Origin of the sequence: Sphingobacterium sp. UBA7249, from assembly GCF_002472835.1 — a bacterium.
GTDB lineage: Bacteria > Bacteroidota > Bacteroidia > Sphingobacteriales > Sphingobacteriaceae > Sphingobacterium > Sphingobacterium prati.
Genome location: NZ_DKST01000025.1, coordinates 173,014 through 374,212 on the forward strand (window position 1 = coordinate 173,014; position 201,199 = coordinate 374,212).

General features: G+C 39.7%; 166 protein-coding genes, 5 tRNA genes and 1 other RNA gene (1 of these 172 cut by a window edge). 79 read left to right on the forward strand and 93 right to left on the reverse strand.

Annotation, left to right across the window (positions count from 1 at the left end; translation table 11 throughout):
• The 7 genes in view from cyoE to B4A24_RS17335 are tightly spaced (at most 27 nt apart) and all read left to right on the forward strand, a layout consistent with a single transcriptional unit that may run on beyond the window.
• Positions 1 to 168: the final stretch of a heme o synthase gene (gene cyoE / locus B4A24_RS17305; protein ID WP_172393694.1), read on the forward strand. The gene continues 738 nt to the left of window position 1, outside the view; only the last 168 of its 906 coding nucleotides appear in the window; its start codon lies off the left edge, out of view; the stop codon is at positions 166 to 168.
• Complete coding sequence (locus B4A24_RS17310) at positions 168 to 749, forward strand: cytochrome c oxidase subunit 3 (protein ID WP_293946313.1); 582 nt, start codon at positions 168 to 170, stop codon at positions 747 to 749. The genes cyoE and B4A24_RS17310 overlap by 1 nt, the downstream gene beginning before the upstream one ends.
• Before the next feature lie 9 nt (positions 750 to 758).
• Complete coding sequence (locus tag B4A24_RS17315) at positions 759 to 1,493, forward strand: cytochrome c oxidase subunit 3 (protein ID WP_108635989.1); 735 nt, start codon at positions 759 to 761, stop codon at positions 1,491 to 1,493.
• Between the two features lie 27 nt (positions 1,494 to 1,520).
• A complete protein-coding gene (locus B4A24_RS17320; RefSeq protein WP_120261492.1) occupies positions 1,521 to 1,898 on the forward strand; it encodes a cytochrome C oxidase subunit IV family protein in 378 nt (125 codons plus the stop codon).
• Positions 1,899 to 1,910: 12 nt separating this feature from the next.
• Positions 1,911 to 2,639 carry an SCO family protein gene (locus B4A24_RS17325; protein ID WP_172393696.1) on the forward strand — a complete coding sequence of 243 codons (729 nt, stop codon included), beginning with the start codon at positions 1,911 to 1,913 and terminating at the stop codon, positions 2,637 to 2,639.
• An 8-nt stretch (positions 2,640 to 2,647) separates the two neighbouring features.
• Positions 2,648 to 3,193, forward strand: a complete 546-nt coding sequence (locus B4A24_RS17330) for a DUF420 domain-containing protein (RefSeq protein WP_293946314.1) — start codon at positions 2,648 to 2,650, stop codon at positions 3,191 to 3,193.
• A gap of 20 nt (positions 3,194 to 3,213) precedes the next feature.
• Positions 3,214 to 3,669 (forward strand): ABC transporter ATPase, encoded by a 456-nt coding sequence (locus tag B4A24_RS17335; RefSeq protein WP_293946315.1) that lies wholly within the window; start codon positions 3,214 to 3,216, stop codon positions 3,667 to 3,669.
• A gap of 104 nt (positions 3,670 to 3,773) precedes the next feature.
• On the opposite strand, the gene mtgA is transcribed toward B4A24_RS17335, so the two are convergent.
• Positions 3,774 to 4,538 carry a monofunctional biosynthetic peptidoglycan transglycosylase gene (gene mtgA, locus B4A24_RS17340; RefSeq protein WP_293946316.1) on the reverse strand — a complete coding sequence of 255 codons (765 nt, stop codon included), beginning with the start codon at positions 4,536 to 4,538 and terminating at the stop codon, positions 3,774 to 3,776.
• Positions 4,539 to 4,674: 136 nt separating this feature from the next.
• Between mtgA and mutS the strand changes: the two genes are divergently transcribed.
• Complete coding sequence (mutS, locus tag B4A24_RS17345; RefSeq protein WP_293946317.1) at positions 4,675 to 7,281, forward strand: DNA mismatch repair protein MutS; 2,607 nt, start codon at positions 4,675 to 4,677, stop codon at positions 7,279 to 7,281.
• Positions 7,282 to 7,415: 134 nt separating this feature from the next.
• Here the strand turns inward: mutS and B4A24_RS17350 are convergent, their stop codons facing one another.
• Positions 7,416 to 8,561: a hypothetical protein gene (locus B4A24_RS17350; RefSeq protein ID WP_293946318.1), complete on the reverse strand. Its 1,146-nt coding sequence runs from the start codon at positions 8,559 to 8,561 to the stop codon at positions 7,416 to 7,418.
• A 93-nt stretch (positions 8,562 to 8,654) separates the two neighbouring features.
• Here B4A24_RS17350 and B4A24_RS17355 point away from each other — a divergent pair, with 93 nt between their 5' ends.
• Both B4A24_RS17355 and B4A24_RS17360 read left to right on the forward strand, forming a co-directional pair.
• Entirely contained in the window at positions 8,655 to 9,362 is a 708-nt protein-coding gene (locus B4A24_RS17355; RefSeq protein WP_293946319.1) for a tRNA1(Val) (adenine(37)-N6)-methyltransferase, read from the forward strand.
• Positions 9,363 to 9,365: 3 nt separating this feature from the next.
• Complete coding sequence (locus B4A24_RS17360) at positions 9,366 to 9,860, forward strand: metallophosphoesterase family protein (protein ID WP_293946320.1); 495 nt, start codon at positions 9,366 to 9,368, stop codon at positions 9,858 to 9,860.
• A 15-nt stretch (positions 9,861 to 9,875) separates the two neighbouring features.
• On the opposite strand, the gene B4A24_RS17365 is transcribed toward B4A24_RS17360, so the two are convergent.
• The 3 genes from B4A24_RS17365 to B4A24_RS17375 all read right to left on the reverse strand — a co-directional run bounded on the left by B4A24_RS17365 (position 9,876) and on the right by B4A24_RS17375 (position 11,066).
• Positions 9,876 to 10,181 (reverse strand): cupin, encoded by a 306-nt coding sequence (locus B4A24_RS17365; protein WP_293946321.1) that lies wholly within the window; start codon positions 10,179 to 10,181, stop codon positions 9,876 to 9,878.
• 26 nt (positions 10,182 to 10,207) lie between these two features.
• Positions 10,208 to 10,561 (reverse strand): DUF488 domain-containing protein, encoded by a 354-nt coding sequence (locus B4A24_RS17370; RefSeq protein WP_293946322.1) that lies wholly within the window; start codon positions 10,559 to 10,561, stop codon positions 10,208 to 10,210.
• A gap of 169 nt (positions 10,562 to 10,730) precedes the next feature.
• Entirely contained in the window at positions 10,731 to 11,066 is a 336-nt protein-coding gene (locus B4A24_RS17375) for a MerR family transcriptional regulator (RefSeq protein ID WP_077437903.1), read from the reverse strand.
• 299 nt (positions 11,067 to 11,365) lie between these two features.
• Between B4A24_RS17375 and B4A24_RS17380 the strand changes: the two genes are divergently transcribed.
• On the forward strand, positions 11,366 to 11,701 hold the full coding sequence (locus tag B4A24_RS17380; RefSeq protein ID WP_293946323.1) for a hypothetical protein: 336 nt from the start codon (positions 11,366 to 11,368) through the stop codon (positions 11,699 to 11,701).
• Between the two features lie 83 nt (positions 11,702 to 11,784).
• On the opposite strand, the gene accD is transcribed toward B4A24_RS17380, so the two are convergent.
• The 5 genes from accD to dprA all read right to left on the reverse strand — a co-directional run bounded on the left by accD (position 11,785) and on the right by dprA (position 16,029).
• Positions 11,785 to 12,627 carry an acetyl-CoA carboxylase, carboxyltransferase subunit beta gene (gene accD / locus B4A24_RS17385; RefSeq protein WP_172393706.1) on the reverse strand — a complete coding sequence of 281 codons (843 nt, stop codon included), beginning with the start codon at positions 12,625 to 12,627 and terminating at the stop codon, positions 11,785 to 11,787.
• Between the two features lie 222 nt (positions 12,628 to 12,849).
• An RNA gene (gene ffs, locus B4A24_RS17390) (signal recognition particle sRNA small type) lies at positions 12,850 to 12,947 on the reverse strand.
• Positions 12,948 to 13,089: 142 nt separating this feature from the next.
• A complete protein-coding gene (locus tag B4A24_RS17395; RefSeq protein WP_172393707.1) occupies positions 13,090 to 13,326 on the reverse strand; it encodes a DUF6814 family protein in 237 nt (78 codons plus the stop codon).
• Entirely contained in the window at positions 13,319 to 14,821 is a 1,503-nt protein-coding gene (locus B4A24_RS17400; protein ID WP_293946324.1) for an MFS transporter, read from the reverse strand. The genes B4A24_RS17395 and B4A24_RS17400 overlap by 8 nt, the downstream gene beginning before the upstream one ends.
• A gap of 86 nt (positions 14,822 to 14,907) precedes the next feature.
• On the reverse strand, positions 14,908 to 16,029 hold the full coding sequence (gene dprA / locus B4A24_RS17405; RefSeq protein ID WP_293946325.1) for a DNA-processing protein DprA: 1,122 nt from the start codon (positions 16,027 to 16,029) through the stop codon (positions 14,908 to 14,910).
• A 222-nt stretch (positions 16,030 to 16,251) separates the two neighbouring features.
• Between dprA and B4A24_RS17410 the strand changes: the two genes are divergently transcribed.
• On the forward strand, positions 16,252 to 16,485 hold the full coding sequence (locus B4A24_RS17410) for a hypothetical protein (protein ID WP_293946326.1): 234 nt from the start codon (positions 16,252 to 16,254) through the stop codon (positions 16,483 to 16,485).
• A 78-nt stretch (positions 16,486 to 16,563) separates the two neighbouring features.
• Positions 16,564 to 17,154, forward strand: coding sequence for a hypothetical protein (locus B4A24_RS17415; RefSeq protein WP_293946327.1), 591 nt, complete (start codon positions 16,564 to 16,566; stop codon positions 17,152 to 17,154).
• Here B4A24_RS17415 and rsmG read toward each other — a convergent pair whose 3' ends face one another.
• Positions 17,155 to 17,790 carry a 16S rRNA (guanine(527)-N(7))-methyltransferase RsmG gene (gene rsmG / locus B4A24_RS17420; protein WP_293946328.1) on the reverse strand — a complete coding sequence of 212 codons (636 nt, stop codon included), beginning with the start codon at positions 17,788 to 17,790 and terminating at the stop codon, positions 17,155 to 17,157.
• A 22-nt stretch (positions 17,791 to 17,812) separates the two neighbouring features.
• Complete coding sequence (locus B4A24_RS17425; protein ID WP_293946329.1) at positions 17,813 to 18,976, reverse strand: glycosyltransferase; 1,164 nt, start codon at positions 18,974 to 18,976, stop codon at positions 17,813 to 17,815.
• Between the two features lie 218 nt (positions 18,977 to 19,194).
• Between B4A24_RS17425 and tgt the strand changes: the two genes are divergently transcribed.
• The 3 genes from tgt (at position 19,195) to B4A24_RS17440 (ending at position 22,524) form a co-directional block, all read left to right on the forward strand.
• Positions 19,195 to 20,325: a tRNA guanosine(34) transglycosylase Tgt gene (gene tgt / locus B4A24_RS17430; protein ID WP_172393713.1), complete on the forward strand. Its 1,131-nt coding sequence runs from the start codon at positions 19,195 to 19,197 to the stop codon at positions 20,323 to 20,325.
• 101 nt (positions 20,326 to 20,426) lie between these two features.
• Entirely contained in the window at positions 20,427 to 21,506 is a 1,080-nt protein-coding gene (locus B4A24_RS17435) for an LptF/LptG family permease (RefSeq protein WP_293946330.1), read from the forward strand.
• A gap of 106 nt (positions 21,507 to 21,612) precedes the next feature.
• Entirely contained in the window at positions 21,613 to 22,524 is a 912-nt protein-coding gene (locus tag B4A24_RS17440; protein WP_288809287.1) for a DMT family transporter, read from the forward strand.
• A 121-nt stretch (positions 22,525 to 22,645) separates the two neighbouring features.
• Here the strand turns inward: B4A24_RS17440 and B4A24_RS17445 are convergent, their stop codons facing one another.
• The 3 genes from B4A24_RS17445 to gltB form a co-directional block, all read right to left on the reverse strand.
• Complete coding sequence (locus tag B4A24_RS17445) at positions 22,646 to 25,687, reverse strand: VIT domain-containing protein (RefSeq protein ID WP_293946331.1); 3,042 nt, start codon at positions 25,685 to 25,687, stop codon at positions 22,646 to 22,648.
• An 826-nt stretch (positions 25,688 to 26,513) separates the two neighbouring features.
• Positions 26,514 to 27,974: a glutamate synthase subunit beta gene (locus B4A24_RS17450; protein ID WP_293946332.1), complete on the reverse strand. Its 1,461-nt coding sequence runs from the start codon at positions 27,972 to 27,974 to the stop codon at positions 26,514 to 26,516.
• A gap of 17 nt (positions 27,975 to 27,991) precedes the next feature.
• Positions 27,992 to 32,506 carry a glutamate synthase large subunit gene (gene gltB, locus B4A24_RS17455; RefSeq protein ID WP_293946333.1) on the reverse strand — a complete coding sequence of 1,505 codons (4,515 nt, stop codon included), beginning with the start codon at positions 32,504 to 32,506 and terminating at the stop codon, positions 27,992 to 27,994.
• A gap of 298 nt (positions 32,507 to 32,804) precedes the next feature.
• On the opposite strand from gltB, the gene B4A24_RS17460 reads away from it, so the two are divergent.
• The 7 genes from B4A24_RS17460 (at position 32,805) to B4A24_RS17490 (ending at position 40,783) form a co-directional block, all read left to right on the forward strand.
• The gene (locus B4A24_RS17460; protein ID WP_293946334.1) at positions 32,805 to 33,902 is read left to right on the forward strand and encodes a mandelate racemase/muconate lactonizing enzyme family protein; all 1,098 of its coding nucleotides are present in this window, start codon (positions 32,805 to 32,807) and stop codon (positions 33,900 to 33,902) included.
• Positions 33,903 to 34,144: 242 nt separating this feature from the next.
• Positions 34,145 to 34,516: a BlaI/MecI/CopY family transcriptional regulator gene (locus tag B4A24_RS17465; protein ID WP_293946335.1), complete on the forward strand. Its 372-nt coding sequence runs from the start codon at positions 34,145 to 34,147 to the stop codon at positions 34,514 to 34,516.
• Positions 34,509 to 35,984 carry an N-acetylmuramoyl-L-alanine amidase gene (locus B4A24_RS17470; RefSeq protein WP_293946336.1) on the forward strand — a complete coding sequence of 492 codons (1,476 nt, stop codon included), beginning with the start codon at positions 34,509 to 34,511 and terminating at the stop codon, positions 35,982 to 35,984. The genes B4A24_RS17465 and B4A24_RS17470 overlap by 8 nt, the downstream gene beginning before the upstream one ends.
• 20 nt (positions 35,985 to 36,004) lie before the next feature.
• Positions 36,005 to 38,227 (forward strand): outer membrane beta-barrel family protein, encoded by a 2,223-nt coding sequence (locus tag B4A24_RS17475; RefSeq protein ID WP_293946337.1) that lies wholly within the window; start codon positions 36,005 to 36,007, stop codon positions 38,225 to 38,227.
• Between the two features lie 142 nt (positions 38,228 to 38,369).
• Positions 38,370 to 39,350 carry a deoxyhypusine synthase family protein gene (locus tag B4A24_RS17480; protein WP_046674101.1) on the forward strand — a complete coding sequence of 327 codons (981 nt, stop codon included), beginning with the start codon at positions 38,370 to 38,372 and terminating at the stop codon, positions 39,348 to 39,350.
• A gap of 123 nt (positions 39,351 to 39,473) precedes the next feature.
• Entirely contained in the window at positions 39,474 to 40,121 is a 648-nt protein-coding gene (locus B4A24_RS17485) for a hypothetical protein (protein WP_293946338.1), read from the forward strand.
• A gap of 86 nt (positions 40,122 to 40,207) precedes the next feature.
• Positions 40,208 to 40,783 carry a non-canonical purine NTP diphosphatase gene (locus B4A24_RS17490; protein WP_293946339.1) on the forward strand — a complete coding sequence of 192 codons (576 nt, stop codon included), beginning with the start codon at positions 40,208 to 40,210 and terminating at the stop codon, positions 40,781 to 40,783.
• Between the two features lie 32 nt (positions 40,784 to 40,815).
• Here B4A24_RS17490 and B4A24_RS17495 read toward each other — a convergent pair whose 3' ends face one another.
• Positions 40,816 to 43,317, reverse strand: coding sequence for an OstA-like protein (locus B4A24_RS17495; protein WP_293946340.1), 2,502 nt, complete (start codon positions 43,315 to 43,317; stop codon positions 40,816 to 40,818).
• A gap of 57 nt (positions 43,318 to 43,374) precedes the next feature.
• On the opposite strand from B4A24_RS17495, the gene tilS reads away from it, so the two are divergent.
• The 6 genes from tilS (at position 43,375) to B4A24_RS17525 (ending at position 47,437) form a co-directional block, all read left to right on the forward strand.
• Positions 43,375 to 44,748, forward strand: a complete 1,374-nt coding sequence (gene tilS / locus B4A24_RS17500; RefSeq protein ID WP_293946341.1) for a tRNA lysidine(34) synthetase TilS — start codon at positions 43,375 to 43,377, stop codon at positions 44,746 to 44,748.
• 34 nt (positions 44,749 to 44,782) lie between these two features.
• On the forward strand, positions 44,783 to 45,277 hold the full coding sequence (locus tag B4A24_RS17505; protein ID WP_172393721.1) for a hypothetical protein: 495 nt from the start codon (positions 44,783 to 44,785) through the stop codon (positions 45,275 to 45,277).
• 89 nt (positions 45,278 to 45,366) lie between these two features.
• Positions 45,367 to 45,687 (forward strand): DUF4834 family protein, encoded by a 321-nt coding sequence (locus B4A24_RS17510; protein WP_293946342.1) that lies wholly within the window; start codon positions 45,367 to 45,369, stop codon positions 45,685 to 45,687.
• A 33-nt stretch (positions 45,688 to 45,720) separates the two neighbouring features.
• Positions 45,721 to 46,824, forward strand: a complete 1,104-nt coding sequence (gene recF, locus B4A24_RS17515; protein WP_293946343.1) for a DNA replication/repair protein RecF — start codon at positions 45,721 to 45,723, stop codon at positions 46,822 to 46,824.
• A complete protein-coding gene (locus B4A24_RS17520) occupies positions 46,817 to 47,146 on the forward strand; it encodes a DUF721 domain-containing protein (RefSeq protein WP_077437878.1) in 330 nt (109 codons plus the stop codon). The genes recF and B4A24_RS17520 overlap by 8 nt, the downstream gene beginning before the upstream one ends.
• Before the next feature lie 15 nt (positions 47,147 to 47,161).
• On the forward strand, positions 47,162 to 47,437 hold the full coding sequence (locus B4A24_RS17525) for a hypothetical protein (protein ID WP_293946344.1): 276 nt from the start codon (positions 47,162 to 47,164) through the stop codon (positions 47,435 to 47,437).
• 514 nt (positions 47,438 to 47,951) lie between these two features.
• Here B4A24_RS17525 and B4A24_RS17530 read toward each other — a convergent pair.
• From B4A24_RS17530 to sucC, 3 genes are all read right to left on the reverse strand, one after another.
• A complete protein-coding gene (locus tag B4A24_RS17530) occupies positions 47,952 to 48,572 on the reverse strand; it encodes an L-threonylcarbamoyladenylate synthase (protein ID WP_293946345.1) in 621 nt (206 codons plus the stop codon).
• 166 nt (positions 48,573 to 48,738) lie between these two features.
• Positions 48,739 to 50,184, reverse strand: a complete 1,446-nt coding sequence (gene asnS / locus B4A24_RS17535) for an asparagine--tRNA ligase (RefSeq protein ID WP_293946346.1) — start codon at positions 50,182 to 50,184, stop codon at positions 48,739 to 48,741.
• A gap of 249 nt (positions 50,185 to 50,433) precedes the next feature.
• The gene (gene sucC / locus B4A24_RS17540) at positions 50,434 to 51,627 is read right to left on the reverse strand and encodes an ADP-forming succinate--CoA ligase subunit beta (protein ID WP_293946347.1); all 1,194 of its coding nucleotides are present in this window, start codon (positions 51,625 to 51,627) and stop codon (positions 50,434 to 50,436) included.
• A gap of 172 nt (positions 51,628 to 51,799) precedes the next feature.
• Between sucC and B4A24_RS17545 the strand changes: the two genes are divergently transcribed.
• The 4 genes from B4A24_RS17545 (at position 51,800) to B4A24_RS17560 (ending at position 54,752) form a co-directional block, all read left to right on the forward strand.
• Positions 51,800 to 52,450 (forward strand): ABC transporter ATP-binding protein, encoded by a 651-nt coding sequence (locus B4A24_RS17545; protein WP_293946437.1) that lies wholly within the window; start codon positions 51,800 to 51,802, stop codon positions 52,448 to 52,450.
• Between the two features lie 78 nt (positions 52,451 to 52,528).
• On the forward strand, positions 52,529 to 53,008 hold the full coding sequence (locus B4A24_RS17550; RefSeq protein ID WP_293946348.1) for a hypothetical protein: 480 nt from the start codon (positions 52,529 to 52,531) through the stop codon (positions 53,006 to 53,008).
• Between the two features lie 74 nt (positions 53,009 to 53,082).
• The gene (locus B4A24_RS17555; protein WP_293946349.1) at positions 53,083 to 53,613 is read left to right on the forward strand and encodes an HAD family hydrolase; all 531 of its coding nucleotides are present in this window, start codon (positions 53,083 to 53,085) and stop codon (positions 53,611 to 53,613) included.
• A gap of 134 nt (positions 53,614 to 53,747) precedes the next feature.
• Positions 53,748 to 54,752, forward strand: a complete 1,005-nt coding sequence (locus tag B4A24_RS17560; protein ID WP_293946350.1) for a LacI family DNA-binding transcriptional regulator — start codon at positions 53,748 to 53,750, stop codon at positions 54,750 to 54,752.
• 69 nt (positions 54,753 to 54,821) lie between these two features.
• On the opposite strand, the gene lpdA (B4A24_RS17565) is transcribed toward B4A24_RS17560, so the two are convergent.
• Positions 54,822 to 56,210 carry a dihydrolipoyl dehydrogenase gene (gene lpdA, locus B4A24_RS17565; protein ID WP_312399731.1) on the reverse strand — a complete coding sequence of 463 codons (1,389 nt, stop codon included), beginning with the start codon at positions 56,208 to 56,210 and terminating at the stop codon, positions 54,822 to 54,824.
• Positions 56,211 to 56,454: 244 nt separating this feature from the next.
• Here lpdA (B4A24_RS17565) and B4A24_RS17570 point away from each other — a divergent pair, with 244 nt between their 5' ends.
• Positions 56,455 to 56,754: a DUF3817 domain-containing protein gene (locus tag B4A24_RS17570; protein ID WP_293946352.1), complete on the forward strand. Its 300-nt coding sequence runs from the start codon at positions 56,455 to 56,457 to the stop codon at positions 56,752 to 56,754.
• Positions 56,755 to 56,921: 167 nt separating this feature from the next.
• Here the strand turns inward: B4A24_RS17570 and B4A24_RS17575 are convergent, their stop codons facing one another.
• The 7 genes from B4A24_RS17575 to B4A24_RS17605 all read right to left on the reverse strand — a co-directional run bounded on the left by B4A24_RS17575 (position 56,922) and on the right by B4A24_RS17605 (position 66,196).
• Positions 56,922 to 57,326: an acyl-CoA thioesterase gene (locus B4A24_RS17575; protein WP_108635943.1), complete on the reverse strand. Its 405-nt coding sequence runs from the start codon at positions 57,324 to 57,326 to the stop codon at positions 56,922 to 56,924.
• Between the two features lie 67 nt (positions 57,327 to 57,393).
• Positions 57,394 to 58,800, reverse strand: coding sequence for a dihydrolipoyl dehydrogenase (gene lpdA, locus B4A24_RS17580; RefSeq protein ID WP_293946353.1), 1,407 nt, complete (start codon positions 58,798 to 58,800; stop codon positions 57,394 to 57,396).
• A gap of 362 nt (positions 58,801 to 59,162) precedes the next feature.
• Positions 59,163 to 59,696, reverse strand: coding sequence for a plastocyanin/azurin family copper-binding protein (locus B4A24_RS17585; protein ID WP_293946354.1), 534 nt, complete (start codon positions 59,694 to 59,696; stop codon positions 59,163 to 59,165).
• 56 nt (positions 59,697 to 59,752) lie between these two features.
• Positions 59,753 to 61,354, reverse strand: a complete 1,602-nt coding sequence (locus B4A24_RS17590; RefSeq protein WP_293946355.1) for a response regulator — start codon at positions 61,352 to 61,354, stop codon at positions 59,753 to 59,755.
• Between the two features lie 22 nt (positions 61,355 to 61,376).
• On the reverse strand, positions 61,377 to 61,937 hold the full coding sequence (locus B4A24_RS17595; protein WP_293946356.1) for a chemotaxis protein CheB: 561 nt from the start codon (positions 61,935 to 61,937) through the stop codon (positions 61,377 to 61,379).
• A gap of 6 nt (positions 61,938 to 61,943) precedes the next feature.
• Positions 61,944 to 62,753 carry a CheR family methyltransferase gene (locus B4A24_RS17600; protein ID WP_293946357.1) on the reverse strand — a complete coding sequence of 270 codons (810 nt, stop codon included), beginning with the start codon at positions 62,751 to 62,753 and terminating at the stop codon, positions 61,944 to 61,946.
• Positions 62,754 to 62,770: 17 nt separating this feature from the next.
• Complete coding sequence (locus B4A24_RS17605) at positions 62,771 to 66,196, reverse strand: response regulator (protein WP_293946358.1); 3,426 nt, start codon at positions 66,194 to 66,196, stop codon at positions 62,771 to 62,773.
• A 560-nt stretch (positions 66,197 to 66,756) separates the two neighbouring features.
• Between B4A24_RS17605 and B4A24_RS17610 the strand changes: the two genes are divergently transcribed.
• A complete protein-coding gene (locus B4A24_RS17610; RefSeq protein WP_293946359.1) occupies positions 66,757 to 67,275 on the forward strand; it encodes a KdsC family phosphatase in 519 nt (172 codons plus the stop codon).
• On the forward strand, positions 67,275 to 67,856 hold the full coding sequence (locus B4A24_RS17615) for a Maf family protein (RefSeq protein WP_293946360.1): 582 nt from the start codon (positions 67,275 to 67,277) through the stop codon (positions 67,854 to 67,856). The genes B4A24_RS17610 and B4A24_RS17615 overlap by 1 nt, the downstream gene beginning before the upstream one ends.
• A gap of 37 nt (positions 67,857 to 67,893) precedes the next feature.
• On the opposite strand, the gene B4A24_RS17620 is transcribed toward B4A24_RS17615, so the two are convergent.
• From B4A24_RS17620 to B4A24_RS17695, 16 genes are all read right to left on the reverse strand, one after another.
• Complete coding sequence (locus B4A24_RS17620) at positions 67,894 to 70,482, reverse strand: TonB-dependent receptor domain-containing protein (RefSeq protein ID WP_293946361.1); 2,589 nt, start codon at positions 70,480 to 70,482, stop codon at positions 67,894 to 67,896.
• Between the two features lie 103 nt (positions 70,483 to 70,585).
• The gene (locus tag B4A24_RS17625; protein WP_293946362.1) at positions 70,586 to 71,005 is read right to left on the reverse strand and encodes an HYC_CC_PP family protein; all 420 of its coding nucleotides are present in this window, start codon (positions 71,003 to 71,005) and stop codon (positions 70,586 to 70,588) included.
• Between the two features lie 245 nt (positions 71,006 to 71,250).
• The gene (locus B4A24_RS17630; RefSeq protein ID WP_293946363.1) at positions 71,251 to 73,713 is read right to left on the reverse strand and encodes a phosphocholine-specific phospholipase C; all 2,463 of its coding nucleotides are present in this window, start codon (positions 73,711 to 73,713) and stop codon (positions 71,251 to 71,253) included.
• Positions 73,714 to 73,857: 144 nt separating this feature from the next.
• Positions 73,858 to 74,619 (reverse strand): tryptophan synthase subunit alpha, encoded by a 762-nt coding sequence (trpA, locus tag B4A24_RS17635; protein ID WP_293946364.1) that lies wholly within the window; start codon positions 74,617 to 74,619, stop codon positions 73,858 to 73,860.
• Between the two features lie 3 nt (positions 74,620 to 74,622).
• The gene (gene trpB, locus B4A24_RS17640; RefSeq protein WP_293946365.1) at positions 74,623 to 75,807 is read right to left on the reverse strand and encodes a tryptophan synthase subunit beta; all 1,185 of its coding nucleotides are present in this window, start codon (positions 75,805 to 75,807) and stop codon (positions 74,623 to 74,625) included.
• Positions 75,804 to 76,403, reverse strand: a complete 600-nt coding sequence (locus B4A24_RS17645) for a phosphoribosylanthranilate isomerase (protein WP_293946366.1) — start codon at positions 76,401 to 76,403, stop codon at positions 75,804 to 75,806. Before B4A24_RS17645 ends, trpB begins: the two co-directional genes overlap by 4 nt.
• A 31-nt stretch (positions 76,404 to 76,434) precedes the next feature.
• Positions 76,435 to 77,421 carry an anthranilate phosphoribosyltransferase gene (trpD, locus tag B4A24_RS17650; protein ID WP_293946367.1) on the reverse strand — a complete coding sequence of 329 codons (987 nt, stop codon included), beginning with the start codon at positions 77,419 to 77,421 and terminating at the stop codon, positions 76,435 to 76,437.
• Between the two features lie 380 nt (positions 77,422 to 77,801).
• Positions 77,802 to 78,269 carry a hypothetical protein gene (locus B4A24_RS17655; protein ID WP_293946368.1) on the reverse strand — a complete coding sequence of 156 codons (468 nt, stop codon included), beginning with the start codon at positions 78,267 to 78,269 and terminating at the stop codon, positions 77,802 to 77,804.
• A gap of 81 nt (positions 78,270 to 78,350) precedes the next feature.
• Complete coding sequence (locus tag B4A24_RS17660; RefSeq protein WP_028072584.1) at positions 78,351 to 78,572, reverse strand: DUF2795 domain-containing protein; 222 nt, start codon at positions 78,570 to 78,572, stop codon at positions 78,351 to 78,353.
• Between the two features lie 122 nt (positions 78,573 to 78,694).
• Entirely contained in the window at positions 78,695 to 79,453 is a 759-nt protein-coding gene (locus B4A24_RS17665; protein ID WP_172393745.1) for an ABC transporter ATP-binding protein, read from the reverse strand.
• Positions 79,435 to 80,226: a lysophospholipid acyltransferase family protein gene (locus B4A24_RS17670; protein ID WP_293946369.1), complete on the reverse strand. Its 792-nt coding sequence runs from the start codon at positions 80,224 to 80,226 to the stop codon at positions 79,435 to 79,437. Before B4A24_RS17670 ends, B4A24_RS17665 begins: the two co-directional genes overlap by 19 nt.
• Positions 80,227 to 80,291: 65 nt before the next feature.
• The gene (locus B4A24_RS17675) at positions 80,292 to 81,209 is read right to left on the reverse strand and encodes a substrate-binding domain-containing protein (RefSeq protein ID WP_293946370.1); all 918 of its coding nucleotides are present in this window, start codon (positions 81,207 to 81,209) and stop codon (positions 80,292 to 80,294) included.
• A gap of 1 nt (position 81,210) precedes the next feature.
• Positions 81,211 to 81,684 (reverse strand): DsrE family protein, encoded by a 474-nt coding sequence (locus tag B4A24_RS17680; protein WP_293946371.1) that lies wholly within the window; start codon positions 81,682 to 81,684, stop codon positions 81,211 to 81,213.
• Position 81,685: 1 nt separating this feature from the next.
• A complete protein-coding gene (locus B4A24_RS17685) occupies positions 81,686 to 82,666 on the reverse strand; it encodes a c-type cytochrome (RefSeq protein WP_293946372.1) in 981 nt (326 codons plus the stop codon).
• Between the two features lie 80 nt (positions 82,667 to 82,746).
• On the reverse strand, positions 82,747 to 83,649 hold the full coding sequence (locus B4A24_RS17690) for a LysR family transcriptional regulator (RefSeq protein WP_293946373.1): 903 nt from the start codon (positions 83,647 to 83,649) through the stop codon (positions 82,747 to 82,749).
• Positions 83,650 to 83,710: 61 nt separating this feature from the next.
• Positions 83,711 to 85,081: a dipeptidase gene (locus tag B4A24_RS17695; protein WP_293946374.1), complete on the reverse strand. Its 1,371-nt coding sequence runs from the start codon at positions 85,079 to 85,081 to the stop codon at positions 83,711 to 83,713.
• Between the two features lie 106 nt (positions 85,082 to 85,187).
• On the opposite strand from B4A24_RS17695, the gene B4A24_RS17700 reads away from it, so the two are divergent.
• The 7 genes from B4A24_RS17700 (at position 85,188) to B4A24_RS17730 (ending at position 93,893) form a co-directional block, all read left to right on the forward strand.
• The gene (locus tag B4A24_RS17700; protein ID WP_293946375.1) at positions 85,188 to 85,502 is read left to right on the forward strand and encodes a hypothetical protein; all 315 of its coding nucleotides are present in this window, start codon (positions 85,188 to 85,190) and stop codon (positions 85,500 to 85,502) included.
• Between the two features lie 7 nt (positions 85,503 to 85,509).
• Positions 85,510 to 86,061 (forward strand): RNA polymerase sigma factor, encoded by a 552-nt coding sequence (locus tag B4A24_RS17705; protein ID WP_293946376.1) that lies wholly within the window; start codon positions 85,510 to 85,512, stop codon positions 86,059 to 86,061.
• The gene (locus tag B4A24_RS17710) at positions 86,054 to 86,404 is read left to right on the forward strand and encodes a hypothetical protein (RefSeq protein ID WP_293946377.1); all 351 of its coding nucleotides are present in this window, start codon (positions 86,054 to 86,056) and stop codon (positions 86,402 to 86,404) included. The genes B4A24_RS17705 and B4A24_RS17710 overlap by 8 nt, the downstream gene beginning before the upstream one ends.
• A gap of 184 nt (positions 86,405 to 86,588) precedes the next feature.
• Entirely contained in the window at positions 86,589 to 89,330 is a 2,742-nt protein-coding gene (locus B4A24_RS17715; RefSeq protein ID WP_293946378.1) for an outer membrane beta-barrel protein, read from the forward strand.
• 17 nt (positions 89,331 to 89,347) lie between these two features.
• Positions 89,348 to 90,136, forward strand: coding sequence for a GLPGLI family protein (locus tag B4A24_RS17720; protein WP_293946379.1), 789 nt, complete (start codon positions 89,348 to 89,350; stop codon positions 90,134 to 90,136).
• Positions 90,137 to 90,382: 246 nt separating this feature from the next.
• Positions 90,383 to 93,100: an outer membrane beta-barrel protein gene (locus B4A24_RS17725; protein WP_293946380.1), complete on the forward strand. Its 2,718-nt coding sequence runs from the start codon at positions 90,383 to 90,385 to the stop codon at positions 93,098 to 93,100.
• Position 93,101: 1 nt separating this feature from the next.
• Positions 93,102 to 93,893 carry a GLPGLI family protein gene (locus B4A24_RS17730; protein WP_293946381.1) on the forward strand — a complete coding sequence of 264 codons (792 nt, stop codon included), beginning with the start codon at positions 93,102 to 93,104 and terminating at the stop codon, positions 93,891 to 93,893.
• A 57-nt stretch (positions 93,894 to 93,950) separates the two neighbouring features.
• On the opposite strand, the gene B4A24_RS17735 is transcribed toward B4A24_RS17730, so the two are convergent.
• Positions 93,951 to 94,130, reverse strand: a complete 180-nt coding sequence (locus B4A24_RS17735; protein ID WP_045753606.1) for a hypothetical protein — start codon at positions 94,128 to 94,130, stop codon at positions 93,951 to 93,953.
• A 118-nt stretch (positions 94,131 to 94,248) separates the two neighbouring features.
• A complete protein-coding gene (locus B4A24_RS17740) occupies positions 94,249 to 96,387 on the reverse strand; it encodes a S46 family peptidase (protein WP_293946382.1) in 2,139 nt (712 codons plus the stop codon).
• A 176-nt stretch (positions 96,388 to 96,563) separates the two neighbouring features.
• Between B4A24_RS17740 and B4A24_RS17745 the strand changes: the two genes are divergently transcribed.
• The 4 genes from B4A24_RS17745 (at position 96,564) to B4A24_RS17760 (ending at position 99,066) form a co-directional block, all read left to right on the forward strand.
• Complete coding sequence (locus tag B4A24_RS17745; RefSeq protein WP_293946383.1) at positions 96,564 to 97,934, forward strand: DEAD/DEAH box helicase; 1,371 nt, start codon at positions 96,564 to 96,566, stop codon at positions 97,932 to 97,934.
• Positions 97,935 to 97,939: 5 nt separating this feature from the next.
• Positions 97,940 to 98,185: a hypothetical protein gene (locus B4A24_RS17750; RefSeq protein ID WP_293946384.1), complete on the forward strand. Its 246-nt coding sequence runs from the start codon at positions 97,940 to 97,942 to the stop codon at positions 98,183 to 98,185.
• Between the two features lie 92 nt (positions 98,186 to 98,277).
• The gene (gene gldC / locus B4A24_RS17755) at positions 98,278 to 98,628 is read left to right on the forward strand and encodes a gliding motility protein GldC (RefSeq protein ID WP_077437836.1); all 351 of its coding nucleotides are present in this window, start codon (positions 98,278 to 98,280) and stop codon (positions 98,626 to 98,628) included.
• 27 nt (positions 98,629 to 98,655) lie between these two features.
• On the forward strand, positions 98,656 to 99,066 hold the full coding sequence (locus B4A24_RS17760) for an EVE domain-containing protein (RefSeq protein ID WP_293946385.1): 411 nt from the start codon (positions 98,656 to 98,658) through the stop codon (positions 99,064 to 99,066).
• Positions 99,067 to 99,188: 122 nt separating this feature from the next.
• Here B4A24_RS17760 and B4A24_RS17765 read toward each other — a convergent pair whose 3' ends face one another.
• The 7 genes from B4A24_RS17765 to B4A24_RS17795 form a co-directional block, all read right to left on the reverse strand.
• A complete protein-coding gene (locus B4A24_RS17765) occupies positions 99,189 to 99,716 on the reverse strand; it encodes an acyl-CoA thioesterase (RefSeq protein ID WP_120261652.1) in 528 nt (175 codons plus the stop codon).
• A 13-nt stretch (positions 99,717 to 99,729) separates the two neighbouring features.
• Positions 99,730 to 100,644 (reverse strand): SDR family oxidoreductase, encoded by a 915-nt coding sequence (locus B4A24_RS17770; RefSeq protein ID WP_293946386.1) that lies wholly within the window; start codon positions 100,642 to 100,644, stop codon positions 99,730 to 99,732.
• A 127-nt stretch (positions 100,645 to 100,771) separates the two neighbouring features.
• Positions 100,772 to 101,716, reverse strand: coding sequence for a M20/M25/M40 family metallo-hydrolase (locus tag B4A24_RS17775; protein WP_293946387.1), 945 nt, complete (start codon positions 101,714 to 101,716; stop codon positions 100,772 to 100,774).
• A 72-nt stretch (positions 101,717 to 101,788) separates the two neighbouring features.
• Positions 101,789 to 102,439, reverse strand: a complete 651-nt coding sequence (locus B4A24_RS17780; RefSeq protein WP_172393764.1) for a lipoprotein signal peptidase — start codon at positions 102,437 to 102,439, stop codon at positions 101,789 to 101,791.
• A 52-nt stretch (positions 102,440 to 102,491) separates the two neighbouring features.
• A complete protein-coding gene (locus B4A24_RS17785) occupies positions 102,492 to 102,878 on the reverse strand; it encodes a TraR/DksA family transcriptional regulator (RefSeq protein WP_046674049.1) in 387 nt (128 codons plus the stop codon).
• 3 nt (positions 102,879 to 102,881) lie between these two features.
• On the reverse strand, positions 102,882 to 106,295 hold the full coding sequence (ileS, locus tag B4A24_RS17790; RefSeq protein WP_293946388.1) for an isoleucine--tRNA ligase: 3,414 nt from the start codon (positions 106,293 to 106,295) through the stop codon (positions 102,882 to 102,884).
• Positions 106,296 to 106,544: 249 nt separating this feature from the next.
• The gene (locus B4A24_RS17795; RefSeq protein WP_293946389.1) at positions 106,545 to 106,895 is read right to left on the reverse strand and encodes a HesB/IscA family protein; all 351 of its coding nucleotides are present in this window, start codon (positions 106,893 to 106,895) and stop codon (positions 106,545 to 106,547) included.
• Between the two features lie 286 nt (positions 106,896 to 107,181).
• Between B4A24_RS17795 and glyA the strand changes: the two genes are divergently transcribed.
• The 8 genes from glyA to purE all read left to right on the forward strand — a co-directional run bounded on the left by glyA (position 107,182) and on the right by purE (position 114,895).
• Complete coding sequence (gene glyA / locus B4A24_RS17800) at positions 107,182 to 108,453, forward strand: serine hydroxymethyltransferase (protein ID WP_293946390.1); 1,272 nt, start codon at positions 107,182 to 107,184, stop codon at positions 108,451 to 108,453.
• A gap of 580 nt (positions 108,454 to 109,033) precedes the next feature.
• On the forward strand, positions 109,034 to 109,582 hold the full coding sequence (locus B4A24_RS17805) for an RNA polymerase sigma factor (RefSeq protein ID WP_408022393.1): 549 nt from the start codon (positions 109,034 to 109,036) through the stop codon (positions 109,580 to 109,582).
• A 228-nt stretch (positions 109,583 to 109,810) separates the two neighbouring features.
• Positions 109,811 to 110,506 carry a zinc metallopeptidase gene (locus tag B4A24_RS17810; protein ID WP_293946391.1) on the forward strand — a complete coding sequence of 232 codons (696 nt, stop codon included), beginning with the start codon at positions 109,811 to 109,813 and terminating at the stop codon, positions 110,504 to 110,506.
• A gap of 135 nt (positions 110,507 to 110,641) precedes the next feature.
• Complete coding sequence (gene ffh, locus B4A24_RS17815; protein ID WP_172393770.1) at positions 110,642 to 111,982, forward strand: signal recognition particle protein; 1,341 nt, start codon at positions 110,642 to 110,644, stop codon at positions 111,980 to 111,982.
• A 127-nt stretch (positions 111,983 to 112,109) separates the two neighbouring features.
• Positions 112,110 to 112,697: an NADH-quinone oxidoreductase subunit A gene (locus B4A24_RS17820; protein WP_293946392.1), complete on the forward strand. Its 588-nt coding sequence runs from the start codon at positions 112,110 to 112,112 to the stop codon at positions 112,695 to 112,697.
• 2 nt (positions 112,698 to 112,699) lie between these two features.
• Positions 112,700 to 113,203 (forward strand): NADH-quinone oxidoreductase subunit B, encoded by a 504-nt coding sequence (locus B4A24_RS17825; RefSeq protein WP_104384901.1) that lies wholly within the window; start codon positions 112,700 to 112,702, stop codon positions 113,201 to 113,203.
• A gap of 32 nt (positions 113,204 to 113,235) precedes the next feature.
• Positions 113,236 to 114,378, forward strand: a complete 1,143-nt coding sequence (locus B4A24_RS17830) for a 5-(carboxyamino)imidazole ribonucleotide synthase (RefSeq protein ID WP_293946393.1) — start codon at positions 113,236 to 113,238, stop codon at positions 114,376 to 114,378.
• 7 nt (positions 114,379 to 114,385) lie between these two features.
• Complete coding sequence (purE, locus tag B4A24_RS17835; RefSeq protein WP_172393774.1) at positions 114,386 to 114,895, forward strand: 5-(carboxyamino)imidazole ribonucleotide mutase; 510 nt, start codon at positions 114,386 to 114,388, stop codon at positions 114,893 to 114,895.
• A gap of 39 nt (positions 114,896 to 114,934) precedes the next feature.
• On the opposite strand, the gene B4A24_RS17840 is transcribed toward purE, so the two are convergent.
• The 4 genes from B4A24_RS17840 to bshA form a co-directional block, all read right to left on the reverse strand.
• On the reverse strand, positions 114,935 to 115,915 hold the full coding sequence (locus B4A24_RS17840) for a sugar phosphate isomerase/epimerase family protein (RefSeq protein WP_293946394.1): 981 nt from the start codon (positions 115,913 to 115,915) through the stop codon (positions 114,935 to 114,937).
• A gap of 160 nt (positions 115,916 to 116,075) precedes the next feature.
• Complete coding sequence (gene frr, locus B4A24_RS17845; protein ID WP_172393776.1) at positions 116,076 to 116,639, reverse strand: ribosome recycling factor; 564 nt, start codon at positions 116,637 to 116,639, stop codon at positions 116,076 to 116,078.
• A gap of 28 nt (positions 116,640 to 116,667) precedes the next feature.
• Positions 116,668 to 117,372 (reverse strand): UMP kinase, encoded by a 705-nt coding sequence (pyrH, locus tag B4A24_RS17850; protein ID WP_075991132.1) that lies wholly within the window; start codon positions 117,370 to 117,372, stop codon positions 116,668 to 116,670.
• Between the two features lie 74 nt (positions 117,373 to 117,446).
• Positions 117,447 to 118,589 (reverse strand): N-acetyl-alpha-D-glucosaminyl L-malate synthase BshA, encoded by a 1,143-nt coding sequence (gene bshA / locus B4A24_RS17855; protein WP_293946395.1) that lies wholly within the window; start codon positions 118,587 to 118,589, stop codon positions 117,447 to 117,449.
• Between the two features lie 211 nt (positions 118,590 to 118,800).
• Here bshA and B4A24_RS17860 point away from each other — a divergent pair, with 211 nt between their 5' ends.
• The 5 genes from B4A24_RS17860 to B4A24_RS17880 all read left to right on the forward strand — a co-directional run bounded on the left by B4A24_RS17860 (position 118,801) and on the right by B4A24_RS17880 (position 123,397).
• Positions 118,801 to 119,520 carry a DUF1003 domain-containing protein gene (locus B4A24_RS17860; RefSeq protein WP_293946396.1) on the forward strand — a complete coding sequence of 240 codons (720 nt, stop codon included), beginning with the start codon at positions 118,801 to 118,803 and terminating at the stop codon, positions 119,518 to 119,520.
• Complete coding sequence (arfB, locus tag B4A24_RS17865; protein WP_293946397.1) at positions 119,517 to 119,921, forward strand: alternative ribosome rescue aminoacyl-tRNA hydrolase ArfB; 405 nt, start codon at positions 119,517 to 119,519, stop codon at positions 119,919 to 119,921. Before B4A24_RS17860 ends, arfB begins: the two co-directional genes overlap by 4 nt.
• A gap of 148 nt (positions 119,922 to 120,069) precedes the next feature.
• Positions 120,070 to 120,438, forward strand: a complete 369-nt coding sequence (locus tag B4A24_RS17870) for a BlaI/MecI/CopY family transcriptional regulator (protein ID WP_172393780.1) — start codon at positions 120,070 to 120,072, stop codon at positions 120,436 to 120,438.
• A gap of 29 nt (positions 120,439 to 120,467) precedes the next feature.
• Positions 120,468 to 122,495 (forward strand): energy transducer TonB, encoded by a 2,028-nt coding sequence (locus B4A24_RS17875; RefSeq protein ID WP_293946398.1) that lies wholly within the window; start codon positions 120,468 to 120,470, stop codon positions 122,493 to 122,495.
• A gap of 8 nt (positions 122,496 to 122,503) precedes the next feature.
• Positions 122,504 to 123,397, forward strand: coding sequence for a hypothetical protein (locus B4A24_RS17880; RefSeq protein ID WP_293946399.1), 894 nt, complete (start codon positions 122,504 to 122,506; stop codon positions 123,395 to 123,397).
• A 34-nt stretch (positions 123,398 to 123,431) separates the two neighbouring features.
• Here B4A24_RS17880 and B4A24_RS17885 read toward each other — a convergent pair whose 3' ends face one another.
• The 12 genes from B4A24_RS17885 to B4A24_RS17940 form a co-directional block, all read right to left on the reverse strand.
• Entirely contained in the window at positions 123,432 to 123,722 is a 291-nt protein-coding gene (locus tag B4A24_RS17885) for a chaperone modulator CbpM (RefSeq protein ID WP_172393783.1), read from the reverse strand.
• Positions 123,723 to 123,726: 4 nt separating this feature from the next.
• A complete protein-coding gene (locus B4A24_RS17890; protein ID WP_293946400.1) occupies positions 123,727 to 124,662 on the reverse strand; it encodes a J domain-containing protein in 936 nt (311 codons plus the stop codon).
• Positions 124,663 to 124,788: 126 nt separating this feature from the next.
• A complete protein-coding gene (locus B4A24_RS17895) occupies positions 124,789 to 126,363 on the reverse strand; it encodes a M28 family peptidase (RefSeq protein WP_293946401.1) in 1,575 nt (524 codons plus the stop codon).
• 262 nt (positions 126,364 to 126,625) lie between these two features.
• Positions 126,626 to 127,072 carry a ribose 5-phosphate isomerase B gene (gene rpiB, locus B4A24_RS17900; RefSeq protein WP_293946402.1) on the reverse strand — a complete coding sequence of 149 codons (447 nt, stop codon included), beginning with the start codon at positions 127,070 to 127,072 and terminating at the stop codon, positions 126,626 to 126,628.
• A 12-nt stretch (positions 127,073 to 127,084) separates the two neighbouring features.
• Positions 127,085 to 127,945 (reverse strand): twin-arginine translocase subunit TatC, encoded by an 861-nt coding sequence (gene tatC / locus B4A24_RS17905; protein ID WP_108635890.1) that lies wholly within the window; start codon positions 127,943 to 127,945, stop codon positions 127,085 to 127,087.
• Between the two features lie 76 nt (positions 127,946 to 128,021).
• Complete coding sequence (gene accC / locus B4A24_RS17910) at positions 128,022 to 129,377, reverse strand: acetyl-CoA carboxylase biotin carboxylase subunit (protein WP_172393787.1); 1,356 nt, start codon at positions 129,375 to 129,377, stop codon at positions 128,022 to 128,024.
• A 72-nt stretch (positions 129,378 to 129,449) separates the two neighbouring features.
• Positions 129,450 to 129,929, reverse strand: coding sequence for an acetyl-CoA carboxylase biotin carboxyl carrier protein (accB, locus tag B4A24_RS17915; RefSeq protein WP_172393788.1), 480 nt, complete (start codon positions 129,927 to 129,929; stop codon positions 129,450 to 129,452).
• Positions 129,930 to 130,004: 75 nt separating this feature from the next.
• Positions 130,005 to 130,994: a beta-ketoacyl-ACP synthase III gene (locus B4A24_RS17920; RefSeq protein ID WP_293946403.1), complete on the reverse strand. Its 990-nt coding sequence runs from the start codon at positions 130,992 to 130,994 to the stop codon at positions 130,005 to 130,007.
• 6 nt (positions 130,995 to 131,000) lie between these two features.
• A complete protein-coding gene (plsX, locus tag B4A24_RS17925; protein ID WP_172393790.1) occupies positions 131,001 to 131,939 on the reverse strand; it encodes a phosphate acyltransferase PlsX in 939 nt (312 codons plus the stop codon).
• A 106-nt stretch (positions 131,940 to 132,045) separates the two neighbouring features.
• Positions 132,046 to 132,237 (reverse strand): 50S ribosomal protein L32, encoded by a 192-nt coding sequence (gene rpmF, locus B4A24_RS17930; protein ID WP_046672269.1) that lies wholly within the window; start codon positions 132,235 to 132,237, stop codon positions 132,046 to 132,048.
• A 14-nt stretch (positions 132,238 to 132,251) separates the two neighbouring features.
• A complete protein-coding gene (locus tag B4A24_RS17935) occupies positions 132,252 to 132,788 on the reverse strand; it encodes a YceD family protein (RefSeq protein ID WP_293946404.1) in 537 nt (178 codons plus the stop codon).
• 102 nt (positions 132,789 to 132,890) lie between these two features.
• Entirely contained in the window at positions 132,891 to 133,541 is a 651-nt protein-coding gene (locus tag B4A24_RS17940; protein WP_293946405.1) for an epoxyqueuosine reductase QueH, read from the reverse strand.
• A 178-nt stretch (positions 133,542 to 133,719) separates the two neighbouring features.
• Here B4A24_RS17940 and B4A24_RS17945 point away from each other — a divergent pair, with 178 nt between their 5' ends.
• Entirely contained in the window at positions 133,720 to 134,865 is a 1,146-nt protein-coding gene (locus B4A24_RS17945) for a hypothetical protein (RefSeq protein ID WP_293946406.1), read from the forward strand.
• 14 nt (positions 134,866 to 134,879) lie between these two features.
• Here B4A24_RS17945 and B4A24_RS17950 read toward each other — a convergent pair whose 3' ends face one another.
• From B4A24_RS17950 to B4A24_RS17975, 6 genes are all read right to left on the reverse strand, one after another.
• Positions 134,880 to 135,731 (reverse strand): transglutaminase-like domain-containing protein, encoded by an 852-nt coding sequence (locus B4A24_RS17950; RefSeq protein ID WP_312399713.1) that lies wholly within the window; start codon positions 135,729 to 135,731, stop codon positions 134,880 to 134,882.
• A 98-nt stretch (positions 135,732 to 135,829) separates the two neighbouring features.
• Positions 135,830 to 136,489, reverse strand: a complete 660-nt coding sequence (locus B4A24_RS17955) for an ABC transporter ATP-binding protein (protein ID WP_293946407.1) — start codon at positions 136,487 to 136,489, stop codon at positions 135,830 to 135,832.
• A gap of 118 nt (positions 136,490 to 136,607) precedes the next feature.
• The gene (locus B4A24_RS17960; protein WP_293946408.1) at positions 136,608 to 139,010 is read right to left on the reverse strand and encodes an ABC transporter permease; all 2,403 of its coding nucleotides are present in this window, start codon (positions 139,008 to 139,010) and stop codon (positions 136,608 to 136,610) included.
• A gap of 210 nt (positions 139,011 to 139,220) precedes the next feature.
• Positions 139,221 to 141,668, reverse strand: coding sequence for an FtsX-like permease family protein (locus tag B4A24_RS17965; RefSeq protein WP_293946409.1), 2,448 nt, complete (start codon positions 141,666 to 141,668; stop codon positions 139,221 to 139,223).
• A 24-nt stretch (positions 141,669 to 141,692) separates the two neighbouring features.
• The gene (locus B4A24_RS17970) at positions 141,693 to 144,131 is read right to left on the reverse strand and encodes an ABC transporter permease (protein ID WP_293946410.1); all 2,439 of its coding nucleotides are present in this window, start codon (positions 144,129 to 144,131) and stop codon (positions 141,693 to 141,695) included.
• Between the two features lie 204 nt (positions 144,132 to 144,335).
• The gene (locus tag B4A24_RS17975) at positions 144,336 to 144,560 is read right to left on the reverse strand and encodes a helix-turn-helix domain-containing protein (RefSeq protein WP_293946411.1); all 225 of its coding nucleotides are present in this window, start codon (positions 144,558 to 144,560) and stop codon (positions 144,336 to 144,338) included.
• 203 nt (positions 144,561 to 144,763) lie between these two features.
• On the opposite strand from B4A24_RS17975, the gene B4A24_RS17980 reads away from it, so the two are divergent.
• Positions 144,764 to 145,369 (forward strand): hypothetical protein, encoded by a 606-nt coding sequence (locus B4A24_RS17980; protein ID WP_293946412.1) that lies wholly within the window; start codon positions 144,764 to 144,766, stop codon positions 145,367 to 145,369.
• 141 nt (positions 145,370 to 145,510) lie between these two features.
• Here the strand turns inward: B4A24_RS17980 and B4A24_RS17985 are convergent, their stop codons facing one another.
• The 18 genes from B4A24_RS17985 to B4A24_RS18070 all read right to left on the reverse strand — a co-directional run bounded on the left by B4A24_RS17985 (position 145,511) and on the right by B4A24_RS18070 (position 184,982).
• Positions 145,511 to 147,907 carry an ABC transporter permease gene (locus B4A24_RS17985; protein ID WP_293946413.1) on the reverse strand — a complete coding sequence of 799 codons (2,397 nt, stop codon included), beginning with the start codon at positions 147,905 to 147,907 and terminating at the stop codon, positions 145,511 to 145,513.
• Between the two features lie 27 nt (positions 147,908 to 147,934).
• Positions 147,935 to 150,340, reverse strand: coding sequence for an ABC transporter permease (locus B4A24_RS17990; RefSeq protein WP_293946414.1), 2,406 nt, complete (start codon positions 150,338 to 150,340; stop codon positions 147,935 to 147,937).
• A 297-nt stretch (positions 150,341 to 150,637) separates the two neighbouring features.
• Entirely contained in the window at positions 150,638 to 153,022 is a 2,385-nt protein-coding gene (locus B4A24_RS17995) for an ABC transporter permease (RefSeq protein ID WP_293946415.1), read from the reverse strand.
• A gap of 17 nt (positions 153,023 to 153,039) precedes the next feature.
• Positions 153,040 to 153,321, reverse strand: a complete 282-nt coding sequence (locus tag B4A24_RS18000; RefSeq protein ID WP_293946416.1) for a hypothetical protein — start codon at positions 153,319 to 153,321, stop codon at positions 153,040 to 153,042.
• A 29-nt stretch (positions 153,322 to 153,350) separates the two neighbouring features.
• The gene (locus B4A24_RS18005) at positions 153,351 to 155,741 is read right to left on the reverse strand and encodes an ABC transporter permease (protein WP_293946417.1); all 2,391 of its coding nucleotides are present in this window, start codon (positions 155,739 to 155,741) and stop codon (positions 153,351 to 153,353) included.
• Positions 155,742 to 155,794: 53 nt separating this feature from the next.
• On the reverse strand, positions 155,795 to 158,173 hold the full coding sequence (locus B4A24_RS18010) for an ABC transporter permease (protein ID WP_293946418.1): 2,379 nt from the start codon (positions 158,171 to 158,173) through the stop codon (positions 155,795 to 155,797).
• A 19-nt stretch (positions 158,174 to 158,192) separates the two neighbouring features.
• A complete protein-coding gene (locus tag B4A24_RS18015; RefSeq protein WP_293946419.1) occupies positions 158,193 to 160,553 on the reverse strand; it encodes an ABC transporter permease in 2,361 nt (786 codons plus the stop codon).
• 214 nt (positions 160,554 to 160,767) lie between these two features.
• The gene (locus B4A24_RS18020) at positions 160,768 to 163,131 is read right to left on the reverse strand and encodes an FtsX-like permease family protein (RefSeq protein ID WP_293946420.1); all 2,364 of its coding nucleotides are present in this window, start codon (positions 163,129 to 163,131) and stop codon (positions 160,768 to 160,770) included.
• A gap of 33 nt (positions 163,132 to 163,164) precedes the next feature.
• Positions 163,165 to 165,546 carry an ABC transporter permease gene (locus tag B4A24_RS18025; protein ID WP_293946421.1) on the reverse strand — a complete coding sequence of 794 codons (2,382 nt, stop codon included), beginning with the start codon at positions 165,544 to 165,546 and terminating at the stop codon, positions 163,165 to 163,167.
• Positions 165,547 to 165,599: 53 nt separating this feature from the next.
• Positions 165,600 to 168,008: an ABC transporter permease gene (locus tag B4A24_RS18030; RefSeq protein WP_293946422.1), complete on the reverse strand. Its 2,409-nt coding sequence runs from the start codon at positions 168,006 to 168,008 to the stop codon at positions 165,600 to 165,602.
• A 48-nt stretch (positions 168,009 to 168,056) separates the two neighbouring features.
• On the reverse strand, positions 168,057 to 170,459 hold the full coding sequence (locus B4A24_RS18035) for an ABC transporter permease (RefSeq protein ID WP_293946423.1): 2,403 nt from the start codon (positions 170,457 to 170,459) through the stop codon (positions 168,057 to 168,059).
• Between the two features lie 54 nt (positions 170,460 to 170,513).
• On the reverse strand, positions 170,514 to 172,931 hold the full coding sequence (locus B4A24_RS18040; protein WP_293946424.1) for an ABC transporter permease: 2,418 nt from the start codon (positions 172,929 to 172,931) through the stop codon (positions 170,514 to 170,516).
• Between the two features lie 207 nt (positions 172,932 to 173,138).
• The gene (locus tag B4A24_RS18045; RefSeq protein ID WP_293946425.1) at positions 173,139 to 175,514 is read right to left on the reverse strand and encodes an ABC transporter permease; all 2,376 of its coding nucleotides are present in this window, start codon (positions 175,512 to 175,514) and stop codon (positions 173,139 to 173,141) included.
• Between the two features lie 48 nt (positions 175,515 to 175,562).
• Positions 175,563 to 177,980: an ABC transporter permease gene (locus B4A24_RS18050; RefSeq protein WP_293946426.1), complete on the reverse strand. Its 2,418-nt coding sequence runs from the start codon at positions 177,978 to 177,980 to the stop codon at positions 175,563 to 175,565.
• A gap of 103 nt (positions 177,981 to 178,083) precedes the next feature.
• The gene (locus B4A24_RS18055; RefSeq protein ID WP_104385115.1) at positions 178,084 to 178,767 is read right to left on the reverse strand and encodes an ABC transporter ATP-binding protein; all 684 of its coding nucleotides are present in this window, start codon (positions 178,765 to 178,767) and stop codon (positions 178,084 to 178,086) included.
• Between the two features lie 100 nt (positions 178,768 to 178,867).
• The gene (locus B4A24_RS18060) at positions 178,868 to 181,234 is read right to left on the reverse strand and encodes an ABC transporter permease (protein WP_293946427.1); all 2,367 of its coding nucleotides are present in this window, start codon (positions 181,232 to 181,234) and stop codon (positions 178,868 to 178,870) included.
• Between the two features lie 35 nt (positions 181,235 to 181,269).
• Positions 181,270 to 183,645 carry an ABC transporter permease gene (locus B4A24_RS18065; RefSeq protein ID WP_293946428.1) on the reverse strand — a complete coding sequence of 792 codons (2,376 nt, stop codon included), beginning with the start codon at positions 183,643 to 183,645 and terminating at the stop codon, positions 181,270 to 181,272.
• Between the two features lie 83 nt (positions 183,646 to 183,728).
• Complete coding sequence (locus B4A24_RS18070) at positions 183,729 to 184,982, reverse strand: efflux RND transporter periplasmic adaptor subunit (protein WP_293946429.1); 1,254 nt, start codon at positions 184,980 to 184,982, stop codon at positions 183,729 to 183,731.
• A gap of 500 nt (positions 184,983 to 185,482) precedes the next feature.
• On the opposite strand from B4A24_RS18070, the gene B4A24_RS18075 reads away from it, so the two are divergent.
• The 4 genes from B4A24_RS18075 to B4A24_RS18090 all read left to right on the forward strand — a co-directional run bounded on the left by B4A24_RS18075 (position 185,483) and on the right by B4A24_RS18090 (position 190,332).
• Positions 185,483 to 186,865, forward strand: coding sequence for a TolC family protein (locus B4A24_RS18075; RefSeq protein ID WP_293946430.1), 1,383 nt, complete (start codon positions 185,483 to 185,485; stop codon positions 186,863 to 186,865).
• A gap of 31 nt (positions 186,866 to 186,896) precedes the next feature.
• Positions 186,897 to 188,258: a sigma-54-dependent transcriptional regulator gene (locus tag B4A24_RS18080; protein ID WP_172393104.1), complete on the forward strand. Its 1,362-nt coding sequence runs from the start codon at positions 186,897 to 186,899 to the stop codon at positions 188,256 to 188,258.
• A gap of 3 nt (positions 188,259 to 188,261) precedes the next feature.
• On the forward strand, positions 188,262 to 189,581 hold the full coding sequence (locus B4A24_RS18085; protein WP_293946431.1) for a sensor histidine kinase: 1,320 nt from the start codon (positions 188,262 to 188,264) through the stop codon (positions 189,579 to 189,581).
• A gap of 223 nt (positions 189,582 to 189,804) precedes the next feature.
• Positions 189,805 to 190,332: a hypothetical protein gene (locus B4A24_RS18090; RefSeq protein WP_293946432.1), complete on the forward strand. Its 528-nt coding sequence runs from the start codon at positions 189,805 to 189,807 to the stop codon at positions 190,330 to 190,332.
• A gap of 73 nt (positions 190,333 to 190,405) precedes the next feature.
• Here the strand turns inward: B4A24_RS18090 and B4A24_RS18095 are convergent, their stop codons facing one another.
• Complete coding sequence (locus B4A24_RS18095; protein WP_293946433.1) at positions 190,406 to 191,461, reverse strand: BamA/TamA family outer membrane protein; 1,056 nt, start codon at positions 191,459 to 191,461, stop codon at positions 190,406 to 190,408.
• Positions 191,462 to 191,894: 433 nt separating this feature from the next.
• Here B4A24_RS18095 and B4A24_RS18100 point away from each other — a divergent pair.
• The 13 genes from B4A24_RS18100 to rpoB form a co-directional block, all read left to right on the forward strand.
• A tRNA-Thr gene (locus B4A24_RS18100) sits at positions 191,895 to 191,967 on the forward strand.
• Between the two features lie 26 nt (positions 191,968 to 191,993).
• Positions 191,994 to 192,074, forward strand: a tRNA-Tyr gene (locus B4A24_RS18105).
• Positions 192,075 to 192,122: 48 nt separating this feature from the next.
• Positions 192,123 to 192,195 (forward strand) — tRNA-Gly (locus B4A24_RS18110).
• A 95-nt stretch (positions 192,196 to 192,290) separates the two neighbouring features.
• A tRNA-Thr gene (locus B4A24_RS18115) sits at positions 192,291 to 192,362 on the forward strand.
• 72 nt (positions 192,363 to 192,434) lie between these two features.
• Positions 192,435 to 193,619 carry an elongation factor Tu gene (tuf, locus tag B4A24_RS18120; RefSeq protein ID WP_077437774.1) on the forward strand — a complete coding sequence of 395 codons (1,185 nt, stop codon included), beginning with the start codon at positions 192,435 to 192,437 and terminating at the stop codon, positions 193,617 to 193,619.
• 162 nt (positions 193,620 to 193,781) lie between these two features.
• A tRNA-Trp gene (locus B4A24_RS18125) sits at positions 193,782 to 193,852 on the forward strand.
• Positions 193,853 to 193,875: 23 nt separating this feature from the next.
• Positions 193,876 to 194,070: a preprotein translocase subunit SecE gene (gene secE, locus B4A24_RS18130; RefSeq protein WP_028072657.1), complete on the forward strand. Its 195-nt coding sequence runs from the start codon at positions 193,876 to 193,878 to the stop codon at positions 194,068 to 194,070.
• Between the two features lie 19 nt (positions 194,071 to 194,089).
• A complete protein-coding gene (nusG, locus tag B4A24_RS18135; RefSeq protein WP_104384853.1) occupies positions 194,090 to 194,635 on the forward strand; it encodes a transcription termination/antitermination protein NusG in 546 nt (181 codons plus the stop codon).
• A gap of 660 nt (positions 194,636 to 195,295) precedes the next feature.
• The gene (gene rplK / locus B4A24_RS18140; protein WP_028072660.1) at positions 195,296 to 195,739 is read left to right on the forward strand and encodes a 50S ribosomal protein L11; all 444 of its coding nucleotides are present in this window, start codon (positions 195,296 to 195,298) and stop codon (positions 195,737 to 195,739) included.
• Between the two features lie 22 nt (positions 195,740 to 195,761).
• Entirely contained in the window at positions 195,762 to 196,460 is a 699-nt protein-coding gene (gene rplA, locus B4A24_RS18145; protein WP_046672240.1) for a 50S ribosomal protein L1, read from the forward strand.
• 2 nt (positions 196,461 to 196,462) lie between these two features.
• Entirely contained in the window at positions 196,463 to 196,981 is a 519-nt protein-coding gene (rplJ, locus tag B4A24_RS18150; protein ID WP_108635839.1) for a 50S ribosomal protein L10, read from the forward strand.
• Between the two features lie 78 nt (positions 196,982 to 197,059).
• Positions 197,060 to 197,437, forward strand: a complete 378-nt coding sequence (gene rplL, locus B4A24_RS18155; protein ID WP_002992785.1) for a 50S ribosomal protein L7/L12 — start codon at positions 197,060 to 197,062, stop codon at positions 197,435 to 197,437.
• Positions 197,438 to 197,605: 168 nt separating this feature from the next.
• On the forward strand, positions 197,606 to 201,199 hold a 3,594-nt coding region (gene rpoB, locus B4A24_RS18160), incomplete at its 3' end, for a DNA-directed RNA polymerase subunit beta (RefSeq protein ID WP_293946434.1).

Consider the following 201,199-nt stretch of genomic DNA (forward strand, 5'->3'; position numbering starts at 1 on the left):
TGGTTTACGATAGTGTCGGTCATTGGGGGATTGATGTTTGGGTACTATGGCTATTTGCTGTTTAAGAATTGTGATATTCCTTCGGCAAAGAAAGTTATGTTTACATCGTTCATCTATTTGCCTGTTACACAACTCGTATTATTGCTTAACTTTATTCCTTTGAAATAATGTTAGATATACAAGCACAAACTGACGAGAAGTTAGTACAGAGAAAAGCTCAGAAATTCAATCTTTGGTTGGGTATGTTGGGTATGTTCATGATGTTTGCTGCATTATCCAGTGGTTTCATTGTATATACAGCGAGTGGGGTGGACAAGGGAATCAAGACATTGCTACCTGATACGTTCGTGTATAGCACAATCGTAATCTTGGTGAGTAGTCTTACGATGTTTTTGGCACATAGAGCTGCTAAAAATGGTGATTCTTCTAAACAGAAGTTATTGTTAATGGTTACTTTTGTTTTGGGTATCGTGTTTTTTGCATTGCAAGTACATGCTTGGAATGTGTTAACTGAACGAGGTGTTTATTTTGTCAATAACAATGCATCTCAATCTTTTATCTACATTTTTACAGGAATGCACTTGGCGCATATTATTGCGGGTTTGATCGTTTTGATTGGCGCGATTATAGGAGCGAATAAGCTTTCTAAAGACGGCAATCTTTTCCGCATGGATCTTGCCAGTATTTTTTGGCATTTTCTCGATCTTTTATGGATTTATATATATGTTTTCTTACTTTTGAATCAATAATAGTAAACAATGAGTACAACAGTATCGCAATTGGATAAGGTAAAAACTGGTCCATGGAATGGTGGAAAATCACCTTGGAACTTAGAGTATGGAAAAATCATGATGTGGTTTTTCTTGGTAGGGGATGCCTTCACATTTTCTGCATTTTTGGTTTATTATGGCGCACAACGCTTTTCTCACCCAACTTGGCCAGATCCTGATAAGATTTTCCAATCTATCCCGGGTATTGCGGAGCATGGTCAACCTTTGGTATTCGTAGGTTTGATGACCTTTATCTTGATTATGTCTTCTGTGACAATGGTTTTGGCTGTTGAAGCTGGTCACCGTAATCAAAAAAATGAAGTTGTCAAATGGATGTTATGGACAATTTTAGGAGGTATCTGTTTCGTAGGCTGTCAGGCTATTGAGTGGACCCACTTACACCACATGGGTTTCTGGTTTGGTAAAAATCCGGCTACAGGTTTAGAAGGGGATGCGATTAAAACTGCATTGCTACCATACTTTACACACGATATTTCCTATACATCGGCGTTGCAATTTGCAAACTTGTTCTTCACGATTACAGGTTTTCACGGTTTCCACGTTACTGTAGGTATTATATTAAACATCATCATTCTTTGCATGACTTTGAATAATACTTTTGAAAATCGTGGTTCTTATTTAATGATTGAAAAAGTAGGTTTATATTGGCACTTTGTGGATTTGGTGTGGGTATTCGTATTTACATTCTTCTACTTAATCTAATTACTGAATTAATAATTTTAGATCGCTATGTCACAATATCAAGATAATATCGCTCACGGAGAGCATGCTCACGAAGGTGGGATGGATAAGAAAGCCATTTGGAGAGTATTTGGCGTACTTTTGGCGCTTACTTGTCTAGAGTTCTTAATTGCGTTAGGTTTTGTTCACCACTGGCAAATTTTGGCCAAAGGTGCATTGGTAAATACCATCTATATTGTTTTAACATTAGTTAAAGCATATTATATCGTTGCATTCTTTATGCACTTGAAATTCGAAAAATCGAGTTTCATCGTTACCGTTGCAATAGTCTTTATTTTTATTATTTATTTTATCGTCCTGATGTTAGTTGAGGGAGGTTTCTTGGCAGGTGCTTTTCAAGAGCATCAATTGTTTCCAAATAAATAGATAAGGTGAATAATGGACAATAATACTGGACAAAAGAAAGGTATTAAAACTATATTGATCCTGGCAGTAATTCTCTTATTGCCAGGATTTTTATATTTTATACTAAATAAAAGCGGTTCGAATAGTTACGCTTCACTGCCGATTCTAGGTAAGAAGGAAGTACCGGGGACAACCCATCGGAAGTGGGGACGTGATATTCCCGATACAATCTATCATACAGTTCCGCCTGTTGATTTCGTTAATTATGACGGCAAGCATGTGCGCCTGTTGGACAGTGATACGACGCTATCCGTGGTACATTTGATGTATTCAAGAGATGCTTCATTGTCGCGAACGATGGTGAAAAAGCTAGACCAGATTGCCAATCGTTTTATTCATAACAAAAAGGTAAAACTGTATTCGATCACAGTAGACACAAGTTATGATACACCCGAAGTATTGGCGAAATATGTCAAAGTTTACAAACCCTGGACCAAATCTTGGTTTTTTGTGACAGATCCTACTGTGGATATCTTTAAATTTGCCAAAGAGAGCCTATTACAGGATGCATTAGTCAACAATGATAATAACAAGCCATTTATTATTGGTTCAAATTATCTTTTACTTGATACAAAAGGACGGATTAGAGGGATGTATGACATTAATGTAAAAACAGACGTAGACCGTCTTGAAGATGAAATTAAGTTATTGTTGGTGGAGGAAATTCGGAACCATCCGGCTACCATAGAACAAAACAGGTAATTATAATTATGGAAGAGAGTCTTATTAAAGAGAAAAAGTATAGCAAGTGGATCTGGCTTCTGTCTATTGTGATTCCAATAGTTGTGGCTATCCTATTTACCGTCAATTTACAAAAGCTGGGTTACGATGTAAAGCCCTTGACGTTTTTGCCGCCTATTTACGCTACAATTAATGGTATCACTGCAGTACTGTTGGTTTGGGCTGTCGCTGCAATAAAGAAGGGAAATAAAACATTGCATGAGCGTTTGATTAAATATTGTATTGCTTGTTCCCTGGCTTTTTTGGCGATGTATGTGGCTTATCACATGACATCGATCGAAACGAAATATGGAGGGGAAGGTATTTTAAGGCCAATCTATTTCTTTATATTGATCACACATATCCTCTTATCTATCATTATAATCCCATTTGTACTGTTTACTTTTGTGCGGGGTATTTCGGGATCTTATGAACGGCATAAGAAGTTGGCTCGGATTACCTACCCGATGTGGCTGTATGTTGCAGTGACCGGCGTCATTGTCTATTTGATGATTTCACCTTATTATATAGGTTAATTTAATAAAGCAGAGTGCTTATGAAACGTATTTGGATATATCAAGCTGATCGCATCCTCACGGTTGAGGAGGGGCAACAAATCGAAGTTGAACTATCGGCTTTTGCTGAGCAGTGGAAAGTGCATGGTAAGCCCTTGTCTGCCTCTGCTGAACTGCGCGACAACCTTTTTATTATTCTAAAGGTTGACGAAGATATCGCGGCGGCATCGGGTTGCTCTGTAGATAGTTCGGTTCGCTTCCTAAAGGGAATAGAGGAAAGATATCATGTTCAGCTCTTCGATCGTATGCAGTTTGCGTATAAATCAACGAATGGTGTAGCTGTAGCAAATCGTGCGATCTTTGAAAAGCTTTTGGCTGCCGGTGAAATAGATGACAACACGCTTGTGTTTGATAATACGATCACTTACGAGCATCAGCTGGATAGTGCTTGGATTGTTCCTTTTAAGGAAAGCTGGCACAAAAGATTATTTGCATAGTGAAAAATAACATTTATAAAAAGAGCACCATTGCTAAAATGGTGCTCTTTTTTATGCAAGGTAGTGCTATATTCATAAACGAATGAGGGCCCATATCAATCCCACTATTCAGGAATAGTATAATGATGCATATACTTTGCAATTGCATTTGCTCTCCTGTTGACATAAGCAGATGGATTCCTTGCGTCCCATGCACGCGGATTTGGTAAGATCGCAATGATCAGCGCAGCCTGTTTTTTGGAAAGATTGCTTCCTGTTTTGCTAAAGTAATATTCTGCAGCAGCGTCAGCACCATATACGCCTTGTCCCATTTCAATAACATTAAGATAAACCTCGAGGATGCGTTTTTTACTCCAGAAGGTTTCGATTAGAACGGTAAAGTAGGTTTCAAAACCTTTTCTTAGCCAGGAACGTCCAGGCCAGAGAAAGACGTTTTTGGCAACCTGTTGACTAATTGTACTTCCACCGCGCAATTTTTTACCTTGTGAATTTTTCTTGATGGCATTTTGAATGCCTTTCAGGTCAAATCCCCAGTGTGTCATGAAATGAGCATCCTCACCTGCAATCGCTGCTAGCTTTAGATTATCCGAAAGCTCATCATAACTCAACCAGTTTTTTTCCAGTTTAAAACCCTTTCCCTGTTCCTTGAGTTCAAAGCCACGTTGAATCATGAGCCAGGTAATAGGCGGGTTAATAAAGCGTAAGCTAATTACCCAAAAAAGACTGATACCAATAAAATAGAGGAGGACTCTGCTTATGATGCGTAGAATGGGTGATTTGATAGACTTCAACGGATTGAAGGAAACTTTTTTAAAGGTATTTTTTTGCTTGCTGGCAGTATTTTGCTTACCAGATCTTTTGATGGCCATGACTAATTTTTTTCGGATACAAACTTAGCGTATATTCTTGTTTAATGGAAATGATTTTATCGAGAAGTTGAGGGTATTGTTTGCCAAAGCGACGATATTATCCTATTTTTACGCTTCACAAATTTGATTTTAGAAGTTGGCAAAAGAAAAGAAAGTAACTCCGTTGATGCAACAGTATAATGCAATCAAGATTAAGTATCCTGGTGCGTTATTGTTGTTCCGTGTTGGCGATTTTTACGAGACATTTGGTGAGGATGCGATCAAGGCGGCTCAGATTTTGGGTATTGTTTTGACAAAGCGAGGGAATGGTTCGGAATCCGAAACGGCGTTGGCAGGTTTTCCGCATCACTCCTTGGAGACTTACCTTCCAAAATTAGTGCGTGCAGGTCAACGGGTAGCAATCTGTGATCAGCTGGAGGATCCCAAAACGACAAAAACGATCGTTAAACGGGGCGTCACGGAATTGGTTACTCCTGGAGTTTCTTACAATGATAACATTGTTCAACAGAAATCGAATAATTATCTAGCCTCGATTTTTACAGATAAAGACAAGATCGGTATCGCTTTTCTGGATATTTCAACAGGCGAATTTTTGGTCGCACAAGGAAGTACATCCTATATTGATAAATTGCTTCAGGGATTTAAACCGACTGAAATCATTTTACCAAAAAAACAAAGCAAGGATTTTATCGAGCAGTTCGGAGCACACTATTATACTTATTTTTTGGATGAGTGGCCCTATACTGGTGACTATGCGACCGAGGCTTTGTTAAAGCACTTTGAAGTTGCATCGTTGAAAGGCTTTGGCGTGGAGCGGATGTCAGCAGGCATCGTTGCGGCGGGGGTTGCCCTGCATTACCTCAATGAGACGGAACACCGCAACCTACAACATATATCGACACTTTCCCGCATTGAAGAGGACCGGTTTATGTGGCTGGACCGATTTACGATCCGCAATCTGGAACTGATCGGATCCATGAACGAAAATGCAGTTACACTGTCAGATGTCCTCGATCATACAGCCAGTCCAATGGGCGCACGGCTTTTGAAGCGATGGATCGTGATGCCTTTGAAAGATAAAAAGGGTATTCAGGAACGTTTGGACGTGGTGGATTTCTTTTTTAACAACCGTGAACTGCGGGACGAACTGATCGGTCAGATCAAACAAGTTGGTGACCTGGAACGGTTGATATCAAAGATCGGACTTCAAAAGGCCAATCCGAGAGAGATCGTTCAATTGAAACGTGCTTTACATGCCATTGAAAAGCTCAAGGAACTGACCGACCGTAAGGATGCGCAATCGTTGACCCTGATATCTGATCAATTGGATGCCTGTGCCGCCATTCGAGAACGAATAGAGCAACAAATACAGGCTGAGCCGCCTGTGGCCATTAATAAGGGCAACGTCATTGCTGCGGGAGTTGATGCTGAATTGGATCGCCTGCGTAAGATTTCTTTTGGCGGTAAAGATTATTTGTTGGAGATTCAGAAAAGAGAAGCTGAACTGACGGGTATCCCATCCCTAAAGATCGCATTCAACAATGTATTTGGTTACTATCTTGAAGTAACGAATACACATAAGGACAAAGTTCCAACGGAGTGGATTCGAAAGCAAACTTTGGTCAATGCAGAACGATATATCACAGAGGAACTGAAAGAATATGAAGAGCAGATTCTTGGGGCTGAGGAAAAGATTCAAGCATTGGAAAATAGACTGTATGCGGAGCTATTGGTAGCGATTGCTGTCTATATCAAGCCGATTCAGCTGAATGCACAGCTTATTGCCAAATTGGATGTCCTACTCAACTTTGCCATTGTCGCCGAGAAAAATTATTACGTCAAACCAGAGATGAGTGACAGTAAGATTTTAGATATTAAAGGTGGGCGGCACCCTGTTATCGAAAAAAATCTACCGATAGGGGAAGACTATATTACCAACGATACTTATCTGGATCCGAAAGCACAGCAGATTATTATTATTACCGGTCCGAATATGGCCGGTAAATCGGCCTTACTCCGTCAGACAGGATTGATTGTACTGATGGCACAGATCGGTTGCTTCGTTCCGGCTAAAGAAGCTAAGATTGGTTTGGTCGATAAAATATTCACACGGGTAGGGGCATCGGATAATTTGTCTTCTGGGGAGTCAACATTTATGGTGGAGATGAATGAAACCGCCAGTATCATGAATAATCTTTCGGATCGAAGCCTGATCCTTTTGGATGAAATTGGGCGTGGTACGAGTACTTATGATGGAATTTCGATCGCTTGGGCAATAGCGGAATATTTACATAATCATCCTGCTGCCAAAGCAAAAACGCTCTTTGCGACACACTATCATGAATTGAATGAATTGTCAACCTCTCTTGAACGCATAAAAAATTACAATGTGACGGTAAAGGAGGTCAATAACAAAGTGATTTTTTTGCGGAAACTGGTGCCTGGAGGATCAGAGCATAGTTTTGGGATCCATGTCGCCAAGCTTGCCGGAATGCCGCCAAAGCTATTGAACCGTGCCAATCAAATTTTAAAACGGTTGGAGCAGGAACGTACGGGAGGGGAGCAGATTAAAGATAGTATGCGTAAGATTCAGAAACAAGCTTATCAACTGCAAATGTTTTCCATTGATGATCCGGTTTTGAATAAAATCCGCGACATGTTGAATAACCTCGATGTCAACTCGCTGACCCCTGTAGAGGCCTTGATGAAATTGGATGAAATTCAGCGTTTGCTAAAAAATTAAATAAACATGACAGGAGGCCGTTCCCGCTGATGCGGAGCTCATAATAGATAAGCAAGGGCTCTTGTCGCTTAGTCATCCACATAACATCATAGGAGAAAAAACAGACATCCGATGACAAGTGGTGATCAATAGCTTTAAAATCTGAAGAATAGTGCTGCAGCTCCGTAATTTGCTTGTATCGGTGTAAGGACCCTGCTGCTTGCATCATGGGGTGCATAGTGGTAACCTACTTCAATACCCACATATTTCTTATTTTTCATTTGAAAAAGAGAGGCAAAGCCTAAACCTAGATGAACATTGTTAATGGTGACCATGCGATCGTTGTAACCACCCTCATAGTAGTAGCCATCTGGGTCGTAATATCCATCTGAATAGACGCTTTCGGTAATTCCTGTATCTGTAATATCTATTCCTATGATTCCTTTGGGGATCAGAATGCATTTCTCGTTATCAAAAATTTTATATCCTACAGCACCGCCTAGAAATCCGGTTGTGGAAGAGTTGACGGTGACATTGGACCCTTCATAATTGTAATCAATATTTTTATCATTTGAATTGATACGGATATTGATACCGCCCTCGAATATGAATTTTCGTTCCAATGAACTCATTAACTTAAATCCAAACATGAAATTCGTTCCAAAAACTTTATTTGTGCCTCCCAAGGGACTCATAACACCGATGAGAGGAACATAACCCAGTTTGGATTTGCTTCGGTTTCCGTGCGTTTGTGGATGACTATTCGGGCGTTCGAGATTTTGGGGTGCAGGTTCATCTTCAGGACTGCCGCTGTCGGAGAATAAATGAAGAATGTCTCTTTCACGATCATTGAGATCATAATTGGTTGAGGAGAGTAGCGCCAGCGCTCTTATCTTGATTAAATTGTCCAAGGGGTGCCGCAAGGGGTAGAAATTGTATTTCGCTCTATTTTTTTCGTATTGTTGAGCGAAGTCGTCCCGGTCACCCGCATCAAAACGTTGAAGTAATGTCTTGTCCAATTGATTATCGATATAGTGCTGGATTTCTGTACCACTATTCTTTTTGTCGATAATGAGCAAAAGAATGTGTAGGCGTTGGCCAAATTCCGTTATACCACAGCTGGCCTGTAAGGTCTTTAACAAGGGATCAATCTTATCAAACTCATTGCTGTTCAAGGCAGTCGTTATCAAAGGAAGGATCGTTGCTGTGTGTTTTTCACATATTTCTTGTGCCTGGATTTTTTGTGGGGCGAGAAAGCAAATGAAAGCAAATATTGCAAAAGTGAACGCACGGATCATCATGACTTATGAATTTATAACGACTAAATTAATAAATAAATTGAATGATGCCTTTGTTATTTGGGGCAAACATCCCAAAAGTTTTATCTTTGGCCTATGGCTTCGATATTTCGATTTAAACAATTTGAAGTTGATCAATCTGATTGTGCAATGAAGATCAATACAGATGGAGTATTGTTGGCGTCCTTGATCGATATGCATGATGCAAAACGGATTTTGGATGTCGGTACGGGAACAGGTGTGATTGCGCTCATGTTGGCTCAACGCATGAGTGATAGTCAGGTAGATGCTGTGGAGATAGATAAACTCGCGGCAGCGATGGCCCATAGAAATTTTAACAATTCGATTTTTCGGGATCGTCTCGTGTTGCATGCTACTGCTTTTCAACATCTACAAATCACTCATCATTATGATCTGATTGTCTCCAATCCTCCTTTTTACACAGATTCGTTGCATAATCCGGATGCCCGGAAGAAATTGGCCCGGCATACCGATCTGAATTTTTTTGGTGAATTACTACAGTTTGGATCTTCGCACCTAAGTCCTCAGGGGAAAATTGTTTTGATTCTTCCTACACAGCTGGCAGAAACAGTCGCGGCGCTGGCTATCGAATATCGTTTGTACTGTAGTGCTGAAATTCAAATAAGTTCTTTCGATGGGGATCCTGTTATCCGAAAGATCGTTACTTTTGGGCGTATGCCGACCACAACGATTGACGAGCGTGTATTTGTGATCTACAAATCCAAAGGCATGTACTCTGATTCCTACAAACAGGCTTTAGCTCCTTATTTTTTAGCTTTTTAGACTATGACAAAAATTGGACTTCTTTCGGATACACATTCCTATTTAGATGAATCTGTATTCAAGTACTTTGCTGATTGCGATGAAATTTGGCACGCTGGGGATTTTGGTGATGCTGATGTTGCTGACCAATTAGAAGCTTTTAAGCCGTTGCGAGGGGTGTACGGAAATATAGATGGACAGGATCTGCGACTACGTTTTCCCGAAAATTTGAGATTTACCTGTGAGGAAGTGGACGTTTTTATGACTCATATCGGAGGTTATCCTGGTAAGTATGCGCCGCGAATAAAAACAGAATTAACAGTGAATCCACCAAAATTGTTTATCACAGGGCACTCTCATATCCTCAAGGTGGTTTTTGATCCGAAAATCCGTTGCCTTCATCTCAATCCCGGAGCGGCAGGGAAACATGGTTGGCATAAAGTAAGAACACTCATGCGTTTTGAGATCAATAAAGACAAAATTGAAAACATGGAAGTTATTGAACTCAAAGGACGCTAGAATTGCGTAGAAAGACTAAGCTTTCATGATGGATAAACGGAGTACACTTTGTGTAAGCGCAAATAGATCATGTGGCGTATCTGGCTCCAAGGCAACCAACATTCCCTTGGTTAGGTTAATTTTACTACCATTCACTCCAAAATCGATACTACCCTCTATAATCTCTACAATAATTGGGGTGGAGGTTTTGTGTTCCTTTAAATATTGTCCTTTGGCAAAAGCCAGGCGATACTCTTTGCTGTTCCCTGTTTCCAGTAAAAGATCCATTTTGGGATGTTTTTCATGGTAGGTGATATTTTGAAAAATAGATGCTGTTTGCATAATCAATTTATGTTTTAGGGTTTAGTCTACTTGGACAGCTCTTGTAGGTACTGCTGTAGGATTGTCGCGTGAGTATGTATTTTGTCTTTTGTCGCATATAGTAATGTAATAACGGCTTGTTGTCTGTGTGCTTTCAACCAATTTTTTCCGAGATCCTGCTGTTCGAGTTCTTCTTTATATTTTTTTGAGAATTGATTCCATAGATCTGGGTTGTGATGAAACCAAACACGGAGCGCTGTAGAGGGTGCGAGATCTTTATTCCATTCCGACAGGTCGGCTTTTTCTTTGGTCATGCCACGGGGCCAAAGTCTATCAACAAGCATACGGTAACCATCATCGGATGCAGGTGGATCGTAAATTCTTTTTGTAACGATTTTCATTTGCTTCCTTTTTAAAAACTACTTTATCGTAATCAATGATGTACAGTGATCTAAATAAGTGATTTTACGCGAAAAGCAATATCTTTTATTTTACGCGTTTTATTTATTATCATCAAACTTCTCCGAAAGTGTATTGAGTAGCCTACCGGAGAGCATATTATATTGATTTTTATAAAGAATCACGTACCTCTAACAAGAAGCTTTTTAATCGTTCTAAGGAATCCACAACACGTTGGTTTTCTTTAGCTTCGGATTTGTTGTCGCGGAGATAGTCTCTCGCTCCTTGTAATGTATAACCTTTTTCTTTTACCAGGTTGAAGATAATTTTGAGGTTTGCGATATCTTCTTGTGTAAAGAGGCGGTTTCCCTTTTTATTTTTCTTGGGTTGAAGAATATCAAACTCACGCTCATAAAAACGTATTTGGGACGCATTTACATCAAACATCTCTGTAACTTCTCCCATTGTATAATACAATTTATTTATTTCACGCTCTTTGTACGGCATATCTTCGTAATTAATCTATAGCAAACTTAATAAAAATTCCAATTCAAAAAGAAATTTTGCCTGCTCTTATTTTAGGCTGGTTGGAAATAAAACAATGAAATTGAGCGAATAATACAGAATTATGGCCTAATGAGTTTTAACGTTGAACAAATTCTTACATTGCGGGCTTTAAGGTTTATATCCGGTCGGCATATTGTTGTAACTGGTGTATGATGCGCTATTAAACGCGATGGTCAGCATTGTAAATCAGGGTTAAAATAGCTAAGTTTGACTAGTTTTGAAACTTATTGACCGATTAAATGATTATAGTTAGTAAATTTTGGACAAATTTATTTTCCTTTGGTAGAGCCAATGCAGTGACGATTTTTCCCATTATATTTCTTAAATATGGATTTTTTCGAGCTGATGAGCAGCTAATCCGCCATGAACGCATTCATTTACGCCAGGCTTTGGAATTGGGTATTGTATTTTTTTATCTTTGGTATTTAGGTGAATTTGTGGTTCGTTTTGCTCGTTTTCGGGATTTTGACCGGGCTTATCGAAATATTTCTTTTGAACGTGAGGCATATCGTCATGAAAATGATCCCGGCTACTTATCAAGAAGAAAGGTCTGGACATTTTGGAATCATTTATAAATGATTCGACTTGAAATTTTGCTTATAAATAAAAACAGCTCTTAAAATATTTTAAGAGCTGTTTTTATTTATATTTTTTCCGTTTATCCGACTAATTTCAGATAAGTCGCTACTTTGTTTTTTAATTGTCTCCGGTCAACGATAAAGTCCAAAAATCCATGCTCAAGTACAAACTCAGATGTTTGAAATCCTTTTGGAAGATCTTTTTTGATCGTTTCTTTGATAACACGGGGGCCGGCAAATCCGATCAATGCACCGGGTTCAGCAATATTTACATCTCCTAGCATGGCATAAGATGCTGTAACCCCACCTGTCGTTGGGTCAGTCAATAGACAGACATAAGGAAGCTTTGCCTGCGCCAGTAAAGCCAATTTAGCAGAAGTTTTTGCCATTTGCATCAAAGAAAACGCAGCTTCCATCATACGTGCGCCACCTGACTTTGAAATCAGCATAAATGGAATTCTATGTTCTAGGCAGTAATCAATGGAACGAGCGATTTTTTCGCCAACGACGGAACCCATTGATCCTCCGATAAAGCTAAAGTCCATACAGGCGATCACAATGTCTTGGCCATTCATTTTGCCGTGACCAGAGCGTATTGCATCTTTAAGGCCTGTTTTAGCTTGACTTTCTTTTAAGCGTTCTGGATATGGTTTTGAATCAAAAAATTCCAGAGGATCACCAGAATTTAGATTAGGGAATAGTTCGGTAAATTCGTTATTGTCAAATAAAATTGAAAAATATTCCTTGGAGCCAATTCTTAAATGATGGCCACAATATTGACAAACGTAGTCGTTTTCTACTTGTTCAAGATGCAACAGCGGTTTTTTACAAGTGGGACACTTGTTCCACATGCCATCTGGTGCTTCTTTTTTATTAGCGGTAGCTGTGCTAATACCAGCTTTTTCTCTTTTAAACCAACTCATACGATAGTTCTTATTCGACTACAAACTTAGATAAAAATGCTTTTATATACAATTATAATTGTGTTGAATGTAAATAGCCGTAAATCAGCTACTTTCGTCGTAAGGATTGCCTGTAAATAAATTGAGGAGGGATAAGAAGTCCGATTCAAGCGCGTATTGTTTTGCAGAATTGGACGCGCTGATGATGTAGCTTGGTGCTTAACCAAAAATTAGGGCACAAAAAAAGGGTAAGCTACTTCTATCGCACCGCTCAACCAAATACCCTTGCTTTGTTCCCAACCTGGGGGAGTCAATGGGAGCTGGTCGTAGAAGACTTACCCGGCACAAAAGTAGAAAAAAAAATAGTTTTAGGAAAGAAAAAATGTCTTTTTATTATACTGTGCTGATTTTCATGAGAATAAATTGTGTATATGGCCATCTTGTCAACTGAAAATAATTGTTAAGATGGCCATGAAGTATTTTCTATTGCACTACATCTTTATTGTTGTTGTATTCGCCCAATAATGAATAATAGCCAAAAAGGCCTAAACCCAGTGAAATGATAGGCGTTAAAATGCAGAGGATGATAATACCGAAGACCAAATCTTCTTGCTGCCCTGTTGAAATTTTGGGTATTGCAAGCTCAAAAATAGAAAAATATGCGGTGTATATAGCCAATATGATCCAGACGATACCGAGTAGCTTTTTTAGATTATTCATGATTTGAAGGAGTTGATTTGTTGTTGATGTATAAACTACCAATAATAAAACAGACAGCAGCAATAATGATAGGATACCCTAGCCCTGCCAGATAAAACTGTGGTGTATTGGATGCTTCTGCATTTGTCGTGAGATATGTGGAAACTGCTGGAAGGAGTCCGCCGAATATACCGTTGCCCACATGGTACGGTAAAGACATAGAGGTGTATCTGATTTTTACAGGAAATAATTCTACCAAAAAAGCAGCAATCGGACCGTACACCATCGTAATGTAGATTATCTGAATAAAAATCAGGGCAATGAGCAGTATATAATTTTTGCCAGTCAAATGCACAGCCGTTTTGACCGTTTCTTTTCCTTTAAGCTCGCCCTCTTGATGCTGGATTTTTGAATTGGTCATTTCTGTCCCATCGGCATATTGGCTTTTTGTGATCGTAATGATGGTAGAATTTTGTTGGGAGCTAGGTGCAGTAGTTTCGTTTAGCTTGGTTTTTTGCTGAACATTCGATAGTTGATACATCGCTTCGTAAATCGGGCGATAGGTCAGCACAGCAAGGAGCATACCGCCCAACATAATCCACTTGCGGCCAACTTTATCACTAAGCCATCCGAAAACGACAAAAAATGGAGTTCCTAACAATAACGCAATACCTAAAATGGTATCTGCTTGATCCGATTGTAGATGCATGACTGTTTTCATGAAACTCATGGAGTAGAATTGACCGGTATACCAAACGACTCCCTGTCCCATAGCCGCACCAAATAAGGCTAGTAAAACAAATTTGAGGTTATACCGATTTCCGAAACTTTCTTTTAGCGGGTTGGTACTTGTCTTGCCCTCAGCTTTAGCTTTGCTAAACTCAGGCGATTCCTTCATTTTTTTGCGGATAAGATAGGATACGTACACCATGATTAAAGAGAGTAGGAAAGGAACGCGCCATCCCCAGCTATCAAATTGTGTCTCACTCAGAAAGCTTTTGGTTAAAAGAATCACCACAAGGGAGATAAATAGGCCGAAGGTAGCGGTAGTCTGTATCCAGGATGTCCAATAGCCACGTTGTCCCAAAGGAGCGTGCTCGGCGACATAAGTAGCTGCCCCTCCATATTCGCCTCCTAAAGCGAGCCCTTGTAAAAGCCGTAGGATCAGGACAATTAAAGGGGCCCAAAAACCTATACTTTCATAGCTTGGGATACAGCCAATCAAAAAAGTTGCGCCACCCATTAGCATTAGTGTCACCATGAAGGTGTATTTTCGGCCTATGATGTCGCCTAAGCGACCAAAAAATAATGCCCCAAAAGGGCGTACGACAAATCCAGCAGCAAAAGTAGCTAAGGTGGATAGAAAAGCGGCAGTGGGATTGTCTGCGGGGAAAAATTTTGTTGAAATTACGATGGAGAGACTTCCAAAAATAAAAAAATCATACCATTCAATGAGTGTGCCCATGGATGAGGCACCGATGACTTTCCAGATGCTCTTTGTACTGTTTTCGTTCATTAATAATCGGTTTAGTGTTATGTTTGCTTAAATATAGAATTTGATTTGAATGAATTTATATTCTTTTCTTATAATTACTGGATAACTCATTTGGTTACCATAGTAGACTGTCCCTGCGATTTGTATACTTTTCCGGGTAACGAATAGATTAGAGACAGCATTTCCAGTTCCAATAAGATTAGTGCCAACTTACTCTGGGGCCATTTGAGTAAATCGATCATTTGATCAAGTGCCAGTTGCCCTGTTGCATGAATGAGATTAAAAAGGTGCTCTTGATCTTTTGTCAAATTCAGGGGAAGTGTTAACTGCTGGTTTGCTTCACTTCGTTTGCTGATTTCCCAATTCATTACATAGTCGAGATCCTCTGCTTTTCTAATCATATGAGCCCGGTTTGTTTTGATTAGATAGTTGGTTCCTTCGCTGCTCTTTTCGTAAATGGATCCGGGAAAGGCACATACATCTCTGTGATAACTATTTGCAATTTCGGCTGTAATCAATGCGCCACCCTTAATTGCCGCTTCTACCACGATAGTAACATCTGCCATTCCAGCGATAATGCGGTTTCGCATTGGAAAATTTACTCGTTCGGGTATAGTCTCAGATGTGAATTCGGTTAATAATCCACCGTTTTCGAGCATTTTTGACGCAAGTTCACGATGGGATGCCGGATATATCCGATCCAACCCATGTGCTAGCACTGCAATGGTTGGTATATTATTCTTTAATGCATTGCGGTGTGCTAAAGCATCAATGCCATAGGCTAGTCCGCTAACGATCAGGAGATCTTGATTTTCATTTAAGTCCTGGATAAAGTCTTCACATAATTTCTGGCCGTAATGGGTTGAATGTCTTGTGCCGACAATGCTGATTACCTTTGTTGTGTTGAGTGCTGCGTTCCCCTTGTAATATAACATAAGAGGCGCATCATCGCATTGTTTAAGCCTATCGGGGTAAGCCTGATCTTCGATCCATAGCGCTTTAATTTGATGTTTGTCGATAAAAGCAAGTTCTTTTTCACAGGCATCCAGGTATGTCTTGTTGCGTATGGCATCAGCAATTGATTCCCGTATCCCTGGGATTTGCATCAGCTCTTTTTTTGAAAAGGAAAAGAAATCTGCTAAGTTGTCACAATGCGCCATGATATTACGGGCTGTTCTAGGGCCAATGCCCTTGATCTTAGTCAAAGCTATGGGATAGATTAGTTTCATAATTGGGTACTTTAAATATAGTGAAAATTATAACTTCTTGTATAACTTTTCCTTAGAATAAATAATTTGCTTTAGCAATTTCAGATCGATATTGGGATCTGCTTCAATCTGCAGCGAGCTTTGATTAGAAAACATTCTTTTTTAAGATAAAAATTTGGACGACGTATCTGGGAAGAATGTACTGGATTTGGTAGCTTTGTCGGATTAACAATATTTTTTAGCATGGACATGAAAGAACCGTTTGATATAGAATTGGGCGATATAATTTATTCCGTTTTTCCGGAAGAGGAAGATACCTATGTTATCTTTAAGGATGGAATGGAATATGTGAAGATTATAAAGGACACCGATACCACTTGGCTGAAGCTGAATCCTGAGACCGAATTGCCGATGTTTGGAATGGATGAAGAAGTCAATTTGATCGGGGAAGAGATCAAAAAAGAACTTAGCCAATAAGTCTTATAAGTTAAAGATCGTTAAAATTATTACGGACTTATTTTCCTGTTGATTATTTTAGGATAATCAATTATAGATATGGCACGTATTGGTTTCCTATTTTTAATCGTTTTATGTATCTATTTGGCCTTTGATCGGCCGGTTTTTGCCCAACCAATAGACGTTGTTTTGCAGGATACCGTGAAAAAGAAGAACGAAAAAGATACACTTCAATTGGACACGGCTCAGATCATTCGTAAAAACCTTTCGGCCAAAGACATACTGGACCAAAAAAAAGAAGAATATAGATCTATCTATTTTTGGGGCGATACCAAGAATATGGTCACATTGCCACATCAAGGAGGGATCGCGGTTAACCTTAACAAACTTTATAACAAATTTAGCCGAAAAGGCCGGCATGCAAGAAAGCTCCAGCGCAAGTTCGAAAAAGAGTATCAACAGGATCTAATTCGTGAGGAGTGGTACGCCTTCACTAAAGAATACAGTAAGTTATCGGGAGATTCATTGAATAAATTTAGGATATACTATGAGCCTTCTTTAACGTGGCTTTATGAAAATGATCGATATGAAAAGATCGCTTATGTGCATAAGTGCTTAAAATATTACCTGGATTCTGTAGACATTATCCATAGGCGACTTCAACTGCCTATGGGTAATGCTAAACTTTGATTACATCGGTACGTATACCAAATATTTTGTTTCAAAGAAATCTTCCTTAAAGTAGTCTGAAAGTGGATGTAATTCAGCCTTTAATTTCGACTCTTTAATTTCTTCACTTAGGTCACCGCCTTTCAGATAAAGGATTCCATTAGGAATTCCATTTTTGTCGTTTTTTGCGAATTTATTTCGGATCCAAGGGGCAAACTCTCCAAGTCTGGTGACTGCCCTTGAGATGACAAAATCATATTTGTCGTCCAATTGTTCGGCCCGAATATGATCAGCTTCTACGTTTTTAAGTCCTAACCCAGCTGCAACTTCACGTACGACCTTGATTTTTTTTCCAATAGAGTCCACTAAGTGAAACTTGACTTCTGGAAAGAGGATCGCCATGGGGATGCCCGGAAATCCACCGCCCGTACCGACATCTAAAATCTGTGTTCCCGGAGCTAGCTCCTGAACGAACTTGGCGATACCCAATGAATGTAGTACGTGATGAAGATATAGACTATCAATGTCCTTACGTGAAATTACATTGATCTGGCTATTCCAAAAAGTATAGAGGTCAGCAAGTTTGGCAAACTGTTCTTTTTGTATATCCGTTAATTTCGGAAAATAGGAGTAGATGATATCGACTGTAGGATTCAAAATGTCTTGTTTTAAGGGTGAATTATTTCCAGCTTATTTTTTTCTTTTTTCGGCTGAACAAACCATTGATGCAAATATAGAAATAGTAGATGAAGTCTACCAGAGGAAGCCACCAAATCAGTTCTTTCACTTCGAGTTTCTTATAGATAGCTATAAAAATTGCCCATTGTGAGCATAGCCTTAGAAAATAAGCGGCAAGAGGAACGTACCAAAATGCAGGAAAAGCAATAGCTACAGCAATCAGGGTAACATAAAATAATACTGCCGATACCAATTGTGTCCCCAACATGCGTTGGTGATGTTTTTTATAGATGGTGGAGGCACCTGAATGCCTTGCTTTTTGTTTATAATAGCTTTTCCAGGTTGTTTTGGGTGCGGAGTATACTATAGTAGCTGGAGCAAGGACAATATTGACGTTTGTTGGCGTTGCATTTTGATTGACAAAAAGATCATCATCGCCAGATTTGATGTGCATATGTGCCGCAAATCCTTTGTTGCGAAAGAAGAGCTCCTTCTTGTAGGCCATATTTCGGCCAACACCCATATAGGCATCCCCTTTGAGCGCATAGGATAGGTAACTCATAGCAGTGTGGCTCGTTTCGAAGCGGATCAGGAGGTTTAATAAGCTTTTCTTCTTAAAATAAGGCGAATAGCCCAATACAATTTCGGTCTCTGGTTTGAAGGCTGAGCCAACCCCTTTCAGCCATTGATCAGATTGGGGGGCGCAATCCGCATCGGTAAATACCAAGGTCTGATATTTCGAAGCTTTGATTCCCATGCTTACGGCGAATTTTTTGCCATGCTTCAATCGGATATGCTCTTTGATATCCACAATTTTTAAATGGGCATATCGCTCGTCAAATTCTTGCAATATCCAAGGCGTTTCGTCGGTGGAAAAATCATTGACGACAATGACTTCGAAATTGGGATAATCTTGTTCAAGGATACTGGGTAAGAATTCGCGGAGATTATCCTGCTCATTGTGTGCACAGATAATGACAGATAGTGGCGGAAGATCGGTCCCTTCTTGGTAAGTTTCAATTTGATACCTGCTCAATTTGCTGTAAACAAATAAGATGTAATATAATTGTACCAATAGGAGAAGACCTAATATCCCAAATACGATATATGGAAGATTGGCCAAAAATACATGTAGGTCAAGCATAGCCAACAAAGATAAGCGCATTCATAATCTTTTTATAAAGGAAAATAATAATTTATTCCTGAAACATCCTGTTTGCAAATCTTTTTATAGTATTTTTGCAACATATTTTAGGAAAAGATGGCATAGACGGAAGCGGAACCTTATTTCCGTTTTGCAAATTAATTTTGCCATATTAATGGGAAAACAAAAATAGAAGTCCATCTCCTATAATAGGAAATTAGTCTCAGAGGAAAATATTAATGAAATTTACGCTACAAGCACAAGATACGCTATCAAAAGCACGTGCGGGTGTTGTCGAAACTGCACACGGTCCCATTCAAACTCCTATCTTTATGCCTGTAGGCACCGCTGGCACGGTGAAAGCCATTCATCAGCATGAGTTGAAAAATGATATTGAAGCACAGATTATTTTAGGTAATACGTATCATCTTTATTTGCGTCCGGGATTGGACGTATTGAATAAAGCTGGTGGATTGCATAAGTTTAACGGTTGGGATCGCCCTATTTTGACTGATTCTGGCGGTTATCAAGTATACTCATTGACGGAAGTGCGTAAGATTAAAGAGGAGGGGGTTACTTTTCGATCTCATATCGATGGATCAAAACATCTTTTTACGCCAGAGAATGTGATGGATACGCAGCGTATCATCGGTGCGGATATCATCATGGCCTTCGATGAGTGTACACCTTATCCATGTGATTATGGTTATGCACGCCGTTCGTTGGATATGACTCACCGTTGGTTGAAGCGATGTGTAGATCGTTTTGATAGCACAGATCCACGCTATGGATATGATCAGACCTTATTCCCTATTGTACAGGGCTCAGTTTATAAAGACTTAAGAATAAAATCCGCAGAAACAATAGCATCTTTTAATCGGGATGGAAATGCAATTGGCGGACTATCTGTAGGTGAACCGGCAGAGGAAATGTACGCGATGACTGAAGTTGTTTGTGATATTTTGCCGAAAGAAAAACCACGTTATCTGATGGGGGTAGGCACTCCCGTGAATATCTTGGAGAATATTGCGCTAGGTGTTGATATGTTTGATTGTGTTATGCCAACGCGAAATGCGCGAAATGGTATGCTTTTTACACAAAACGGGATCATTAACATCAAGAACGAAAAGTGGAAGGATGATTTTTCTCCTATCGAAGTGGAAAGTGACTTACATGCAGATCAATTCTATTCCAAAGCATATTTACGACATCTGATAAAATCACAAGAAATTTTAGGGGCACAAATTGCTTCATTACATAATTTACATTTTTATCTTTGGTTAGTCAATCAAGCAAGACAGAAAATTATAGACGGTACATTCTATGATTGGAAAAATAAAATGGTGAAAATTTTGGATCAACGTTTGTAATAGAGTCACATAAAAAAATAAAATATAGATAAAGTATGTGCGCTTTGGGCTGACAGAAGTAGCGTCTCAAATCTCATATCTTAATACTCAAATCTAAAAATATGCTTTCGTTAATCGATCGTTACATCATCAAAAAATATCTGACAACATTTGTGTTCACCATGGCCATATTCACGGTTGTTATGGTGGTCTTTGATGTGTCTGAAAGATTGGATGACTTTCTGAAATATAAAGCACCTTTGGATAAGATTATCTTTGAGTATTATGCTGGATTTATCCCGTTTTATCTTAATTTCCTTTGTCCGCTGATTAATTTTATTGCAGTTATCTTTTTTACCTCGAAAATGGCAGATCAGACCGAGATTGTTCCGATATTAAGTGCGGGATACAGTTTCAATCGTCTACTACGCCCTTATATGATATCGGCAACATTAATTTTTGCAGTTTCCTTGGTATTCAATATATTCATTATCCCCCATACCAATAAGATGAAGGTGGATTTTGAAAACATCTATGTTAAGCCATTGAAAGATAATTCTCGCATATCGACGCATATGCAGTTGGACAAAAATAGCTATGTGTATATTGATAACTTTGATAATAGTACCAAAACCGGCTATGGTTTTGTATTGGAAATTTTCAAGGGCGATACATTGAAGGAAAAAATGATGGCAGACCGTATTACCTGGGATTCGGTTGCGACAAAATGGAAAATTGAAGGGTACACCAATCGTATTATAAATGGTCTACATGAACGAATGGATAAGGGGACAGTCAAAGATACAACATTGGATATGAAACCCTCGGATTTCGAACTACGGGACAATATGTTTACTGCAATGGATACCCGTGAACTAAATATTCGGATCCATAAAGAAAAAACGAGAGGAACGGGAGTGATCAATGACCTGCTGCTTGAGAAATATAAACGCTATGTTTATCCGTTCTCCGCCTTTGTTTTGACGCTCATGGGAGTCGCGTTGTCATCGAAGAAGGTTAGAGGAGGGATCGGTCTAAGTCTGGGGATCGGAATCGGCTTAAGTTTTACCTATATTGTTTTTATTCAATTTGCTAATATGTTTTCGCTGAAAGGAGGATTGCCGCCAATAATTGCGGTATTGATTCCAAATGTAACCTTCTTTTTAGTTGCAATTTACTTAACGATAAAGGCCCCAAAATAATTTCTTTTATATCATCACTGGCTTAAGCATCACGAAGAAAGGGAAAAATAGTGCTGCTTATGATGATTTTCATCGCCATTACAAAATAAATTATATTCTATTGAATATGTCTAAAATTCATTTAAATCGGAATATTTTAATTCTGCATTTAACAATCCTTATTTGGGGATTTACGGGGATTCTAGGTAGTCTAATCTCTGTTTCGGCCATTCATCTGGTTTGGTATCGCGTAGCCATTGCATCTGTTTCCTTGCTGGTTTATTTTCTGTTGACCAAACAAACAATATTGGTTTCTAAAAAGCAGTTTCTTCAGTTTTTTATGGTGGGAGCCGTTGTTGGTTTACACTGGGTTTTATTTTTTTACTCCATAAAGGTATCTACTGTTTCAGTAACATTGGTCACATTGTCATCGGTCACACTGTTCACGGCAATCCTGGAGCCTATAATCAATAAAAAACGTATAGCACTATTGGATATTGTTGTTGGTCTGGTGATTATCATTGGGATTTATACCATATTTTCCTTTGAAACACATTATTTAGTCGGTCTATTGGCTGGTCTGGGCTGTGCTTTCTGCGCGAGTATATTTTCCATTGCCAATGCAAGAATGGTTAAAAAATCAAGTCCAACATTGATTACATTTTATGAAATGTTGGGGGCATGTTTTTGGATCAGCATACTGATGTTGTTTACTGGGGATTTCAATGCGGAGATGAAATTGGGGCAACAGGATCTAATTTATCTCTTATTGCTAGGGGTAGTCTGTACGGCAGTAGCCTATGTCATGGGTGTAGCTGTGATGAAGGAATTGTCTGCTTTCACTGTTGCGTTAACAACCAACTTGGAACCTGTCTATGGAATACTTTTGGCGATGTTGATCTTTGGACAGAAGGAAACCATGAGCGGCGGATTTTATCTCGGTGCTTGTATCGTTCTCGGTGCAGTGTTTACCTATCCTTATGTAAAAACGAAATTGGAGAAAAGGCAGAAAGATCTGATCATCCGAAAATTACATTAAAGATTACTGGGCTGTCCGTCTTTTTGAACAACCCAGTAATCTTTTGTTGTACACGCTCATGTTCCTGACAGTAGTTCGCTTTTGATTGTTCACCATATCAAAAATCCAATTGTCGGGCAAATTAAAAGGCAAATTCACCGACCAGAACATTTCTTTCCTGATCCCGATTAAGGTAAATCGTCGTGAGTTTCCGTTCCTGTCTCCCCGTACTATAATAGGTGTAAATTTCTGCCAGAACAGCAGCGGGACCAGCCAGGGTCAGGGAACTATCGTTGTAGAAATCAACTTCTATTTTATATTTTCCTTTCAGCGCTTTCTTTAATAAAAACTGTTCTGGACCATATCCTCCGGTAAAGTCGTTACTAAGACGGCCTCCAATTACCGTTGTGGGGTTGCTGTAGAAACATTTTTCGCCGTTTGGATCAGTTACCCAAAGATCAATATCGGTGTTTTGGGAATTCCAGTTGATGACTACGCGCATATCAACAGGTAAATCGGCAATAAGCTTCTTTTTTACAGAAATTTGAGCAGTTTCTCTTTGTTGAAATGTGATTAGATTATTGAGTTCCATGACAAGGATTTCTTCAATACCATCATCCCGATCGGCTGCCTCAGGTGAATAGCTTTGTGTCAAAATACCATAAAGTTGCTCAAAGGCTTCTTTGTACCGACCTTTGTCCTGTAATACCAGGGCGTAATCGCGATGGCTCTGTGGATCCATCGGTCGCCATTGTAATATTTTAGCGGCTATATATAGGGCATGGTCAACATCTCCCCATTCCCTGAGTTTGTAAGAAATGGTCTTGTAAAGATCTGCATTTTCAATTTGTAGATCCGCCATTGCGCTCAGGATAAGCAATGCTTTTTGTTTATCTCCCCTTTTGAAAAAGAAGTTGGCGACATCAAAATAGAACGTTGGTGTACCCATATACTGATCCCGAAGCTGAAGATAGCTTTTGTAAGGATCTTTGGCTTGATTAAGCTCCTTTAGGTAAGTGTTGTCTTCCTTAATTTCGGGAATACTTATTTTTCCAGATACCTGATCGCTGGTATTCGTTACCTGTACTCCAGTGACTCGCCCTTCTAGTGCTTGAACAGCATTTACTGTGACGGCTTCCATAAGTTCATCTTTACTAACCACTGCCTCCTGAGCGCTGGCTTCTGCGTTAGCTACTCTTGAATTGGCGGACGCAGACACGCTTTTGTTGTTAGCACCCTCTGCTGATTTGGATTCCACAACCATGGGGGTAGGTATCGGGCTTGCCGAAGAACGAGAAGGCATTGGGGGAGCAACAACAGTTGCGGTGGGCTCGTCTGCGGCAGCCATGGAATCTATAGACCGACGCGACCGCTCCCGTTGCGGATATTTTCCTTTTTGCTGAAAGTCGGTATTCCACCATGATCGCAACTCTTCGGTAATATTTTGGGCCTGAGATAATAGATCCGCCACACGCTCTTCTTTTTCTATACGTTCTTCTTTTTTGAGTCGATTGAATTCGGGAAGCAGTTCTGCTGGCGGTGTAATTGCATAGCGTATATAATCTTCCACATTTTCCAGTACAATTAAACTTGTATTCCGAGTGACAATGCCAAACTGCCTGCCGATTGCTTCGATCTCCTCACGATGGTCTTCGTATTGGGTATCCAATGCTGCTATTTTCTTCTGGGCCCAGATTTGCTGCAGATCGATTTCCCCATCGTCTGACTTTAAAGGAACTTTAATTTCTTTAATTGCTCCTGTTCCATTACCTACTAAAAGTGTGATTTCTTTTGACAGCTTGTCTTTACCAATTCCTGAAATAGAAAAATAAGACTGAATAGTTGTCCCCTTTTCGGGATAGATTTCTGTAAAAGCATGTTGTTCTTTTACTCCCAAAAAGAGTAGGTCGATCGAATTTAATGTGTTATAGGCTTGCGTGATCGTTGTATTTGTCAAATTGACCATCTTCCCGTAATGAGTCTGGGCAATCTGTTTGAGATTGGCATAGTCTGAGCTGGTTGAGGAGGTGATGCAATAAGTAGGCTGGTCAAGCACAATTTTACTCTGGCCAAATGTGGAAAGTCCGTCACTGAAAAAGAGATAATTTGCGCCATGCAATACTCCGCTCTTTACTTGGCTATAATCGGTGCCGCCGTCATAAACAGTCTGTTTCAGGTAATCCTTCAATTCTGTCCAGTTTCCCTTGCTGATCTGAAAAGTGCGGGCTTTACTGAAACGAATATCCAGATATCCTAGGTCGACTGACATATTCTGATTTGTGCTGAAAAATTGATCCAAGAGGCTAAACTCTTTTTCGAGGTTCCTATTTTTAGCACTTAGGGAACGGTCCCAAATAATAGCAATACTGTTGCCCCATTTTTTTTGTGCCTGTTGAGGGATTTCTATTTTTGCATTGGCGAGAAAATAAAAGCTGCTATCGCGATTGACTTGCTTTAAGCCAGCAACCGAATTTTGATTTAGAGGGAGTTTAATAGCAAGATTCCGTTGGACTTTAAATTGTTGTTTATGTAGTGCAGCGGTATAGTTGTGATTTTGTTCGGAAAATGCCAATGAACCATCGGGCTGCTCCGTAAAAATAGGTTTTTTATTGCCTTGATAGACATTGATGTCCAATTCAAGGTTCTCTATAATGGTGTTATAGGCCAAAGGAAGATAATAATACAGCGCCTGATCAGATTCTGGGGTTAGGTTTTCGGAATAGCTAATCTGAACTGTACGCCGTCCTTTTGCAGGTAAGGGATAAATGCGGGTACGGAAATTGTTTCCCTCAACTTTTTCGAGTAAGCCGGGATCTACCCGCCGTGTTTCTATACTTTCAAAAACTTCGGTGCCTTTGTTTTTGTCCACAGGAACCGCCTGGCGTAGTTTCCCGTTAATATCCAAGGCATAGCCACTAACGGAAACACCTTCAGGCATGGGGAAGGTAAGTTCGCCTTCGAGATCTCGATTTGTCGTGTTTTCGAAAATCATGGTCATTGTTGTCTTGGCAATATTCCCAAAAATGCTTACATCGACTTTCAGGTTGACGAGCTTCGCGGCGTCGGCGCGGTGCTCATTTTTTATTTTCAAGCTAGGCACTTCTCGGGTGGGGCTTATTTGAGACTTCGTATCTACATTGGAAAATACCAATAAGACGAAGAGGGCTATTACTGTCTTTTTCATCTTTTAAATGATTTGTTTATCAATTATTTTGTTTTTAACATATTCAGGCTGCCTTCCGCGGCATATTTGTTTGGTCTTATCGGAGTCCAATGAGCTCGTTTCATCGCATCTCCCTTTTGTCTGTTTTTTTCTAGTGATGCAATGAAAAAACGAATTCCATAAAGGCCATCTATTTTTATTTTCTATTTGTCTTTGCCCAACATCGCCAATTCGTGGGATAGGTATGGAAACTGGAAGGCGTTTTTGTGTAGAAAGTGAAAGGGGTAAAATACCGCCAAAAAGCAAAAAGCACAAAATTGAGTTTGGCGGTATTTTATCCTTAATATTTATCGAATTACAACAATAATATCATAAAAAACTGTGTTTATTCGTGCTAGGAGCCCGTTTTTGGGCTGAGGTTTCGCCGACCCAAATTTAAGGGGAAAGTAAATTCCCTTAAGGAGTTTTTAAATTCCCTCGAGGGAAAGTAGCGTATCCGGTGGAGCAGCGTAAATTTCCTCTGGAATATTTTGTGTTCCCCTGAGGGGGATTTGCATATCTAGCGGAGCAGAGTAAATTTCCTTAAGGAGTTTTTAAATTCCGCTGAGGGAGATTTGTTTATCCAGTGGATCGGAGTAAATTGTCTTTGGAATATTTTGCATTCCGCTGAGGGAGATTTGCATATCTAGCGGAGTAGAGTAAATTGTCTTTGGAAAATTTTGCGTCCCCGCAAAGGAAAATTTTCAATAATGGGCGTGGATATAGGCTTTAGTGCGACCTAAGCGCGGGATATCCTCCTATAACAAAAGCACNNGTGCTTTTGTTATAGGAGGATTATTATTTATAATTATGCCTGGTGTGTAGCCAAGAAATCCTTGCTTTCAAGTTCGGAATATCCCATAAGGTATTCGTCTACTTTTCGTGCGCACTCACGACCTTCTGAAATCGCCCACACGACCAATGATTGCCCCTTACGGCAGTCGCCAGCTGAAAAGATATTTTCCACTGAAGTTTGGTAATCTTTGTCGTTTGCCAAGATATTTCCTTTTTCATCCACGCGCACACCTAGCTGCTCCAATAATCTTTGCTCGGTATGTTTGTACCCGATAGCCAATAAAACAAGATCGGCAGGAATTTCCCGGATTTCGGATTCGCCCAGTCTTGTACGGCGACCAAATTCATCGACCTCGTATTGAACTTCTTTAATTTTTACCGCTTTGATATGGCCATTTTCGTCGTGAACAAATTCTTGGGTTTCCGTTGCCCAAAGACGTTCACAACCCTCTTCCTGCGAAGAGGAGGTCCCGAATGTCATTTTGTCCATCGGCCAGGGATTGTTTTTTAAACGTTCTTTCGCTGGTGTAGGTTTACGTGCAATCTGAGTTATACTCTTAGCCCGGTGACGGTTGGAAGTACCGATGCAATCTGAACCTGTATCACCGTCGCCAATAACGACCACATGTTTATCTGTAGCCAAAATGCGCTCCTCATCAATACTGATGCCGTTTACTTCTTTATTCTGCTGTTTCAAAAAGTCCATGGCAAAGTGTATCCCTTTGGCTTCGTGTCCTGGTAATTGCATATGCCATGGCACGGTAGATCCGGTAGCCAGTACAACAGCATCATAGGCTTTTAACTCGTAAAAACTAATGTCTTTTCCTACCTCGGTATCAACCCGGAACTCAATTCCTGATTCTTTCATTAAATTGATACGGCGGTCGATAACAGACTTTTCCAATTTGAAATCTGGAATACCATAACGGAGCAGGCCGCCAACCTGATCGTCGCGTTCAAAAACAGTGACATCATGACCAGCTTTATTCAATTGCGCTGCGGCAGCAAGTCCGGCAGGACCAGAACCGACGATGGCAATACGCTTACCTGTTTTTAAATAACTCTTATGGGCTTTAACATAGCCCTTTTTGAATGCAATCTCAATGATATGCTTCTCGATTTCTTCGATTGTGATCGGCGTGCTATGGATACCCAGTACACAAGCAGATTCGCAAGGTGCAGGACATATCCTTCCTGTAAATTCAGGAAAGTTGTTGGTCGAGGTCAGGATCTGATAAGCCTCTTCCCATTTTCCGTCGTATACGGCATCATTGAATTCAGGAATGACATTGCCCAGCGGGCAGCCTGAATGACAAAATGGAATACCGCAATCCATACAGCGTGCGGCCTGTTTGTTCAGCTCATTCTCAGAATATCCTTTGTTAAATTCCTTGAAGTGCTGTACACGGCCTTCAACAGCTTCTTTTGTTGGAAGCACGCGCTCAAATTCTTTAAAACCTGTAATTTTTCCCATGATCTGTGCTTCCTATTTTATGCTTCAACTAATTTTTGACGAATGACATTTTTGTATTCTCTAGGGAATACTTTAATAAATTTATTTTTCTCCCGAGCCCAGTTTTGTAAGATGAAATCTGCTCTACGGCTATTGGTCAGTAAGACGTGACGTTTCAATAAGGCAATAATTGCTGTTTCATCTTCACTTTCCAATGGATCCAGATCCACCATCTCTTGGTTGCAGTTTTCGCGGAAGTCATCGTTGATGTCGTAAATCCAGGCGATACCACCGCTCATCCCAGCAGCAAAATTACGACCTGTTGCGCCAAGGATCAGCGCACGGCCACCGGTCATATATTCACAACCGTGGTCGCCTACTCCCTCGACTACAGCAGTAGCTCCAGAGTTACGGACAGCGAAACGCTCTCCTGCTTGCCCATTAACAAATAGGTGCCCAGATGTAGCTCCGAACAGCGCTACGTTGCCGATGATGATATTGTCTTCAGGTACCAGACCGCTTTCCGTTACCGGGTAAATGGCCAACTGCGCACCTGACAAGCCTTTACCAACATAATCATTGGCTTCGCCCTGCAATTCAAAAGAGAGTCCTTTTGTCGAAAAGGCGCCAAAGCTCTGACCTGCGGATCCCTCAAATTTGAAATTGATGGTATTGTCCGGTAAGCCCTCAGATCCATAAAGCTTAGAAATCTCATTGGAGAGCATGGTCCCAATGGTACGGTCTGTATTTTTTACTTTGAAAGTTCCAAAAACCGGAGTCTTGCTTTCTAAAGCTAATTTGGACTGTTTCAATAGTCCCCAGTCCAAAATCATGCCCATACCATGATCCTGTTCCTCGGTATTGTATAATGATTGTCCTGGTTCATTGCGTTCAACATAAAGGATATCGGTAAAGTCGATTTTCTTCGCTTTCCAATGGTCGATGTTCTCCCGTTTTTTGAGGAACTGCGCTCGGCCAACCATCTCGTTGATGGTGCGGAATCCAAGGTATGCCATGGTCTCGCGCACTTCTTCGGCAAGGAAGGTGAATAGATTGACAATATCTTCCGGTTTTCCCGAAAAGAGTTTACGCAACTCTGGATCCTGTGTTGCTACACCAACCGGACATGTATTTAAGTGACACTTGCGCATCATGATACAACCTCCAGCGACCAAGGCAGCTGTGGAAACACCCCATTCTTCGGCGCCTAATAATGTAGCAATGACAATGTCTCTGCCTGTTTTTACCTGACCATCGGCCTGTAAGACCACACGGCTCCGTAGCTTGTTTTTCACAAGAGTCTGGTGTGCCTCGGCAAGACCGAGTTCCCAAGGTAAGCCAGCATGTTTGATCGAACTGATCGGTGAAGCACCTGTTCCGCCATCAAAACCTGCGATGAGGATAACGTCAGCATGTGCTTTGGCTACACCTGCGGCAATCGTTCCTACACCTGCTTTAGATACTAATTTTACATTGATCCGCGCTTGGCGGTTCGCATTCTTTAAATCGAAGATCAACTGCGCCAAATCTTCAATGGAGTAAATATCGTGATGCGGTGGCGGAGAAATCAGACCGACACCAGGAGTAGAGTGTCTGGTTTTTGCGATCCAGGCATCCACTTTAGGCCCCGGTAATTGACCACCTTCGCCCGGTTTGGCACCCTGAGCCATTTTGATCTGTAACTCATCGGCCTGCGTCAGGTAATTGGATGTCACACCAAAACGTGCAGAAGCGACTTGCTTGATCGCTGAACGCATGGAGTCTCCATTTGGAAGCGGCTGGTAACGCAATTCGTCTTCTCCACCTTCACCGGTGTTTGATTTTGCACCAATGCGGTTCATTGCAATAGCAAGTGTACTATGCGCTTCGTGAGAGATCGAACCAAAGGACATCGCCCCGGTAGCGAAGCGTTTTAAAATCTCACTTGCAGGCTCAACTTGCTCCAATGGAATAGAATTGCGGTGTTTGGCAAAATCCAATAGTCCACGAAGGGTAAACATATGTTCTTTCTGTGCGTTGATCTTGGTCGCATACTTTTTATACGTGGCATAATCTCCGGTCCGGCATGCTTGTTGCAATAAGTGAATGGTATCAGGATTCCACAAGTGACCTTCGCCACGGCGTTTCCATTGATAGATACCACCTTCCGGCAATAGGTTCTGTGGTGTACGACTTTTTTCAAATCCACGCCAGTGTTTAGATAAGGCCTCTTTAGCCAGATCATCCAGCGTCATACCACCGATACGGGATACTGCGCCACAGAAGAATTTATCAACAACAGACTTGTCGATACCAAGTACCTCAAAAATCTGTGCTCCGTGATAGGATTGCAAAGTTGAAATCCCCATTTTGGAGAAAATTTTCAACAAACCATTGTTGACGGCTTTCACGTAGTTTTTGGAAAGTTCAGGCCAAGTAAGTTCAGTATCCAAGGTGTTTTGTTCCTTCATGGTACGGATAGTTGCCAGCGCCATGTAAGGATTTATCGCTGTAGCACCAAAAGCTAATAGACATGCAAAGTGGTGTACCTCCCAAGCATCGCCGGCTTCGACGACTAGTCCTACAGCACCACGGTTACCGGTTTTGATCAAGTGGTGGTGCACTGCTGATACGGCAAGCAAAGAAGGAATAGCCGCATGTTTGGAATCTATGGCACGATCCGAAAGTATCAATACCTGAAACCCATCACGTACAGCATCATCGGCATATCTGCATAGACGCTCTAAACCTGCTTCCAGCGAACCCGGCTTTCCGTCCGAACGGAAATAGGACTGAATGGTTTTTGCCTGAAACAATCCGGTATCAATAGAACGTAATTTTTCAAGCTCTTTGGATGTTAAGATCGGATGTGGCAAGGTTACGCAGTGACAGAATTTTTTGTCCTCGATCAGGATATTTCCGGCATTACCAATAAAGGTTGCTAAACTCATGACCAAACGCTCACGAATTGGATCGATTGGTGGGTTGGTTACCTGCGCGAAAAATTGCTTAAAGTAACTTGAGATATGTTGTGGCTGATCGGAAAGAATAGCGAGCGGAACATCCGAACCCATAGAACCAGTTGGTTCGTATCCGGTCAATGCCATTGGTGTTAGGATTGTTTCGAGATCTTCCCGTGAAAAGCCGAATGTCTTTTGGTATTTGAAAACAGATTCTTTGGAAAGATAGGTATAGGTGACCCGAGGTTCTTCCAGTTCTTCTAACTTGATTTTATAGTTGTCCAACCAATCACTATAAGGCTGTTGGTTGATCAATTGATCTTTTACCTCGTTGTCCGTCAAGATACGGCCTTGCTCCATATCGACGAGGAATATCTTGCCTGCTTGTTGGCGGCCTTTTTTAATAATGGTGGATTCTTCGATTGGAAGTGCTCCGGCTTCAGAAGCGACAACAACACGATCATCCGAAGTCACAGCATAGCGCAATGGCCGCAGACCATTGCGATCCAGTGTGGCACCGATATGTTTACCATCGGTAAAACAAAGTGCTGCCGGACCATCCCAAGGTTCCATTAAGGTTGCATGATATTCGTAGAATGCACGTTTCAGTGGATCCATTTGGGTGTTGCCATCCCAAGCTTCTGGTACCAACATCAACATGACGTGGGTCAGACTACGGCCACTGTGTAAAAGCAGTTCGGCAACATTGTCAAGACAAGCTGAATCCGATTGGCCGCGATCAACGACAGGAAGCAGAATTTCCATTTCCTCTTCGGTGAAATAAGGCGACGAAAGTGCACGCATTCCGGCATAAAACCAATTGAGGTTACCCGTTAGGGTGTTGATCTCACCGTTGTGCGCCAACATGCGGAAAGGTTGTGCAAGTGACCACGACGGAAAAGTATTGGTTGAAAAACGCGAGTGAACTAATCCAAACGCAGATACAACACGAGGATCGCGAAGATCCAGATAATATGTGCCGACTTGGTAAGTTGTTAATTGACCTTTGTAAATGATTGTTTTGCAAGAAAGCGATGCAAAGTAAAGTGGGAGAGGGTATTCTTGTTGTTGTTTAACTTTTTGAATGATCAGGCGACGTAGAACAAAAAGCTTGCGTTCAAATTCTTCCGTGTTTGAAACTCCGTCCGGTCTGCTAACAAAAAATTGGACAATTTCAGGTTCGGCACTGAGCGCTGTTGGTCCAATACCTTCACGATTGACTGGTACTGGACGGTAGCCAAGGAATTTCATACCCCTTTCGGCTGCCGCTTCCTCAATCAAATCTCGGCATATTTTGTTCATGGCTTCCTCTTTAGGAAGAAAAACCATTCCTGTTCCATAATAACCAGGTTCCTCCAACTGTATTCCTAAATTGATACATTCTTCCCATAAAAATTCATGTGGTAGCTGAATCATGATACCGGCTCCGTCTCCGCTTTCGGGGTCACAGCCGCAGGCGCCACGATGCTCCATGTTCTCCAACATGGTCAAAGCGTCCTTTACTTGTGCGTGTGATTTATTCCCTTTGATATGGGCGACAAAGCCTACTCCACAGGCGTCATGCTCAAAATTAGGGTCGTAAAGGCCCTCCGTTTTCGGTCTTTGTTGAATCATCTTTCCTTTTCAAATATTATACTTTGCTAATATAGGAATAAAAATGATAAAAATTATAAATATTTTAATAAAAATGTATTTGTTTTGATTTTATCATTTCTTTTTATCTGTTTTATTACGGATATCGTATTTATTGTTTAGGGGTATTATCATGCTTTTCTATACGCTAAAAATGCATCATTTGGCGATAAAATTTTGCTAGATATAGAAAAACGATCGTGGGATTACAATAATATATATAAATTAGGCAAAGTATTGCACATCGTTGTGCTACATCAAAGACTTAACTGAAAACAAGATGAAAATTACTGAAATAGAAATCTACAGACTAAGTATACCGATGGAGCCTTTTGTTATAGCAACTGGAACCATGGATTATGCCCAAAATACGTTTATCCGCATCCATACCGATACTGCGATCTATGGCGTAGGTGAATGCTCTGCATTCCCCATGATCGTTGGGGAAACACAGGATACGTGTTTGGTATTAGCACGTGATTTTGCCAAGATCTGGAAGGAAAAAGATCCTTTGGAAATGGAAGAACGTCTAGCAGAACTGGATCTATATATCGCTGGTAATAAGACGATCAAATCTGCCTTTGATATGGCTCTGCATGATTTGGCCGCGAAACATGCTGGTTTACCTCTTTATCAATTTTTAAAAGGAACCAAAAGGGAGATAACCACGGATATAACACTAGGGATCGCCTCTCCGGAAGAGATGGCGTTGAAGGCAAAACGTTTGCAGGATGAGGGGGCAGTTATGTTGAAGGTCAAACTGGGAAAGGATCCAAAAACCGATGTGGCACGTATTCGAGAGATTCGTAAAACTGTGGGGTTTGAGATGCCTATCCGAATCGATGCGAATCAAGGGTGGTCGTATGAAGAGGCTGTAGTTGCTTTGCAGGGGCTAGAGCCTTTTAAAATCCAATTTTGTGAACAGCCTATGCGGACATGGGATGATGAATTGTTGCCCCAATTGCGTACAGAGACGATCGTACCCATTATGGCGGATGAGTCAGTTTATTCTCATCATGATGCTGAAAGGCTTTGCAAAGCGGATGCCTGTGATTATATCAATATTAAGTTTTCGAAATCGGGCGGTATTCAGGAAGCCTTGAAAATCAATAAGGTCGCAGCTGAGTACGGCATTAACTGTATGATTGGTGGAATGCTGGAATCTCGCTTGGCGCTGGCCGCTAAAGTCCATTTTGCTTATGCAGCCTCAAATGTCAAATTTTTTGATCTAGATACCTGTATGGTTGGCCACTTGCAAGATCCTGTTGTTGGTGGAATTCAATATGACGGATATAAAATTAATATTTCGGACGAACCAGGTATCGGTGCAGATATCGACCAGGCATTTTTAAATGACTGTGAAAAGTGGGTTATTTAACCTTAGTGCAAGCGTATGAATAGTATGAACTGGGGCATCGGTGGTCAGGAGATTGCCGTCCTTATTGTTATTGTGATTTTTTTGGTAGCTGCCTATTTCTTCTTCTCGAAACTGCTGAAAAAGTAAATAAGTGCCCTTTTTTTCCCTATGGTTTTATAGAAAAGGAGTTATACAACTTATTACACAGTTTTAAAACTGAAAAATAAGTTGTATAACTGAAAGATAAGTTATACCTTCATGTTATGGAAGAACTAACGAAAAAAGAAGAAGAGGTTATGCAGGCTGTCTGGCAACTGAAAGAGGTCTTTGTCAAAGACATTATCACGTATCTGGATCCGACCAATTCAATACCCTATAATACAATCTCCTCGATTGTAAGGATACTGGAAAAGAAGGGTTATGTAGGCTATAAGGCTTTTGGAAAAACGTATCAATATTATCCCTTGATTTCGAAAATGCAATACAGAAAATTTTCATTTTCAAGAGTAATGGATAACTATTTCGACGACTCAGTCGAAAATCTCCTGTCTTTTATGGTAAAGGAAAAGAAACTTTCGGCTGAGGACATCCAGAAGATAGAGCAGCTCATCAAAAAGAACGAAGATCATGAATAATTTACTTTACTATTTATTTGAAGTCAACTGCAGCCTCATGTTGGGCGCGGCTCTTTATTTTCTGGTGATCAAACGCCTTTCTTTTTTCCAATGGAATCGTTATTATTTGATCGGAATTTGTTTGTTGAGCTTCCTATTGCCATTTGGTAAAGTCCGTATAGGGGAAATATTCTTTTCGTCAATAACAACTTCGCCAGTGATGGCGCAAACCGAACAGATATTAAATTCTGTAAAAGTAGACCGTCATTTAATGATGGAAGAGGAAATGAGCGATTCGCTGTGGAACTCGTTTTCGACTGGATATTATGTTGCATACTTTTATCTGTTTGTGGCGCTTCTATTGTTATTTCGTTTTACTGTTCGTTACATGACATTAAGTAGAAAAATTAGGCGGTTAGATCGATATGAACACAATGGATTTGTGGTTGTTGCGCCATTTGATCACTATGCAAATTGTTCTATACGGGATGTTATTGTCATGGACGAGGCCCTACTCAATACAAGTGAAGGGCAGCTGATTTTTGAACATGAGAGTCAACATATCTTATTCAGGCATTGTCAGGATAAATGGCTTATCGAAGTCTTTCGTTGTCTTTTCTGGTTGAACCCATTAATTTATTGGCTGCGTATGCAATTGTATTTAACGCACGAATACCAAGTCGATCGTGTGTTGGCAAAGAAGTATGGTAAAGGTAGGTATGCTCGCTTTTTGCTCGCTTTTTCACAGGAAGAAAAGCCCAGCGGATTGCAGAGCAGTTTGTTTAATAACCAGCATGAGCTGGTAGAACGTATTCAGGTCATGATGGCCAGACCATCGTCTGCCCGATCAAAATGGAAATATACATTGACTATTCCTGTCTTATGTCTTTCGCTATTATTTTATTCGTTTATCAATCCACCAAGGCGTTCGTGGTATTCCGTTTTTAATGCTGTAAAAGAAGGCGGTATGGAGACAATTGTCTTAGACCCGGGACATGGGGGGAAAGATGCCGGAGCCAAAGCCTTTTCTGGATTGACGGAAAAGTCGTTGACTTGGGAGACTTGTTTGCTTTTGAAGCAGGAATTAGAGCGTAAAGGATATAAAGTGGTGCTGTCGCGTGCAGGTGACGAGTTTAAAACGTTGAAGGAACGATCCAATTTGGAAGGGGATTTATTTCTTTCCATTCATTTTGATCGCATAGAAACAAAAGAGATGCTCCCGATTCGGATTTTGTACCAATCAGGGGTTACTAATAATGTGCTTGAACAGCATAATCATAGGTTTGCATCTAGCCTAGATCAGAAACTTCAACAAAATGGATTGCAGGTAATCAGGCCTCAGATTAGTACGAAACACGCTGTTCTACGTAATGCAAAAATACCTGCACTCTTACTTGATCTGGACAATATCAATGCCATTGATAAAAATGTGAAACTTGATTTTGTTCAAAAATTAGCCAATGCGATAGATCAGAGCTTCGATCATTAAGTTTTAACGGATAAAATAGCATGAGATTTAGGATACTATTATGGCTATCCCTGGGCTTGCCATGTCTTTTAATGGCGCAGGTAGGGCCGAAAAATACAGCGCAATCGCGGGATAGTGTCATATTGAAACCACTTGGTCTGGAGCCTCAAGAAATAGATACGGTTGAAGTAAAGAGAAACACACCACTTGAACAGCAACTTTTGGATCGTGTACGGATTAACCCGAGAAGCAATCCTGTTTTATTGAATGGGAATACATTTGATGTATTGAATAACATCCCGAGTTTACAGATCGATGAATTAGGGAACTTGGCTTTGCTTGGCAAAATGGGAGTGCTCATTACCATAGACGGTAAGCAAACTCACCTCACTGGGACGGCATTGATAAGCTACTTGAAATCTATACCGGCGACATCAGTAGCCAATATCGATTTGATGTCGATACCACCCGCAAAATGGAGTGCTGAAGGATATGCTGGAGTAATTGATATCAGGACAAAAAGGAATGTTTTGCAAGGAGTGAAAGGAACGGTGTTTTTGGGTGGATCTAAAGGCCGGCTGTGGAAATACAACAATGGAGTACTGATCCAGTATGGCGTAAAGAAATGGACCATCAACTCCGGTTTTTCAATTGCGCGGTCTTCCAATTATTTTGATGTCACTCGCGAACGTCAATTGGTAGAGGATGGAAATAGGATAAATATAATTACTCAGCACAACCAGGAAAATAATCATGCGCTAGACTTGAATGCACGAATAGGTGTAGATTATAGAATAAATAAGAATTCCTCGATCGAATTGAACTGGAATTTTCTTCAAAATAACTATAAAGAACGAGGGTATTATCAAGCCAGTTTTGTTAACACAGCTGATTTGCTCCAATCGAGCTCTTCGCTGAGCGACTTGCGTAATCCTGTCCATAAAAAAAGTGCTAATCTGCATTATGATTTCGCAAGTGAAAACAAAAAAACAGCCGTTCAATGGGACATTGATTATTTACAATATACAAGTAATAGACGACAGGAGTTAAGGACTGCGATCGTGCAGAAAGGTGCTGACCTGCATAAAGAAGAGCAGCTGCTGTTTTCCGACAACCCATTTTATGTTGACCTCTTTGGAATAAAGGGCGATTTCCAACGGAAATTTGAAAAACGGTATACACTGGAATCGGGGTTTCAGGTAAACCGATCGGCACGTAGCTCGCATGGATATTATAAAAAAGGGGAAGCTGGTCAAGACCTGCAAAACGCAGACGTACTTGAAAATGCATTTAGACAAGTCGAGTATCTGGAAGCAATATATACAGATTTCCAAATAGAATTAAAACAGTGGGAATTTAAACTGGGATTAAGAACTGAATATTCGCAGTTTCATACCGAAATTAATGATGTGTATGTAGAACTGGGCAAGCGGAAACAAACTTTATATCTCTTTCCGACTTTATTTGGCATTTACAGAATCAACAAAGAATCCAATAAGGCAATACAAATTGCCTATGGACGCAGGATCGTACGTCCCAACTATCAGGATCTGAATCCTGCAATATTCTTTTTTGATGCCAATACGAGTTACCGGGGCAATGCACATTTGGTACCACAACTGTCCGATAATATGGAACTAAAATATGTGCATGGTCAGCGTTGGAATATTGGCATAAGCTTCTTTAATCACCGAAATTATATAGCAATGATCCACCAACTTCATCAAAAGAATTATGCCCAGACTTATCAAAATATTGATGCTGTTCGGAGTGCTGCCATTTCCTTGAATGTGGGCCAGGAAATTTTTAAGAACTTAACACTATATGGCTTTGGTCAGACCCAATATATCCATTACAAAAATACGCCTGAAGGGCTAAATGACCTTTCGATTGATCGAAATCTTTGGTCTTTTCAGAGTAATTTGATGATACAGGTAAACCTGCCGTATAAATTGACAATAAATTGGACCAACTCGTATCGGACAAATGTTCTTTATACACAAACTATAATTAAACCCTTGTATCAAATGCATTTGGCGATCAACAAGCAATTCTCCAATAACATGAGTTTGGCTTTAACAGCGCGGGATCTGTTTCATACAAATGTTATGAAACGTGAAATTGTCGGAGAGCGATTCAGTATCCATTCTAAAACAATAAATGATTCACAAATTATTGGTTTAAATTTCAATTATACATTTGGGCTCTATCAGAAACAAAAAGCTAAAAAAACTTCGCTCGAAACGGAAGTTTCAAGAATGTAATTCTATTTATGGTTCTGGAATTCTTTTTACATTTGTTAAAAAATAAGCAGTCAATGGCTGTTTTGGTGGGAGAGGAAGCCTAAAATAGATAATATTCAGTACCTTTGCGATACTTATTATTTTATAAAAGTTAGAAAATATCATGAGTACTCAAAAAGGACCTATTTCTCAATTTATTGAGCATAATTACCGTCACTTTAACGCAGCGGCATTAGTAGATGCTGCAAAAGGTTACGAGGAACATCTTTTGGATGGTGGAAAAATGTTGATCTCCCTTGGAGGTGCAATGTCAACTGCCGAATTAGGTGTTTCTTTGGCAGAAATGATCCGTCAAGATAAAGTACACTTTATTTCTTGTACTGGGGCTAATTTGGAAGAAGATGTGATGAACCTCGTTGCTCACTCACATTACAAAAGAATCCCGAATTATAGAGATTTGACAGCGGAACAAGAAAGAGAATTATTGGATAACCACTACAACCGTGTAACAGATACTTGTATTCCAGAAGAAGAAGCATTCCGTCGTTTGCAGAAACATCTTGAAGATGTATGGCATGCCGCTGAAGCGAAAGGTGAGCGTTACTTGCCACATGAATTCCTATATCAGGTCGTTAATTCTGGTGTATTGGAGCAATACTATGAAATTGATCCAAAAGATTCATGGATTGTTGCTGCTGCTGAGAAAAATTTGCCTATTGTATGCCCGGGATGGGAAGATTCGACTACAGGTAATATCTTCGCGTCAAATGTGATCAAGGGTAAATTGAAAGCGAGTACCGTTAAATCGGGTATTGAGTACATGATTTATTTGACGGAATGGTATCGTAATAATTCGGCTGGTAAAGGTGTTGGTTTCTTCCAGATTGCTGGTGGTATTTCTGGTGATTTCCCAATCTGTGTCGTTCCGATGATGTATCAGGATTTAGAATGGGAAGAAGTACCTTTCTGGGCTTATTTCTGTCAAATTTCTGATTCAACGACTTCTTATGGTTCTTACTCTGGAGCGGTTCCAAATGAAAAAATCACTTGGGGTAAATTGGATATTGACACGCCTAAATTTATCGTAGAATCTGACGCGACAATCGTAGCGCCTTTGATTTTCTCTTATATCTTAGGACATTAATCTTTTCGATATAGAGAGGAGTGAGGAACAAAGAATTTGGCTCAGGCAAGTTCTTTATTCCTCGCTCCTTTTCTTTTACTCTTTTCTTGTTTATCTTTATTTCCTACTATTCCTTTTTGAACGATGAGCAATTTAACAACAGACAACCCCGTAGCCCTTCAAGCCTTGATGGATGAAACGATTTTTACCAATGGATCTGATTTTCAGGACGAGCTGGAGGTTGTATCCAAAGCGAAGGATACGGAATATATTGCTGTTGGAATTCCTTCAGATGATCTTTCTGCTAAACCCGCTGTTACAAACAAAAGCAATGGATTGAGCCCCATTGGCAGTGAAGAAAGGAATAATGGTCTTATCAATGAACTTGAAGTATTAGGTGGAGAATTTATTTATCAGGGTAATAAAGACCAAGGAGTACTTTTTATCTTGCGCTATGAACAATATCCTTATTTTTCTCCAGCAGCAGGTGAAGCATTTGAAAAAACGATTGGTGCTTTAAAGTTAACGAAGGAAACTGTGGCGGTGGTTAATTTAGCCAATGCGCATAATCCAAACGATTTTAAGCGGATTATGGCTTTTTTTCAACCTACAAAGATTATCTTATTGGGTGTGGAGCCTGCCTCGTTAAAGCTTCCTTCAATCGAACATAATTCGTATATGAAAGGGCGTATTGCAACGGTATTCAATACCTTCAGCTTTGAAGATATGTTTGCGGATACCAATAAAAAGAAGCTCTTTTGGAACGAATTTAAAACATTTATAGCTTCTTAATTTCAAAAAAGCTATAGCGCCAATCAGAATGCTTGCCATCTTTCTAAATAAGATTTTTTACTTTTGGCCAAATAAATTTGAAGACGATGCTAGAACTTGTATTTGCAACGAATAATGCCCATAAATTGAACGAAGTCCAAGCAATCGTAGGGGACGCTTTTATTATCAAAAGTTTGAACGATATTGATTGCCAAGATGATATTCCTGAAACAGGTGTTACATTTGAAGAAAACGCCCAGCAAAAAACAGACTATTTGGTCAACAAATATGGCCTTTATTGTTTTGGTGATGATTCAGGATTGGAGATAGATGCTTTAAATGGTGAACCGGGCGTGTACTCGGCACGTTATTCGGGCTCTAGGGATATGGAAAAGAATATTGATCTTGTGCTGGAAAAATTAGGCGATCATCCAAACCGTACGGCTAGATTCAAAACGGTTATTTCTTTATACCTGAATGAACAACAGCATTTTTTTGAGGGAAGTATCGAAGGCCAAATCATTAAAGAACGTAGGGGAGTGGATGGATTTGGTTATGACCCGATTTTTATCCCTGATGGCTACAACACAACTTTTGCTGAGATGAGCGCCCAAGAAAAAAACGCGATCAGTCATCGTGCGATTGCTGTCGGCAAACTTGCGGCTTATCTAAAAACAAAATAATGCTTAGATGCGGTTGTAGTTGATAGACTGGACTATTTTGCCTCTTTCTTTTTGGACGTTTGGGTACTATCTGGTGCTGCTACTGCCGACGGTTTTAAATTCGTTGAATCCCGTTTTACAGCTGTTTTATCGGTTGTTGGCACAATGTCTTTTTTTACTTGCGGCTTAGCCGTTGTTGCTTCGGGGGCTGTTGCTTTAGGCGTACTGCTTGTTTTATTCGAAACAGCTTTAGCTCCGGCTTTCGTGTTATCCCCTTTCTTCTCCTGGCCCTGTATATCCTCTTTCGGTTTGGATTTCATTTTTCCATTTTCCTCCGTTTCCTTTTCTGTAGGAGCGGTGAAAGATGACTTAGAAAGGTCACGTTTTCTATTTAATAAATCCTCTTTCGATTTAGGCCGGTCTTCGGGGCGCCATGTAAAGTTTGGCAGAAACTCTTTGTCTGCGGTAACCTCTGCTATCGGATAGACCTTGCCATCGACTTTTCGGATAGAAACGTATTCTTTGAGTTTATTGTCCTCCATCAGAATTTTGAAACGGCTGCTTCGGTCATGTACCAATTCTGTCGTTACATTTGTTTTCTCATCAATATTATAGAAGATGTTTTCAGCATTACCATCCACAAAGAGGCGTTCCATCCGGTTATTGGTAAAGAAACTGGTAATTTTGCGGCCTTTGATCTGATTGAATTTTAATGAATCGCTTGTGGCATTGACCATAAATGCATTTCCGACTAAGAGGGAATTGTCCAGTTTTTGATTTTTGACCTGCAAGAAGATCGTATCGCCGGATATCTGCGAATTCTCAGCCCACATCATCGGTTTTCCCATCAACCTAAACATCGAATCCTGCATCCCATAATACATGGAATCGGCAACCGCCTGCAGATCGGATTTGAATAATCGGGCATTATAGTAGGCTTTTAGAATTCTTGTTTTTGCCGTATCTTGGGGCAAAGAATCACTTTTTCCTTCCTGTGCATTTTTCAATGCGGCGCCCATAATCTGATCGGATTCCCCGCCTTTCGGGATGATTGCTTTTTTGCGTAACACGCTATCGGCTTTCAGGTTTTTTTCAATCTCAATCCGATTTTGATCACCTACGATCACCGGTTGTTTCTTCGCAATATTCTGCCTCTTAGTGATGGTGGTATCTGCTGATTTTTTGATTTCCTTGCCAGGGGCGTGCTTGATTTCCTTCTTATGTAGGCTGTCTATACCTTTTTTTAGGCTATCAGCTGCTTGTCGTAAATTATTGGTTGAATCTATATCGGTAGACGTAGAATCTGTATCACCATAATCGACCTCATTGTCTTCTTCAATGGCTCCCCCTTCTCGGTCTAATTTAAAATCCCGTGCGATATAATCTCGCCGGAAGATCATCTGTGAGAATAGGGTATCGGCAGTCATAAAAACAGAGTCCATCTCGGAATTTTCTTTTAATTTCTCATCCTTGCCGATGACATTTTTATTTTCCGCTACGGTCTTCTTAGGATCCTTATCAGTAACAACCTCTCCTTTGTTATTTTTTTCCCTGTCTTTCTGTTCTTCTTTTTCAGTTTTCTTTAATTCCTTTGCTTCTTTTTTTAGTTCCTTTTCAGACTTTTTCTGTACAGGTGAGAACGAGGAGACAGAATCTTTTTTGGTCGAATCCTTTTTTACCACTGAAACCACCAAGGGCTTGTCTGTCATTGTGATGGATTCATTTTTTCCATTATAGAGTCCATATCCACCATATGCATAAAATTTATCAAGGGTGTCCACGAAGACAACATTTTTCACGGCTTTACCGATGCCGACCTGTCGGTCATAAAAAAGACTGTCTCCTTTTAGGAATTTGGTGCCTTCTGTATAAAGATTATTCTTTGAAAAATAGGCTTGGCCGGTGGCCATATGATATCGGCCTTTTTCCGTATACAGATTTTCGCCCTTATTTCCCTTCATATTTGTAGGGCCGTAAAAATCCGTTATTCGGGTGTTGCCATTGTATTTCATTGAGTCTGTATAGACTTTAACGTTGGTTGACCGGACGACAACTTTTTGGTTAAAATAAGATTCGCCGGTATTTTCAAAATAGGTTGCGCGCTGGCTGGTGATCGTGTCGCTCCCCGAGAGGATACGTCCGCCGCTATAGTAATTTCCAATTTTACTGCGCATATTATAAACAAGATGGTCGGTGGTCAATATTGACCCGCTGGTACTGACCATACGCACTGCTCCGGTTAATGTCGCTAATTGCATCGCTGCTTCATAATGCAGCTTATTGGAAAATATCTGTGTGCCATCAGGCTGGGTGATGATTACATTTCCATAGGCTTCAAAAAATTGTCGACCCAATTTATCATTATGTAAATACCCACTGTCAGACGATAAAGTCGAGCCAATGTGCTCATAGACCGGGCGGTAGAAAACAACGTTACCGTTCTTTCCAGTAATAATATGCGACGAAGAAAGTAACTTTAATTCGTCCTGTTTCTGCGCTTGGACCGCCAAGCCAGTTAAAATAAATACAATCAGGGTAAAAATGTATTGTCTCACAAGGGCAAAAATATGGATTTTAATTGCTACTTTATTGGATTTCACAAATTTTAAGATGTGAATTTATCATTCAGACAAATATACCGTAACTTTGTTTATATGAATGTGCTGGAAAGATTAAAGGGATATATTGAAAAGGAGCATTTGATGATGCCTCATGATAAAATATTGCTTACAGTGAGTGGGGGAAAAGATTCGATGCTGATGGCACATTTATTTGCGAAAGCCGGCTTTAGGATCGCTATTGCGCATTGTAACTTTCAGTTGCGTGGTGAGGACTCCGAACTGGACGAAGCTTTGGTCCGAAAATTTGCTGCTGATAATGGGATTCCAATATTTGTCAACCAGTTTGATACCAAGACCTATGCGAAGGAAAATCAAATTTCCATTCAGATGGCCGCACGCGAACTTCGTTATGGTTGGTTTGAACAACTTCGTGCGGAACTTCAGTTTGACCGAATTGCTGTCGCTCAACACCTAAATGATCACATCGAAACCGTGCTGTTAAATCTTTCACGTGGAACTGGTCTGCAAGGGCTTCAAGGCATCTTGCCTGTAAGAGATCGCATCATTCGGCCGCTTTTATTTCTTAAAGCGAGTGAAATTGAATATTATGTCCAGGAATATGCCATTGCTTATCGGGATGACCAATCTAACTTTTCGACAAAGTATGCGCGGAATAAGATAAGAATAGATATTATTCCGCATTTTAAAAAGCTACAACCGGATTTTGAACAGATTTTTGAACAGAATATTACGCACTTTAAGGAATCTTATCAATTGCTACAACAATTTGTCGAACCGATCCGGAATAAACTTTTTCGGTCAACAGGCGATGGTTGGGTAGTGCGCAAAGAGGATTTGGAAGAACATTTGAATAATTTACCTTTATTGTACGAGCTGTTTTCCGGTTTTAATTTTTCTAAAGCGGTGTTAAGTGATTTACAGCAAGCTTGGGGACGGGAATCAGGGCGTATCTTCCAATCGGATTGCTATCATATGCTTTTGGATAGAAATGAACTTTTTATCAAGGAAAAGGAATTTATATCATCGGACGAGGCGATCATTACCTCTGAAACATCGACGGTGGAGTGGAAACAATATTGTTTCCATGCAGGAGTCTCTACAGAACTTACGATTACCAATAGCAGGGAGATTGCAAAATTCGATTATGATCTGCTCATCTTTCCATTGACGATTCGCTCATGGAAGATCGGAGATAGCTTCTACCCATTGGGTATGGATGGGCGGAAAAAGCTAAGCGATTTTTTTATCAATAAAAAAATCAGTTTGTTCGAAAAGGAAAATATTCCTATCGTGGTGAATGGAAATGGCGATATTCTATGGTTAGCCAATTATCGCATGGATAATCGCTATAAGATTACCAGCAATACAAAAAAAGTCCTTACTTTAGTCTGTAAAAGTGATTAAGGCGGAAGTCTACTATCTTAATACTAGAAAAGAAATGAAAGAAGGTGTATTCTATTCAGAAAATCAATATTTAGGACGTGATCGTGTTTGGATAAGCGTGCGGTTGGTACTTGTGCTATTCTGCTTTACAGCATTTTATCTTAATTTGGATCATTTGATTTCCAGTCAATTGTTTTTCATTGTCGGAGTGGGGATTATTATTACATCAATTGTAATGATGTATATGGTCTTATTTCGTATTGAAGTATTTCAAGACCATATATTGATCAGCGGTCTTTGGTCCACCCGAGTTGTAAAAATAGATTTAGCTTCCATTTCGAAGGTTGAAAAAGCACCTTATAGTACATTCTTTTTTAATAATCCGGTCTATAACTTACATACCAAAGGAAAGATCAAGTTTTTTGCCGGGGGTAAAAATGCTGTATTTCTAACAGACAAAGATGGATTGACTTATGTGCTGGGAACACAGCGGCAAGAAGAACTATACCGTACAATCATGGAGACAAAAGCTAAATTGGGAAAGTCTTAAAATTTGTTAATAATTTCTTATCTGACAATTTAAAGACAACAGTTTATGGAGTTATTGGTTAAATTTGAGATAATAGCAACGAATTAACTATGGCATTTTTAAAATTTATACTTATTACATTTGCTGTTTATTTTGTAGTAAGGTTCTTATTCAAATTACTTTTACCGTTTGCGATGCGCAAAGCAGCTGAAAAGCTGATGAAAAAAGCGCAAGAACAAGGGGGAACATATAGCAGCCAGGGACAAGGTAATACCTTTTATTACGAATTTACCGGTAAAGGGCAACAAGAAAATAAAGGAGCGCAACCAGAAGGTAAAATCCAGGTCGATTATATTCCACCGAAGGAAACCCCAGACCGTAAAGGGACACAAACAGCGGGTGAGTTTGTCGATTTTGAGGAAATAAAATAACTTTTTGGCAGTCAAATAGCGTATCTTTGTGCTATGTGGCTTAAGCAACTTTCTGTTTTAAATTTCAAGAATTACTCGGAATCTTCTTTGGAATTTCTCCCTGACGTAAATGCTTTTACAGGGAATAATGGTGTTGGCAAAACCAATCTTTTGGATGCGATCCACTACTTATCGCTTTGTAAGAGCTATTTTAATCCTATCGATTCACAACATATCAAATCAGGTAATGATTGGTTCATGGTACAGGGGGAGTTTGATAAAGAATCGAGTAATGATGTTATTTCCTGTAGCCTAAAAAAAAATCAGAAAAAACAGTTTAAAAAGAACAAAAAGGATTATCCGCGATTGGCCGATCATATTGGACTTTTCCCTTTGGTGATGATTTCACCTAATGACAGCATAATCGTCACGGATGGTAGTGAAGAACGTCGAAAGTTTGTGGATAATGTTATTTCACAAACGGATAATAAGTATCTAGATACCCTAATTATTTATAACAAGTTCCTGAGCCAACGGAACAGTCTCCTAAAACAGGCTCGCCAAACCAGTGTATTGGATTTGGGCCTAATTGAAATTCTTAACTTTCAACTCGAGGAAGTCGGTAATATTATCTTTGCCAAGAGAAGATCATTTATGGAAGAGTTTCAACCCGAATTTGATCGACATTATCAATTCTTGACCGAAGATGCGGAGTCTGTGCAGTTACAGTATGAATCTCCCTTAATGTCGGATTCATTCTTGAATATTCTGGAGAAGAACCTCGAGCGCGACCGTATCTTGGAACGCACGAGTCAGGGAATCCATAAAGATGATCTGATATTTACCATTCATGGTGGAATGCCACTGAAGAAGTTTGGTTCTCAGGGGCAGCAGAAATCTTTTCTTATTGCGCTGAAACTTGCTCAATATTCCTATTTGCAGCAAAAAAAAGGATTTAAACCCTTACTTCTACTGGATGATATCTTTGATAAACTGGACGATCGTCGTACGCATAAATTAATGCAGATGGTCTCTGATGATGATTTTGGACAGATTTTTCTAACAGATACGGACTCAAAAAGAATTCAGCGAATCTTTGACGAAATCAATCGCCCTGTTCGTATATTTGGTATCGAAGGAGGACAAGTGAATGTATAAGAAGCAACCAACGAAAAAGAGCCTGGAATTTATTCGGTCAAGTGATGATATGACCATTAAGCAGGGGGTAGAACGTCTCCTCGAAGCGTATAAACTACGTCGAAAATTTGATGAGACCTCGATCGCTTCGGTATGGCCCCAATTGATTGGCAAAGCGATTGCCAACCGAACGCAGCAGCTTTATGTGCGTGACAAAAAATTGTTTGTACGTGTAGAATCTGCAGTCATTAAAAATGAACTGGCATTAATGCGTCGGCAAATCCTTGGAAGGGTAAATGAATATGTAGGACACGTCATCATTGAAGAAGTCGTGATCTTGTAGAGCGCTTTCCTAAGTATGTTTAACCAATTGTTTGAAAACCTATTTCCTCTTCCCGAAACTTTTCGGGCAAAACTGTTTGCACGTTTCGAACAAGTTGAATTCAAGCGGGGTGATTATCTCATCAAAGCCGGAGATTACTCGTCCAATTTATTTGTTATTGAGTCTGGTTTAATCCGTCAATTTTACACAATCCCAATCGCGAACTGCGCTGGAAAGGTGAACTATTTGTCGCCGGGATCTTCGATGGTGAACATTATTTTATTGTGGAACAAGTCGCGGAAAACCAGGTAAGGTTTACTCAGGGTGAATTGTTTTCTGGTCTATTGATCCCGTTTTGTAGAAAGCTATTAGCGACCACAAAGTTGGGTTTTGAACTCTTCAATGTGGCAATAAAACAACGTGTAGAAATTGGACATAACTTTCAACACTAAGATGTGAATTTGGAAGGGTTATACACATCGATTTTTAATCTATTGACGTGTTTGGAGCTGTTGTAAACATTTTTATGTTGATAACCCTATAGTTTTGCACATTTTCGGGTGATTTATAGATTTGCCTTCTTATGTTATTCACATTTTAATGTTAATAAAGGCTGTGTTATTCACATTTATAGTATACTGACAGGTAAAGGTATTCCACTTATTAACATTTTTGATGTTAATAAGTGGTTATTATTGTTAATAAATTGAAATTGTGGTTCCGAAAAGTCAATCTTATGCACAGCTTATCAACAATCAATGGGGGATTATATTTGTTAATAAAATGTTTGTTGATGGATTAGGTGGTTATCTGGGATGTAGGACTATTATAGATATTGCGCTAGATCCCCTTTTCCTTCACGAATGACCTCAAAAGTGCCCTCTGTCAGATCTACTACAGTCGAAGCGATATTATCTCCGTAACCGCCGTCAATAACTGCATCGACAAGATCCTGATATTTCTCATAGATCAATTCGGGATCAGTTGAGTATTCGATAATTTCGTCTTCATCGTGAATGGAAGTTGTCACAATTGGATTACCCAATTGTTTGACAATTTCCCGAACAATGTTATTGTCCGGCACGCGGATACCCACAGTTTTTTTCTTCGAGCTTAGTAATTTGGGAACTTTGGTGGTGGCATTAAAGATGAAAGTAAATGGTCCTGGCAATGCTTTCTTAAGGACACGAAACACTGCGGTGTCAAAAGATTTTGTGTACTGGGAAATGTCAGTCAGGTCATAGCAGATAAAGGATAGATTGGCTTTATCTGGTTTTAAACCTCTAATTTCACAGACTCGTTCAATTGCTTTTTGCTGTGTTATATCACAACCAATACCATAGACGGTATCTGTTGGGTAAATGATTACGCCGCCACGCCGAAGGATGTCCACGGCCTGTGCGATGGCTTTTGGATTGGGATTGTCGTTATATATCTTGATAAGCATATTGAGTATAGTATATTTATTATGGCGTATGAAAACCATAGCTTTTAACCTAGGGACCCCTGAACGAGGTACTTACCATCTTAAGGGTTCAAAACTATTATTCAGATACGTATCTTTCTAAAAGAACAACAGCCAAAATATTTTGTTTTGGCTGTTGTTCTTTATATTAAAATTCTGCGTTTTTCGGAGTGCGTGGGAACGGTATTACATCGCGGATATTGGTCATTCCGGTAGTGAACAAGACCAAGCGCTCAAAACCTACACCAAATCCTGAATGTGGTACAGAACCAAAACGGCGGGTATCTAAGAACCATTCCATTTCTTCAGCTGGTATGCCTACTTCTGCCATGCGCGCCAATAGACGATCCAGATTCTCCTCACGTTGTGAGCCACCGACCATCTCGCCGATACCCGGGAAAAGAATATCCATGGCACGTACGGTATTACGCCCCTGAGCATCAGGCTCGTTCTGTTTCATGTAGAAAGACTTGATCTCTCTTGGGTAATCGGTTAGGATAACAGGTTTCTTGAAGTGTTTCTCGACCAAATAACGTTCATGCTCAGATTGTAAGTCAGCTCCCCAATCGTCAATTAAATACTTAAATTGTTTCTTTTGGTTTGGCTTACTGCGTTTTAGTATTTCAACAGCGTCTGTATAAGTTACACGCTCGAAATTGTTCTCTAAGACGAAGTTTAACTTTTCAACCAAATTTAACTCAGAACGTTCCGCGGCAGGTTTTGATTTTTCTTCTTCTAATAGACGGTTTTTCAAAAACTCGATTTCCTCAGGACAAGTTTCCAAAGCGTATTTTATCACGTATTTCAACAAGGCTTCAGCGAGGTCCATATTGTCTTCTAGCTCATAGAAAGCCATTTCTGGTTCAATCATCCAGAATTCAGCCAAGTGACGAGTTGTATTTGAGTTTTCAGCCCTAAATGTTGGTCCAAAAGTATAGATGTTTCCAAAGGCCATTGCGCCTAGTTCGCCTTCTAATTGGCCAGATACTGTCAGGTTTGTCGATTTTCCAAAGAAATCCTCTTTAAAATCAATTTCACCGTTTTCTTTACGCGGTGGATTGTTTAGATCCAGCGTAGTCACCTGAAACATTTCGCCGGCACCTTCTGCATCCGAACCTGTGATAATCGGTGTATGCATGTACACAAAATCATTTTCCTGGAAAAATTTATGTACGGCAAATGATAAGGCATTACGTACTTTGAATACGGCATTGAATGTCCCGGTACGGAAACGTAAGTGTGCAATTTCACGTAAAAATTCTAAGCTGTGCTTCTTTGGTTGTAAAGGATATTTTTCGGGATCTGAATCCCCTATAATATTTACCTCAGTTGCTTTAACTTCTACTTTTTGTCCCTTACCCAATGATTCTATCAATTGACCTTTTACACGTACTGCTGCTCCGGTAGTGATACGCTTTAGGATGTCTTCAGGTGTATTTTCAAAATCGACTACTGCTTGAATATTATTGATTGACGAACCGTCATTAATTGCTATAAATTGATTGTTACGGAAAGTTCTTACCCAACCTTTAACAACGACCTCTTTGCCAAATTCTGTGGCATTCAATAGTTCCTTTATTCTTGTGTGTTCCATCTTAATTTTTGGAGAATGACTTGTAAAAGATGCTTTGTTAAAAAAGCAATACAAAAATAAGCTATTCTGTTGGTTTATTGGGTATAAATGTTGATTTAATTCGCTGAATGAAGGATCAATAAGCTTTTAAAGTTATTTTTTCAGAACTCATATTTAGGTCAGATCCAAGAAGAGCCAACTGTCTTTGGGGCAAAAAAAAGCGGATCAACTCAGTTGATCCGCTTTTAAGCTTTATGACGATTGAAGGAATTATCCTTTCAATACTTTGGTTACTAATTCAGCAGCTTCTTTCAATAAGATCGCAGAATAAACTTGCAGACCTGACTCATCGATTAATTTTTTCGCTTCTTCGGCATTTGTACCTTGAAGACGTACGATGATAGGAACAGGAATATTACCAATTTCACTGTAAGCATCAATAACACCTTGTGCAACACGGTCACAACGAACGATACCACCAAAAATATTGATCAAAATAGCTTTTACATTCGGATCTTTCAAAATGATATTGAAACCAGCTTTTACTGTTTCAGCATTTGCGGTACCACCAACATCTAAGAAGTTCGCAGGTTCTCCACCAGCTAATTTAATGATATCCATTGTCGCCATTGCTAGACCGGCACCATTCACCATACAACCTACGTTACCATCAAGTTTAACATAGTTAAGGTTTGATTCGCCAGCTTCAACTTCCGTAGGATCTTCTTCGGTTACATCGCGCATAGCAGCGTAATCTGGATGACGGTATAAAGCGTTCTCATCAAGATTTACTTTAGCGTCAACGGCTAAAATCTTGTCATCCGAAGTTTTTAATACTGGATTGATCTCGAACATAGAAGAATCAGTAGAATCATATGCTTTGTAAAGTGCAGCAACAAATTTTACCATTTCTTTGTGTGCAGCACTAGAAAGACCTAGATTGAAAGCAATTTTACGTGCTTGGAATCCTTGTAAACCTACTTTTGGATCGATTTCTTCTTTGAAAATCAAGTGCGGTGTTTTTTCTGCAACTTCTTCAATGTCCATACCACCTTCTGTAGAGTACATCACGATGTTACGTCCTGTAGCACGGTCCAATAAGACAGACATGTAGAATTCTTTTGTTTCGCTTTCACCTGGATAGTAAACGTCTTGAGCGACCAAAACTTTGTTTACTTTTTTACCTTCAGGTCCAGTTTGAGGCGTTACTAATTGCATACCAATGATGTCAGTTGCTCTTTGTTTGACTTCATCTAAGTTCTTAGCTAACTTGACACCACCACCTTTACCACGGCCACCAGCGTGAATTTGAGCTTTGACAACAACCCAGTCGGAATTGTAGTCTTCTTTCATTTTTTTAGCCGCTTCCACAGCTTGCTCTGGAGTATCTGCTACGATACCTTCCTGTACGCGCACACCAAAGCTCTTTAGTATTTGTTTTCCTTGATATTCGTGAATGTTCATTTGCAAAAATATTTGGCGTAAAAATATGTTTTTTTAAGGGATAAGACAAGGGATAAATTGCTCTTTTATCTATTTTTTGACATTTGTGAAAAATAAAATGGCTGAAATAGAGAAATAACTGCTTATTTATTCAAAGGTGTGATATCGTAAATTTATTTATCTTTGCCCTATGATGTTACAAGCCAAAGGAATTCACAAAGCTTATGGGGCGTTGCCCATCTTAAAAGGCGTTGACATAACTGTGGAAAAAGGTGAAATTGTGAGTATTGTCGGCGCCTCGGGCGCAGGTAAAAGTACACTTTTACATATTATTGGAACATTGGACAAACCCGACCAAGGTTCGATATTTATTGATGGTATTGATATCCACAAGCTGAGCGCTAAAAAGTTGAGTGCTTTTCGAAATGAACATATTGGTTTCGTTTTCCAGTTCCATCACTTGCTGCCTGAATTTACGGCATTGGAAAACGTATGTATCCCTGCATTTATCCATGGGCAGGGGCGGGCTGAAGCGGAGACGAAAGCAAAGGAATTATTGGAATTACTTGGAGTCTCTCATCGTATTGACCATAAACCTGCTGAGATGTCAGGGGGGGAACAACAACGTGTTTCTGTTGCCCGAGCCCTAATGAATGATCCTTCTATCATTTTGGCAGATGAGCCTTCCGGAAATTTGGATTCCGAAAATGCGGCAGCCTTACATCAGCTGTTTTTTGATCTTAGAACTAAATTTCAACAAACATTTATCATTGTAACTCATAATGAAGAATTGGCCCGTATTTCAGACCGGACAATTCATATGCGGGATGGATTGGTTGTATAATCATGATCTAAGTCACCAAAGTTCATTGAGCGGGCGAATCATTAAGGGCTCTTTGCCTATGAATAACATATTATTTTGATGAAGAAAATATTAATAACCTTCGGAACTAGACCACTAGCGATGCGTATTGCTAAAAAACTTGCAGGTAATTTTGAGGTTTTGTACGCGAGTTCGGAAGAGATTCCGGAGTTACTTTTAAAATCGGGGAATTATGTATCTATCCCCAAAGGATTGCTACCTACCTTTGCACACGAGGTACTCAAATTGAGCTTGGACCAACAAGTGGACTATGTGCTGCCTTTGGGTGGCTTCGAACTGGAAGCGTTGGCCGAAGCGAAAGTGTTATTTGACGAGTATCAGATAGCGGTGCTTGTTCCGGATAAAGATATTCTTGACTCTTTTCCTGTCATTGAAAATCCTCCTGCTGACCTTCCTTATGTTTTGCTTTCAAAAGGCAATGATTTATTAGGAGATGATGTACATGAGCGCACATTGGACGGACTCATGGTCAGGTCGGATTCTGAAGAGGATTTTGCTTTGGTCTGTGTGTCGAAATAGAATAAGCCTATGCACTTTGCAGCGCGTTGGGCATAGCCTGTGCAATGTATTTTTAATTTAAAAGATCTATTGTGATGATGTTTCCAGAAGAAAAAAAAGTGTATGTCTTTGAATTGGATGATGTTCTTTTTCCAAAAAAAGACTACTTGCTCCAAGTTTATTATCTCTTTGCCAACTTTATTGAATTTACAGAGACATTTCCGCCACAAAGCGATTTGGTCAACTTTATGAAAAATCATTTGGAAAACCAGGGGGAGGAGTCTTTATTTGAACATGCACAAGCAGTGTTTGGATTTGATATGAAGTATAAAGAGCATTTTGAGCGATTGCATGTGAATGCTGTATTGCCGCTGAAATTGCATCTTTTTGACCATATCGAGAAACTATTTTCGCAATTAGATACAGCAAATAAATACATCTGTGTCCTGACAAAGGGGAATCCGCTGGAACAATTGAACAAAGTAAAGTTTATGGAGTGGGGAGAGTTTAGCGATCGTATAAAAATTTATTTTCATGACGAACTAGCTTTTCGACAAATCGATCCCATTTCGTTTCTAGCCGAGGAATTTGCGGTACATACCACAGCAATTCAATTTGTGGACTAAATTTGCAGTGACTATCTTTGTACGATCTACCAACAAGGTTTTTTGAATCTGAAAATATAGTGAACAAACATTGTTGAAAAAAAATTATGATTGGGGATATAAAAGCCCTATTTTTATATAAAGCCCTTGGATTTATGAATAAAGTGAACAAGCCTGCCACGATTAAGGAAATTGCCAAGAAGCTGAAAATCAGCCCTTCCACGGTGTCAAGAGCATTGAATGATCATCCAAGTATTGGATTGGTAACAACAATGCGTGTCAAAAAAATGGCCGAAGAATTAAATTACGAGCCCAACCAAACAGCGATTTTTTTTAAACAACGCAAGACATTTACCATTGCTGTTATCTTACCCAGTCTATCGGAACCATTCTTTTCTTTCGCGATCAGTGAGATAGAAAATGTCGCTTCGGCACAGCAATACACTGTTTTAATGGGGCAGTCATTGGATGATCCAGATCGGGAAGAACGAATTTTGAAAACATTTAAAAACCATCGCGTAGATGGCATCTTGATGTCAATCGGGAAGAAGACCACAAATTTAGAGTTTATTGAAAAATTGGAATCGTCGGGAATACCGGTTGTCTTTTTTGATTGTGTTCCTAGTTTGCCAAATATCAATAAAGTCCAAAGCGATTTATCGACAGGAATGAATGAGGCTGTCGATGCTTTTGTCGCCCGTGGGCACAAGGTAATTGCTTTAGTAAATGGACCAAAGACTTTGCCTGCAAGTGAGGACAGAAAAATAGCCTATTTGTCTGCGATGAAAAGAAATGGCATGGATATTCTAGATAAGAATATAATTGAAACAGATCTGAGCACAGAAGGAAATGAAAGAGCAATGGAAAGTATTTTTGCTATGTCCGAACGTCCTTCGGCCATTATTTCTTTTAATGACTTTGTTACACTGGATTTGATGAAAGCGGCGCGGAATAAGGGACTGGTTTTAAATCAGGATATCTTTTTCATTAGTTATGCGAATTATCCTCTTTGGCAGTATATGGAAAATCCGCCGATGGGACGTATAGAACAGTTTCCGGGTATGCAGGCGCGTAAGGCAGCCGAAATTTTATTTGAACGGATTGAGAATTCGGAAATAGCAGATCAACAGATTGTCTTTAAATCTAGATTGGTGATGTAGTTTATTCGAAATAAAAAAAGATGGGCAAATCNNGATTTGCCCATCTTTTTTTATGGTTGCTAAGCAATTTTATAGGTGAATGACTTCACCATACGCATCAGCACATGCTTCCATGATTGCCTCACTCATCGTTGGGTGCGGATGGATTGTTTTGATCATCTCATGTCCTGTTGTTTCCAATTTACGGGCAACAACAACTTCAGCGATCATTTCAGTAACATTCGCTCCAATCAGATGAGCCCCTAGGAATTCACCATATTTCGCATCGAAGATCACTTTTACAAAACCATCTTTTGCGCCAGCAGCAGAAGCTTTTCCTGAAGCTGAGAATGGGAATTTACCTACTTTAACTTCATAGCCTGCCTCTTTTGCTGCTTTTTCAGTATAACCTACAGAAGCAATCTCAGGAGAACAATAAGTACATCCCGGGATATTGTTGTAATCAATAGGTTCTACATGAAGACCTTTGATTTTTTCGACACAGGTAATACCCTCTGCTGAAGCAACGTGAGCCAAAGCTTGGCCCTTTACGATATCACCGATAGCATAAACACCTTCAATATTTGTTTTGTAGAAATCGTCAACGACAACACGGCCACGGTCAGTTTTTACACCAACTTCTTCCAAACCGATATTTTCGATGTTAGGAGCAATACCTACAGCAGACAATACAACCTCTGCTTCGATTACTTCAATACCTTTTTCAGTTTTGATGGAAACCTTGCTCAATTCTCCAGCAGTGTCAACGGATTGAACCTCTGATTTGGTAAGGATATTGATTCCTTGTTTCTTTAAGCTTTTTTCCAGTTGTTTTGAAATTTCTTCATCTTCAACAGGAACAATTCTATCCATAAATTCAACGATAGTCACTTTTGTTCCAATTGCGTTATAGAAATAGGCAAATTCAACACCGATAGCTCCCGAACCGACAACAACTAATGATTTTGGTTGTTTAGGTAATGTCATCGCTTGGCGGTAGCCAATGATCTTTTTGCCATCTTGCGGCAAGTTAGGTAATTCACGTGAACGTGCACCCGTTGCAAGGATGGTGTGTTTAGCTGCATATTCTTTGGTAGAGCCGTCAGCACCTTTCACATCAATCTTGCCACCTTTTTTAATTTTTGCAGTTCCATTGATGACATCAATTTTATTCTTTTTCATCAAGAACTGGATACCTTTACTCATGCCATCAGCTACGCCGCGACTTCTTTTGACGATAGCTTCGAAATCAGCCTCACCACCTTGAACATTGATGCCGTAATCCGCGGCATGATTTAAATATTCAAATACTTGAGCACTTTTTAATAATGCTTTTGTAGGGATACAGCCCCAGTTTAGACAAATTCCGCCTAATGATTCGCGTTCAATAATCGCTGTTTTGAACCCTAACTGAGCGGCTCTAATGGCAGCAACATACCCGCCTGGACCACTACCGATTACAATGATGTCGTAATTCATATAAATAAATATTCTGTAGTTGAGTGTTATAGCTTCAAATACCAAGGTATTGAACCTTATATTCATTCAAAAGTACGTATTTTTTCTGATGAATATGAACTATTTATTGTAAAATTGGCGGTTTTTGATAAAACAATGTCATTGTATATAGCCTAATGTCACGTGTCGGTAAAAGGACGAAAAATAATGGGGCAACCGTGTTTAGAGTGTTATTTTTGATGTTCACAATACACAGTTTATCATTATGTTAAGAATATTTAGACAAATTGCGCTGTGGGAGGCTATTTCCACAATCTGCTTGTTTTTTATTGCAATGCCCCTGAAATATTTTGCCGGAATACCCGAGGCAGTGAAGATTGCTGGATCCATTCATGGCTTTTTTGTCGTTATATTTGTCGTGATGCTCATCATGTCTACTGTCGAATATAAATGGCCTATTCTGAAAGCGATAAAGTATTTTTTTGCGTCCTTGGTTCCCATCCTTGGATTTTGGGTAGAATTAGATTTAAAGAAGGAAATTGAAGGAAAAAGACAGAAATCTTAATCATTTGGATTTGAGATATTAATATTGAGATCTTAAAACCGTTAGGCTTAGGGGTAGGTTTACGAAGTTAAGCATACAGCAATAGTGCCCGATAATTTGTGTGCGTAAATTTCCGGGTAGCGGTTTATAAAAAATATGCTTCAATACACTAAGAACAGGCGAGATGGTTAATCATCTCTTCCTGTTTTCTCGATTCCCATGTAAGCATAGGTTATGCTATCTTTTCCATGTGGGACGGGGTTTCCATCCTCATCTAAATTGACAAATACCAGTTTGTCGATGGATAGGATTGTTTTCTTTGAGATTTTATTTCGGACTTCACAACGCATTGTCAATGATGTTCTTCCAAAATTAGTTGCCTCTATACCTAATTCTAAAATATCTCCCTGTTTGGCAGAATTTACAAAATTGATTTCAGATATAAACTTGGTAACGACCTTCGGATTGCCCAATTGTACAATCGCATAAATGACAGCTTCTTCATCTATCCAACGCAAAAGTGTCCCGCCGAATAATGTTCCGTTCGGATTAAGATCTTCGGGTTTGACCCATTTTCTTGTGTAAAAATTCATTTTATATAGGTAGTTATGACAAAGGGGAAAAGTTTCCTTTTCCCCTTTGGTTTATGCTATTTAACGCTTAAGCGTGTATTGCTCTATTTGCAGTTGCTGCTAATGCAGCTTCTCTAATAGCTTCCGTATAGGTTGGGTGAGCATGGCAAATACGTGCGATATCTTCTGCAGAAGCACGGTATTCCATAGCGACTGTAGCTTCGCCGATCATGTCTGCTGCACGCGGACCGATCATATGCACGCCTAATACTTCATCTGTTGTTGCGTCAGCCAATACTTTTACGAAACCATCTGTATCACCTGAGGCTTTCGCACGGCCAGAAGCTTTAAATGAGAATGATCCAGCTTTATATTTTACGCCAGCCTCTTTAAGTTGCTCTTCTGTTTTTCCAACGGAAGCAACTTCAGGCCACGTGTACACAACACCAGGAATTAAATTGTAGTCGATGTGCGGTTTCTGTCCAGCAATATATTCAGCGACATACACTCCTTCATCTTCGGCTTTGTGTGCCAACATTGCACCAGTGATCACATCACCAATCGCAAATACACCTTGAACCGGAGTTTCTAAGTGAGCGTTTACTGGTATTTTTTTTCCTCTTTCTTCTAACGTGATACCGATATTCTCCAGGCCTAAACCTTCAGAATAAGCTGTGCGCCCTACAGCAACGATACAATAATCGCCGTCCAATGTAATTTCTTGCCCCTTTGGATCTTCTGCTGTAACTTTTACGGTTTTGCCTTTTGCGGTTGCCCCCGTTACTTTATGGCCTAAATAGAACTCCATGCCCAGTGATTTTTTCAAAACACGTTGCAGTTCTTTTCCTAATCCACCATCCATCGTTCCGATGATAGATTTTGCAAACTCAACAACAGAAACTTTTGAGCCTAAACGGGCATATACCGAGCCGAGTTCTAGGCCAATAACACCACCACCGATAACAATAAGGTGTTTAGGGATCTCTTTTAAGTTAAGGGCTTCAGTGGAAGTGATGATTCTTTTTTTGTCAACAGGTAAGAATGGTAAAGAAGTCGGTTTTGACCCTGTTGCAATAATTACATTTTTAGCAGTAATTTGTTCTGTAGAACCATCTGCTTTTGTTATTTTGATCGTGTTTTTGTCCACGAATGAACCAACACCTTGGAAACTGTCTATTTTATTTTTCTTAAACAAGAAAGTGATACCGGCAGTATTTTGAGCAATGACATCGTCTTTACGAGCAATCATCTTTGCCATATCTACCTTTAGATCCTTTAAACTAATGCCAAAGGCATCAAAATTATGGGCAGCATTATGGTAATGCTCCGATGAATCTAAAAGCGCTTTTGAAGGAATACATCCAACGTTAAGACAAGTACCACCAAATGTGCTATATTTTTCAATAACAGCTGTTTTTAATCCTAATTGGGCGCAACGGATAGCTCCAACATATCCGCCTGGACCACTTCCGATTACAATTACGTCGTATTGCATTGATTACGTTTTAATTTTTAGTAGTACAAATTTAGTGATTATTAATGGGATAGGAAATCAAAACTTACGATTTATACCCGAATAGGTTTACTTTACATTTTTTTGATAAATGGAGCAGACCTTACTACTTAAAAATCCAATTTCGATAATTTATATGAGCAAACCTCGGTTTGGAAAGATGACATCTGCGAAAGCAAATGATATACCGGCTTAAATAAGGTTAGTAAACTATGAAGAATTAGTAGAAGAGTTAAAGGGGAGCCGCACGGAGCCTTGAAGGTATATTCTTTGAGTCGAGACGAGAGTAATATTAAAGCAAAAAGGATATCCAAATCTATCGATATCCTTTTGCTTTAATAGTATTATTCTGCAACGATTTTCCCTTGCATTACACCATAGTGTCCAGGAAAACTACAGATGAAAGGATATACTCCTTTTTCAAGTGTAAAAGTAATTTTATCTGTTTCGCCAGGACCTAATAATTTTGTATGGGAAACGATAGAAGACAATGCTGATTTTGGAATGTACTCGTCAGCTGCCGCTGCTGCTGCCTCAGCTCCGAAAGTTGGAAGATCTACACCCGGCTTAAGGATAACAACATTATGTCCCATAGATTCTTTCGGCATGGTACCCGCATTTTTGAAAGATAATTCCACAGGTTCGCCAGCTTTAACACGGAATAAGTCCTTGTCAAATTTCATCTGATCATTACCCTCTAAAGATAAGCTGTTGGAAATAGCTACATTTTCAATTCCAGGTACTGTTTCTGTTGCTTGGTTTTCTGTTGAAGCTGTCGATTCGGTACTAGCTGATTTGCCAGACTTCTCGCTGTTTCCGCCACAAGATGCAATTGACAAGGCAACTGCAACTGCTGGTATCATAAAAAGTTTTTTCATTATTACGTTTTTGTTAATTCTTTAAAATTAATGATTTCATTGGTAAATAGAAACAATCATTTCAATTTTGACAATAAAGCTTCAATTGTTTTATATAATTTGATAGGATCAAATGGTTTTCCGACAACTTCGTTGGCGCCTGCATCCAGCGCCTCTTGTTGCTCCGCTTTTAATACCGAAGCGGAGATGGAGATGATGGGCATATTCGCAATGGTCGCATTGGGATGGCGGCGTATTTCTTTAATTGCTTCAAAACCACTCATGAGTGGCATATGTGCGTCCATAAATACCAAATCTATTTTTTTTCTATTAATCTCTTCCAAGGCGAGCTGCCCATTTGTTGCCAGAGTAATCTCACAGTTCCAACTTTTGAGAATATTAGCGAGCATAAAACTGTTTAGTTCGTTATCTTCAGCAATAAGGATCATTGGCGAATTAAATTTCGGTAACTCGGTATAAAGCACTTGTGTTTCTTTTTGCACGGGTTTATCTTCTATTTTGTCAAAGACGCATTCAAAAGAAAATGTACTTCCTTTGCCGTATTGGCTTGACGCGAAAACTTTTCCATTAAGAAGGGCAGCAATACGTTTTACAATGGCTAAGCCCAGTCCAGTACCGCCAAATTTTTTTGTGATGCTGTCTTCCCCTTGCTCAAAAGCAATGAATATTTTTTCCAGGGCATCTTCTGCTACGCCAATGCCTGTGTCAATGACTTGAAATCGTAAACCAATATGCTGATCACTTTCTGTCAAAAGCTGAATTTTTAGAACGACCGAACCTGCCGCAGTAAACTTGAAACTGTTCGAAATAAAGTTGGTCAGAATCTGTTTTAAGCGAAGTGGATCAGTCAGAAAATAACTGTTTATTCGCTCATCCACATCAATATAAAAATTTAATCCTTTATAGTTCGCCTTATCAATAAACAAATTATTCAGATCATCGGTAATATCATGTACCGAAGTGGATTCCATGAAAAGTTTCATCATGCCAGAGTCCACTTTGGAGAGGTCTAATATGTCATTGATAATTGTAAGTAGATTTTGAGAGGCCGAATCTAGTTTATTGATCCAGCTTTCCTGTTCAAGGGTAAGCTGTGAATTTTTTAGCATTTGGGTGATGCCCATAATACCATTGATAGGTGTACGAATCTCGTGGCTCATATTGGCCAAGAATGTTTCTTTTGATTTTCTGGCAAGCTCAGCTTCTTCTTTTGCTTTAAGAATTGCTTGTTTCGATTCCTCCAATGCGATATTTTTCTCTTTAATTTCCTGTTGTATCAAAAGTTGCTGAACGAAAGATTTGACTTTTGCGATCGTCGCTTCCGGATTGAGAGGTTTATACAAATAATCTACTGCTCCACTGTTAAGTCCTTGGATAAGGTACTTATCTTCTTTTGATATTGCAGTGACCATGATTGGAATAATGTGATTCGTTTTTGGATTTTTTTTCAAAAAGGTGACAAATTCGAATCCATTAATTTCGGGCATCTGTACATCAACTAAGGCAAGATCAATTTCTTCCTTCCAGCAGATTTTTAATGCTTCATTGGGATCTGTACTGCTAATTATATTTACATATTCGATATCCTCCAGCAATGCTGTGAGACTGATAACATTTTCAATTTTATCATCGACGATTAATATGTTAATCTTCTTCATTATCTCAAATCTAAATACAACCTTAGGTTAATTGTATGATGTAATCTTTTATTTCGGCTATGCTTAGGATCTTATCTTGTGCATTGAGGTCTATGGCGGACTGTGGCATAATCGGAACTTCAGCATCAAGTGGATCTTGCACGTAGGTTTTTCCGCCGTATTTTTTGATCATTAACAAGCCCTGCGCACCATCATGATTGGCTCCCGAAAACAAAATAGCGGCGCAGTTTTCTTTATAGACTTCGGCAGCAGATTCAAAAGTCACATCAATAGATGGCCTTGAATATTGGACTGGCTCCGAGATATCCAATGAAAAACTATAATCAGGCTCAATAAGTAAATGATAGCCTGCTGGAGCAAAATAGATTGTCCCATCTTCTATCGTTTCTTTGTCGTCAGCTGTTTTAACTTTTTGAAGTAACGCTTTTGATAATGTATCTTCTATACTTGATGCATACTTCGGATTTCTGTGTACGATGACGATAATCGGTCGTTGAATCGGACGCTCCAATGCCTTTAGGATATTTAAAATAACACTGAACCCGCCAGCGGACCCACCTAATAAAAGAATTTTCCGTTCCATCTTAACCTAACCGATTTTTTGATAAATGTTGTGTTTTTTGTTTACAACTTTAAATTTTCCCGCGTTTTTATAGTTAACTAAAGACTCTTTTGAACCCAAACATAAAAAACCAAGGTGGCAAAGCGAATTGTAAAATAAGTCCAATACTTTTTCCTGAAGGTTTGTGTCAAAATAAATCAATACATTACGGCATGTGATCATTTGAAATTCATTGAATGCCTGATCCGAAACCAGGCTGTGCTGCGTAAAAAGAATATTTTGCTTAAGACTATTATTTATCGTAGCAGCATTGTACATGGCTGTATAATACTCGGACAAAGAACTTTTGGGATCTGTTTTAATAAAGTTCTCGGAGTATTCCTTCACCTTTATTAAAGAGTAGATTCCCCTTTTAGCTTTTTCCAATACTTTTGTATTGATATCAGTTCCGTATATAAACGCACGCTGATATAGACCAGCCTCTTTTAGTAAAATTGCCAGGGAATAAACTTCTTCTCCGGTGGAGCATCCAGCACTCCATAACTTAATATGGGGATAGGTGGCCAGATAGGGGAACACATCTATTTTTACCGCTTTGTAAAATTCTGGATCTCTAAACATTTCAGTCACATTGACTGTTATTTCCTGTAAAAAATAAATAATGAAACCCGGTTGATTAATCAATTTGGATTTTAATTCCACCAGATCCAACTTGTTGAGTTCCATAATTCTTGTGACACGTCGCTTTAGGGAGGATCTTGTATATCCGGATACATCGTAGCCATGGAGATTTTTGACAACATCAATAATTTCTTCCAACTCTTCAAAAGTGATCATTACTGCTACTTTAGTACTTAACTCAACCATACACGCATTAAGGATATCAATTTATCCACATCAACTGGTTTACTAATATAATCATTTGCGCCTACGGCGATTGTCTTTTCACGATCGCCTTTCATTGCCTTTGCTGTAACAGCGATAATGGGTAGATTCGCGAATTTTTTGTTCTCCCTTATTTTTTCGATGGCTTCATAGCCATCCATTACAGGCATCATAATGTCCATTAAAACAAGATCAATATGCTCATTACGTGCTAAGATATCCAATGCTTCCTGACCGTTATTAGCAATCTCAATCTTCATATCATAGCTTTCGAATGCAGTACTTAAGGCAAATATATTGCGCATATCATCGTCTGCAAGCAATACAGTCTTGGCTGCCAAATTGTTCTCGGCAAGTACAGATGAATTGTTATTATAAGAATGATATTCTACCTTGTTACTTCGGATTTTATTTAAGAATAAATTGACTTCGTCAATTAATCTATTGTTGGATTTGGCTGATTTTAATACCATGGCTTGACTGTGGTGCAAAATTTCTGAAGTCTGCTCAGGGCTTAGCTCCATGGCGGTGTTAATGATAATCGGCAGATCTTTAAATTGACCATTTGATTTGATCTCGTTGAGGAGTTCTATACCGGATTTATCTGGTAAATTAAGATCCATAATAATGCAATCAAATATTTGTTCCTGAAACAAAAGGTCGAGCGCTTGTTGTGCATTGAATGCCTGAAATATTTGAATATCCTGTTCTTCAAGAGATTGCTTGATAAAATCACTTTGAATTTCCTGGTCTTCCACCAATAGAATTTTCTTGATTGGATAGCTTGTTGAAGCTTTAATTTTTAGAAAAGTTTCAGCTAAGGATTCTTCAGAGACTGGTTTTGAGATAAAACCGATGGCACCAGCGGATATCGGCTCATCGTGGAGAAATGTTCCTGCTGACATCATGTGTACAGGTATATCTTTTGTCGAATCGCCTTTTTTGAGGTTGCGAAGAACTTCCCAGCCATCCATTTTAGGCAACATAATATCTAATATGATAGCAACTGGTAGTAAATTTTGTGCTTTATCCAGACCATCTTGACCATCGTAGCTTATATGGACATCGTATCCGTTTTGGATTGCATAATCTTTTAGGATACCAGCAAAAATGAAATCATCTTCGATGATTAATAACTTATTGTTTTTACTCTTTTTAGCTGTATGATCCTTTTCGATTGTTATATTTTCTAATTGTGGGTTGGATGTCACACGATTGTTTTCGATGATGGGTAATTCTGAGATTTTAGCTTCAGCTTCCTCTTCTAATGGCAAATTGAAAATAAACGTGCTGCCTTCGTTGACTTTACTGGTTAGTGTTATTCTTCCCTTCAAGAGACTAGCTATTTCACGGCATATGGATAGACCAAGTCCTGTACCACCATATTTGCGGCTTGTCGATCCGTCTTCTTGCTTAAATGCATCAAAGATAAGTTCCTGTTTTTCCGGAGCGATTCCTATCCCATTGTCCTTAACCGTAAAGTATAAATGCTTATTCTCGACATTGATCATGAGCAATACTGTACCATTTTCGCCTGTAAATTTAAAAGCATTCGACAATAGATTTTTCAGAACCTGTTGAATGCGATGCTCGTCACCAATAAATTCCTTTGGAGTATCGCTACCGATTTCCACATTAAATCTGATGCTTTTTGATGCTGCAGTATCATGGAAAAAATCACTGATGTAATCCACCAGATCATTTGTGTTGATGTGTTCTTTTAAAACTTCGACTTTTCCAGATTCTATTTTTGCCAAATCCAGCAATTCGTTGATCAAATAGAGCAAATCTGACCCTGCACTATGGATGACGGAGGCATATTTTATCTGATCCTCATTTAGGTTATTTTTCTTATTGTCCTGTAATAATTTAGCAAGTATAAGAATGCTGTTAAGTGGAGTCCGCAACTCATGACTCATATTTGCCATGAATTCAGATTTGTACCTGCTTGATAATTCAACTTCCTCTATTTTCTGGGCGATAGCCAGCTTTGCTTTCTCTAAATCTTCATTTTGAGCATAGAGTAATTGTGCTTTTTCATCCAGTTCATTATTTGTTTGGATGAGTTCTTCCTGTTGTACGCGTAATTCTTCCTCTGAAGCTTCCAGTAGATGAGTTTTATGGATTAATTCCTCGTTGGTGGTTCTTAATTCCTCTTGTTGCGCCTCCAACTCTTCGGTTTGTTGTTGAAGTTCTTCATAGAGATCGGTAAGCTTGCCATGAGTTTGTGCAACTTTGAGAATGATGGCGATATTGTCTTTTACTCTATCCAAGAAATTGAATCGTAACTGATCCTCTTTTTCATTCACGATTGGACAGCAGATTTCCATTAGACCAACGCAATGATTTTCATAAGTAAATGGAATGATATAGATCTCTGTTTCGATCCTATTGGATAGCGAAGTCTCTAAAATAAGATGGGAGTGATCGATATCCCTGATTTTGACTACTGCATGTTTGTTTGCTACTTCCCCTAAAATACCCTCTTTTTCCTTAAAGTTCTTTTTTATCTGTTGGGCAGGGGCAATGCCTAGCTTATGGCATAATTGATATTCCTGGTAATTATCGTCAAAAATATAGATCGTTCCCCCCAGAGCTTTCGTCATTTTGGTGATCGCATTTAAACTGATTTCCGCTATCTTTTTGTCATTGTAATCGCCACGTAACTGTTCATCAATTTGATTGATGGCATTTAGGATCCAGTTATCATTATTAGTTTGATCCTGTAAGAGTTGAAGGCGATTATTCGATTCCCTTTGGCCTTTAACGGTCGCTCTCAGGACTTTGGAAATACTGGAGAATTTTGCTAGGATATAGAAAAAACCACTTAAGCCAATCGCAATGAAAAGGTAAGTGATATTTTGTGCCAATTGAAGATTGTTCCTTGATTTTTCTAGTAAGCTAGCTCTTTGGTCGAGCAGCTCTCTGGATAAGATATCGATCTGATTTAAGATGGATGTTTTCTGTTCCTGGATGTATGGTGGTAGTGTGCCAATGTTAACCTTCGCATAGGCGATATCTTTTTCAAAATCATGGAAAAGCGCGATTTCTTTACGAAGCGTTTCAATGGCATTTGACGAAACGATGTAGCGATCATCCGTTCTACGAATGGATCTCAGTAACTCATCTGTTTGCTTAAGTTCGCGTTGATAGGGAATAAATAGGGTAGGATCTTTTTTTGTGAAATAATGAAGTTTGACATCATTGACTGCATCGATGTTTGATCTAATTTCATTAATCACATTAAATCTATTTTCAGCTACCTGAACGATATTGCGCTCATTATCTAGGATATGATGTAAAGAGATAAAGAAGTATAGAGCGGAAATAAAAATAAGCGAAAAAGAAATTATCACTCCTATGGTAATTTGTTTTCTATAGTTTTTTTGTTCCATGTGAGAATGAGTTTAATAAATTTTGATCGCCCAACTATCGTTCATTTTTCTGTCGCTAGTTTCCTGATGTTATCTGGAGGAAAAAGATAGATGTAAAATAACAAAAAAACTTGCTATTCTTAAAATAGTCGAAAATTCAAAAAAAAACAAAACCCTGATGATGGGCACCAGGGTTTGTTACTAACCAATTATAAACCTAAATTATGAAAAGACTTTTTAAAGGCGACCAACTAAATTAGTTGCCGTGTTTTTTGCTTTGAAAAACTATATTGATTGTTTTTGTAATCTTATGTCGCTTTCAATGAATTGTCTTCTTGAATAGCGCTGTTAGTGTTTTCATAGCGAGATAACCTTTAATTATCTTCTACAAAGATACAGTAAATACCAGGTTCCGTCCAAATGTTTTTTATATTAAGTTGCTGATACAACTATGTTGTGACAAATAAATGATATTTTGGCTTATTTGAATAATTTCATGGCGAAATTAGTGCTAAGATAAGGTGCAACAATGTAATCGTATATTCAGTGGAAATGCCTTATTTTTACAAAAATATATATCGATGGTACTGACTGAATTTAAAACGATAAAAGGATTTGTGTTGGATGTGGATGGAGTATTGACAGATGGAACTGTACAAGTGAATGAAGCTGGAGAACAGCTGCGAACTTTTAATATCAAGGATGGGTACGCCATGCAATTGGCGATAAAAAAAGGTTATCCGATTTTTGTCATTACTGGGGGGGCATCCCTAGGAGTGGAGCGCCGTTTGCAGGGGTTAGGCATCAAAGAAATTCACTCGCGTGTCGTAGATAAACTTTCAAAACTGACAGCTTTGGCTAAAGACTATAATTTAGGACTTAATCAATTAATGTATATTGGTGATGATATTCCTGATTTTAGTTGTATGCGCGCTGTGGGTTTGGCTGTGTCTCCGGCAGATGCGGTGGAGGAAATCAAAAAGATATCGCACTACGTATCGAGTTTTGATGGTGGAAAAGGGGTTGTACGGGAACTGATTGAAAAAGTACTCAAAGTGCAAGGTAATTGGTATGTGGATGAATCAATAAAGAGTATGTAATGATGTTAGAAAATTTAAAGGACAAAACAATTATTTTAGGTTCTCAATCTCCTAGACGGAAACAGCTTTTATCAGGATTGGGTATCGAGTTTGAAGTGGAAGTACGGGAGACTGAGGAGTATGTTGATCCGAGTCTTTCAGCGAGTGAAGCAGTACGGCAGATTGCACTGCAAAAAGTGAAGGCTTTTGCAGATAAAGTAGATGGCTTGGTGATCTGCGCTGATACCGTTGTTGTGTCCACCGCGGGTGAAATTTTAGGGAAACCGAAGACTGCGGCAGAAGCCACGCAAACATTGGCAGCCTTATCTGGAAACAAACATGTGGTCATTACCGCGGTAGCGATACGTTGGGAGGGTGTCGTGCAATCCTTTGTCGAAACGACAACAGTGTATTTTCATGTATTGGAGCAAGAAGAAATCGACTATTACGTTTCGAAGTTTTCACCGCTCGACAAAGCTGGATCCTATGGTATTCAAGAATGGATTGGCTTAATTGCTATCGAGAAGATCGAAGGAGATTACAATAATGTCGTGGGACTTCCGACGGCGCGGTTATACCAAGCATTGAAAAGGTTAACATAAAACAGCGGCTATGCCGCTGTTTTATGTTAACCTCATACTATTTTATGAAATAACGAACGCCCGTATAAAACATACGTCCTGTTAAAGGGCCCCATAACATAGAGGTATCAAAGTAATTTCCGAAAGGCTGATCCGCTGCAAGGATGGGTGTTTTCTGAAAATAATTGGATAGGTTTTCACCACCGACATAAACGGTAAAGTTTTTGTCTTTTCCAAAAGTTTTGCTGATCTGTGCGTTCATCGTTGCATATGTTTTTGATTCGGTCGGCATCTGATATTCAACAGGATTATCCATTGTGGAAGGGATGCGTTTTGGTCCAACCACATTCAAGGTATAATCTAAGCTCCATCCAGCGTGATGGTTATACGCTAGATTGACGAAACCGCGATGTTTTGCCAACAAAGGCTTGGTTTTTCTGCCACTTTCAAAGTCAGTCTGAACATCCAATAGACGGTAGGCCAATCGTGTTTCAAAGTGTGGTGCCGGCATAAAGCGAAATTCCGTCTGCAAACTATTGGAGAATGATTTTCCGGTTAGGTTATAAAAACTGATTTCCCTTGGGTTTTCGTAGTCGACCACCACCTGGTTGGAAAAGTTATTATGAAAAAAATCAACGGAAGCGGAGGCTTCTCTTCCAAAGATACGCATCGTTTGATCTACTGCGACTCCTGTGTTCCAGGATACCTCAGGTTGCAGACCATATGCTTTAGCGTAAATATCCTGGGAGTGAATGATCAGCCTTCTACTACTGGCCAGAACTGCTGTATTTTCAGCAAAGATATTGGCTGTGCGCTGGCCCCTGCCTGAACTTGCACGGAACGTTGTTCCGGCGATAGGTGCATAGCGTAAATTCAGCCGCGGTGTTGTAAACCATCCGTACAATGAGTTATAGTCTTGACGTAGCCCTAAGACAGCGTCAAATTTTTCGGATGGGCTGAAGGTATATTCAGCAAATGCACCGGAAACAACCTCTTTACGTTTGAAGTTCTGATCTGTTAAGTACCACTCATCGTAATTATCGTAATTGATGGAGGCACCTACACGATATTTATGTGCTACAGTACCTATAATGTCCTGAAACAATAGATTCGCATAACCATTTTGTTGCTCGGAATTGTAGTTTTTTAGACCAAAATAACTTTTTTGATTATAGTTGGATCCAGCGAGCTGTAGACCGATGCTGCGGTGTTTATTTTCTGGAAATACATAGCCGATTTTAGCAAAACCTTCAACACGCTCGATGTCGAATCCAAGGCCATAACGATTTGTGGTTCCTTTATCTGTCTTCTTATCAAAATCTATCTGTCCGCCCGTGCGGTCATCATTTAGATACTTGACGCCAAATTGCACCATTAAGCCTTTACCATTCTCATATAACCAACGGTTTACACCTGAAAAAAGATTACCAATAGGGACATCCCTAAATCCATTGTGACTAAAGTTCATGGATTTATTGTACATAAAATTGTCATGTAATAACAGGGATGTTGACCAATGTTGACCTATTTTTTGTGAAAGATTTAGATTTACGTCGGTACGTCCCATGTTATTGGCATAGGCATTGAAAAATAATCTTTCAGAATTTTGTGGTTTTTTCAGTTCGACATTGATCTGACCAGCCATACTTTCATATCCATTGGCTACAGAACCTACTCCTTTAGCAATTTGGATAGATTCGATCCAGGTGCCAGCAATGGAATTTAATCCTAAGGGGGATGCTAAGCCACGTGGGCCCGGTAAGTTTTCGACCGTTAACTGGGTATATATACCACTTAGCCCCAGCATTTGAATCTGTTTGCTACCAGTCACGGCATCAGCGCTGATCACATCCACTGAAGCATTGGTTTCAAAGCTTTCACTGAGATCACAACAGGCAGCTTTAAATAATTCCTTTCCTGTAAGAACTTCCAGTCGAGCAGGAGTCATACGATCAATATAGGTGGATTGACGTGTTCCTTTGACTTCGACTTCCATCAGTACATTTCCCTTTGCCGTAATCATAACGACTTCATGTAGGTCTTTAATCGTGATCGTATCGGATTTCATGCCGACATAACTGACAACCAATTTGTCAAAACCTTCTTTGTGTTCCAACTTAAACACACCATTCTCATTACTTCTGGCATTTCTGCTGGGTAAGTTAGCCCAATGTAAATTAGCACCAACGATAGGTTTTAGATCTCCTTTTTCATTCTCTTCGACAACGACACCTGTAATGGTATGGGAATGACCATCGTGTCCAGCATCAATAGGGGCTACTTTCTTTTCGGGCGCTTTTCCGTTTTCCAATCGCGGGTACATACAGCATTCATGGAGTTTTGCATAGGATTCTTCACTCGCGATTAAGTTCTCAACATCATGCCCAACTTGGGCAATACTCTTTTTGATGGTCTCCAGTTCAACTTTTTGAGTATTGTATTTAAGATGTAGTAAATTATCGCTTGCATTCCATACAGCGCTTTCTACACCAGGTAATTTCGCCGCGGTTTCAATCCGCTTTTTACACATTGCACAATTACCGGCAACAGTCAGTGTTCGGGTGCTATCACTTTGTGCTTGCACAATGGCGAGGGAAAATAACAATAAAAGGGTTGTCGTATATATTTTTTTTAAAATTTGATTCATAGTTTTTTTGATTATGTACGGCCTGAAAAAAACGCGCATAGTAGATAAAGTCGAAGAGAAATCATCGACAATTATTTTGATTAAAAATCAAAAAAGAAAAGAATCAAATTCTGAAACTCTGATTTAGAATAAATACAGCGGGACTGTACCTTTTTATTACGGTGTTCTGATTAGCACTTAATTTCGATGGGTTGTCCTCATCGGTAGGAAATTGATAATAATTATATATCCAATGCAGTGTAACAATTGCCGGAGAGAAACTATTGAAATTAAGGGTTTGTGATAATCGATTAAATTCATCTACTTTTTGAGCGGCAATAACGACATCTTTACAACTGCCTTCTTGATGACAGTGATTTTGCTGCTTTTTATCCGACTTAGCACATAGTGGACAATGAGCCGTTTGATTTTGGCTTAATGAAATACTTTGCGCCTCACCTTGGCAAAAATGAAAATGTAAAGTTGCACCACTTGCCGTAAGCAAATAAAAAAATAAGCCGATAAACAATGCAATTTTCCTCATCACAACAAAAGTAGAGAAAATTTGTAATTTTTTCTTGTAATATTTTGGATAAATGTTATAACTTGTACATCAGAAAGAATAACCAAAAATTACCGTTATGATGTGTCTATTATTTATTAACTCCATTAGTTTATATTTATTAGCTGTTTTTTTAATAGTTGGTGCAGTTTTACTGTATAAAGTTTTTTACCATGTTATCCGTCGCATAGAGGAATAATACGGATAGTATAAGCGTTCTTAAGTTATCAGCTCATTAGTGGATCACTTTTTCCACTATTTCCGGTTTCTATACGACCCGCATACTGTTCCTCAAATGTGTTGTAATCTTTACAGCTCACACGGAAATCGTACCAAAAACTTTGTTCGGAAAGATCGAATTGAATTATCGTTGACGCTCCGGCTTTGAGTTGGATTTCCTTCCTATCTCTACCATAGCTGATATCCTCAAGTAGGAGACGATGGCTTTTACTATCGTTATTTGTACATGTGAAAGTGAGGCGTCCCGTAAATGACTGTTGATCGTTACTTTTTTCGTAAGTGCAGTGGATTTTAATTTTGGGGTGTTGGGCATCACCTTTAAACATACGATAGAATCCATTGGGGCCATATACCTCAAGTTGAAACTGCCCCTTGTCAAATGCATCGATCGACCAATTGTCAAAGATTCGGTCCCCTGAAGATACCGCGTAGTTACGGGAAGTGCCGATCTCCCCCTTATAAGGCGTGCCATGGTACACCGTAAAAGGTGAGCCCGCAGAACGTGTGCCGAACATTTTATTCCCCGCTTCAAATGTCAGTTGATATGTTCCATTTGATCCGTATTCTCCATGCACATAAAGTTCATAGGGAAGAATGCAGGAGTCACGAAGTCCTTGTTCTTGTTTCGGGAAATAAGGCGAACGGCTAGGGTTCTTTTCAATCTGCTCAATCTCCTCAGCTGTCAATGCTTTGAATCCCATTGGAAGTCCTTTAAATTGTGCTTGATGGATCTCTTTAATAAAAGACTGACGGTCCAATACCAACGGGTTTTTGATCAACTCCCCACGGTAAGGCCTAAAAATTGAAGTGAGATCCCCGCAGACTGTACGTCGCCAGCTACTTATATTGGTTTCTTTAACTTCCTTTTTGATTTTATGGCTAATGAATTTCTCTAAAAACTGTAAGCTCGATGTATGGTCAAATACCTGGGAATTTACCCATCCGCCCCTTGTCCAGGGTGAGGCTATGATCAAAGGAACACGATATCCCAGGCCGATATTGCTTTCTCTTCCGCTTTCCGGGTAATACTGTTCGTCGCGACGCACAAATTCCAATTTAGGGTCTATATCTGAAGATACTTTTCCGCTATTTGGTTCGTAAGGATTGGGCGCTGTAAAAGGAGCGAAGTGATCGAAATAACCATCATTCTCATCGTAAGTAAGTATAAAGATTGTTTTTTTCCAGATTTCTGGATTTTGAGTTAAGATATCCATAATCTCACTTACATACCAAGCGCCGAACCAAGGGGAATCGGGATGATCGGAGAAAAGTTGAGGTGGTGCAAGCCAAGATACGGTGGGTAGTTTACCTTCGGCAACATCTTTTCTGAATTGATACAGGACATCGCCTTTAGGGATCTGTAGCTCGCGTTGATTATCCCCCTCCTGGTATTGCATGGTCTCGAGTTCCATGTAACCGGGCTGAGCACTGTTATTGACAAAAGCACGGCGATGGATATCTTTTGTTCGTTCATCGAGTTTCTCGAAGTTCTCAGCGGTATAGTGTTGCAGCTCTTCGCGTACATGTGCATAGTCCTTACGCAACTTTTCAAGCGTATCTTTAGCAGGTGTAGCGGCTATTTTTTGTTCGAGTTCTTCTTTTTTACTTGTGAGTAGCTCCCTATATCGTGGACTGTATTTGACCTGATATTGCGGAAAGTATTCCATGGGATTGCACCCAAAGTTTGCTAACCAGCTATTGGCTTCACCACTGTAGCCAGCACTGCTCGAAGAAATCTCATTTTGGTATATTTTCCAATCTACGCCCAGCTCTGAAAGACGTTCGGGGAAAGTTTTCCAGTTCGCTTTACCACTAAATTCTGAATCACCATTCCATACTAAAGCTTTTCCGTTTAAGTTTTCCCGAATATTAGCAGTCCAAAAATAGAGTCTGTTGGGATTGGTGCCGGTGATACTTGAACAAAAATGTTGATCACAGATGGTAAAAGAATCCGCGAGCGAATAGTAGAATGGAATATCTTCACGTGTGTAATGTCCCATGGTTAGTGGAAGGTCTGCAAACTCTTTAAATCCGGAGTGCTTGACATCTAACCATCTATTCATCTTTCCGTTATTTCGGGCATCGGTCTGATCAGTCCAATTATGGGGGAGACAGCCCATCCATGTAATTCTTGAATCTTTGATATCTAATCGGAAAGGAGCGTATGTTGCTCCGTTTTTTTGCGTCTGCAACCATACTTTGTGTTTGTTCGGTTGACGGATCGCTCTTGGATCGTTGAAGCCCCGTACACCACGTAGCGTACCAAAAGCGTGATCAAAAGACCTGTTTTCCTGCATCAGTAAAACTATATGTTCGGCATCGTAAAAGGTGCTGCCCAAAGCAGGGTTGATAGCCATTGCTTTTGCAATCGCGGATGACATAACCTGAGAAAGTGATGCTCCACCAGCAAGCATGGCTGCTTTTTTCAAAAAATCTCTTCTTGTGTCCATACGTTAGTTTATTCGGTTAGTGATATGTCGAAATGTATGTTTTTTCAAATATTGGTTTTTACGGCCTAATTATAAAATAACAAGCGCTCAGTGAAAGAATTGTTACCTTTGACTGAACGCTTGTTTACTTCATTAAATAGAGGTTTACCCTTTTATTGATTTTATAAAATCAGGGATTTCATCCATATAATCTTTTTCTCCTAGTCTTCTTACAAATGCACTGCCGATGATTGCGCCTGCAGTATATTGACTTGCTTTTTGGAAGGCTTCTTTATTTGATATTCCGAACCCGACGATCAACGGATTTTTCAACTGAAGATCATGAATCCGTTTAAAGTACGCATTCGTATCTTCGCCTACATCCAGTGTTTTGCCCGTTGTGGCATTGGAGGATAATAAGTAGATAAAACTATTGGAAAGACTATCAATTTTTCTGATTCGTTCAGTGGAAGTCTGTGGTGTAACGATAAAGATATTCGCGATACCATTCTTTTCAAAAGTTTCCTGATAGAGGTCCTCATATTCATACATGGGTAGGTCAGGAATAATGACTCCGTCCACACCTACATTTTTACATTCTTCACAAAACTTCTCAACCCCGAATTGGATCACTGGGTTGACATAGCCCATCAGGAAGACCGGGATCCGAACATGCTGACGCAGTTCGCGCAACTGTTCAAATAATTTTTTTACGGTCATCCCGTTGGCCAGGGCAACTTCCGAACTGTGTTGGATAACAGGTCCGTCCGCAACAGGATCAGAGTATGGAAAACCAATCTCCAGAAAGTCTGCACCGGCTTCCTCCAACTTTTTAGCGATGCGGATTGTACTATCCAGTTCGGGATATCCCGCTGTAAAATATATCGATAGAAGGGGATTCCCTCCTTTTTTTTCAATCGTATTCATGCTTTAAAAATCAAAGTATTTCATATAGTTATCGAGATCCTTATCACCGCGTCCTGATAAACAAACCACGACGGTTTCATCACCTTTGAAAGGAATTTTGCCCAAATAAGCAAGTGCATGTGAACTTTCGATCGCAGGAATAATACCTTCCAGTCGAGTGAGTTCCAATCCTGCCTGCATAGCTTCATCATCTGTTATACTGACGTATTTTCCTCTTCCAGATTTAAATAGCCAAGCATGCTGCGGTCCGATGCCCGGATAATCAAGTCCGGCAGAGATCGAATAAGGTTCAATCACCTGGCCATCTTCAGTTTGCATTAATATGGACCGGCTTCCGTGCAATACGCCTTCTTTTCCCAAGGCAGTGGTTGCTGCAGATTCACCCGAATCAACACCATGTCCAGCGGCCTCTACAGCATATAACTGTACGTTTTCATCATCGAGAAAATGATAGAACATCCCTGCAGCATTGGATCCGCCACCGACGCAGGCGAGGACAATATCGGGATGTTCGCTACCGGTTTTTGTGAATAACTGTTTTTTCGTCTCTTCGGAAATAATTGATTGAAAACGGGCAACCATATCGGGATAAGGATGTGGACCGACGACAGATCCAATGATATAATGCGTATCTACCGGATTATTGATCCAATCCCGCAACGCTTCATTTGTTGCATCTTTGAGTGTCTTCGAACCAGATGTCGCTGCAATAACCTCGGCGCCCATCATTTTCATTCTTGCGACATTGGGTGCCTGGCGCTGAATATCAATCTCGCCCATGTAGACAGCGCATTGTATCCCTTTTAAGGCACAGACGGTTGCAGTAGCAACCCCGTGTTGTCCAGCACCTGTTTCTGCAATGATGCGTTTTTTTCCGAGACGCTCAGCCAAAAGGATCTGACCGATGGTATTGTTGATCTTATGTGCGCCTGTATGATTGAGATCCTCACGCTTGAGATAGATCGTTGTACCATATTTTTCTGAAAGCCGCTTGGCATGATACAAAGGAGAAGGGCGCCCGACGTAATCGCTTAGCAGCTGGTTAAATTCCTCCTGAAAGCTTTTCTCTTCAATTATTTTGAGATATTCTTCACGTAGCTCTTTTACATTGGGATAGAGCATTTCGGGGATATAGGCACCACCAAATGGGCCATAATATCCTTTTTCATTGACTTGATATATACTCATTTCTTAATACTATTTATACTGTGGCTCAAAAGATTAATATCTTTTAATCCTGGTTCTATTTCAAATTTTGAATTGAGATCCAAGGCATATAACCTGGGATCATCAGCTTGTAATGCTGCTTTAATATTATTCTCATCTAAACCGCCGCTTAGAAAATAGGGGTATTCAAGCTTATATTGGTGGAGTAAGGACCAGTCAAATTGTGTACCGGTACCACCGTAGGAATTACTTTTGGTGTCAAATAAAAAATAGTCAATTGCTCCTCCATAAGCATTCAATACGGTCCAGTCAAAATGTTGGTCTATACCGAAAGCTTTGATCAAGGTCACTTGCCCGCGTAGCTTCAGTTCTTTACAAAATTGAGGGCTTTCATCTCCATGTAGTTGCACTGCATTTAAGTTGAACTTGTCTATTTTGTCACAGATTTCGGCAAGGTCTGCATTGACAAAAACACCAACTTTTATGAGACCTTTGAGCCCCTTAATATATTCCTGATTGGCATCGCCGACAAAGCGTTTGGATTTTTTATAAAATATAAAGCCAATATAGTCAACAGCAAGTGAGGTCAGCCCAACGATATTGTCGGGATGTTTCATGCCGCAAACTTTTATCTTGATCGCCATCTTATTATTTTATTATTTTTTTGAAACTTTCGAGCGCCTTTCCAGCCATCAGTGATTCTTCGGCTTCATAGAAACAATCGCCAAAAGATTTTTCAGGATGAAAAGTTTTAATGGCAAATGCAGCATTAGTCAGGACAACGTTGTTCTGTATATCTGTACCTGTATTGTTCAAAATGGACAAGAATGTCTGCGCTGCTTCGGCAACGCTGTCACCGCCGGCTAATTCCTGTGGAAGAACAGGAGTGAAGCCTAACTCCTCCATATTATAATAGTTTTCCCCCTGATTGTTGATGACCTTGAAATCTCCGGTCATGGATATTTCGTCATAACCATCCAGTGCATGGATAATAGAATATTGTTTGTTTGTATTTTGGTATAAATAGCCGTAGAGCCGTGCAAGTTCCAAGCTGAATACACCGACAGATTGAAACCTCGGATTGGCCGGATTTGTTAATGGTCCCAACATATTAAAGAATGTCTTTACCCCCAATGCGCGACGTATGGGAGCAACAGTTTTCATGGCTGGGTGAAATAATGGTGCATGAAGAAAGCAGATATTGGCCTGGTCAAGCTGGCGCTGTAATTCGGTTTTGTCATTACTAAATTGATAACCTAAATACTCCATAACATTTGAGGAACCACAGCTCGATGACACCCCTATATTGCCATGCTTGGCCACCTGATAACCTGCGCCAGCTGTCACGAAAGAAGCAATTGTAGAGATGTTAAACGTGTTTTTGCCATCACCGCCAGTGCCACATAAGTCGATTAAGTCATAACCATCAAAATCCAGCTTGAGGCACAGATCGTACATAGCATCCCGAAACCCGCCAAGTTCTTCTACCCGTATACTTCGCATGCCATAAGCTGTCATAAAAGCAGCGATTTGATGACTGTCATATTTACCTTTGGCAATGTTCATCAAAATCTCATAAGCCTCTTGCCGCGAAAAAGTCTTGTATTCAAATAAATGAGCTAAAATTTCTTTCATAATATTTTTAAATAAAAAAGGCTTACCTTATTCAGGCAAGCCCATCATATCTTGATGTATATATCAAATAATGCAATAGGAGTTTGCCACAACGTTATTCGTTGTGCCACCACCAAGCCTTATTTAATATAGTTGTTATCATTTCCATTTTTATTAATACAAATATGGTTGATAGAATTTTAAAATGCAAGTCTTTTTGTTGAAAAATTTTTAAAAAATCTTCTAGTACGTCATATAGCTTACAAGCAGATCCACAAGACAGTCATAAATAATCCAAATTTATTGCACGTTGTCTATAGCTCGATCGACTGAGCGTTTCCAGGTTGACCTGAATATCTTGGGTACTAATCGGATAAACAAAGAATAAAGACGAAAAACAACTAATAGAACACAAAATGTGCTTTATTATTCCCTTTAGAAACCAGGGTGAAGGAAGCTATTTTTTTTCCCCGAATAACCGCAGCAAACACAAACCGTTTGAGATACCTTACGAAATACACCTGTTGCGGATCAATTCCCTCCAGGTCTATATCGTAGGTCTCCTTCCGGCCGGCTTCAACGAAGTTGATGTATTCTAATTTGTCGATATCCTTGCTTTGTACATTGATACGGATTTCGTCTATGCTGGCCAAAAGATACTCCTGTTGGTCTTCATCGAGGTTTTTAGCTGTTATGATATCCTGACTTAAAATGATGTCGGTCGCTAAATCGACATCATTAAGACGCTGTACGAAATTTTTTAATACAGCAATAGGTTCTTTCGCAGCTAAGCTTTCCTGAGCAGACAGGGAAGTGGCTAGCATACAGCTTATGAACGTTAATAACAATACCTTTACTTTTATCTTCATAAGCTTAAGACTGAACATCATAACAATGGATTAATTTCATGAAATAAAAAACGCCTTTCATCAAAAGGCGTTTTTTATCTGCTAATATTCATCTTCATTGAAGAAGAAATCATCTTTTGTCGGATAATCGGGCCAAATTTCTTCAATATTTTCATATGGCTCACCATCATCCTCAAGAGATTGTAAGTTTTCAATCACCTCAACTGGTGCACCCGAACGAATAGCATAATCGATTAATTCATCTTTTGTTGCTGGCCACGGTGCATCTTCTAGATGCGAAGCTAATTCTAATGTCCAATACATATAAAAACAATTTAAGTTCTCTATTTTCGCAAAACTATCATTTAATTTAACTTAAACAAGTAAATCAATTGTTATTTTTGTGTCAATAATATAAGTGTTTGATTTATAATGAAATAATATTTTTAAATATTCTCAAAGTCACTCCCTTTTTCATTTAGGGCACTTAGCCGTGGCGACACGGATTTGATATCAGCATTCGGATAATCGTTTTCAATCAGGCCATCGCGCATGCGTACAATACGATGGGCATGGAGTGCGATATCTTCTTCGTGTGTGACCAAAATGATGGTGTTTCCCTTGGAGTGAATCTCTTCGAGTAGACCCATGATTTCAATGGAGGTCTTTGTATCCAGATTTCCCGTTGGCTCATCGGCCAATATAATAGATGGATCATTGATTAATGCCCTGGCAACAGCCACCCGTTGTCGTTGTCCACCTGACAGTTCATTGGGTCTGTGATCCATGCGGTGTCCCAGTCCAACACTTTCTAATGCACTGGTCGCTTTTTCCTCGCGTTTAGCCTTATTATATCCGGCATAGATCAGCGGTAAGGCCACGTTCTCCAATGCCGTACTTTTGGGGAGTAAATTGAAAGTTTGAAATACAAAGCCGATCTCTTTATTTCTCACTTCAGCAAGCTCATCCTCAGACATGTCACTTACATTAATCCCATTCAGGATGTATTCACCTCTACTGGGGGTATCCAGGCAACCCAAAATGTTCATTAATGTGGATTTACCGGATCCCGAAGGTCCCATAAGCGCTACAAATTCTCCTTTGTGAATATTGAGTGTAACCGAACTGAGGGCATGGATTGTCTCCGAGCCTATTTGGTATTCGCGTGCAATATCCTTGATTTCGATTAATATCTTTCCTGACATATTTTTTGGACGTTCTCTGGATGATGAAAATACGATTTATTCTTCATAATCCAATAGGAATGCATTTTGTCGTAGACGATTTTCTCTAACTCTTCCGCATTGGTGTTATCAAAGTTTTTTGTTTCAATGGGTGCAAAAACATGAACTTTGACAATTCCTGGATGAGATCCTCTTTTGGCGCCATCATCGAAAAAGATATCCCATGCGTTCTCAATGATAATGGGAACTACAGGTACATCGTTTTGGACAGCAATACGGAAAGCTCCAGACTTAAAGGTGTGTATCTGAGGAGGAAATCCGTCATCGATTTTTCCTTCCGGAAAAATGACGACACTGCGACCATTTTGGACAAGCTCGTTGGCCCGTTGAAAAGCCTTAAATGAAGATACCTTACTTCTCCGTGTGACAGGAATGTCTATGGTCTTGAAAAATATACGGGTTACGGGGTTTTTAAGAAGAGAGGCCTTCCCTATAAATGAAAACGGGACAGGGCATAGGTAGGTTAGCGCTGTGATATCAAGCACTGAAGTATGATTGGGACAGAGCACCATCGGTTTGTTCCAATTCATTTTCGATTCATACGTGACCTTAAAAAATACACCCGCCAGCGCCGATCCACCAATCGATACCCAACGTCGCATACGTGCGATTCGAGCATAATTTTTTTCTGGATGCAAAGCCAAGAAATAGATATAGGGGAATAATACGATGAAAACAAGTAGAACGCTAATAAAATACCAATAACGATGGAGTTTTTTGAGCAATGGAACCATACAATTCAACTAATTTTGACCTAAAGTAAAAAAAGAAAATGGATAATTAATTATCCATTTTCTTTTTAGTCTATTGTAAAGCCATACTTCTTGTAGATCTGCTTGGCTGTGGGGGAGTCCATAAATTTCAGGAAATCATCTGCAGCCTGTGCATGTGGCGCATTTTTCAATTTTGCGGCCACATAGGTTGCTGTGGTATTCTGCGCATCCGGAATGGCTATGCCTTCAACAGGATGACCGATAAGCTGTTGATAGACGACCTCAGATGTCCATACTGGCGCGACATCTGCTTGACTATAAAGGATCCGCATGGGGCTTTCGCGATGATGTATTTTTGTCAAATACGTACTGCCGTCCTTTACCTTATCTTCCATAATTTTCTTGACCAGCTGTTCGCCGCCTGCTTTTTTATAGGAAGCCTTAATTTGTTCACCTATACCTTCCCATTGCGGATTAGGCATGCTAATCCGTACATTGACTTTCCCCAGATCATTCAACGATTTGATATTTGCGGGATTACCCTTTGGGATCATCAAACAGATGTTGTTGTAACAATAAGTTTGCGTATGGCTGAAATTATCGGCCATTTCATTGATGGCCCGCTTGCTGGCTGTGTAGATATCGGGTTTGTGTGTAATGCGTAGATTGCCAATGGTGATGGAGCCCCCTTTAATCTGTTTCGCTAGAATTCCAGGCGGCAATGTTTCGACAAAAATACGTTCGTATTGTGGGTATTCTTTTTTGAAAGATGCCAGTAAATCATCCACGACCATAAATTGGTTGCCGGCAAAAAAGACAGTGAGCTGCGGATTTTCAATATCGCCATATAGGTCTGGAATATTGTCTATCCCCGGAACTGTAAAATTCAATGCTGACACTGGTGGATTGTTCCAAGGGGGATCAAAACGATGTTCCTGCGCCTTAATTTTTGGAAGGGCAAAGCATGCCAGAGCGAGACTTAACGTGATTAATTTTCTCATCATACTATGGTTTAACAATGACCCAACCTTCATTTGCCCTTAAGATCAATTCGCCGTTCCCACTGGGAACATAACCGATGAAGTCAAATAACTCTTCTTTTGCGATATGCTTCTCTTCCAACGTATTTAAACACTGTGCGACAATAACACCTTTTTCGACGAGGTCCTGCAATGGTTTTTCATACTGACTGTTCTTTTTTAGATAGGCCTCGGTACCTCCTGAAAAAGCCACGAGTTCAATTTGAAGATGTCCTTTCAGCCGCGGATCTTTCAGCACATTGTTGATATTGCGAATGGCTTTCTCAATTGTTTTTGGATCATTGCTATCCAATTGATAGATCGCTTTATACGTTTTTTTCTTAGCAATTGCGCCCGTATATTGGTGGTTGTCAAGTAGTAATTTGCTGGTTTGAGCTTTCGCTTGAATTGTTGTCATCGCTAAGAGGATGCAGGCAATTGTCAAATGTTTTTTCATCATATTAAAAATTATAAGGTCCGTGTTTATGTTGTTCTAAACTAATATTGTCCGCATATGGAGGATAAGGACTATCCTTTGGCTTCTTTGCCAGATTCGGGTAATCAAATTCCTTATTTACTTTTTTTGGACGGTCGAAAGAGTTGATGTAAGCCGCGACATCATAGGCTTCATCATCGCTGAGCTGCGGCGCGTCGTAGCTTGCTCCCAAGGGCATATTTGCTTTAATAAAACGTGTGGCGGTAAGCAACCGGGCCATGCCGGCTCCATCATTATAGCTATCTTTGCCCCAAAGTGGGGGATATAAATATCCCTTACCGGTAGGCTGTAGCATACCCTGTCCATCTTTTCCATGGCAGTTGGTGCATTTGCCTTCAAATACCAACTTACCATGTTTCAGGTCTGCTGCACGATTTGGTATGTTCATTTTGACAAAGCCCTGTCCGGCTAACCGCCCTTTATTGCGTGTATTGATACTGATGTTTTTTATATAAGTTACAATCGCACGCATTTCTTTACTGTTTTCGGGTATAGCGCGACCGTTCATACTTCGTTCAAAACAGCCATTAATACGTTCTTCCAGCGATTCCACTTTGTTTTCCCGTCCGATATATGTCGGGAAAACATTGGTGAGTCCGACATAGGGGGCAGCAAAAGCCTTTGTTCCACCATTGAGATGGCAACTGGTACAGGCTAATTTATTTCCAATTTTTAGTTCTCCATCGTAAAAATAGTCATACGTATTTTTGATCAGTTTCTCGCCATAACTAGCCATTTCACCTTCAGGATTGTCTTCGAAAGAAACTGCTTTGAACTGTGATACATGTGTTATCAGTGAATCATTGGTTACAGCGGATGAATCTTTCGATCTATCATTGTTTTCGTGCTTAAGTGGGAATACACAGAGTGTCGTACAAGTGATAAACAATGCGATAATGATCCAACTGAGCGCCTTTAGGTAATTTGTTAGTTTTTTGTATTCCATGACTCTAATTCGTTTGGACAAATCTACTAGCCTATTGACTGGGATTAAAACGAAGATTCTTTATGAGATATAACCAAATGTTATATCTTGAAATTTTGCCTTAGGCAGAACTGTAGGAATTGATTGGGCGTGCCAGCAAGGCCTCCATAAAGATGAGTGAAATAAAAATAGCGTTCAATGCATAAATGTGGGATATCTACGATAGATAATTGATTCTGTAATACCTCCCGCTGTACCGTATGAATGGAAAGGAAGGCGAAGCTATGACGACGGGCCAGATAGCCCTTAATACTTTCTGTCGATGGCAGTATCATTTCGATCTGGATTTCAGATAAATTAATACCTCGGTCTTTTAACGCGTTTTCAATAATGGTACGCGTACCCGACCCCTGCTCACGAAGCACTAGGGGTAAACGCGTTATATCCGAAAGGATAGGTGATTTTAATTGCTTAAGTAAGGGGTTATCGCTATTGGTGACCAAGACAAGTTCGTCTTTCATAAAAGGGATATATTTTAAAGCCCGGTTGTCCGTTGAGCCTTCCGTGATCCCGAGATCTAATGTTTTGTCAATAAGCTGTTCTTCAATGCTTCGGCTATTGGACTGAAAAGACTGGATGCGGTTATTGGGGTATTGGGTTAGAAAATCTGCCAAAAGCGTTGGAAGTACATATTGCGATATGGTCGTACTGGCACCCAAAATAAGATTTCCTTTTCGGCCTGCTTGCAGTTGCTGTATTTCCTGCCCTGCTTGATTATAGAGATTGATAATCTGTTGGGCATATTTATAAAGAATTTGTCCTGATTCCGTCAGTTCAAGGTTATTACCTTTTCTTTCAAAAAGAGGAACCCCGAGTTTTTTTTCGAGTTCCTGGATATTTTTACTGACCGCGGGCTGTGAGATAAACAGTGCTGAGGCAGTCTTGGTAAAATTAAGATGCTGAGCTGCAGTATAAAATACGATAAGACGAAAATCAAAATCCATAAAAAGATAAAGGGTTATTTCTAAAATTTAAAAATAACCCTTTATCTAATGAAAAACTAAATTATTTACTTAGTTCTGCGTAATATTTATGAAATAAAGGAATTGTTGAGATACCCATCAGATAATTCTCGATGCCATATTTTTCGTTTGGAGAGTGCAGGTTGTCGCTGTCTAATCCAAATCCTAGCAGCACTGTCTTAAGCCCTAAGACTTCTTCAAATAAAGCAACAATTGGAATAGATCCTCCGCCACGGGTAGGGACTGGTTTAACACCAAATGCATCGTGTAATGCTTTCTCAGCAGCTTTATAGGCAACACTATCTGTTGGTGTAACTACAGGCTCACCGCCGTGATGTGGTTTTACTTGGACCTTAACATAATTGGGTGCAATACCTTCAAAATGTTTTTTGAATAGCTCCGTTATACGTTCTGAATTTTGGTTTGGTACAAGACGCATCGAAATTTTTGCATGTGCTTTAGAAGGTAGCACAGTTTTAGCACCTTCACCGATATATCCACCCCAAATACCGTTAACCTCTAGGGTAGGACGGATTCCTGTACGTTCTAATGTTGTATATCCCTTTTCTCCCCATATGTTTTGAATACCTAGATCTGCTTTGTATTCTTCAATGTCAAAAGGAGCCTCATTCAACGCCTTACGTTCTTCAGCCGACAATTCAATGACATCGTCATAAAATCCAGGGATTGCGATATGATTATTTTCATCGTGCAGGGAAGCGATGAGTTTTGCAAGAATCGTAGCTGGATTTGCAACAGCTCCACCATATACACCTGAGTGCAGATCCCGGTTTGGTCCAGTAACTTCAACCTCCACATAAGAAAGTCCACGGAGGCCTGTCTCCAAAGAAGGTTGTGCCATACTGATCATAGAAGTATCTGAAATCACGATCACATCGGCTTTAAGTCTTGCCGTGTTTTCCTTGACAAAAGTACCTAAGTTGACAGAACCAACTTCCTCTTCACCCTCGATCATGAATTTGATGTTACATGCCAAAGCATTGTTTTGCATCATATATTCGAAAGCTTTCACATGCATATAGAACTGTCCCTTGTCATCAGCAGAGCCGCGGGCATATATTTTACCATCGCGGATAGTCGGTTCAAAAGGAGGGGTATCCCATAATTCATAGGGATCAGCTGGCTGGACGTCGTAGTGACCATAAGTCAATACAGTAGGCAATGAAGGGTCAATGATTTTTTCACCATAAACAATTGGATTACCAGCAGTGGCACAAACTTCTACGTTGTCGGCCCCTGCATCACGCAGTTTTTGAGCGACAAATTCAGCTGTCTTCTGTACGTCGCCCTTAAATTTAGGATCAGCACTAACCGAAGGTAAACGCAATAAATCAAACAACTCATCTAAAAAACGTTGCTTGTTTGCTTCTACATATTCTTTAATGTTTTGCATATTGTTTGTATTTGAAACAAATTTACACAAATCGGTACATTTAACTCAATTTGTTGTAACCTTTTCAGAGCTGACAGTGACTAATGTTAAAATTAAATCAAATATTATGGAAAAAGAGTCAATGGCAGCAATTATGGGTGTGGGATTATTCACCTGTATCACCCTTTGTGTTTATTTTATCATGCGTTACCGCAGTACCGCAATCAATATCCCTGGAGAGGATCGAAAGAAGCAGCCCTCAGATTGGCAGAAACCAGGTATTTTAGTGTTAGGAATAGGTCTTGGGCTTCTTATTGTTGGCGTGATACAAAATTATGTGAATGCCGATCTGCCTGATTCATTAGCTGTTGCGATTTTGATCATAGCTGCCGGTGTGTCAATGATTATAGCCAATAAACTCGATAAAAAACACGACATTTAGCCCTTCAATGGATGAAATTTATATTCGAAAAGTACTGTCCGGAGATGTTGAGTCGTATCGGTATTTTATAAAAACGTATCAGGATATGGCTTTTTCTGTTGCGCTTTCTATCGTTAAGCAGGAGCATTTGGCCGAAGATGTTGTTCAAGAGGCTTTTATTAAATGCTATCAGTCCTTATCCTCTTTCAAAGGCAAATCAAAATTTAGTACCTGGTTTTATCGTATCGTTGTTCATGTTGCTTTTAATAGCATCCGATACAAGAAATTAGCCCTGATCGATTTTGATTTGGTAGACCATGACCAGGCCTATGATGAGTCCATTCTCGATGAAATTATTAACAACGAGCGAAAAGAAATGATCAATGATGCCCTTGCTATTTTATCGCCTAAGGAATCTGTCGCCCTACGCCTATTTTATCTGGAGGAACAAGCTATGGAAGAAATTCAGGAAATAATGGGCTGGACACTTGCTAATACAAAAGTGATTCTACATCGGGCACGAAAAAATATGCAACAGGTCTTGAATCAATTGATAAAGAAATCAGAATATCATGGATAACGAACACAAGAAAATGAAACAGATTATACAAATGAGCAAAGTAAGCATGCCATTTGATGATTTAGAACAACGCATTATGGGACGGATTGAAGAGTTGGAAAAAGCAAAAATTAAAGCGCTTTCAGATAAAAAATATGCCATTGTATTTTTTCTTTTGGGATCCATCTGCGGTATTGTACTCAATAGCTATTATATGAATAAAATTCAAATGATTGAGATGGCGGTTGCTTACCGTACTTATATCTCGATATTTTTCCAACTTATTTTTGTAATACTAATCTGCTTTTTTTGCCTGCAATTATGGAAATTGATCAAGATCCAACAGCATAAAAGCTATCAATAATTTCGAATCTTTTATGGAATATATGTACTTTATATATCTTAGTATTAAAACCTTTTATTTCGTTTCAATTAGCGACTGATTTCTAAAAGACGCTTTCCGGGAAATAAAATTAAATTTATTGTAACAAAACATTGGTTTTATATACTAATGTTATATTGATATTAATATACTATCCAACAATTTTATGAAAAGAGTTTTGCAAATTCTCTTATTTTTCGTTTTTGGTATTCATGGAATAGCTATGGGGCAGTCCAAAATTACCGGAAAGATAAGTGATGTAAAAGATCAGGTTAAATTATCCGATGCAACAGTCATGTTATTAACCGCTAAAGATTCTATTTTGACAGGTTTTACAAGATCGGATGAAAATGGTGTTTTTTCCTTATCCAGGCCAGATACGGGGTCCTATCTTTTGATTGTGAGTTATCCTAAATATGGTGATTATTATACGCAAATTGCCCAAGGTAAGGACTATTCCAAATTAACTGTGGGGTTGACCAAAACAGCTACTTTATTGGAAGAAGTGATCGTGACGGGTCGAATCCCTATTACCATAAAGGGCGACACCACAGAGTATGACGCTGGTAGTTTTAAAGTGGAAAAAAATGCGAAGGTGGAGGATCTGCTGAAAGTTTTACCCGGGATCACCGTGGACGCATCGGGCAAGATTACTGCGCAGGGTAAGACTGTCAAAAAAGTACTCGTGGATGGTGAGGAATTTTTCGGAGATGATCCGACACTGGTCACCCGGAATATCCGATCGGATATGGTCGATAAAGTGCAGGTGTACGAAAAAAAATCCGAGCAGGCTGAGCGAACTGGTGTTGATGATGGGCAACGTGAGCAGACCATCAACGTCAAGCTTAAAGACGGGGCCAAAAATGGTATGTTTGGAAAAGCGTTAATCGGGGGTGGTACCAGTGATTATTACATGGGTCAACTGATGTTGAATAAATTCAAAGGATCTCAAAAGATCTCCGTTTATGGTCTCTTTGGAAATAATGGTACAACAAGTATGAATTGGCAAGATGCGCAGAAATATGGCGGCGACTCGGGCGTTTCATACGGGGATGACGGATCCATGTCCTGGTCTAATTTTACGGATCCTTTTTCAGGGCAGGGTGTAATCGGTATACCACGTGCCATCAATTCGGGTGTTAATTTTTCGGACAAATTCAATAAAGATAAACATAACGTCAATATCAACTATAAATATGGAAGGTTAAGCAGTGACGGGGATGATGAGACAATCAGCACAGGGCTGATCAATAATAAATCAACGAAATCTGTAGATACTGAGAACGATCAGCATCGTGCCAATTTAAAATATGATCTGAATTTTGATTCATTAAATACCTTGACCATCCGTGGTGGAGTTTCCCGAAAAAATCTTTGGTCGGACAACAAACGTGAAGCCTATCAGTTTACCCAGAATATGGATACAACTGTCGCTGAAAACACCCGAGAGATCATCAAGAACACGGTCAACGAGTTTAATTTTAGTACTTATTTTACGCATAAATTTAAGAAGAAAGGACGCTCATTTACATTTGATGGTCAATTCAGACGAAATGAAATGATAGGAGATGGTTATCTATTCTCAACGGTTAAGAATTCCGTTAAAAAGGATACCACAGAATATAATCCAATAGAATCCACAGACCAACGCAAAGACCGTAATAGTAAAAATGACGTGCTGGGTGCTTCGGTCTCGTACACGGAACCTTTATCTAAAGTCTGGAATCTCGTTATAGGAACCGGAATAGAAAGTAGTAACAGTTCCTCCCGTGTCGGATCGTTCAATAAAGATGCTGACGGGGAGTATAATGAGCTGGACAGTCGTTTCAGTAATGATTATAATTTTGATAGGCGGAGCAGTAGGTATAAATTGGCCATAGTGCATACCACCGAAAAGCTGAAGTTTACCGTTGCCAATAATTTTAATAACGATAAACTGGAGCAATATAACAACAATAGTAAACAGGGCCTGTCCAGAAGTTATTTTACCTATAATCCCAATGTGAGTGCTGGCTATTCCTTTACAAAGACCAAGGGGTTATGGATGAATTATACCGGAAAGAATCAATTGCCTTCCATGAGCCAGATTCAGCCCATTTTGGATAATTCTGACCAGATCAACCGTTATTTAGGAAATGAAAATCTAAAACCTTCGTTTAGAAACTCCTTAAATATCAATTATAACTCATTTCGGATTCTTACCGGAAGTTATATCTATGCAGGGGGAAATATTACTTTGGATAAAAACCCGATCACACAAAATATTGATACTGCGCAAGGCCTCAATATCTATACCTGGAATAATGTTGGGGGTAAAACAAATACCTCAGTTAATATCTGGTCAGGATATCATTTTAAATTGAGTAAGAAACTGGGATTATCTAATTCGCCACAATTTTATGTGAATATGAGCGACAACTATAATCTATTCAACCAGCAATTAAACAAGGTTAATACAACGAACTTCAATTTTACGTATAATTTTAAACGAGATACCAAGACGGGATTAAATTTCGATTTAAACTTCAGCCCACAATACCGCTTAATGAAATCGAGCTTGGAACGTAATACGAATAGCAATGGTTTTGTATTCGGTTCGAATGGTAGTGTAGAATATTTTGTAAGCAAAACCTTTAAAGTCTATACGAACTATAGTTATACCTACGAAGCGGCAACAAAAGCATTTGATGAAAAATTTGAACAATTTCTATTGCATCCCGGTGTAAGTAAAAAGTTCCTGAAGAATGAATCCCTGATGTTGGATTTCACGATCAATGATGTCCTTAATCAGAATAAAGGTTTTAGCCGTTCGGCATCAACATCCATTTTTACACAACGCCGTTATGATACAATCCGGAGATACTATATGCTTAAGCTATCCTGGGACTTCACAAAAATGTTTTTATAAAATTTAAGTTAAATATCATGTTAAAATATATTATTTTTCTCTTTTTGTGCTGTGGAGTCCTGAGCCTTAAGGCGCAATACACCCTATTCGGAAGGTCTGGCAGCATTTCCTACGATAAGACCATGTACATAAAAAATATTGTGGGTAAGAAATTCTTAGCGAAGGCTGATGATAACTCAAAACAATTTTTTGAACGTATTCTTCCTAAGTTACCGGAGAGTGCCGTGCTGAAGAAAACCATGAAATTCAATACTACTGAAACTTTATTTGAATCGGTAAAGGATGAGAATCCAGATGCAGAGATTAAACAGTACATTATGATGCTTGCACTGGATTTTGAAGCAACTACCTTGTCAAATATGGCCACTCGTTCTTTTCTAAGGTATAATGATATTGTAGGTGAAAAGATCATTGTTGAGGATACCATGAAACGGATCAAATGGAAGGTAACCGACGAATATCGCGAAGTCGCCGGATACAATTGTCGAAGAGCCAATGGGCTAACAGCAGATTCAATTTATGTGATAGGTTATTATTGCAATGAGATTCCTATCAGCGGCGGTCCTGAATCTATCAATGGCCTTCCCGGAATGATCCTGGGATTGGTCGTGCCAAGTCAACATGTTTCTTATTTTGCGACTAAAGTTGAATTAAGTAATGACCTGGTCATGGATAAAAAAAAGTTTGAAAAAAGTAAGGTAAAGCGGATGACGAGAAAGACCATGACCGATCAGATTTCGGGTGTGTTGTCACAACACATGAATAAAGAGACCGTTCAGTTTATTATGGAACTGGGGAATTTATAAGTTTTGGCGGATACATTTGGAATAGAAACCAGTGTTTTACTAACCATTTAGATAATAAAAGCCCTTCATAAAAAGGGCTTTTATTATGTTTTAAACTTTTATGTTTTTGTATATCAATTAATTATAATTAATATTTGCGTCTTTTTTTTTGATGTATTTTTTTGAGATAAATTAAAATTAACTAAAACAAAATATTAGTTTTGTGTACGAATTTTATTTTTATAACTATACTATCCAAGCTATTTTATGAAAAGAGTGGGGCAACTACTTTTACTTATTTTATTCTGTTTCTACGGAATAGTTAATGCACAATCCCGAATTGAGGGGAAAATCAGTGATGTGAAGGATCATCTTAAGTTGCACAATGCAACAATTATGTTGTTGACAGCTAAAGATTCCATCTTGACTAATTTTACTCGGTCTGACGAAAACGGTAAGTTCTCATTGGAACAACCCGCATCTGGTGAATATTTTATTGTTGTCACTTATCCAAAATACGGTGAATATTATGCCGAGATTTTGCCTGGACAGAATTACAGCAACATGTCTATTGGTATGACCAGCAGTACAACACTGTTGGAAGAAGTGATCGTAATGGGACGTGTGCCGATTAGCATCAAGGGCGATACGACTGAGTACGATGCTGGAAGTTTTAAAGTTGAAAAAAATGCGAGGGTTGAAGATCTGTTGAAAGTGCTGCCTGGGATTACAGTAGATGCTTCGGGTAAGATTACGGCACAGGGAAAAACAGTGAAGAAGATGCTTGTTGATGGTGAGGAATTCTTTGGTGACGATCCGATTTTGGTCAGCCGGAATATCCGCTCGGATATGGTCGACAAGATTCAGGTCTACGAGAAAAAATCCGATAAAGCTGAGAAAACGGGTATTGATGATGGTGAACGTACCCAGACCATCAATGTGAAGTTGAAGGAGGAAGCTCGACGCGGAATATTTGGAAAAGTAGACGTTGGTGGAGGTAGCGATAAGTTCTACTCCGGGCAAGGCTTTTTGAACTATTTTAATCAGTCTTTTAAGGTTTCAGCCTATTTGATCGCAAGTAACACGGGGAAGAGCGGACTCAGTTACGAAGAATCATCAAGCATGGGTGGAGACTATGATCGAGGAGATAATTTTGACGGTGAAGGTATTCCAAAGTCGCTGAATACCGGATTTCTATATTCAGATAAAACGGCTAATAAAAAACACGCTTGGCGAATCGACTATAAATATATTCGCTCCAATGTGGATCTGGACCGAAATGTATTCACACGCAATGCAGCTCGTGATACAATATTGACCAGCAATAGTAATACGCTTGCCTCCAATGAAAATAAAAAACATAATGTTGGCTTGAAATACGAATTTAAAGTGGACTCGATGTCGGATTTAACGGTATGGGCAGGTGCTAACAAAAGACATGACAACAGTTCTTCGGAGACACAATCAACTACCGTTAATCAATTTGAACAGAAGGTGAACGATAACATCCGAAAATTTAAGAATGACACCAAATCAGAACAGTACAATGCATCGGCACTCTACGTACGAAGATTTAAGAAGAAGGGGCGTTCGCTATCATTCAATTATTCTACATCGGGTTATAAACAAGATGGTGAGCAGGAATTATATTCCAAGTTGACATTTTATAAAGAAGGGAAAGCTGAAAGGGATTCAACCCTCGATCAGAAAAAATTTGTAAACAATAGCTCTTTTTCTATGGGTGGGGAGTTTGCTTATTCCGAACCGATCTCAAAGAAGGTTATTTTATCATTTGAATACGGACTCAATTTCAATAGAAACAACAACGCAGTTGAATCATTCGATAAGAATCTTAACACAGGAGCTTTTGATACACTAGATAGCTTGTATAGCAATGACTTTCTGTATAAAACGACAAAGAATAGCTATAACCTTGCGGTGAATTACAAACCGCTCGAAAAGCTGGCAGTCAATGTGTCGAATAGATTTGAAAACAGCAAATTGTCCCAGTTCAACCGAATGGAAAATTCGGGGCTTGCCCGTTCATTTTTTGTGTATAATCCGGTAATCAATGTCAATTATGAACTCCAAAAAAATAAATCGGTCAAATTGGAATATCGGGGTACAAATGGTTTGCCTTCCTTAAATCAGATTCAGCCCCTACGATCGAATTTGGACCCCCTGAATGAATATCTAGGTAATGAGAATCTGAAACCTTCGTATACCAATAATCTTGATCTGAGCTATAGGACCTATTCCGTATTGAAAGACAAGTTTATTGGTATCTATGTAAGTGCTTCACGCACAAACAATGCTTTGGTGCAAAATACAACGATCGATTCCTTGGGTAAGACTACCTTTGTCTGGGGCAATTTGAACCATCATAGCAACAATCAAATTAGCATCATGCCGAGGTATTATGGTAAGCTCTGGAAAAAATTTCAATTGAGACACGGAGGGGGACCATTCGTATCTTTCAGCAACAATTACAATTATGTCAATGGTGTTTTGGCGAATGCCAAAGTGCAGAGCTATTCCGTATATTATGGAGTACAACGATCGACAACCAAAGGCCTGGATTTTGATATCAATGTATCTCCGGGATATCTTATCCAGGATAATTCCATCGGTGCAATGACGGATAGCAAGGGCTTCACATTTTCATCTGAGGGAAACCTGAAATACTTTCTACCGTCTAAATTTATTGTGCGAGCGGATTTCAGCTATAGTTATCAGGCTCCCACGGCAGTGTACAGCAAAAAATTTGAACGATTTGTCTTGAGTCCTGCACTGTCTAAAAAATTCAGGAAAGATGAAAAGCTGGAATTAACCTTTACGGTCAATGACCTGTTGAAGCAGAATGTGGGTTTTGACCGAAATCAAAACGGAACCCTGCTGACCGAACGTAGGTTCAACACAATCAGTAGATATTATATGGTGAAGCTCACTTGGGAAATCAATAAAATGCTCGTAAAATCTAAATAACATGAAAGATATCAAAAAATTAATCGTCCTATTCTTGGCTTTATGTTTAGGAACCACGGTTTTTGCACAATATGCTTATTTTCCAACCCAGGGGACTATTACCTATGACAAAACCGTGTTTCTTAAAAACCTCCTCAAGCGCTATGCAACCTATGCAAAAGATGAGGATACGCGCAGTTCCATTAAAGAAATGATCGAACAGGTGCCCGATAATCAGGTCTTGAAAAAGAAGTTGACATTTTCTACCGATGAGGTGCTTTATGAGCATGTTCCTGAAGAATATTCGGATGTTGTGAGTGGGCTAATGCGTTCGGGAATATTTGAGTCGGGGATCAGTGGCTATCAGAATCTGAAAAGCAAAGTCTTTAATTCCGTTTTCGAATTGGGTGGGGAACGTGTAGTCGTGGCTGATTCGACCTTGAAGATCAAGTGGAAAATTACTAACGAGTACCGTGAAATTGCGGGATATCCATGCCGCCGAGCCAACGGACTGGTACTGGATTCAATCTATGCTGTTGCCTTTTATACAGATCAAATTCCCGTTACCGGCGGACCCTCAGCTTTTAATGGCCTGCCTGGAATGATTCTCGGTCTGGCTGTGCCTGAATTGCATTACAATATGTTTGCAACTAAGGTTGAACTTGGTCCTGTTACAGCTTCATCGGCGACATTATTGAAGAAAAAAGACAAGCCCTTATCCAGGCAGCAGGTTTATGATAATCTGAAAGCCTCTTTTGGTGACTATCTGGGTATTAAAATTTATAATTTGGTGATGGCTTGTACGTTTCTGTAAGAGACCAAAAAAAGGCCTTTCGTTTGAAAGGCCTTTTTTATGTGAACTCAGGAAAGATTATTTTCCGTCGTTTTTCTTAGCAGTAACTTCGTTACGAATTTCTTGTGCTAAGGTTTTGATGTCTTGTAATCCTTTACGTACACGTGTACCAGCAGCAGAATTACCATTGTTGAAGAACTTGTCTGCATCAGCTTCGATAGAAGCTACTAACTCTTTTAATTTTACGTAGTTTTCCATTTTTTTATAATTATAATTTTAGTTTTTATGGTTTTTCCTAAACACTCCTTAAATATACAAAAACGAATCAAATAGAAAATAAATTTCGTTTTTTTTTATCGAAAAAGCTTAAAAAAAACTATTCAACAATCTTAAGTTCGTCAATAATGTTCGTTGCACCTGCAAATTTATCAATGATAAATAATACATAACGAATGTCAACTGAAATAGTACGCTGTAGCTTATGGTCGAAGATTACATCACCAGCCATTGCTTCAATATTACCATCAAAAGCTAGGCCAATTAATTCTCCATTGCCATTTATTACCGGAGAACCAGAGTTTCCGCCTGTTATATCGTTGTCACTTAGGAAGTTTACTGGTAAATATCCTTTTTTGTCAGCGTAACGGCCATAGTCCTTATTTTTGTACAAATCCATCAAACGTTGTGGCAAATCGAACTCTTCATCACCTTTTTTGTATTTCGCGATAGTGCCTTTCAGAGTGGTGTAGAAGTTCTTGTCAGCATCGTTACGCGGGTCTTTTGGTAAGCCTTTTATCGAACCATAAGAAAGGCGTAAGGTGCTGTTTGCATCCGGATAGAATTTACCTTTTGGATTAGATGCCAATACGCCAGCGACATATTTGCGGTAAGCTCCATCAAATTTATCTTGTTCTACTTTTAAGCTAGGATCTTCCTGACGGTATTTGCTGATCAACGCTGAAGATAACTTGTACAAAGGATCATTTGCCAAAACTTCAGTATTGGGGTTTTGTAAGTAATTGTTCAAACGCTCAGCAGAAGCAAAAATGCTGTTCTTTACAGCTTCTTTGATGTAAGCTGTAAAATCAGTATTGTTCTTAGCCGCTAATTCAGCAACGTAAGGCGCGATATTTCCAGCTTTTTTTGCATATAGATTCAGTTCGTCAATTAACACCTGTTCTTCCAAAGGCATATACATTTTTTCGTAGCCAGCATCAATCGCCGATTTTAGGCGTGGAAGGATATCTTTTCTTCTGGCTTCATCACCAGCAGCGTAAACCTCTAATCCAGATCCGATCGTGTAAGGTAGCGTCGCGATTGCACTAGACCGAATCATTCCCATTAGGTAATTGTCATGTCTGGCTTTCTCATTGGTGGCGGTATAGAATGCATTGATTGTTTTGATCACGTCTCCATATTCCGCTTTGTTGGCTGCCTTGTTTGCCCATTTGTCAAATTTGACCTCATCTTTAGCTTTTGACTCTGCCGTTTTATGTAAAGTCAACGCGTCTATCATACCTTGACGGTTTTTCCAATAATTGGCTACTTGTGAGTATTTTGAAGCATAGTTTAATTTAACAGCCTGATCTTGATCCATAAATTTTTTCATGGCGTCCATACCAGTTTTAGAAGCCTCAACCCAAGCAGGGTAAGCAAATTTTACGTTTTGATTGATTCCTCCGGAAGGCATCCAACGATTCGTGCGACCAGGATAGCCCAAGATCATGGCAAAATCCCCTTCCTGAACACCTTTTAAGCTGACCGGTAAGAAATGTTTTGGTTTCAATGGGACATTGTCCTGCGCATACTCCGCCGGATTTCCGTTTTTGTCTGCATAGACGCGGAAAATAGAGAAGTCACCTGTATGACGAGGCCATTCCCAGTTGTCCGTGTCCCCACCAAATTTACCGATACTATTTGGTGGCGTTCCCACTAAACGTACATCATTATAATCTTGGTACACAAAATAATAATACTCATTACCTTGGTAGAAAGATTTTACCTCAACAACATACTTCCCATTTTCGCTGTTCTCCTTTTGGATTTTAGCGATTTCAGCGGCAATAATTTTGTTGCGCTCATCTTCAGTCATTTTATTATTGACCAAGCCTAAGATGCGTTTTGAAACATCATCCATCCGTACGAAAAAGCGGACAGAAAGGGATTTTGGTTTCAATTCCTCGCTTTTTGTTTTTGCCCAGAAACCATTTGTTAAGTGGTCATTTTCTGGTGTAGACAGTTCGGCAATGGCGCCATACCCACAGTGGTGGTTGGTGAATACCAAGCCTTGGTCGGACACAATCTCTGCGGTACAACCACCGTTGAATTGTACGATCGCATCTTTTAAGCTAGAGTGGTTAATGCTGTAGATCTCTTCGGCACTTAAACGGAGACCTTTTTTTTGCATATCAGCCTCATTCAGACGCTTTAGATACATTAAAAACCACATTCCCTCATCGGCAAATGCAGCAAAGCTTGTTGTTATCAGCAACAAACACATCCATAATTTTTTCATATCAACCTGATAAAAAGTTTGTTTATACCCTACAAAAATGCTTTAATTCTGTTAAAAACCAAAATATTAGACTTTATATTATGCTTTTTCCCAATTTTTATGTCAATTAAAAGTAAATGTGTACGGGAATGTCCATCGAGGAAAGTCAAATGGACTCTTTTCCTTATCTTTGTAGGATGCAGCAATCATTTGAAAATTTTAAATTCAATAAACAGATCTTAAATGCGATCACAGAAGCAGGTTATGAACAACCGACTGAGATCCAGGAGAAGGCAATTACACCGATATTGGCAGGGCAAGATGTGATGGGGATAGCCCAAACCGGAACCGGGAAAACAGCTGCATTTGTATTGCCCATGTTGATGAAATTGAAGTATGCACAAGGAACTGACGCACGTGCCTTGATCTTAACACCAACCCGAGAGCTGGCGATGCAGATTGAGGAGAATATTAAAATATTTTCTACTTATCTCGATTTACGTTCTGTTGTTTTATATGGTGGACTAGGGCCTAAGACACAAATAGAAACTCTTGAAAAAGGAGTTGATATCATCGTCGCTACACCAGGTAGATTCTTAGATTTATATTTAGAAGGACATATTGTCGTTAAATCACTCAAATTTTTGGTTTTGGATGAAGCGGACAAGATGATGGATATGGGTTTTATCAGCAAAATTCATCGCGTATTGGAAATTGTTCCGCGTAAACGCCAGAATTTATTGTTTTCGGCGACAATGAGCGAACTGGTCCGAAAGATTGCAGGAGATTTTTTGGCCTTTCCTACAATTATTGAAGTTTCAGAGCAAGCGACACCTGCTAAAACGGTCAGTCAGGCTTTATATGTTGTTCCTAACCAAAAAACGAAGCTGAATTTACTACAGCATCTATTGAAAGACGATCAAGCTTTTAGTAGATTGATTGTTTTTTGTAAAACAAAACAAGTTGCAGATAATGTTTTTCATTTTTTGGAACGTAAATACGGCAAAGATGAAGTGCGTGTCATTCATGCAAACAAAGGGCAAAATACGCGTATTAATTCAATCAATGCATTTAAGGAAGGGAATATCCGTATCCTAGTCGCAACCGATGTTGCCGCACGGGGACTCGACGTTTCCAATGTAAGTCATGTGATCAACTTCGAGGTCCCTATTGTTATAGAAGATTATGTCCATCGTATCGGAAGGACGGGACGCGCTTTTAATGAAGGTGACGCAATCACTTTTTGCAATGAAGCCGAGAAATATTATGTTCGAAAAATTGAGAAATTGATCAAACAGAGTATTCCGGTTTATCCAATCCCGGAGGAGGTATTCGTTGAGAAAACACCTTTTCAGGAGAAGCAGGATATTGCACGTGATATTGATAATCAAAAGAAAAAAGACAATCCAGATTATCAGGGCGCTTTCCATGAGAAGAAATATGTCATTAAACAAAAAGAAGTACGCGAAGCCCAACGTGCCTCAGGGTATAAGCCAAAGGCCAAAAGCAAAGGGAAGTCTGGTGGTAGTAAATCGACAGGATCAAGCCGTAATTTCAAGAAACGATAACCAACATGCGGTTTACCCCATTAAATATTGCTAGTGCATGCTTGGTCGCTTGGTTTGTCATGGAAAATCCCAATGACGAAAAGGCGCTCTTTACATGGGGAGCATTTATCGCATTGATGCTACTATTGACAATCGTTGATATCCTTTTCAGGGTGTTGCTCAAAGACAATAAAAGAATGTGGCTGTTGCAACTGGCATTTTTGGTCGTGGTCTGTGTCGTCAGTCTGATCGTTAAAGTGACATTTGCGTAGCGAAAAATTAAAAAATAAGAAGAGATACGATGTATGCCATGGGCTTACAAAACTGAAATCTCACTACTAAATACTCATATCTCAATACGAAAATGAAAAAAGCAGAAATAAAATTACAAGTAGAGCTTGATGAAAACAATGTTCCTGAAAACATTATGTGGTCATCTACGGACGGAAATAATTCGGAGGAATTGCCTGCTAAAGCGATGTTTTTAGCCTTATGGGATTCACATTACAAAAATTCAATGCGTATCGACCTTTGGACAAAAGATATGCCTTATGATGAAATGAAGCGTTTTTTCTACGAAACTTTACAAACGTTGGGCGATTCTTTTATCCGTTCTTCGGGTGGCGATCCCATGGCCGAGAAGGTTATTGGCGATTTGCGCGATTACTGCGCACATTTTGCCGATAAAATGGAAGTATTAATGCCGCAACAATAGTATCTAACGCTTAATAATTATTCAACTATGCAATATTTCTTAGTGAAATCTGAACCATTTAAATATAGTTGGGAACAATTTAATAAAGATGGACGGACGTTTTGGGATGGTGTTCGCAATTATCAGGCTAGAAATAATATGAAAGCGATGAAAGAAGGGGACTTGGTTCTTTTTTATCATAGCAACGAGGGGAAGGAGGTCGTTGGTGTTGCGAAGGTGGTGAAAGAGTTCTATCAAGATCCAACAACTGACGATGAGCGCTGGGTTGTGGTGGATTTAGCTCCGGTCGACACATTGAAGAAGCCTGTGACATTGGAAACAATCAAAGCGGATGAACAATTGCAGGATATCGCATTGGTAAGACAGGGTCGTTTATCAGTGATGCCGCTAAAACTAGAGGAATTTGATCGCATCTTAGCCTTAGGCAACGAAGAGTAACAGTTCTAAAGCAACGCGGTGGAACCTAGTTATTTTACGGCTTATAAAGATGTCTACAGCCTATAAAAGAAAGCGGTGATTATGTCTATATCACCGCTTTCTTCTTATACGTCAATGCCAGATTAGTTTTTCTGGCTGAACAGACTGACCAGTGCTTTTAATTTTTTTGCATTTTCGGGCTTTAATTTACCCGCAAGAATAAGACGAAGTTCTCTGCGTTGCAGGGCATCCTCGTAAGCTTTGTGTTCTGATTCTGTTTCGGGAATCAGTACCGGCACAGCTTTGGGATTATTGTCGGCATCAACAGCAACGAAAGTATAATATGCTTCATTGGTTTTTACGCGTGTGCCCTCGGGCAAATTTGAGGCGAAAATTTCCATGCGCACTTCTAAAGAACTGTTAAATGCACGGGTAACTTGCGCTTGTATAGTGACGACTTCACCCAATTTAATCGAACGCTTAAAAGATACATTATCCACGGACACCGTAACAACCACATTGCTACAATGCTTCTGTGCTGCAATAGCCGAACAGATATCCATCCAATATAACAAACGGCCACCCATTAGGTTTCCAAACGTATTGGTATCATTTGGCAGAACCAGTTCGTTCATTTCGGTGTACGACTCGCGGGCAAATTTCTCTATCATATTATTTTTATTATTATCTTCTAAATTCTTTGAACTGTTTTTCGATTATTTCCAAAGATTTTATAAACGAAGTCGGTATATAGCCGAGTTCATTTTTGGATTTACTGAGATCAAAACCTGTCTGACGAGGCCTGTTGTCCGCTTGTCCTATGCTTGCCGCACTGATCTCCGAAATCAATGTTTTGTCCAGTTTCCAATATTCTGCGATTTTACAAACCGCTTCGTTAATAGCCATCAACTCTGCCCCAGAGATATGGAATATCCCCTGAGCTTGTCGCTCAATTGCCAATTGACAGGCATGTGCTAAATCATCTACAAATGTAGGCATTCTCCATTGGTCATTAACCACTTTTATAGCTTCTTTCTGGGATAGCTTTTCCTTTGCCCAAAGGACGAGGTTGGAACGATTCGGATCCCCGTTGATACCGTAGACCAAAATTGTACGTAAGATCGCATAATGACAGGAAGACTGTTCGAGCACTTGCTCTGAGGCATATTTGCTTTTCCCATATTCACTTTGGGGATTTGGCATATCAAGCTCATGATAAGGAGTTCCCTTTTTGCCATCAAAAACAAAATCAGTCGAGATATGAATCAATTGCGTCTGATTTTTTTCGCAGTAGCTCGCTAAGGTTTGTACAAGATCAACATTGATCAGCTGGCAGGTCGCTTTATCGGTCTCACATGCTTCGACGCTGGTCATTGCTGCTGTATGGATAATCGTATCAAAAGTATGACCGGATAAGAAATCCATTAAAATTGCCTGATCCAATAAGTCAATCTGGCAGAATACATATCCGGCTAGATTGGGATTTCTGTTTGGCCCTTTTGAAATGGCTGTAACTTCATAAAGATCATTTCCAGAAAGCAGGTCTATGACCTTCTGACCCAAAAAACCATTGGAACCTGTGACAAGAATTTTTTTCATCCGTATAATTGTTTTTTTTATACCTATTTTGATTTAAAGGCTGCTTAAAGCAACATCATTCGTCCTTCCGTGGAATCCACTCGCGTACACAGGGATCGAGAAATGAAGCAGAGTATTTTTAAGCGTTTTAGTTTGTCCAGATAAAGTCCATTTTATTAGACTGTTTCATTACATTCTCGATGACGGACTTCTCCAGATCGAGAATAGATTTCAATGCCTTATAATCGATCTTTTCTGCATCATCCGTAGGCATGTGATAGTCTGGGTGTCCACCAGTATGGAAAAATAATACTGGAATATTCTTTTTATAAAACGAAGTCTGATCGGATCCACCATTACCATCTTTGCTTAAGTTGAATTTTATAGGGGCTTGGATATCCTTGAAAATCGTTGGCCATTGACTACTTGTTCCATATCCGATGACCGCAAGTCCATTATCGGGATTGTAGCGTCCGATCATATCCATATTGAGCATTGCAGTGATCTTTTCAAGTGGAAGAGTGGGGTGTTCCGTAAAATATTTCGAACCTACCAAGCCCAGTTCTTCTGCGCCGAAGGCGATAAATAATAAATTATAAGGTTCTTTTTCCTTATTGGTACTGAAATAGCGGGCAAGTTCCAATAAGCCTGCAGTACCTGATGCATTATCATCTGCGCCATTGTGGATTTTGCCAACACCTAAGGAATCTTTCGAACTACCTTGGTGGCCTGTGCCCAAATGATCGTAATGTGCTCCTATAACAACTGTTAATGCAGCTCCGTTATCAATGAAACCTATAATATTATCTGCATTGCGGATACTGTCATCCACTTTTACTTTCCAAACCTTTGCTTTAAAAGATTGACGATAGCCTTTCTCGCCTTTGGGTTGCAATTTATATTTTTTGAATTCCTTTTCGATATAATCCGCCGCTTTGAATACTTCTTTGCTACCAGTTCCTCTACCTTGCATTTTATCATCGGCCAGGTAATAAATATGTTTCTTTAAATTCGGAATTTCAATTTGTTGTGCCTGCGCCAATTTTGTCACAAAAAGTAAACAGATAATTGGGAATAAGCTTATGTTTTTCATTTTTTAGTGTTTTGAAGTAGATGGGAATAAAAGAAAAGCCCTGCGATTAACAAGGCTTTGTAAGATATTTCGTTAATCTTCAACGATTTCGCTATGGATACTCGATTTCTCTTCTTTTTCCGTTTTGAAGTATCGTTTTTGAAACAATAAGATCAGTACAACCCCCACTGAGATAGCGGAATCGGCGATGTTGAATACAGGGCGGAAGAATAAAAACTCTTCACCTCCCCAAAAGGGGACCCAAGTAGGGAAAGTTCCCTCAATGAGAGGGAAATAAAGCATGTCAACCACTTTTCCATGCAAAAAGGATGAATATCCTCCACCAGTTGGAAATAAAGCGGCTTTTTCGTAATAGGTGCTTTCACTAAAGATCACGCCATAGAACGCCGAATCAATGATATTTCCAAGCGCACCAGCAAGAATCAAGGCAACATTTAATATAAAGCCGCGGTTGTATTTATTTTTGATCATGTAATGTAGACCATACCCGATACCGGCTACGGCCAATATCCGAAACACGGTCAGGAACAATTTCCCGTAATCACCACCAAATTCCATCCCATAAGCCATACCATTATTTTCAATAAAATGGATTTGGAAGAATTTTCCTAAAATGTGATGACTTTGTCCGATTGTCATGGAGAGCTTAACCCATATCTTTGACAATTGGTCTATTAAAAGAATCGCGACAATTAGTGCGACTGGTTTCGTATACCCCTTCATTGTGCTATAAAAATGGTCCTTGCCGGAGCAAAGACCATATATTTTGCCTAAATTAATATTGTTTGTTTTTTGCTTCGATGCTCAACGTCGTATGTGGAACAGCTTTCAAACGCTCTTTTTGGATCAGTTTTCCAGTTTCCCTACAGATACCATACGTTTTGTTCTCGATGCGCACCAACGCTGCTTCCAGGTTGTCGATAAACTTCTTTTGACGTGCAGCCAATTGGTTGGTTTGTTCCTTTTCTAGTGTTGCAGAACCATCTTCTAAGGTCTTGTACGTACCTGCAGTATCGTCTGTACCATTCGCATTGCTATTATTAAGCGTTGCTGTCAACGAGGAAAGCTCTTCTTTTGCTATTCTAAGCTTGTCCAAGATAATATCTTTAAATTCTTGTAATTCTGAATCGCTATAGCGTGTTTTCTCGTTGTTGTTTGCCATAATTTAATTTTTTTGGATTAATGCCTTAAGTTCTTTGCCATCGATCTCGATGGTCTCTCCTTCAGTTAGTGAATCTTCAAATACCAATGAATCGGCGAGAATTTCGGTGCAAATATAAGATAAATTTTCTTTCGCTGCATTGATCACTTCCGGAGTAGCTGTTAACTTTACGTTAATTCTATCCGTCACTTCAAGCCCTTTTTCTTTCCGTAAATTTTGTAAACGGTTGATCAATTCTCTCGATAAACCTTCTTTCTTCAATTCTTCCGTGATATGGACATCCAATGCCACAGTCAATTTACCTAGATTAGCAACCTGCCATCCTTCCACATCCTCTGCTATAATTTCTACATCGCTCAATAGAATAGTATATGGTGTGCCCGTTAAAGCTAATTCACCTGTTGATTCCAATGCGCTTATTTGATCTATAGTCAACAATTGGATAGCCGAAGAGACTAACTTCATATCCTTACCAACTTTCGCGCCAAGAGCTTTAAAGTTTGGTTTTATTTTTTTCTTGATAATACCTGTTGTATCCGTAATGAACTCTATATCTTTGATATTTGTTTCAGAAAGTATCAAATCTTTTACTTTCTCCACCTTCTCTTGGAAAGCACTGTCCAGTACAGGGACGAGAATTTTGTTCAGTGGTTGACGCACGTTGATCGATGTCTTCTTGCGTAATGAAAGGGTCAATGAGGAAACGTCTTGCGCCAGGGCCATACGTTCTTCAAGCGCCTTATCCACTAAACTTTCATTGTACACAGGAAAATTTGCTAAGTGAACGGATTCAACTTGCTCTTTATTCGTTGCAGTATTCAAATCCAGGAACAGTCTATCTGAGAAGAAGGGTGATATCGGCGACATTAATTTCGCAATCGTATCCAGACAGGTATACAGGGTTTGATACGCAGAAATTTTATCTTCCGTATAATCTCCTTTCCAGAAACGACGACGACACAAGCGAACGTACCAATTACTCAGGTGTTCATCCACAAAATTTTGGATTGCACGGGCGGCTTTTGTTGGTTCGTAATCTGCCAAATATTCATCAACTTCTTTCGTCAGTGAATTCAATAAAGAGATAATCCAACGATCGATTTCGGGACGTTTTTCCAAAGCGATATCTGGCTCTGCATAGGAGAACTTATCGATATTGGCATAAAGCGCAAAAAATGCGTAGGTATTGTATAAGGTTCCGAAGAATTTACGACGGACCTCATCCAATCCCTCCATGTTGAACTTTAAGTTGTCCCAAGGAGCAGCATTACTGATCATATACCAACGTGTTGCATCGGCACTATACTGATCGATCGTCGAGAAAGGATCAACACCATTCCCCAGACGTTTGGACATCTTATTTCCGTTCTTATCTAATACTAGGCCGTTGGAGACAACGTTTTTAAAAGAGACCGATTTATACATCATCGTGGAGATCGCATGTAGCGTAAAGAACCATCCACGGGTCTGGTCTACACCTTCGGCGATAAAATCAGCCGGATAAGCGTGGTTGAAACCTGCCTTAAATGGAAACTCCTCACCTCTGGCTAATTTCTCGTGATCTAATCCCCATTGTGCATAAGGCATTGCGCCAGAATCAAACCATACATCAATTAAGTCCGGCTCGCGGAATAATTTTTGACCGGCATCCGAAACAAGTACGATGTCATCAACATAAGGGCGGTGTAGATCCAGCTGTTCTGTATCAAATTTATCCAAATAGGCCTGATTCTTTGCTTTCTCCTCTGCGGATAAAACATCTGAAGTCAAGGAAGCTTGCAGTAAAGACTTTAGTTCTGGTAAAGAACCGATGCAAACTTCTTCATTTTCATCTTCCGAACGCCAGATCGGTAGTGGAGTCCCCCAGTAGCGAGAACGCGAAAGGTTCCAGTCCACCAGGTTTTCCAGCCAGTTTCCGAAGCGCCCTGTTCCAGTTGCTTCCGGTTTCCAGTTGATTGTTTTATTTAAAGCGACCAAATCTTCTTTTACAGCAGTTGTGCGGATAAACCAGCTATCCAATGGATAGTATAAAACAGGTTTGTCGGTACGCCAGCAATGAGGATAGGTATGCTCGTATTTCTTAACATCAAATGCTTTATTATCCTCTTTCAGTTTGATCGAAATCAATACATCGGTAGGTTTAAAGTCTTCTTTCGCACGCTCTTCAGCGCTATAGTATTCCTCTTTTACAAAGCGGCCGGCGAAGTCAGTGATTTCATTGACGAAACGACCTGTACGATCTACGGTTGGTACATCTTTTCCGTTTTCATCTTTCACCAGAATGCCCGGTACACCATGTTCTTTCGCTACTCGAAAGTCATCTGCACCATAAGTAGGCGCAGCGTGTACGATACCTGTACCATCTTCAGTCGTCACGAAGTCACCAGGGATTACGCGGAAGGCATTTTCCTGTAAATCTTCATTGGTGATATAGGGCAACAATTGCTCGTAACGTAAGCCTACGAGTTCCTCGCCGACAAATTCTGCTGCAAGTTCCCAAGGAATTACTTTATCACCCAATTTGTAGTCTTGAAAAGATGCATTTTCACCTTCAGCTTTAAAATGTTTGCTGATCAGATCTTTGGCCAATACAACAGATACAGGTGCTCCCGTATACTTGTTGAATGTACGGATTTTTACATAATTTATTTTCTTGCCGACTACCAGTGCCGTATTGGAAGGTAATGTCCAAGGTGTGGTCGTCCAAGCGATGAACGCCACATCTTCGGCTTCATCATCAACCAATTTTTCGATTGCTGGGTGAAGCTGGCTTTTGATTAATCGGAATTCTGCAACGATGGTTGTGTCTTTCACGTCCTTATATGTGCCCGGTTGATTAAGTTCATGGGAACTCAATCCTGTGCCTGCAGCAGGTGAATAAGGCTGAATGGTGTAGCCTTTGTATAATAATCCCTTTTTGTATAGTTCTTTTAACAAATACCATAGCGTTTCGATGTATTCGTTTTTATAAGTGATGTAAGGATGTTCAAGGTCTACCCAATACCCCATCTTGTTGGTTAGATCATTCCAGACATCCGTATATTTCATCACTTCCTTGCGGCAGGCTTCATTATATTCTTCTACGGTAATCTTTTTGCCGATATCTTCTTTGGTAATACCCAGCGCTTTTTCGACAGCGAGTTCAATCGGAAGACCATGCGTGTCCCAGCCTCCCTTACGTTTAACCTGGTAGCCTTTCAATGTCTTGTAACGACAGAAGATATCTTTAATCGTACGGGCCATCACGTGATGGATCCCCGGCATGCCATTTGCAGAAGGCGGGCCTTCAAAAAATGTATATGACTTGCTTTCAGGGCGATTATTGATACTTTTTTCGAATATTTTTTCCTGTTCCCAACGGGTCAAAATCTCTTTACCAATCTCCGGTAAATTTAACTGCTTATATTCTTTGTACATCAGACTGTTGTATGCTTCTTTTCTAAAGGTCGCTAATTTAGTGAATTATGATGGAAAAAGAAAGAGGGCTTTGTAGCTGTAATATCATTAAATGAAGCGCTAAATTTTTGAAAACAACCAAATCACTCAAATTTGGAAAATTGTATGATTAAGGTGCCAGCGAAGGTTAATGCGTTGAGAAACGGTGAGGGAAAAAAGGGATTACTGTTAGTAATCCCTTTTTGTATTGGAATATGTATAAATTTCAGTTTATGCTGAAAAGCTGCTTCCACAGCCACAGGTGCTTGTTGCATTAGGGTTATTGAAGGTAAAACCTCTGGCATCGAGCCCCGATTTGAAATCAATTTCCATGCCTGCCAAATATAGACCATGTGCTTTGTTCATAAAAACGCGAATGCCTTCAATTTCGTATTCGTTATCTCCATCCTTTTTCTGGTCAAAACCTAAGATATAACTCATACCTGAACAACCACCACCTTCCACACCAACACGTAAACCAAAATCATCAGAGATTTCTTGCTGATCCTTCAATTTATTGAGTTCCTTTATTGCCCCTTGGGTTAAGGTAACGGGAGCAATTGCTGTTTGTTCTGTGCTCATTTTGATATAGTTTTAGCCAATTCTTAAAGCAAAAATACATATTTTTAATCGCAAATCGTCTGCAATGGATTTTTTGACATTTACAAAACATTCAATTTTTATTGCATTGGATTATACTAAATGTGATTTAATAGATATTCTACGAATTAGCTAATTCGCATAAATAAGCTTCTTTTTCTAGGAACATTTAATAAAATATGGCTTTTTGTCGATATTCTTTATGGAATATGCTATCTTTGAGGCATTAAAATAAAATACAAAATTTACTTTACAATATTTAAAAACAATGGAAAGAGATCAAGCCATTTTTAATTTAATAGCTGATGAGCTGAAACGCCAAGAAGAAGGTATTGAATTAATTGCTTCGGAAAACTTTGTGTCAAAACAAGTGATGGAAGCTGCTGGTTCAGTGTTGACAAATAAATATGCAGAAGGCCTCCCAGGAAAACGTTACTATGGAGGTTGTGAAGTGGTGGACGAGATCGAAAGCATTGCTATTGATCGTGCGAAACAATTATTTGGTGCAGAATGGGTCAATGTTCAACCTCACTCTGGAGCGCAAGCAAATGCAGCTGTTTTTTTGGCGACTATCAAGCCTGGCGACAAAATTTTAGGTCTTGATTTATCGCATGGTGGACACTTGACTCACGGATCTCCAGCGAATCTTTCTGGTAAGATCTATCAACCATTATTTTATGGCGTAAAAGAAGATACAGGTCTGATTGATTACGAACAATTGGAGGAAACTGCACTTCGTGAAAAACCAAAAATGATCATCTGTGGTGCGTCGGCTTATTCTCGTGATTGGGATTATGCCCGTATCCGTAAAGTTGCTGATGAAATCGGTGCAATTGTTTTGGCTGATATCTCACACCCAGCAGGGTTAATCGCTCGTGGTTTATTAAATGATCCACTTCCACATTGTCATATCGTTACAACAACTACACACAAGACGCTACGTGGTCCACGTGGTGGAATGATTATGGTTGGTAAGGACTTTGAAAACACTTGGGGTATCAAAACACCTAAAGGTGAAACTCGTACAATCACACAGTTGTTGGATTTAGCTGTTTTCCCAGGCACACAAGGTGGTCCTTTGGAACATACAATTGCTGCAAAAGCAATTGCTTACGGCGAAGCTTTATCTGACGAATACATGGAGTACATTGTTCAAGTAAAGAAAAATGCAGCAGCATTGGCGAAGTTCTTCGTTGAGAAAGATTATAAGATCATCTCTGGCGGTACGGATAACCACTTGATGTTAGTGGACCTACGTAACAAAGACATTTCTGGTAAAGAAGCTGAAGCTGTATTGGGTAAAGCAGGTATCACGACCAATAAAAACATGGTTCCTTTTGACACACGTTCTCCTTTTGTGACTTCAGGTGTACGTTTTGGTACAGCTGCGATCACTACGCGTGGTATCAAGGAAAATGAAATTATCCAAATTGGAGAGCTTATTGATGAAGCATTACAAAATGCATCAAACGATGCTGGACTGGATAAAATCCATGGCAAAGTGAAAGCTATGATGGCCGAATTTCCATTGTATAAATAAGACATATTCACATAGTAAAAAGCGGAATTACTTTAGGGTGATTCCGCTTTTTCTTTTGGAGCGTATGTGACCTTCACAAAGATGCGGTCTATTTCGAATATCTGCATCAAAACATCTCCGTGATATTTCGTTAACAGCTGGGGGTTAACGAGAGAAATAGGAATGGTTTTATCCAGTTATAATGGGGGAATTAAAAGGACTCTTTATACGTATTCATCCGAATAAGCGCCCTATAAACTCCGTGTTAGGTCCCTGTTAATTTTGTAGTTGTGTTTATTGTAGACCATACAGAGATTCAGATCTTTTAGCAGCTTTATTCAATATAGTTTTGAAAGGAAGGAAATATCGGTAAGTTTTTAAATGTTAAAAAATCTTAAAATAGAATGTAAAAATTTGATTACTCAATAATTTTACGGTACTTTGAGATAAGTATTAATTGATTGTTTTACAATAAGAAAGGAACGCTATACGCTAAACATTTACATTTTACAACAGAACTGATAATTTAATTGCGAACTGCTAAAAAAGTAAGTGACGTATGAGACTTTTGAAAAGTAAGAGTGATCAAGAATTGATCCAAATGTATGTCGGGGGCCAAGAGTCCGGCCTAGAGGCATTGTTGAATCGATATAAATCGAAAATTTACACCTCTATATATATGAAAGTAAAAGACGAATATCTTGCTGAAGATATTTTCCAAGAGACTTTCATTAAAATCATCAACACGTTAAAATCTGGCAAATACAATGAAGAGGGTAAATTTTTGCCTTGGGCTATCCGAATTGCCCACAATATGATCGTTGACTTTTTTAGGAAAGCAAAACGTGCCCCAAATATTGTTAATGCAGATGGTTTTGATATTTTTGAGGTGTTAGAATTCAGTGATGAGAGCGCTGAGTCTAAGATGCTGAAACAGCAGGTCGACGTAGACCTAAAGAAAATGATCCAGAAACTACCTGATGATCAAAAAGAGGTTTTAATTATGCGTCATTTTTGTGATATGAGCTTTAAGGATATTGCTGAGATAACAGAGGTGAGTATTAACACCGCCTTGGGAAGAATGCGTTACGCCCTGAGTAATTTACGCAAGATGATAGAGGGATCAGATTTGGTTTTTCAAATGGGATAATCGAATAAGTAGTCTAGAAAATAACAATAAAGCGGGAGTGAGTTTTCACTCCCTTTTTTATGCTACTATGTCATGTTGGGATCAGAAGAATTTGTTCTTTTTGTCAGTTATACACTTTTTATTATCTTAGAAGTTCACGCCTTACTCAGTTTATGGGAATTGGAATAGGGTTTGATAGTCATATTGAAACTATTAAATAAAGATAATAACGTTAAAAATATAAAAGCTATGTACTTGATTTTATTTATTGGAATAATGGTGGTAAGCCTGATTGTCCAGACACGATTTAAAAACAAATTTAAGAAGTATTCGGAGATGCCATTGGGGAATGGGATGTCAGGTGCTGAGATCGCACTGAAAATGCTAAACGATAACGGTATTTATGATGTAAAAGTAATATCTATTCCTGATCGCTTAGGAGATCATTACAATCCATCCGATAAAACAGTCAACCTGAGCCCTGAAGTGTATAGTGGTCGTAGTGTGGCTGCTGCGGCAATCGCAGCCCACGAGTGTGGTCACGCTGTTCAGCATGCAAAAGCCTACAAATGGTTAGGTTTCCGTTCGGCAATGGTGCCTATGGTCAATGCTGCTTCCAAACTGACCTCATGGGTATTGATGCTGGGTGTGATGTTATTTGCATTTTCCAAAGGCGGTAATCCTTGGCTGTTGGCTGTAGGTGTAGGTGCATTAGCCATCACAACAATTTTTTCGTTTATCACACTTCCGGTGGAATTTGATGCGTCAAACCGAGCGTTAGCTTGGTTAAATCATGCCGGTGTAACCTATAACGGTGAGGAACATGATGGAGCGAAGGATGCGCTAAAATGGGCTGCCATGACCTATGTAGTGGCTGCTTTGAGTGCCTTGGTAACACTTTTATACTATGCGTCCATGTTATTTGGTGGGCGTAGGAGCGAGTAAAGAGAGATTTAGTAACTTTAGGATATAACGAAATGCGATTATTTTTAATAGTCGCATTTTTTATAGGGTGTTAATGAGGTTACTACAGACAATTTTTTTAACTTTGCTGTTTATATAGAATAAGACTCAGATTTTATGTTTTCAAATCTTCAAGATAAGCTAGATAGGGCCTTTAAGGTATTAAAAGGGCAAGGCAGTATTACCGAAATCAACGTTGCTGAAACGATGAAAGAAATTCGCAAAGCGTTGTTGGATGCCGACGTGAATTATAAGACTGCTAAAACTTTTACAGATGATGTCAGACAAAAAGCTTTAGGGCAAAACGTTTTGACAAGTATTTCTCCAGGTCAACTGTTGACTAAAATCATGAATGATGAGTTGACAGAATTGATGGGCGGATCTGTTACCGAGTTGGAGACTGGTAAAAATCCTACTGTCATTTTAATCGCGGGTCTGAACGGTGCCGGTAAAACAACTTTTTCCGGTAAGTTAGCCCTATACCTCAAAGATAAAAAGAATAAAAAACCATTATTGGTCGCTGGTGACGTTTATCGTCCGGCCGCGATTGACCAGTTGGAAGTACTCGCTGAGCAAGTTGGTGTACCTGTTTACGTCGATAGAGAATCAACCGATCCAATTGCTATTGCGAAAGCAGGGGTCGAAGAGGCAAAACGCAATGGCCATAATGTGGTCATTATTGATACCGCTGGCCGTTTGGCGATAGATGAGCCTTTGATGGTGGAGATCACCGCAGTGAAAGAAGCGACAAAACCAGATGAGATCTTATTTGTCGTTGACTCTATGACAGGGCAAGATGCTGTCAATACGGCAAAGACCTTCAATGATCGCCTTGATTTTACAGGTGTTGTATTAACCAAATTAGATGGTGATACACGTGGGGGCGCCGCATTATCGATTAAATCTGTGGTCAATAAACCGATTAAGTTTATCGGTACCGGTGAGAAGATGGATGCACTGGATGTTTTCTATCCAGATCGTATGGCTTCTCGTATTTTAGGTATGGGTGACGTCGTATCTTTGGTAGAGCGTGCGCAACAACAGTTTGACGAAAAGCAAGCTGCTGAGCTCCAAAAGAAAATTCGTAAGAATAAATTCGATTTCAACGATTTCAAATCACAGATCCAACAAATCAAAAAAATGGGTAACATGAAAGATTTGATGGGCATGATCCCCGGAGTAGGAAAAGCGATGAAAGATATTGAGGTCGACGATAATGCCTTCAAACCTATTGAAGCGATCATTGATTCGATGACGCCTTTTGAGCGCGAAAACCCGGATGTAATTGACCAAAAACGTCGCTTACGTATTGCTAAAGGTTCGGGAACTGACATTAACGAAGTAAACAAATTGTTGAAGCAGTTTGGCGACATGCGTAAGGTAATGAAGCAAATGTCTAACCCAGCGATGGCCGCTAAGTTGATGCGTAATATGCCTAAAATGCCTGGAAAAATGTAATTTAAGTGTATTGTTAATATATTATAGGGCATTGTATCTGTACAATGCCCTATTTTTTTAATAAATAATTTGTAATTTCAAGTTCCTCGCTAGAGTAAACGAAATAATTATTAAATTTGTAATCATTATGGATGACCCCGCACAATTATCGGAATACGGCAAAATCCTTATCATTCTGCTGATAGGGGCACTGTTAGTCTGTGCGACCATTTTTCTGGCACGTTTAATTTCTCCCAAAAAGAGTAATCCCATTAAATCTGGTACCTACGAATGTGGCGAAGATCCTATCGGCTCCTCCTGGGTACAATTCAATCCTCGATTTTACGTCATCGCTTTAATATTCCTACTTTTCGATGTAGAGCTCATTTTTATTTTTCCTTGGGCTACGGTATTTGGACAATCGGAATATATTGCTGCGGATGGCAGATGGGGCTGGTTTACCCTGATTGAAATGGCCATGTTTATTGGTATTTTAATTTTGGGATTGGTTTTTGTCTGGAAAAAGGGCGATTTGGAATGGGTCAAACCCAATGTATCTCTTCCCAAGGTTCCGGTAAATATTCCACAAAGTGCTTATTCATCACTGAACAATAGTACTTATCAAGTTAGGGATTATAGACCGCAAGCAGATGGCAGCCTGGAGAATACGATGGTGCAAGAGGTGACGGCTGCTCCAAAGATTGCTTTTAAACCTCGATTTAAAAAACCTGAGTAAGCATGAGTTTAGATAGTCAATTGCAAAATAATGGTGTTGTCGTTGCCAAATTGGATGATTTGCTAAACTGGGCAAGGCTTTCGTCCATGTGGCCCATGAGTTTTGGTATTGCTTGTTGCGCAATCGAAATGATGGGAGCAATGGCTTCGACCTATGATTTGGACCGGATGGGGGTTTTTCCTAGGCCTTCCCCAAGGCAGTCAGATGTTATTATTATTGCCGGTACAGTCACTTTTAAAATGGCTGACCGTATAAAAAAGCTCTATGAGCAGATGCCCGATCCAAAATATGTTATCTCAATGGGGTCGTGTTCCAACTGTGGTGGACCATATTGGCAACATGGTTATCATGTCGTTAAGGGAGTCGATCGGATTATTCCAGTGGATGTATATGTTCAGGGCTGTCCTCCTCGTCCGGAAGCATTAATCGGTGCTTTTATTGAACTACAAAAAAAGATAGATAAAGAAAGCTTATTAGGCGAACAGCTGTTCAAAGAAAAAGCTTAGAAGATAAATTTTATAAGATTTTAAAATCAATTATGGCAAAAGATTTTTATGGCGAACTGCAATTAGGTATTCTTGGTGGTGGTCAACTCGGAAGAATGCTAATCCAGGAAGCCATTAATTACAATGTAAACGTTCATGTGCTGGATCCCGACAAGAATGCCCCTTGTCGCAAGCTGTGCAATAAATTTGAATGTGGTTCATTGAGTGATTTTGAGACAGTATATAATTTTGGGAAGGACCTGGATTTGATTACTATCGAGATTGAAAAAGTGAATGTTGATGCATTGGAGAAATTGGAAGAGGAAGGGGTCATTGTTTATCCACAGTCGCGTATTATTCGTTTGATTCAGGATAAAGGATTACAAAAACAGTTTTTTAAACAAAATGATATTCCTACTTCAACCTTTCAACTCATATCAACCAAGGATAACTTGACAAACGCTTCATTGAACTTACCTTATATCCAAAAACTACGTAAGGATGGCTATGACGGAAAAGGGGTGAAGAAGATTCTCACCGAAGCGGATATTCAGGATGCTTTTGAAGAACCAAGTTTGATTGAAGAATGGGTAGATTTTGAAAAGGAAATCGCTGTTATCGTTGCCCGCAATGACCGTGGTGATGTCTCTACTTTTCCAATGGTAGAAATGGAATTCAATCCACAAGCGAATTTAGTGGAATTTCTTATTGCGCCATCATTATATGGTGTGGAGGTTCAGCAACGTGCAGAGGCAATCGCCAAGAAAATTGCTGATGATCTACAGATTGTGGGCTTACTTGCTGTTGAAATGTTCCTAACGAAAAATGGCGATATTCTGGTGAATGAATTGGCACCGCGCCCACACAACAGTGGACATCAAACGATTGAGGGAAATTATGTTTCTCAATTTGGCCAGCATTTAAGGGCGATATTCAATTTGCCATTGGGTGATACTAGATGTCGGACAAATGCTGTGATGATCAACCTATTGGGTGAGGATGGCTATGAAGGCTTGGCAAAATACGACGGCGTAGAGGAGGTGTTGGCTATGGAAGGTGTCTATTTGCATCTGTATGGCAAGAAATACACAAAACCGTTCCGCAAGATGGGCCATGTATGTATCATCAATGACGATCGGGAGAAAGCGATCGCAAATGCAAGAAAAGTACAGGAAATATTAAAAGTTAAAGCTTAATAACACTATGTCAGTCAATAATAAGGCCCAGGTAGGCATTATCATGGGAAGCAAATCCGATCTTCCTGTTATGCAGGATGCCATCGATGTCCTGAAAGTCCTTGGAGTAGAATTTGAAGTTACGATTGTTTCGGCACACCGTACGCCACAACGTATGTTTGATTATGCGAAAAATGCAGCATCACGCGGCTTAAAAGTAATTATTGCGGGAGCTGGTGGAGCTGCGCATTTACCAGGAATGGTCGCTTCAATTACGCATTTACCTGTGATCGGAGTTCCGGTAAAATCTTCGAATTCTATCGATGGATGGGATTCGGTATTATCTATCCTTCAGATGCCTAATGGAATACCGGTAGCGACAGTTGCTTTAAATGCTGCCAAAAATGCGGGCATTTTAGCCGCTCAAATCTTGGGGACTCACGATGAGACGATAAGTAAAAATATTATTGATTTCAAAGAGGAGTTGGCGCGTAAAGTGATTGAGACAGCCGTTGAAGTAGAGGATACACAATTCTAAGGGAATTTATCAAATAAAAAAGGGAAGNNCTTCCCTTTTTTATTTGATAAGATTTGCCTGAACATAGTCGTAGCTTTTTTTAAGACTCTCCATCTTATTAGGCATGTAGATATCATCTTGCTCCACAAATGCATATTTCAGACCAGCTTTAGCCTTTTCTTTAATAATTTCGGTGAAATTTATGCTTCCGGTACCAACTTCGGTATATTTGATATCTTTAAAAATTTGTTCTACAGGTAATTTTCCATCCTTAGGCCATTCGATCGGATTCGATTTTGAACGGTCCATATCCTTCACGTGCCATAGTTTGAAACGGTTCGGAAATTTTTCAAATATGGATATCGGGTTTTTTCCAGCTTTTTCGGCCCAGAAAAGATCAAGTTCAAAATCGACAAGATCAGGTTCCGTAAAAGCCAGCATAACTTCCTCTCCCATGGTATTGTTTCCTAAATCTCTAAATTCCCAAAAGTGGTTGTGGTATGCGACTTTTAATCCGAGTTTCTTCGCCTGCTCGCCTGCTTTATTGAGCTGCTCGGCAGCGTATAGATAGTCGTCTTTTTTAAGTGCATTAATATCGAACATCGGAGTTACAGGTGCAATAACATATTCCTGACCAAGTTCTTGTGCAGCATCAAAGTAAATAGACAAATCCTCTTTATCAGTATGTGACTTACTTAGATATTTTGACATGTCATAGTGACCCGAGTGGGTTTTTAGCCCATTGTCATCCAAAATTTTTTTCAGCTCCTTATAAGGTAATTTCCAAAATTGTTTAGCTGTTGGGTCGATGCCATAAAGCTCGACATGTTTGTAGCCGATTTTTGCGATCTGTTCCAAAGAACCTTTGGGGTCTTTATCCATTAAATCACGAATGGAATACAGTTGCACACCTATATTCTGCAGCGGATTGTCACTGACAGCGCCCGTTTTGTTTTGACAAGATATCATGTTGGGCATCAGATAAGCTGCCGAAAGACCTATTCCAGCTTGCTTTAAAAATTGACGGCGAGAATTGTTCATACTATAACTGATTATTGTTAGTGTACAATGTACAATTATTTTGCTCAAAAATCAATAGCAGTTGCCGGAATATTTTTTTGGAGGGGGATATAGAATGCTCAAAAAAATAAAAAAGGTCTGAAATTAGTTCAGACCTTTTGATTTGTTTAAGAATGGAACCTTAAACAGTCATGATATCTTTTTCTTTCAGTTCTGCCAATTTATCAACTTTCACAATGTACGCATCAGTCAATTTTTGGACTTCACCTTCAGCAGTTTTGATCTCATCTTCTGAGGCACCATCATTTTTTAATTTTTTGATGGATTCATTGGCATCTTTACGAATATTACGGATAGCTACACGGCCTCTTTCAGTCTCTTCCTTTGCCTTTTTTACCAAGTCACGTCTTCTTTCTTCGGTCAATGGAGGGACATTCAAGCGGATTACGATACCATCGTTCTGCGGGTTAATGCCTAGGTTAGCATCCGTAATTGCTTTTTCAATTGCGTTTATGAGCGATTTTTCCCAAGGTTGTACGACAATTGTCCGTGCATCAGTTGTGTTGATGTTAGCAACTTGCGAAAGCGGAGTCGCGCTACCATAATAATCGACTGAAATGCCATCTAACATAGACGGTGAAGCTTTACCGGCGCGAATTTTTGTTAATTCAGACTCGGTGTGAGCAACTGCTTTGGACATCTTGTCTTTACAATCGTCCAATTCAATTGAAATTAGTTCGTTCATATAAGATTACGTTTTTTACAGATATTAATTATTTTACCACGGTTCCAACATGTTCGCCGTTGGCAAGTTTCAATAAATTGCCTGGTTTGTTCATGTCAAATACAATGATTGGTAATTTGTTTTCTTGACAAAGGGTAAAGGCAGTCATATCCATGACGTTTAACCCTTTCTCGTAAACCTCCGTGAATGAGATTTCTTCGAATTTTGTTGCACTAGGATCTTTCTCTGGATCTGCCGTATAAATACCATCTACACGTGTTCCTTTTAATACAGCATCAGCATTGATTTCGATCGCACGTAAAGATGCCGCTGTATCTGTTGTGAAATATGGGTTTCCGGTACCGGCTCCGAAAATAACAATACGTCCTTTTTCCAGGTGGCGTACTGCTCTTCTGCGAATAAATGGTTCACAGATCTGCTCCATCTTGATAGCCGTTAGCAAACGTGTCTTTTTACCTACTTTTTCAAGAGCATCTTGAAGTGCCATACTGTTGATTACTGTGGCAAGCATTCCCATATAGTCTGCCTGAACACGGTCCATCCCTGATTTTTCAGCACTTAAACCGCGGTAAATGTTACCACCACCGATAACAATTGCAATTTCTAAACCTTGATCGTGAATTTCTTTGATATCATTAGCGTATTGTGATACACGGTTAATATCGATACCATAGCTTTGGTCACCCATTAAGGATTCACCGCTAAGTTTTAATAAGATACGTTTGTATTTCATAATTGTTTTTTTGGAAATTTTCCAAAGGTCAAAGATAAAATATTTTTTTTATCCCTTAAGGCCAAAAATGATATTTATTGCGCTTTTGTTGTCTGATCAATTACTTGCTGGTAATATTGTTCGTATAGCGGCATGATATTGGACAACTGGAATTTTTTAGCGTGATTTAATGCAGCTTCTTTAAATTTTTCCAATCGTTCAACATCTTCGAGAATGTAAATGGCATTCTTGGCCATATCATCGACATCGCCCACATTGCTCAGGAATCCTGTCACGCCGTTTTCATTGAGTTCGGGCAATCCACCTGTGTTGGATGACACAACTGGAACTTGGCAGGCCATTGCCTCTAGTGCGGCCAATCCAAAGCTTTCTGAACTGGAAGGCATTAAGAAAAGATCTGAAACAGATAAAATCTCTTCGACAGCATCCTGTTTACCCAAAAAGCGAACATCTCCACATACATCCAACTCTCGTGATAGCTCCTCCGCATTTCGACGCTCGGGGCCGTCGCCTACCATAAGCAATTTGGAAGGGATGACATCATGAACTTTCTTAAATATACGAATTACGTCCTCTGTATTTTTTACTTTTCTGAAATTAGAGGTGTGCACCAAGATACGCTCATTGCCCGGAGCAATTGCCTTTTTGAAATGGGAGCGATCTTTATTACTGAACCTGTCGAGATCGATAAAGTTCGGAATAACGATAATATCTCTGGAGATATCAAAATACCGCAGCGTCTCATCTTTCAGATTTTGTGAGACGGCTGTTACACCATCCGATTGATTGATTGAGAAGGTGACAACTGGACTAAAGCTCTTATCCTTTCCAACCAAGGTAATATCCGTACCATGAAGTGTGGTTACCACGGGAATATTGATGCCATAGGTTGTCAGCAAGATTTGCTTGGCCATAAACGCTGCCGAAGCATGGGGAATGGCGTAATGCACATGAATTAGATCCAGCTTTTCAAAACGCACGACGTCGACCAATTTACTGGCCAGAGCAGATTCGTAAGGCAGAAAGTCAAAAAGTGGATATTGGGATACAGCTACTTCATGGTAATATAGGTTTTCCGAAAAGAAATCTAGGCGTGCAGGCTGTCGGTAGGTTATAAAATGGATTTCATGTCCATTGGCTGCCAATGCCTTTCCTAATTCCGTCGCCACAACACCACTGCCACCAAACGTGGGATAACAAACAATGCCTATTTTCATTTGTATAATTTAATTTTTTAAAGGTGATGAAGCTGTCAGATTTATTTAGTCCCCGAGGGTCTGAATAAATCATGACGATTTTCATATCTAATGTTTTGTGCTGCAAATTTCGACTATTTATGCCTAAAATAACAAAAACCAATTGCCATAGTTTTGTGAATTTTTTGATTACTTAAAAAGCATTATCTTTAAGTAGACATTTGAGCGGTATATGGACAACTTCATCAGTGACATTTCAGGACAGCAATTTCCTTTGGAACAACGTATTTTGGGCGCTTCCATTCGACAGCCTATTTTTAAATTGATACGGAAGGAATATCCCAATTTTGCGAAAGATAAATATATTGCCGCTACCGAACTGACCAGGTTTAAAGAAGCCTATATTACGGAATTTTTGAAAGATGAATCTGGGCAGCTGAGCCAACTGGATCTACAAGTGCTACAGAGCTTTAAAGACAACAAGGTCATTAGTGCAAGCATGGACAGCGGGGCATCTGTAGCGGCCTCTGTAGGTGAACGGATAGCGGATAAAGTTGCTGAGTTTGGTGGGAGCTGGACGTTTATTATTTCTTTCGTTGTATTTTTGCTGATCTGGATTGCGGCCAATGCATATTGGTTCAACAATAAAGGTTTTGACCCTTACCCATTTATTTTGCTTAATCTCATTTTGTCCTGTGTGGCCGCTTTTCAGGCCCCAGTCATTATGATGAGCCAAAATAGGCAGGAGGCCAAGGATCGTGAACGAGCCCGGAATGATTATTTGATTAACCTGAAGGCTGAGCTTGAAATCAGGGAATTACATGAGAAAATCGACCATCTTATTATTCGCAAAGAACAGGAACTTGTAGATGTACAGCGTGATCAAGTAGAAAAGCTGGGTTTTCTGCTGAAAAAAATGGAAAAAATAGAAGAAGCATTTAAAAACAAATGAATATAACAGGATTAATAGGGGAGCTGACGTTTAAATTTTCACGGTCCGGCGGGGCAGGCGGGCAGCATGTCAATAAAGTGTCGTCCAAGGTTACCCTGCAATGGGATGTGGCTAGTTCTGCAGTTTTTTCTGCGGAAGAAAAAGCTGTGGTGGCTGAAAAGCTCTCAAATCGTATCAACAAAGAAGGCATCTTGCAGCTGGAATCTGATGTAGATCGCTCTCAGGCGCGCAATAAGGAAATCGCCATTGATCGTTTTCTTCGTCTAATAAAAGATGCACTTGTCCCTACCAAGCCCAGAAAAAAAACCAAAATACCCTATTCCAGTGTATTGAAAAGATTAGACCGAAAAAAGCAGCAGTCACAGTTGAAAGCCTCCCGCAGACCGAATTTTGACGACTAATCTGTGATAAAATAGCAATTAGAATAATTTTATTAACCTAATTGTCAGTGAATTGTGTATATAACTAAAGAAATAGTTGTAAAACTATTTCTTTAGTTATATACTTGTATTGTAATCGATTACAACAGTACTGTTAATATAAGGAGTTATGGAAGATTTTAAGGAATTGACTAAAGCAGAAGAACAAATCATGCAGGAGCTTTGGGATATGGAACGTGGTTTTGTCAAAGATATCATTGACAGACTACCGGAGCCAAAACCTGCTTACAATACAGTTTCAACGATAGTGCGTATTCTCGAAACCAAGGGTTTTGTGTCGCATGAGTCTTTTGGTAAAAGTCATCAGTATTTACCAAAGATTTCAAAAGAGGAATATAAAAAAGGAATCACTGGTAAGTTGTTGAATAATTATTTTGATAATTCTCCCAAAAGTATGCTTTCTTATTTTTTGGAAGAAAATAAATTGGATGTGAAAGAATTAGATGATATTCTTTCAATCATCCGACAAAATAAATAACAGCAACCACCTCTTATAAACTTTTGATTATGATTTACTTATTGATTGTCAATGTTTCATTGATTATCAGCTTTGCGCTCTATAGGCTGATTTTTCGCAAACTCACTTTTTTCCAATGGAACCGGATCTATTTGACTGGGATGATTCTATTCTCGCTGTTGGCTCCAATTGGAATTTTTATCGAATTACCGAAAGCAGCTATGATTCCCTATTCGATACCGGCGGTGGATTTGAGTGGCTATATGGATATCGCTATCAGTACTCCGAAGGAGCAGCCTATTTACCTAATCGACATCCTGACTTATGTGTATTGGACGGGTGTGGCAATAGCTTGTGCTTTTTTACTATTTCGAGTGGTACAGCTGATTCGTGCTTTACGAGATGAGCATAATTATCTAAGTTTTTCATTTTTCAATAAAATTATCATTGGAGGAGCGATTAAAGACAGAAGCAGTATCGAATTGCACGAGCGTGTTCACGTCGATCAGCGACATTCTTATGATTTGCTTTTAATGGAGCTGTTGAAAATTTTCAACTGGTTTAACCCAATTTTATATTTCTTTCAAAAGGAGTTAAAGTTCCAGCACGAATGTATAGCCGACGAAATCTGTTCGACAGACAAGGTGGCCTATGCAGAGATGCTGGTCGCTCATGCGCTGCAGGTGAATCACCTGCCATTGACGCATGAGTTTTCTAATCATTCGTTTTTAAAGAAAAGAATTATGATGTTATTTAAGAATAAATCAGCGCGGAAACACAAGTTTTTATATGTAACTATTTTACCGATGCTGTTGGTCGTAGCGGGTTCGACGCTTGTTTTTAATACCAGCAGGGCTAAGAATCTTGTTGCTGATATGGAAGGTTCAATTAGCCAGCTGGAGATCCCCGGATCAAAAGAATCGGCTACACCTGCGGAAGAGTTAGAAAAAGTACATCAGGTACCTAAACCGCAATGGATTTCAACGACGGAGCCTTTACAATTCGAATTAGAAGGCAGTACGATGATGGGCGAAGAGGCAGTTACACTGATCCAGCGGGATACAACGAATCCCAATGCTATTTTTAAGGAGGTCGAAGTTGTTCCCGAGCCAGTTGGTGGAATGCGGCAATTTATGAGCTGGGTGGGCAACAATTACGGCTACCCGAAAGCTGCATTGGAAAATGGTGTGAATGGTGTCATTGAAATTTCTTTTGTTGTAGAACAGAATGGGAACTTGTCGAGTTTTGAAATCAAAAAAGACCTGGGCTACGGTACCGGTGAAGCCGCGTTGAAGCTGATGAAAAGTGCCGAGAAATGGAATCCCGGCGTACAAAATGGTAGAAAAGTACGTGTAGCCTATACTTTACCTATCCGTTTAAATACAATAAAACAAGAGGTGACTCCAGCTAGAAAAAACGTGGCTACACCAAAGCTTGGCGTTGATGGCTTGAGCAGCTGGTTTGCCCAAAATTTTAAAATGCCAAGGAAAATATCCAATAAAGATCTCGATCCCGTGATTGAAAGTTTTTTCACCATTAATCCCGATGGTACCATAAAGTCTCTTATTGTTAGGTCTGATCTTGGTCAGCAGTTTATTGATCAGGCGACCAAATTATTGTCTCGGTCTAAATGGGAGCCTTCTTTGGTGAATGGCAATCCCGTGGAGTCTAAGGCTGCCTTTTATTTCAAATTTAACGAAGATGGAGGTTATGTAAAAAATTATACGCGGGTGGATGTGACATCAGAGCCGATAGGCGGGATGATTGCATTACGCGATTATGTGATGAAGAATTATAAGCCAAATTCGACAGGTGAAGACGGCAATGTCGTTGTACAGTTTGTTGTCGAAAAAAATGGCCAACTGAATAATTTTAAAGTCGTCAGCACGCCTAATACGAAGGCAGGTGACGAGTTAGTCCGACTGTTGCGATCTGGAGCGAAATGGAAACCAGGTATTCTTGACGGTAGTCCTGTTAAAAATCAATTTGAGCTAACGTTAAAAATAATGAAGGCGAATGGAGATGTTTATGATGTTTACCGTTGGGAAGGATTAAAGATGCAAAACTTAAAATCGTAGGAGGTAGGATGTTGAGAAAGGAAAGCATATTATTGTTGTTTCTTGCACTAACAGTATGTTTGGCATTGTTTTCCTGCAGATCCTATCGGGTGGTGCCTAATGGATATAGTGTGGAAGGGGATGAATATTTCATTAATATTGATAAAGAACTTGCTGTATTTTTGGGTGACGATATTTTAAAGGGGGAAAATTGGAATGCGGATACCGGACCGATCAATGTTAGTAAAGTCGATGCTAAATACACAAAAGTGCTCAAGCATCTAAATTATCTGGACACAGCTTATAAGGTGTTATTTACAGGACATTTGAAGGGGAAATTTAGCTATGATCTGCTGGCGGTAATGAACAATTATCCGAATGTCAAAGGTAAGAAAAATCATTTATTGGACTTGACTGCATTTCAACGAGAGGAAAACAAGGAAGGACGTTATTTCTATCGCATAGATGAATTTAAAGGACAAAAGTTATTGCATTTTGTCGTTCCGTTCAATGACAGGCTATGGCAAGAGAGGATGGTCAGCATGATATTTCTGCTTCCGGCTGATTTCAATGATATCGACTGGGCGAAGGATATTGTGTTATCCAATGCTGCCATGTACCGCAATCGCTATATTTTTACACCGAGTAGGACAACGATATTATGTCCGGATGATGGAAGCCGTTCACACCTTGATTATAAAATTCCTGAAGAAAAGATTAACAACTCTGGATATATGTTAATGAAAGCGTATGGAGATGTCGAAGGGAAGCGAACTTTGGTCGTCTATAGGTTAATGAAACCAAGAGATTTTTATGGATCCTTTGTCGTTTGTAAAGGAGATTATGAAATTGTCTATACAACGTTGCAAGGCAAGGTTGTCTGGCAGACGAAAATCGATACAGAGAAAGATATTGTATTCTAGCTGCCTATTTACAGATGATCTTGAAAGCCTTGGATTAATAGTCCAAGGCTTTTAATTTATTTTTGAGCTGTAGAATCTCATTTTGAAGTTGCTCGACCTTATCCAATAAATGGTTGGCGACTTGAATTCCCTGTGGATTTACTTCCAAGTCGTAATACAAATTGGAGAAGCGTTCCAACTTTTTGAGTTCTTCCTCGTCGATATATTGCTCTTCCTGTTGTATGACAATATGAATGAGTCCATATTCTTCCATGGTCTGCAGAAAAGTTGTTTCAACTTTTCTGGATTGGCAGAAGTCTATCACTTTTATGAGTGTCGTTTCCATGAGATTATTGCTTTAGATCCTTCAATTGTTGAAACAATGCTTTTTCCTCAGCGGATAGGTTGCTGGGCATTTTGATATTTAGGCTTACATAAAGATCCCCAAATTCACCTTCTTTGCGATAGATTGGAAAACCTTTACCCTTGAGCCGCATTTTGGTACCATTTTGACTTTCGGGTTTGACCTTTAATTTGATCTTACCCCCAAAGGTGTCAAGTGTTGCCTCGCCGCCTAAAATCGCCGTATAGAGGTCTACATCCAGCGAGGTGTACAGATCATTTCCTTGACGTTTGAAAGTTGCATCGGGCGTGATGTTGATCGTAATATATAAATCGCCTTTAGGGCCGCCATTGATTCCTTCGCTACCATAGCCCTTTAATTTGATCTTCTGTCCATCCTCAACACCTGCATGAATCGTAATACGAATACTCTTGCCATTAATATTAAAAGTTTGTTGATGGGTGGTATAGGCCTGTTGGAGACTTAAACTCAGTTCGGCATTAAAATCCTGTCCGCGGAAAGTACTCTGCCTACCGCCACCACGCCGGCTGCCAAACATCTGTTCGAAAAAATCAGAAAATTGGCCATCGTCAAAATTTCCGGTATACTCATAAGAACCAGCACCGCTACCAAAGGGGCTACCTCCTCCTCCAAACGGATTTCCCCCACCAGATTGGGATTGTCGGTATTGCTGTTGTGCTTTTTCGTATTCCTCTCCATGCTGCCAATGTTCGCCATATTGATCATACTTTTTACGTTTCTCGGGATCGGATAAAACCTCGTTTGCTTCATTGACCTCCTGAAACCGTTGTTTAGCCTCATTATCATTGGGGTTGACATCAGGATGGTATTTACGCGCTAGTTTTCGATATGCTTTTTTGATATCATCTGCTGAGGCAGTCTTATCAATACCGAGCACTTTATAATAGTCTACAAATGCCATATCTCTTTTGCTGTGTTATAATAAATATAACAAATTTTTAGGCGCTTTGTTCTGCATTTGGTCAAAAACAAAAGGCCTAGGAATTTTATACCTAGGCCTCTTTTAGTGTGTTAAAAAGTGATGTACTTATTCTTTGTTATTATCTATCACCAGACGGTTTTCTCTATTGGCGATCTGCCATGCCGTAAAAAAGACCAATTTTTCCCGGTTGACCATCAGCGGGAAGTCGATTTTATCATAGGTATCCGCGGGTGTATGATAATCCGGATGAAGACCCGAAAAATAAAAGATGGAAGGGATTCCTTTTTTTGCAAAATTATAATGGTCTGAACGGTAATAAAGACGCATCGGATCCTTTGGATTGTCATACATATAATCTATTTCCAACTTGGTGTTTTTATCATTTTCATCCTTATTGATCTGGTAGAGTTCAGAACTTAGTTTGTCCGAACCAATGGCATGAATGTAATCATGGTTTCCTTTGAGATGTTTGTCATCTACGCGGCCGATCATATCGATGTTAATACAAGCGACAGTATTTGCCAGTGGAAAGATTGGATTTTCGGTGTAAAATTTTGAACCTAGTAAGCCTTTTTCTTCTGCCGCATAAGTGATAAATAAAATACTGCGTCTTGGGCCATTACCTGCAGCCTTTGCACGGGAAAAGCTACGCGCAAGCTCTAAAACTGCTGTCGTTCCGGAAGCATTGTCATCCGCACCAAAGAAGATATTTCCTTTGGAATCTTTGCCATCGTGATCATAATGTCCGCCGATCACGACAATTTCATCTTTCTTGTCAGTCCCCTCCAGGTATCCCAGTATATTCGGGTCAGATAAAGGTTTTGCATTTGTGCCAAATTCAGCTTTAAAACTGGTTGTGATTGCGAAAGAATTAGCTTGTCCAGAACGGTTAATTTTGCCGACAACAGCGGCTAAATTCGTGCGCGCAAGATTAAAAATATAATTTGCGGCATGATCGGTAATGTTGACCACTGGGATCATAGGGGATTTTTCAGGGGCTGGTTGGTCTATAGCCAGGTTGTAACGGCCTTCGGTAGCACGGTCTCCGGCATCTTCAAGTAATTGTGAGAGCTGGCTGTTAACAGCGAGTACCAATTTGGGGTTCTTCTTGAGAATTTCTTTGATTTTTTTATTTCTGCTTGTCGACCAGTCGGACGGTGTTTTTTTTCCGGTGATCCATGAGGTTCCCTTGTCGTCCGTAGGTTCACCCTCATTCAATAGTAACACAACTTTATTGGTCAGGTCTAAACCACTGATGTCGGAATACTTTGGATCATCGATGCCATAACCAATGAAGATGATCTCATTGCTTTCAAAGAGCTTATCCTCGTTGTTACCAATGACGAAGATATCCTTTCCATTTAAGAATGGTCGTTCATTGATGCTAAAGTGCTTGACTTTAAAACTGTTGTGTATAAGCTGTAAAGGTTGGAAGTAGGATCCATTTACTGGGGCTGAAAGGCCGTATTTCTTGAACTCGTTGGCGATATAATCTGCAGCCAACTGCCCGCCTTTCTGTCCTGTTCCTCTTCCTTCAAAGTCCACCGAAGCAAGTGTTCTTAAATGCTTTTGTGTGGATTCTACTGTGATCTCATTTGCATACTTGGTGCTGACATCCTGTGCCTGAGCACAACTCATCACAGAAAACGCTACCCAAATTAGGTTATATATTTTCTTCATTGTTTATTTTAGTATTTCATATTGTGGCCTTCACCTTGCGGCTACGCCATACATTTTATTAAATAATATTGATACCAACTTTTATTCATCCAATCGATGAGCTATTCAGTCATATCCGCATTTACATACTACTACTGATGCCACATTGCGGGCGCCCCCTCTTTCCCAACCGATCTTGCTTATATAAGTAGACAATATAACTAAAAAAGCGGATGAAAAGTATAGTTTACCTTTCATCCGCTTCTTAAAATATGTTAATTTATTAACAGCTGCAAGCTATTTTATTGACACGATTGGCATGACGACCACCTTCAAATTCGGTTGTCATAAAACTTGATACGATCTTTTTAGCTAAATCAAGGTCGATAAAACGGGCTGGGACACATACGACATTCGCATCGTTATGTTGGCGTGCCAACGCGGCAATTTCCTCCAGCCAACAGATTGCAGCACGGATATTCTGATGTTTATTTGCTGTGATCGCAACACCGTTTGCACTGCCGCAAATTAATACACCAGCATCGGCTTCTTTGTTTTCCACTGCGGATGCGACGGGATGTGCAAAATCTGGGTAATCCACTGAATCTGGCGAGTTTGTCCCAAAGTCCTGAACTTCATAGCCCAGTTCATTCAAAAAACCAACTAATGCCGTTTTGTACTCAAAACCTGCATGGTCACTTCCAATCGCAATTTTCTTTACGCTGCTCATTCTATTGTTATTTTATTTTTCTAATGCTAATTTTTTTCTTTTGACATCTGCTGAGACCATGATACTTACTTCATATAATAAGAACATTGGTGCTGCAACGGTCAACATCGTGATAATATCCGCAGAAGGCGTAATAACTGCAGCTATGACCAATATAATTACGGTGGCATAGCGACGGCTTGCACGCATAAATTCAGGTGTCATAATGCCTATCTTGGACAGAATAAATACCAGGATCGGAAGCAGGAAAACAATCCCACAACCTAATGTCAATGTAGCGATCGTAGACAGATAATTGTCAATGGTAATCTGATTCACGATCTCATCACTTAAGGACACGTTCGCCAAAAAGTTAATGGATAATGGTACAACAATATAGTATCCGAAAAGTGCACCTAAAAGAAACAACATGGAAGAGTAAAACACAAATCCACGTGCAGAACGTCTTTCAACATCTGTCAATGCTGGTTTTACAAATAGCCAAATTTCGAATAAAAGATAGGGAAAACCCATCATCAAAGCCATCAGAAGACAGGAGTTGATCTGGAGCATAAATTGCCCTGCTAATTCCGTATTGATAATGTTAAAAGGTATTTTCTTGACACAGAAGTCGGCTAGATTGAATGCATCTGCGGCTTTGCACATCATGCGGTAAGTCCAAAAATCGAGATTCTTTGGACCCATGATAATATCGTTGAATACGAAGTCGTAGAATGTAAACGCAATACCCGCAAAGATACAGATTGCTATAGCTGAACGAACCAAATGCCATCTTAGGACCTCAAGATGGTCAAAGAAAGACATTTCTGCTTCTATATTCTTCCCCTTATTTTTGATAGCTTGTATTAAATCTTTCGAATTTGGTGTACTCATAAAAATTGTTTGGAAACAAAAATACCATTCTTATTGTAAAGAATGGTATTTTTTATGTATGTAAAGATAATTTTATTTAATCTTCTACAGGATATTCAGTTAGGTCAAATGTTTCCATAAACTTTGTCGTGAAATTGCCCGCTCTAAAGTTAGGATCGCGCATTAATCTCAGGTGCAAAGGAATGGTGGTTTTGATACCCTCGATTACGAATTCGCTCAATGCACGCTCCATGGTACAGATTGCTTCTTCACGTGTTTGTGCAACACAGATCAACTTGGCAATCATGGAATCATAGTTGGGGGGAATTGTATAACCGGAATAAACGTGTGTATCTACGCGTACGCCATGGCCTCCCGGAGAGTGAAAATTCGTGATTCTACCCGGTGAAGGACGGAAATTGTTGAACGGATCTTCTGCATTGATACGACATTCGATCGCGTGCATTTCTGGCTCATAATTTTTTCCGGAGATCGGAATTCCTGCCGCCACCTTGATCTGCTCTTTGATCAGATCAAAGTTGATAACTTCTTCGGTTACAGGATGCTCTACCTGAATACGTGTATTCATTTCCATAAAGTAGAAGTTGCGGTGTTTGTCAACCAAGAACTCGATTGTACCGGCACCTTCATAATTTACAGCTTTTGCACCTTTTACAGCTGCTTCACCCATTTCAGCTCTTAATTCAGGCGTCATAAATGGGGAAGGAGATTCTTCGATCAATTTTTGATGACGACGTTGGATGGAACAGTCACGCTCGGATAGGTGACATACTGTGCCAAACTGGTCCCCTACGATCTGAAATTCAATATGGCGGGGTTCCTCAACATATTTTTCAAGGTAGATACCATCGTTACCAAAAGCAGCTGCAGATTCTACACGGGCAGAATCCCAAGCTGGTTCGAACTCTTCGTCTTTCCAGATGATACGCATACCACGGCCACCACCGCCGGCAGTAGCTTTAATAATAACAGGATAACCTATTTCATTGGCTAGTTTGATGCCTTCTTTTACGTTTGAGATCAAACCATCTGATCCGGGCACAGTAGGTACGCCAGCTTGTTTCATGGTGTCCTTCGCACGGGACTTGTCGCCCATTTTTTCGATCTGTTCTGCAGTAGCACCAATAAATTTGATACCATACTCTGCACAGATCGCCGAAAAACGTGCGTTCTCAGACAAGAAGCCATATCCTGGGTGAATTGCATCTGCATTTGTCAATTCAGCTGCAGAAATAATATTCGGAATGTTTAAGTAAGAATCTTTACTTGGTGGAGGGCCGATACAAACCGCTTCGTCAGCAAAACGTACATGTAAGCTATCTCTGTCTGCGGTTGAATATACTGCAACACTTTTGATACCCATCTCACGGCAGGTACGGATAATGCGCAGGGCAATTTCTCCTCTATTTGCAATTAATATTTTTTTAAACATTGTCTTGAATTATGAAGTTTACAAAAATGTAGCCCTTTGGAGGCTACATAGGTATTCATTTACGTGTGTAAATTACTTAGGCTCAACTAAGAATAATGGTTGATCGTACTCAACAGGTTGAGCATCTTCTACCAAAATCTTAACGATTTTACCAGAAACTTCAGATTCGATTTCGTTGAACAATTTCATAGCTTCAACAATACACAATACAGAACCTGTATTGATATCATCACCAATATTAACGAAAGATGGTTTGCCCGGTCCGGCTGAACGGTAAAATGTACCGATCATTGGTGATTTGATGGTAATCAAGTTAGCATCATTGTTAGCAGCTGGCGCAGCAGGAGTAGCCACAGGCGCTGGAGCTGCTGCTTGAGCAACTGGAGCTGCGGCCACAGGCGCTACAGCCGGAACAGTAGCTGTTACATACGTAGGCTCTTGATTTGTCTTTATTGTAATTTTAAAATCTTGCTCTTCAATCGAGACTTCATTCACACCTGATTTTGAAACGAATTTAATCAAGTCCTGAATTTGTTTGATATCCATACCCATAGTATTCTAGGTTTTGTTTGTTTCTTAAAAAATTCTAACTGTCAAAAGTAATAAAATATACCATAAAATGGACAATTAATACGCCCATTTTAAATAGATGGATCCCCAAGTGAAACCACCACCGAAAGCAGCTAGGATCAGGTTGTCTCCTTTTTTCAATTGAGATTCCCATTCCCATAAGCATAGTGGGATTGTTCCACTGGTCGTATTACCATATTTTTGGATGTTCACCATTACCTTTTCTTCGGGAAGGCCCACGCGTTCTGCTGTCGCATCAATGATACGTTTATTGGCTTGATGAGGTACCAACCAGGCAATATCTTCTGATTTCAAGTTGTTTTTTTCCATCACTTCATGTGCTACATCGGCCATATTGGTGACGGCAAATTTAAATACTGTGCGTCCTTCTTGGTAAGCATAATGTAGACCAGCGTCAACCGTTGCATGGCTGGCCGGATTTAATGAACCTCCTCCTTTAATATTAAGATATTGGCCACCTGAACCATCCGTCTTTAGAATAGCATCCTGTATACCCAGCCCGTCTTCATTTGGTTCCAATAACACACAACCACAACCATCACCAAAAAGGATACAGGTATTGCGGTCCTGATAATTGATTACCGATGACATTTTATCTGCGCCTACAACAAGTACTTTTTTGTGTGTACCCGCAGTGATAAACTGTGTTCCGGTATTTAGACCGAACAAGAAGCCTGAACAAGCTGCCTGAAGATCGAATCCCCAAGCGTTGGTCGCTCCGATTTTATCGGCCAAAATATTCGCGGTAGCAGGAAACAACATATCTGGTGTACTGGTACAGAAGATAATTAGGTCGATATCCGTCGCTTCTATTCCTCTCTTTTTCAATAAACCTTGAACGGCAGGTACGGCAAGATCTGATGTAGCCAGCCCTTCGCCCTTTAAGATGCGTCTCTCTTTGATTCCTGTTCGTGATACAATCCACTCATCGTTGGTATCGACCATTGTTTCCAATTCTTTGTTGGTGAGGATGTAATCCGGAACGTAACCATTTACAGCCGTAATTGCGGCATGAATCTTTGACATAAATACTTAATTGAAAATAGATCTGATGCTGTCAATGAATTTAGACTCGATCATATCTCTTGAAAATAAAACCATATTTTTAATGGCCTCAGGTGTTGAAATCCCATGACCAATAATAACAGGAGCGTTGACTCCCAAGATTGGACTACCGCCGTACTGCTCGTAGTTGAATCGGTCGAAGAAATCATCTTTAAAACCTTTTTTCAGGGTCACTACATAAAATGATTCTGCAAGTTTCAAGACGACATTGCCGGTAAATCCATCACAGACGTATACGTCAGCATGGTCACTGAACAGGTCGCGGCCTTCTGCATTTCCGATAAAGTTAATCTTGTCGTTGGCTTTAAGTAGAGGGTAGGTAGAGGTTGTAAGGATGTTTCCTTTTTCTTCTTCTTCTCCAATGTTCAATAATCCCACTTTAGGGTTGTTTACATTGAATACATGTTCGGCAAAGAGGCTGCCCAACATTGCAAATTGATTCAGCATCTCCGGTTTGCAGTCTGCATTTGCGCCGACATCCAGTAAGATTCCGAACCCTGATTTCAATTTTGGAACAATTGATGCTATGGCTGGGCGCAATACGCCCGGGATAGCTTTAACACTGAACATCGAACCCACAAGCATAGCTCCGGTGTTACCAGCGGATGCGAATGAGTCGATTTCTTTGTTTTTTAAATATTCAAATCCCTTCGCAATGCTTGAGTTGGGTTTTTGAGTTATCGCTTTGGTTGGATGTTCACCCATTGCAATGACTTCTGGAGCTTCCACATATTCAAAGTCAGATGAATTTCCTCCGGCTTGATCGATTAATTGCTTCGTCTCTTCAGTGTTACCAAAAAGGACTATCTTTTGGTCTCCAGTAAGCTGCTTTTGTGCTTCAATAGCACCTGTTATCGTTGCTTTAGGAGCATAATCTCCTCCTAAAATATCTAAACCAATCTTCATCCGTTATTATTTAGTAAATCAATAATACGCAAAAAACATCCCAAAATAAAGCAAATTTCTAAAATATTGCTTGTTTGGGATGTTTTGGTGTTATGAAAGGTTTACCTTAGACAACAGCTGTATTTTCAATGATCAATTTACCGTTGTAGTACAAGTTTCCGTCTACAGTGTATGCACGGTGAGGTAAATGAACTGCGCCAGTTTCTTTACATACTGTCAAGCTAGGAGCTTCAGCTTTATAATGTGTTCTTCTTTTGTCTCTTCTTGATTTAGAAGTTTTACGTTTTGGATGTGCCATCTCGTATTTTTGTTTTAGTTATTTTTAATATTTCTCAATGCTTCCCAACGTGGGTCGATAATTTCTGCTTCTTTTTGCTCCTCTGAATCTGGTTCGCTTGTAAATAAGGCCAGCATTTCAGGATCACATTGTATGCCTTCTCCCTGCTCTTCACATTTTACGATATAAGGGACAGCTAAATTGATGTATTCGTACAATAATTCAGCGATATCCAACTCATGGTCGCTTTTTGATAAGACCAACACCTCTTCGGTATTGTCTGTCCAATCTTCATCCGTGAATTTGACCAATATTCGTTCTTGAATTGAAATCGGTGACATAAATTCCTTCAGGCAGGTATCGCAAGTCAATTGAATCTCTCCTTGGATATCAAAATGCAAAATCAGCAGGTTTTCCTGTTTCTGCAATTCAACTTCCGCCTTTAGATTGCCATCTTTTACAATCGAATGTTCGTAGCAGTCAAAGAACTTTTTATTAATGTCAAATTCAAAATTGTGCTTTCCAGCGTTGAGTCCCGAAAAGGGAATTCTGTATTGTTTTAGATGTTTCACAATCTTGCATTTGAGCCTGCAAAGGTATGTATAAAATCATTAGGATCGAAATATTTTTTTAAATATTCCAGCCGAATGCTTTATAGATACGCATAGCCTGACTTATTCATAATAATTTTTACCTAACTCTATCTTTTCGCGTCCATTTGCCATACGCCATTTATTGGTGTCACGTAGCGAATAAGCACAGCCGCAATATTCCTGCATATAGAATTTCTCTTTTTTGGAGACTTCTAACATCCTTGCCGAACCGCCTTTTTTGCGCCAGTTGAATGTCCAGTATTCCATCCCCTGATGATGGGAAGCTGCGCGTAGACCACAGTCATTGATCTGTTCCATGTTTTTCCAACGAGAGATTCCCAATGAGCTCGAGATCACATCAAAGCCATTTGCAGCCGCATATTCAGCTGTTTTTTCGAAGCGCATATCAAAGCACATGGTACAACGGACTCCTCTCTCAGGCTCCTGCTCCATGCCTTTGGCCAAATCAAACCAATGGTCTACATCGTAATCCGCATCTATAAAAGGGATATTGTGTTTTTCCGCAAATCGAATATTCTCATCTTTGCGCAGATCGTACTCCTTGCGCGGATGGATATTGGGATTGTAAAAATAAATCGTAAAATCGATATCTGAAGCAATCAATGCTTCCATGACTTCTCCAGAACAAGGTGCACAGCAGGAATGCAAAAGCAATTTCTTGCCTTCTCCCGGTAATGCCAACTTCTCCCGTACAAATTCCTTCTTTTCCATAATCGTATGTGATATCAAAAACAAAGGCAATTTTAATCAAAAAGTAGCGGAATGACAAATATTTCCGTTTGAGTTGTCGTGATATTTGTCCAAAAGAATCATATAAATTCATTGATATTCTGCATATATTAGTAGATTTGTATGTTTGACGCAATAAGCTATTTATAATAAAAAATATATGAAATTTTCATTTCAAACCTGTGTTATTGTATTATTCGCCAGTTTAATAGGCGTTGCTTCCTGTAAAAAATTGGATGATGAACCTGAACCGGGACGGGCAGCTCTTATTTCCAGATTGTATATTTCTTTCCAGGATTATCAGCCAAATAATTCTTCGATTAAGAATCTCTTTATCGTGGATCCTGCTGATACCAATAGCCTGGATAATATCTATCAATATCTTTCGCCCGCAAAAGGCGGGGGACCAGTTATTTTTGATCCCAATGCAAAGTCAATTTTCCAGGCGAGTGCGGGGACCGTCGCTCAGGATACCTTTATCCGGCAAATCGCTCTGGACGACATTTACGGGATTCCGGGAAATGCTAGTGCCATTGGCTATAGGGGATTTTCGAACGTCAGGGGATTGGCTTATTACTCCTATGCCCAACAAAATGGTACTTCGGGCTCAGCTGTGACAAATTTTTTACTTGCAGTAACAGGTGGTAATATGTTGTATGCGGTAAGTCGTCCGGAGGGAAAAGGGGGAGCAGGGGGTTCCAAAATCATTGATAAACAGATTAGTCTGGGGGATATTAACCCAAGCTCATTAACCTTATTGAAAGGAAATCCGGATGATAAAAATGAAAAATGGTTGTTGGTCGGATTTAACGATGAGGGTACGAATAAAAGAAGTGGTTTTGCTGTGTATAAGGGACTGAAACAACAACTGATTGATAAAGTGCGGGACACAATTGTTAATTCGAACGCTTTTCCGCCAGCCGTGAAAGTCTACGTTAAGGGAAAAACGGATCTAAGAGCGGTATCTTATGCGCCAAATAAAAAGTTATTAGCCGTTACAGCAGGGACAGAAATTTTGTTTTTTAATAATCCGGATGGATTATTTAATGGATCTGGAGAAAAGGAAATCGATGCTGATTATGCGGTCGGTGGTTCAAATACAGGATTGGAACAGATTGGTGGGGTTGCCATTGATGATCGTACTGAAAATGGTAAATTCTTTTACGTTTCCGATTCCAAAAACGGAAAAGTTGTACGTTTTAAATTAACGGATCAAGGGAATGCAACACCGGAAATGACAAAAAATTATGGGACATTGACACCAAATTATATCTTTTTGGATGCCAGAGAAAGAACTAATTTCTAGTTTGTCAATTTGTGTCAGGCAAGCAATTCGAACAGTTCTCTGATTTCCTGTTGCTTGGCTACACTTTCATTCGCTTCATAGGCCGAAAGCAGATTTCGTAAGGCACGCTTCATGATTGTCACATTGTCGCATGGATAAGTAAATTCCCGGTCCGGAGCAAGGTTTAACTGTTTCAAGAATGAATTGACATCACTTCTTTGCATGATTTGTCCCCGATTGAATGCATTGATGTAAAACAAGACATGCTCATTCCCATGCTCATCGGTATCCATGTAAGCCAAGATAAAATGCTTGGGTAAGTTGATCCCGTAGATCGGGATATCCAGCTTTTGTGCAATAATGCTATAGATACAGGATAAGGTCAATGGATTACCCTGTTTGGTGTCCAAAACCTGGCCGATATAAGAGTTTTGCGGATGGTGATAGTCCTTTGTATTGCCCGATAAACCAAAGGAGCCAAATAGCACGTGATTCATCAGGTTCACCTTTTCCAAAGGACTCATATCGTATTGTAACCCGCGCCAAACCTCTGTTTTCAGATCTTCGATCTTTAACACGATCTTATGGTCTTCGTAAGAAGGATACTGATAATTATTGAGAATGATAAGTCCTTCGAGTAAATTAAAGGAATTGCTCAGATTCCAGATCTGTAGTTCATTTTTAGTCTGGTCGAACTGAATTTCATGAATAATGTTTTCCAATCGACCTTGTATCCTTGGGTCAAAACTTGACTCCCAGAATTTCTCCAAATAGGGAACAATTTCAGGACCTTGGCTTTTCAATTGATGCTCCACTTCCTGAATAATCTGTTGATCGGTATCGTCCAACAGGAATATTAACGATTTCAGCTCTCTCTCATTCATCATAACGAAGTTAAAAAAATGAATTGAGAAATGGATACAAAAAAATCCCTACAGTAATTCATGTACCAAGTAGGGATTATTCAGGTTAAATTGGTCTACAATTATTTGAGCTGGCCATCCAGCATATTGACAATTCTTTTGCCGTACTCCGCATTTTTTTCGGAGTGGGTAACTTGTATGATCGTGACACCGTCATCATTCAATTGTTTGAAAAGCTCCATGATTTCTTCCCCTTGTTTGGAATTAAGGTTACCCGTAGGTTCATCTGCCAACAAGAGTTTCGGGGAGCCGGCCAATGCACGTGCGATGCCGACAATCTGTTGCTGTCCACCAGATAGTTGCGCCGGAAACAGATCTTTCTTTCCCACAATGCCAAAACGGTCAAGCATATCGGCTACAATGGCTTTTCGTTCCTTGCTTGAGATGTCTTTATAGATCAACGGTGTTTCGATATTTTCGTATACCGTCAATTCATCCAGTAAATGGTAAGCTTGAAATACGTATCCAATATGAGATTGGTAGAGTTGCGTCCTTTTTTTTGATTTCATCTGCAATACATTTTCATCCATAAAGATATATTCACCTTCATCGGGTTCGTCTAGCATACCGATAATATTCAACAGGGTGGATTTTCCGGAACCCGAAGGGCCCATAATGGATATGAAATCACCTTCTGCTATATCTAAACTGACATCTTTGAGGACAAATGAGCGTGTACCACCTACATTATACCACTTGAATAAATGTTTTAATTGTATCATTTTCTAGTATTGAGATTTTAGTGTTGAGTATTGAGATTTTGGTTGTACAAGCCTGGGCTTACCTTGTATCTCTTTTTTATTTTGTCTTTTAATTTCAACTTATTCATTAATCTTTGTTCTATTCATCCCGCAGGTTATCTACCGGATTTGTCCGGGCGACTTTCAGCGACTGGAAGCTAATGGAAATCAATATTAGGATAAATATGCAAAATATCGGGATCAAAAACGACCACCACTGTATATTGACATGATATGCAAAATTGGAAAGCCATTTGTCCATGAGTAAATAAGCTAAGGGAAGGGCAATGCCGATACCGATCAGAAATAACCTGAAAAAGGGTTTATTCAATTGGACAAAGAGCAGCTGTGCTGAGGCACCGAGTACTTTTCGGATACTCATTTCTTTCTTGCGTAATGCGGCCTGATAAGCGGCCATGCTGAACAGGCCCAATGCAGCGATAATAACCGATAGGCTGGCGAAACTATTGAAAGCGACCTGTAGTTCCTGCTGTTTTTGGTGTTGTAAAGCATATTGTTGATCCATAAAGGAATAGTCTAGCGGTAAATCCTTGGCAGATGTATTTTTTGTCCATTCTTTTTTGACTGTCTCAATTGCCCGATCGACCATTCCGGGGGTTGTTTTCACCATAAGTGTCGTCTGAATGCGCATGCTCCCACATTCATTTTTAAAAGAATAGAGAGTAGGTTGAACGGCATTTTCAAAACCATAGGCTTTGCTGTCTTTGACGAGGGCTATGATTTCAAAATTTACGTCACAGCCACTGATTTTTGCACCAATGGGATTTGATAGCCCCAAACTTTTAGCGGCAGATTCATTGATGACCGCATAGTTGGAGAGGGAGTCACGGAGCAACTGATCCATGGATAGATTGCTATTTCCTTGTAGATTGGGGATACTTAATGTTTTGAAATAGCCTGGATCGATACCGACATGAGCAAAGGAAATATTCTTTTGTGCATAGGAGAATTCCATTTTGGGCGGTTGTTCCCCTTCTCCCGGAATATTTGTTGCGGAAGCCACCACCGCAATGCTCGGATCATTTTCTAATCGCCGTTTCAATTGGTAGAAAGAACCATCACTCTTGGAGTCGTAATACATACCCACTCCTTTGAAATTGACCACTTGCGCTGGCTCAAATCCTTTATCCGTATGCTGCATGTACTGAAGCTGTCCCCGAATCACCAGCATACCCGAAATAAACAGAATCGCCATGCTGATCTGAAAGGTTAGTAAGGCATTTCGGAATGTTCCTTTTTTTAGTATTGCGGATAATCCGCCTTTGAGCAGATTGACGGATTTGAAACCTGAAAGAACGATGGCAGGGTATATTGCGGATAGGATCGTTGTTAATAGAACAGCGACACAGAGCTGGATAATGGTTTCAGAACTTAAAATATAGCTTCTGAGATCATCATTGAACCATCTTTGTAATACGTTGCCGGTAAGCGCCAAGGAAATGAAACTCAATACTGCCGCAGCGCTGGTCAGTATAAATACTTCCAGTAATAATTGCCTTACGATGGCCCAACGCGAACTTCCCAATATTTTTTTAAGGGCGAGCTCTTTCAGGCGTTGATCGGCTTGGGCCATAATCATATTGGCGAAATTGGCGGATGCAAGCAGGAGGATCAACAGGGAAAGAATACCGATGATCCATGTGATGAGATAGGCGGTGTTGCTTCCGGTTTTTGGTCGCAGGTGCAGGTTGGCCAATGGATCCAAGTAGATCTTACCTTTGGCATAACCGGAAGAGCGTATTTTATCTTTTGGTGCGATTTCCTTGTGGTAGATTGTGTTGATCTGATCGGTCAACTTAGCGATATCTGTACCCGGTCTGACCTGAATAAAAGTCTGGTATAAAAAGGGATTATTTTCAGCAAAGAGATCCTGTGGTTCACGGATAAAAAGAAGATCGTAATCAATTATGGATAGACCTTGCTCTTTGATGGTGCCATAAATCATCTCCCATACACCTAGAGCGAGGCTTTGAGTTGGAATCGAATGAGGGCTGTCAAAATTTAGGTCCTCTTTTTTGAATAGTTGTTCGGCAATAGGCCTTTTGACCATGGTCGCATCCTTTTGGTCCTTGTTTTTGTAGAGTGGTCCAGTCGCATTTTCGATTTGAAAGATTCGTGCGGCTGAGGAGTCAATCAGCGCAGCATTTTTAATAAGGACTGTTTTTTCACCAAAAAGCGGATAACTGCCGTAATTGTAAACTATTTTCCTGCCAGCATAAATGATATCTGGTAAATTTTGCTTTAGCAATGGAGCCAGGGAAGGAGAGGTCTCGCTCGTAAAAGCGCCTTCAGCTTCCAGGCCAATCTGATAGATCTCCCTGTAATTTGGATTCCATTTATCAAAGCTCGTTTCCCGATTGATGTATTGATAGGAAAGGATAAAACCGGTAAAACCAAGTGTCAGTCCGATAATATTCAAGAATGTGAAACCCTTATTTTTTAAGAGTTTACGCCAAGCTAGCTTGAAATCATTTTGTGCCATACTATAAAAATACAATCCCCTTGCCAGTGTTTTAACTGTTTTATTGTGAGTTTGTTAGGTGGTTGTTGCTCATTTTTGTTGTTCGATTTCGGACAGTTTACGTTCACAATCGAACATTCATTCCCCCTAAGCCATTGGTTCATTGCCCACCACGCAACAGGCAAAGCAATGACCAAGGCAACAAACACCAATTTTTAAGGTCTTTGGACTTTATTCATCCCTTAGACTATCGACTGGATTGATACGGATAGCTTTCCAGGTCTGATAACTAATCGTCCCTAAGGCTATGAGGACAGCACTCATGCCGGCCAGAATAAAGTATATCCAATTTATATCTATTTTATAGTTGAAGTCTCTGAGCCATTGGTTCATTGCCCACCACGCAACAGGTGAAGCAATGACCAAGGCAACAAACACCAATTTTATAAAATCTCCAGACAACAGTTTCAGTAATCTGATCGTACTTGCTCCAAGCACTTTCCGTACGCCGATTTCTTTGGTCCGCTGTTGTGTTACATAGGTGGCCAGGCCAAAGAGCCCCAGTGCTGCCACAAAAATGGCGACGATGGCGAAACTGGTGAATATATTTTTCGTCCGTTCAACATCTTGATAAAGGGAGGCAAAGCCCTCATCCAAAAAGCTGTAATTGATTTTTTGATTAGGCGCAAATTTCTCCCACACCCTATTTATATCAGCCAACGTTTTAGCCATGTCCGTTGACTTGGTTTTGATCGAAAGGAGCGAAGGACTGTTGGACAGAGCCATACAGACCGGGACATATCCTTCACCTTTTAGCGATTCAAAAATAAAGTCATCGACAACTCCGATAATTGTCCATGTTCTTCCATTTGTAATCTGTACACCGATCGGGTTCCCTTTAATACCCAATTTTGAGATCATTTTTTTATTGACAATAGCGCCACTGCTATCAGAAGCAATCTGTGGATTAAAATTTCGACCTGCGATTAATCGAAGTCCAAAAGTGGAAACATAATTTTCATCAATATTCCAAAATTGTCCACCTTCTCCCAGTTCAATGTCTTCTTTTCCCTTGGCCCAAAATGGATTGCCATTTCGTTTTACACCATCCAATTGCACAGGGAGATAATCACCTATGGATACATTGCTCACAGAAGGAATAGCTTTCAGTTCATTTTTTAGGCTTTGCACCTCTGAAGCAATACTATTTATGCCACGAAGTACAATGACTTGATCTTTATTGAAGCCAATATCCTTGTTGAGCATAAAGCTGATCTGTTGATTTGCGATGAGGGCACAGATCATAAGGATTATGGAAGTTGTAAATTGAAAAACAACAAGTCCATTGCGCAATAAAGCAGATTTTGGGTTCGAACCTGATTTACTTTTCAAGGCATTGATTGGTTGAAATCCAGAGAGGTATACTGCAGGATATATGCCAGCGATGCCACCTATGGTCAACATGGCTAAGATCAAAGAAGGTATAAAGTACCATGCCGACCAGGGGATAAATAAAGTCTTATTGGCCAAATTGTTAAAAAGAGGCAGTAATATCCAGGCCAGTAAAATACCGATAATTAATGAAATTAAGCTGTAACATACGGCCTCCGTCATAAATTGGTTGATTAAAGTACTTCGGCTGGATCCAATGGTTTTGCGGATGCCGATCTCTTTAGCTCGTGTAGCGGCATTGGCGGTAGACAGATTAACAAAATTGATGCATGCGATCAGGAGAATGAAGAATGCAATCCCAGCAAATACCCAGACCATTTTGATATCACCTTGGTATTGCGTAGCCATGGCGTATTCTAAAATGTTTTTGGAGTATAAATGCATATCCAATGCGTTTTGAAGTAACACCTTAGATTGCATGGTCTCCGGTGATATTTTCATTCCATTCTTTTTGTTGATTAAAATATAATGATCCTCGACATAGTTCTTCGATATAGCGCGTTGTGCCGTGACGAGGTCGGTATTTTCTTTAAGCTTTACATAAGTGATGTAGTTCGTTGCTCCCCAGTTGTTTTGTTCGCCCTGGTAAAAAGGTTCACCCGCAAGAGAGATAAAATAATCATAGCCATAGAGACTTGAATTACTTGGTACATCGTCAATAACGGCGGTTATATTGTACAGAACGTTCTTGTTATTGTTCAGATAAATTGTTTGCCCAACAGCATTTCCTTTGAAAAACTTCTGTGCTTTACTTTTAGTGATGACCAGGCTATTGGGTTTGTCTAAAGCATGATTTAACTGTCCTTCCATGACGGGGAGCGGAAATATCTCCAAGATAGACTGATCAACATAAACGAAGCCTGCGTCTAAGTGATTCTCGGCTTTACCATTGACTGTGAAGAGGTTGCTCCCAGCCCCGAATAGCGTGTTGGGTAGCACTCGCCCGGCTAATTCGATGCTGGGTATTTCAGCCTGAAGGGTTTTAGCAGCGGGGGCCGGAAATGAAAGATACTGTACGGATTTATCACCGTCTGGAGCTTGGATTACTAGGCGGAAAACGCGGTCCATATCTGGGTACATCTTATCATAGCTGGTTTCATGTTTGATGTACAGTAAGATAAGTATACAGATCGCAACGCTAAACGCAAAGCCACCAATCTTGATGGTTGAGTAGAGTTTGTTGCTGGTCATATTTCGCCAGGCGATTTTTAAGTTATTTCCCATCATAATAAAAAAATTTAATACGGATACTTATTCATCTCTTAAACTATCTACCGGATTGGCACGGATAGCTTTCCAGGTCTGATAACTAATCGTCCCTAAGGCTATGAGGACTGCACTCATACCGGCCAGAATAAAGTATATCCAATTTATATCTATTTTATAGTTGAAGTCTCTGAGCCATTGGTTCATTGCCCACCACGCAACAGGTGAAGCAATGACCAAGGCAACAAACACCAATTTTATAAAATCTCCAGACAACAGTTTCAGTAATCTGATCGTACTTGCTCCAAGCACTTTCCGTACACCGATTTCTTTGGTCCGCTGTTGTGTCACATAGGTGGCCAGTCCAAAGAGACCTAGGGCAGCCACAAAAATGGCGACGATGGCGAAACTGGTGAATATATTTTTCGTCCGTTCAACATCTTGATAAAGGGAGGCAAAACCCTCATCCAAAAAGCTGTAATTGATTTTTTGATCGGGTGAAAATTTATTCCATACGGTGTTGATCCCGTTCAGGGTCTCTTGTAGGTTTTCGGGTTTAACTTTAATGGAGAGGAGTGATGGATAACCCCGCAATACCATACATAGGCCAGCGAATCCTTTACCTTTCAGCGACTCAAAAATAAAATTGTCCACGACACCAACGACAGTCCAAGTATTGCCATTGGTTATCTTTGCCCCGATGGGATTTTTTAATCCCAGCTCATCCGCCAATTTCTGGTTGATGATGGCAGCCGTGCTGTCGGTGGCCATTTTGGGATCGAAATTCCTACCTTTAGTCAGTTGCAATCCGAAGGTCTCAAGGTAATCTTGGTCAATTTCCCAAAACTGCCCCTGTGTGGCCATATCGATCTCCCGTCTACCTTCATTCCAAAAAGGGTTACCATTTCTTTTGGCACCATCAATGGGGACCGGGAGAAAATCGCCTAGGGAAACGGAGCTCACATTTGGAACGGACTTTAGTTCATTCTTAAGACTTGGGATCTGATTTCCCAATGTACCAATACCACGCAGTACAATGACCTGCTCCTTTTTGAAACCCAGATCTTTTTCCAAGATATAGCGTATCTGTTGATTGGTCACCAGGGCGCTAACAATAAGGATGATGGATGTAGCGAACTGAAAGACGACAAGACCATTTCTGAATAATGAAGATTTGGCTCCGGTGGTCTTGTTTTTCAATGCAGCAATCGGCTTAAATCGGGACAGATACAAAGCTGGGTAGATTCCGGCCAGGCCGCCGATGAAAATTATCACCAGTAATAAAGATGGAAAAAAGTATAGGGATGTCCAGGGAATAGTCAGGGACTTATTAGCTAGATTGTTGAATATAGGCAACAAGACCCAACTCAGCAATAGTCCCACGAACAGAGATAATACACTATAACAAATCGCTTCGAGCAAAAATTGTGCTATCAATAATGACCTTGTCGAACCAATTGTTTTCCGGATACCAATTTCTTTGGCTCTTGTAGCGGCATTGGCTGTTGATAGGTTGATAAAGTTAATACAGGCAATCAGAAGAATAAATAGCGCCACGGTGGCAAATGTCCAAACCATGCGGATATCACCTCTATTGAGTGTACTGACTTTATCGTCATCTATATCCGTAGACTTTAAGTGGATGTCAAGTGCATTTTGTAAGTTGATTTTTGCCTGATCGAATAAAGGATTGAGCTTACGGCCTGATTTTTTGTATTCGGGCAAATAGTGCTCTTTATAGTTTTTTAAGATCTCCTTTTCTGTCTGTTCAATGTTGACATGCGGTTTTAATTTAACGTAGACCGTGTAATTGTTGCTGAGCCATTGGTTTTGTTCGCCGGGATAAAAAGGTTCACCCGCAAGAGACATAAAGAAGCTATAACCGGCCAGCGTAGAATTTTGGGGGATGTCTTCGATCACACCGGTAATGGTATATAGCTTAGATTTGTTATTGTTCAGATAGATGATCTGTCCGACGGGATCATTTTTAAAGTATTTTTTTGCTTTACTTTTCGTAATGACCAATGTGTTGGGTCGATCCAATGCGTGCGCAAGTCCGCCTGAAACCATAGGTGTCGGAAACATGTCTAGAATAGATTGATCAACATAGACAAAACCGTCGTCATAAAAGCTTTGCGGATTATCGTTCAGGGAGAGCTGATTGCTTCCGGCGCCAAATAAAGGGTTTGGAAGTATTCGACCCGTTTGTTCTATGGAAGGAATTTCAGCTTTAAGTGTTGGGGCAACGGGTGCTGAAAGTGATACCCAACGTTCTATTTTACCTTCGATCGGGAGCTGAACGACCAGACGATAGGTCCGATCCATCGCTGGATAAAATTTATTGTAACTGGTTTCATGTCTGATGTAAAGTACGATAAGAATACAGATTGCGATACCAAAAGCAAATCCCCCGATCTTTATAAAAGAATAGAGTTTATTTTTTGCCATGTTCCGCCAAGCGATTTTTAGACTATTTCCTATCATAACAATACATTTTTAAACGCTTAGCGATAAATAAAGACCAGCTAACCCAGCTATCAGACTAAAGTCAATTGTATTGCCATTTTTTTAAGTTATTGATTTTTAGTTATTTGGTTTTGTTTTTGGATTTTATAGCTGTACGATATCGAACAGTTTTACGTCCAATATCGCACAGGTCATATTGTTGATGGTGAGAGGGAAAGAAAGTTATTCCTCAACCTCTTTAAGCTGGAGATGTTGACATAGTTCGAGCATCATTTTGGCCGGATCGGTGTCGATGGCCAAAGCAATTAAATACATTTCGTCCAAACGTAGTTTGGCACTCTCGGTCATAGTTAATTCATTGATCCTTGCCTTACTTAAACCTGTTTTGCGTGCAATCTGGGATTTATTTACAGATTTCTTCGCTAAAAATTCGCCTAATTTTGTCATCCTTTTATTTTAATAATCTGTCCTTTTGTATAGATAAATATATATAATGTTATTTTTATTTATACAAATGTTTTTGTTTTTAGAATATATTCTGTTCTTTTGTATTGATAATCTATATAAATGTTATGAGTAATAAATTTAAACCTAGCACGAGAGTGTATAAAAGGAAATGTCAAGAGATAGAAATATTGATATTTTACCGGATGATATTACACCGTATCTCGCGGCACCTCTCACCCGAAGAAGTTTCCTTTTTGATGGGTAAGCCATTGGATTTTATAAAAAAAGTAGAAACCTTCAAAATTAAATCGACCCGTGTTGATGATCTCTGGTTAATGCATCTTATACTAGAAATAAATAGTATGAATGCAATGTTGCCTTTCGGAGTTGAATTATCGTCACAAAAGTATATGTATGAATTGCATATGACAAAATTGGCTGACCGGGTTATTTACCAGCTATATAAAGTTAATGAGGAGCAAGAACAGCGAGTAACCGAATTTAAGTTAATAGACATCCGTCACGATATTGATCCTTATGAAAGTTCGACGGCGGATGAAGGGGAAAAGATAGCGGCTTTTTTGGATGGGCAAATTGACGCAGGATATTTTAGCGAGGAAAAAGAACCTTATGAGGTACATAAGTTATGTTGCGAGAAGCTGGAAAAATACATTCGCCCCAAAAATCTGATGAAGGTGCTAGATGATCTGCTCAGTCTGTCTGATGAACGCAAAATTGTTCGGAAAGAATCTCCATATGGGGTTGTCTATGTTTTAGCAGCTCACGCGGAATCGACTGAAAAGAAATAAGCAATTTTTAGCTGTTCACTTTGAACAGCTAGAAATTGCTACAAAGATCCTAAGCCGTAGGTACACCAATTATAAACTTCTATTCCCAACAGGTTAATAATAAATGCACTTTTGAACTTCGACAACCTACGGCTTGTTTTTTTATTCATCCCGTAAACTATTGACAGGATTGATACGGGCTGCTTGGAATATCCGGACAGCGATAATCGTTAAAGTCGTCAAACCAATAAGCAATCCCGTGAAAATAAATAGAGCGATCGGAACGTCAATATGATAGTAGAAGTTTTCCAACCATTTGTGTGTAAACCACCATGCTATGGGGAAAGCGATTAGAATAGCGATCAGCAGAAGTATGATAAAGGATCTGGAAATCATATAAGTGATCGTATTTACCGAAGCACCGAGCACTTTACGGATACCGATTTCTTTCACCCGTCGCTCTAGCGTATAAATGGCAATAGCTACAATCCCTAAGATAGCAATCATCATGCTGGAACCCGTAAAAAGTGCCAATTGCTGGTACTGTTTTTTCTCTTTGTTATATTGATGCTGTACCTGATCTTCCTGCCAGTTGATCTGCGCGATCCGGTTAGGAAAAAATTTGTTCCAGGTACTGTTTACCAAGGCTAAAGCTTCCTTTTTCTTACCTTCTTCTACACGGATAAGCATGCAGCCGCCATCCCATTCCTTTTGTGCCTTAATCGCAAAAGGACCGATTGGAAACTTTAAACTCGCTCCGTTAAATTCTTTAAATACGCCCACCGGCGTATTTTTTAGAGGCTCGTTGCTCCTATTGAGTTTTAAAGATAGCCGCTGGGCGGTCCCTTCGGAAATGAGCATGTTTGTAAAGACCGGGTGTCCGTTGTGTACCGAATCCGTAAACGGTCTGTCCAGCGCATAGTCTGCACTCAAAGTCCGGCCGTCGAGAAGCTTTATGCCCATTGTTTTGATATAATCATAATCCGCATAGACAAATACAACGGGAAGTTCTTTGTTCGGATTATCGGGGTCTTTTACTGTTTTAAAATCCACACTCCCACTAAAGGGAGTCCAGCCTGTGAGACTGACCGAGGTGATGTACGAATTTTTTAATAGCTCCTGTTTGAAGGCCTGATCCTTTCCTTCCCAGGAGGTATAGTTGATGGCCAAAAGATTTTTAGGTTCGTAGCCAAGATCTTTGTTGTACAAATAATGCAATTGCGCTCGCATGGACATCATACAGATCGCTACGATGATGGCAATGGCAAACTGGACAACTACCAGTACTTTGGTAAATGCCATATTGAGCGGAAGTCTAAAGAAAGAAAGCTGCTTCCGAAGTTCCAGAGACGGCTGTGTTTTTGATAGTGACAAGGCTGTAGGTAAACTGCAAAGCCAGCCCAGAACGATCCAAGTGGTTAGTAGTCCAACAAACATGAATAAGGAGTGCTGGTAGCTCATGGTCAATGGATGTTCTAAATAGTGTTCAAATGCAGGACTGATAAGCACATAACAAAAAAATGCAATCAGAAAAGAGCCGGCAAAGAGTATGGTACTCTCTAGGCCCATTTGCATGATCAGATTTTTTCGGCTTGCTCCCAACACTTTGCGGATACCTATCTGCTGTGTGCGTTTTAAAGCGTGTGCAAAGCTCAGGTTGATGTAATTGATACTGACCAATACAAGGATCAAGAGCGCTATTCCTGCCAGCAGATAAATATCTTGCATGGGGTTCTCCCATCCTGTAATACTTTGTAAGTGTATATCTTTGATGGGTTCAATAAAAAGATTGTGTCCTTTCGCCCAATCATCCAGTTTCTGCGCATTATACCACTTGTTTATTTTGGTTGAAAAGCTGTTGATATCAGTTGTGCTTTTGAGCAATAGAATTTGGTTTTGCAGCGAACCGCTTTTTTCGGGATTGAATTCATTCACCTTAGGCATTAGCACGAGGGCTTCTGCCTGAAAGGAAGAATTATAGGGCATATCCTCAATAATGGCATTGACATAATAAGCTTCGGGTTCCCCTTCTTGTGGTTTATTGTAGAATGTGCTACCGAGCACGTCTTTACCGCCGAAGTATTTTTGTACTGCGGAGGCTGTCAATGTAATATTTTTTGCGCCAGCAATAATCTGTTTCGGATTGCCTGCGATGATTTTTGTGTCAAAAAGATTGAAAAAACCGCTGTCGATTTCCAGCGTATTGATTTCGGTAAACTGCTTTGAGCGCTTGCTTATTGTTAATTTTGGTGAAAATGAATTGATCGAAGTATAATCAAGTACTTCCGGAAAATTAGCTTTTAATGTTGCAGATATACCTTCAGGAGCTCCTGAAATATTGTTTGTGACACCTTCCTTTGTTTCTTTGGGCACTATTCGCATTCGGTAGAGCTCATTGGAGTTGCTCCATTGTCTGTCGTAGGAAAGCTCATCAACGACAAGTGAACTGATTAACATAAATACCAGCAACGCAATGGTTAAACCAACAAGGTTTGATAGCGAATAGATACGATTGTGCATCAATGTTCGCCAAGCGGTTTTAAGATGGTTCTTTATCATACTGTTTATATGGATTGGTTTCTTACATTATTCATCCCTTAATTTTTCGACCGGATTAAATCGGGTGGCACGGAATACGATGAAGCCTACCAGTAGGCCAAGTACGCTCAGCAGTATGCCCAGTGGCAACAGGTAGGTTAATGTATTGATTTCTATCCGGATTATATAGTTCTGTAGCCAATGTTGCATCAGCATATAGCTAGATGGGACTGTCACCAAAACCGCCAACAAAAATATGCCATAGTACTCCTTTGAAAATAACAGCATCAAATGTGCTAATGAAGCGCCCAGGACTTTACGGATACCTACTTCCTTGTTACGGAGATGAATCGATAGGGAGATCAGGCCAGTCAATCCCAACACGACGATCAAAAGTGAAACAGCGCTCGCGATCTGTGCTGCTCGGTGCAGTTGCAGCTCCGTTTCGTATAGACCTTTGATGCGGTCATCCATAAATTGATATTTAAATGGTGCATCAGGCATTAATTCTTTCCATTTCTTTTCCAGTCCTTGCACCGCGCTGGACAGTTGGCCCGGTTTTAAACGGATACTTAGGTATCGGTATTGAAAACTCTCATGGATATCTGTCCAGACGATCGCCGGAGATGCCCGATGGAGAGAATTTGCGACAAAGTTATCGGTAACGCCCACAATGGTCATCTTATCTTTTGGATCATTTAGCGCGATCTGTTGACCGATCGCATTTTGGACATTATTGATGCCGAAATCTTCCATGGCTTTTTTGTTGATAACAACGGGTCGATTAGTGGCACCGTCCACCGCATTTTTCGGTAAAAAGGTACCTGCCAATAGCGGGATTTCATAAGTTTCCAGAAAGTAACCGTCACTGGTAATGCGTTGTACCTGGATATCGGTATCGTTATTATGGCCAAATGCAGGCTGCATATTGAAGCCCAGCAGTCCGGGAGTCTCATAGGAAAGACTCACGGACTTAACCGCTGATTCCTGCAGCAGCTCATGCCGGATGGTCTCCATTTTCCGGATACCACCCTCAGACCAGTCCCTTGGTGCTTGTACCGTCAATAGATAATCCTTGTTGTATCCTAAATTACTGTTTATAAATAAATGAACCTGTTTGGAGATAATCAAGGTACAGACTAATAGGAGAAGCGCAACAGCGAACTGAAAGAATAAGAGCACTTTTCGAACCAATTGCTTGTCGCCCAATACGGAGAACTGATTTTTGACCGAGGGAAGTATCTTGATATTGGACAGTTTAATTGCCGGATATAGCCCTGCCAGTACCCCGACCATTATGGTTAACAGACCCAATAAACCAAAAAAATAGATCGGTAAATTGATCAGAGACGGCAGCTTACGCATCAGTACATGTGCAAACAAAGGACGTAACATGCTATAGATGGGCAGACTGATCAAAGCTGCAATAGTTACGATAAGGATATACTCTGTCAGCAATTGCCTTACCAATTGTAGTCTGGAGGAGCCCATAATCTTGCGCACGCCGATTTCCTTCAATCGCGTAATATGCTGTGCAATACTAAAATTGATAAAGTTGATGATGGCCATGACCAGGATAAAAATGGCTATCCAGATTAGCGTCTGAATCATCTTGCGGACAGCGCTCTGATTATCATCTAGATAATAGCTTTTCAACGGTTTTAGGTCGGGGCTGTATTGGCTGGCGAATTCCTGATCGGTGTTTTTATGTACCAGCGTTTGAATCGCCGCATCCAGTTGTTGTGTCGTCACCCCGGCTTTCAATTCGAGATAACCTGCAATGTAAGGATTATTCCAGTTATCCACGGATCTGCCGAAGTATTGTTCGTTGGCAATGGGCAGGAAGATATCGGAATGCATATCCTTTGTCAAATCCATGACCGCATTTTGAACAGCAGTTTTTATAACGGCAGTGATTTCAAAATCATGTTTTTCGCCTTTGAAATTTTTAATCTGCAAGGTTTTTCCCAGAACATTTACGTTTCCAAAATATTTTAAGGCGGCCTGGTCAGTAATCACGACAGAAAAGGGATTTTTCAGCGCGGTCTTCGGATTACCTTCTAAAAGTTCAAAACCAAACATGGTCAAAAGGCTAGGATCTCCGAGGGCCATCCCTTCTTCATGGATCGTAGCACCATTAGCGATAATACCTGTTAATCCATCGATACGATAATAGTTGGCCACTAAATTTGGATATTCTTCATACAGGGCTTTGGGGAGCGCTCCGATTGTGGTCAAATTGATTCCAAATCCTTCCTTCTTATACTTGCTTTGTAATAAAAATTGCCGATCTATATTTTTGATCTTACTATTTACCTGATGAACATCCCATACATAGGCCCCGACCAGCAGTAAAAAGGTAATACCAAGAGTCAATCCGATCAGGTTGATCAGGTTTTGAATTTTTTTCTTTCGAATGTTCCGCCAGGCAATCTTGAAGTTTGTAAAAGTCATTGTCACTCGTATAAAGATTATTTCCATCACCGCAAACCGACCGGACGCAGGTTTCGGTTTTCGTTAATTTGTATACGATAATACAAATCCTTAGCCAAGCCTGTATTTTGTTGATTGTTAGTTTTTTAAAGTTGTTCTTTTATAGCGTAAACTGTCCGATTTCGGACAGTCATTGTACACCCGTGAACACCTTGATCTCATCGATTTCCCGAACGGATAGCAAATAACCAGACAGGTAAACTTGGTATATCTTTAGCTATCAATAGTATTGCTACTACCTTGTTTGATCGTGCCTTTCTATTCGTCCCTTAAACTGTCAACAGGATTGGCTGTAGCCGCTTTTATAGATTGTAGGGCTACCACGGCTATTGTCAGAATAAGTCCAACGCAGAAAGCTAATACAAAGATCCACCAGCCCATGCTGATCCGAAAGGGAAAATTGTCCAGCCAGCGGTTCATCAGATAATAAGCCAGCGGTGTCGCAAGTACAAAGGCGATTGTTATCCATCTGAAAAAATCTTGTGACAGCAATACAATAATACCTGTTACCGAAGAACCTAACACTTTTCGGATTCCGATTTCTTTTGTCCGTTTCAGGATATTGATGGAGAGCACCCCCAAAAAACCGAGCATACTGATGCTTATTGCAACAATAGCTGCGATCCAGATCAGTTTTTCCAGTAATGATTCTTTCTTGTAAAGCTGACCAATCTGCTGGTCATAGAATCTGTATCGGAACACTTCATCTGGATACCAGTTTTTCCATTGCTGTTCCAGATCTTTCACGAGCAGCTTATAGTCGTTACCCTTCAATTTAATTGCTACATTTTTTAATCGTGTTTCGTTATACCCGATTACCGTAGGGGAGATGGGTTCGTTCAATGAATTGGTGCTAAAGTCCGCAACAACACCGACAATTGTTCCTGCTTGTTCTTCATTCAGCCCTCCGGCATTTAAAGACTTGCCTATAATGTCATTGGGATCTTTAAAGCCTAATGTGGTAGCCATATTCTGATTGATCAGAAATTCAGGCTTCTGCGGATTGTCGTTGAAATTTCTTCCTGCCAATAATTTGATGTTAAAAGTTTTGATATAAGCTGAATCCCCGATAGCGTATCGGGCAGGCCATTTCTCCCATTCCGTTCTGTTGTCGAACTGGATGGTTCCGCCCCATACCTTTTCAGATGAAGGCGGATTATCGGTAAAAGTATAGGATTGAATATCGGTTCTATTGCTGATAAAATGGGCGATTTTCGCTTTTGATTCAATCATTTTTTTTGTGAACGGAAGCAGAATAACCTGCTCCCTGCTGAATCCAATATCTGTGTTTTTGAGGTGATTAACCTGTAAAATGATAACGAAAGTGGCGATCAGCAGTGTCATGGCGATCACATTCTGAAAAACAATAAGCGTTTTGCGGCTCAAGCTCCAGGAGCCTATTGTCAGCTTTTTCAATGCCTGCAGGATGTTCATCTGGTTGACAAAAATGAGGGGATAGGTGGAGGTCAATAGGCTTGTTAAAATCCAGATGATACCAATGATAGCTATAAATGAACGGGGATCGATAATCTGCACGGGTTCATGTGGAAAAAGAGCCTGATTTGCCCAATTGGAAAAGATCAGCAATAAAACTAAGGCGAAGATAATAGCACCGGCAGTCAGGATCAGGGTTTCGATCAGAAACTGAATATAGAGTTGTCTTTTGGAACTGCCCAGCACCTTTCTAACGCCCATTTCTACACTGCGGTTCATTTGTCTGGCAAAGGTGATGTTGCTGTAATTGACCAAAGCCATGATACTGACTCCGATTGCAATTGCGACCAAGATACCAAGGAGTGTACGCTGTGTTCCCTTTCCGTAATCTGTGTCAAAATGGTAACTTGTTAAGGGCAAGAGTTTATAACTGAATGTCTGTAGTACATCTTTGTGCCAGTACTTGGCAACCAACGCATGTATGGCTTGCTCGACGGTATTTTTATCGGCGGCGTTTTTTAAGGTGACAAGGATATTATTACTTGAGTTGGAATAGCCCCAATTGTTAAAGAACCCATCGTTTTTAGGGATCTGCCATAAAGTAGCGACAGAACTTTGCGAAAAATAGATTTCTGAACGAAAGTCTGAATTTTTGTTACGGTCATCTATGATACCCACAACTTTCACTGGAAATTTGCTGTCGATCAGGATCGTTTTGCCCAGGGGGTTATCGTTATTAAAATAAGTTTTGGCAATTGTTTTGGTCAACGCGACGGTATTAGGCTGATCCAGATCTTTTGGGGATCCCGCTAGCCAGGGGAAATTTAAGGTGCTGAAATATTCCGATGAAACAAAAGCGGCTTTGCCCTCCGTTTTATATAACTGATCCGCTATCCGTAGCGTCAGGTCTTTATTATCCATATACAATGCCGTTCGTTCCACTTGTGGAATTTCACGTGAAATAGCATTGTACATGGCATAGGATCCGCCTTTGCTATGCTCGACCTGCTCTAGTTTGAGATCCTCTACGACTAAAAAGGTACGATCTTTATCGGTATGAAACTGATCAAAACTATATTGGAAGCTGTTATAGGTATAGATAAATAAGCTACATGCAATTGCCAGACCTAAACCGGCAATTGTTAGAAAGGTATAGTAGCTATGTTTCAATAGTTGCCGTAGCGCTGATCTGAAATATATTTTGATCATAATTTATTGTGTTGCGTTTACAATATCCATTGTTTTTGTCGAGCCTTCATTGTTGCCGCCACCGGGGGCATGACATGAGCCTCATTCATCGTTCCCCCTTTTACCGTACCGCGGAAGACCACACGTACAATTCGATCCGCATTTGTATTGAAACGGTCAAAACTGAACTCATCAGCAACATATAGGCTTATCAGCAAACAGATTGCAATATCCAAGGCTAACCCAGTGATATTAATGATCGAGATGGCAGAATTTCTTTTTAGATTCCGCCACGCTATTTTTAGATTATTCTTAATCATAATGGGTTGTATTGTTGATGACATTTATTTTACTCGTCCTTTAAACTATTAACAGGGTTGACTAACGCTGCACGGATGGTTTGAATGTTTACAGTAATCATACTGACAAATAAAAGTGAGAGTCCGGCAGTAATAAAGAACCACCATTGTACTTCTATTTTATAGGCATAATCTTCTAGCCATTTGTGTGAAAAATACCATCCTATTGGACTGGAAATCAAAATAGCAAGGGTCGTTATGATAAGATAATCTTTTGAAAAGAGATGGGATATATCAGCAATTGTGGCACCCAAAACCTTACGTATTCCGATTTCTTTGGTGCGTTGTTCTAGGTTTTGCATAATCAATCCTGTGATTCCCAAGGCGGAGATCAATAGTGTCAATGCGCTAAATAAGATAAACAATTGCACTTGTTTGTTCTCTTTCTCATATTGTTTTGCAATTAATTCATCAACCCATTTAAATGAAACAAGTTTCTCTGGGTAGGCATTTTGAATGATTTTAGACACTGATTTAAAGACCTGCTGTTCCTGTCCCGCTTTCACTTTCACAAGGATATTGCTGCTACCGTTAAACTCTCTCGCTAAGATTACTGTCGGTACCATTTTTTTCTGGAAAGATTCACTATGGAAATCTTTGACTATACCTACTGGAATAATTTGAAGATCTTTGTAAAGTACGTCGAGTTTGTCTATACCCAATTTTTTTGCAGTACTTTCCGTTACAAGCGCATTATTGACATCATCATTTTCCCCTTTTCCTTTTACTACTGCAGCATAATCTTTAGTAGTTAATAATCGTCCTTTGATCAGCTGGATTCCCAACGTCTTGGACAGATCAACATCACCGCCAATGAAACTCACTTGGATATTTTTTTCCGGATTGTCTTTGTCTACGATTGTTTTTGCCATATAACCTGATCCTGCACTAGGCGTCCATTTAGCGATGCTGACTGCATCGACGCCAACAAGTCCACTAAGCTGATCTTTTACTGCTGTCCTCTTTGTACCTGTATTGAAATGCGCTACATTCAATACATTTCCGACATCTATGCCCAAGGGGGATGATTGCATGTAGCCCAGCTGTGACTTGATGGTAATCAATCCTATGATGACTACAATAGAAATACTAAACTGTATGGTAATCAGCATTTTTTTGATAAAGATCTCCGCATTGGGAATTCTTGATAATTTGTTTTTCAACGCATCTGAACTTTTAATTCGTGAGATCAACCATGCAGGATAAAATCCGACCATCAGCCCAAGGAAGATGGATACAATAAGAAAGGACGATAGTAAGGACAGTTGCACGGACCTGACATAGGCAAGATCATAGCCTAGATACTGCTCAAGTTGAGATAAGCCTATTTTAAAAAGAACCACACTACATAGTGCAGAAGCAAAAAATATCAATATTGTTTCTAATAGTAATCGTTTGATAATCTGAGCTCGACTAGCACCAAGTACTTTGTGAATATTGAGGATTTTTATTTTTTTTATTGTTCTTACGGCATAGATATTAATGAAATTGATGCAGGAAATGATAAATACTAGAATAGCCACTCCAATAAAAATATGTGTTGTTTTTGGATTACCACTGATTTCGCTGGAGGCCAATGGTTCCATGTATATATCATGAATAGGTTGCAATCGAAAGGAGATTGCTTTTTTTACTTCAGGGTTGAGAAAATCGCTATACCATCGATTTATTTTCTTCTCGAGGTCTGTTTTTGATGTACCTGGGGCCAATTGTAAAAACTGTTGTCTATAGTACCCTGATCCATCTCGGCTTAATTCCATTGATATTTTGGGAAGTAACGTTATCACAGAAGTTCTGAAGGTGGAATTGTAGGGCAGCTTATCCATAACACCAGTAATGACATAATCGTATGTTTTATTAGCATATGGATCCGCACTTTGAATGACTTTTCCGATGGCATTTTCTCCTTTGAAGTACTTCTCTTTGAATTCTTTGTCGATCAGCAGATTTGTTTTTCCTTGAATGAGTTGATTGGGCGTACCTTCAAGAATCTTAATCCCCAACATGTCCAATATATTTATTTCCGCGTTCATAGCATGTATGGCAATTGATTGTGAAGAATTTGGGCCTACTTTTAAGTAAATATCTCTGGAGTCGATAAAACTTTCATTATGAATCTCTGGAAATAGCTGTTTGAGTTCGGTGCTTAAATTAACAAATGTCTGCGGCATCTGATTTTCAAGCCCTGCTGTTGAGTCAATAGTAACGATGCGGTAGAGGTTGTCTGCATTCTTCCAGCTTTTATCGTAGGAATTTTCTTCAATGACCACCGCAAATACGAGAAGACATAAGCTGAATCCAATACTTAAACCCAGCACGTTTATCCAAGTATATTGTTTGTTTTTAATTATGCTACGGAAGGCTAATTTTAACGTATTCATTATCTTCTCTATGGTTAAAACGATTGGTAAAAATGAGTGTGTTATACAATAGATTATTCGTCCTTTAGACTATCCACCGGATTGCTAAGCGCTGCTTTAATGGCTTGATAACTTATGGTTGCCATGCTGATTAATATCGCCATTAATCCTGCAATAACAAAGTAATGCCATTGGATCTGGATACGGTAACTGTAATCCTGCAACCATTTGTCCATGGCCCACCAGGCGATTGGTGAAGCAATCAGAATAGCAATTATCACCAATTTAATAAAGTCCACGGACAGCAAAGAAGTTACTTGTGCAACACTTGCTCCGAGGACTTTGCGTACCGCAATTTCTTTCATCCGGGTTTCGGCCATGTATGCGATCAATGCGAGAAGACCGAGACATGAAATAAAGATGGTCAATCCCGCGAATACCATAGAAAGCGTGCCGATTGCTTTTGTTTCTTTAAATTTCTGCTCATAAGTTTTGTCGATAAACTGATATTCAAAAGGATAGTCCGGATTGAATTTTTTAAAGATTGATTCAATTGTTTTCAAATTTTCTGCGATGCCGCGATTCGTATTCAAACGATAATGAATCGTGGTAAACCAAGAATGCGGACCTAGAATGATCATAGGATAACTTTCCTGAAAAGGAGACTCTATGACGAAATCTTTGATTATTCCTACGACTGTCCAATCTCTACCATCTCCATTGACCGTTTGGCCAACTGGATTTGTCAGACGCATTTTCCTTACGGCAGACTCTGTAAGTAATATCGCTGCGCTATCTGTCTTGTATTTATACGCATCAATATCCCGTCCGGCTATGAGTTTAAAACCTAAGTTTTTAATCGCATCGGCATCGGTACTAAAACGGTCGAAAGAGAATTTTTTATCATTTTCAGTACTTCCTAGCCAGCTAAATCCCCAACCATTACTATAACGATTTGTCACAGGGGACATGTTTTTAGATACTGCAATGACAGCGTTGCTAGTTAATAATTCATTCTTGAGACTCAGATAGTTTTTTTCCAGTGTTCCTGAAAATTTGGTCGCTAACAATCCATTGTCATTATACCCTCTATCTCGATTTTTTGTGTGCTGGATTTGTTGATAAACAATGATTGTAGCAATGATTAGAATAATGGCAAGACTAAACTGGACAATAACTAAAATGGAACGTATACTAATTCCCTTATCGTAAGTATTCAATTTCCCTTTTAGTGTTTTCAAAGGTTTAAATGAGGATAGAAAAAATGCGGGATAACTTCCTGCCAATATTCCAGTGAACAACGTGAAGCCAACTAGAAACAACCAGGTAATACCTGACAGAATAGAAATCGTAAGATTTTTTTCAACTAAATTATTAAAAGCGGGGAGCACCAATACAATAAATACAAGTGCAAGTGCCATTGCGGCAATACTGATCAAGATACTTTCGACAATAAATTGTAGGATAAGGCTTTTTCGTTGAGCACCGATTACTTTGCGTACGCCAACTTCTTTGGCTCTTCTTTCGGAGCGAGCTGTACTGAGATTCATGAAATTAATACAGGCAACAAGCAAAATGAAAGCGCCAATCCAGGTAAACAAACGGACTAATTGTATACGACCGGACGTGTATTCTCCCTGCTCGCTTCTATCATACAAATAGGTATCTTTGTAAGGAAAAGCAAATATTTCGTTTGTAGACTTAATTTCATTGTCACCTACATTGATATGGTTTTGGCTGAAAAGTCTGATTTTAGCATTGAAGTTTTCCAATGTTGTCCCTTCCCGTAGCAGCACGTAGGTATAGGTTGAATTGTTAGACCAATTTTCATCTACATAGCCCATTTTCTTAGCTAAATCCCACGAAAGCAGATAATCAAACTGTAAGCTGCTGTAGTTAGATGGGGATTTTATGATCGCCTGGACAGTTACCAAATACTTTGATTCTATTTTGATCGTTTTTCCTATTGGATCATTGTCACCAAAAAGAGCCTTCGCATATTGCTCCGTAATGACAACTGAATTCGCATCTTTAAGTAGATTGGTTTTATTTCCTTTAAGTAATGGATAGCTGAACATATTGAAAAAGCCGGGATCGACAAAGCTGGCGCTTGAAACTAGATTTTTATCACCGTAGCTTGTTAGAAATTTATCATCTTGCTCGATACGCGTAAAACTTTCGATTTCAGGGAAATCACTTTTCAGTGTAGGCCCCATTATTTTAGGTGTATTTGTCCAAGCTTGTAATTCGCCTTGATAGATGTCTCGATTACTTATAATATAAAGTCGGTCACTTTTCTCATGGAATCGATCCATGCCTAACATGTTCTGTAACCACAATGCGATAAGTAAAGCACCTGCCATGCCAATAGCCAGACCGAGAATATTAATTACCGAAAAAGCTTTGTTCTTTAACAAATTCCGCCACGCGATTTTGATGTATGTCTTGATCATGTTGTTTATCTTGAAATAATTATTCGTCCCTCAATGTTTTCACCGGATTGTGATTTGCCGCTCTGATTGCTTGCGAGCTTACCGTCACGAAGGCGACCAGTAAGGCCGAGACACCTGCCAAAGCGAAGACCCACCACTGTATTTCGATTCGATAAGAGAAATCCTGCAGCCATTTATTCATTGCCCACCATGCAATAGGTGAAGCAATTAGAATAGAAATAATAACAAGCTTGACAAAATCTTTGGATAGCATCGCTGTAATTCCGCTTACTGAGGCGCCCAGAACTTTACGAATACCAATTTCTTTGGTCCTCAACTCGGCGATATATGATGCTAGTCCAAATAAACCCAGACAGGAAATAAAGATCGCTAGCCCCGAAAAGATGAAAACGAGCTGGGCTGTTTGTTGTTGGTCTTTGAATTTAGCGGCAAATTTTTGATCCACAAACTGATACTCGAACGGATACGCGGGATTGAATTTTTTAATAATTTTTTCAATTCGTTTTAGGTTAACTTCCATAGATCTGTTTGGAGCGGTGCGGATAACCATATTCAACATCCAATTTTTTGAAGGATATATTAATAAGGGGGGGATGGAACTATAGGGAGACCCCGTAATGTAATCGTTAATTACGCCAACAATAGTATAGTTTTTATTACCCCATTTGAGATAACTTCCGATTGGATTTTCCAACTTCATTTCTTTGATAGCAGCTTCATTGACAAGTACAGAAGCACTGTCTGCAGGTAACCTACCATAGTCGATGTCACGACCAGAAATGAGCTTTAATCCAAGAGTCTTAACAAGGTCACTTTCAGCTCGGCCAAGTTCAAAGCCCATTTTTTTTGCTTGCTCTGCAGTGGCCCCAGGCCATAGAAAACTACCACTAGAACTAGCTGCATTTTTTGTAATTGACCAACCTGTACGGGTAACAGCCTCGGCAATATTTGCACTGATTAATTCAGATTTAATAGACTCATAATTTTTTTCCATATCACCTTCGATAGGTACTTCAATAAGCTGTGAATTCTCATAGCCGATTTGACGCTGGCCGGCATATTCAATTTGCTTGTGCACAACTATAGTCGCTATCGTGAGTATAATGGCAATACCAAATTGGAAAACTACCAATAATTCTCGGAAACCCAGATAAAAGGTTTTCGACCGTCCGAATAATTTTAATGATTTTATCGGTTTGAAGGCGGAGAGCACAAATGCCGGATATAATCCCGCCAATATTCCTGTTAGGAAGATAAAACCAATTAAGGAAAACCAAATTGTCGTATCTCCGAGTGGTAGGGCTAAGGGGGTATCTAGAATCTTATTAAATAAAGGAAGAGCCAGTATCGTCAATGCTATAGCAAATATCCCTGAAATAAAGGCTAATAGTACAGATTCTGTAAGGAATTGGCCGATTAAGTTGAAACGTTGAGCCCCTATAACTTTGCGTATAGCGACTTCTTTCGCTCTTTTTTGGCTTCTTGCCGTGCTGAGATTGATGAAATTGATACAGGCAATCAATAATATCAATAGACCAATACCTGCAACCAATTTGACCTGATCTATTTTTCCGCCAACAGCAATACCCTGTTCAAATTTTGAATACAGATGCATCTTGGACATCGGATAAAGAAATAAGGAACCTTTTACTTCACCATTTGTTTTCTTCGTAAGTATATTATCTAATTTTTTATTGAAGAGATCGACATCGGTTCCTTCTTTCAACTTGATATAAGTAAAAAATGTATTTGAGCCCCAGCCCGATGAATAATTTTCGGCTTTATCTAAAGGAATCAGATAGGTGAAATCGAAATTAGTGTTAGTGGGGAGGTCCTGCATAACTGCTGATACGATATAAGACTCCTTATTGTCCAGGAGAATCGTCTTATCTATTGGATCAATCTTTCCAAATATATTTTTGGCAAGGCTTTCAGTCAGGATGATATTTTTTGTGTCCTTTAGAGGATGTGTGCTATTTTCTTTAAGAAGTTTGAAATCAAATAGCTGTATAAAAGCTGGGTCAACTTCGTTTCCCTTAGATTTGATCCTCTTGTTGCCAAAAGACATGAGACTGGTTGTACTCCAGTACATCCGCGTAGCATGTTCAACTTCTGGATAATCTGCCAATAATGCTTGAGACGCTTGTCCCGAGGTGATATCGTTTAAACTGATTTTCTGCTGATCTTCATATTTATTCCAAAGTTTATACAGACGATCTTTATTGCTGTAAAAATTATCGAATTGCAACTGGTTTTGCACCCATATGCCAATAATCAGTACAGCAGCCATACCAATGGAAAGCCCAATGATGTTAATTGCAGAGTAGCCTTTGCTTTTCCACAAGTTTCGCCATGCAATTTTAAGGTAATTCTTTATCATCGAATTGATATTTTGAATTTTTCATAATTTACTAGTCCATAATCCATTTATCCAAATGGATAGCTGTATTCATGGTCGTGCACAATAGAAAATGGTTAATTCAATTCGTTTGCCATAAATGTAATGTTTTGATTTTTAGGATTTTGTTTTTGTTTTTTAAAGCCTAAATGTTCGGAAACGGACAGTTTGGTGTCCGTCCCCGAACAAATTGGTCTTATTCGCTTCTTAATGTTTTCACGGGGTTTGCCCAGGTTGCTTTGATCGCTTGGTAACTAACCGTCAACAAGGTAATGACTAAGGCTGTTAAGCCTGTAACCGCAAATACAGTCCATGTAATTGATATGCGATAGACATAATTTTCAAGCCAAGATTCCATTAGGAGATAAGCCAAGGGGGCAGCAACGAGAAATCCGATCAATGTTAACCAGATGTATTCGGTACATAATAATCTCCATAAACCAAGTTCTGAGGCACCCAGCACTTTACGGATACCAATTTCCTTTTCGCGTTGCTCTGTCAGAAATGCCACCAGAGCATATAAGCCAAGGCAGGAAATCAGAATTGCGAGGCCTGTAAAAAGGCTTGTCAGGCTTTTGATCATTTCCATCTGCTTAAATTGTTTGGCGTATTCTTTATCTGTGAATGCATAATCAAAAATGAGATCTGGATCAAAGCGATTGAATTGTTGTGCGATTGCTTTCATCGTCTGACTGATATCTTGCTGTTCATTCAGGCGAAGTGTTATTTTATTTTTTGGCAGAAAATCAAGAAAATAGGCCGTTGGCGTAATAGACTTAAATGGGGATTCGGATAACGTATTTTGTATAATACCGATGATAGTATAGCTGATTCCTCTTTTGGATAATTGTTTGCTCGTTAGGTCAGTAACACCCATAAATTTGGCCGCGGCTTCATTGATAATTACTGCCGTAGAATCTGTTTTGAAATCCTTGGAGAAATTCCTGCCTTTTACAAAATTCCATTGTACAGTGTTGGCAAAGTTGTCGTCTAGGGTGAAAATTCCCATAATGGATCCTTCCTTTGTTTCGTTCCCCTGCCAATTAAAACCGCCACCAGATAAGGAGAGGCGATTAATGGAACTCGAAGAAAGAGAGGCGTCCTGTATCAAACGCTGACTGATCAATTCCTTTCTTAGGACATCGAAATTTTTTACAATCAGCTCACTGCCATTGATATTGATGAGATTTGAAATTTTGTAACCAATCGGACGGTCTTTTGTGTAATGCAATTGCTTTATCACTAAGTAGGTTGCAATCATCAGAAAGATGGAAATCGCAAATTGCACGACAACCATACCTTTTCTTGCATTGAAGCCGCCCTTGCCTATGTTTAATTTTCCCTTGAGTGCAAGAATCGGATTGAAAGAGGACAGGAACAGTGCAGGATATAATCCAGCCAGCATTCCGATGGTAAGAACCCCAAGAAGGGCGTATAAATAGAATTGAATGCTGTTAAATGGAATGGATAATGTGGTATTGGTAATTGTATTTATCCAAGGAAGAAGCAGTGTCGCCATTAGCACCGCAATCAAAAAGGCACCACATACGGCCAGTGTCGATTCAACCAAGAAGCCTGCAATAAGTTGTCGGCGATTGACTCCCACAGATTTTAAAACCCCAATTTCTTTACCTCTTTTTAGACTTCTTGCTGTACTGAGATTGATAAAGTTTATACTGGCCAATAATATAATGAATACACTGATCCACGCAAACATCCAGACATACTGAATTTGCCCACCTACGTTCTTTCCATTTTTAAACGAGTCGTATAAATGCCATTTGGACATAGGATGTAACAAGATCTCAGGTTTTATATCCGTCAGATTTGTTCTAAAGATGTTGGTTAGTTTATGCTCGATCCCGGGGATATTTTGCGGGTTTTCGATTCTACCAAAGGTACTAAAGAAGCAGTTTGACCACTTTTCGTCTATGCCTTCATTTTTACGGAGGTAATCTACAAACGGCAAAATATACTGCAACCCGTGAAAAGTATTGTTTTCAGGTATATCTTTATAAACTCCTTGTATCGTATACTGTTCCTTTCCGTTGAACTGAATAGTTTTCCCGATAACATCCACCGATCCCAAGAGACCGTTGGCAAATGATTCTGAGATAATGATGCTAGAGGTTGCTGTTGGAGTGAGGGTATTTCCTAGTACAGATTCCAACGAAAATAGTTCTGAAAATTTGCCCATAGCATAAAAGCCAGAGGCATTCAGTTTCTTGTCACCGGTTTTAATCGTATTACTTTCCATATCAGTGACCAATGCTAATTCTTGAATTTCATTGGTGAAATCCGATGCAATAACCTTAGCTAACGGAATGGGCGTGGAAGTTCCATCCGTAGATTTTTCACCATTGAAAGTTCCCGTCATCATCAACTGATGGATGCTGTCATGGTTTTTATAATGCTGGTTAAAGGAAAACTGTTTTAAGATCCACAGGGCGCTCACCAAAGCAACCGTAAATCCCAGGGCTAGCCCAAGGATATTAATTGCTGTATTTAGCGGGTTGCGTTTTAAATTTCTAAGTGCTGTTTTTAGGAATAATCGAATCATTTTATGGTGTTGTTTTTGGTCCTTAAATATAAGCTATTCATCGTGCAGACTTTTTACGGGATTGGCGTAAGCAGCTTTGATGGATTGGAAACTAACTGTAAATAATGCAATAGCAATTGTTATCCCACCTGCGTATAAAAATATAGTCATGGGGAGTGTCGTTCTAAAGGCAAAGCCATTGAGCCAGTTTATGCTGCAATACAAGGCTATTGGTATAGCGATAACATTAGCTAGAATTACCAAGACTAAAAATTCCTTGTTTAATAGTTGTATAATATTGAATACGGTTGCTCCAAGAACCTTTCTGATCCCAATCTCCTTGGTTTTGACCTGTGCGGTATAAGTACATAATCCCAGGAGTCCTAGACAGGAGATCAGGATAGCGATCAGTGCGAAGAAATTGAATAAGGTACCTTGTTTCTGTTCATTCGTATATTGCTTTTGGTAACTTTCATCAAGGAAACTATAGTTCATAGGCATATCATCATAATAGTTTTTCCAAATCTGTTGCATTGAGTTCAATGCGGATTTAGCTCCGGAAGCTGTTGTTTTGATATAAAGTTGCCAGCAATCTTTGGGACTGTACTGGAATACCATCGGCTCAATTTTCTGCCTCGCGCTTGCATAATTAAAGTCTTTTACCACACCGATAATTGTTCCGGGAACGGTTCTAATCCGTAGACGTGTGCCAATGGGATCTTTTAGCCCCATTTCGCGTACTGCCGTTTCATTGATAATAAAATGTGTTGAATCCGCTGTTGAGCCCGTAAAATTACGACCTTGCGTAAGTTTTATCTGAAAAAAGCTAAGCGCAGACTGGTCCGAATATGTAATATTGAACCAAAGATTTGATTTGCTGGGCTTTCCATCCCAATCGTTGTCTCCAGTGGAACCACCCCCATAGACCATATCTCGACCAAGACGGATAACGGCATCAATATCCTTATTTTTTAGAAGTTCACCCTTGACTGCATCAAAATGCTTTGACATCTTTGGTGCCATGCCAATAGAAATAATATGATCTTTTTCGTAGCCTAAATTTTGATGTTTTATGTAATCCAATTGGCGACCGATAACAATTGTCAGCGTAATCAGGATAATAGAGACTGTAAACTGTAAGACAACAAGTATCTTCCGCGCACTGGAATTTTTTAGGGCAAACCGACCTTTTAATACCTTAATCGGATCAAATTTCGATAAAAGGAGGGCGGGATATATACTGGTGAGCAGCAATGTACCGAAAAGCATGGTCAATATACTTGTCCATAGCGTAGGATTGCTGAGCTGCAGAGAAATATGTTTTCCGGAGAAGTTATTAAACAAAGGAAGACAACTAAAAACGATTGCTAATGCCAGGGTTGAGGCAATGGTAAAGAGTAGGGTTGTTTCCAATATAAATTGGAAAAAAAGTTCTTTTTTACCGGCCCCGATAATTTTACGAATACCCACTTCTTTGGCGCGCGACAAAGAACGTGCAGTAGAAAGATTGATATAATTGATGCTTGCGATGACAAGGATCATGATGGCTACGCCTATAAAAATTCGAACAGTGCCTATTCCCCCATCACTACCGTCCATCTGATACAGATGTACCTTTGCCAGCGCTTGCGTAACGTACGGTACAGGGGCATCTTCGGGTTTATTCCGTTCGTGTATGGATTGTAATTTTTGCGCGATAGTTGCCGGGTTGGCATCAGGTCTCAACTGTAGATAAGTTTCAAACGAAAAATTGGACCAATCTTCATCCATGGAGGATAGAAAGGTTTTATTGTCATAGGTCGTTTTGTTTTTGATATAAGCGTGTTCATTGAATCGCGATATCGGCAGTAAGACCTGAAATTGAAAGGTAGAGTTTTCCGGATAATCGGCAATGATGCCAGAGACAACACAGAGGTCCTCAATGCCCAATATTACCGTTTTTCCAATTGGATTTTCATTACCAAAATAGCGGTGTGCCGTGCTTTGGGTGATCACAACGGAATTGTTATCAGGGAAAGGTTGCTTTGGGTCGCCTTGCAATAAAGAAAAGTCAAAAACACTAAAATAGCTAGGGTCCACAAATGCAAGGTTCTTTTCATTGAATCTTTTCTCCTTGTATTTTAGGGCGGCATCACCGATTTTAAATATGCGTACAGCATCCTGGACTTCAGGAATCTCCTTCTTAGCAGAGCTTCCAACAGGAGCAATGATGGACCCAAAGATCCGTTTTGATATGCCAGTACCGCCTTCTATACCAATTTTATAAATGGATCGTTGATGTTTATGGAAGCGGTCATAGGATAGTTCATCCTGAATCCAAAGCAATAAGAATATCCCCACAACTAATCCTGCTGTTAATCCTAAAATATTAATGGCGCTATAGAATTTGTTGGAAAAAATACTTCGCCATGCGGTTTTTATGAAGTTCTTTATCATTGCTGTGGGATTTAAATGTTTAATTCATGTTATAAACGAAAGTTCAATTTGATCTATTCGTCTCTCAAACTATTTACTGGGTTAGCTTTTGCTGCCATAATACTTTTGGCTGATAGAACGACGCTTGCGAAAGCAATCAAGCTCAGGGCAGACAAACCAAAAATCCACGGATTTATTGTAGTGCGATACACAAAATCATTTAACCAATTATGCATAAAGTAATAAGCGATGGGAAAGGCAACCAAACAGGCTATGGCAACCAGGGAAAGTAAGTTTCGAAGCAGTAAAAATGTGATCTGGAAAACAGAAGCACCTAAAACTTTACGTATACCAATCTCTTTTGTCCTTTGATTGGCTGTAAATATCGCTAGCCCAAATAAACCTAATCCTGCAATAAATACAGAGAGCCCTACAGCCCAAGATAAGAGCTTAGAGAGCTGTCTCTCTTGTGTATAAAAGTTTTGAATAACCTCATCCACAAAGCGCAGATCCAGTTCGTCATCAGGGAACACCGATTTGTAGCTTGATGTTATTTTATCAATTGCATTTTTCCAGTTTTCAGGATGCGATTGGTCTAATGCAATATGGAGTACATATCCTGTCTTGCTGCCTGTATACAGGACCGGTTTAACCCCTTGTCGTGCAGAAGCCAAATCAAAATCTTCCATTACACCAACAATGATGTTTTGTCCATTTTCGAAGGTTTTACCAATGGCTTCCTGAGGATTCTTGATATGCAGTAACTCGAGTCCCTTTCTATTGATCAACATTTCACTTGTTGAATCCCGTAAACGGACATTTCTTCCTGCTAAAAGTGGAATCTGATAGACATCTAAATAATTTTCATCACCCGACCGGCTATCGAAGGTCAAAGATTCTTTGTTTGGCGATTGATCGTACGTGATTGCGGTAGTCATCCAGCCGTTCATCGCTGGTGCGATATTCCCAAAGCTAATGGCCTTGATATCCGTTATTTTCTTGAGCTGGTTTTTAAGGACGACACCTTTGGCAGAGTTTTGGAAAGCCCCAGGGATGTAGACATTGACAATGGCGTCTTTCTGAAAGCCCATATCCTTATGGGTGACATAGTTGATTTGGCGAACGACAATGAGCACACAAATGAGAAAAGCCTGGGCCATGACAAACTGAAAGATCGTCAGTGCTTTGCGTAGCCACGAGCTGCGGGAAAGATTGGTGTTTTTTCCGAGTTGGTTTTTGAGCGCCAGTACCGGCGCATATCCTGTCAGTACCCAAGCAGGATAAAATCCGGCTAGTAAGGTAACTAAGATCAATTGCCCAAACAGAAAGAAAACAATAACCGTTTTGTCCAAAAGATCTAAATTTAAGTTTTTAGGAATAAATCCTTCAAAGACATGTAAGAATAGAGGAAGCAATAGTACAGCAAGTATTGTTGCAGATAAAGTAATTAGGAATGTTTCTAGTAAGAATTGTTTGATCAATGTAGCTTTAGAACTGCCCAATGTCTTTCGAATGCCCACTTCCTTTGCTCTTTCAATGGACTGAGCTGTGGATAGATTGATGAAATTCACAGCTCCCAAAGCGAGGAGGAAAAAGGCCAGCAGGATCAGATTACGAAGCGTTCCCGGATGAGTAGCGTCATAGTTGAATCTCGTGTCAAAATGAATATCTTCCAACGCCTGTAATTCAAGTTTATCGTTGATTTTCTCTCCTTCTTTATATTTATATTTTTTAAGGAGATTAGCGATATTGCGTTCCAATAGATGTGGAATACTTTGTGCTTTTGTTTTGATGAGTACCTGATGGGAGTCGGATATGTTGTTCCAGGCTTCCCAAGTATACATGTTTTTTAGGTTGTTGTCCTGTGGGATTGTCGCATCGGCTATGAAACTTTCAAAATTGAAATCAGAATTATGCTGTGGATTGTCGATCACTCCAGCAACTTGAAGCGGAATGCTATCGGCATAAATGATGGTCCTGCCGATCACATTGGAAGCAAGTTCTTTTCCGTAGAATTTTTCCAAAGCCTTTTTTGTAAGGACAATATTGCCGGCTGTATTTAAGGTCTGGGCATTTCCAGCTAACCATTTATATGGGAAAATATCGAAATATTGACTATTCGTAAAGACGATCTGTTGTTCTTTTGGGAAAACCTGAAATTTGTCTGTTGCCAAGGAAATCTTAAGCTTCTGTACATGGTTACGATAAATAGGGGCTACCGCTTCCAAGTTGGGCAACTCGGATTGCATGGTACGTACTAATGGTACGTAAACACCAGCGTTTTTGAATTCACCGTTATTGACAACGCGATAGACCTGTTTTTGATTGGGAACATGTTTGTCAAAACTATAATCGTATTGGATCATTAAGAAAATAACAAGAGTCGCCGTAATACCAATCGCGAGACTCGTGATATTGATGAACGTAATCAACTTATGTTTTTTTAAAAAACGGTAAGCTGTTTTAAGTGAATTTGCAATCATTGTTACTTCGTTTTTTGTTAATCCTACATTTTACTATAATCTGTATTGCTATTCGTCCCGTAAGCTGTTTACTGGATTCAGCAATGCAGCTTTGAAAGTTTGGAATCCAATTGTTATAAAAGCCACTAGTGTAACTGTCAGGACGGCGACTACATAAGCCCACCAGGGCATTTCGATGCGGTACACGAAATCATTTAGCCAGCTACTGAATAAGTAATAAGCAATTGGTCCGGCAATCAGAAACGCAATACAGATCAATCTGATGTAGTTAGCGGAGAGCAAATGAATAATGCTGGTCATACTTGCGCCGAGAACTTTACGGATGCCGATCTCTTTGCTCCTTGATTCGGCGGTGTATGCTGCCAGTCCCAATAGACCCAGACAGGCAATAAATAAAGTCAAACATGAAAATAGGGTCATGACATTGGATGAACGAATTTCATTTTCATATTGATTTTGTACATATTGATCTAAAAAAGAAAAATCAAATGCTGCGTCGGGAGCAATAGTGGTATAGATCTTTTTTACCTCTTCAATATAGCTCTGAAGATCTGCTGTTTTATAGCGGATCAACAAATTTCGTGGAGATTCAGAGGGGTCATTCATCGTATAATAGCTATATCCACCAATCTCAGATTTCAGGTTCGTATAATTAAAATCGCGAACAATACCGGTTATAATGGAATTAGTTGCACTCATCTCTGTAACGATATGCTTTCCTATAGCGTCCTCAGGTGTTTTATAACCTAAAAACTTCATTACTTTTTCGTTGATCAATACATAGCATGTTGAATCCGTACGTCCGATAACATCAGGTAAATCAGTCCCCGCAAGTAATTTTAATCCCAAAGTATTGATTGTCTTGCCATAGGTAACACAGGTTGAAGTCGGTAAGCCTTGCTTGTCGGTTGTTAATTTATAAGTTGTTTTTCCACTTTCATTAAATCCGGGTATAGATTGTGCCAAGGTCGTGGATACTGTGTTGGTTAGGTTTTGAACCTGCTGACTAAGGGTCTGGAGTTTTTTCTGACTTTTTAAAGAACGGATAGAAATAGAGACAACATTTTCAGGCTTATAGCCTAAATCCTTGTTCCGTATAAAATTCATTTGCGCTAGCATAATACTGATCCCGATAATCAGTACGATCGAAATAGAAAATTGGCAGACAACCAGTATTTGTCTGATCAGGACTGTTTTTCCTTGTTTGTTGTATCCTTTGTTCATTAAGGATATCGATTTAATGTTTGAAAGAAATAGGGCTGGATAGCTGCCGGCAACGAACGTAATGACCAGCCATGCGAATGCCAATATCCCCAACATATTCCAATTAAGAAGATGTTGAATTGTCATATCGGTCTTGCCGACTAAATTGAATGCGGGAATGAATATGACGGCGAGGATAACCCCTATGAGCATCGCGAAGAGACTGATCGTAGCAGTTTCCACAAAGAACCGCACGATAAGTTGGTTACGCGTAGCGCCAAGTACTTTATTGACACCTACTTGTTTCGCATTTTTCTGTGATTTGGCTGTCGCTAGATTCATGTAATTGATACATGCAATCACGATGACCAAAAAAGCAAGAACCGATAGTGTCCTAACAATGTTTATATTCCCGGCACGTGTCGTAACACCTTTCGTTAGATCTGATGAATAGAGGTGTACCTTAGATAATGGCTGTAAGAAAAATTGCGTATAATATTGGTGGTCTTTTTCAATGTATTTATCAATCAATTTCGTCGCTTCTTGGGCAATAGTTGCCGAATTTGCTCCGTTTTTTAATACGATATAAGTTTCGTAGCTCGCATTGCTCCAGTGCACATTTTGTCCCATCCATGAATCCATAATATTCATGACCATGTTACAATCTATTGTGCTATTGACCGGAAGGTCTTTAAAGACTCCGGTTACCTGTACGGTATCCCGTTGATTGATGCTGATTAGTTTGCCGACTGCTGCCCGTGTACCAAATAATTTTTCTTTTGAAGATTGGGAAAGGACAATGCTCTTTTTGTTCGAAAAAGCCGTACGTGCATTTCCTTCAATAAACTGGAAATCGAATATGGAGAATAGAGTCGAATCTGCAAGGTATAATTGTTTTTCGGAGAAGTTATTATTCTCGGTGCGTATAGAAGCTGTTGCACCGTAGCCGTCTTTTACGAGACGAACCATATTATCCACCTGCGTAATATCTGATTTTAAGGCTGGGCCTACCGCATTAGGTAGCGTGATCATTTTTTCCTGATTATATTCTGGGGAAAGTTTCATGTAGACCCGATAGATATTACCAGCTTTTGAATACATGGTATCAAAACTCAATTCCTGTCGGATAAAGGCAAATAATAATAGCGATACACAGATCCCAATAGCCAGTCCACTAATATTAAGGATACTGAAAAATCGATTGGCTCCGATGGTCCGCCATGCTGTCTTTATGTAGTTCTTGATCATGATCGTATGTATTTGTGTCTTGCTATATATAAAGTTGTTTCTGGATTATGCTATTTATTCGTCTCTCAGACTGTCTACTGGATTAGCTCTAGCGGCTTTAAATGTTTGGTAGCTAACGGTAATCAGGGCAATGACAACGGCTGACAACCCAGCAAAAGCAAACATCCACCATTTTGGTTCAATATGGTACGCAAAATTGTCCAGCCATTTGTTCATCGCTATCCACGATAATGGTGTGGCGATACAAATGGCGATGACCAATAGTCGGATAAAATCGGAAGAAAGCAACATCACTAAATTATAGATGGATGCACCGAGAACCTTCCGCACCCCGATTTCTTTGGTGCGCTGTTGCGCCGTATAAGTCACAAGTCCCAGTAAACCTAGACAAGCAATGAAAAGGGCAAGGCTTGAAAATGCAGTAAAGAGTCTTCTAAAATTAAAATCAGCTTCGTATTGACGGTTAAAATTATCATCTAAGAAACTATATAGAAAGGGACGGTGAGGGGCGAGTTCAGCCCATAATTTACCGATTCTGTCGATCGTTTGCTGATTGACATGTTGTAAATTGACGGCTAAATAACGGCTGCTACTTGGTTCAAGGCGTAAGGCTAACGGTTCAATTTTACGATGTAAAGAAAGGTAATTAAAATCTTTAACAACACCGATGACAGTACCTTCTTTACCCCATTGTCTGAATTGTTTTCCGATAACATCTTCTGGGTTTGAATAGCCCCATAATTTAGCTGCCGCTTCATTAATCACAAGTGAATGGGCGCTATCTGCTGGAAAATCACGTGAATAAGCTCTTCCCGCAACCATCTTAATGCCCATATTGGGGATAAAGTCTATATCTACTTCATAAAGTGATGGAGCGAAATTGGTCATTTTTCCATCTGTTGACATAATCTCTGTTCCTGCATTTGGAAAAAATGCTCCCGGAACGGTGCGTGAAGCTGTCACCGACTGTACATCTTTATCCTTTGCGAGTGTATTTTTGATTGCCTCTAAGTTATTGTTGACTTTTTCGTCAAAATTGTAATCGATGACTAGCCGTTGTGCTTTTTGAAATTCAAGGTCTTGCTGTTGCAACTGATTCAATTGCGAAAATACGATCACAGTACCTGCAATCAGTGCAATGGAAAGGCAGAATTGAAAAACGACGAGACCCCGACGTAACAATGTCCCGCCTTTACTGTTGCTAAAAGCTCCTTTAAGAACTTGAATTGGTTTAAAGCTTGCCAAGATCAATGCTGGGTAACTTGCTGCTAAAAGTCCGGTTAAGGTTGTTGCTAAAAGAAATATTGACCAAGTAGTACCATTTATTAATGATGAATAGGTCAGGTGTTTTCCGGAAAATGCTTCTAAAAAAGGGAGAAAAGCAAGTACAAGAACAATTGCCAATAATCCACTGAAAAAGACAAGAGCCAGCGATTCAGACATAAATTGGAGAATCAGATTACTTTTATTAGCGCCGATTGCTTTTCGAACACCGACTTCCTTGGCACGTTCCATGGATCTGGAAGTGGCCAGATTCATAAAGTTCACACAGGCAATCAGCAGAATAAATCCGCCGATGATCGTGAAAATATACAAATTTTGATAGCTACCAGTCGCTCCGGGTTGACGATCTGCCGTAGAATGCATATAAGCCTGAAGCATGGGCTCCAGATGGAATTTGTATCTAGAATTGGCATTTTCTTGCACCGGGATATGTCGCTTGAGAAAATCAGGTATCTTCTGATTGAATTTGATAGGATCAAAGTCTTTTGAGGCGAGAAAATATGTGTAAAAATCCACATAGCCCCAGCCTTCATTTTCAAAGATATCGGGCCTTGCTTTTCGGAATGTACTCATTGAGAGTAGAGCATCGAAGGTAAAATGTGAATTTGCGGGTACGTCAGCCATCACAGCTGTCACGGTATATAGACCTGCGTCTGCGCGGCCGGCAGCGAGCCCACCTTCAATTGTTTTGCCAATAGGGCTCTGGTCGCCGAAATATTTTTTAGCTGTGCTCTCTGTTAATACAACGGAATACGCATTTTTTAGTGCTGTATGGGGATTACCAGCTAAAATTTTCCAACTGAATACATCGAATGCTGTAGAATCCATAAAGAATACATTTTCTTCCTGAAACCTTTTATCTCCTTGTTTGAGTAGGATAGAGGTTAGCCCTGAGAATTGAACGACCTTCTCGATTTCTGGAAAATCGGCTTTCAAGGCATCACCAATTGGGGCATTCCCCCAGATCTGATGCTGCTCTGTGTTACCGACTTCTTTATAGTCATGTACGACGCGATAAATGCGGTCTTTGTTAGCATGGTATTTATCGTAGGAAAGTTCATTCTGTACATAAATAACGATTAATAAACAGCAAGCCAGGCCAATGGCAAGGCCTACGATATTTATGGTGGCATACCCTCTATTATTAAGGATATTACGCCAAGCTATTTTTATATAATTTTGTATCATGGATGCTGTTTTTTAATTTATTCAGTTATATAGGTTATCTGTTTCTAGTAATTGCCTTATGAGCTCTTCATTATTTTATGTATTCATCTTTTAAACTATTTTGAGGTTGGCCAATGCCTCTTGTTTGTTAATGAAATAATCGTGTAGAGATCGTAATGGGATCATTTCTGATACCCATCACTTTCTCTGATCACTATTGAGCTTCTTTTATTCATCTCTTAGACTATCTACTGGATTGCTCAAAGCTGCGCGAACGGCCTGATAGCTAACGGTGATAATTGCGATCAGCAAGGCCAAAATACTTCCCAGGACAAAAGTTTGTACGTCCAGATCTGTTTTATAGGCAAAATTGCTCAACCATTGTTTCATCAGGTAAACTGCGATAGGGCATGCTATCAAAATGGCAATGGAAACGAGGATCACGAAATTTTTGCCCAGTAGTCTGACGACACCAAAGGTACTTGCTCCGAGTACTTTGCGGATTCCGATTTCCTTTATGCGCATTTGTGCTTCGTGCGTTGCCAGCGCAAACAGACCCAAAGCGGATATAAAAATTGCGATGCCCGCAAAAATGTTGAATAACAGGCCTGTTCGGTGTTCCGATTTATACAAATTGTCAAACTGCTGATCAATGAATGTATAATTAAATGGAGCATCGGAAGGATAGCGATTATAGATCTTTTCTAAAGCCTTAATTGCCTCTGGAGCTTTTGTTGTACTTGTTTTGACATATAAAGTACCCGCTCCCCAACGTGTCCAGAAGACCATCGGGCCTATTTTGTCTTTGATGGATTTAAAGTGAAAGTCTTTTACCACACCAATAATTTGTCCCGGGATATCATGAAAACTCATATTGGACCCCACGTATGGCGGTTTTAAACCCATTTGTTTTGCCAAGGTCTCATTGATGATATATCCAGACGAATCAGTCGGCATGCCGGTAAAGTTTTTTCCTTCCAGAAATTGCATATTCATCAAAGGGATAAAATCCTTATCAATGGTTGCCTGTGCAACAATCAGTTTGTTGTCTTTGGACTTGCCCGGCCACTCTATGTCTCCAGTGGCATTTCCGAAATCCGTCATATTGTAAACACCGGACAAGGAGACAGCCTGTATAGCGTTGTTGTTGTTGAGTTCGGCTCGTATCGCATCCATATGTTTATAGGCTTCCTCTGGAAGGCCAAGGGTCATGACATGATCTCTGTCATATCCAAGATTGATCTTTTGGATAAAGGCCAATTGGTTTCGGATTACCAACGTACATACAATCAGCGTCACGGAGAGCGTAAATTGGAAAACCACCAATATTTTGCGCATTGTATTTGAGGAAATACCTTTTACGGATTTTCCTTTTAACGAATGGATTGGATTGAATGATGAAAGTTGTATCGCAGGATATATGCTGGACAGACCCAATGTACCTATAATCGCAGCGCCAATGTACAGCCATATCGCGGTATTACGGAAAGAAAAGCTGATTGATTTTTGTGCAATCTGATTATATCCTGTATGAAGGATCAATATAAGAATGAAAGCTATTAGCAGCGAGCAAAGGAATACAACAACCGTTTCTGTAAGGAATTGTAGGAATAGGTGGAGACGGTTGGCACCGATTATTTTGCGGATACCGACATCTTTAGCCCGATCCAATGCCCTGGCGGTGCTCAGATTGACATAATTTACCGCACCGATGACCAACAGCAATATGGCAATGATCCCAAAAATCTGCACCATGCGGAGCGTTGATTTATTGCCGTCAGGAGCAATTAGATGCATGGTTTTTAAGGGGTCTAAAACAAATACGGTCGAATTTTCACCGTCGCGAGCTTTGGTATAGGAGTCTGTGACGGATTTCCCGATGACTGCTGCTGAAGCGTAGGGTTTGAGCTTAACATAGGTTGAAAAACTGTAACTGCCCATATCTTCATCGATTGTGTTCCATTTGCCATTACCGCCCCAGTTTGTAAATCGCTGTGCATGATAACCCAGTGGGATAACGACGTCGAACTGCATGGAGGAGTTTTGTGGGATATCTTTTAGGACACCCGCCACGGTGAATAGATCTTTCTGATAACGGAAAGTTTTTCCGATAGCCTGCTGGCTACTAAAAAGTTTTTCGGCTGTCGATGGGGTGATAAGCGCCTGTTTGTAATTTGCTTGAAAACCTGAAAGAGAACCCTCTTGCAAGGGGAAATGAAACATGTTGAAAAAATTGCCATCAACATAATATATGTTCATATCTGTTACGGGACGTTTCAGCTTATCATTGACCACTGTGCTATTATAATCCTGTGAAACGCGCGTTGCGTACTCCACCTCAGGTACATTTTGTGCATAGTTTCCAATCGGACCTGGAGAAGTGCCCCATATAGAACCATTGTGCTCAGGATCTAAATGAGCATTGACTTTGTAGATATGCTCATAGTCTGGATGGAATTTATCAAAGCTTTGTTCATCCTGTACCCAGAGAATAATTAATATCGAGGCTGTAAGACTGACCGATAAACCTAATATGTTGATAGCGGTATAGAATTTTCTTTTCCTTAATTCTCTGATTGCCGTTATTAAATAATTCTTTATCATAGAGATAGGTGTTTATTGTATTGATTACTATTGAGCTTCTTTACTGTTTTATTCATCTCTTAAACTATCCACCGGATTTGCACGGGCAGCACTGACGGATTGATAACTCATGGCTAAAAATGCTACGCCAATAGTTACTATTGCTGGAATGATAAACATCCACGAGCTGAGCTCTATTTTAAAAGCAAAGTCTGTTAGCCATCTATCAATCGCTAGCCAGGCAATCGGTGTAGCGATTAGGATCGAGATAACAATTAGTTTGATATAATCTTTGGATAGCAGTAGCACAATCCCACTGATCGTGCTGCCCAAAATTTTTCGTATACCGATCTCTTTTGTCCGCTGGTGTGTAGTTAATGTCACTAATCCGATCAATCCCAAGCAGCTTAATAAAATGGTAATGGATGTTGACAAATTGATTATTTTATAAAAGCGATAATCTTTCTCATAGAGTTCCTTGATCCGCTCGTCATAAAATTGATAAGTAAATGGGGCATTTGGATATACGTTTTTCCATTCAGTCTTAATGGATGCGATTGCCTGATGCCATTTTTTAGGATCTCCATTTAATTTGATATTAATATTCTGCAGCGTGCCCTTGTTGGTTGAGATTTGCATAGCAAGGGGCTCTATCGGAGCATGGAGATTAAAGTTGTGGAAATCGGCCAGTATGCCTACAATTGTGGTTGGACGATCGTTTACAGTTACGGTTTTTCCGAGTGCTTCCACCGGAGTTTTAAATCCAAACTTACTAATGGCCTTTTGATTGATCAGTATTCCTGATGTTGTATCCGAAAGTTTGAGGGGCCGCCCGGCCAGTAATTTCATTTGGAATACATCCAGGTAATTTTCTTCAATATATTTAAAAGGCATATTGACCAAGATCTGACCGGTATCGCTCTGCATCATGATATTATTTCCCCATTGATCGTTATTCATTGGGAGGTGTCCTAGCGAAACCTGGTCGATTTCAGGATATTTTTGGAGAAGTTCTTTCAAAAGAAACGGACTTTTACCTGAATCTTCTGCTTTTTTATAGGGCAGTTTGAGGGTAATAACAGCATCATCCTGAAAGCCAACATTACTGTGTAAAGCATGCTGTAACTGTAAACCCATGATCACTGTCAGTACGACAAAAGCCTGAGCGATCACAAATTGAAAGACGATGAGAATCTTGCGGAGTGAAATACTACCAAAGGAAATTTTATCGGCCGCATGTATTTTTATGGCTTCGACGACATGTACTTTATTAATAAGGTAGGCTGGATACAGACTTGAAATCAACGTTAGTAGGATAATAAGCCCCAATAAAAAGACAAAAACGGATAAACCATCTGAATAGGCATTTATATTTTGCGGGAGATATGAACTAAAGGTAAGTTCAAATATTTTGACCAATGGCCAGGAGAATAATAGCCCAAATAGACAGGTAAAAAAGGTTTCTTTGATAAAAGACAATGTCAGGTGTCGGGGTTGCTCGCCCAATGTTTTTCGAATGCCGATTTCCCTGGCCCGGGCGGGAACACGGGCTGTCGTCAAGTTGATGTAATTAATGCTGGCCAGTATAAGCAAAAATGCCGCAATGCCAATAAGTCCAAACATGACCTGCTTGTCGCTGCTGTTTAAGACGAATTTATTGAAATGTAATCCAGTAAGCGGAGCTAATTCGTAGCCAGCCGTTATATTGTGCTGTTTGAATTTGTCTCCGACCATCTCATTGAACTTTTTGGTTGCAGCGCCAATTACTTGCGCGGGACTACCGTTTTCAGTTAATTTAACATAAACATGGAAATTTGAACTTGAATTTTCCCAATTCTCTGCTTCCTGAGGATTGGGGGTTACACGGATAAATTCTTTGGAGATAAAACTGCTCGGATAGTCTAAGTCGGCGACAACTCCGGTCACGGTAAGAAGCTGATCATCGTATTGCATAGTCTTGCCGAGAAGAGATTTTAAGTCTGCATCGGTGAAATATTGCCTTGCGCGGGAAGCCGTCAGGATGATTTCATTGTTGTTTTTGAGTGCGGTATTCGGATTACCAACAATCCATTTGTAGGGAACAAGTTTAAAATAGTCCACAGTAGCAGAAATAATTTTGTCCTGCTCATTGAACTCCAAGGTTTCATTGTTGGAACGCTTAACCTTGATGCTTTCAAATGATCGATTAGCGATAGGTGCAACCAATTCCAATCCGGTCAGATCTTTCTTTAAATTAGCACCGAGATAAGCACCTAGAGGATAGGGGGTCCCATCAAAACGATGGATATTTTCACCTTCCTTAAAGGCCGAGTAAAGTTTATAAATCCGTTCCTTGTCGGGATGATTCCGGTCGAAACTGAATTCGTAGTTGACAATTCGAAATACAATCCAGCTTGCGCTGATCCCGATCGCCAGACCGATGATATTAAGGAAGGTAAACAGACGGTTACGTCCCCATTGTCTTAAAATTAATTTTAAACCTTTCATCGTTTTATACTTTAAACTCGTTTAATAGCACTTGATTCTGTATTGGTAAGCGCTTTAGATCTTTAAGAACATTTCTTGTCCTTAAAATGGGCCACTAGCTTTGCTAGGATCCTAATGATGTTGTTTCCATAATAACCTGTCCATCCAGCATGCGAATGACACGATCCGAAAATTTGGCGTCGTGTTCACTGTGGGTTACCATGACGATGGTTGTACCAGCCTCATTCAATTCGGTCAGGAGCTGCATCACTTCATTACCGTTGTTGGAATCCAGGTTACCGGTAGGCTCATCGGCAAGAATTAATTTCGGATTATTGACGACCGCACGGGCAACGGCCACACGCTGTTGCTGTCCCCCGGAAAGCTGTTGCGGAAAGTGGTTGCGACGGTGCATGATCTGTACTTTCTCCAATACTTCCTCGACACGTTTCTTGCGTTCTGCCGCAGGTACGTTGGTATAGACAAGAGGAAGTTCCACGTTTTCAAATACCGTCAGCTCATCAATTAGATTGAAACTCTGGAATACAAAACCAATATTATGTTTACGAAGATCCGAGCGACCGCGTTCTTTAAATTTGGCCACCTCGATTTCGTTAAATAGGTAGCTTCCCTCGTCCAAATCATCCAATAAACCGATAATATTCAGTAAGGTGGATTTGCCGCAACCAGATGGACCCATCACGGCGACAAATTCACCCTCTTTTACGTGAATGTTCAAATTGTTCAATGCCACAGTCTCCACTTCTTCCGTGCGGTAATACTTTTGAAGATTGGTTATTTTAATCATATTTTTTGCGCTCATGGTTTTATGTTTTGGGCCCTTGGCAATCGCTTTAGGCTGTTAATATGCTGTTTAATATATTCTTTTAAATTGTTTATTTGTCTGTTTATTCGTCTCTGAGTGTTTTGGTCGGATTGGCTACTGCTGCTTTAAAGGCCTGAGAACTTATTGTCAATAAAGCTATGATAGTCGCCGTCAGACCACTGATGACAAAAATAGTCCATGAAATCTGGATATGATGTGCATAGTTGGTTAACCATTTGCTCATGATTATCCAAGCGATCGGAAAGGCAATAATGCACGATATTGCCACAAGAATGACAAACTCGCGATTGAGCATCTGGATAAGACCTGAGACAGAGGCACCCAATACTTTGCGAATACTGATTTCCTTGGCGCGTTGTTCGGTTGCATATGCAGCTAGACCAAATAATCCCAAACAGGAAATAATGATGGACATTAAGGCAAATACACTGGATAACTGCTGTACAAAAAGTTCATCTTTAAATTTATTGTTGAAGCTATCATCCAAAAATTTATAGTCGAAGGGGAAGCCGGGATTATTTTTGACAATAATCTTTTCGATTTGTTGAATGGCATTTGGTAAGTCGATTCCAGCCTTTGTCTTGATGGTCATGATACCATTATCTTTATTCATCGGTAGAAATAGCATCGGCTCAGGATCGGCATATACATTGTTATAAACAAAGTTCTTGACGACCCCTGCAATGGTGAGTTTTTCTTCACCGTAACTGATGATGTCACCGGCAACAAGGCCATCTTTTCGGATAAGCTTTGCAAATGCTTCGTTGATAACAACCGACGTACTATCGCCCATGAAATTTTTATGAAAGTTCCTACCGTCAAATAGCTTTAAATCCAAAGCTGGGATAAGGCCCTCATCTGCACTCAACATGCCAATCAAAATACTCGCATTTGGATCTTTTCCATCCCAGCTAAAGCCGGATGTATTGGAGTTGATATTAAGGATACTCATATCACTGACACCGACTTCTTGAACGACTCCCGTTGCCAATAATTGATTTTTAATCAGCGGTAGATGTTTGGCCATATCGCCTTGAAGTGCTGTTGTCAATACTTGACTCTTATCAAATCCGAGATCCCTATTTTTGTTATGCTGAATCTGTTGATAGATAATAATGGTACAGATAATCAATACAACGGATGCTGTATATTGCAAGATTACCAGACCTTTGCGTATTAGACTTCCACTACCTGTCTTCTGTTTACCCCCTTTGATCGTTGAAAGTGGCTTGAATGCAGAAAGGAAAAATGCTGGATAGCTACCTGCAAATAGTCCACATGCCAATGTTATTGTCGTCAGAAATAAGAGGTGTGAAGGTGCCAAAATGTTCACCTGAAGTTCTTGGCCGATCATGGTGTTAAAAGGACGGATAAAGATGTATATCAGCAATATGGCCACGATAGAGGAAATAATTGCCAATACAAGGGATTCTCCCAAGAATTGCATAATGAGTGATTTGCGGCTTGCACCAACCACTTTGCGCATACCGACTTCTTTTGCTCTTTTTTCGGACCTTGCGGTTGCAAGATTCATGAAGTTGATGCAGGCAATCAGCAAGACCACCCAGGCGATAAAGGTAAATAGCCGAATATTCTTGATGCCACCTTCTTTTTCGATACCACTGTTATCAAACTGATTGTAGGTAATCCAACGTTCCATTGGATAAAGGTAATTTTGCGAGAAAGTGACTTCACCCTTGGTTTTGTTTTTGACGAAATCCATCATCAACCTGTTGATTTGTTCAACGTTGGCATTTTCCTCGATTTGAACGAGTGTTTGTAGGCCGTTGTTTCCCCAGTTTTTCAGCCAATCTTGTCCAGTTTCGAACTTTTTAAAAGGGATGAGCCATTGAAAATCATAACTGCTATTTTTGGGTAAATCTTTAATTACTGCTGCTACAATAAATGGCTCGCTATTGTTTGTTTTGACAGTTTTTCCCAATGCGGGGCGATTACCAAATAATTTTTTCGCTGCTGTTTCTGATAATACGATATTATTGACTTGATCAAAGGCTGTTTTTCTGTCACCTTCCAGAAATTCCAAGGATAGTACATCAGCAATACTGCCGTCAGCATAAACCCCAGTTTGAAATATATTATTGTCGCCGACAGAAAACAGCATTGGTGTATCCCAGCTCATACGCACCGTATGTTTAATGCCTGGAATCTCTTTCTCAATGCTTTGTGCAAATGGTCCTGGAGTAGATTGAAAAACGTAGGTGGCACCATCATATGTCTGTTTTGATTTGACAATGTAGATGTCCTTTTTGTTGGCGAAATTGTCGTTGTAGCTCAACTGATTTTCAACCCATAAAAAAATCAACGATGCCGCAGCAATCCCCACCGCCAGGCCAAAAATATTGAGGAAGCTGTAACCTTTGGTTTTCCAAAGATTGCGAAGTGCGGTTTTAATAAAGTTTTTAATCATCGTGTATCTTGTATTATTATTTGTTCTGTATTTTTCTATTCGTCCCTTAAAATCTTTGTTGGATTAACCATTGCCGCTTTCAGAGAAACAGATCCTGCTGTAAGGACCACCAATAAAATAGTTATTAGGCTTGCCAGTAAAAAAATCCAAGGATCTATTGACGTGCGGTAAACAAAATTGTTAAGCCAGTTTGAAATGATAAGCCAAGAAATGGGAAATGCAATAAGAAAAGAAAGTATCACGGGGGCCATGTAATCTTTCCCGATCATCATGACAATATCTTGTTTGGATGCGCCTAAGGTTTTGCGGATTCCGATCTCTTTAAGTTTAGCTTCTGTACTGAACAATACAAGTCCCGACAGACCAATACATGAAAGCAAGATCGTAATGGTAGCAAATAGTTGGACAAGTTTTCCATGAATAACATCTTTTTTATACATTTTATCAAAAGATTCGTCCATAAAAGAATAATTGAATGCTGATTCGGGATTATATTTATTCCATAATTTTTGGACAGTACCCAACGCTTGCTTTTCCTGCCCTGGGCTTGTTTTGACATACATGCCACCGAGTGCATAACCCATGCCCGAAAAAAATATGCAAGGTTTTATCGCTGTTTTAAGATCATTAAAATTAAAGTCTTTCATAATTCCCACAATAGTCAATTGTTTACCCTGAAAAGTGATGGTTTGTCCAATCGGATTCTTTAGCCCCATTTGTTTAACTGCTGTTTCATTGAGCAAAGCATGGCTGCTATCCGAAGGGTTGTTTTTAAAACCATTTCCTTCGGTTAATTTGATATCCAATACGGACGTGAAATTTGGGTCTATGGCAACTCGGCTGATAAAGAAATTGGACTGCATGCGGTTTTTTCCATTCCAATCGATATCTGCGGTTTCAGAGCCGATGTTACTGATATCATTGCTGGCGGCCGTTACACCTAAAATACCCTGTTGTTTCTGTAATTCGTCGCGAACAGCCTCATAATGCGTTAAAAAGTTTTTCTGCTCAAATAGAAAGACATTCTCTTTGTCGTAGCCCAGGTCTTTGTTGCGCATGTAGCGGAGCTGTTTTTCGAAAATAAAAGTGGTAACAATAAGTATCACGGTGCAACAGAACTGTAAGACAACAAGACCTTTTCGAAGATTATTCTTATTACCAAATAAGGTATTGTTATTTTTTAATTGACTCAAAAGCTTGCTACTTGAAAAAAGTACTGCAGGATAGATTCCTGCGATAAATACAGTTGCTATAAAAGTGAGCAGAAAGATATACCATAATTCAGGAGAAAGTAGGCTGAATTGAATATTCTTTTCCGCGATTGTATTAAAAAATGGAATACTTAAATAAGCAATCACTGTTGCTATAAATAGAGAAATCAGAAATAATACAGCAGATTCAATAAAGTATTGAAGAAATAAGTGATTTCTATTGGCTCCAATTATTTTGCGTATACTGATTTCTTTTGTTCTTTTTGTAGCCCTAGCAGTGACTAAATTGACGTAATTGATACAGGCAACCAGTAATATGACAAAGGCAATGATCGCGAATATATAAATGGACTGTATACCGTTATTGTCACCCTTAGGGGTGTATAAATTTAACTGTGTTATTTTTTGTAGAAAGAAAGCGAATTTGCTATACAATGGGTTTCCTTGGAAATTGCTTTTTTGAATCGCAGTCAATTGCTCCGCTACTTGGGCTGATTTGCTATCTTGTTTTAACAGAAAATAGATATAATATTGAAAATTGCCCCATTTCTCATCCAATGGTTCTTTGGAAAGGCTGTTCAATAATTCAAAAGGCAATAGGTAATCAGCCTTAAGTGAACTATTACTTGGAAAGTTGTTGACTACAGCGGTAATTAAGAAGGGTTGTTTACCTGTTTTCAGAATAGGATCGACTTCTAAATAGAGCGTTTTTCCCAAAGGGTTTTCATTTTTAAAGTATTTATTAGCAATCTTCTCTGTAATGACTATAGACTGTTTCCCCTGGAATAATTTATTAGGGTTCAATAACTTTATAGAACTATCAAATACCTTGTTAAAGGTGCTATCAACATACACACCATATTCCGAGGTCATGAGTTCATTTTTATTGAACTGTATATTCCGCCCCGCGCTTATACGACAGATTTCTTCAATAGCTGGAATTTTTGATTTGCCATAAATAGCAATCGGTGGTGGGCCCGCATGCACAAATTGATCATTTTCTTTATCAAAGTTTGCGGAAAGTTCATAGACCCGGTTCGAATTATTAAAGACCTTGTTAAAGGATAGCTCATCCGTAATCCAAAGAGCAATGATAATAACGACCGCTAGACTAATACTTAGCCCAGCAATATTCAGAAGTGTAAACTTCTTGTTTGTCAGTAAGGAACGAATTCCAGTTTTGATCGCGTTCTTTATCATTGTTCTTATGCTCTTATAATAGCGGCTATTGAAAGGATTGGATGTCTCTTCTAGTTTATCTTTTCAATAACCGCTATGCGATTTTATTTTTTAATATTTAGCTCCTGTACCTTATCATAGGTTTCATAACTTGATACGATAACTTTATCGCCCGGTTGTAGACCTTTGATGACCTCATAATATTCGGGGTTTTGCCTTCCTAGCTGGATATCCACACGATATGCTGTGCTTCCATTTTTATCCAATTTGAAGATCCAGTTGCCACCAGTCTGCTGATAGAAACCACCTTTAGCTAATAATAATGCTTTCGTTTCATCACTTAAGGCAAGACGGATCTGTAAAGTCTGCCCGCGGCGGATCCCTTTGGGAACGTCATTGATAAATTCCATATCGACTTGAAAACGGCCGTTGGTTACCTGTGTATAAACCTTTTTAATGCGAAGTTTGTAGGTTTTGTCACCAATGGAGAACTCACCTTGCAAATCAGGAAAAATGCGGTTAATGTAATGCTCGTCGATATCGGCACGAACTTTAAAACCTGTCAAAACGTCGATTTGACCTAAACGCTCGCCTGCATTTTTATTTTGACCGATTTCGGCATCAAAAGCTGTTAACTGGCCATCGACAGGTGCCCGGACAATCAGGTCACCAATTTTTCTTTTCATTAACTCCAATGCACTCTGTGTACGCTGGTAAGTCTGCTTGTCCTGATTGGTCTTTTGCGCATTGGAGATCTCGTCCTGTTTTAGGATCTGTTTGGTCAAGTGGACACGTTCCTTTTGATAATTATATTCGTTCTTCGATTTCTCGAATTCTTGTGTACCTATCGCTTTTTCTCCAAGTAATTTTTTATTCAGATTATAGACACGCTCAGCTTCTCGATAGGCCTGTTCTACATCAGCCATCTGATTACGATTGTTGATAGATGCCTGTTGTGCATTCGTCTGGGCGATCTGCGACTGTGTCAATAGGTTCAATACCTGAGTCTCCTGTTGAACCAGTGTGAGCTCTTGATCTGTATTGGATAGGCGCATAATAGGATCTCCTTTTTTTAAGACAGTACCATCCTCAACAAATTTTTCTTCTACGCGACCACCCACAGAAGCGTCTAAATAGATGCTGCTGATTGGAAGAACTGTACCATTTATCGGGATAAATTCTTGAAAGTTTCCATTTTTTATTTCGACTATGGAGATGCGGTCAGCCTCTACATTGAGTTTGCTTTTGCCTGAGGTAAAATAAAAGCTAGCACCGATTAATCCAACGATGCCAGCAACCCCTACAATGGTCATGATACGTTTGCTATTCCACTTCTTCTTTTCTAAAGGTCTGTCCATAATTTAATATCAATTTGGTATGTAACTATGAAAGCTGTGCCAATAATTTAACGTGTTGATTTGTAGTTGTTTATTTTGTTTTCCTTTGCATTCAGTGTTCGATAGCGGACACTTCTTGTACGGAGACGTACAGCCTACAGTTTTTTACAACTTATTTAAATAGGATAGCGGGATATGATTAAGACTAATTTCTATGTTTAAACGGAGCTTATTCGGTATTTACTCGGTACTTATTCGGAGCTTGTTCGGTTACAAGCGTAGAAGAATCGTTCAATATCCATAGCATGTTCAATGAATAATAAAATAAAGAGGGGATTTGATCATGTGAATGTTTTTATTTATGCGCTGAGATTTCTGGAATGGAACAGACTATTGTCCAACTACGCACACCGACTGTTCATTAACGAACATTTTTGAAAACACATTTTTTGTATCTATTTGATATATAGTGTTTTCGTTGTTTGGCATGGCGATGGTCTGTTTGGAAACAAAAAGTGGATATGAAGAGAATCTATATATATAGTACATTATGTTTTTTGCTGGCTTACGCGAAAGTGGACGCACAACAAGGTGAGCAGGGAATAGAAGAGAAGGCTGTCTTCAACAAGGAATCAACCGTCAATAGTGAAAATCAGCGACCAAAGCGTAGTTTGACTGAATGTATCCAATTAGCTGTTAAAGCTAATCCTACTTTGTTGCAGAATGAACTCAATGTAAAACGCGCTGAAGTGAATCTTTCACAAGCAAAGGCGAATCGATTGCCCAATTTAAATGGACAACTAGGTCATAGCCTTACCTCGGGGCGTTCAGTCGATAACTCCACAAATCAGTACATTACCAGAAATAACTCTTCTGGGAATTTCTCATTAGATGCTAGCGTGCCGGTATTTAATGGATTTCGGATATTAAATGATATCCGGATGCGAGCTGATGCGAAGACGGCTGGAAAACTAGAGTTTGATTCTCAGGTTAATGCATTGAAACTTGATGTCATTACGGCTTACATCCAGGTATTGACAGCACAAGATGTTTTGAAGCAATCTGAATTGCAGACCGAAGTGACCCGTGAGCAGGTGCGTCGTGCCGAAGCAATGCAAAAAGAAGGCGCGATTAATCCTGGGGATTATTATGATCTGAAGGGGCAACTTGCCAATGATATCAATTCGATCGAAAATAATAAACAGATTCTTAATATGAATCGTGTGAAAATGGCTAGTTTTTTAAATATTGACGAAGCGCAGTTGGGCGATTTACAAGCATTGGAGTTGACAACAGACGCGCAGAAATTAGATGCTGCAACACTTTATAAATTGGCTACGGAAAACCTGCCGGATATTCCGGCGCTAGATTGGAAAATTAAAGCGGCCGAAAAGAATATCAAAATAGCACAATCATCCTATTGGCCTTCTTTATCGTTAAACGGTGGGTTGAATTCGAATTATTCCAAAAATGGAATGGACGGGGATTATTGGTATCAGATGAAAAATAATGTTGGGAAATACGTTTCGCTAAATCTTTCAATCCCTGTATTTAATAGGTTTAAGGTTAGGAATGATGTTAAATTAGCTAAACTGGATTTAGAATCAACTAAATTCCAACGGGAGATAGCCGTAAATAATTTAAGAGCCGAGACTTCAAATGCCGTTTTTAACCTGAGGAATGCGAGCAATACGATAGTGCAATTGCATGAGCAAAACACAAATTACGCCGAATCGTTTCGCATCGCCAAGGTTGTATTCGAGTTAGGGAATAGTAATTCGGTCATATTTTTAACAGCGAAGAATAAATACGATAACAGTCAGATCCAATTGGTTGTCAAGCAATATGAATGGTTGCTACAAAAATATATCAATGATTATTACGCAGGCTCGTTAAATTTATAGTTATCTTAGTGTCTGAAAGAAGCCAGGGAATATGAAAAAAGCATCTATTTTAGTTGTCGACGATGACCAAGATTTACTTACTGCAGCAAGGATTTTGCTGAAACCTAAAGTTAGCCATGTTCAAGTCGAATCTAATCCAGAAAACCTGATTGGGCATTTGGAGAAAATGCCTTATGACCTTGTGCTTCTGGATATGAATTTCAAAAGCACGATCAATACAGGAAATGAAGGCTTATATTGGTTATCGCGGATCAAGGAAAAGTTTCCGCAGGTTCATGTGATTATGATCACGGCCTATGGCGCCGTCGATCTAGCAGTAAAGTCACTGAAACAAGGCGCTGCTGACTTTGTGGTTAAGCCTTGGGAAAATGAGCAGTTGTTGGCAACGATTGAAAGCACACTTGCGGAGTCAAAGAATAGGGAGCGGAAGAATAAAAGTTCGCTGTTACGCTCAAGTACTAGTCCGGATCTCATCGGTAATTCAGTGGTCATGGATGAACTGCAATATAAACTTGAAAAAATAGCACCGACTGATGCAAATATTCTGATACTAGGCGAAAATGGAACAGGTAAGGATCTGATTGCACAGGCTATCCAACGACGGTCATTACGCTCAGATCAAGTGTATGTGAAGGTTGATGTGGGAGCGCTGACAGAAACGTTATTTGAAAGCGAGCTTTTTGGCTATAAAAAAGGGGCATTCACGGATGCACGCGAAGATCGTCAAGGACGTTTCGAAGCAGCAAATGGAGGAACATTGTTCCTGGATGAAATTGGGAATATCTCCTTGCAACAACAAGCCAAACTATTGACTGTGCTACAAAACCGACAGGTTACACCCCTGGGCTCTTACCAACCGATCCCCGTAGATATTCGTTTGATCTCCGCAACAAATGTATCGCTGAAACATCTGTCGGATGAAAGCCGTTTTCGAAAGGATTTGATTTATCGGATCAATACTGTGGAGATTCAGGTGCCACCATTACGTGAGAGGGGAGAGGATATTAAACTATTGGCCGTACATTTTCTGGATATCTATGCCAAGAAATATAATAAGCGGATCGAGGGATTTGAACCTGATGCTATCAAAAAACTTTTTGCATACCATTTTCCGGGAAATGTCCGGGAGCTGCAATACAGTATCGAACGGGCTGTAATCATGGCTGATCAGGTAAGCATTGCAGGAAATGACCTATTTTTCTCACCTATTGAACAACAAGCGGAAAGGGTTGTTGTTGAATCTGTATCCAACAGTCAAAATCTGGAAGAATTGGAACGGAAGGCTATCAAATCAGCCATCGAACGTTATAATGGCAATATTAGTAAAGCTGCAAAGGAATTGGGCCTTACCCGTGCTGCTCTCTACAGGCGTTTGGAGAAATACGATATCTAGTCTATGAGACATGGAAAGATTTTAAATGCAATTAAGGTTATTTTGCTTTTGGCGGCTTCGGTTGCCGGCGCCTATCTGTTGATGAAACATGAGTATGTGCAGGCCGCATTGGTCTTTTGCATGATGCTTTATCTAGGTTTCAATCTGTATGGTCAATATAATTTCTTAGAACGCCAGCTTGTCGAATTTGCAGAGGCTGTCAAATATAGAGACTTTACACGACGTTTTTTGGTGAAAAATCCAAAATCAACTGAAGGGCAATTATTTACTGCTTTTAATCAAATTAACGAAACTTATAAGGAGATTAGCATTAAACAAGAAATTCAACATCAGTATCTTGACCGTGTCATCAATATGTTGAATTCAGCGATCATCTTCTATGAAATGGATACTGGAAAAGTGATGTGGGTGAACGATGCTTTCAAGCAGCTTTTCCATTTGCCCCATTTGGGGAATATCGCCGGACTAAAAAAGAAAAATCCTGACCTTTATGAAAAAACAATGCTACTGGACAATGGCCAACAGCAAATGGAACCTATTCAATCGAGCAAAGGGAAGATCAAGTTGTTGATCCAAAGTTCTAGTTTTGAGACCCAGGATGCTGTATTTCGTATTGTAGTTTATCAAAATATCAATGAAGCCATCGACGAGACTGAGACGAAAGCCTGGCATAAATTATTACGTGTGCTTACGCACGAGATCATGAACTCTATTGCCCCGATCAGCTCGCTAGCCGAAACACTCAATGGACGATTGGATCATTTTAGAGGATATGAGGATATTGATGATCTGAAGACAGGTATATCGACCATTAAACGTCGGAGCGAAGGACTCTTGCATTTTGCAAAAAGCTACCGCATGATTAACAAAGTGGATCAGCCACAGGTGGCACCTATTCAGATTTCCCAGCTATTTGAACATATCTATCAGCTGCTTGAGCCGACATTGATTCAAAAAAATATCGATGTCGATATTATCTTAAAGAATACGCGTTTGGTACTTTATGCTGATGTCAATCTGATTGAACAAGTTATTATCAATTTGATGTTGAATGCCATAGATGCGGTAAAGACTAGGGAAGATGCATACATAAGTTTGTCTGCATTGGAAATAGATGGGAAGGTGCAGGTTCGCATTGAAGATAACGGGGCGGGAATCCCGGTTGATCTTCAGGAACAGATCTTCACACCATTTTTTACCACAAAGAAAACAGGTACCGGGGTTGGCCTGACGCTGAGCAAACAGATTATGTTGTTGCATAAGGGAACCATTTTTCTCAATAGTGTGGAGGGAGAAGGCAGCGCTTTTGTACTCCAGTTTTAAGTTAAAATGCGAGGTACAACATATCTTAATCCTTTTCCTTTTGTGCTCAAGGTAAAAGTTGCGACGCTTGTTCATTTACGTTGAAATTAAATGTTCCATGTGAAATAATCACTGAAAGCGGTGTTGTATATACTTTTTTACCAGCTGTAGATGATTAATTATACCATGACGGAACAAGAATTTAATTGTATATCAGGTTAAATTTTTCGATGTTTGCAGCAAAATGAACTACCACCTGAAGTATTGGCGCCATTATTTCATATCCCATAGCCGGCATGGGACACATTCTCCGTTTGTTTATAAATTGGTTGATGAAGTAATTTATCAGCAAGATGAAGCTGATGCGATTGCAAATTTGCCCCTTGGTATCCGGGAAAGAGGCAGGGTAGAGCAAAAAAAGTATCTGTTAGTCGACCGTATATTAAAAGCTTTTGCCTATGATCAGTTTGCGTATCTGGCCGAAGCGCCAACAGCAGATTATGAAAAGCTATTGAAAGATAGAACTGGGAGCTATTCCACCCGTAAAATCTATTATATTGATCAGGCACATCTTGACCTGAAATTACTGACTTACGTTGCTGAACGCGATATGCTGATTGTAAACGAGCCCCATTTGTCAGTCGAACGGGAAGACTATTGGAACAAACTCAGGGATGATGATCGCGTGGTTGTCACAGTAGACTTATATCGAATTGGTTTAGTTTATTTCAGAAAAGGACAGCACAAAGAAAATTTTTTGATCAGATTTTAAGGTGGACTGGGGTATCGAGTATCCAGTTTGGGCCTATTGAGGGAGCAAAATGATGAATTGCTCCCATTTTTATTTAGAAAGCCTCACTTAAGGAAAGGTAGAAGCCCGATTGTCGTTTTTCTCCAGCTCTTTGTTCCCCATAAGAATAATCAAATCGAATGCTGCTATTATGCTCCAAGCTAAAGAAGTAACGTACGCCACCGCCATAACTAGGTACGTATCTACTGCTATTTTCTTTAGAAAAAGTTGATCCAATTCCCGAGAAACCAACAATGCCGAAGCGAGGATGGAAACGATAACGCAATTCCGCCTGAGAAGCAAGGTAATTTTTGTCACGATAACGGCCGAGGTAATATCCACGCATCATCATGTCGCCACCTAACTCGCGGTAATTATAGAAAGGAATTGTTTTGCCGAATGTCGAACGAAAGATTCCCTGGAGGGCAAGCGTGACCTGTTTGTGTATTGGGAAAAAACCGCGAAGGTCTATATCCAAGTTTGCCCCATTGAAGTCTGTGCTCGTCCATAACTTAGGCGCGTAAGCGAGCCGCAATTTGGCATAATAACCACGGGTGCTATAGGAAACATTATCCCGGTTGTCAAATAACTGAGATACACCAAGTAGCAATTGCTGGCCACCCTCTTTTCCAATAAGATTGGATTGATTGAATGCATGGTCGGTGCTGTCACTACGGATCGAAAAATTGTCGTATTGTATATTGACCCCCGAATATAGATTATTTCCAACCTTTTTTTCAGCTTCCAGTTTTACGCGAAATAGCTTTTGATCAACCCGTTCTTCGTCCGCCTTCCAGGTGTCCATGCCGATGCCATAATAATTAAATGGCCAGTTGCGGTATCGAATTTCGCTGACAAAATGATAGTCGTTATTTTTTGACCAAAGATCAGTTTGGAATTTAAAATTAGACTGATGTTTAGAGGTAAAAGTTCCCATAAGCATCATCGTAGAAGTACGGATATGGGGATCAGACTTGTCCAAATAGAAATTATAGGAGCTGGCTAAACCATATTCGACACCTGTTTCCTGTGCGTAGCCAACGGCGGGTAGAACCATAAAGCTGCCTGAACGTGTAGAGTCCTTTTCAGCCGAGAGGAATTTTTTACTCAATTTTTGAATAATATTTTGAGCTTTCAAATCGTTTTTTCCGACTATAAATAACGCAAGCAGCGCTGTATACCGGGTAAGTTTTGAAAGTGATTGCGGTAAAATTTGCATGCCCAAAGATAGTACATTAAGCAAATAACCAAAATAGGTAAATAACCAATTAAAAATTATTGTGCTGCATATCAGTATAATTGACAAAAAGTGGTGTTTTTTTTTGATAAATATTTTTGTAAAGTGAGTTTTGTGTCTATCTTTGCATCAGCAAACAAAGGAACAACGGTTCATTACAACTAAGTTTGCTTAGTTCTTTAAATGAAAAAAAAGTAAAAAATAAACTTGCAAAAATCAAAAGTAAATTCGATATTTGCACTCGCTGAAAAGATAAAGCTATCTGATTAGCGTTGATAGAACGTAAGTTTTTTTAAAAATATTAGAAGCCTCTTTAGCTCAGCTGGTAGAGCAACTGACTTGTAATCAGTAGGTCATTGGTTCGATCCCGATAAGAGGCTCTAAATGTAACGAAAGTTACAGGTCTGGAGGGGTTCCAGAGCGGTCAAATGGGACGGACTGTAAATCCGTTGCTTCGGCTTCGAAGGTTCGAATCCTTCTCCCTCCACACTTTTTTTAATTGGAGTTTAGATTTACTCTAGTTTCTAGTTATTAAGCGGAAGTAGCTCAGTTGGTAGAGCGATAGCCTTCCAAGCTATAGGTCGCGAGTTCGAACCTCGTCTTCCGCTCAAATTTTTCAAGTATTAAATTTAGTCTCTATCTTCTTTGATAATAATGTATCTAAAGGTGGGGGCATTAATACGTAAATAAGGTTTTTTAGTAAGCCGAAGTAGCTCAGGGGTAGAGCACTTCCTTGGTAAGGAAGAGGTCGTGGGTTCAAATCCCATCTTTGGCTCGTACTTGTGTAAAAGTTAAGCAAGAGTATATAACAAATAGAAATAATTTATAATTACTAATTCGCATAAACATGGCAAAAGAGAAATTTGACCGTAGTAAACCACACTTAAACATTGGTACTATCGGTCACGTTGACCACGGTAAAACTACAACTACAGCTGCTATCACTAAAGTATTGGCTGATAAAGGTTTGTCAGAAGCTCGTTCATTTGATTCAATTGACTCTGCTCCTGAAGAAAAAGAGCGTGGTATCACAATCAATACTGCACACGTAGAATATTCTACAGCTAACCGTCACTATGCACACGTTGACTGTCCAGGTCACGCTGACTACGTTAAGAACATGGTAACTGGTGCTGCTCAAATGGACGGTGCTATCATCGTAGTTGCTGCGACTGATGGTCCTATGCCTCAAACTCGTGAGCACATCTTGTTGGCTCGCCAAGTAGGTGTTCCTGCGTTAGTAGTATTCATGAACAAAACTGACTTAGTTGATGACCCTGAGTTGTTAGACTTAGTAGAAATGGAAGTTCGTGAGTTATTGTCATTCTACGAATTCCCAGGTGATGATATCCCTGTAATCAAAGGATCTGCTTTAGGTGCATTGAATGGTGAGCCTGAGTGGGTTGAGAAAATCATGGAATTAATGGATGCTGTAGATAACTACATTCCAATTCCTCCACGTTTGACTGATTTACCTTTCTTGATGCCTATCGAGGACGTATTCTCAATCACTGGTCGTGGTACAGTTGCTACAGGTCGTATCGAAAGAGGTGTAATCAACTCTGGTGATCCAGTTGAGATCTTAGGTATGGGTGCTGAGAACTTGAAATCTACAGTAACAGGTGTTGAGATGTTCCGTAAAATCTTAGATTACGGTGAAGCAGGTGATAACGTAGGTTTATTGTTACGTGGTATTGAGAAAACTGATATCAAACGTGGTATGGTTATCTGTAAACCAGGTTCAGTAACTCCTCACGATCATTTCAAAGCTGAGGTTTACGTATTGTCAAAAGCTGAAGGTGGTCGTCACACTCCATTCTTCAACAAATACCGTCCTCAATTCTATTTCCGTACAACTGACGTAACTGGAGAAATCTCTTTACCAGAAGGTACTGAAATGGTTATGCCAGGTGATAACGTTACGATCTCTGTTAAATTGATCTCTCCTATCGCTATGGAAAAAGGTCTACGTTTCGCTATCCGTGAGGGTGGTCGTACAGTAGGTGCTGGTCAGGTAACTGAAATCATCTAGTCTGTAATTAGATCTAGAACAATATAAGATAAGCTAATCAATTGAGGTTGATTAGCTTATTTTTTCGGTAAGCGATTTATCGGATTAAAATAAAAAAAAAGAAAAAAAGATTTGCAGAAAGTGGTTTAAAACACTATATTTGCATCACAAAATAAGAAATACACGGGCATAGTTTAAAGGTAGAACGAAGGTCTCCAAAACCTTTGGTCTGGGTTCGAGTCCTGGTGCCCGTGCTTATAAAAACAGATAAACTAAAATGGCAAAAGTACTTGATTTTTTTAAAGACTCTTATGTAGAGATCACTGAGAAAGTGACTTGGCCTACATGGTCTCAGTTGCAAAGTTCAGCTGTTATTGTGCTTGTTGCTTCTCTTCTTATTGCATTGGTAGTCTTTGTAATGGATAAGGCTTCGAGTGTTGGGTTGGAGTTCTTGTACGGTATTGCTTCTTAATTTTCAATAGTATTTATTTATGGCAGATCAAGGTTTAAAATGGTACGTAGTTCGTGCTGTAAGTGGAAAAGAAAAGAAAGTAAAGCAATATATTGATGCCGAAGTTAGTCGTTTAGGTATTGAACACTTGGTTCCTCAAGTGTTAATTCCAATGGAAAAATATTACTTGATGCGCGATGGTAAAAAAGTCGCTAAAGAACGTAACTACTATCCTGGATATGTTTTGTTAGAAGCGGCATTAGATGGTGAGTTGGAGCACGTTATTAAGAACATCAATAGTGTAATTGGCTTCTTAGGAGATAAAGCTGGTAATGCTGTCCCTTTGCGTCAAGCAGAAGTTAACCGTATCTTAGGTAAGGTTGATGAGATGGCTGAGCAAGGAGAAACTATCAATGTTCCTTACTACGTTGGTGAAACGGTGAAAGTTAATGATGGTCCTTTTAACGGCTTTACAGGTGAAATTGAAGAGGTACATGAGGATAAGAAGAAATTGATCGTGATGGTGAAGGTCTTCGGTCGTAAGACTCCACTTGAGTTAAATTACATGCAAGTAGAAAAAGAGTAAGATTAGTAATTAACGATAGAAAAAAGCTTTACATGAAAATGTAAGGCTTTTTTTGTTTTTTCCTCTTCTATGTTATCCTGGACTGCTGTAGAATATAACCGATACCGTCATCTGGAAGAATGTTAAATGGTATCTCAGCTAGTCCCTATGACCTGTACTTTGTGATGAACAGTATCATTCAAATGTCGTTTTACTTACGTTTGAGATTTTAAACTCATTTAAATCGACCTTTGGATATCTCAACATGTAACAGATCATTCTTGGATATTTGACAGTTTTTCTAAGGGTATATGCTTTGGTTATAATCGGTGTTTTGATTGCATTGATCAATAATTTTGATGCTTTTATGTAAGGCGTAAATGCGGGATTAGATGATGTCTTTGGAAATAGCGGAGACAGGAGTTAGCCTTCGAAGAAAATTATGAAACAAGGTTATTCCGTGATGGCAATTGAGTACAAATGGAAGTATGTCGGAATAGATTGAACCTTTACAAAGAAAAACATAAATTCCTGAAAAATTAAAAGTTATATACTTGCAGGATTCAAATCTTCTTATTAACTTTGCACCTCGGTTGGGGTGTTACGTCCCGATCGATGAATGTTACGTTATTTGCTTCCAACTTACTAACAGACATTTAACAAAATTAAATTCAAAACAAAATGGCAAAAGAAGTCAGTGCGTTAGTAAAATTACAAGTTAAGGGCGGAGCTGCGAATCCTTCACCTCCAGTAGGACCTGCATTAGGTGCTAAAGGTGTGAATATCATGGATTTCTGTAAACAGTTCAACGCTCGTACGCAAGACAAACCAGGTCAAGTATTACCTGTTGTCATTACAGTTTACGCGGATAAGTCATTTGATTTTATCATCAAGACTCCACCGGTAGCAGTTCAATTAAAAGATGCTGCTAAATTAAAAAGTGGATCTGGCGAGCCTAACCGTAAAAAGGTTGCGGCTATCACTTGGGAACAAGTTGAGACTATCGCTAAAGATAAAATGCCTGATTTAAATGCATTTACTGTAGAGGCTGCTATGAGAATGGTAGCTGGTACAGCACGTAGTATGGGTATTACTGTATCCGGTAATGCTCCTTGGAACAATTAATTAAGAAATCAATTTAAGAAAAGTGGCTAGATTAACAAAAAATCAAAAAGCGGCACTATCCAAAATTGAAGCTGGTAAAGCATACTCTTTGAAAGAAGCTTCGGCTTTAGTTAAAGAAATCTCATTGACCAAATTTGATGCTTCTGTGGATATCGACGTTCGTTTGGGCGTAGATCCTCGTAAAGCAAATCAAATGGTGCGTGGTATTGCAACATTACCTCACGGTACTGGTAAAACTGTTCGCGTTTTAGTTTTGTGTACTCCTGACAAGGAAGAAGAAGCTAAGGCAGCAGGTGCAGACTACGTAGGTTTAGATGATTACATCAGCAAAATTGAAGGTGGTTGGACTGACGTTGATATCATTATTACTATGCCTAGTGTTATGGCTAAAGTTGGTAAATTGGGTCGTATTTTAGGTCCAAGAAACTTGATGCCTAACCCTAAAACTGGTACAGTTACAACAGAAGTTGGTAAAGCTGTAACAGATGTAAAAGGTGGTAAGATCGATTTCAAAGTTGACAAAACCGGTATCATCCATACTTCTATTGGTAAAGCGTCGTTCGATGCAGATAAAATATATGATAACGCATTAGAGGTATTACAAACTCTAGCTCGTTTGAAACCATCTGCAGCTAAAGGAACTTACTTTAAAAGTATTCACATTTCCTCAACTATGAGTCCTGGTATTCATATTGAGACTAAATCAGTAGCAGGTATTTAATCATGAGAAAAGAAGAAAAACAAGAAATTGTTCAAGCTTTGGCCGAACAGATTAAATCTTACGGTAACTTCTATATTACCGATACTGCTGAGTTGTCCGTTGAAAAAGTGAATAGCATTCGTCGTAAATGTTTTGAGCAAGGTATCGAAATTAAAGCTGTTAAAAACACTTTAATTAAGAAAGCATTGATCGAAGCTGGTGTTGAAGAAGAAGATATTTTTGGAACGCTTAAAGGTGCGTCTACAATGATGTTTTCTGAAGTCGCTAATGCACCTGCTAAATTAATCAAAGAATTGCGCAAAACAGGTGAGAAACCGTTGTTAAAAGCGGCTTTCATTGAGGCAACAGCATTCGTAGGAGATAATCAATTAACTGCATTAGTTAATCTTAAATCTAAAAACGAACTTATCGCTGACGTTATCGCTGCATTGCAGTCACCTGCGAAAAATGTTATTTCTGCTCTTCAATCAGGAGGAAATACTGTTGCAGGTTTAGTAAAAGCTTTAGAAGAAAGAGGTTAACGAATCCTCTAGAACAGAATCATTCGTTACAATTTAATTAACAATTTTTACAAAGTACATTCAAAAATTCAAAATAAAATGGCAGATTTAAAACAACTTGCTGAACAGTTAGTTAACTTAACAGTAAAAGAAGTTAAAGAATTAGCTGATATCTTAAAAGACGAGTATGGCATCGAGCCTGCTGCTGCTGCTGTTGCTGTAGCTGCTGCTCCAGCTGAAGGTGGTGCTGCTGCTGCAGAAGAGAAAACTTCATTTGACGTTATCTTGAAAGAAGCTGGTGGTCAAAAATTAGCTGTAGTTAAATTGGTTAAAGATTTAGCTGGATTAGGCTTGAAAGAAGCTAAAGATTTAGTTGACGGAGCACCTAAAGAATTGAAAGCTGGTGTATCTAAAGACGAAGCAGAAGCTTTGAAAAAACAATTAGAAGAAGCTGGTGCTGTTGTTGAGATTAAATAATCTCAACTAATTAGCCCGAAAAGGTTTAGACTCTGACGATTTTTCGTCAGAGTCTATTCCTATTTATATCAATACGCCACTATGCTGTGTATATGCTGGGCACAGTGGACACGTGGTTTACAGCATACATGTAAGCGCAGTTTTTTTAAAACTAAAATTCATATTCCCTTGGCAAACAATAATATTCAACAAGAAAGAATAAACTTTGCAACAAGTAAGAAAGTTTTGGAATATCCAGATTTCTTAGATGTGCAATTGGAATCTTTCAAGGAGTTTTTTCAATTAGAAACTACTTCTGACAACCGCCATCAGGAAGGGCTGTTCAAGGTATTCTCGGAAAACTTCCCTATTTCTGATTCAAGAAACATTTTTGTGCTAGAGTTTTTGGATTATTTCATTGATCCACCACGTTATGATATCCAAGAGTGTATCGAGCGCGGCTTGACTTATAGCGTTCCTCTAAAGGCTAAGTTAAAGTTATCTTGTAATGATGAAGAACACGAAGATTTCGAAACTATTGTTCAGGATGTATATTTAGGGACTATCCCTTATATGACTCCTAAAGGTACTTTCGTGGTAAATGGTGCAGAGCGTGTCATCGTATCGCAATTACACCGTTCGCCGGGCGTTTTCTTTGGTCAAAGTAGACACACAAATGGTACTAAACTTTATTCTGCAAGGGTAATTCCTTTCAAAGGATCTTGGATCGAATTCGCAACAGACGTAAACAACGTCATGTATGCTTATATCGACCGTAAAAAGAAATTTCCAGTTACTACCTTATTGCGTGCTATCGGTTACGATTCGGATAAAGATATCTTAGAATTGTTTGACCTAGCTGATGAAGTAAAAGTTAGTAAATCTGGTCTTAAAAAATATGTTGGTCGTCGTCTTGCGGCTAGGGTATTGAAAAAATGGGTAGAAGATTTCGTGGATGAGGATACTGGTGAAGTAGTATCTATCGACCGTAACGAAATTATCCTTGAGCGTGAAACTGTTCTAGAAGAGGATCACATTGATTTGATTATCGAAGCTGGCGTCAAGTCCATTATCTTGGCAAAAGACGATGAGTCAAACAATGCGGACTATTCTATTATATATAACACTTTACAAAAAGATACATCCAACTCAGAAAAAGAAGCGGTAGAACATATCTATCGTCAATTGCGTAACGCTGAACCACCAGATGAGGAAACTGCTCGTGGTATCATCGATCGTTTGTTTTTCTCTGATAAACGTTATGATTTGGGCGACGTAGGTCGTTACCGTATCAACCGTAAATTGAAGTTGGGTACTCCGGACGATACGAAAGTATTAACACGTGAGGACATCATCGCAATTGTGAAGTATTTGATCAATTTGATCAACTCCAAAGCTGAGGTGGATGATATTGACCACTTGTCAAACCGTCGTGTACGTACTGTAGGTGAACAATTATATGCTCAATTTGGTGTAGGTCTATCTCGTATGGCGCGTACAATCCGTGAGCGTATGAACATCCGCGATAATGAAGTGTTTACGCCAACGGATTTGATTAACGCACGTACACTTTCGTCGGTAATCAATTCGTTCTTCGGTACAAACCAGTTGTCTCAGTTCATGGACCAAACCAATCCTCTTGCTGAAATTACGCACAAGCGTCGTTTGTCAGCTTTAGGTCCAGGTGGTCTTTCTCGTGAGCGTGCAGGCTTCGAAGTTCGTGACGTTCACTATACTCACTATGGTCGTCTTTGTACAATCGAAACGCCAGAGGGTCCAAACATTGGTTTGATCTCTTCTTTGGCTGTACACGCCAAAATCAACCACTTAGGTTTTATTGAAACTCCTTACCGTAAGGTAAAAGATGGGGTTGTTGTGGTTAACGAACCTGTAGTATACTTATCTGCAGAGGATGAAGATGGTAAAACAATTGCGCAAGCGAACGCTTTGTATGATGACAAAGGCAATTTCGAAGATGCAAAAGTGAAAGCCAGATACGAAGGTGACTTCCCAATTATTGAGCCTGAAATGCTTGATTATATGGACGTCGCTCCAAACCAAATTACATCTATTGCGGCTTCGTTAATTCCTTTCTTGGAACACGATGATGCCAACCGTGCATTGATGGGATCAAACATGCAACGTCAGGCTGTGCCTGTATTGCGCCCGCAAGCTCCTATCGTAGGTACTGGTCTTGAAGGTCGTGTAGCGAAAGATTCACGTACTTTGATCAATGCCGAAGGTCATGGTGTGGTAGAATATGTAGATGCTGATGAAATTAAAATCCGTTATGACAGAAACGATGATGATCGTCTTGTATCATTTGATGATGATGTCAGAACATATAGATTGATCAAATTCAAGAAAACCAACCAGAATACTTGTATGAACTTGAAGCCTATCGTTAGAAAAGGCCAACGGGTGGAACCAGGACAGGTATTATGTGAAGGTTATGCTACTGAAAATGGTGAATTGGCATTGGGTCGTAACTTGAAAGTAGCATTCATGCCTTGGCAAGGATATAACTTTGAGGATGCGATCGTGATTTCTGAGCGTGTAGCGAAAGAAGACTGGTTTACTTCTCTTCACATTGAAGAATTCGAACTTGAAGTTCGTGATACAAAACGTGGTGAGGAAGAATTGACAGCTGATATTCCTAACGTATCTGAGGAAGCGACGAAAGACTTGGACGAAAACGGTATTATCCGTATTGGTGCAGAAGTTGGTGGTGGCGATATCTTGATCGGTAAAATCACACCTAAGGGTGAGTCTGATCCTTCTCCAGAGGAGAAATTATTACGCGCAATCTTTGGTGACAAAGCGGGTGATGTAAAAGATGCTTCATTGAAAACTCCACCTTCATTAAAAGGTGTTGTCATCGATACGAAGTTATTCTCCCGTGCGAAGAAAATGTCTAAAGAGGTTGAACGTAAAACTTTAGAGAAATTAGAAGTAGCTCATGATAGGGCTGTTAAATCATTGAAAGAGCGTTTGGTGGAAAAATTATTCACTGTAGTGAATGGTAAAACAAGCCAAGGTGTATACAATGTATATAAAGAATTGTTAGTAGCTAAAGGTGCTAAGTTTACACAAAAAATCTTAGCTGAATTAGATTACAACAACATCAACCCAATGGGATGGACAACTGATGAAGATAAAAACGAGTTGATCAAAATGGCCCTTCATAATTACAATATCAAAATTAATGAGGAGTTAGGTTCGTTCAAACGTGATAAATTCGCAGTATCTGTCGGGGATGAGCTTCCATCAGGAATCGTGCAGATGGCTAAAGTTTACGTTGCTAAAAAACGTAAATTGAAAGTAGGGGATAAGATGGCCGGTCGTCACGGTAATAAAGGTATCGTTGCACGTATCGTACGTGATGAGGATATGCCATTCTTAGAAGATGGTACACCAGTTGATATCGTGTTGAACCCATTAGGGGTACCTTCACGGATGAACTTGGGCCAGATCTACGAAACCGTATTGGGTTGGGCTGGTCAAAAATTAGGTGTCAAATTTGCTACGCCAATCTTTGACGGTGCTGAAATGGACCAAGTACAAGACTGGGTGGCGAAAGCTGGTTTGCCAAAATCTGGACGTACATATTTGTATAACGGATTGACAGGTGACCGTTTTGATCAACCAACAACTGTAGGTGTAATTTACATGTTGAAATTAGGTCACATGGTTGATGATAAAATGCACGCTCGTTCGATCGGTCCGTACTCATTGATTACACAACAGCCGCTGGGTGGTAAAGCACAATTCGGTGGTCAGCGT

Excerpts from the sequence above, each read along its gene's own strand:
- B4A24_RS17920 (WP_293946403.1), bottom strand. The coding sequence starts at position 130,994 with ATGTCAAAGATTCATGCCGCAATTACGGCTGTAAATGGTTACGTTCCG.
- B4A24_RS17570 (WP_293946352.1), top strand. The coding sequence starts at position 56,455 with ATGTTAAGAATATTTAGACAAATTGCGCTGTGGGAGGCTATTTCCACA.
- B4A24_RS17980 (WP_293946412.1), top strand. The coding sequence starts at position 144,764 with ATGATATTACACCGTATCTCGCGGCACCTCTCACCCGAAGAAGTTTCC.
- B4A24_RS18030 (WP_293946422.1), bottom strand. The coding sequence starts at position 168,008 with ATGATTGCAAATTCACTTAAAACAGCTTACCGTTTTTTAAAAAAACAT.
- B4A24_RS17995 (WP_293946415.1), bottom strand. The coding sequence starts at position 153,022 with ATGATCAAAATATATTTCAGATCAGCGCTACGGCAACTATTGAAACAT.
- tuf (WP_077437774.1), top strand. The coding sequence starts at position 192,435 with ATGGCAAAAGAGAAATTTGACCGTAGTAAACCACACTTAAACATTGGT.
- B4A24_RS17725 (WP_293946380.1), top strand. The coding sequence starts at position 90,383 with ATGAAAAGAGTGGGGCAACTACTTTTACTTATTTTATTCTGTTTCTAC.
- B4A24_RS17885 (WP_172393783.1), bottom strand. The coding sequence starts at position 123,722 with ATGGAAACGACACTCATAAAAGTGATAGACTTCTGCCAATCCAGAAAA.
- B4A24_RS18060 (WP_293946427.1), bottom strand. The coding sequence starts at position 181,234 with ATGATTAAAAACTTTATTAAAACCGCACTTCGCAATCTTTGGAAAACC.
- secE (WP_028072657.1), top strand. The coding sequence starts at position 193,876 with ATGGCAAAAGTACTTGATTTTTTTAAAGACTCTTATGTAGAGATCACT.
- B4A24_RS17810 (WP_293946391.1), top strand. The coding sequence starts at position 109,811 with ATGTACTTGATTTTATTTATTGGAATAATGGTGGTAAGCCTGATTGTC.
- B4A24_RS17975 (WP_293946411.1), bottom strand. The coding sequence starts at position 144,560 with ATGACAAAATTAGGCGAATTTTTAGCGAAGAAATCTGTAAATAAATCC.
- recF (WP_293946343.1), top strand. The coding sequence starts at position 45,721 with ATGTGGCTTAAGCAACTTTCTGTTTTAAATTTCAAGAATTACTCGGAA.
- B4A24_RS17350 (WP_293946318.1), bottom strand. The coding sequence starts at position 8,561 with ATGATGATCCGTGCGTTCACTTTTGCAATATTTGCTTTCATTTGCTTT.
- B4A24_RS17675 (WP_293946370.1), bottom strand. The coding sequence starts at position 81,209 with ATGATGAGAAAATTAATCACGTTAAGTCTCGCTCTGGCATGCTTTGCC.
- B4A24_RS17335 (WP_293946315.1), top strand. The coding sequence starts at position 3,214 with ATGAAACGTATTTGGATATATCAAGCTGATCGCATCCTCACGGTTGAG.
- frr (WP_172393776.1), bottom strand. The coding sequence starts at position 116,639 with ATGAACGAACTAATTTCAATTGAATTGGACGATTGTAAAGACAAGATG.
- B4A24_RS17895 (WP_293946401.1), bottom strand. The coding sequence starts at position 126,363 with ATGAAGAAAATATATAACCTAATTTGGGTAGCGTTTTCTGTGATGAGT.
- B4A24_RS17445 (WP_293946331.1), bottom strand. The coding sequence starts at position 25,687 with ATGAAAAAGACAGTAATAGCCCTCTTCGTCTTATTGGTATTTTCCAAT.
- B4A24_RS18055 (WP_104385115.1), bottom strand. The coding sequence starts at position 178,767 with ATGATTAAAATAACCAATCTTCAAAAGTATTACCGCACGGAAGAAGTG.
- B4A24_RS17715 (WP_293946378.1), top strand. The coding sequence starts at position 86,589 with ATGAAAAGAGTTTTGCAAATTCTCTTATTTTTCGTTTTTGGTATTCAT.
- mtgA (WP_293946316.1), bottom strand. The coding sequence starts at position 4,538 with ATGGCCATCAAAAGATCTGGTAAGCAAAATACTGCCAGCAAGCAAAAA.
- B4A24_RS18050 (WP_293946426.1), bottom strand. The coding sequence starts at position 177,980 with ATGAAAGGTTTAAAATTAATTTTAAGACAATGGGGACGTAACCGTCTG.
- B4A24_RS17760 (WP_293946385.1), top strand. The coding sequence starts at position 98,656 with ATGCAATATTTCTTAGTGAAATCTGAACCATTTAAATATAGTTGGGAA.
- B4A24_RS17680 (WP_293946371.1), bottom strand. The coding sequence starts at position 81,684 with ATGATGAAAAAACATTTGACAATTGCCTGCATCCTCTTAGCGATGACA.
- B4A24_RS18005 (WP_293946417.1), bottom strand. The coding sequence starts at position 155,741 with ATGAATACGTTAAAATTAGCCTTCCGTAGCATAATTAAAAACAAACAA.
- sucC (WP_293946347.1), bottom strand. The coding sequence starts at position 51,627 with ATGAACATTCACGAATATCAAGGAAAACAAATACTAAAGAGCTTTGGT.
- B4A24_RS18080 (WP_172393104.1), top strand. The coding sequence starts at position 186,897 with ATGAAAAAAGCATCTATTTTAGTTGTCGACGATGACCAAGATTTACTT.
- B4A24_RS18085 (WP_293946431.1), top strand. The coding sequence starts at position 188,262 with ATGAGACATGGAAAGATTTTAAATGCAATTAAGGTTATTTTGCTTTTG.
- trpD (WP_293946367.1), bottom strand. The coding sequence starts at position 77,421 with ATGAAAGAAATTTTAGCTCATTTATTTGAATACAAGACTTTTTCGCGG.
- lpdA (WP_312399731.1), bottom strand. The coding sequence starts at position 56,210 with ATGAATTACGACATCATTGTAATCGGTAGTGGTCCAGGCGGGTATGTT.
- tgt (WP_172393713.1), top strand. The coding sequence starts at position 19,195 with ATGAAATTTACGCTACAAGCACAAGATACGCTATCAAAAGCACGTGCG.
- B4A24_RS18035 (WP_293946423.1), bottom strand. The coding sequence starts at position 170,459 with ATGATCAAGAACTACATAAAGACAGCATGGCGGACCATCGGAGCCAAT.
- B4A24_RS17875 (WP_293946398.1), top strand. The coding sequence starts at position 120,468 with ATGATTTACTTATTGATTGTCAATGTTTCATTGATTATCAGCTTTGCG.
- B4A24_RS17840 (WP_293946394.1), bottom strand. The coding sequence starts at position 115,915 with ATGAACAATTCTCGCCGTCAATTTTTAAAGCAAGCTGGAATAGGTCTT.
- B4A24_RS17310 (WP_293946313.1), top strand. The coding sequence starts at position 168 with ATGTTAGATATACAAGCACAAACTGACGAGAAGTTAGTACAGAGAAAA.
- B4A24_RS17415 (WP_293946327.1), top strand. The coding sequence starts at position 16,564 with ATGGCACGTATTGGTTTCCTATTTTTAATCGTTTTATGTATCTATTTG.
- B4A24_RS17325 (WP_172393696.1), top strand. The coding sequence starts at position 1,911 with ATGGACAATAATACTGGACAAAAGAAAGGTATTAAAACTATATTGATC.
- B4A24_RS17630 (WP_293946363.1), bottom strand. The coding sequence starts at position 73,713 with ATGGACACAAGAAGAGATTTTTTGAAAAAAGCAGCCATGCTTGCTGGT.
- tatC (WP_108635890.1), bottom strand. The coding sequence starts at position 127,945 with ATGAGTACACCAAATTCGAAAGATTTAATACAAGCTATCAAAAATAAG.
- arfB (WP_293946397.1), top strand. The coding sequence starts at position 119,517 with ATGAATATAACAGGATTAATAGGGGAGCTGACGTTTAAATTTTCACGG.
- B4A24_RS17435 (WP_293946330.1), top strand. The coding sequence starts at position 20,427 with ATGCTTTCGTTAATCGATCGTTACATCATCAAAAAATATCTGACAACA.
- B4A24_RS17575 (WP_108635943.1), bottom strand. The coding sequence starts at position 57,326 with ATGAATTTTTACACAAGAAAATGGGTCAAACCCGAAGATCTTAATCCG.
- trpA (WP_293946364.1), bottom strand. The coding sequence starts at position 74,619 with ATGAATACGATTGAAAAAAAAGGAGGGAATCCCCTTCTATCGATATAT.
- nusG (WP_104384853.1), top strand. The coding sequence starts at position 194,090 with ATGGCAGATCAAGGTTTAAAATGGTACGTAGTTCGTGCTGTAAGTGGA.
- B4A24_RS17355 (WP_293946319.1), top strand. The coding sequence starts at position 8,655 with ATGGCTTCGATATTTCGATTTAAACAATTTGAAGTTGATCAATCTGAT.
- purE (WP_172393774.1), top strand. The coding sequence starts at position 114,386 with ATGTCAGTCAATAATAAGGCCCAGGTAGGCATTATCATGGGAAGCAAA.
- B4A24_RS17555 (WP_293946349.1), top strand. The coding sequence starts at position 53,083 with ATGATGTTTCCAGAAGAAAAAAAAGTGTATGTCTTTGAATTGGATGAT.
- ffh (WP_172393770.1), top strand. The coding sequence starts at position 110,642 with ATGTTTTCAAATCTTCAAGATAAGCTAGATAGGGCCTTTAAGGTATTA.
- B4A24_RS18010 (WP_293946418.1), bottom strand. The coding sequence starts at position 158,173 with ATGATCAAGACATACATCAAAATCGCGTGGCGGAATTTGTTAAAGAAC.
- B4A24_RS17460 (WP_293946334.1), top strand. The coding sequence starts at position 32,805 with ATGAAAATTACTGAAATAGAAATCTACAGACTAAGTATACCGATGGAG.
- B4A24_RS17860 (WP_293946396.1), top strand. The coding sequence starts at position 118,801 with ATGGACAACTTCATCAGTGACATTTCAGGACAGCAATTTCCTTTGGAA.
- B4A24_RS17660 (WP_028072584.1), bottom strand. The coding sequence starts at position 78,572 with ATGTATTGGACATTAGAATTAGCTTCGCATCTAGAAGATGCACCGTGG.
- B4A24_RS17880 (WP_293946399.1), top strand. The coding sequence starts at position 122,504 with ATGTTGAGAAAGGAAAGCATATTATTGTTGTTTCTTGCACTAACAGTA.
- B4A24_RS17780 (WP_172393764.1), bottom strand. The coding sequence starts at position 102,439 with ATGAAGGGGTATACGAAACCAGTCGCACTAATTGTCGCGATTCTTTTA.
- B4A24_RS17945 (WP_293946406.1), top strand. The coding sequence starts at position 133,720 with ATGAAATTTTCATTTCAAACCTGTGTTATTGTATTATTCGCCAGTTTA.
- B4A24_RS17450 (WP_293946332.1), bottom strand. The coding sequence starts at position 27,974 with ATGGGAAAAATTACAGGTTTTAAAGAATTTGAGCGCGTGCTTCCAACA.
- B4A24_RS17370 (WP_293946322.1), bottom strand. The coding sequence starts at position 10,561 with ATGAAAATCGTTACAAAAAGAATTTACGATCCACCTGCATCCGATGAT.
- B4A24_RS17490 (WP_293946339.1), top strand. The coding sequence starts at position 40,208 with ATGCTAGAACTTGTATTTGCAACGAATAATGCCCATAAATTGAACGAA.
- B4A24_RS17825 (WP_104384901.1), top strand. The coding sequence starts at position 112,700 with ATGAGTTTAGATAGTCAATTGCAAAATAATGGTGTTGTCGTTGCCAAA.
- rpmF (WP_046672269.1), bottom strand. The coding sequence starts at position 132,237 with ATGGCACATCCAAAACGTAAAACTTCTAAATCAAGAAGAGACAAAAGA.
- ileS (WP_293946388.1), bottom strand. The coding sequence starts at position 106,295 with ATGTACAAAGAATATAAGCAGTTAAATTTACCGGAGATTGGTAAAGAG.
- B4A24_RS18000 (WP_293946416.1), bottom strand. The coding sequence starts at position 153,321 with ATGATTAAGAATAATCTAAAAATAGCGTGGCGGAATCTAAAAAGAAAT.
- pyrH (WP_075991132.1), bottom strand. The coding sequence starts at position 117,372 with ATGAAATACAAACGTATCTTATTAAAACTTAGCGGTGAATCCTTAATG.
- B4A24_RS17360 (WP_293946320.1), top strand. The coding sequence starts at position 9,366 with ATGACAAAAATTGGACTTCTTTCGGATACACATTCCTATTTAGATGAA.
- B4A24_RS17805 (WP_408022393.1), top strand. The coding sequence starts at position 109,034 with ATGTATGTCGGGGGCCAAGAGTCCGGCCTAGAGGCATTGTTGAATCGA.
- B4A24_RS17560 (WP_293946350.1), top strand. The coding sequence starts at position 53,748 with ATGAATAAAGTGAACAAGCCTGCCACGATTAAGGAAATTGCCAAGAAG.
- B4A24_RS17480 (WP_046674101.1), top strand. The coding sequence starts at position 38,370 with ATGAGTACTCAAAAAGGACCTATTTCTCAATTTATTGAGCATAATTAC.
- B4A24_RS17735 (WP_045753606.1), bottom strand. The coding sequence starts at position 94,130 with ATGGAAAACTACGTAAAATTAAAAGAGTTAGTAGCTTCTATCGAAGCT.
- B4A24_RS17705 (WP_293946376.1), top strand. The coding sequence starts at position 85,510 with ATGGATGAAATTTATATTCGAAAAGTACTGTCCGGAGATGTTGAGTCG.
- glyA (WP_293946390.1), top strand. The coding sequence starts at position 107,182 with ATGGAAAGAGATCAAGCCATTTTTAATTTAATAGCTGATGAGCTGAAA.
- asnS (WP_293946346.1), bottom strand. The coding sequence starts at position 50,184 with ATGGAACACACAAGAATAAAGGAACTATTGAATGCCACAGAATTTGGC.
- B4A24_RS17710 (WP_293946377.1), top strand. The coding sequence starts at position 86,054 with ATGGATAACGAACACAAGAAAATGAAACAGATTATACAAATGAGCAAA.
- B4A24_RS17745 (WP_293946383.1), top strand. The coding sequence starts at position 96,564 with ATGCAGCAATCATTTGAAAATTTTAAATTCAATAAACAGATCTTAAAT.
- B4A24_RS17770 (WP_293946386.1), bottom strand. The coding sequence starts at position 100,644 with ATGAAAAAAATTCTTGTCACAGGTTCCAATGGTTTTTTGGGTCAGAAG.
- B4A24_RS17585 (WP_293946354.1), bottom strand. The coding sequence starts at position 59,696 with ATGAAAAAACTTTTTATGATACCAGCAGTTGCAGTTGCCTTGTCAATT.
- dprA (WP_293946325.1), bottom strand. The coding sequence starts at position 16,029 with ATGAAACTAATCTATCCCATAGCTTTGACTAAGATCAAGGGCATTGGC.
- trpB (WP_293946365.1), bottom strand. The coding sequence starts at position 75,807 with ATGAGTATATATCAAGTCAATGAAAAAGGATATTATGGCCCATTTGGT.
- rplK (WP_028072660.1), top strand. The coding sequence starts at position 195,296 with ATGGCAAAAGAAGTCAGTGCGTTAGTAAAATTACAAGTTAAGGGCGGA.
- B4A24_RS17625 (WP_293946362.1), bottom strand. The coding sequence starts at position 71,005 with ATGAGGAAAATTGCATTGTTTATCGGCTTATTTTTTTATTTGCTTACG.
- B4A24_RS17655 (WP_293946368.1), bottom strand. The coding sequence starts at position 78,269 with ATGAAGATAAAAGTAAAGGTATTGTTATTAACGTTCATAAGCTGTATG.
- B4A24_RS17440 (WP_288809287.1), top strand. The coding sequence starts at position 21,613 with ATGTCTAAAATTCATTTAAATCGGAATATTTTAATTCTGCATTTAACA.
- B4A24_RS17720 (WP_293946379.1), top strand. The coding sequence starts at position 89,348 with ATGTTAAAATATATTATTTTTCTCTTTTTGTGCTGTGGAGTCCTGAGC.
- B4A24_RS17375 (WP_077437903.1), bottom strand. The coding sequence starts at position 11,066 with ATGCCGTACAAAGAGCGTGAAATAAATAAATTGTATTATACAATGGGA.
- B4A24_RS17730 (WP_293946381.1), top strand. The coding sequence starts at position 93,102 with ATGAAAGATATCAAAAAATTAATCGTCCTATTCTTGGCTTTATGTTTA.
- B4A24_RS17970 (WP_293946410.1), bottom strand. The coding sequence starts at position 144,131 with ATGATAGGAAATAGTCTAAAAATCGCTTGGCGGAACATGGCAAAAAAT.
- accD (WP_172393706.1), bottom strand. The coding sequence starts at position 12,627 with ATGAGTTGGTTTAAAAGAGAAAAAGCTGGTATTAGCACAGCTACCGCT.
- B4A24_RS17645 (WP_293946366.1), bottom strand. The coding sequence starts at position 76,403 with ATGAAACATCCCGACAATATCGTTGGGCTGACCTCACTTGCTGTTGAC.
- B4A24_RS17795 (WP_293946389.1), bottom strand. The coding sequence starts at position 106,895 with ATGAGCACAGAACAAACAGCAATTGCTCCCGTTACCTTAACCCAAGGG.
- B4A24_RS18015 (WP_293946419.1), bottom strand. The coding sequence starts at position 160,553 with ATGATAAAGAATTACCTTAAAATTGCATGGCGAAACTTGTGGAAAAGC.
- B4A24_RS17320 (WP_120261492.1), top strand. The coding sequence starts at position 1,521 with ATGTCACAATATCAAGATAATATCGCTCACGGAGAGCATGCTCACGAA.
- B4A24_RS17545 (WP_293946437.1), top strand. The coding sequence starts at position 51,800 with ATGTTACAAGCCAAAGGAATTCACAAAGCTTATGGGGCGTTGCCCATC.
- lpdA (WP_293946353.1), bottom strand. The coding sequence starts at position 58,800 with ATGCAATACGACGTAATTGTAATCGGAAGTGGTCCAGGCGGATATGTT.
- B4A24_RS17615 (WP_293946360.1), top strand. The coding sequence starts at position 67,275 with ATGATGTTAGAAAATTTAAAGGACAAAACAATTATTTTAGGTTCTCAA.
- B4A24_RS17470 (WP_293946336.1), top strand. The coding sequence starts at position 34,509 with ATGAATAATTTACTTTACTATTTATTTGAAGTCAACTGCAGCCTCATG.
- B4A24_RS17950 (WP_312399713.1), bottom strand. The coding sequence starts at position 135,731 with ATGATGAATGAGAGAGAGCTGAAATCGTTAATATTCCTGTTGGACGAT.
- B4A24_RS17985 (WP_293946413.1), bottom strand. The coding sequence starts at position 147,907 with ATGATAAAGAACCATCTTAAAACCGCTTGGCGAACATTGATGCACAAT.
- B4A24_RS18045 (WP_293946425.1), bottom strand. The coding sequence starts at position 175,514 with ATGATAAAGAATTATTTAATAACGGCAATCAGAGAATTAAGGAAAAGA.
- B4A24_RS17425 (WP_293946329.1), bottom strand. The coding sequence starts at position 18,976 with ATGCGCTTATCTTTGTTGGCTATGCTTGACCTACATGTATTTTTGGCC.
- rpiB (WP_293946402.1), bottom strand. The coding sequence starts at position 127,072 with ATGAGCAGCGTAAAGAAAATTGCGATTGGAAGTGACCATGCAGGTTTT.
- B4A24_RS17890 (WP_293946400.1), bottom strand. The coding sequence starts at position 124,662 with ATGGCATTTGTAGACTATTATAAAGTGCTCGGTATTGATAAGACTGCC.
- B4A24_RS17380 (WP_293946323.1), top strand. The coding sequence starts at position 11,366 with ATGATTATAGTTAGTAAATTTTGGACAAATTTATTTTCCTTTGGTAGA.
- B4A24_RS17620 (WP_293946361.1), bottom strand. The coding sequence starts at position 70,482 with ATGAATCAAATTTTAAAAAAAATATATACGACAACCCTTTTATTGTTA.
- B4A24_RS17600 (WP_293946357.1), bottom strand. The coding sequence starts at position 62,753 with ATGATCACTTTTGAAGAGTTGGAAGAAATTATTGATGTTGTCAAAAAT.
- B4A24_RS17530 (WP_293946345.1), bottom strand. The coding sequence starts at position 48,572 with ATGCTTATCAAGATATATAACGACAATCCCAATCCAAAAGCCATCGCA.
- B4A24_RS17610 (WP_293946359.1), top strand. The coding sequence starts at position 66,757 with ATGGTACTGACTGAATTTAAAACGATAAAAGGATTTGTGTTGGATGTG.
- B4A24_RS17365 (WP_293946321.1), bottom strand. The coding sequence starts at position 10,181 with ATGCAAACAGCATCTATTTTTCAAAATATCACCTACCATGAAAAACAT.
- B4A24_RS17775 (WP_293946387.1), bottom strand. The coding sequence starts at position 101,716 with ATGAAAAACATAAGCTTATTCCCAATTATCTGTTTACTTTTTGTGACA.
- B4A24_RS17395 (WP_172393707.1), bottom strand. The coding sequence starts at position 13,326 with ATGAATAATCTAAAAAAGCTACTCGGTATCGTCTGGATCATATTGGCT.
- B4A24_RS17525 (WP_293946344.1), top strand. The coding sequence starts at position 47,162 with ATGTTTAACCAATTGTTTGAAAACCTATTTCCTCTTCCCGAAACTTTT.
- B4A24_RS17550 (WP_293946348.1), top strand. The coding sequence starts at position 52,529 with ATGAAGAAAATATTAATAACCTTCGGAACTAGACCACTAGCGATGCGT.
- accB (WP_172393788.1), bottom strand. The coding sequence starts at position 129,929 with ATGGGTATGGATATCAAACAAATTCAGGACTTGATTAAATTCGTTTCA.
- B4A24_RS17670 (WP_293946369.1), bottom strand. The coding sequence starts at position 80,226 with ATGGTTCCATTGCTCAAAAAACTCCATCGTTATTGGTATTTTATTAGC.
- B4A24_RS18040 (WP_293946424.1), bottom strand. The coding sequence starts at position 172,931 with ATGATACAAAATTATATAAAAATAGCTTGGCGTAATATCCTTAATAAT.
- B4A24_RS18075 (WP_293946430.1), top strand. The coding sequence starts at position 185,483 with ATGAAGAGAATCTATATATATAGTACATTATGTTTTTTGCTGGCTTAC.
- rplJ (WP_108635839.1), top strand. The coding sequence starts at position 196,463 with ATGAGAAAAGAAGAAAAACAAGAAATTGTTCAAGCTTTGGCCGAACAG.
- plsX (WP_172393790.1), bottom strand. The coding sequence starts at position 131,939 with ATGAAGATTGGTTTAGATATTTTAGGAGGAGATTATGCTCCTAAAGCA.
- rplL (WP_002992785.1), top strand. The coding sequence starts at position 197,060 with ATGGCAGATTTAAAACAACTTGCTGAACAGTTAGTTAACTTAACAGTA.
- B4A24_RS17505 (WP_172393721.1), top strand. The coding sequence starts at position 44,783 with ATGAAAGAAGGTGTATTCTATTCAGAAAATCAATATTTAGGACGTGAT.
- gltB (WP_293946333.1), bottom strand. The coding sequence starts at position 32,506 with ATGATTCAACAAAGACCGAAAACGGAGGGCCTTTACGACCCTAATTTT.
- B4A24_RS17955 (WP_293946407.1), bottom strand. The coding sequence starts at position 136,489 with ATGATACAATTAAAACATTTATTCAAGTGGTATAATGTAGGTGGTACA.
- B4A24_RS17990 (WP_293946414.1), bottom strand. The coding sequence starts at position 150,340 with ATGACTTTTACAAACTTCAAGATTGCCTGGCGGAACATTCGAAAGAAA.
- B4A24_RS17315 (WP_108635989.1), top strand. The coding sequence starts at position 759 with ATGAGTACAACAGTATCGCAATTGGATAAGGTAAAAACTGGTCCATGG.
- B4A24_RS17590 (WP_293946355.1), bottom strand. The coding sequence starts at position 61,354 with ATGAAGAAGATTAACATATTAATCGTCGATGATAAAATTGAAAATGTT.
- B4A24_RS17510 (WP_293946342.1), top strand. The coding sequence starts at position 45,367 with ATGGCATTTTTAAAATTTATACTTATTACATTTGCTGTTTATTTTGTA.
- B4A24_RS18025 (WP_293946421.1), bottom strand. The coding sequence starts at position 165,546 with ATGATAAAGAACTTCATAAAAACCGCATGGCGAAGTATTTTTTCCAAC.
- B4A24_RS17690 (WP_293946373.1), bottom strand. The coding sequence starts at position 83,649 with ATGGATTTTGATTTTCGTCTTATCGTATTTTATACTGCAGCTCAGCAT.
- B4A24_RS18065 (WP_293946428.1), bottom strand. The coding sequence starts at position 183,645 with ATGATAAAGAACGCGATCAAAACTGGAATTCGTTCCTTACTGACAAAC.
- B4A24_RS17830 (WP_293946393.1), top strand. The coding sequence starts at position 113,236 with ATGGCAAAAGATTTTTATGGCGAACTGCAATTAGGTATTCTTGGTGGT.
- B4A24_RS18070 (WP_293946429.1), bottom strand. The coding sequence starts at position 184,982 with ATGGACAGACCTTTAGAAAAGAAGAAGTGGAATAGCAAACGTATCATG.
- B4A24_RS17695 (WP_293946374.1), bottom strand. The coding sequence starts at position 85,081 with ATGCAAAACATTAAAGAATATGTAGAAGCAAACAAGCAACGTTTTTTA.
- B4A24_RS17410 (WP_293946326.1), top strand. The coding sequence starts at position 16,252 with ATGGACATGAAAGAACCGTTTGATATAGAATTGGGCGATATAATTTAT.
- B4A24_RS17940 (WP_293946405.1), bottom strand. The coding sequence starts at position 133,541 with ATGGAAAAGAAGGAATTTGTACGGGAGAAGTTGGCATTACCGGGAGAA.
- B4A24_RS17960 (WP_293946408.1), bottom strand. The coding sequence starts at position 139,010 with ATGGCACAAAATGATTTCAAGCTAGCTTGGCGTAAACTCTTAAAAAAT.
- B4A24_RS17665 (WP_172393745.1), bottom strand. The coding sequence starts at position 79,453 with ATGTCAGGAAAGATATTAATCGAAATCAAGGATATTGCACGCGAATAC.
- B4A24_RS17685 (WP_293946372.1), bottom strand. The coding sequence starts at position 82,666 with ATGGAATACAAAAAACTAACAAATTACCTAAAGGCGCTCAGTTGGATC.
- B4A24_RS17485 (WP_293946338.1), top strand. The coding sequence starts at position 39,474 with ATGAGCAATTTAACAACAGACAACCCCGTAGCCCTTCAAGCCTTGATG.
- B4A24_RS17785 (WP_046674049.1), bottom strand. The coding sequence starts at position 102,878 with ATGGCAAACAACAACGAGAAAACACGCTATAGCGATTCAGAATTACAA.
- B4A24_RS17605 (WP_293946358.1), bottom strand. The coding sequence starts at position 66,196 with ATGGAACAAAAAAACTATAGAAAACAAATTACCATAGGAGTGATAATT.
- B4A24_RS17400 (WP_293946324.1), bottom strand. The coding sequence starts at position 14,821 with ATGAACGAAAACAGTACAAAGAGCATCTGGAAAGTCATCGGTGCCTCA.
- B4A24_RS17820 (WP_293946392.1), top strand. The coding sequence starts at position 112,110 with ATGGATGACCCCGCACAATTATCGGAATACGGCAAAATCCTTATCATT.
- B4A24_RS17740 (WP_293946382.1), bottom strand. The coding sequence starts at position 96,387 with ATGAAAAAATTATGGATGTGTTTGTTGCTGATAACAACAAGCTTTGCT.
- B4A24_RS17750 (WP_293946384.1), top strand. The coding sequence starts at position 97,940 with ATGCGGTTTACCCCATTAAATATTGCTAGTGCATGCTTGGTCGCTTGG.
- bshA (WP_293946395.1), bottom strand. The coding sequence starts at position 118,589 with ATGAAAATAGGCATTGTTTGTTATCCCACGTTTGGTGGCAGTGGTGTT.
- B4A24_RS17965 (WP_293946409.1), bottom strand. The coding sequence starts at position 141,668 with ATGATGGGAAATAACTTAAAAATCGCCTGGCGAAATATGACCAGCAAC.
- B4A24_RS17475 (WP_293946337.1), top strand. The coding sequence starts at position 36,005 with ATGAGATTTAGGATACTATTATGGCTATCCCTGGGCTTGCCATGTCTT.
- B4A24_RS17520 (WP_077437878.1), top strand. The coding sequence starts at position 46,817 with ATGTATAAGAAGCAACCAACGAAAAAGAGCCTGGAATTTATTCGGTCA.
- B4A24_RS17870 (WP_172393780.1), top strand. The coding sequence starts at position 120,070 with ATGGAAGATTTTAAGGAATTGACTAAAGCAGAAGAACAAATCATGCAG.
- B4A24_RS18020 (WP_293946420.1), bottom strand. The coding sequence starts at position 163,131 with ATGATTCGATTATTCCTAAAAACAGCACTTAGAAATTTAAAACGCAAC.
- B4A24_RS17330 (WP_293946314.1), top strand. The coding sequence starts at position 2,648 with ATGGAAGAGAGTCTTATTAAAGAGAAAAAGTATAGCAAGTGGATCTGG.
- B4A24_RS17700 (WP_293946375.1), top strand. The coding sequence starts at position 85,188 with ATGGAAAAAGAGTCAATGGCAGCAATTATGGGTGTGGGATTATTCACC.
- accC (WP_172393787.1), bottom strand. The coding sequence starts at position 129,377 with ATGTTTAAAAAAATATTAATTGCAAATAGAGGAGAAATTGCCCTGCGC.
- gldC (WP_077437836.1), top strand. The coding sequence starts at position 98,278 with ATGAAAAAAGCAGAAATAAAATTACAAGTAGAGCTTGATGAAAACAAT.
- B4A24_RS17465 (WP_293946335.1), top strand. The coding sequence starts at position 34,145 with ATGGAAGAACTAACGAAAAAAGAAGAAGAGGTTATGCAGGCTGTCTGG.
- B4A24_RS18090 (WP_293946432.1), top strand. The coding sequence starts at position 189,805 with ATGAACTACCACCTGAAGTATTGGCGCCATTATTTCATATCCCATAGC.
- B4A24_RS17765 (WP_120261652.1), bottom strand. The coding sequence starts at position 99,716 with ATGATAGAGAAATTTGCCCGCGAGTCGTACACCGAAATGAACGAACTG.
- B4A24_RS17595 (WP_293946356.1), bottom strand. The coding sequence starts at position 61,937 with ATGGAACGGAAAATTCTTTTATTAGGTGGGTCCGCTGGCGGGTTCAGT.